The 183,389-nt window shown below is 72.6% G+C and carries 164 protein-coding genes, 2 tRNA genes and 2 pseudogenes (1 of these 168 cut by a window edge); 101 read left to right on the forward strand and 67 right to left on the reverse strand.

What is annotated here, in order from left to right:
- A protein-coding gene (locus tag ACFXMG_RS26615; RefSeq protein WP_383817200.1) for a DMT family transporter crosses the window boundary here: on the forward strand, positions 1–877 show its 3' portion. It extends 56 nt beyond the left edge of the window; only the last 877 of its 933 coding nucleotides appear in the window; its start codon lies off the left edge, out of view; it ends in the stop codon at positions 875–877.
- Here the strand turns inward: ACFXMG_RS26615 and ACFXMG_RS26620 are convergent.
- On the reverse strand, positions 789–1,664 hold the full coding sequence (locus ACFXMG_RS26620) for a LysR family transcriptional regulator (RefSeq protein ID WP_383817202.1): 876 nt from the start codon (positions 1,662–1,664) through the stop codon (positions 789–791). The two genes, ACFXMG_RS26615 and ACFXMG_RS26620, sit on opposite strands and share 89 nt — an antisense overlap.
- 307 nt (positions 1,665–1,971) lie before the next feature.
- Positions 1,972–2,274 (reverse strand): annotated as a pseudogene (locus tag ACFXMG_RS26625) (PLD nuclease N-terminal domain-containing protein); the annotation flags it as partial.
- A gap of 90 nt (positions 2,275–2,364) precedes the next feature.
- Between ACFXMG_RS26625 and ACFXMG_RS26630 the strand changes: the two are divergent.
- Positions 2,365–3,822, forward strand: coding sequence for a menaquinone biosynthesis decarboxylase (locus ACFXMG_RS26630; RefSeq protein WP_383817204.1), 1,458 nt, complete (start codon positions 2,365–2,367; stop codon positions 3,820–3,822).
- Positions 3,819–4,721 carry a menaquinone biosynthesis prenyltransferase MqnP gene (gene mqnP, locus ACFXMG_RS26635; protein WP_383817206.1) on the forward strand — a complete coding sequence of 301 codons (903 nt, stop codon included), beginning with the start codon at positions 3,819–3,821 and terminating at the stop codon, positions 4,719–4,721. Before ACFXMG_RS26630 ends, mqnP begins: the two co-directional genes overlap by 4 nt.
- Here mqnP and ACFXMG_RS26640 read toward each other — a convergent pair.
- The gene (locus ACFXMG_RS26640; RefSeq protein ID WP_383817209.1) at positions 4,711–5,325 is read right to left on the reverse strand and encodes a rhomboid family intramembrane serine protease; all 615 of its coding nucleotides are present in this window, start codon (positions 5,323–5,325) and stop codon (positions 4,711–4,713) included. The genes mqnP and ACFXMG_RS26640 overlap by 11 nt on opposite strands.
- Before the next feature lie 95 nt (positions 5,326–5,420).
- On the opposite strand from ACFXMG_RS26640, the gene ACFXMG_RS26645 reads away from it, so the two are divergent.
- Positions 5,421–6,128 (forward strand): UbiX family flavin prenyltransferase, encoded by a 708-nt coding sequence (locus ACFXMG_RS26645; RefSeq protein ID WP_383817211.1) that lies wholly within the window; start codon positions 5,421–5,423, stop codon positions 6,126–6,128.
- Here ACFXMG_RS26645 and ACFXMG_RS26650 read toward each other — a convergent pair.
- A complete protein-coding gene (locus ACFXMG_RS26650; RefSeq protein WP_383817405.1) occupies positions 6,125–6,250 on the reverse strand; it encodes a hypothetical protein in 126 nt (41 codons plus the stop codon). The genes ACFXMG_RS26645 and ACFXMG_RS26650 overlap by 4 nt on opposite strands.
- A 124-nt stretch (positions 6,251–6,374) precedes the next feature.
- On the opposite strand from ACFXMG_RS26650, the gene ACFXMG_RS26655 reads away from it, so the two are divergent.
- Both ACFXMG_RS26655 and mqnE read left to right on the forward strand, forming a co-directional pair.
- Positions 6,375–6,830: an Lrp/AsnC family transcriptional regulator gene (locus tag ACFXMG_RS26655; RefSeq protein WP_055642891.1), complete on the forward strand. Its 456-nt coding sequence runs from the start codon at positions 6,375–6,377 to the stop codon at positions 6,828–6,830.
- Between the two features lie 61 nt (positions 6,831–6,891).
- Complete coding sequence (gene mqnE, locus ACFXMG_RS26660; protein ID WP_383817388.1) at positions 6,892–8,055, forward strand: aminofutalosine synthase MqnE; 1,164 nt, start codon at positions 6,892–6,894, stop codon at positions 8,053–8,055.
- A 70-nt stretch (positions 8,056–8,125) separates the two neighbouring features.
- On the opposite strand, the gene ACFXMG_RS26665 is transcribed toward mqnE, so the two are convergent.
- Entirely contained in the window at positions 8,126–8,659 is a 534-nt protein-coding gene (locus ACFXMG_RS26665) for a GNAT family N-acetyltransferase (protein WP_383817214.1), read from the reverse strand.
- A gap of 186 nt (positions 8,660–8,845) precedes the next feature.
- On the opposite strand from ACFXMG_RS26665, the gene ACFXMG_RS26670 reads away from it, so the two are divergent.
- Entirely contained in the window at positions 8,846–9,112 is a 267-nt protein-coding gene (locus ACFXMG_RS26670; RefSeq protein WP_383817217.1) for a DUF4229 domain-containing protein, read from the forward strand.
- An 8-nt stretch (positions 9,113–9,120) separates the two neighbouring features.
- Here the strand turns inward: ACFXMG_RS26670 and ACFXMG_RS26675 are convergent, their stop codons facing one another.
- The 4 genes from ACFXMG_RS26675 to ACFXMG_RS26690 form a co-directional block, all read right to left on the reverse strand.
- Positions 9,121–9,672 (reverse strand): GNAT family N-acetyltransferase, encoded by a 552-nt coding sequence (locus tag ACFXMG_RS26675; RefSeq protein ID WP_383817391.1) that lies wholly within the window; start codon positions 9,670–9,672, stop codon positions 9,121–9,123.
- A 7-nt stretch (positions 9,673–9,679) separates the two neighbouring features.
- A complete protein-coding gene (locus ACFXMG_RS26680) occupies positions 9,680–10,237 on the reverse strand; it encodes a lasso peptide biosynthesis B2 protein (protein ID WP_383817220.1) in 558 nt (185 codons plus the stop codon).
- Complete coding sequence (locus ACFXMG_RS26685) at positions 10,237–12,045, reverse strand: albusnodin/ikarugamycin family macrolactam cyclase (protein ID WP_383817221.1); 1,809 nt, start codon at positions 12,043–12,045, stop codon at positions 10,237–10,239. The genes ACFXMG_RS26680 and ACFXMG_RS26685 overlap by 1 nt, the downstream gene beginning before the upstream one ends.
- Positions 12,046–12,114: 69 nt before the next feature.
- Positions 12,115–12,453, reverse strand: coding sequence for an albusnodin family lasso peptide (locus tag ACFXMG_RS26690; RefSeq protein WP_383817223.1), 339 nt, complete (start codon positions 12,451–12,453; stop codon positions 12,115–12,117).
- A 231-nt stretch (positions 12,454–12,684) separates the two neighbouring features.
- Here ACFXMG_RS26690 and ACFXMG_RS26695 point away from each other — a divergent pair, with 231 nt between their 5' ends.
- The 5 genes from ACFXMG_RS26695 to ACFXMG_RS26715 all read left to right on the forward strand — a co-directional run bounded on the left by ACFXMG_RS26695 (position 12,685) and on the right by ACFXMG_RS26715 (position 18,531).
- Positions 12,685–13,230, forward strand: coding sequence for a GntR family transcriptional regulator (locus ACFXMG_RS26695; RefSeq protein ID WP_383817226.1), 546 nt, complete (start codon positions 12,685–12,687; stop codon positions 13,228–13,230).
- On the forward strand, positions 13,230–13,997 hold the full coding sequence (locus ACFXMG_RS26700; RefSeq protein ID WP_383817229.1) for a GntR family transcriptional regulator: 768 nt from the start codon (positions 13,230–13,232) through the stop codon (positions 13,995–13,997). The genes ACFXMG_RS26695 and ACFXMG_RS26700 overlap by 1 nt, the downstream gene beginning before the upstream one ends.
- A 410-nt stretch (positions 13,998–14,407) precedes the next feature.
- Positions 14,408–15,748, forward strand: coding sequence for a dicarboxylate/amino acid:cation symporter (locus ACFXMG_RS26705; RefSeq protein ID WP_383817232.1), 1,341 nt, complete (start codon positions 14,408–14,410; stop codon positions 15,746–15,748).
- A gap of 187 nt (positions 15,749–15,935) precedes the next feature.
- On the forward strand, positions 15,936–16,526 hold the full coding sequence (locus tag ACFXMG_RS26710) for a TetR/AcrR family transcriptional regulator (protein ID WP_383817394.1): 591 nt from the start codon (positions 15,936–15,938) through the stop codon (positions 16,524–16,526).
- A gap of 139 nt (positions 16,527–16,665) precedes the next feature.
- Positions 16,666–18,531, forward strand: coding sequence for an AMP-dependent synthetase/ligase (locus ACFXMG_RS26715; protein WP_383817235.1), 1,866 nt, complete (start codon positions 16,666–16,668; stop codon positions 18,529–18,531).
- On the opposite strand, the gene ACFXMG_RS26720 is transcribed toward ACFXMG_RS26715, so the two are convergent.
- Positions 18,532–19,185, reverse strand: a complete 654-nt coding sequence (locus ACFXMG_RS26720; protein WP_383817238.1) for a pyridoxal 5'-phosphate synthase — start codon at positions 19,183–19,185, stop codon at positions 18,532–18,534. It abuts the gene before it with no gap.
- Positions 19,186–19,851: 666 nt separating this feature from the next.
- Positions 19,852–21,027 (reverse strand): acetyl-CoA acetyltransferase, encoded by a 1,176-nt coding sequence (locus ACFXMG_RS26725; RefSeq protein WP_383817240.1) that lies wholly within the window; start codon positions 21,025–21,027, stop codon positions 19,852–19,854.
- A 106-nt stretch (positions 21,028–21,133) separates the two neighbouring features.
- Here ACFXMG_RS26725 and ACFXMG_RS26730 point away from each other — a divergent pair, with 106 nt between their 5' ends.
- Both ACFXMG_RS26730 and ACFXMG_RS26735 read left to right on the forward strand, forming a co-directional pair.
- The gene (locus tag ACFXMG_RS26730; protein ID WP_383817243.1) at positions 21,134–22,360 is read left to right on the forward strand and encodes an acyl-CoA dehydrogenase family protein; all 1,227 of its coding nucleotides are present in this window, start codon (positions 21,134–21,136) and stop codon (positions 22,358–22,360) included.
- Positions 22,361–22,394: 34 nt separating this feature from the next.
- Positions 22,395–22,883, forward strand: a complete 489-nt coding sequence (locus ACFXMG_RS26735; protein ID WP_383817245.1) for a nitroreductase/quinone reductase family protein — start codon at positions 22,395–22,397, stop codon at positions 22,881–22,883.
- A gap of 115 nt (positions 22,884–22,998) precedes the next feature.
- Here ACFXMG_RS26735 and ACFXMG_RS26740 read toward each other — a convergent pair whose 3' ends face one another.
- Positions 22,999–23,646 carry a TetR family transcriptional regulator gene (locus tag ACFXMG_RS26740; RefSeq protein WP_383817248.1) on the reverse strand — a complete coding sequence of 216 codons (648 nt, stop codon included), beginning with the start codon at positions 23,644–23,646 and terminating at the stop codon, positions 22,999–23,001.
- Positions 23,647–23,938: 292 nt separating this feature from the next.
- On the opposite strand from ACFXMG_RS26740, the gene ACFXMG_RS26745 reads away from it, so the two are divergent.
- Complete coding sequence (locus tag ACFXMG_RS26745; protein WP_383817251.1) at positions 23,939–24,913, forward strand: VOC family protein; 975 nt, start codon at positions 23,939–23,941, stop codon at positions 24,911–24,913.
- Positions 24,914–25,037: 124 nt separating this feature from the next.
- Complete coding sequence (locus ACFXMG_RS26750) at positions 25,038–27,416, forward strand: serine/threonine-protein kinase (RefSeq protein WP_383817254.1); 2,379 nt, start codon at positions 25,038–25,040, stop codon at positions 27,414–27,416.
- 12 nt (positions 27,417–27,428) lie between these two features.
- On the opposite strand, the gene ACFXMG_RS26755 is transcribed toward ACFXMG_RS26750, so the two are convergent.
- The gene (locus ACFXMG_RS26755) at positions 27,429–28,073 is read right to left on the reverse strand and encodes a hypothetical protein (RefSeq protein ID WP_383817257.1); all 645 of its coding nucleotides are present in this window, start codon (positions 28,071–28,073) and stop codon (positions 27,429–27,431) included.
- Positions 28,074–28,175: 102 nt separating this feature from the next.
- On the opposite strand from ACFXMG_RS26755, the gene ACFXMG_RS26760 reads away from it, so the two are divergent.
- Positions 28,176–28,829: a hypothetical protein gene (locus ACFXMG_RS26760; protein ID WP_383817260.1), complete on the forward strand. Its 654-nt coding sequence runs from the start codon at positions 28,176–28,178 to the stop codon at positions 28,827–28,829.
- A 27-nt stretch (positions 28,830–28,856) separates the two neighbouring features.
- Here ACFXMG_RS26760 and ACFXMG_RS26765 read toward each other — a convergent pair whose 3' ends face one another.
- The 3 genes from ACFXMG_RS26765 to ACFXMG_RS26775 are packed head-to-tail and all read right to left on the reverse strand — an operon-like array spanning position 28,857 to position 31,279.
- Positions 28,857–29,690 carry an enoyl-CoA hydratase/isomerase family protein gene (locus tag ACFXMG_RS26765; RefSeq protein ID WP_383817263.1) on the reverse strand — a complete coding sequence of 278 codons (834 nt, stop codon included), beginning with the start codon at positions 29,688–29,690 and terminating at the stop codon, positions 28,857–28,859.
- The gene (locus ACFXMG_RS26770) at positions 29,687–30,118 is read right to left on the reverse strand and encodes a Zn-ribbon domain-containing OB-fold protein (RefSeq protein ID WP_383817266.1); all 432 of its coding nucleotides are present in this window, start codon (positions 30,116–30,118) and stop codon (positions 29,687–29,689) included. The genes ACFXMG_RS26765 and ACFXMG_RS26770 overlap by 4 nt, the downstream gene beginning before the upstream one ends.
- Before the next feature lie 18 nt (positions 30,119–30,136).
- A complete protein-coding gene (locus tag ACFXMG_RS26775) occupies positions 30,137–31,279 on the reverse strand; it encodes a lipid-transfer protein (protein ID WP_383817269.1) in 1,143 nt (380 codons plus the stop codon).
- A gap of 103 nt (positions 31,280–31,382) precedes the next feature.
- On the opposite strand from ACFXMG_RS26775, the gene ACFXMG_RS26780 reads away from it, so the two are divergent.
- Both ACFXMG_RS26780 and ACFXMG_RS26785 read left to right on the forward strand, forming a co-directional pair.
- Positions 31,383–32,933 carry a FadD3 family acyl-CoA ligase gene (locus tag ACFXMG_RS26780; protein WP_383817272.1) on the forward strand — a complete coding sequence of 517 codons (1,551 nt, stop codon included), beginning with the start codon at positions 31,383–31,385 and terminating at the stop codon, positions 32,931–32,933.
- A gap of 161 nt (positions 32,934–33,094) precedes the next feature.
- The gene (locus ACFXMG_RS26785) at positions 33,095–33,778 is read left to right on the forward strand and encodes a hypothetical protein (protein WP_383817275.1); all 684 of its coding nucleotides are present in this window, start codon (positions 33,095–33,097) and stop codon (positions 33,776–33,778) included.
- Positions 33,779–33,784: 6 nt separating this feature from the next.
- Here ACFXMG_RS26785 and ACFXMG_RS26790 read toward each other — a convergent pair whose 3' ends face one another.
- Positions 33,785–35,248 (reverse strand): DUF2079 domain-containing protein, encoded by a 1,464-nt coding sequence (locus tag ACFXMG_RS26790; RefSeq protein ID WP_383817277.1) that lies wholly within the window; start codon positions 35,246–35,248, stop codon positions 33,785–33,787.
- Between the two features lie 94 nt (positions 35,249–35,342).
- Between ACFXMG_RS26790 and ACFXMG_RS26795 the strand changes: the two genes are divergently transcribed.
- Entirely contained in the window at positions 35,343–36,017 is a 675-nt protein-coding gene (locus tag ACFXMG_RS26795; protein ID WP_383817279.1) for a response regulator transcription factor, read from the forward strand.
- Entirely contained in the window at positions 36,010–37,497 is a 1,488-nt protein-coding gene (locus ACFXMG_RS26800; RefSeq protein WP_383817281.1) for a sensor histidine kinase, read from the forward strand. The genes ACFXMG_RS26795 and ACFXMG_RS26800 overlap by 8 nt, the downstream gene beginning before the upstream one ends.
- A gap of 71 nt (positions 37,498–37,568) precedes the next feature.
- On the opposite strand, the gene ACFXMG_RS26805 is transcribed toward ACFXMG_RS26800, so the two are convergent.
- The 3 genes from ACFXMG_RS26805 to ACFXMG_RS26815 all read right to left on the reverse strand — a co-directional run bounded on the left by ACFXMG_RS26805 (position 37,569) and on the right by ACFXMG_RS26815 (position 41,601).
- Entirely contained in the window at positions 37,569–37,757 is a 189-nt protein-coding gene (locus ACFXMG_RS26805; protein ID WP_383817284.1) for a hypothetical protein, read from the reverse strand.
- 312 nt (positions 37,758–38,069) lie between these two features.
- The gene (locus tag ACFXMG_RS26810; protein WP_383817286.1) at positions 38,070–38,267 is read right to left on the reverse strand and encodes a hypothetical protein; all 198 of its coding nucleotides are present in this window, start codon (positions 38,265–38,267) and stop codon (positions 38,070–38,072) included.
- 220 nt (positions 38,268–38,487) lie between these two features.
- The gene (locus ACFXMG_RS26815) at positions 38,488–41,601 is read right to left on the reverse strand and encodes a BTAD domain-containing putative transcriptional regulator (protein WP_383817287.1); all 3,114 of its coding nucleotides are present in this window, start codon (positions 41,599–41,601) and stop codon (positions 38,488–38,490) included.
- 155 nt (positions 41,602–41,756) lie between these two features.
- Between ACFXMG_RS26815 and ACFXMG_RS26820 the strand changes: the two genes are divergently transcribed.
- Entirely contained in the window at positions 41,757–42,983 is a 1,227-nt protein-coding gene (locus ACFXMG_RS26820) for an amidohydrolase family protein (RefSeq protein ID WP_383817289.1), read from the forward strand.
- A 48-nt stretch (positions 42,984–43,031) separates the two neighbouring features.
- Here ACFXMG_RS26820 and ACFXMG_RS26825 read toward each other — a convergent pair whose 3' ends face one another.
- Both ACFXMG_RS26825 and ACFXMG_RS26830 read right to left on the reverse strand, forming a co-directional pair.
- Positions 43,032–43,445 (reverse strand): PIN domain-containing protein, encoded by a 414-nt coding sequence (locus ACFXMG_RS26825; RefSeq protein WP_383817291.1) that lies wholly within the window; start codon positions 43,443–43,445, stop codon positions 43,032–43,034.
- Positions 43,442–43,663: a type II toxin-antitoxin system VapB family antitoxin gene (locus ACFXMG_RS26830; protein ID WP_383817294.1), complete on the reverse strand. Its 222-nt coding sequence runs from the start codon at positions 43,661–43,663 to the stop codon at positions 43,442–43,444. Before ACFXMG_RS26830 ends, ACFXMG_RS26825 begins: the two co-directional genes overlap by 4 nt.
- A gap of 155 nt (positions 43,664–43,818) precedes the next feature.
- Between ACFXMG_RS26830 and ACFXMG_RS26835 the strand changes: the two genes are divergently transcribed.
- From ACFXMG_RS26835 to ACFXMG_RS26860, 6 genes are all read left to right on the forward strand, one after another.
- Positions 43,819–44,739 carry a TIGR03619 family F420-dependent LLM class oxidoreductase gene (locus tag ACFXMG_RS26835; RefSeq protein ID WP_383817296.1) on the forward strand — a complete coding sequence of 307 codons (921 nt, stop codon included), beginning with the start codon at positions 43,819–43,821 and terminating at the stop codon, positions 44,737–44,739.
- An 18-nt stretch (positions 44,740–44,757) separates the two neighbouring features.
- Complete coding sequence (locus tag ACFXMG_RS26840; protein ID WP_383817299.1) at positions 44,758–45,519, forward strand: SDR family NAD(P)-dependent oxidoreductase; 762 nt, start codon at positions 44,758–44,760, stop codon at positions 45,517–45,519.
- Positions 45,520–45,620: 101 nt separating this feature from the next.
- The gene (locus ACFXMG_RS26845; RefSeq protein ID WP_383817302.1) at positions 45,621–46,745 is read left to right on the forward strand and encodes an LLM class flavin-dependent oxidoreductase; all 1,125 of its coding nucleotides are present in this window, start codon (positions 45,621–45,623) and stop codon (positions 46,743–46,745) included.
- Between the two features lie 126 nt (positions 46,746–46,871).
- The gene (locus ACFXMG_RS26850; protein ID WP_383817305.1) at positions 46,872–48,611 is read left to right on the forward strand and encodes an amidohydrolase family protein; all 1,740 of its coding nucleotides are present in this window, start codon (positions 46,872–46,874) and stop codon (positions 48,609–48,611) included.
- Entirely contained in the window at positions 48,608–50,068 is a 1,461-nt protein-coding gene (locus ACFXMG_RS26855; protein ID WP_383817308.1) for an aldehyde dehydrogenase family protein, read from the forward strand. Before ACFXMG_RS26850 ends, ACFXMG_RS26855 begins: the two co-directional genes overlap by 4 nt.
- Before the next feature lie 333 nt (positions 50,069–50,401).
- Entirely contained in the window at positions 50,402–51,967 is a 1,566-nt protein-coding gene (locus ACFXMG_RS26860) for an APC family permease (RefSeq protein WP_383817311.1), read from the forward strand.
- A 169-nt stretch (positions 51,968–52,136) separates the two neighbouring features.
- Here ACFXMG_RS26860 and ACFXMG_RS26865 read toward each other — a convergent pair whose 3' ends face one another.
- The 5 genes from ACFXMG_RS26865 to ACFXMG_RS26885 are packed head-to-tail and all read right to left on the reverse strand — an operon-like array spanning position 52,137 to position 54,867.
- The gene (locus tag ACFXMG_RS26865) at positions 52,137–53,003 is read right to left on the reverse strand and encodes a GNAT family N-acetyltransferase (RefSeq protein ID WP_383817313.1); all 867 of its coding nucleotides are present in this window, start codon (positions 53,001–53,003) and stop codon (positions 52,137–52,139) included.
- A gap of 55 nt (positions 53,004–53,058) precedes the next feature.
- Positions 53,059–53,223: a hypothetical protein gene (locus ACFXMG_RS26870; RefSeq protein ID WP_383817316.1), complete on the reverse strand. Its 165-nt coding sequence runs from the start codon at positions 53,221–53,223 to the stop codon at positions 53,059–53,061.
- Positions 53,220–54,344, reverse strand: a complete 1,125-nt coding sequence (locus tag ACFXMG_RS26875; protein WP_383817319.1) for a radical SAM protein — start codon at positions 54,342–54,344, stop codon at positions 53,220–53,222. The genes ACFXMG_RS26870 and ACFXMG_RS26875 overlap by 4 nt, the downstream gene beginning before the upstream one ends.
- Positions 54,329–54,550: a hypothetical protein gene (locus ACFXMG_RS26880; protein ID WP_383817322.1), complete on the reverse strand. Its 222-nt coding sequence runs from the start codon at positions 54,548–54,550 to the stop codon at positions 54,329–54,331. Before ACFXMG_RS26880 ends, ACFXMG_RS26875 begins: the two co-directional genes overlap by 16 nt.
- Positions 54,538–54,867, reverse strand: coding sequence for a hypothetical protein (locus ACFXMG_RS26885; protein ID WP_383817325.1), 330 nt, complete (start codon positions 54,865–54,867; stop codon positions 54,538–54,540). The genes ACFXMG_RS26880 and ACFXMG_RS26885 overlap by 13 nt, the downstream gene beginning before the upstream one ends.
- A gap of 323 nt (positions 54,868–55,190) precedes the next feature.
- On the opposite strand from ACFXMG_RS26885, the gene ACFXMG_RS26890 reads away from it, so the two are divergent.
- On the forward strand, positions 55,191–56,537 hold the full coding sequence (locus ACFXMG_RS26890; RefSeq protein WP_383817328.1) for a hypothetical protein: 1,347 nt from the start codon (positions 55,191–55,193) through the stop codon (positions 56,535–56,537).
- Here ACFXMG_RS26890 and ACFXMG_RS26895 read toward each other — a convergent pair.
- Positions 56,515–57,048 carry an NUDIX hydrolase gene (locus ACFXMG_RS26895; RefSeq protein ID WP_383817331.1) on the reverse strand — a complete coding sequence of 178 codons (534 nt, stop codon included), beginning with the start codon at positions 57,046–57,048 and terminating at the stop codon, positions 56,515–56,517. The two genes, ACFXMG_RS26890 and ACFXMG_RS26895, sit on opposite strands and share 23 nt — an antisense overlap.
- Positions 57,049–57,208: 160 nt before the next feature.
- Complete coding sequence (locus tag ACFXMG_RS26900) at positions 57,209–57,424, reverse strand: hypothetical protein (protein ID WP_383817334.1); 216 nt, start codon at positions 57,422–57,424, stop codon at positions 57,209–57,211.
- A 58-nt stretch (positions 57,425–57,482) separates the two neighbouring features.
- On the opposite strand from ACFXMG_RS26900, the gene ACFXMG_RS26905 reads away from it, so the two are divergent.
- The 5 genes from ACFXMG_RS26905 to ACFXMG_RS26925 all read left to right on the forward strand — a co-directional run bounded on the left by ACFXMG_RS26905 (position 57,483) and on the right by ACFXMG_RS26925 (position 62,580).
- Complete coding sequence (locus tag ACFXMG_RS26905) at positions 57,483–57,953, forward strand: GNAT family N-acetyltransferase (protein WP_383817336.1); 471 nt, start codon at positions 57,483–57,485, stop codon at positions 57,951–57,953.
- Between the two features lie 237 nt (positions 57,954–58,190).
- Positions 58,191–59,024, forward strand: a complete 834-nt coding sequence (locus tag ACFXMG_RS26910; protein ID WP_383817339.1) for a TIGR03619 family F420-dependent LLM class oxidoreductase — start codon at positions 58,191–58,193, stop codon at positions 59,022–59,024.
- Positions 59,025–59,081: 57 nt separating this feature from the next.
- On the forward strand, positions 59,082–59,543 hold the full coding sequence (locus tag ACFXMG_RS26915; RefSeq protein ID WP_383817341.1) for a prevent-host-death family protein: 462 nt from the start codon (positions 59,082–59,084) through the stop codon (positions 59,541–59,543).
- Positions 59,540–59,893 carry a hypothetical protein gene (locus tag ACFXMG_RS26920; RefSeq protein ID WP_383817344.1) on the forward strand — a complete coding sequence of 118 codons (354 nt, stop codon included), beginning with the start codon at positions 59,540–59,542 and terminating at the stop codon, positions 59,891–59,893. Before ACFXMG_RS26915 ends, ACFXMG_RS26920 begins: the two co-directional genes overlap by 4 nt.
- A gap of 56 nt (positions 59,894–59,949) precedes the next feature.
- The gene (locus ACFXMG_RS26925) at positions 59,950–62,580 is read left to right on the forward strand and encodes a bifunctional FO biosynthesis protein CofGH (RefSeq protein ID WP_383817346.1); all 2,631 of its coding nucleotides are present in this window, start codon (positions 59,950–59,952) and stop codon (positions 62,578–62,580) included.
- A gap of 6 nt (positions 62,581–62,586) precedes the next feature.
- On the opposite strand, the gene ACFXMG_RS26930 is transcribed toward ACFXMG_RS26925, so the two are convergent.
- Complete coding sequence (locus tag ACFXMG_RS26930) at positions 62,587–63,660, reverse strand: tyrosine-protein phosphatase (protein WP_383817349.1); 1,074 nt, start codon at positions 63,658–63,660, stop codon at positions 62,587–62,589.
- A 169-nt stretch (positions 63,661–63,829) separates the two neighbouring features.
- Between ACFXMG_RS26930 and ACFXMG_RS26935 the strand changes: the two genes are divergently transcribed.
- Positions 63,830–64,924, forward strand: a complete 1,095-nt coding sequence (locus ACFXMG_RS26935) for an ADP-ribosylglycohydrolase family protein (protein ID WP_383817351.1) — start codon at positions 63,830–63,832, stop codon at positions 64,922–64,924.
- 624 nt (positions 64,925–65,548) lie between these two features.
- Here the strand turns inward: ACFXMG_RS26935 and ACFXMG_RS26940 are convergent.
- Positions 65,549–66,334, reverse strand: a complete 786-nt coding sequence (locus tag ACFXMG_RS26940) for an SDR family oxidoreductase (RefSeq protein WP_383817353.1) — start codon at positions 66,332–66,334, stop codon at positions 65,549–65,551.
- Between the two features lie 82 nt (positions 66,335–66,416).
- Between ACFXMG_RS26940 and ACFXMG_RS26945 the strand changes: the two genes are divergently transcribed.
- Positions 66,417–67,256: a hypothetical protein gene (locus ACFXMG_RS26945; RefSeq protein WP_383817355.1), complete on the forward strand. Its 840-nt coding sequence runs from the start codon at positions 66,417–66,419 to the stop codon at positions 67,254–67,256.
- 122 nt (positions 67,257–67,378) lie between these two features.
- Here ACFXMG_RS26945 and ACFXMG_RS26950 read toward each other — a convergent pair whose 3' ends face one another.
- The 3 genes from ACFXMG_RS26950 to ACFXMG_RS26960 all read right to left on the reverse strand — a co-directional run bounded on the left by ACFXMG_RS26950 (position 67,379) and on the right by ACFXMG_RS26960 (position 69,630).
- Positions 67,379–67,579, reverse strand: coding sequence for a DUF397 domain-containing protein (locus tag ACFXMG_RS26950; protein WP_383817397.1), 201 nt, complete (start codon positions 67,577–67,579; stop codon positions 67,379–67,381).
- Between the two features lie 242 nt (positions 67,580–67,821).
- Positions 67,822–68,682 (reverse strand): helix-turn-helix domain-containing protein, encoded by an 861-nt coding sequence (locus tag ACFXMG_RS26955; RefSeq protein ID WP_383817357.1) that lies wholly within the window; start codon positions 68,680–68,682, stop codon positions 67,822–67,824.
- A 249-nt stretch (positions 68,683–68,931) separates the two neighbouring features.
- Positions 68,932–69,630 carry a GPP34 family phosphoprotein gene (locus ACFXMG_RS26960; RefSeq protein ID WP_383817360.1) on the reverse strand — a complete coding sequence of 233 codons (699 nt, stop codon included), beginning with the start codon at positions 69,628–69,630 and terminating at the stop codon, positions 68,932–68,934.
- Positions 69,631–69,792: 162 nt separating this feature from the next.
- On the opposite strand from ACFXMG_RS26960, the gene ACFXMG_RS26965 reads away from it, so the two are divergent.
- From ACFXMG_RS26965 to ACFXMG_RS26980, 4 genes are all read left to right on the forward strand, one after another.
- Positions 69,793–72,111: a serine hydrolase gene (locus ACFXMG_RS26965; RefSeq protein WP_384119844.1), complete on the forward strand. Its 2,319-nt coding sequence runs from the start codon at positions 69,793–69,795 to the stop codon at positions 72,109–72,111.
- A gap of 581 nt (positions 72,112–72,692) precedes the next feature.
- Positions 72,693–74,384, forward strand: coding sequence for an MFS transporter (locus tag ACFXMG_RS26970; protein WP_383817399.1), 1,692 nt, complete (start codon positions 72,693–72,695; stop codon positions 74,382–74,384).
- Between the two features lie 80 nt (positions 74,385–74,464).
- Positions 74,465–75,244 carry a signal peptidase I gene (gene lepB, locus ACFXMG_RS26975; protein ID WP_383817365.1) on the forward strand — a complete coding sequence of 260 codons (780 nt, stop codon included), beginning with the start codon at positions 74,465–74,467 and terminating at the stop codon, positions 75,242–75,244.
- A gap of 39 nt (positions 75,245–75,283) precedes the next feature.
- Positions 75,284–75,577 (forward strand): hypothetical protein, encoded by a 294-nt coding sequence (locus ACFXMG_RS26980; protein WP_383817368.1) that lies wholly within the window; start codon positions 75,284–75,286, stop codon positions 75,575–75,577.
- Between the two features lie 71 nt (positions 75,578–75,648).
- Here the strand turns inward: ACFXMG_RS26980 and ACFXMG_RS26985 are convergent.
- Positions 75,649–75,721, reverse strand: a tRNA-Arg gene (locus ACFXMG_RS26985).
- A gap of 107 nt (positions 75,722–75,828) precedes the next feature.
- On the opposite strand from ACFXMG_RS26985, the gene ACFXMG_RS26990 reads away from it, so the two are divergent.
- The gene (locus tag ACFXMG_RS26990; protein ID WP_383817371.1) at positions 75,829–77,466 is read left to right on the forward strand and encodes a class I adenylate-forming enzyme family protein; all 1,638 of its coding nucleotides are present in this window, start codon (positions 75,829–75,831) and stop codon (positions 77,464–77,466) included.
- 30 nt (positions 77,467–77,496) lie between these two features.
- On the opposite strand, the gene ACFXMG_RS26995 is transcribed toward ACFXMG_RS26990, so the two are convergent.
- Positions 77,497–78,768, reverse strand: a complete 1,272-nt coding sequence (locus ACFXMG_RS26995) for a M6 family metalloprotease domain-containing protein (RefSeq protein WP_383817374.1) — start codon at positions 78,766–78,768, stop codon at positions 77,497–77,499.
- Between the two features lie 329 nt (positions 78,769–79,097).
- Between ACFXMG_RS26995 and ACFXMG_RS27000 the strand changes: the two genes are divergently transcribed.
- Both ACFXMG_RS27000 and ACFXMG_RS27005 read left to right on the forward strand, forming a co-directional pair.
- Positions 79,098–79,796, forward strand: a complete 699-nt coding sequence (locus tag ACFXMG_RS27000) for a TetR/AcrR family transcriptional regulator (protein WP_383817402.1) — start codon at positions 79,098–79,100, stop codon at positions 79,794–79,796.
- Positions 79,797–79,904: 108 nt separating this feature from the next.
- The gene (locus ACFXMG_RS27005) at positions 79,905–81,470 is read left to right on the forward strand and encodes an MFS transporter (RefSeq protein WP_383817377.1); all 1,566 of its coding nucleotides are present in this window, start codon (positions 79,905–79,907) and stop codon (positions 81,468–81,470) included.
- Between the two features lie 49 nt (positions 81,471–81,519).
- Here ACFXMG_RS27005 and ACFXMG_RS27010 read toward each other — a convergent pair whose 3' ends face one another.
- Complete coding sequence (locus tag ACFXMG_RS27010; RefSeq protein ID WP_384119852.1) at positions 81,520–82,026, reverse strand: MarR family winged helix-turn-helix transcriptional regulator; 507 nt, start codon at positions 82,024–82,026, stop codon at positions 81,520–81,522.
- A 123-nt stretch (positions 82,027–82,149) separates the two neighbouring features.
- Between ACFXMG_RS27010 and ACFXMG_RS27015 the strand changes: the two genes are divergently transcribed.
- Positions 82,150–82,938 carry a dioxygenase gene (locus tag ACFXMG_RS27015; RefSeq protein ID WP_383825048.1) on the forward strand — a complete coding sequence of 263 codons (789 nt, stop codon included), beginning with the start codon at positions 82,150–82,152 and terminating at the stop codon, positions 82,936–82,938.
- A gap of 27 nt (positions 82,939–82,965) precedes the next feature.
- On the opposite strand, the gene ACFXMG_RS27020 is transcribed toward ACFXMG_RS27015, so the two are convergent.
- Positions 82,966–83,973: a questin oxidase family protein gene (locus ACFXMG_RS27020; RefSeq protein WP_383825045.1), complete on the reverse strand. Its 1,008-nt coding sequence runs from the start codon at positions 83,971–83,973 to the stop codon at positions 82,966–82,968.
- A 442-nt stretch (positions 83,974–84,415) separates the two neighbouring features.
- On the opposite strand from ACFXMG_RS27020, the gene ACFXMG_RS27025 reads away from it, so the two are divergent.
- Entirely contained in the window at positions 84,416–85,417 is a 1,002-nt protein-coding gene (locus tag ACFXMG_RS27025) for a sigma-70 family RNA polymerase sigma factor (RefSeq protein ID WP_383825042.1), read from the forward strand.
- A 96-nt stretch (positions 85,418–85,513) separates the two neighbouring features.
- On the opposite strand, the gene ACFXMG_RS27030 is transcribed toward ACFXMG_RS27025, so the two are convergent.
- Positions 85,514–86,470, reverse strand: a complete 957-nt coding sequence (locus ACFXMG_RS27030; RefSeq protein ID WP_383825040.1) for a helix-turn-helix transcriptional regulator — start codon at positions 86,468–86,470, stop codon at positions 85,514–85,516.
- Positions 86,471–86,531: 61 nt separating this feature from the next.
- Here ACFXMG_RS27030 and ACFXMG_RS27035 point away from each other — a divergent pair, with 61 nt between their 5' ends.
- Positions 86,532–88,094, forward strand: coding sequence for an MFS transporter (locus tag ACFXMG_RS27035; protein ID WP_383825037.1), 1,563 nt, complete (start codon positions 86,532–86,534; stop codon positions 88,092–88,094).
- A 70-nt stretch (positions 88,095–88,164) separates the two neighbouring features.
- On the opposite strand, the gene ACFXMG_RS27040 is transcribed toward ACFXMG_RS27035, so the two are convergent.
- On the reverse strand, positions 88,165–89,289 hold the full coding sequence (locus ACFXMG_RS27040; RefSeq protein WP_383825035.1) for a hypothetical protein: 1,125 nt from the start codon (positions 89,287–89,289) through the stop codon (positions 88,165–88,167).
- A 326-nt stretch (positions 89,290–89,615) separates the two neighbouring features.
- On the opposite strand from ACFXMG_RS27040, the gene ACFXMG_RS27045 reads away from it, so the two are divergent.
- A complete protein-coding gene (locus ACFXMG_RS27045) occupies positions 89,616–90,677 on the forward strand; it encodes a glycosyltransferase (RefSeq protein WP_383825032.1) in 1,062 nt (353 codons plus the stop codon).
- Positions 90,678–90,717: 40 nt separating this feature from the next.
- On the opposite strand, the gene ACFXMG_RS27050 is transcribed toward ACFXMG_RS27045, so the two are convergent.
- From ACFXMG_RS27050 to ACFXMG_RS27060, 3 genes are all read right to left on the reverse strand, one after another.
- A complete protein-coding gene (locus tag ACFXMG_RS27050; RefSeq protein ID WP_383825029.1) occupies positions 90,718–91,494 on the reverse strand; it encodes a DUF6227 family protein in 777 nt (258 codons plus the stop codon).
- A 143-nt stretch (positions 91,495–91,637) separates the two neighbouring features.
- Positions 91,638–92,723, reverse strand: a complete 1,086-nt coding sequence (locus ACFXMG_RS27055) for a P1 family peptidase (RefSeq protein WP_383825027.1) — start codon at positions 92,721–92,723, stop codon at positions 91,638–91,640.
- A 98-nt stretch (positions 92,724–92,821) separates the two neighbouring features.
- On the reverse strand, positions 92,822–93,553 hold the full coding sequence (locus tag ACFXMG_RS27060; RefSeq protein WP_383825024.1) for a sirohydrochlorin chelatase: 732 nt from the start codon (positions 93,551–93,553) through the stop codon (positions 92,822–92,824).
- 300 nt (positions 93,554–93,853) lie between these two features.
- On the opposite strand from ACFXMG_RS27060, the gene nirB reads away from it, so the two are divergent.
- From nirB to ACFXMG_RS27110, 10 genes are all read left to right on the forward strand, one after another.
- Complete coding sequence (gene nirB, locus ACFXMG_RS27065) at positions 93,854–96,673, forward strand: nitrite reductase large subunit NirB (protein WP_383825022.1); 2,820 nt, start codon at positions 93,854–93,856, stop codon at positions 96,671–96,673.
- A 353-nt stretch (positions 96,674–97,026) separates the two neighbouring features.
- Positions 97,027–98,448 (forward strand): NarK family nitrate/nitrite MFS transporter, encoded by a 1,422-nt coding sequence (locus tag ACFXMG_RS27070; RefSeq protein WP_383825020.1) that lies wholly within the window; start codon positions 97,027–97,029, stop codon positions 98,446–98,448.
- Between the two features lie 177 nt (positions 98,449–98,625).
- Positions 98,626–100,896 (forward strand): formate C-acetyltransferase, encoded by a 2,271-nt coding sequence (gene pflB, locus ACFXMG_RS27075; protein WP_383825017.1) that lies wholly within the window; start codon positions 98,626–98,628, stop codon positions 100,894–100,896.
- Positions 100,897–101,010: 114 nt separating this feature from the next.
- Complete coding sequence (gene pflA, locus ACFXMG_RS27080; RefSeq protein ID WP_383825014.1) at positions 101,011–101,829, forward strand: pyruvate formate-lyase-activating protein; 819 nt, start codon at positions 101,011–101,013, stop codon at positions 101,827–101,829.
- Between the two features lie 88 nt (positions 101,830–101,917).
- Positions 101,918–103,036 (forward strand): MFS transporter, encoded by a 1,119-nt coding sequence (locus tag ACFXMG_RS27085; protein ID WP_383825011.1) that lies wholly within the window; start codon positions 101,918–101,920, stop codon positions 103,034–103,036.
- Positions 103,037–105,349, forward strand: a complete 2,313-nt coding sequence (locus tag ACFXMG_RS27090) for a molybdopterin oxidoreductase family protein (RefSeq protein WP_383825008.1) — start codon at positions 103,037–103,039, stop codon at positions 105,347–105,349. It abuts the gene before it with no gap.
- A gap of 6 nt (positions 105,350–105,355) precedes the next feature.
- Positions 105,356–105,955 carry a 4Fe-4S dicluster domain-containing protein gene (locus ACFXMG_RS27095; RefSeq protein ID WP_383825006.1) on the forward strand — a complete coding sequence of 200 codons (600 nt, stop codon included), beginning with the start codon at positions 105,356–105,358 and terminating at the stop codon, positions 105,953–105,955.
- Positions 105,952–106,587: a ubiquinol-cytochrome c reductase iron-sulfur subunit gene (locus ACFXMG_RS27100; RefSeq protein ID WP_383825004.1), complete on the forward strand. Its 636-nt coding sequence runs from the start codon at positions 105,952–105,954 to the stop codon at positions 106,585–106,587. The genes ACFXMG_RS27095 and ACFXMG_RS27100 overlap by 4 nt, the downstream gene beginning before the upstream one ends.
- Complete coding sequence (locus tag ACFXMG_RS27105) at positions 106,584–107,000, forward strand: hypothetical protein (protein WP_383825001.1); 417 nt, start codon at positions 106,584–106,586, stop codon at positions 106,998–107,000. The genes ACFXMG_RS27100 and ACFXMG_RS27105 overlap by 4 nt, the downstream gene beginning before the upstream one ends.
- A 57-nt stretch (positions 107,001–107,057) precedes the next feature.
- Entirely contained in the window at positions 107,058–107,276 is a 219-nt protein-coding gene (locus ACFXMG_RS27110) for a hypothetical protein (RefSeq protein WP_383824998.1), read from the forward strand.
- A gap of 19 nt (positions 107,277–107,295) precedes the next feature.
- Here the strand turns inward: ACFXMG_RS27110 and mscL are convergent, their stop codons facing one another.
- From mscL to ACFXMG_RS27140, 6 genes are all read right to left on the reverse strand, one after another.
- Entirely contained in the window at positions 107,296–107,754 is a 459-nt protein-coding gene (gene mscL / locus ACFXMG_RS27115; protein WP_383824995.1) for a large conductance mechanosensitive channel protein MscL, read from the reverse strand.
- A gap of 138 nt (positions 107,755–107,892) precedes the next feature.
- Positions 107,893–108,420 carry a hypothetical protein gene (locus ACFXMG_RS27120; protein ID WP_383824992.1) on the reverse strand — a complete coding sequence of 176 codons (528 nt, stop codon included), beginning with the start codon at positions 108,418–108,420 and terminating at the stop codon, positions 107,893–107,895.
- Between the two features lie 186 nt (positions 108,421–108,606).
- Positions 108,607–109,584, reverse strand: a complete 978-nt coding sequence (locus ACFXMG_RS27125; protein WP_383824988.1) for an S-methyl-5'-thioadenosine phosphorylase — start codon at positions 109,582–109,584, stop codon at positions 108,607–108,609.
- Between the two features lie 91 nt (positions 109,585–109,675).
- Positions 109,676–109,993 carry an FmdB family zinc ribbon protein gene (locus tag ACFXMG_RS27130; protein WP_383824985.1) on the reverse strand — a complete coding sequence of 106 codons (318 nt, stop codon included), beginning with the start codon at positions 109,991–109,993 and terminating at the stop codon, positions 109,676–109,678.
- Between the two features lie 68 nt (positions 109,994–110,061).
- Complete coding sequence (locus tag ACFXMG_RS27135) at positions 110,062–111,342, reverse strand: MFS transporter (RefSeq protein WP_383824982.1); 1,281 nt, start codon at positions 111,340–111,342, stop codon at positions 110,062–110,064.
- 299 nt (positions 111,343–111,641) lie between these two features.
- Positions 111,642–113,168, reverse strand: coding sequence for a potassium/proton antiporter (locus ACFXMG_RS27140; RefSeq protein ID WP_383824979.1), 1,527 nt, complete (start codon positions 113,166–113,168; stop codon positions 111,642–111,644).
- A 270-nt stretch (positions 113,169–113,438) separates the two neighbouring features.
- On the opposite strand from ACFXMG_RS27140, the gene ACFXMG_RS27145 reads away from it, so the two are divergent.
- Positions 113,439–116,174, forward strand: a complete 2,736-nt coding sequence (locus ACFXMG_RS27145; protein ID WP_383824976.1) for a penicillin acylase family protein — start codon at positions 113,439–113,441, stop codon at positions 116,172–116,174.
- Here the strand turns inward: ACFXMG_RS27145 and ACFXMG_RS27150 are convergent.
- Positions 116,164–116,754 (reverse strand): 5-formyltetrahydrofolate cyclo-ligase, encoded by a 591-nt coding sequence (locus ACFXMG_RS27150; protein WP_383824973.1) that lies wholly within the window; start codon positions 116,752–116,754, stop codon positions 116,164–116,166. The genes ACFXMG_RS27145 and ACFXMG_RS27150 overlap by 11 nt on opposite strands.
- A 117-nt stretch (positions 116,755–116,871) precedes the next feature.
- Between ACFXMG_RS27150 and galU the strand changes: the two genes are divergently transcribed.
- The 8 genes from galU (at position 116,872) to ACFXMG_RS27190 (ending at position 123,377) form a co-directional block, all read left to right on the forward strand.
- Positions 116,872–117,783, forward strand: coding sequence for a UTP--glucose-1-phosphate uridylyltransferase GalU (galU, locus tag ACFXMG_RS27155; protein ID WP_383824971.1), 912 nt, complete (start codon positions 116,872–116,874; stop codon positions 117,781–117,783).
- Between the two features lie 4 nt (positions 117,784–117,787).
- The gene (gene glp, locus ACFXMG_RS27160; RefSeq protein WP_383824968.1) at positions 117,788–119,212 is read left to right on the forward strand and encodes a gephyrin-like molybdotransferase Glp; all 1,425 of its coding nucleotides are present in this window, start codon (positions 117,788–117,790) and stop codon (positions 119,210–119,212) included.
- 57 nt (positions 119,213–119,269) lie between these two features.
- On the forward strand, positions 119,270–119,755 hold the full coding sequence (moaC, locus tag ACFXMG_RS27165; RefSeq protein WP_383824965.1) for a cyclic pyranopterin monophosphate synthase MoaC: 486 nt from the start codon (positions 119,270–119,272) through the stop codon (positions 119,753–119,755).
- A gap of 269 nt (positions 119,756–120,024) precedes the next feature.
- Positions 120,025–120,585 (forward strand): molybdenum cofactor biosynthesis protein B, encoded by a 561-nt coding sequence (locus ACFXMG_RS27170; protein ID WP_383825051.1) that lies wholly within the window; start codon positions 120,025–120,027, stop codon positions 120,583–120,585.
- Positions 120,582–121,202, forward strand: a complete 621-nt coding sequence (locus ACFXMG_RS27175; RefSeq protein ID WP_383824963.1) for a GNAT family N-acetyltransferase — start codon at positions 120,582–120,584, stop codon at positions 121,200–121,202. The genes ACFXMG_RS27170 and ACFXMG_RS27175 overlap by 4 nt, the downstream gene beginning before the upstream one ends.
- A gap of 179 nt (positions 121,203–121,381) precedes the next feature.
- Positions 121,382–122,428: a gephyrin-like molybdotransferase receptor GlpR gene (gene glpR, locus ACFXMG_RS27180; protein WP_383824960.1), complete on the forward strand. Its 1,047-nt coding sequence runs from the start codon at positions 121,382–121,384 to the stop codon at positions 122,426–122,428.
- An 85-nt stretch (positions 122,429–122,513) separates the two neighbouring features.
- Positions 122,514–122,590: transfer RNA gene (locus ACFXMG_RS27185), tRNA-Ala, on the forward strand.
- Positions 122,591–122,921: 331 nt separating this feature from the next.
- The gene (locus tag ACFXMG_RS27190) at positions 122,922–123,377 is read left to right on the forward strand and encodes a hypothetical protein (RefSeq protein WP_383824957.1); all 456 of its coding nucleotides are present in this window, start codon (positions 122,922–122,924) and stop codon (positions 123,375–123,377) included.
- Positions 123,378–123,453: 76 nt separating this feature from the next.
- Here the strand turns inward: ACFXMG_RS27190 and ACFXMG_RS27195 are convergent, their stop codons facing one another.
- Positions 123,454–123,933, reverse strand: a complete 480-nt coding sequence (locus ACFXMG_RS27195) for a GNAT family N-acetyltransferase (protein ID WP_383824954.1) — start codon at positions 123,931–123,933, stop codon at positions 123,454–123,456.
- A 51-nt stretch (positions 123,934–123,984) separates the two neighbouring features.
- On the opposite strand from ACFXMG_RS27195, the gene ACFXMG_RS27200 reads away from it, so the two are divergent.
- On the forward strand, positions 123,985–124,788 hold the full coding sequence (locus tag ACFXMG_RS27200; protein ID WP_383824951.1) for an exodeoxyribonuclease III: 804 nt from the start codon (positions 123,985–123,987) through the stop codon (positions 124,786–124,788).
- A 9-nt stretch (positions 124,789–124,797) separates the two neighbouring features.
- Here ACFXMG_RS27200 and ACFXMG_RS27205 read toward each other — a convergent pair whose 3' ends face one another.
- A complete protein-coding gene (locus ACFXMG_RS27205) occupies positions 124,798–125,421 on the reverse strand; it encodes a MerR family transcriptional regulator (protein ID WP_362185330.1) in 624 nt (207 codons plus the stop codon).
- A 172-nt stretch (positions 125,422–125,593) separates the two neighbouring features.
- Here ACFXMG_RS27205 and ACFXMG_RS27210 point away from each other — a divergent pair, with 172 nt between their 5' ends.
- From ACFXMG_RS27210 to ACFXMG_RS27230, 5 genes are all read left to right on the forward strand, one after another.
- Positions 125,594–127,132, forward strand: coding sequence for a flavin-containing monooxygenase (locus ACFXMG_RS27210; protein WP_383824948.1), 1,539 nt, complete (start codon positions 125,594–125,596; stop codon positions 127,130–127,132).
- Positions 127,129–128,034, forward strand: a complete 906-nt coding sequence (locus ACFXMG_RS27215; RefSeq protein ID WP_383824945.1) for an alpha/beta fold hydrolase — start codon at positions 127,129–127,131, stop codon at positions 128,032–128,034. The genes ACFXMG_RS27210 and ACFXMG_RS27215 overlap by 4 nt, the downstream gene beginning before the upstream one ends.
- Positions 128,031–128,912: an SDR family oxidoreductase gene (locus ACFXMG_RS27220; RefSeq protein ID WP_383824942.1), complete on the forward strand. Its 882-nt coding sequence runs from the start codon at positions 128,031–128,033 to the stop codon at positions 128,910–128,912. The genes ACFXMG_RS27215 and ACFXMG_RS27220 overlap by 4 nt, the downstream gene beginning before the upstream one ends.
- 120 nt (positions 128,913–129,032) lie before the next feature.
- The gene (locus ACFXMG_RS27225) at positions 129,033–129,224 is read left to right on the forward strand and encodes a hypothetical protein (RefSeq protein ID WP_383824940.1); all 192 of its coding nucleotides are present in this window, start codon (positions 129,033–129,035) and stop codon (positions 129,222–129,224) included.
- 193 nt (positions 129,225–129,417) lie between these two features.
- Positions 129,418–129,942, forward strand: a complete 525-nt coding sequence (locus ACFXMG_RS27230; RefSeq protein WP_383824937.1) for a GNAT family N-acetyltransferase — start codon at positions 129,418–129,420, stop codon at positions 129,940–129,942.
- Here ACFXMG_RS27230 and ACFXMG_RS27235 read toward each other — a convergent pair.
- A complete protein-coding gene (locus tag ACFXMG_RS27235) occupies positions 129,885–133,190 on the reverse strand; it encodes a S41 family peptidase (protein ID WP_383824933.1) in 3,306 nt (1,101 codons plus the stop codon). The genes ACFXMG_RS27230 and ACFXMG_RS27235 overlap by 58 nt on opposite strands.
- Positions 133,191–133,361: 171 nt before the next feature.
- Between ACFXMG_RS27235 and ACFXMG_RS27240 the strand changes: the two genes are divergently transcribed.
- Positions 133,362–133,931, forward strand: a complete 570-nt coding sequence (locus tag ACFXMG_RS27240; protein ID WP_383824931.1) for a TetR/AcrR family transcriptional regulator — start codon at positions 133,362–133,364, stop codon at positions 133,929–133,931.
- Positions 133,932–134,049: 118 nt separating this feature from the next.
- Positions 134,050–136,239: an MMPL family transporter gene (locus ACFXMG_RS27245; protein WP_384119847.1), complete on the forward strand. Its 2,190-nt coding sequence runs from the start codon at positions 134,050–134,052 to the stop codon at positions 136,237–136,239.
- Positions 136,240–136,336: 97 nt separating this feature from the next.
- Here the strand turns inward: ACFXMG_RS27245 and ACFXMG_RS27250 are convergent, their stop codons facing one another.
- On the reverse strand, positions 136,337–136,684 hold the full coding sequence (locus ACFXMG_RS27250) for an SsgA family sporulation/cell division regulator (protein ID WP_383830119.1): 348 nt from the start codon (positions 136,682–136,684) through the stop codon (positions 136,337–136,339).
- Positions 136,685–136,890: 206 nt separating this feature from the next.
- Between ACFXMG_RS27250 and ACFXMG_RS27255 the strand changes: the two genes are divergently transcribed.
- Genes ACFXMG_RS27255 through ACFXMG_RS27275 form a run of 5 tightly spaced genes read left to right on the forward strand, consistent with a single transcriptional unit; the run spans position 136,891 to position 141,423 of the window.
- A complete protein-coding gene (locus tag ACFXMG_RS27255) occupies positions 136,891–137,934 on the forward strand; it encodes an energy-coupling factor ABC transporter permease (protein ID WP_383830122.1) in 1,044 nt (347 codons plus the stop codon).
- Positions 137,935–137,936: 2 nt separating this feature from the next.
- Positions 137,937–138,698, forward strand: a complete 762-nt coding sequence (cbiQ, locus tag ACFXMG_RS27260) for a cobalt ECF transporter T component CbiQ (protein ID WP_383830124.1) — start codon at positions 137,937–137,939, stop codon at positions 138,696–138,698.
- A 5-nt stretch (positions 138,699–138,703) separates the two neighbouring features.
- The gene (locus ACFXMG_RS27265; protein WP_383830127.1) at positions 138,704–139,474 is read left to right on the forward strand and encodes an energy-coupling factor ABC transporter ATP-binding protein; all 771 of its coding nucleotides are present in this window, start codon (positions 138,704–138,706) and stop codon (positions 139,472–139,474) included.
- A 42-nt stretch (positions 139,475–139,516) separates the two neighbouring features.
- On the forward strand, positions 139,517–140,677 hold the full coding sequence (locus tag ACFXMG_RS27270) for a serine hydrolase domain-containing protein (RefSeq protein ID WP_383830130.1): 1,161 nt from the start codon (positions 139,517–139,519) through the stop codon (positions 140,675–140,677).
- 8 nt (positions 140,678–140,685) lie between these two features.
- Positions 140,686–141,423 carry an SDR family NAD(P)-dependent oxidoreductase gene (locus ACFXMG_RS27275; protein WP_383830133.1) on the forward strand — a complete coding sequence of 246 codons (738 nt, stop codon included), beginning with the start codon at positions 140,686–140,688 and terminating at the stop codon, positions 141,421–141,423.
- Here the strand turns inward: ACFXMG_RS27275 and ACFXMG_RS27280 are convergent, their stop codons facing one another.
- Both ACFXMG_RS27280 and ACFXMG_RS27285 read right to left on the reverse strand, forming a co-directional pair.
- A complete protein-coding gene (locus ACFXMG_RS27280) occupies positions 141,424–142,077 on the reverse strand; it encodes a YdcF family protein (RefSeq protein ID WP_383830136.1) in 654 nt (217 codons plus the stop codon). It lies immediately after the preceding gene.
- On the reverse strand, positions 142,074–142,865 hold the full coding sequence (locus ACFXMG_RS27285; RefSeq protein ID WP_383830139.1) for a GntR family transcriptional regulator: 792 nt from the start codon (positions 142,863–142,865) through the stop codon (positions 142,074–142,076). Before ACFXMG_RS27285 ends, ACFXMG_RS27280 begins: the two co-directional genes overlap by 4 nt.
- Positions 142,866–142,943: 78 nt before the next feature.
- Here ACFXMG_RS27285 and ACFXMG_RS27290 point away from each other — a divergent pair, with 78 nt between their 5' ends.
- On the forward strand, positions 142,944–143,384 hold the full coding sequence (locus tag ACFXMG_RS27290; RefSeq protein ID WP_383830142.1) for an ATP-binding protein: 441 nt from the start codon (positions 142,944–142,946) through the stop codon (positions 143,382–143,384).
- A gap of 7 nt (positions 143,385–143,391) precedes the next feature.
- On the opposite strand, the gene ACFXMG_RS27295 is transcribed toward ACFXMG_RS27290, so the two are convergent.
- From ACFXMG_RS27295 to ACFXMG_RS27305, 3 genes are all read right to left on the reverse strand, one after another.
- A complete protein-coding gene (locus ACFXMG_RS27295) occupies positions 143,392–144,237 on the reverse strand; it encodes an EamA family transporter (RefSeq protein WP_383830145.1) in 846 nt (281 codons plus the stop codon).
- Entirely contained in the window at positions 144,234–144,725 is a 492-nt protein-coding gene (locus ACFXMG_RS27300; RefSeq protein ID WP_383830148.1) for a YbaK/EbsC family protein, read from the reverse strand. The genes ACFXMG_RS27295 and ACFXMG_RS27300 overlap by 4 nt, the downstream gene beginning before the upstream one ends.
- Before the next feature lie 339 nt (positions 144,726–145,064).
- Positions 145,065–146,696, reverse strand: coding sequence for a penicillin-binding transpeptidase domain-containing protein (locus ACFXMG_RS27305; RefSeq protein ID WP_383830151.1), 1,632 nt, complete (start codon positions 146,694–146,696; stop codon positions 145,065–145,067).
- 244 nt (positions 146,697–146,940) lie between these two features.
- Between ACFXMG_RS27305 and ACFXMG_RS27310 the strand changes: the two genes are divergently transcribed.
- Genes ACFXMG_RS27310 through ACFXMG_RS27325 form a run of 4 tightly spaced genes read left to right on the forward strand, consistent with a single transcriptional unit; the run spans position 146,941 to position 151,040 of the window.
- Positions 146,941–147,471, forward strand: a complete 531-nt coding sequence (locus ACFXMG_RS27310; RefSeq protein WP_383830154.1) for a hypothetical protein — start codon at positions 146,941–146,943, stop codon at positions 147,469–147,471.
- Complete coding sequence (locus ACFXMG_RS27315; protein ID WP_383830157.1) at positions 147,471–149,780, forward strand: hypothetical protein; 2,310 nt, start codon at positions 147,471–147,473, stop codon at positions 149,778–149,780. The genes ACFXMG_RS27310 and ACFXMG_RS27315 overlap by 1 nt, the downstream gene beginning before the upstream one ends.
- A 2-nt stretch (positions 149,781–149,782) precedes the next feature.
- Positions 149,783–150,412, forward strand: a complete 630-nt coding sequence (locus tag ACFXMG_RS27320) for a hypothetical protein (protein ID WP_383830160.1) — start codon at positions 149,783–149,785, stop codon at positions 150,410–150,412.
- Positions 150,413–150,416: 4 nt separating this feature from the next.
- A complete protein-coding gene (locus tag ACFXMG_RS27325; RefSeq protein ID WP_383830163.1) occupies positions 150,417–151,040 on the forward strand; it encodes a hypothetical protein in 624 nt (207 codons plus the stop codon).
- A gap of 326 nt (positions 151,041–151,366) precedes the next feature.
- Here ACFXMG_RS27325 and ACFXMG_RS27330 read toward each other — a convergent pair whose 3' ends face one another.
- From ACFXMG_RS27330 to ACFXMG_RS27340, 3 genes and pseudogenes are all read right to left on the reverse strand, one after another.
- The gene (locus ACFXMG_RS27330; protein ID WP_383830009.1) at positions 151,367–152,164 is read right to left on the reverse strand and encodes a hypothetical protein; all 798 of its coding nucleotides are present in this window, start codon (positions 152,162–152,164) and stop codon (positions 151,367–151,369) included.
- 41 nt (positions 152,165–152,205) lie between these two features.
- Positions 152,206–152,802 (reverse strand): annotated as a pseudogene (locus tag ACFXMG_RS27335) (tyrosine-type recombinase/integrase); the annotation flags it as partial.
- 184 nt (positions 152,803–152,986) lie between these two features.
- Positions 152,987–154,744, reverse strand: a complete 1,758-nt coding sequence (locus tag ACFXMG_RS27340; protein ID WP_383830006.1) for a dolichyl-phosphate-mannose--protein mannosyltransferase — start codon at positions 154,742–154,744, stop codon at positions 152,987–152,989.
- 92 nt (positions 154,745–154,836) lie between these two features.
- Here ACFXMG_RS27340 and rsmI point away from each other — a divergent pair, with 92 nt between their 5' ends.
- The 15 genes from rsmI (at position 154,837) to ACFXMG_RS27415 (ending at position 173,287) form a co-directional block, all read left to right on the forward strand.
- Complete coding sequence (gene rsmI, locus ACFXMG_RS27345; RefSeq protein WP_383830003.1) at positions 154,837–155,682, forward strand: 16S rRNA (cytidine(1402)-2'-O)-methyltransferase; 846 nt, start codon at positions 154,837–154,839, stop codon at positions 155,680–155,682.
- 193 nt (positions 155,683–155,875) lie between these two features.
- Positions 155,876–156,292: a hypothetical protein gene (locus ACFXMG_RS27350; protein ID WP_383830000.1), complete on the forward strand. Its 417-nt coding sequence runs from the start codon at positions 155,876–155,878 to the stop codon at positions 156,290–156,292.
- A gap of 44 nt (positions 156,293–156,336) precedes the next feature.
- Positions 156,337–157,206 (forward strand): TatD family hydrolase, encoded by an 870-nt coding sequence (locus tag ACFXMG_RS27355; protein WP_383829997.1) that lies wholly within the window; start codon positions 156,337–156,339, stop codon positions 157,204–157,206.
- Between the two features lie 72 nt (positions 157,207–157,278).
- Positions 157,279–158,556, forward strand: coding sequence for a ubiquitin-like domain-containing protein (locus tag ACFXMG_RS27360; RefSeq protein WP_383829994.1), 1,278 nt, complete (start codon positions 157,279–157,281; stop codon positions 158,554–158,556).
- A 35-nt stretch (positions 158,557–158,591) separates the two neighbouring features.
- Positions 158,592–159,464: a 16S rRNA (adenine(1518)-N(6)/adenine(1519)-N(6))-dimethyltransferase RsmA gene (rsmA, locus tag ACFXMG_RS27365; protein WP_383829991.1), complete on the forward strand. Its 873-nt coding sequence runs from the start codon at positions 158,592–158,594 to the stop codon at positions 159,462–159,464.
- On the forward strand, positions 159,461–160,372 hold the full coding sequence (locus tag ACFXMG_RS27370; RefSeq protein ID WP_383829988.1) for a 4-(cytidine 5'-diphospho)-2-C-methyl-D-erythritol kinase: 912 nt from the start codon (positions 159,461–159,463) through the stop codon (positions 160,370–160,372). Before rsmA ends, ACFXMG_RS27370 begins: the two co-directional genes overlap by 4 nt.
- Positions 160,373–161,069: 697 nt before the next feature.
- On the forward strand, positions 161,070–162,353 hold the full coding sequence (locus tag ACFXMG_RS27375; protein ID WP_383829985.1) for an acyltransferase family protein: 1,284 nt from the start codon (positions 161,070–161,072) through the stop codon (positions 162,351–162,353).
- A 77-nt stretch (positions 162,354–162,430) separates the two neighbouring features.
- The gene (locus ACFXMG_RS27380) at positions 162,431–164,239 is read left to right on the forward strand and encodes an ABC-F family ATP-binding cassette domain-containing protein (protein ID WP_383829982.1); all 1,809 of its coding nucleotides are present in this window, start codon (positions 162,431–162,433) and stop codon (positions 164,237–164,239) included.
- 113 nt (positions 164,240–164,352) lie between these two features.
- Positions 164,353–166,254 (forward strand): PQQ-binding-like beta-propeller repeat protein, encoded by a 1,902-nt coding sequence (locus ACFXMG_RS27385; RefSeq protein WP_383829979.1) that lies wholly within the window; start codon positions 164,353–164,355, stop codon positions 166,252–166,254.
- A gap of 13 nt (positions 166,255–166,267) precedes the next feature.
- Complete coding sequence (locus tag ACFXMG_RS27390) at positions 166,268–168,127, forward strand: PQQ-binding-like beta-propeller repeat protein (RefSeq protein ID WP_383829976.1); 1,860 nt, start codon at positions 166,268–166,270, stop codon at positions 168,125–168,127.
- Between the two features lie 176 nt (positions 168,128–168,303).
- Positions 168,304–168,987 carry a LuxR C-terminal-related transcriptional regulator gene (locus ACFXMG_RS27395; RefSeq protein ID WP_383817669.1) on the forward strand — a complete coding sequence of 228 codons (684 nt, stop codon included), beginning with the start codon at positions 168,304–168,306 and terminating at the stop codon, positions 168,985–168,987.
- A gap of 100 nt (positions 168,988–169,087) precedes the next feature.
- Positions 169,088–170,131, forward strand: coding sequence for a galactose-1-phosphate uridylyltransferase (galT, locus tag ACFXMG_RS27400; RefSeq protein WP_383817667.1), 1,044 nt, complete (start codon positions 169,088–169,090; stop codon positions 170,129–170,131).
- The gene (galE, locus tag ACFXMG_RS27405; protein ID WP_383817665.1) at positions 170,128–171,120 is read left to right on the forward strand and encodes a UDP-glucose 4-epimerase GalE; all 993 of its coding nucleotides are present in this window, start codon (positions 170,128–170,130) and stop codon (positions 171,118–171,120) included. Before galT ends, galE begins: the two co-directional genes overlap by 4 nt.
- Positions 171,117–172,256: a galactokinase gene (gene galK / locus ACFXMG_RS27410; RefSeq protein ID WP_383817663.1), complete on the forward strand. Its 1,140-nt coding sequence runs from the start codon at positions 171,117–171,119 to the stop codon at positions 172,254–172,256. The genes galE and galK overlap by 4 nt, the downstream gene beginning before the upstream one ends.
- 260 nt (positions 172,257–172,516) lie before the next feature.
- Positions 172,517–173,287: a LuxR C-terminal-related transcriptional regulator gene (locus ACFXMG_RS27415; RefSeq protein WP_383817661.1), complete on the forward strand. Its 771-nt coding sequence runs from the start codon at positions 172,517–172,519 to the stop codon at positions 173,285–173,287.
- Here ACFXMG_RS27415 and ACFXMG_RS27420 read toward each other — a convergent pair.
- Complete coding sequence (locus ACFXMG_RS27420; protein ID WP_383619785.1) at positions 173,246–173,743, reverse strand: MarR family winged helix-turn-helix transcriptional regulator; 498 nt, start codon at positions 173,741–173,743, stop codon at positions 173,246–173,248. The genes ACFXMG_RS27415 and ACFXMG_RS27420 overlap by 42 nt on opposite strands.
- A gap of 162 nt (positions 173,744–173,905) precedes the next feature.
- Between ACFXMG_RS27420 and ACFXMG_RS27425 the strand changes: the two genes are divergently transcribed.
- A complete protein-coding gene (locus tag ACFXMG_RS27425) occupies positions 173,906–174,748 on the forward strand; it encodes a trans-aconitate 2-methyltransferase (RefSeq protein WP_383817658.1) in 843 nt (280 codons plus the stop codon).
- A gap of 85 nt (positions 174,749–174,833) precedes the next feature.
- Here ACFXMG_RS27425 and ACFXMG_RS27430 read toward each other — a convergent pair whose 3' ends face one another.
- The 4 genes from ACFXMG_RS27430 to ACFXMG_RS27445 all read right to left on the reverse strand — a co-directional run bounded on the left by ACFXMG_RS27430 (position 174,834) and on the right by ACFXMG_RS27445 (position 180,303).
- Positions 174,834–176,516 carry an FG-GAP repeat domain-containing protein gene (locus tag ACFXMG_RS27430; RefSeq protein ID WP_383817656.1) on the reverse strand — a complete coding sequence of 561 codons (1,683 nt, stop codon included), beginning with the start codon at positions 176,514–176,516 and terminating at the stop codon, positions 174,834–174,836.
- A 214-nt stretch (positions 176,517–176,730) separates the two neighbouring features.
- Positions 176,731–178,428, reverse strand: a complete 1,698-nt coding sequence (locus tag ACFXMG_RS27435) for an FG-GAP repeat domain-containing protein (RefSeq protein WP_383817654.1) — start codon at positions 178,426–178,428, stop codon at positions 176,731–176,733.
- Between the two features lie 196 nt (positions 178,429–178,624).
- Positions 178,625–179,323, reverse strand: a complete 699-nt coding sequence (locus ACFXMG_RS27440; protein ID WP_383817652.1) for a TetR/AcrR family transcriptional regulator — start codon at positions 179,321–179,323, stop codon at positions 178,625–178,627.
- The gene (locus tag ACFXMG_RS27445) at positions 179,320–180,303 is read right to left on the reverse strand and encodes an acyl-CoA desaturase (RefSeq protein ID WP_383817650.1); all 984 of its coding nucleotides are present in this window, start codon (positions 180,301–180,303) and stop codon (positions 179,320–179,322) included. Before ACFXMG_RS27445 ends, ACFXMG_RS27440 begins: the two co-directional genes overlap by 4 nt.
- Positions 180,304–180,541: 238 nt before the next feature.
- On the opposite strand from ACFXMG_RS27445, the gene ppc reads away from it, so the two are divergent.
- Positions 180,542–183,271: a phosphoenolpyruvate carboxylase gene (gene ppc / locus ACFXMG_RS27450; RefSeq protein WP_383817648.1), complete on the forward strand. Its 2,730-nt coding sequence runs from the start codon at positions 180,542–180,544 to the stop codon at positions 183,269–183,271.
- Positions 183,272–183,389: the final 118 nt, after the last annotated feature.

Here is a 183,389-nt window from a genome sequence, read left to right on the forward strand (position 1 = left end):
GGTGCTCTCCGGCACCCTCGGCGTCTTCGTCGTCGAGTCCGGGGCCTCGCCCTTCGAAGTGGTCTTCTTCCGCTGCCTCTTCGGGGCCATCGCGCTCGGCCTGTACAGCCTGGCCCGCGGCTACCTCACCGGGCACGGGTTCACCGCGCGGACGCTCGGACTCGCCGTCCTCGGCGGGGTGTTCATCGTCTTCAACTGGGTTTTTCTTTTTGAGGCTTACGCCGCCAGCTCCATCTCGCTCGCCACCGTCGTCTACCACACCCAGCCGTTCTTCCTCGTGCTGCTCAGCGCGCTCTTCCTCCGGGAGCGGATCCCCGCCGGGAAGCTGGGCTGGCTCGCCGTCGCCTTCGCCGGGCTGGTCCTCGTCTCCGGGGTGCGGCCGGGCGACACCGCCTCCCTCGCCGGGCTCGGGTACGCGCTCGCCGCCGCCGTCCTGTACGCCCTCGCCACCTTCGTGACCAAGCGCATCGGAGGCGTACGACCCCACCTCATCGCCCTCGTGCAGGTGGCCGCCGGCCTACCGCTGCTGCTGCCCTTCGCCGACCTCGGCGCGGTCGCCGGTCTCGGCGGCGGGTGGGGGTGGCTGGTCGGCCTCGGGCTGATCCACACCGGGCTGATGTACGTCCTCATGTACGCGGCGTACGCCAAGCTGCCCACCCCGAAGATCGCGGTGCTCGCCTTCACCTACCCGGCGGTCGCGATGCTCGTCGACTGGGCGGTGTACGGGCACCACATCGGGCTCGTACAGGCCCTCGGCGTCCCGCTGATCGTCCTCGCGAGCCTGAAGGTCACTCTCGCGCGAGCCGCCGCGCCTGCTCCACGAACAGCCGCACGTGCGCCGGAAGCCGCTTCCCCCGTCGCCACGCGAGCTGCGTGAAGAGGGTGAAGGGGGCCTCCCAGTCCAGCGCCACCAGCTCCCCGGACGCCAGCTCCTCCTGGACGGTGATCCGGGGCAGCAGCGCGATCCCGAGCCCGGACGCCACCGCCCGCTTGCTCGCCTCGATCGTGCCGAACTCCAGGAAGTCCGCCCCGGAGCCCGCCAGCTCCGCCTCGAACAGGTCCCGGTAGGGGCAGCCCGGCTCGGTGCCGATCAGGCCGGTGGTGGTGAGGTCGGTGGTGGTCAGGTCCGTGCGGGCCGCCAGGGGGTGTCCCGGGGCGGCGACCAGCGTCAGTGGCTCGGGTGCCAGGACCTCCGACTCCAGGCCCTCGTGGTCGGTGCCGGCCTCCATGAGGAAACCGAGGTCGTACGTGCCCTGCCGCAGCGCCTGCCGGGTCGCCTCGCCGCCCAGCGTGGGGCGCAGGGCGAGCCTGACGGCCGGGTGGCGGTGGTGGACGTACTCCAGGAGCGGCGGGAGCCGGTAGGTCGTGAGGGACTCCATCGTGCCGATGGTGATCGTCCCGGCGGGCTCACCCGCCGCCACCGCCGCCCGCGCCTCCTCGGCCAGCTCGGCCATGCGGCGCGCGTACGGCAGCAGCCGCTCGCCCGCCTCCGTGAGGCGGATACGGCCGCCGAGCCGCTCGAACAGCTCCGTGCCGAGGGCCGTCTCCAGCGCCTTGACCTGGGAGGTCACGCTGGACTGGGCGTATCCGAGCTCGGCGGCGGCGCGGGTGAAGGAGAGGACCTCCGCGACCTTCTCGAAGGTCGCGAGGAGCCGCAGCTCCATCAGGCGACCGTGGTGGGGGCGGGGAGGAAGCGCGGAACCCTCACGCGTCCTTCTCCTTGCCGCCCTCTTCGCGGCCCTCCTCGCGGCCCTCGCGCCGCTTCGGCTCGTCCTCGCCGCGCTTGAGGTCCGCCTCCCAGTCCTCGAACAGCGCCTCGTCCCGGCGCCCGTCCTCCTCGGACCTCGAGTCGGGCTTCGAGTCGGACTTTCCATCGGGCTTCGCGTCGGACTTCGCCTCGGACTTCCCGTCGGGCTTCGCGTCGGACGGCTCACCGGCCTTCTCACCGGCGCCGGGCTTCCCACCGGACCTCTCGTCGCCCAGCGACTTCAGGAACTCCGGGTTGTCGTCGGGCGCGACCCAGACGCCACGCCCACCGCGCCCGCCCCGCCCGGCGAAGCCGCCGATGCCGCCGATTCCGCCGCCCGCCGTCGTCTGCCGGGCCTTGCCCGCGAAGAGCCACACCACCGGGCCGACGACCCAGAACAGCAGGATGATGATGACCCAGACCACCTTGGGCAGGTGCTTGACCTCGTCCTCGGGGGTGTTCAGGCAGTCGATGAAGGCATAGATCGTCAGCGCCAGCGGCAGAAGGATCATCAGTGCCCTGAGCATGTGGAACAGCCCCCTGGAAACGGTGGCGGGGGCGCGTCGTGTCGGCCCCGGTGACAAGTCCAGCCTAGCCGGTGACCGATACTTGCCCGTATGGCTTACGACGATCTCCGCTCGCTGCTCAGGGCGCTGGAGCGCGAAGGCGACCTCAAGCGCATCAAGGCCGAAGTCGATCCGTACCTGGAGGTCGGGGAGATCGTCGACCGGGTGAACAAGGCAGGAGGGCCCGCGCTTCTCTTCGAGAACGTGAAGGGCTCCTCCATGCCGCTCGCGATGAACGTGTTCGGCACCGACCGCCGGCTCCTCAAGGCCCTCGGCCTGAAGTCCTACGAGGAGATCAGCGAGAAGATCGGCGGGCTGCTCAAGCCCGAGCTGCCGCAGGGCTTCGTCGGCGTCCGGGAGGCGTTCGGCAAGCTGGGCTCGATGGTCCACGTGCCGCCGAAGAAGGTGAAGTCCGGGGACGCTCCCGTGCAGGAGGTGGTCCTGACCGGCGACGACGTCGACCTCGACCTCCTCCCCGCGCTCTTCACCTGGCCGAAGGACGGCGGCTCCTTCTTCAACCTCGGCCTCACCCACACCAAGCACCCCGAGACCGGCGTGCGGAACCTCGGGCTCTACCGGCTCCAGCGGCACGACAAGCGCACCATCGGCATGCACTGGCAGATCCACAAGGACAGCCGGAACCACTACGCCGTCGCGGCGGCGAAGGGCGAGCGGCTGCCGGTCGCCATCGCCTTCGGCTGCCCGCCGGCCGTCACGTACGCCTCCACCGCGCCGCTGCCGGGCGACATCGACGAGTACCTCTTCGCCGGCTTCGTGCAGGGCAAGCGGATCGAGATGGTCGACTGCAAGACCGTCCCGCTCCAGGTCCCGGCGAACGCCGAGGTCGTGATCGAGGGCTGGCTGGAGCCGGGCGAGATGCTGCCGGAGGGCCCTTTCGGCGACCACACCGGCTTCTACACCCCGCAGGAACCGTTCCCCGCGCTGAAGATCGACTGCGTCACCATGCGGAAGCGTCCGCTGCTCCAGTCGATCGTGGTCGGCCGGCCGCCGACCGAGGACGGGCCGCTGGGGCGGGCGACGGAGCGTTTCTTCCTGCCGCTCCTCAAGATCATCGTGCCGGACATCGTCGACTACCACCTGCCGGAGTCGGGCGGCTTCCACAACTGCGCGATCGTCTCGATCGACAAGAAGTACCCGAAGCACGCGCAGAAGGTCATGCACGCCATCTGGGGCGCGCACATGATGTCGCTGACCAAGCTGATCATCGTGGTCGACAAGGACTGCGACGTCCACGACCTGCACGAGGTGTCCTGGCGCGCTCTCGGCAACACGGACTACGCCCGCGACTTGACGGTCGTGGAGGGCCCGGTGGACCACCTGGACCACGCCTCGTACCAGCAGTTCTGGGGCGGCAAGGCGGGCATCGACGCCACGAAGAAGCTGCCGGAGGAGGGCTACACCCGGGACGGCGGCTGGCCGGACATGGTGGAGTCGGACCCGGCGACGGCGGCCCTGGTCGACCGCCGCTGGAAGGAGTACGGGCTGTGACCACGGCCGCCGTTCCGGGCGCGCAGCCGGGGCGTACGAGAGCGTTCCTGCGGCTCGTGATGATCGAGCACTCGGTCTTCGCGCTGCCCTTCGCCTACATCGCCTCGCTCACCGCGATGTTCCAGCTGGACCGGAAGATCCACTGGTGGACGCTGTTCCTGGTGACGGTGTGCATGGTGGGGCTGCGGACCTTCGCGATGGCCTGCAACCGGATCATCGACCGGGAGATCGACGCCCGTAATCCGCGCACGGCCAACCGGGAGCTGGTCACGGGCGCGGTGTCGGTGCGCTCGGCGTGGACCGGGGCCGGGATCGCGGTCGTCGTCTTCCTCGGCGCGGCCGCGCTGCTGAACCCGCTCTGCCTGGCGCTCGCGCCGCTGGCCGTCATCCCGATGGTGGTCTACCCGTACGGCAAGCGGTTCACGAACTTCCCGCACGCGATCCTGGGCCTCGCCCAGGCCATAGGGCCCGTCGGCGCGTGGATCGCGGTGACCGGGGAGTGGTCGTGGGACGCGGTGATCCTCGGTCTCGCGGTCGGCATCTGGATCGGCGGCTTCGACCTGATCTTCGCCTGCCAGGACGTGCAGGCGGACCGGGCGCACGGCGTGATGTCGGTACCGGCCCGCTTCGGCATCCCGGCGGCGCTGTGGGGCGCCCGCGCCTCCGCGGTCGTCACCACCGGCCTGCTGGTCTGGTACGCGCTGGCGACCGACGCGGGGATCTTCTTCTGGGTCGGCCTGGTGATCGTGGTCGCGGCCTTCTGCTACGAGCACTCCATCGTGAAGCCGCACGACCTGTCCCGCCTGAACCGGGCGTTCTTCACGACGAACGGCTTCATCGGGATCAGCCTCTTCGTGTGCGCCCTGCTCGACCTGCTGGTCCGCGGGCTCACGCTCTGACCGGGCGGCGGCGCAGCAGGAAGGCGGCGCCCGCGCCCGCGAGGAGTCCGAAGAGGTGGCCCAGCCAGCTGATGCCGGCCTGGGGGACCAGGCCGGCCAGCATGCTGCCGCCCCAGAGGGCGGCGACCGCGAGGCCGACGGCCACCTCCAGCGGGCGCCGGTTCACGAAGCCGCGGGTCACGAGGTAGCCGAACAGGCCGAAGACGACGCCGGAGGCGCCGGCCGTGTTGCTGTCCGAGGGGGAGAAGAGCCAGACCCCGAGCCCGTCGGCGACCACGATCAGCGCCACGACGCCGAGGAAGCGCCGGATCCCGCCGAGTGCGGCGAGGAGGCCGAGGACCAGCAGCGGGACGCTGTTCGAGGCGACGTGGCCGAAGCCGAAGTGGAGGAAGGCGGCGGGCACGACGTGCGCGAGCTCGGAGGTCTCGCGCGGGACGATGCCGTACGTGTCGAGGGCGCCCCCGGTGGCGAAGTCGACGCCCTCCAGGACCCACAGCAGCGCCACCCACCCGGCCATCAGCCCGAGGGCGGCCTTCGCCCGGTCGGCCCGACTCCGCTCCGGTATCCCCGAGCCGCCGCCGGTCGCGGTTCCGTTCCAGGTCATCGCAGCCCCCCTGCGCGTCGCGCGTGCCCCCTGCGGCAGACGTCGGGGGCACCTTACCGACTGCCCTGTCCGCCCCGCCGGATAGGCTCGTCGGCGTGGAGCCGAACAACAGTCAGCAGCGTCGACCCTGGGTGGTAGGGGTGTCCGGGGCGTCGGGGACGCCGTACGCCGCTTCCGTGCTGAGGGGGCTGCTCGCGGCGGGGGAGAGCGTCGACCTGGTCGTGTCGCGGGCCTCGCGGCTCACGCTGCTCGACGAGACGGGGATCTCGTTCCGGGACGCGCACTGGCGCGAGGACCTGGCGGCGTGGCTGGCGCGGGGCGCGGACGGGAAGCCGGACGCGTACGAGGGCGTGGACGTCGGCGACGTGACGTACTGGCCGGCCGGCGACCTGGCGGCGGGGCCGTCCTCGGGGTCGTACCCGGCGAAGGGGATGCTGATCGTGCCGGCCTCGACCGCCGCGGTGGCGGGAGTGGCGCTCGGTCTGTCGAAGGACCTGTTGCAGCGGGTGGCGAGCGTGACGCTCAAGGAGCGGCGTCCGCTGGTCGTCGCGGTGCGGGAGACCCCGCTGAGCGGGCAGACGCTGAAGCAGATGGTGGCGCTGGACGAGGCGGGCGCCGTGGTGCTGCCCGCCTCTCCGGCGTTCTACGCGGGGGCGACGCACATCCAGGATCTGGTGGACTTCGTCGCCGGGCGGGTGCTCGACGCGGCGGGAGTGCCGCATGAGCTGTACCGCCGGTGGCGGGGAGAGCTCGGGGGAGGGGGTACCTCCCAGCGAACCGAGGGGGTCTCCCGTGCCGGTTAGCGCTTCTTCGCGGCCTTCTTCGGGGCGCGCTTCGAGGCGGCGGTGGGCTGGTGGGCACGCGAGCGGTTGGCCAGGTCCTGTAGCTCGCGCATACGGGCGTAGGCCATCTCGATCGTGTACACGGTGTCTTCACTCCTGAAAGATCGTCTTTGATCTGCTGAAAGATTCGCAGGGCTGCGACCCTGCATGCCTTAGATTCTACACCTAAACTTGCGGTATCGCTGGACAATGGAAGGTCGTATACCTATGGACGCCGTGGACAGGCAGCTCATCCAGGCCCTGCGCGAGAACGGCCGCGCCTCGTACGCCGAGCTGGGCCGGCTCGTCGGGCTCTCCGGCCCCTCCGTCACCGACCGCATCAACCGCCTGGAGGCGGCCGGGGTCATCACCGGCTACCGCGCCACCGTGGACGCCGCCTCCCTGGGCCTCGGCGTCACCGCCCTCATCGGCATCTCCCTCTCCGACGCCGCCGACCACGAGGACGTGGCCCGCCGGCTGAAGGACCTCGCCGAGATCGAGGACTGCTGGTTCATCGCCGGCGACGACTCCTTCATGCTCAAGGTCCGCGTCAGTGACGTCGACGGGCTGGAGAAGACGATCCGCCGCCTGAGCGGGACGAAGGGCGTCTCCCGTACGCGGACGACGATCGTGCTGTCCACGAAGTGGGAGAACCGGGTCGGGGACCTGCCGGAAGAGGGCTGAGAGTACGGTGGGGTGAAGCCTGATTCACGGAGAAATGCACGGAGACATGGGAGGCGACCGTATGGACGCGGGGCTCAAGCGTGAGCTGGAGCAGAAGGTCCGGGACGGTGAGCGGCTGAGCCGTGAGGACGGCATCGCCCTCTATGACTCCGACGACCTCGCCTGGCTCGGCGGGCTGGCCCACGAGGTCAGGACCCGCAAGAACGGCGACGTGGTCCACTTCAATGTCAACCGGCATCTGAACATGACCAACGTCTGCACCGCCTCCTGCGCCTACTGCTCCTTCCAGCGCAAGCCGGGCGAGAAGGACGCGTACACGATGCGCATCGAGGAGGCCGTCCGCCTCGCCAAGGCGATGGAGAACGAGAACCTCACCGAGCTGCACATCGTCAACGGGCTCCACCCCAACCTGCCCTGGCGGTACTACCCGCGCTCGCTCTCCGAGCTGAAGAAGGCCCTCCCGAACGTCTCGCTGAAGGCGTTCACGGCCACCGAGATCCACCACTTCGAGACCATCTCGGGCATGTCGGCCTCCGACATCCTCGACGAGCTCATCGAGGCGGGTCTGGAGTCGCTGACCGGCGGCGGCGCCGAGATCTTCGACTGGGAGGTCCGGCAGCACATCGTGGACCACCGCACCCACTGGGAGGACTGGTCCCGGATCCACCGCCTCGCGCACTCCAAGGGCCTGAAGACCCCCTCGACGATGCTGTACGGGCACATCGAGGAGCCGCGCCACCGCGTCGACCACGTGCTGCGGCTGAGGGAGCTCCAGGACGAGACCGGCGGCTTCCAGGTCTTCATCCCGCTGCGCTACCAGCACGACTTCGTGGACATGCAGGACGGCAAGATCCGCAACAAGCTCCAGGCGCGGACGACGATGGCGACCGGCGCGGAGGCGCTGAAGACCTTCGCGGTCTCGCGGCTGCTCTTCGACAACGTGCCGCACGTCAAGGTCTTCTGGGTCATGCACGGCGTCCAGACCGCGCAGCTGGCGCTCCAGCACGGCGCGGACGACATGGACGGCTCGGTGGTCGAGTACAAGATCACGCACGACGCCGACAACTACGGCACGCCGAACAAGCTGGGCCGCGAGGACCTGCTGGAGCTGATCCGCGACGCGGGCTTCCGGCCGGTGGAGCGGAACACGCGGTACGAGATCATCCGTGAGTACCCGGGGCCGGACGCGGACCGGCGCGAGACGCCGCAGGCGATGCGGGTCTGAGGCGTTCGCAGGTGACGGTGAGGCCCGGTGGGGGATGCCCCCGCCGGGCCTTTCGCGTGCCCGCTCGTCCTCAGGTCAGGGGCAGGAGCATGGTGATGTCGTCGCGGTCGTCGCCGGGGGCCACGCGGATCGCGCCGGGGACGCGGCCGACCTCCTTGTAGCCGGCCTTGGCGTAGAAGGTGTCGACGCCGGTGCCGCCGCGGACGCCGAGCCGGACGGCCTCGATCGTCTCGAAGCCGGGGGCGGTACGGGCGGTGCGCTCGACGGCCGCCATCAGGTCGCGGCCGTACCCCTTGCCCTGGTGCTTCGGGTGCACCATCACCGTGTACAGCCAGACCCAGTGGGTCATGAGGCGGTGGCTGTTGAAGGTGAGGAAGGTGGTGGCGGCGACCTCGCCGTCCTCGTCCCGGCCGACCAGCAGCCGGGTGGTGCCCTGGACCATGCCGGCGAGGTGCTTGAGCAGGGAGGGGCGGATGTCCTCCGGGGTGACGGGCGGGACGAAGCCGACGGCGCCGCCGGCGTTGGAGACGTCGGCCCAGAGGGCGAGGATGCCGTCGGTCAGGGACTGGTCGACCGTCGGATCGACCTCAAAGGTAAGGGTCATAGGGCAATGGTAACTATTACTTCACGCGATGCTCAAGCCTTCCCGCCCCGCCCCGCCCAGCCCCCGCCTCCGGCGGGCCCCCTCCGCCGTGCTTCACTGGGGGACGCTCGTCCCGTAATGGGAAGGTTCGGCACCCGGAACCCGGGAACCTCGGAAGCCCGGAACCTCGGAACGAAAGAGTGGGTCATGCTCCGCTACTCGCTGATGCGCCTCGGCATCTTCGCCGGGTGTTTCCTCGCCCTGTGGGGCCTCGTCTACGTCGGCGCGCTGCCGCGCGGCCTCGGCGACTCCAACCTCCTGTGGGTCCTCCTCCTCTCCATCGTCATCTCCGCCCCCCTGAGCTTCGTCCTGCTCCGCAAGCAGCGCGACAACATGAGCGTCGAGATCGTCGAGAAGGTGGACCGAGCCAAGGGCCGCCTCCAGGACAACCGCACCCGCGAGGACGCGCTCTAAGACGGGCGTCATTCCCCGGAGAGCAGGGCCTTCACCACTGAGGGCCCCGTGAAGTCGGCCGCGAGGGCGTCCATCAGCACCTCGTCGCAGACCTCCCCGAGCCAGTAGCCGGATTCCCGCAGGCGGCCGGCGGGCCGGAACCCGGCCCGCTCGTACGCCGCGACGGCCGCCCTGTTGGGGGCGAGAACCTTCAGCCAGACCATGCGCAGGGCCGACACGTGGAACGCGTAGTCGAGGGTGAGGCGCGTCGCCTCCGTACCCAGGCCACGTCCGCGGGCCTCCTTGGCGAGCATGATGACGAACTCCGCCGTGCGGACGGCGTCGTCGGGCAGCAGCGTGGTCACGCCCACGGGGACGGGCTCACCGTCGGCCGGGTCGTAGACCGTGAAGCGGATATTGGACCCCCGGAGTTGGTGCGCCATGCCCTCGGTGCGGGCTTCCAGGGACTCGGGCACCTGACGGCCGTATCCGACCATCAGCGTCGGGTCCTGCTCCCAGCGCCAGTAGGTCTCGGCGAGGTCCGCCCGGTAGGGGCCGAGCGCGCAGGCCGGGGTGGAGATCCAGAGGTCAGGCACGAGGGGCTCCGATCACGAGGGCGGTGGTGTAGGCGCTGGTGGACGGGGGCTCGGCGGCGGGAGTGCCGTCGTGGGTGGTGATCCAGGCGTGGAGGCGCACGGGGTCGGGGGCGACGCCGTGGTGCCAGACGACAGCGCGACGGCGCAGGGCGAGGAGCAGGACGGCGGCGGCCGATTCTTCCAGGCAGGCGGTGCGCGCGGGGGAGGTCCAGGCGGCGCGTCGTACGGCGTCGACGGCTGCCGTCGCCTGCTGGGCGGTGGCGGGTCCGGCGGTGGCCGCATGGGCCACGCGTACGGCGCGGAGGACGCGGCGCATGGCGGTCCGCCGCCGTCCCGCGTGCTTCACGGCGAGGACGAGGACGAGAGCCGCGGCTGCCAAGGGGGTCCACGGGCCGGGCGGGCGGGTCAGCCCGGCGGGGTGTTCCGTGCTGCCCCAGCTCGCGGCGGGGGCGGTCGTCGGGCCGGGCTTCGCCGGGAGCGCGCAGCGGACGCGGCCGGTGTCGTAGTCGATGAGGACGCGGATGTGTCCGAAGTCGACGGTGGTGTCCATCAGAACTCCCTTCCGGGTACGGGCACGGGCACGGGGACGGCCCATTGCGGAGGGGGCGTCCGGCCGACCGCGTGCAGCCAGGCATCCGTGGTGAGTGCCTGCTCGATCGTGGCGAGTGGCATGGGTACTCCGGCGGCGGCCCGGCGCAGGACGGCCCGGAAGCGAGGAAGGTGGAGGAGGCCGAGGGCGGCCAGGTGCAGCCCCGCCGAATCGAGCAGTTCAGGCAGGGCCGTGCGCATCCCGCTGTAGTGGTCGGCCTCGAAGCTGCCCTTCGTCGTGCGGGCGCGGACCTCGGCAGGCAGCACGTCCGCGAATGCCGTGGCCAGCGTCGGTTTGTAGGCGTGGACCGGAGGCCGGCCGCGGAGCGGGGTCCGCAGGATCGCGTCCACCACCCGGGCGTCCAGGAACGGGTTGTGCAGGCCGATCCCTTCGCTCGCCGCCAGTCCGGCGTCCGCGACGGCCGTGCGCGCCACCTCCCGGATCTCGTCCACGAGGATGCGTACCGAGGCGTCCAGTCCTGGCAGGTCGTCGGGCCGGACAGCGGCTCGCTCGGTGGCGCGTGCGAGGAGACCGAGGGCGTCCGGTGTGGCCCAGAGCGGCACGGGCGGAGTGGGGAACCAGCGGACGTCGCCCGCGTTCTCCCATCCGCCGCCGGAGCCCGTGGCGAGGTGCGCGAGGGCCTGGGCGCGGGAGGTCCGCGCCATGGCCGTGGCGTCCCGGAGCAGGGGTGCGACGGGGGTGCGGCGGAGGCGGGCCCAGCCGACGGCCTCGCTCGTCGCCTGTCGGTAGTGGCCGTGGCGTACGAGATCGGAAAGACGGGCGGGCGGCTGGAACAGGACGCTGTCCCCGCCGTCGCCGGTCAGGTGGGTACGGCTCCCCAGGGTCCGGCGCATCCACCGGAGCTGTCCGAGGAGGCGGGCGTGCGTCAGGGTGGACGGGGCGGGCTCGTCCGTCACGGGTACCTCCCGCAGGCGGGTGTACGGCCGGTGCTCGGCGGTCAGGGGAAGCAGCCGGTGTGCGATGCGCCCCTGCGAGGCGGTGGCGGTGAGCCGGGCGTACGAGAGGTCGGCGCCGTCCAGCAGCCCCTCCGGGTGGACGGTGACGGCATCGAGCGGACCGTCGAGCGCGGCGGCGGCGACGACGGCGACCGTGGTGGAGTCCAGCCCGCCGGACAGGTCGCTGGAGAGTGCCGGATCGGTAGTGGTGCGGAGGCGTACGGCAGAGGTCAGGGCGTCGCGGAGCCGCAGGTGCGGTGATCCGCCGACTGGGTCCGGACACCAGACGACGGAGGAGGCGTACGGACGGCCGTCGTGGGAAAGCGTCACACGGCAGCCCGGCGGGAGCTGTTCGACCCCGTCGAAGAAGCTCCGGCCTTCGGCCAGTACCGGGAGGGACGGGGCGAGGACGGCACAGGCCAGTCGCTCGGAGTCGAGCCGGGCACTGGTCAGGGCCGCGAGGAACCGCGCGGACGTGGACCAGGCCCATGTCCCGTTCCACGCGACCGCGTACACGGGCAGCGCGCTCGCCGGGTCGGTGTGCACCACCACACGGCCCGCCGCTTCCTCCACCACCGCGTACGCGCCCGACCACCGCCAGGTGACGGACGCGGGCACCGGCCGGCAGGCCAGGGACCGGACCTCGTCGTCATCCGCCGCGCACGGCCCGACGACGAGCACGCGCCGGTCCATGTGCTGTGCGCCGCGCACGGGGATCTCGCCCAGCCGCCAGGCGGACGTCAGCGGGAGGGCGTGCGCGCCGACCGGGCGGGGCAGACCGGGCCGGGGCGTACTGAATCCTCCGACAGGCATTCGTTCACTCCTTCGCTCCGGGGATCGGGGTGTGGCCCCGGCGAAAGGCCGGGGCCACGGGGGTGTGTGTCAGCAGTTGTAGGCGCGCCGCTTGTCCTCGCTCTGGCCGCCGCCCTGGCCCTCGGTCAGTTCGGCGGCGTCGCCGATGTCGAACACCTCCGGCTCGGCGGGGGTGTCCTCCGTGCGCGGCAGATCGGTCATGTCCGTTCCTTTCCGTGGTCGGTCCCTACAGATCCCGTTCGTCGGAACGGGACGGTTGCCCTCCCCCTCCTCGGGGGCGTCGCGGTGGAAGACGGCGGGCCGGATGTTGTCGGCCGCCGTGGTCCAGGCGACTCCCGTGGTGGGCTGGAGGTGGGCGATGCGGAGGAGTCGGCCGTCGTGCCGCTCGCGGACGACGGCCGTCAGCATCCCTTCGCCTCCGTTCGCGATGTCACGGACCCTTCGGTGAAGGAGGGGGTGGCCCTCCGGGCCTTCGGTGTCCGGCTCGGAACACCGTCTTGCGGTGCGTCAGGATCCGTCGTCTCCATGAGGAGAACCTTAAGTGCATAGCGCTTTAAGGGGCAAGCCCTTAAGGCTGCGCGCGGTTCACCGGAGGCGAGGAAGTAGGGTCGCTGGCAACAGTGAGCTGGAGGTAGGAACATGTCGGGCGATGCGTGGATCAGTGAGACCGCGCCCTACCTGGCCCCGCGTGAGCCCGGTCGGAGCGACGCGTGGACCGAAGAGGCCGCCCGTCGCGGGCGCCGTGGTGGCCAGCGACTGCTCGACGCGGGCGAGGTGGAGGCCCCGGAAGCCGTGCGCGTCGCTCTCGGGCTCGCCGCCGGCGCGCCGGTGATCGTCAGACGCCGCCTGATCCTGCTGGACGGTCACCCCGTCGAACTGGCCGACTCCTACTACCCCGTGGCCATCGCCGGCGGTACGCCCCTGGCGGAACCGCGCAAGGTGCCCGGCGGAGCCGTCACGCTGCTCAAGGAGCTGGGGTACGTCGGTGCCGGGGTCGTCGAGGACGTGAGCGCCGACCGGGCCACCGCGGAGGAGTGCGGGCGCCTGGAACTGGCCGAGGGGAGTGCCGTTCTCCGTCTGCTCCGGCTGACGCGGACCGCCGACGGGACGCCGATGGAGGCGTCCCTGATGACCATGCCGGCCGGCAGACACCTTACGTATCGGCTCGGGGAGCGGGGCGCGTAATGGCGAAGGAGTTCAAGGACCCGAGATCGCCGCACCAGAAGATCGCGGCGGAGCTCCGGCGGCGGATCACCCGCGGAGACCTGCCTCCGGGCAGCAAGCTGGGATCGACGGCCGAGCTGATGGAGCAGTACGGCGGCGTGGCCAACACGACCGTCCAGAAGGCGCTCCAGATGCTGAAGGCCGAGGGGCTTCTCGAAGGTCTGCCGGGCAAGGGCGTGTACGTACGGCCGCATGCCCAGGAATCCGTCGAGCCGATCGCGTACATGAGGCCGGCCGGGCCGGGAGAGCCCTACCCCTGGGTGTCCGAGGCCGCGAAGCGGCGGCAGGCCGGACGGATTCAGCTCCTCGGCGTCGAGGTCGTCGTCCCGCCCGCCGAGGTGGCCGCGGCCCTGCGGCTGGAGGACGGTGAGCGGGCCGTGCTCCGCAGGCAGCTCCTCCTCCTGGACGAGGAGCCGACCGAACTCACGCGGTCGTACTACCCGCTGAGCCTGGTCGAGGGCACGGCCGTGCTGGAGAACAAGCGGATCCGGGGCGGCACGCCGGCGCTGCTCGACTCGCTGGGCTTTCCCCCACGGGAGTTCGTGGACGAGCTGTCGTCCGAGATCCCGACGGAGGAAGAGGTCGTCGCGCTGGAGCTGCCGAAGGACATGCCCGTGCTCGTCGCCTTCCGGGTCGTCCACTCCGACGGCGGGCGCCCCATCGAGGCCACGCTGATGACGAAGGCCGCGCACCGGTACCGGATGCGCTACCGGATGCCCGTGACCTAGGGCCCTGTCGTGGTGTCTTGGGCGTGGGGGAAGGGTGTAGGGGGAGCGTAAGGTTCCTCACACGGGGTGGGCCTCTGGTGTGAGCTGTATGGCTCTCATCAGGGGTTTTTTGGGTTTTGGGTGGGGGTGGCTGGATCTCGATCTCAAAGAACAGCTTTGAGGTTCTCAAAGTTCAAGTGTTAACGTATCGGCCATGACGACAGCAGTGCGCCCCGTTCACGCCGCGAGCATCCCGCTCGTGGCGCGCCTGCACGTCGATCTCTGCCGCTGTATGTCCGCGGCCTGTTGTCGCCGCGAGTCCTGAGGCCCCGGCCTCCCCGGCAGCATGCAGCGGCGCCCCGCGCGAGAGCGCGTAGAGAGTGCCGCACCCCCGTCCCGTATTCCCCGATACGCATCAGTGGAGTGTGTCCGTGTCCGCGTCCGCGTCCGCCACCGAGGCCAAGCCCTCGTCCCGGATACCCAAGGTCCCCTTCTGGGCCCAGATCGTCGCCGGTCTCGTGCTCGGCGTGCTGCTCGGCTGGATCGCCCGCAGCCAGGACGTCTCCTGGCTGAAGGAGACCCTCGGGCAGGTCGGTGACATCTTCGTCCAGCTGCTGAAGCTGGCCGTCGCACCGCTCGTCTTCTTCGCGATCCTGGTCTCGATCACCAACCTGCGGAAGGTGAACAACGCCGCCCGGCTCGCCACCCGCACCCTCCTCTGGTTCATGATCACCTCGCTGATCGCCGTCGCCATCGGCCTCGCGATCGGTCTGATCACCAACCCGGGCGCCGGCACCGGCCTCACCCCGCAGGACGGCAAGCTGCCGAAGCGCGAGGGCTCCTGGATCGACTTCCTCACCGGCATCATCCCGTCGGACGTCATCACGCCCTTCACCGAGCTGAACGTCCTCCAGATCGTCTTCATGGCCGCCGTCGCCGGCATCGCCGCCCTCAAGCTCGGCGACAAGGCCCAGCCGATCCTCACCCTCTCCGAGTCGGTCCTGGAGCTCCTCCAGAAGGCCCTCTGGTGGGTCATCCGCCTCGCCCCGCTCGGCACCGTCGGCCTCATCGGCTTCGCCATCGCCGACTACGGCTGGGAGCTGATCGGCAAGTACGCGACCTTCACCGCCGACGTCTACATCGGCTGCGCCCTGGTCCTCTTCGGCGTCTACCCGCTGCTGCTCGCGACGGTCGCCAAGGTCAACCCGATCCAGTTCTTCAAGGGCGCCTGGCCCGCGATCCAGCTGGCCTTCGTCTCCCGCTCCTCGGTCGGCACCATGCCGGTCACCCAGAAGGTCACCGAGCGCCTCGGCGTCCCGAAGGAGTACGCCTCCTTCGCCGTCCCGTTCGGCGCCACCACCAAGATGGACGGCTGCGCCGCGATCTACCCGGCGCTCGCCGCGATCTTCATCGCGCAGATCTTCGACGTGCAGCTCGGCATCGGCGACTACCTGCTGATCGCCTTCGTCTCGGTCATCGGCTCGGCCGCCACCGCCGGTCTCACCGGCGCCACGGTCATGCTGACCCTGACCCTCTCCACCCTGGGCCTCCCCCTGGAGGGCGTCGGCCTCCTCATGGCGATCGACCCGATCCTGGACATGATGCGCACGGCGACGAACGTGGCCGGCCAGGCGCTGGTCCCGGTGATCGTCTCCGCCCGCGAGAAGATCCTCGACCTCACCGCGTACGAGAACGCCTCCTCGTCCCCGATCGACGAGCTGAGCGACTCCCGCGAGGCCGAGCCGAAGCAGGCGGTCGCCGCCGCGGCCTGACCCCGTCGCGTACACCTCGGTACACCTTCGTACGCCCCGTACGCCTCCGTGCCCCTCGCCCCCGTCCGGGCGGGGGGCACGTAGGCTTCACGGGGCGTTCGGGCGATCATGGGAACGAGACGGGCGCAGGGCGGAGAGGGACGTGGCGGGGACCAAGAGACTGCCGCGGGCCGTGCGGGAGCGGCAGATGATGGACGCCGCCGTGGCGTGTTTCGCCCGGCAGGGGTACCAGGCGGCGTCGATGGACGACATCGCCGAGCTGGCCGGCGTGTCGAAGCCGCTGGTCTATCTGTATCTGCACTCCAAGGAGGAGCTCTTCACCGCCTGCATCCGGCGGGAGGCGCAGGCGCTGCTCGCGGCGGTCGCCGAGGTCGTGGGCGATGCCTCCGTGCCGCCGGACGAGCGGTTGTGGGCGGGACTGCTCGCCTTCTTCGGGCACGCCGCCGACCATCCGGACGCCTGGGCGGTGCTCAGCCGGCACGCGCGGACGCAGGGGGAGCCGTTCGCGACCGAGGCGGCGCGGATGCGGGAGGAGATCGCGGCGTTCGTGACCGGGCTGATCGGGGAGGCGGCGCGGGCGGCGCACGGGCCGGTCGAGATCGGCGAGCGGGACGTGGCGGCGCTGGCGCAGGCGCTGGTGGGGTCGGCCGAGTCGCTGGCTACCTGGGCGAACGAAACGCCCGGGGCGACGGCGCGGGAGGCGGCGGCCACGCTGATGAACTTCGCCTGGTCCGGGCTCGGGAACCTCATGAAAAACGAACGCTGGTCTCCCCGTTGAGCCTTACCGCGCAGTAAGGTTACCCGCTGGTCAATTCTGTTGGCCCGTTGACCTGTTGGATACCTGTACGGCCCGTACCTCCGCTTCACGACGCACGACGCACGACCCTTCGTTCATCGCGCAGACCGAGGAGCCGCCCGTGTCGACCGACCTCGCCCTCATCCGCGTCGACGGGCGGGTGCGGGAGGTCTCCGCCCCCGCCCTCGTGCCCCGGGTGGACCGCGGCTCGCTCGCCGACCTTCCGTACGACAACGCCCGCCAGGCCCCCGACGACGTCGTCTTCTCCCGGAAGGACGAGGACGGCGGGTGGCGGGACGTCACCGCCGCCCGGTTCGCCGCCGAGGTGCACTCCGTCGCCAAGGGGCTCATCGCCCACGGGCTGCGGCCCGGCGACCGGCTCGCGCTGATGGCGCGTACCACCTACGAGTGGACGCTGCTCGACTTCGCCGCCTGGGCCGCCGGGCTCGTCACCGTCCCCGTCTACCCGACCTCCTCCGCCTTCCAGACCCGCTGGATCCTCCAGGACTCCGGCGCCGTCGCCTGCGTCGTCGAGGACGTGGGCCAGGCGCGGCTCGTCTCCGCCGAACGCCGCCAACTGCCCGGCCTCACCCACCTCTGGGTCCTCGACGGCGGGGCGGTCGAGCAACTGCGCAAGGCGGGCGCGCGGGTGCCGGACGAGACGGTGACCGCCCGGCGGGGGCTGCTCACCCCGGACGCCCTCGCCACCCTCGTCTACACCTCGGGCACCACCGGCCGGCCCAAGGGCTGCGCCCTCACCCACGCCAACTTCTTCGCCGAGGTCGACAACGCGGTCAAGCTCCTGCGCCCCGTCTTCGCCCCCGAGGGCGGCGAGCCGGCGTCCACGCTGCTCTTCCTGCCGCTCTCGCACGTCTTCGGGCGGATGGTGGCGATCGGCTGCGTCCGGGCGCGGGTACGGGTCGGGCACGCGCCGTCGGTGGAGGGCGAGGACCTCCTCCACGACCTGGCCTCCTTCCGGCCGACCTTCCTGCTCGCGATCCCGTACGTGATGGAGAAGGTCTACAACCGGGCCCGGGCCACCGCCGAACGCGCCGGGAAGGGCGCCGCCTTCGACCGGGCCGCGCGGGCCGCCCGCCGCTTCGGGGGGACCGACGAGCCCTCGCTCTCCGTGCGGGCCGCGCGCGCTCTGTACGACCCGCTGGTCTACCGCCGGATCCGGGCGGCGCTGGGCGGCCGGGTGCGGTACGTGATCTGCGGCGGCTCGCCGCTGGGGGTGCGGCTCGCGGAGTTCTTCCGGGGCGCGGGCGTCGAGGTCTTCGAGGGGTACGGCCTGACGGAGACCACGGCCGCGTCCACCGTCACCCCGCCGCTCGCGCCGCGCACCGGCACGGTGGGACTGCCGCTGCCCGGCACGGGGGTGCGGATCGCGGACGACGGGGAGGTGTGGCTGAGCGGGGCGCACGTCTTCGCCGGGTACTGGGACGCGCAGCGCGGGCAGGCGGTGCCGTACACGGACGGGGGCTGGTTCCCCACCGGCGACATCGGCGCGCTCGACGAGGACGGCTATCTGACGATCACCGGCCGGAAGAAGGACCTGCTGATCACCTCGGCGGGGAAGAACGTCGCCCCGGCGCCGCTGGAGGACTGGCTGCGGGCGCATCCGCTGGTCGCCCAATGCATGGTCGTCGGGGACAACCGGCCGTTCGTCTCCGCGCTGATCACCCTGGACCACGAGGGGCTGACGCACTGGCGGCGGATGCGGCAGAAGGACCACCTGGCGCTGTGGGAGCTGACGCGGGATCCGGAGCTGCTGGAGGTGGTGCAGAAGGCGGTGGACGACGCGAACCGGCTGGTCTCGCGGGCGGAGTCGATCCGCGCCTTCCGCGTGCTGACCACGGAGTTCTCGGAGACCTCGGGGCACCTCACGCCGTCGCTGAAGCTGCGGCGGGCGGCGGTGCTGCGGGACTTCGCGCGGGAGATCGAGGAGATGTACGGAGCGGGGTCGTACGGAGCGGGCGGGGAGTAGTCAGGGCCAGAGGAGTTCGCGGGTCCAGCCGTCGGGGGTGCGGCGGTAGCGGAGGCGGAGGTGGCGGCGGCGGGCGTCGCCCTGGAAGAACTCGACCTCGGCCGGCTCGACGAGGTAGAGCGTCCAGGTGGGGGCGTCGGCCGCCGGGTCGGCCTCGGCGCGGGCCCAGGCGGCGTCGCTCGCCGCGGCGAGGGTCTCCGGGGAGTCCAGGACCTCGCTCTGCCGGCCGGTCAGGGCGGCGGCGAGGGCGCCGGTGGTGCGGGCGTGCAGGTCCGCGTACGCCTCCTGGGGGCTCGCGGTGGTGACGTGGCCCCTGACGCGGACCTGGCGGCCCTGCACCGGCCAGTAGAACCCGAGCGCGGCCTCGGGGCGGGCGGCGAGCTGACGGCCCTTGGCACTGGTGGAGTGCGAGCCGAAGTGCCAGCCGCGGGCGTCGGCGTCGTGCAGCATCACCGTGCGGACGTCGGGGCGGCCGTCCGTGTCGGTGGTGGCGAGGGAGAGGGTGTGGGGCTCCGGCTGTCCGGCCGCGACGGCGGCGAGGAACCAGGTGTGGAAGAGGGGGAGGGGGGTGGGTGGGGCGGTTTTCGTGTCGAAGGTGGGCAGCTCGGTGTCCCACACGCGGAGGCTGCGCAGGGTGTGGTGGAAGTCGCTCATGGGGCGAGCGTAGGGGGCGGCACCTTTCAGGCGGGACCGGCACCGGCGCGGGGCGCTGCGCTTGTACGGGCTGCGCCTGCCGTGGGCCGCTCCCTCCGGGCCTGCTCGGCCCGTCCCGTGCGGGCTGCACTGTCCCGCCACCATGCGGGCCTTCCGCCCGCGCCCGTGCGGGCTGCGCCCAGCCTGTCCGGCACCGCCCGGGCCTCCGCCCCGCCCGTACGGGCCGCACCGGCCTCGCCACCGTGTGGGCAGGTGTTCCGCAGGGCGGAACGGGTGGGCACACCCACGGTGCGGCCGCACATGTGCGGGGCGTTCAGGCGCGGGAACCTAGGCCCGGTGAAGGGCGCCGTTCCGTTGTGCCCACCCGTTCCGCCCCAGCGGAACGATTGCCCACAACGAAACGGCGGGGCACAGCCCTTGGCGGGGTGGGCGCCGCCCCAGCGGAACGATTGCCCACAACGGGGTGCGGCAGGGTGGGCGCCGCTCCAGCGGAACGGTTGCCCGCAACGGAACGGCGGGGCGCAGCCCTTGGCGGGGTGGGCGCCGCCCCGGCGGAACGGTTGCCCGCAACGGGGTGCGGCAGGGTGGGCGCCGTCCCGGCGGAAACGGCTGCCCGCAACGGAACGGGGTGCGGCGTGAGGTTGGCCCGCTACGGGGCGGGCGGAGTCAGTCGCGGCTCAGGATGAGCGTGCCTGAGGTGCAGAACCAGCCGCCTGTGGCTGAGGTTAGGGCTAGGCGGGGGAGGGAGTTGTCGGGGCGGCGGATCTGGAGGCCGGGGGCTTCGCCTCGGAGTTGGCGGACGGCTTCTACCAGGAGGAAGAGGCCGCGCATGCCGGGGTGGCAGGCGGAGAGGCCGCCGCCGTCGGTGTTGACCGGGACCGCATCCTTCTGCGCGAAGTACGCGCCGGCTTCGCCTTTGGGGCAGAAGCCCAGGTCTTCCAGGGTCACCAGGGTCATGTAGGTGAAGGCGTCGTAGATCTCGGCCACGTCGATGTCTGCGGGGGTGACGCCGGCGCGTTCGAAGGCGAGGCGGCCGCTGACGGCGGCGGGGGAGACGGTGAAGTCCTCCCACTCGGACATCGTCGTGTGCGAGACGTGCTCGCCGGTGCCGAGGACCCAGACCGGTGCCTTCGCCGTATCGGGGACGTACTCCTCCGCTACGAGCAGCACCGCGCACCCGCCGTCGCTGCGGATGCAGCAGTGCAGCTTGGTGAAGGGGTCGGCGATCATCGGGCCGGAGAGCACCTCGTCGACGGTGATCGGCGTGCGGAACATCGCCTCGGGGTTGAGCGACGCGTTCGCCCGGGCGCGTACGGCGACCTCGGCGAGCTGCTCCAGGGTGGTGCCGTACTGGTGCATGTGGCGGCGCGCGGCCATCGCGTACTTGGCGATCAGGGTGTGCCCGTACGGGACCTCGAACTGGAGCGGGCCCCGCGCCCCGAAGGAGAGGTTCGAGGTGCGGCGGCGGGCCTTGATGTCGGCGCGCGCGGTGGAGCCGTACACGAGCAGCACCGCGTTGGCGTGCCCCGCGGCGATGGCGTCGGCGGCGTGGGCGGCCATGACCTCCCAGGTGGCGCCGCCGACCGTGGTGGAGTCCACCCACGTGGGGCGCAGGCCCAGGTACTCGGCGACCTCGACCGGGGCGAGGGTGCCGAGACCGGCGGAGGCGAGGCCGTCGACGACGGAGCGGTCGAGTCCGCTGTCGGCGAGGGCGCGGCGGGCGGCCTGCGCGTGCAGCGCGTACGGGGTGGCCTCGTCGACCCGGCCGCAGTCGGAGAGCGCGACGCCGGCGACGGCGACCCGGCGCCGGCCGGGGGGAGCGGTGCGCGTGGAAGCGGTCATGAATCTGACGGTACATCAGATCCGTGCGATCGGAACCCGCGCCTCTCTGGGCAACCATCCCTCCCCCGCCCTAGCATGACGCACCGTCAGATACGGAGGGAGCCCCATGGAGACCGCCGACGGCGCGGACCTCGCCGCGCTCACCGAGCAACAGCGGGAGATCCGCCGCACCCTGCGGGACCTGCTCGACCAGCACACCACCCCCCTCACCGAAGCCACCCCCACCACGACATCCCCCGAGGGGTACGACCCCGCCCTCTGGGCCCGCATGTCCGGCGAGCTCGGACTCGCCCGGCTCGCCCTCCCCGAGGAGTACGGAGGCACCGGCCGCGGCACCGCCGACCTCGCCCTCGCCTGCGAGGAGACCGGCCGGGCCCTCGCGCCCTCCCCGCTCCTCGCCACCAGCGTCCTCACCGCCCCCCTCGTCGCCGCCCTCGGCACCCCCGCCCAGCGCGCCGACCTGCTGCCCCGCATCGCCGACGGCAGCCTCACCTGCGCGCTCGCCGCCCCCGGCGGCTCCCTCGCCCACGCCCTCGGCCTCACCGGCGACAACACCACCGGTGCCTGGTCGGGCGACGGCCGGGCCGGCGGCGTCCAGGCCCGCCCCGCCCCCGGCGGCGACGGCTGGCTCCTCTACGGCGAGGCCGAGCAGGTTCTCGACGGGCACAGCGCCGGACTCCTCCTCGTCGCCGCCCACACCGGCGGCTTCGCCCGCAGCCGCACCCTCCTCCTGCTCGTCCGCGCCGAGGACGCGGGCCCCGGCCTCGTCCGCACCCGCGGGGCCTCCCTCGACCCCACCCGCTCCCCGGCCCTCGTCCAGCTCCGCGACGTCCCGGCCGAGCTCCTCGGCGAGGACCCCGCCGACCCGGCCGACATCACCCGCGCCCTCGACGCCGCCGGCCGCACCGCCGCCGTCCTCCTCGCCGCCGAGGCCACCGGAGCCGCCCGCGGCGCCCTGGAGCGCACCCTCGGGCACGTCACCGCCCGCGAGCACTCCGGCCGGGCCGAGGGCTCCCTCCAGGGCGTCCGGCACCGCCTCGCCGACCTGTACGTCCAGGTGGAGGCCGCGCGCTCGATGACGTACTGCGCCGCCCGCGAGCCGGGACCCGGCCCCGCGAGCGGCCCCCTCGCCCTCGCCCAGGCCCTCGAAGCGCTCCGGGCCGCCGCGGGCGAGGCCGTCCAGCTGCACGGCGGCACCGGCGCGGCCCGGGAGCGTGACGCCCGGCTCTACTTCCAGCGCGCCGCCGCCGACGAACTCCTCTTCGGCCCCGCCGGACGCCTCCGCGCCCGCGCCGCCGAACGCACCGGCCTCCTCGGAGAGGCGGCCGCCTGATGCCCACCGGACTCCCAGGAGAGGCGGTCACCCGATGCCCGGTCGCCAGACGCCCCTAGGGGTGAAGCTCGTCCAGAAGGTCTCCTCGACCCGGACCTTCGCGAAGATCGCGCCCCATGTGATCCCGGCGCTCGACAAGGCCGTGCACCGGCTGAGCAGGGGGAAAGCGCTGCTCAGCACCCAGATGCTGCCCGGAGTCGTGCTCACCGCCACGGGGGCGAGAAGCGGGCGGGAGCGGACCACGCCCCTCGCCTGCATGCCGGAGCCGGACCGGGGGACCTGGCTGCTCATCGGCTCCAACTTCGGCCGCCCCGGCCACCCCTCCTGGACGGCCAACCTGCTCGCCCACCCGGACGCCACGATCAGCTGGAAGGGCGAGCTCATCCCCGTACGGGCCGAGAGGCTGACGGGGGAGGAGCGGGCGGCCGCGTGGACGGCGGCCCTCGCGTTCTGGCCGCCGTACGCCTCCTACCAGGCCCGGGTCGACCGCGAGATCCGGCTCTTCCGGCTCACCCGCAGGTGACCCGGCCCGCACACGACGACGCCGACGGCGGTACCGCCCCTGGGGGAGGGCGGCGACCGGCGTCGGCGTCGACGACAGGACGGGTGAAGGAAGGGTTCCGGGACGGGGCCCGGCGCTATCTGACCGGCTTCTTGCCGGTGATGCCCAGATGCACCAACAGGGCCAGGTTCGGCTTGAGTTCGGCCTGCTTCACGCCCCAGGTGGTGAAGCCCTTCTGGTGGCCGGCGACCGAGGCGAGCATCGCCACGAGCGAGCCCGCCATCGCGGCCGCGCTGACCTCCTTGTCGACCTTGCCCTTGGCCTGGAGCTCCTTCACCGCGTCCGTCAGGGAGTTGGTGACCGAGTTCAGGATCTTCATGCGGATCTTGTAGAACCGCTTGTCGCCCTCCGCGGCGCCGAGGTCCACCACCCGCAGGATGGCGTCGTGCCGCCGCCAGAAGTCGAGGAAGCCGTCGACGAGTTCCTCGGAGGTCTGCCAGGCGGCCTTGCCGACCCAGGAGCGGCCGGAGACCAGCTCGGTCAACCCGGCGCCCTCCTTCGCCATTTCCTCCGCGATCTCCAGGACGGCGCCCTCGACGTCCGGGAAGTACTGATAGAACGTCGCGGGTGAAGTACCCGCCTTCCGGGCCACGTCGATCACCTTGACGTCCCGGTACGGCGAGGAGCTGAGCATCTCACCGAGGCAGTCGAGCAGCTTCTGCCGCGTCGCCTGGCCGCGTCGTCCGGCCACGCGGCCGTCGACGGTGCGTACTTGTCCTGTCATGCCGTCAGCTTACCGAGGGGCGATCAGCGCGCGATTCGGCCGACTGCAAATGGGGTGCGGACCGTTCCCCGAGGTCGGCGGGGGTGCCCTCGGCGCGTCGCGGGGACGGGATCGCGCCACCGCGACGGCGGCCCTCCGGACCGGGCCCGCTTTATGAACAGGCTGTGGACAACTTTCGTGGACAACGCCTGGGGGCGACCCGGGGGCGACCCCCGGGGCGGCCTCCCTGGCTCCCCTCCCCGGACGGCGCACACGGAGCGCGCCCCCGCCCCCGCCGTCCTAGCGTGGAGGCATGGCCGTATACGCAGAGGGCACCCCGTGCTGGGTGGACGCGCAGCTCCCCGACCTGGAGGCGGGCAAGCGCTTCTACGGCGAGCTCTTCGGCTGGACCTTCGACGACGACCGCGACGAGGCGCTGCTCGACGGCCGCCGGGTCGCCGGGCTCCTCCCCAAGCGGGACGGCCGCATGCCCACCACCTGGACCGTCTACCTCGCCACCAAGGACGCCGGCACCGTCGCCGCCCGCGTCAAGGCGGCCGGGGGCCAGATGGTCATGGAGCCGTACCCCGTCGGCCCCTTCGGCGTCCTCGCCCTCGCCGCCGACCCCGGCGGCGCCGTCCTCGGCCTGCGCCAGTCCGGCGAGGACGACGGCTTCGAGGTCATCAACGAGCCCGGCTCCTTCTGCTGGATGGAGGTCTACACCCGCCGCCCCGGCCCGGTGGACACCTTCTACGCCTCCGTCTTCGGCTGGCTCGGCCGCCAGGCCGACCCCGAGGAGGAGGGCAAGGACCCCGGCTTCGACTACCGCGTCTGGTCCCCGCCCGGCTCCCGCGCCGGCGACGACACCTCCTTCGGCGGCCGGGCCGTCATCACCGACGCCTTCCCCGCCGAGATGCCCGGCCACGTCCTCGTCTACTTCGCCGTCCGCGACTGCGACGAGGCGTGCGCCACCACCGTCCGGCTCGGCGGACGGGTCGCCGAACCGCCCGTGGACACCCCCTACGGCCGGATCGCCGTCCTCCACGACAACCAGGGCGCCCGCTTCGCCGTCCTCGCCGAGCCCGGCACCGGGGAGTCAGGACCCGCCGACACCGGCGCCGCCGAGGCCGTCCCCACCGGCCCGCTCGTCTCCGAACCCGTGTCCGGCCCCCTCTCCGAGCCGGGGTCCGGCGGTCTCGCCGCCCCCGGGGAGCCGCCCGTCGCCCCCTCCCTGCCGGGCCCGCCGCCCGCCGGTCCCGCCCTCTCGGAGCCGCCCGCCGGGACGTGAGCGATCCGCTCCGTATGAGGTGTGACACCCCGATCCGCCCCCGGGTTCGCAACCAGGGCTCCGGACAGGAACAATCAGGGGTCGGGCCGTACCGTCATGGCCCGTACGGGGAGGTGGCAGGCAAGTGGAACAGCTGACGCAGCACGACCCGAGACGCATCGGGCCCTTCGAAGTGCTGGGCCGGCTCGGCGCGGGCGGCATGGGCCTGGTCTATCTCGCGCGCTCGGCGTCCGGCCGGCGAGTGGCGATCAAGACCGTGCGCACGGAGCTCGCGGAGGACCAGCTGTTCCGGGTGCGGTTCACCCGCGAGGTGGAGGCCGCCCGGGCGGTGTCCGGGTTCTACACGGCCGCCGTGGTCGACGCCGATCCCCGGGCCGCCGTGCCCTGGCTCGCCACCGCGTACGTCCCGGCGCCCTCGCTGGAAGAGATAGTGAACGAGTGCGGGCCGCTCCCGGCCCAGGCCGTCCGCTGGCTCGCCGCGGGCGTCGCCGAGGCCCTCCAGTCCATCCACGGCGCCGGGCTCGTCCACCGCGACCTCAAGCCGTCCAACGTCCTCGTCGTCGAGGACGGCCCCCGGGTGATCGACTTCGGCATCGCGTCGGGCGTCTCCAACACGCGCCTGACCATGACCAACGTCGCCGTCGGCACCCCCGCCTACATGTCGCCCGAGCAGGCCCGCGACTCGCGCAGCGTCACCGGCGCCAGCGACGTCTTCTCGCTCGGCTCCATGCTGGTCTTCGCCGCCACCGGCCACGCGCCCTTCCACGGCGCCAATCCGGTCGAGACGGTCTTCATGCTGCTGCGCGACGGGCCGGACCTGGAGGGCCTGCCGGACGAGCTGCGGCCCCTGATCGACGCGTGCATGCAGATGGACGTGGCCCAGCGGCCCACCCCGGCCGACCTCCAGGCCATGCTCGCCCCGCACCTCTTCGGCCCGGGCAGCGACGACAGCGGCACCGCCTCCGCGTGGCTGCCCGAGAGCGCCGTCACCATGATCGAGACCCGGCGCGGCGGCCGTCCCGCCCCGCCGCCGCCGGTCACCCCGCCGCCGATGCCGCCGCGCCCGCCGCACCCCGACCGCTGGGCCGGGGACCCGCGCTCGCCCGAGCCCGCCCCGGTGGGCGGCCGGCACGCGGGGCCCGCGGAGGAGTCCGGTGGTCCGGTGCGGCTCGGCGGCGCCACGGTGCCGATCGGGCCCGGCCCCCGGGTCGCCGACACCCGGGCCGCGCTCGCCCTCGGGCAGGCCGCCGACCCGCACGCCACCGGCTGGGTCCGGCCCCCCGGCGGGGAGGCGGCACCGGCGCCCGCGCCCGTTCCCGTACCGCAGCAGGCGCAGCCGCAGGCCCCGCAGCCCGAGCCCGGTCCGGGCCCGTGGCGGCCGTGGCGCTTCCGCATGTCCAACGACGTGTGGGGGACGCCGGTCGTCGACGGCGACCTGCTCTACGTGACCTCCTTCGAGGTGCACGCGCTGGACACCGCGTCCGGCCGGCGCCAGTTCAAGACCCGGGACGTGGCCTGGTCGATGGCCGTGGCCGGAGGCCGTATCCACGCCTCCGACGGGCCGACCCTGTACGCGCTCGACGCCACCGACGGCGGCGAGCGCTGGCGGCTGGGCACCGACGCCTGGGTGTACTCCCTCCAGGTGGACCGGGGCACCGTCGTCACCGGCACCCGGGGCGGCGGCGTCCAGGGCTGGGAGGCGTCCAACGGCGCCAAGCTGTGGGAGGTCACCGGCTGCCAGACGGACTTCGAGACCCCGGACGCGGGCCCGGCCGTGCACGGCGACACCGTGTACGTGTGGCGGGACGCCCGGCTCCAGGCCCTCGACGCCCGCACGGGCACCGAGCGCTGGTCGTACCCGATCGGAGACGCCGCCTCCTGCGGGCACGTGCCGGTCCGGGTCGCCCCGGCCGAGGACGGGTACGTGTACGTCTCCGCCGGCACCCGCGTCCTGTCGATCGACATCGCGTCGGGGCGCGTGCGCTGGCACTTCGAGGCGCCCGCCGTCTTCCTCTCGCCGCCCGCCTTCGCGCCCGGCCCGGCCGTCACCGGCGGCGGGGTGTACCTCGCCGACCACCTCGGCACGGTGTACGCCATCGACGCCTCCACCGGCCAGGACCGCTGGCGGATCGCGACCGAGCAGCGCCAGTCGTCCGAGCCGGTGCTCGTCGCGGACGGGAACGTGCACGTCGGCAGCGGCAGCGCGCTCTACACCCTGGACGCGGTCACCGGCACCCCCCGGTGGCGGTTCGCGGCCGGCGCGGAGCTGGTCGGCAGCCCCGTCGTCGCCGACGGGCGGGTCCACTTCGGCTCGGCCGACCACGTCCTCTACACCCTGGACGCGACCGGCGGGCAGCTCCGCTGGAAGCTCGCCACGGGCGGCGAGATCACCGGCTCGCCGGTGGCGAAGGGCGGGGTCGTGTACGCGTGCAGCAAGGACCGCTGCGTGTACGCGCTCGACGCGGCGAAGGGCACGGCGACCGGCCGGGGCTCGGCCCGCTAGGACCCCAGGACCCTAGGGCCTCGGGTGGTCGTCCCGGTCGCGCGGTGGCTCGACCGGGACGTCGAAGCGGCCCGGGGCGGCGTACGGCATGGCCCGCGTCTCGGAGTCGTAGGGCTGGTCGTACGGCTGCCCGGCCCGCGTCTCGGAGTCGTACGGCTGCCCGGTCTGGGGCTGTCCCTCGGGCGGCGGGCCGTCCAGCGTCGGGTGGGTGGGCGGCGGGGCGGCCGGGGTCAGGCGGTGGGCCTTGGGGCGGCCCGACATGACGAGCGCGCCGAGCAGGAGCAGCACACCGCCGCCGAAGGCGTTGGCGACGCCGTCGCCGAGTCCGCGCCCGTCCCCGGAGACGACGAGGCTGCCCTCGGCCTGCCCGACCCGGACCATCCACAGGACGGTGAAGCCGAGGACCACGAGTCCGGCGAGGGCGACGAGCAGCCGGGAGCGCAGCACCACCCCGAGCAGGGCGACGAGTGCGGCGAAGGCGAACGGCAGCAGGATCGAGCCGATGACCTCGGCCTTGGCGTCGGTGATGCCGGTGAAGAGGTCCCCGATCGCGTAGTCGCTGCCGTGACGGCCGTCGTACCAGGCACGGAAGGGGCTCCAGACGGCGGCCGTCGCTCCGACGAGAGCCAGTACCGAGCCGACGACGTTGCGAATCATCGATCGGCCTCCTCGGGGGGACTGCGCGGTCCGGCTCTCTCGCTGTCGACGCTACGCCCGGTGCCGGAGCCCCGCCATGCGGGCTCCCCGACCCCCGCTAGGGTGTGGCGCGCACATGACGGGACGGACGGGGAGACGGTGACGGTGGTACGGACCCGGCTGAAGATGGCGGCCACGCTGACGGTGGTGGTACTGGCCCTGACGGGCTTCCAGTCGAGCACCAGCAGCGGCGGAAGCGGCGGCGGCAGCGGCAAGAGCAGGAGCGGCGACGGGGGCGGCTGCTCCAGCTCGGACAAGAAGAACGACGACTACTCCGGCTCCTCCGGGAGCACGTCCTCCGGCTCCTCCGGCTCCTCGGACGCCACGGAGGATCCGTACACCGAGGACCCGTACACCGAGGATCCGTACGCAGAGGACACGGAGGAGCCGACGGCCGACGGCGGTACGGAGCCCGCCGTCGGTGTGGAGGTCGTGGTGCTGGACTGCGTGAAGCCCGCGCGGAAGAAGTCCAAGGGCCGGCCGGCCCGCGAGGCCGACACGTCCGCCACCCTGAAGATCACCCCGTACGACTGGAGGGTCCAGGGCACGTTCGAGATCGCGGTGCACTTCGAGGACGCGAACGGCAAGAGGATCGAGACGGACCTCGTCGAGGTGTCCGTCGAGGGCGTGGCGAAGGAGGCCGAGGCGTTCCTGGCCCGCCCGGAGACGGCCGCCCGGGTGAAGCACTGCACGATCGGCTGGGTGCGCCGGAGCTGACCGGCGTCCGGCGGATCCGGTCCGGGCTCAGCGCACGCGGTGACCGCCCGACCCCCTCCCCGTGAACAGCTCCGCCTGCCGGTCCGCCGGGAGGTTGCCGAGGGTGACGAGGTGGGGGGCCTGGGCCAGGGCCTGGGACCGGACGGCCTCCTTGGCGGACCAGAGGGCGCGGACGGTGCCCTGGACGGCCTCGGTCGGGTAGGAGGCGATGACGGCGGCCGCCTCCCGCGCGGCGGCCAGCGCTCCGCCCGCCTCCGTCACCTCGCTGACCAGGCCGGTCTCGTACGCCCGCCGGGCGGAGACGCGTTCGGCGGAGCCCATGAGGGCCATCCGGGCGACCTCCCCGAAGGGCATCCGCTGCGCCATGTGGATGGTCTCGAAGGCGCTGACCATGCCGTAGGTGGTGTGCGGGTCGAAGAAGGCCGCGGTCTCGCCGGCGATCAGGAACTCGGCCTCGCCGAGCAGGTAGAAGGCGCCGCCGCAGGCCATCCCCTCCACCGCGGCGATCACCGGTTTCCACAGGTCGTTGGCCTTCGGACCGATCGCGACCAGCGGATCGTCGATCGTGTACGGGGACGAGGGCTGCGGCACCCGGCCCGCGTCGTCGCGGTCGATGCCGGTGCAGAAGGCCCGCCCGCCGGCGCCGGTGACGACGACGGCCCGGACGTCGTCCTCGTACCGGAACCCGCGCCAGACCTCGCCGAGCCCGCGGGCCATCGCGAGGGTGATCGCGTTGAGCCGTTCGGGCCGGTCGAGCGTGACGACGGCGACCCCGCTCTCCTTGTCCCGCTCGACCGTGACGCCGGGGAGACCAGGGGCGCCAGGGAGACCAGGGGCACCGGGGGCGCCGGGGGTCGTCATCCGCGCTCCAGGAGCCAGCGGGGGACGGCGAGCCCGTCGATCTCGGTGAAGGCGATGCGGACGGCGGCGCCGATGCGGAGGCGCGCCGGGTCGACGGAGTCGAGGCGGGCGTCGGGGGCGGCGACGACGTTGCCGGCGAGGCGGATGCGTGGGGCGTCGGCGAGTTCGACGAGGACCGCGTTGTACGGGGCCTGGTCGGCGTAGTCGGGCAGCAGCGGCGGGTGCGGGAGCACGTACGACCAGATCCGGCCGCGCCCGGACATGAGCCGCCACTCGGTGGCGAAGGACTGGCAGTGGGGGCAGCAGGGGCGGGGCGGGAAGCGCAGCTCGCCGCACTCCTTCTCGGCGCACGCCTGGATCCGGAGTTCGCCGCGGGCGGTGAACTCCCAGAAGGGGGCGCCGTCTTCGTCGATGACGGGGTTCAGCACGGGATCAGCTCCTCGGACTCAGGCGCGCAGCAGGATGGCGGAGGTGGGGACGCCCTCACCGGCGGTGACGAGGCAGGTGGCGGCGTTCGGCACCTGGGCGGTGGAGGTGCCGCGGAGCTGCTTCACGCCCTCGTTGATGAGGTTGAAGCCGTGCACGTACGCCTCGGAGAGGCCGCCGCCGCCGGTGTTGAGGGGGAGCCTGCCGCCGAGTTCGAGCGCGCCGCCCTCGGTGAAGGCGGCGCCCTCGCCGCGCCCGCAGAAGCCGTAGCCCTCCAGGGAGAGCGGGACGAGGGGGGTGAAGGCGTCGTAGATCTGGGCGACGTCGACGTCCTGGGGGCCGAAGTCGGCGCTCTTCCACAGGTGGCGGGCGGCGGTCCAGGCGGGCCCGGAGAGCGGGTCGTCGTTCCAGTAGTTGACCATGCCGTGGTGCTGGGCGGGCAGGCCCTGGGCGGCGGAGTGGACGTACACCGGCTTCTGGCGGCAGTCGCGGGCGCGCTCGGCGGAGACGATGACGCAGGCGAGGGCGCCGTCGGTCTCCAGGCAGTTGTCGAAGAGGCAGAGCGGGTCGCTGATCCAGCGGGAGGTCATGTACATCTCGCGGGTCAGCGGGCGCTCGTACATGATCGCGGCCGGGTTCTGGTTGGCGCGGTTGCGGCAGGCCAGGGCGACGTTGAAGAGGTGGTCGCGGGTGGCGCCGTACTCGTGCATGTAGCGGCGGGCGAGCATGCCGATCTCGTCGGCGGGGCGGAGCAGCCCGTAGGGGCGGGTCCACTGGCCGGGGGTGGGGAGCTGGACGGCGGTGTTCTTCCACGGGCGCGGTCCGCTGCCCCGTTTCCGGGAGCGCCAGGCGACGCCGACGCTCGCCTGGCCGGTGGCGACGGCGGCGGCGAGGTGGCCGACGGTGGCGCAGGAGCCGCCGCCGCCGTAGCCGACCTTGGAGAAGAAGGTGACGTCGCCGGCGCCGATGGCCTTGGCGACCTCGACCTCGTCGGTCTCCTCCATGGTGTAGGAGGCGAAGCCGTCGACCTCGGACGGGGCGATGCCGGCGTCGTCGAGGGCGGCGAGGATCGCCCGGCAGGCGAGCGTCTTCTCGGTCTCGGGGAGCTGTTTCGCGAAGGCGGTCTGTCCAATGCCGACGATGGCGGTGGCGTCCTTGAGCACCGAACCTCCTCTGGGAGCCTCTCACTGCTGACAGCGCGTCAGGCTACAACTAATCTGACGGATAGTCAGCTACGGTGCGACGCGGGAACGGTGGAGGCATCAGATGCGCGGTGACCTGGAGTGGGGCACGATCCCGGGACTCGTCCGCTCGGCGGGGGAGCGGTGGGGGGAGCGGGAGGCGGTCGTCGACGGCCGCACCCGGATCTCGTACGCCGAACTCGCCGCCCGCGTCGGCCGGTCCGCCGCCGCCTGCCTGGCCACCGGGGTACGGGCCGGGGACCGGGTCGCGATCTGGGCGCCCAACAGCCTCGACTGGATCGTCGCGGCGCTCGGCGCGGTGACCGCCGGCGCCGTCCTCGTCCCGCTCAACACCCGCTTCAAGGGCACCGAGGCGGCCGACGTCCTCGCCCGCTCCCGCGCCCGCCTCCTCTTCGTCACCGGCACCTTCCTCGGCACCTCGTACGTCGCCTCGCTGCGCCGCGCCGGGGTGCCCCTGCCGGACCTGGAGCGGGTCGTCGTCCTCGGCGACACCGCGCCCGACGAGGCCGAGTGGACCACCTGGAAGGCGTTCCTCGCCGAGGGCGACCGGATCCCCGCCGCGCGCGTCCGCGCCCGGGCCGACGCCATCGACCCCGAGGCCCCCTCCGACATCATCTACACCTCCGGCACCACCGGCCGCCCCAAGGGCGCGGTCATCAGCCACGCCCAGACCCTGCGCTGCTACGAGGAGTGGGCGTCGCTCGCCGGGCTCGCCGAGGGCGACCGCTACCTGGTGGTGAACCCGTTCTTCCACACCTTCGGCTACAAGGCGGGCGTCCTCGCCTGCCTGATGCGCGGGGCGGTGATCGTGCCGCAGTCCGTCTTCACCGCCGACACCGTCCTCGCCAACATCGCCGCCGAGCGGATCAGCGTGCTGCCCGGCCCGCCCACCCTCCACCAGTCGCTCCTCGACCACCCGGCCCGCGCCGCCCACGACCTCACCAGCCTGCGCCTGGTCGTCACCGGCGCCGCCGTCGTCCCGCTGCTGCTCGTCGAGCGCCTCCGCTCCGAACTGGGCGTCGGCACCGTCCTCACCGCGTACGGGCTCTCTGAGGCGAGCGGCCTCGTCACCATGTGCCACCGCGACGACTCCGACGAGACCATCGCCACCACCTCCGGCCGCCCCGTCCCCGGCACCGAGGTCCGGCTCACCGACACCGGCGAGGTGCTGGTCAGAGGGCACAACGTGATGCGCGGCTACTTCGAGGACGAGGCGGCGACGGCCGCCGCGATCGACCCGGACGGCTGGCTGCGCACCGGCGACATCGGGGTCCTCGACGAGGCCGGCAACCTGCGGATCACCGACCGGCTCAAGGACATGTTCATCGTCGGCGGCTTCAACGCCTACCCCGCCGAGATCGAGCAGCTCCTCGGCCTCCACCCGGACATCGCCGACGTCGCCGTCATCGGCGTCCCCGACCCCCGGCTCGGCGAGGTCGGCAAGGCGTTCGCGGTCCGCAGGCCGGGCGCCCGGGTCACGGCCGACGACCTGATCGCCTGGTCGCGCCGGGAGATGGCGAACTACAAGGTGCCCCGGCAGGTCGAGTTCGTGGCGGAACTGCCGAGGAACGCGGGCGGGAAGGTGGTCAAGGGGGAGCTGAGGAAGCGGGGTTGAGGGATGAATGGTTCCGGAAGATTGGAATCCGTTTATGGAAATAGGGCGGGGGAGGCCCGGAAAGCGCAACCGCTCTACAGCGTGTCCACGTCATAAGGGCAACGCGCGCCCCCTCCGTCCCCCTCCGTCCCCGTTCCGCATCCCTCATCGAGGAGCAGCAGGTGTCCACGCAGGAGATCCCCCTCACGCTCACCCCGCAGCAGGCCGCCACCGGAGTCGTCATCCCGGTCAACATGCCGAGCAACGTCGGGGGCGGCCCGACCCAGCTCCACGTCCCGCCCTGCCGCCACGGCGACGTCGTCCCGGTCCAGTTCGCCGGCACGACCGTCCTCCTCCGCATCACCGTCGCGGGCGGCCAGACCCCGCAGCGGCGCAGGTCCGGCGTGGCCGGCTGCCTGGTGCCGCTCCTCGTCATCGGCGCGATCGTCGGCGGCTCGTACCTCTTCAGCACCAACGACAAGAACGAGCCGTCCGACTCCCGGCCGACGATCCCCACCTTCTCGGTCTCGCCCTTCCCCAGCCTGGACCTGGACCTCCCCACCGACCCGGCCGCCACCCCCACGGAGGAGGAGCCCGACCCGTACGACAAGGGCACCTGCCTCAACGGCACCCTGCCGGACTCGGAGACGGCGCAGTCCGTCAGCGGCGTCGAGGAGGTCTCCTGCTCGGCCTCGGACGCCCACTACAAGGTCATCCAGACCTTCCCCTTCACCTCCGACATGAACAAGTGCAACGCCAACCCCAAGACCCAGTACGCCTTCTCGCACCGCTACACCATGAACGGCACCACCATCAGCGAGTACGTCTACTGCCTGGTCGGCCTGGGGTCGTACGCGCGCGGCTGATCCCCGTCACCGGACCCGGCTCAGGAGCACGATCCCGGCCTCCTCCCGCACCACCCGCCACCCCGGATCCGCGGCCGCCTCCCGCAGGGTGCCGTCCACCGCGCCCGCCGGGAAGCCGTCCGCCCGGTCCACCACCAGCCACTCCACGCCCGGCGCCCGGTCGAGCAGCCCCGGGGCGGCGAGCCGTACCACCGTCCGGTCCGTGAGGTGCGGGGCGAGCGTGTTGCTCGCCGCCACCCGCACCCCGTCCGGCACCAGCGCCACCGCCGCCCGCGCCGCCGCCTCGCGCGGGCTCTCCCGCCAGAACCCGGGGGTGGCGAGCTGCGCGGTCGGCTGGAACGGAAGCAGCAGGAGTACGGCCCCGAGCGGGACGAGCAGCGCGGCCCGGAACCCGCGCAGCCCCGGCACCAGCCCCGGCACCGGCAGCCGCGCCCCGCGCCGCACCGCGTCCACCAGCGCGGCGAACGCCACCGGCACCAGCACCGCCGAGTAGTGCAGTCCCGGCTCCCAGTGCGACGGCACCGACGAGACGAACCGCCAGGCCAGCGTGGGCAGCAGCAGCCACGCCAGCGGACTGCGCACCACCAGACCCCCGGTGACGGCCAGCAGGGCCAGGACGGTGAGCGCCTTCACGGGCCAGCCGTCGAGGAGCCCGTACGCGCCCCCCACCTGCCCCGCGTACAGATACCGCCCGTCCGGCGCGAACGCGGGGATCACGACCTTGAGTACGAGCAGCGCGGCGAGGACGGACCCGCCGGCGAGCACCCACCCCACCCGCCGCTCCCGCCGCCCCCGCCCGTCCCGCCGGTTTCGCGCCCGGTGGACGATCAGCAGCCCGAAGACCGCCGCCGTCGCCCCCAGGTCCTCCTTCACGAGGAGCAGTCCCGCCGCCCACCAGGCCGCCGCCCGCAGCCGCCCGTCGAGATACGCCCGGCAGGCCAGCGCGAGCGGCGGCAGCGCGAACGCCACCTCGTGGAAGTCGAAGCCGACCAGCGCCTGCGTGCCCCAGGCGAGCCCGCAGGCCGCGGCGACCACCGGCCCGGCCGACTCCCAGCGGGGCAGGTGCCGCTGCGCCGTGCGCCCGGTCACGTACACCGCCACCGACACCAGCGCCGCCTGCGCCACCAACAGCACCTCCACATGCGGCACCAGCCGGTACACCGGACCGAGCAGCGCCAGGACGGGATGGAAGTGGTCCCCGAGCAGGGGCAGGGCCTCGTCCTCGAAGCCGGGCGGCGCGGTCGCCGTCCGGATCGCGGAGGACGGCAGCCGCCCGGCCGCCCACTCCCGCACCCCCTGCCCGAAGATCCCCAGGTCGTAGCCGGTGGTCCGGAACCGGGCGTGGTTCCGCAGCGCGAACGCGGTGTGCAGGACGAAGAGGACGGCGGCGACGAGCGCGGGCCCGGTCCGGGACGGCGGGAGGCCGCCCCGGCGGAGCGCCGGAGCCTCGGGAGCGGTGATCATGAGCATGGCCGCAGCCTCGGGCGGACCGCCTGAAGGGCCCCTGAAGCCCCCTGAGGATTTCCTCAGGGGCCCCGGGGGCGGCCGGGCGATACTCGGGGCCATGCGCATCCTGGTGATCGAGGACGAGGTACGGATAGCCGCCTCGCTGCGGCGCGGCCTCACCGCCGTCGGCTACACCGTCGACGTGACCCACGACGGCGTCACCGGCCTCCACCTGGCCCGCGAACACCGCTACGCCGCGGTCCTCCTCGACCTCATGCTGCCGGGCCTCAGCGGCTACCAGGTCTGCGCGCGGCTCCGCGCCGAGGGCAACGAGGTGCCGGTCCTGATGCTGACGGCGAAGAACGGCGAGTACGACGAGGCCGAGGGCCTGGACACCGGCGCCGACGACTACCTCGCGAAACCCTTCTCGTACGTCGTCCTGGAGGCCCGCCTCCGCGCCCTCGTCCGCCGCGGCGGCGCCCGCCTCCCCACCCTCCTGGAGGCCGGCGACCTCTGGCTCGACCCCGCCCGCCGCACCTGCGGCCGCGCGGACGACCCGATCCCCCTCACCCCGAAGGAGTTCGCCGTCCTGCACTGCCTCCTGGCCCGCCTCGACGAGGTGGTCCCCGTCGTCGACCTCCTCGACGAGGTGTGGTCGGCGGACTTCACCGGCGACCCGAACATCGTGCACGTCTACATCAGCGCCGTGAGAAAGAAGATCGACGCCCCCTTCGGACGGGAGACGATCGAGACGGTCCGGGGGGCGGGGTACCGGGTGAGTGGCCGTGGGTGACCCCGTGCGCCCCGTGTGGGCGACCCGCCCGGTGTGGGCGTCCGGCCTCGCCGCCGCGCTCGTCGTCGGCTGTGCCGTGGCCTGGCTCCAGTACGCGGACCGGGCCGCCGGCCTGCGCTCCACCTGGCCCGCGGTCCACATCAACAGCGACCGGGTCGGCCCGCAGATCGAGCAGATCACCACGTGGGGCACCTGGGCCGGAGCGCTGTACGTGGCCGCCGTCTGCCTCCTCGCGGGCAAGGGCGGTCCGTGGTGGGTACGGCTCCGGGGCGCGGCGGTCGCCGCCGCCGTGACGGCCACCCTGTACGCCACCTACGGCAGCTGGCTCGTCCGCGAGAACGAGGAGCACAAAGTCGATGTCGCGGAGAAGGCGTTCCGCTGGGGCATCGCCTGTGTCGGCCCCTCCGCGGGCCTCATCACTGCGGCGGCGGTCGCGGTCGCCGTGGGCCGGGGCGGCGCCCGGATCTCCTTCCGGGGCCGGGTGGCGCTCACCGCCGGGGCGGTCACGGGGACGCTCTTCCTCGCGGCCGTCCGCACCTTCCAGTCGCTGAACGACGCCTACGACACCCTCGACACGATCTACTGGATCGCCCTCACCACCGGGGTCCCGCTGGTGGCCCTCCTGACGGGCTTCCTGGTGCACCGCATGGTCGCACGGGCGCTCAAGCCGGTGGAGGCGATCCGCCGTGAACTCGCCGACATCACCGGCCAGTCGCTGGACCGCCGGGTCCCCGTCCCGCCGACGGCCGACGTCATCGCGGACCTCGCCCGCACCACGAACGCGACGCTCGACCGGCTGGAGACAGCCTCCGCGCGGCAGCGCGAGTTCACGGCGGACGCGGCGCACGAACTCCGCAGCCCACTGGCGGCGTTGCGCGCCCAGCTGGAGTCAGCCCTGCGGCACCCGGAGTCGGTGGGGGACTGGCGGGAGGTGGTGACGGAGGCGGCGGCGGACGTCGTCCGGCTCCAGCACCTCGCCGACGACCTGCTCCTGCTGGCGTCCCACGGCTCGGTCCCCCCGGTACGCGAACCGGTCGACCTGTCGGCCCTCGCGGAGGACCTGGTCCGCGAGCACCAGCACCTCACGGAAGCGGCGGCCCTGCGGATCCGCTGCGAGGCCCCGGCCCCGGCGGTCCTCCTGGCCAACCCGACCCACCTGGACCGCCTGCTCCGCAACCTTCTGACGAACGCCTGCCGCCACGCGCGGACCCGCGTCGACGTCACGGTCACGGCCGACGCGGACGCCGTCACCCTCACGGTCCACGACGACGGCCCCGGCATCCCACCCCCCGACCGCGCCCGCGTCTTCGACCGCTTCACCCGCCTGGACGAAGCCCGCACCCGCGCCACCGGCGGCGCCGGCCTGGGCCTCCCCATAGCAAGAGACCTGGCCACCACCCACGACGGCACCCTCACCATCGAAGACTCGGACCGGGGCGCCTTGCTGGTGGCCCGGTTCCAGGTCCGAGATGCGCCGTGACCCGGAGGAGGTGCAACACCAAGGGGCCCGAGCCTGTGTGCGGCTCGGGCCCCTTGGCGATGACGCGCTGATCAGGTGATGTGGACGTTCTCGGTCTTGTCGCTCGTGATGTGGACGTTCTCGGTCTTGTCGCTCGTGACGTGGACGTTCTCGGTCTTGTCACTTGTGACGTGCACGTTGGCGAGCGCCGGCGATGCGGTGCCGGCGGAAACGGCGGCGGCGAGGAACACACCGGCCAGGAAACGCTTGCTGCGGGTCATGTCCAACTTCCTGGGTCGTGCGGGCTCTAGACAGGAAGATTCTGCTTGATCCCGAATGTCAGTTCGAAGCGGAATGCGGTACTTCGTCAGGTCTGGGCCGATTCACCAACGAGAGGGGGCCGGGCAGATGCCCGGCCCCCTCGTGATGGCGGTCCGATCGCGTTGCGCGCGGTCCCTGCCGGACGAATCCCCCCTGGTTCCGTCCGGAGTCCCCCGGGACCGTGTGCTCCCCCGTCGACCGGGCCCCCTGTGGATGGCACCGGCAGCTCCCCCGAAGTCGCCGCCGGTGCCGTCGTCCCCGTGGGGAGTGGTCTACTTGGCCGGCTCCGTGGTGACGTGGAGGTTGTCGGTCGAGGCGTCGCCGCCGTCGCCGAGGACCTTGTCCGCGATGGCGTCCGCCGGCTCCGAGGTGACGTGCAGGTTCTTGGTGCCGATCTGGTCCGCGTCGCCGCCGGTGACGTGCAGGTTGTTCGGCTTGACGGTCGGCTCGGTGGCGTCGATCTCGGCCATGGTGTTCCCCTCCTGGTGGATGGCGTGAGGTGCGGTGGGGAGCCCGTCCGGCTCGTTCCCCCGTGGACGGTCGGACGGGCTCCCAGTGGCCGCTCACCCTAGTGCGTAGGGGTGACAGCCTCTGCGGCGACCCGTCTGCCCCCCGACGCGACGGATCGTTGAGGACAACTCTGACGCGGGGCGATAAACGAATGATGAACGCCCGCCGGGGGACCGGGGATCAGGCCGCTGCCGCCGGGGAGAGCAGCCCTCTGACCTCGGCGGCTTCCGCCGCGCCCAGTTCCTCGTAGATGTCGAGCGCCTCCTGCCAGCAGACCTGGGCCCGCCCCGACTGGCCGATGGCGTCGAGCGCCCGGCCGAGCACGGTCAGCACATTGCCCCGCCGCCATTCGCCGCCGATGCCCCTCAGGACCGACAGGGCCTTCTCGGCTCCGGCGGCGGCGGCTCCGTACCGGCGGGCGGCGATGTCGACCTCGGCCAGGCGGAAGAGGGTCATGCCCTCCCACAGCCGCTGCCGGCTCTCCGCGAAGACGGTGAGGGCTTCGCGGAGTTGTTCGCCCGCGGCGTCGAGCTGTCCGTTCGCGGTGAGGGCGAGTCCGAGCGCGTATCGGCCGTTCGCCCCCTTCAGGGAGTGCCCCATTCCGTCGTACATGGCCGCACCCTGCTGTGCCATGCGGACGGCGTCCTCGCGCTGTCCGGCGGCCAGGCGGAGCCGGGAGAGGTTGCAGAGGGCGGACGCCTCGCCCGCCCGGTCGCCGACGCTGCGGAACTCGGCGATGGCCAGGGAGAAGTGGTGGTCCCCGTCGTGGTGCCGCCCCTGGTACAGGGCGACGGCGCCCCGCACGTTCAGCGCCCAGCACATGGGCAGGCGGTCGTCGACGGAGCCGGAGAGCTCGGTCACCTCCGCCGCCTCACGATCCGCCTGGTCGAAGCGGCCCTGGTAGTGGTGGACGTACGCCAGGGTGTTGGCCGCGCGGCCCTCCGCGCGGGTGTCGGCCGTCTTCGCCGCCGCTCCGCGGAGGACCGTCGCGACCGCCTCGTACTCCTTGGAGTTGGCGCCGGATTCGGCGAGGTCTAGGGAGGCCCAGAGGAGGTCTACGGCTCGGCGGAGGGTGGTGGGGGTGGTGGCGGACTGGCGGACGCAGGCGAGGAGGCAGTGGGACTCGGCGTAGAGCCAGTCCTGGGCGTCGTGGCGGTCGGTGAAGGACAGGCCCTCGTAGTCGGTGGGTTCGAGGTGGTCGACGAGGCGGTCGCCGGGGCGCTCGATGGCGTACACGCGGGCGGCCGTCGAGAGGTAGAAGTCGAGGAGGCGCGAGAGCGCGGCCTCCTTCTCCGTCGGCGGGTGCTCGTCGCGGTCGGCGCAGGCGCGGGCGTAGAGGCGGACCAGGTCGTGGTAGCGGTAGCGGCCGGGCGCGGCGGACTCCAGGAGGGAGGTGTCGACCAGCGCCTCCAGGAGGTCCTCGGCGTCCTGGAGCGGCAGGTCGAGCACGGCGGCGGCCGCCGCGAGCGAGATGTCGGGGCCGTCGGCGAGGCCGAGGAGGCGGAAGGCGCGGGCCTGGGCCGGCTCCAGCTGGCCGTAGCCCAGCTCGAAGGTCGCCTTGACCGCGAGGTCGCCCGCCTGGAGCTCGTCGAGGCGGCGCCGCTCGTCGGCCAGCTTCGCCGCGAGGACGGAGACCGTCCAGGTGCGGCGCGACGCCAGGCGCGAGGCGGCGATGCGGATCGCCAGGGGGAGGAAGCCGCAGGCCGCGACGACGTCGAGCGCGGCTTCGCGCTCGGCCTGTACGCGCTCCTCGCCGACGATCCGGGTGAAGAGCTGGAGCGCCTCCTCGGGGGACATCACGTCGAGGTCCACCAGGTGCGCGCCCGCGAGGTCGAGCATGCGGATGCGGCTGGTGACGAGCGCGGCGCAGCCGGCGGTGCCGGGGAGCAGGGGGCGGATCTGGGCGGCGTCGCGGGCGTTGTCGAGGAGGACGAGGACGCGGCGCCCGTCCAGCGTCGAGCGGTAGAGGGCCGCCCGGTCCGCCAGGGAGTCGGGGATGGCCGAGTCGGGGGTGCCGAGGGCGCGGAGGAAGGACCCGAGGACGGTCTCCGGCGCCGCCGCGCTGGCTCCGGCGCCCTGGAGGTCGACGTACAGCTGCCCGTCGGGGAAGTGCGGGCGCGCCTCGTGGGCCACGTGCACGGCGAGCGTCGTCTTGCCGACGCCGCCGATGCCCGCGAGCGCGGAGACGGCCATGACGGAGCCCTCGGCGGTCGAGAGCCGGGCCCCGAGCTCCCGTACGAAGGCGGCGCGGCCCGTGAAGTCGGGGACGGTCGCCGGGAGTTGGGCGGGGCGCGCGACGGGCGCGGCGGCCGGGGCCTGTTCCTCGACGGGGCGGGCCAGTTCGGCGTCGCCCTGGAGGATGCGCTGCTGGAGGCGGGCGAGTTCGGGGGTGGGGTCGACGCCGAGCTCGTCGGCGAGGAGGCGGCGGGTGTCGGCGTACACGGCGAGCGCCTCGGCCTGCCGTCCGCCGCGGTAGAGCGCGAGCATCAGCAGTTCGCGCAGCCGCTCGCGCAGCGGGTGGGCGGCGGTGAGCGCGGTGAGTTCGGAGACGGCCTCGGCGTGGGCGCCGATCTCCAGGTCGACGTCGAGGCGGGACTCCAGGAGGGTGAGCCGCCACTCCTCCAGGCGGGTCCGCTGCGCGTCGGCGTGTGGCCCGGGGACGGAGGCCAGGACCTCGCCGTCCCACAGGTCCAGCGCCTCGGCGAGCCGGGCCCTCGCGGCGGCCCGGTCGCCGCCCGCCCGCAGCTTCTCCGCCTCGGCGGCGAGTTCCCGGGCGCGGGTGAGGTCGAGCGCGGCGGTCTTGAGCGCGTACCCCCCGGACTCGCTGACCAGCACCTCGGCACCGAGGACCTTGCGGAGCCGGGACGCGTAGGTGCGGAGCGCGGCGAGCGCCTGCGAGGGCGGTTCCTCGCCCCACAGCGCGTCGATCAGCTCGGAGGCGGTGGCGGTCCGCCCGCCCCGCAGCAACAGCGCCGCGAGCAGCGCCCGCTGCTGCGGCGACCCGGTGGCCAACGCCTCCCCACCCCGCCACGCCCGCACGGGCCCAAGCACCCCGAACCGAAGCCCGCCTCCGCTGCCGGGTCCCGTCGAAGCCCCGGGTCCCGCCGTAGCCCCAGGTCCCCCCGCAGCCCCGGGTGTCGTAGGTGCCCCAGGTCCCCCCGTACCCCCAGTTCCCCCCACAGCCCCCGCTGCCCCGCGTCCCCCCGGCCGCTGTCGGGGTACGCCGACGTCCGCCCCGGCCTCGTTCCCGCCGGGGCCCTGCGCCGGGACGCGCGGTCCGTTGTCCTGCCCCATGGCTCCCCCTGCCCCTACCGGTGGTATCGCCCCGGACAGTCTGCCTTGTCCGGAGGGAGCGCGTCAGCATCGGGGCGACGTTGTGGGGGAGCTGTGACCGGGAGTGGCCGTCACGATAGCTGACGGTTCGTCAGATCAGCGCTACCGTGAAGGGCATGGAGACCCAGGAGACCTTCCCCAGGATCATCTCGGTGGACGACCACACCGTGGAGCCCCCGCACGTCTGGCGGGACCGGCTCCCGGCCCGGTACCACGACACCGGGCCGCGGATCGTCCGTGCGCCGCTGAAGGAGATGACCTTCCTCGGCGGCAAGTTCGCGCCCGTCATGGGCGCACCCGGCGACGAGGGCCCGATCGGCGACTGGTGGGTCTACGAGGACCTTCACCGTCCCCTCACCCGTCTCGACACGGCCGTCGGCTACGACCGGGACGAGATACGCCTCGAAGTCATCACCTACGAGCAGATGCGGCCGGGTTCCTTCTCCGTGCCCGACCGGCTCGCCGACATGGACGTCAACCACGTCCAGTCCGCGCTCTGCTTCCCGACCTTCCCGCGCTTCTGCGGCCAGACCTTCACCGAGGCGTCCGACCGCGAGCTGGGCCTGCTCTGCGTGCGCGCGTACAACGACTGGATGGTCGAGGAGTGGTGCGGGCCCGAGGCGCAGGGCCGGCTCATCCCGCTCACCCTCATCCCGCTGTGGGACCCGGAGCTGGCCGCCGCCGAGGTGCGGCGGAACGCCGCGCGCGGGGTCCGGGCCGTCGCCTTCTCCGAGATCCCGCCGCACCTGGGGCTGCCCTCGGTCCACACGGACCACTGGGACCCCTTCTTCCGCGCCTGCGACGAGACGGGCACGGTCATCGCCATGCACATCGGCTCGTCCAGCCGGATGCCGTCGACCTCGGCGGACGCCCCGCCGGCGGTCGGCTCCACGATCACCTTCGCCAACTGCTGCTTCTCGATGGTCGACTGGCTGATGAGCGGCAAGTTCGAGCGCTTCCCGAACCTGCGGATCATGTACGCGGAGGGGCAGATCGGCTGGATCCCGTACATCCTGGAGCGGGCGGACGTGGTGTGGGAGGAGAACCGCGCGTGGGGCGGGGTCGCCGACAAGGTCACCCGGCCGCCGTCGGAGCTCTTCGCCGGGCACGTCTTCGGCTGCTTCTTCGACGACGCCTTCGGGCTGCGCAACCTGGACGCGATCGGCGCGGCGAACGTCCTCTACGAGACGGACTACCCGCACTCCGACTCGACCTGGCCCAAGTCCAAGGAGGTCGGCGAGGCGCAGATGGGCCACCTGGCGCCGGACGTCGTCGACCGCATCGTCCGCGGCAACGCCATCGACCTCCTGGGCCTCACCCCGGAGGGCCTCTGGCGCCCGTGACGCGGGCGCGGGGCGGTGGCTCCCGGGTGGACCTCCGCCTCGCGCCGCCTACGGCAGGACGTCCCGGACGCCGTGCTCGCTCAGGTCGGGCGCGTGCCGGGCGACGGTCCGGTAGTCGTCATCGTCGTGGAGGACGGTCAACCCGTGGTGGGCCGCCGTGGCCGCGATGATCAGATCGACGGCCGAGGCGCTGCGGTGCTCCCCGGCCCTCGCCATCCGGCGCTGGACCGAGTCGATCCAGCGTCCGGCGTTCTTCGGCACCGCGACATCGGGGTAGAGGTCGGCGAACATCTCGGCGATCTCGTCGTACTCGCGGCCGTTCCGGGCGCTGTGCAGGAATTCGGCGCGCTGCGGGTAGCACGACGCGATCGCCTCGGCGTCGATCGCGTCGTGCCAGGCGGACTGGAGTGCCGGGTCGCTGAGAAGCCGGACGAGGCCGGAGGTGTCGAGGAGGTAGATCACCCTGCGTCCTTCTCGGCCCGATGACGCCGCTCGGCGTCCTCGACCGCCCCCCAGTGGCGGGCTCGCTCGAAGTGGCGCCCGATGCGCGCCGCGCGCTCCTGCCGGTCGGCGTAGAAGCGCAGGGCGAGGTTGACGGCCTCCTTCTTGGTCCGTGCCTTGGAGAGGTTCATGGCCCGCTCCAGCGCGTCCTCGTCTATGTCGATCTGGGTCACAGCCATGCCGAGTCCTCCATCCTGTGGGTCATGTACATAGAATTGTACGCCTTCCACATCGAGTCCGCACGGCGATACCGCACCCCCTTGCCTGATGGCCCGTCAGCCGCCAGCATGGCCCCGTCGCCGTAACTGACGAAGCGTCAGATGAGGGGGTCCCCATGGTGGTCTACGGGATGCAGCTGCCCGTCCAGTCCCAGTCCGCGATCTACGCCGAGCCCTGGGAGGCCGCCGCCGGGCCCGCCGACCTGCTCGCCGTCGCCCGCGCCGCCGACGCGCACGGCTTCGACTACGTCGCCTGCTGCGACCACGTGGCCATCCCGCGCCGGCTCGCCGCCGCGATGAGCACCGTCTGGTACGACCCGGTCGCCACGCTCTCCTTCCTGGCCGCCGCCACCGAGCGGGTCCGGCTGCTCTCGCACGTCGCCGTCGTCGGGCTGCGGCACCCGCTGGCCACGGCCAAGGCGTACGCGACCGTCGACCACCTCTCCGGCGGCCGGCTGGTCCTCGGGGTGGGCGCCGGGCACGTGCAGGAGGAGTTCGAGGCGGTCGGGGCGGACTTCGCGGGGCGCGGCGGGGTGCTCGACGAGACGGTCGACGCGCTGCGGGCGGCGCTCGGCCCGGAGGAGTACCCGGAGCACCTCGGGGAGCGGTTCGCCTTCAAGGACCTCGGGCAGCGGCCCCGGCCCGCGCAGGAGCGGGTCCCGGTCTGGGTGGGCGGCTCCTCGCCCGCGGCGGTGCGGCGGGCCGCGCTCAAGGGCGACGGCTGGCTGCCGCAGGGCGACCCCCGGGACGTGCTGGCGCGCCGGATCGGGCGGATCCGGCGGCTGCGCGAGGAGGCCGGGATCGCGAAGCCCTTCGTCTTCGGCGCGATCGCCGAGCCGCTGTACGTCGGCACCCCCGGCTGGGAGGTCGGGCGGCGCACGCTGGCCGGCCGGCCGGAGGAGCTGGCGGCCTCGCTCCGGGAGTACGGGGCGATGGGCGTCGGCCAGATCCAGGTGCGGTTCCGCAGCCGGAGCCGTACCGAACTCATCGACCAGATGGCGGCCTTCGGCTCGGAGGTCGCCCCCCACCTTCAGTGACCGGTAGGGAGTACGCGCATGGGCAAGCTGGACGGGCGGGTCGTGATCGTCACGGGCGCGGCGCGCGGGCAGGGCGAGCGGGAGGCGCGGCTCTTCGCCGCCGAGGGGGCGAGGGTCGTCCTCGCGGACGTGCTGGACGGCCCCGGGGAGGCCCTCGCCAAGGAGCTGGGGGAGGAGCGGGCCGCGTACGTCCACCTGGACGTGACCAGCGAGGAGGGGTGGACGGCCGCGGTGGCGGCGGCGAAGGAGCGGTTCGGGCGGATCGACGGCCTGGTGAACAACGCCGGCATCCTCCGCTTCAACGAACTGCTCTCGACCCCGCTGGAGGAGTTCCAGGCGATCGTCTCGGTCAACCAGACCGGCTGCTTCCTGGGGATCAGGGCCGTGGCGCCCGAGATCGCGGCGGCCGGCGGCGGCACGATCGTCAACACCGCCTCGTACACCGGGCTGACCGGGATGGCCGGGGTCGGCGCCTACGCGGCCTCCAAGCACGCGGTGCTCGGGCTGACCCGGGTGGCGGCGCTGGAGCTGGCCCCGAGGGGGATCCGGGTGAACGCGGTCTGTCCGGGCGCGATCGACACCGCCATGAGCAATCCGGAGGGGGTGGACCCGGCCGCCACCGGCGAGCTGTACCGCAAGCTGGTGCCGCTCGGCCGGATCGGCCGCCCGGAGGAGGTGGCGACCCTCGCCCTCTTCCTGACCTCGGACGACTCCTCGTACGTGACGGGCCAGCCGTTCGTCGTCGACGGCGGCTGGCTGGCCGGCGTCTCCCTCTTCTAGCCCCACCCGCAGGTGACCTGACGAGTCGTCAGGTATTGACACGACGCAGTGCATCCAAGAATCTGACGACACGTCAGAAACTCACGAGGACGGTGACTTCCGTGGAATTCGGGATCTTCGTACAGGGATACGTCGGCAAGCGCGCCGAGACCGATCCCGAAGCCGAGCACAAGGCCCTCATGGAGGAGACCGAGTACGTCATCCAGGCGGACAAGCACAACTTCAAGTACGCCTGGGCCTCCGAACACCACTTCCTGGAGGAGTACTCGCACCTCTCGGCCAACGACGTCTACCTGGGCTACCTCGCCCACGCCACCGAGCGCATCCACCTCGGCTCCGGCATCTTCAACCCGCTCGCCCAGGTCAACCACCCGGTGAAGGTCGCGGAGAAGGTCGCCATGCTCGACCACCTCTCCGGCGGCCGCTTCGAGTTCGGCTCCGGCCGCGGCGCCGGTTCCCACGAGATCCTCGGCTTCTTCCCGGGCATCACGGACATGAACCACACCAAGGAGATCTGGGAAGAGACCATCGCCGAGTTCCCCAAGATGTGGCTCCAGGAGGAGTACCAGGGCTTCCAGGGCAAGCACTGGTCCCTGCCGCCCCGCAAGATCCTCCCCAAGCCGTACGGCAAGTCCCACCCCGCCATGTGGTACGCCGCCGGCTCCCCGTCCTCCTACGCCATGGCCGGGAAGATGGGCCTCGGCGTCCTCGGCTTCAGCGTCCAGAAGGTCTCCGACATGGAGTGGGTCGTCGAGTCCTACAAGAACGCGGTCAAGGAGGCCAAGGCCGTCGGCGACTTCGTCAACGACAACGTCATGGTCACCTCCACCGCCATCTGCGCCGAGACCCACGACAAGGCCGTCGAGATCGCCGTCAACGGCGGCCTCAACTACCTCCAGTCGCTCCTCTTCCGCTACCACGACACCTTCCCCCGCCCCGAGGGCATCCCCGAGTGGCCCGAGCTGCTCCCCGAGTACTCGGCCGAGATCATCGAACTCCTCATCGCCGAGGAGCTGATGATCTGCGGAGACCCCTCCGAGGTCCTCGCCCAGTGCAAGCGCTGGGAGCAGGCCGGCGCCGACCAGCTCTCCTTCGGCCTCCCGATCGGGATCTCCTACGAGGACACGATGAACTCGATCCGGCTGATCGGCGAGCACGTGATCCCCGAGATCGACACCGACCCCGTCCACCGCACCACCCGCTTCCGCCAGGCGGCCGGCCAGTAGCGGACCCGAGCGCGGGCGTCGTCTTCCCGGACCGCCGCCCGCACTGCCCCGGCCGGAGCCCCCGCGGCGGCCCCGGTCCGGGGCGTACCCGCGTCCACGCCGCGTCCGCGCGCAGAGAGGCATGCCATGCTCGACCACCTGATCAAGGGCGCCACCGTCGTGGACGGCACCGGCGCCCCCGCCTTCACCGCCGACATCGGCATACGCGGCGACCGCATCGCCGTGATCGCCGAACCCGGCACCGTCGCCGAGCCCGCCACGACCACCGAGGACGCCACCGGACTCGTCCTCGCCCCCGGCTTCGTCGACCCCCACACCCACTACGACGCCCAGCTCTTCTGGGACCCGTACGCGACCCCCTCCATGAACCACGGCGTCACCACCGTCGCCGGCGGCAACTGCGGCTTCACCCTCGCCCCGCTCCACCCCGACCGGCCCGAGGACGCCGACTACACCCGCCGCATGATGTCCAAGGTCGAGGGCATGGCCCTCACCGCCCTCGAAGAGGGCGTCGACTGGAGCTGGTCCTCCTTCGCCGAGTACCTCGACGCCCTGGAGGGCCGGATCGCCGTCAACGCCGGCTTCATGGTCGGCCACTGCGCCCTGCGCCGGTACGTGATGGGCGAGGACGCCGTCGGCGGACAGCCCACCGACGAACAGCTCGCGCGGATGACCACCCTCCTCAAGGAGGCCATGGCCGCCGGCGCCTGGGGCCTGTCCACCACCCAGTCCTCCACCCACTCCGACGGCGACGGCGCCCCCGTCGCCTCCCGGCACGCCGCCCCCGCCGAGCTGATCGCCCTGTCGAAGGCCGTCGGCGAGCACGAGGGCACCCAGCTGGAGGCGATCCTCGCCGGCTGCCTCGACCAGTTCTCCGACGCCGAGATCGACCTCTTCGTCGAGATGACGGCCGCCGCCGGACGCCCCCTCAACTGGAACGTCCTCACCATCGACGCCGCCGTCCCCGAACGCGTCCCCCGCCAGCTCACCGCCTCCGAACGGGCCCGCAAGTCCGGCGGCCGGATCGTCGCCCTCACCATGCCGATCCTCACCCCCATGAACATGTCCCTCGGCACCTTCTGCGCCCTCAACCTCATCCCCGGCTGGGGCGAGATCCTGGGCCTGCCCGTGCCCGAGCGGATCGAGCGGCTCCGCGACCCGGACGTCCGCGCCGAGATGCTGCGCCGCGCCGACTCCAAGGAGGCCGGCGTCTTCCGGCGCCTCGCCCACTTCGGCCGGTACGTCATCGGCGACACGTACAGCCGGGAGAACGAGGGCCTGACCGGCCGGGTCGTGCAGGACATCGCCGCCGAACGCGGCCAGGACCCCTTCCAGTGCCTCGTCGAGATCTGCGCCAACGACGACCTCAGGACCGTCCTGTGGCCGATGCCGAGCGACAACGACCCGGCCTCCTGGGCGCTGCGCGCCGAGACCTGGCAGCACGAGGACGTCATGCTCGGCGGCTCCGACGCCGGCGCCCACCTGGACCGGATGTGCGGAGCCCCGTACACCACCCGCTTCCTCGGCGACTGCCTGCGCGGCCGGAAACTGGTGCCGCTGGAGCAGGCCGTGAAGATGCTCAGCGACGACCCGGCCCGCCTCTTCGGACTCCGCGAGCGCGGCCGGATCGCCGAGGGCTTCCACGCCGACCTCGTCCTCTTCGACCCCGACCGCATCGACGCCGGCCCCGCCACCCTCGTCCACGACCTCCCCGGCGACAGCCCCCGCCTGGACTCACGCGCGGTCGGCATCGTCTCCGTACGCGTCAACGGGGTCGAGACGATCAGGGACGACGAGGTCACCGGCGCGATCCCCGGCCGCGTCCTGCGCTCGGGCCGCGACACGAGGACGGTGGGCACCCGATGAGCGACATCACCGAGCGGCTGTACATAGGAGGGGAGTGGACCGAGCCCGACGGCGGTCACTACGAGGTGGTGAATCCGGCCACCGAGGAGCTCGTCGGGCTCGCACCCGAGGCGTCCCGGGCCCAGGTGTACGAGGCTGCCGCCGCCGCCCGCGACGCCTTCGGGGCCTGGTCCCGGACGAAGCCGGAGGAGCGGGCCGCGATCCTCGACCGGGCCGCCGCGATCATGGCCCGCGACGCCGACGCGCACACCGTGCTCGCCCGCGCCGAGACCGGCGCCACCACCGCCACGGCGCGCGGCATGCAGGTCGCCGTCGGGTCCTCCCGCTTCCGGCGGTACGCGAAGGGGGCCCTGGAACCGGTCGAGGAGGCGCTGCCGCCGCAGATCAACGAGGCCGGCCCGATGGGGCGGGCGGGCGTCTTCGGGGCGGTCGCGGTCCGCCGCCCGGTCGGCGTCGTCACCTGCATCACCTCGTACAACAACCCCTGGGCCAACCCGGCGGGCAAGATCGCCCCCGCGCTCGCCATGGGCAACACCGTCCTCGTGAAGCCGGCCCCGCAGGACCCGCTGTCGGTCTTCGCCATGGTCCGCGCCCTGGAGGAGGCCGGTGTCCCGCCGGGCGTCGTCAACCTGGTCACCGGCTCGGCGCCCGCCGTGGGCGAGGCGGCCGTCGACTCCCCGGACGTCGACATGGTCTCCTTCACCGGCTCCACCGCCGTCGGCCAGGCGATCGGCGAGGTCTGCGGCCGGTCGATGAAGCGGCAGCTGATGGAGCTCGGCGGCAAGGGCGCGGCGCTGGTCCTCGACGACGCCGACCTCGACTCGGCGGTCATGGGCATCGGGACGACCTTCTCCTTCTACAGCGGCCAGATCTGCACCGCCCCGACCCGGGTCCTCGCCCAGCGCGGGATCTACGAGCGGCTCGTCGAGAAGCTCGCCGCCTACACCGGCTACCTGACCGTGGGGGACCCGGCCGCGAAGGGCACGGTCGTCGGCCCGGTGATCTCGGCGGCCCACCGCGACCGGGTGGAGTCGTACGTGGAGCTGGGGCGCAAGGAGGGGGCGCGGGTCGTCGCCGGGGGAGTCCGGCCGGACCTGGAGCGCGGCTTCTACGTGGCGCCGACGCTGCTCGCCGACTGCACCAACGAGATGCGGGTGGTGCGGGAGGAGATCTTCGGCCCGGTCGTCGTGGTCGTCCCCTTCGACGACGAGGAGGAGGGGATCGCGCTCGCCAACGACAGCGACTACGGCCTGCTCGACTACGTGTGGTCGGGCGACGTCGCCCGCGCCTTCCGGATCGCCGCCCGGCTGCGGGCCGGCGGGGTCGGGATCAACACCATCGGCCGGAACATGGAGGCGCCCTTCGGCGGCTTCAAGAAGAGCGGGGTGGGGCGGGACGTCGGCTCGTACGCGCTCCACGCCTACAGCGAGCTCCAGGCGGTGGTCTGGCCCGGCTGAGAAGGCGGTGGTCTGGCCCGGCCGAGGAGGCGGTGGTCTGGCCCGGCCGAGGAGGCGGTGGTCCGGCCCGGCCGAGGCGGAAACCTCGTGCGGTGATCGCGCGGGAAAAACTCGTACGGGAAAATTTGGAACCGGACATTTCGGGCCTCGCTACGGTTCCCGCATATCGGACACCCGGCGGCCGACCTACCAGTTGGTCGGTCCGCCGGGTTGGTCGATCTTTCAATCATTGGCGAGGGTCGCCCTCGCCCTCGCAATGCAAGGCGATGATCGATCAAACGAGCGGAGTCCACTGCTCCGGATAAGGAAACCGCAGCATTTAACGTCCTGTTCATGACTCAGGTGGACGTACGGCCCCAGGCCGGAGACACGGTAAGGGGCGCCACCGCCCCGGGCGGCGCCCACGGCGTGCGCAAGAAGGGCCTCGGTGGCAACTCCGTCGGCCTCTTCGGCAACGCGGTGATCGGCATATCCACCGTCGCCCCGGTGTACTGCCTGACCTCCACCCTCGGCTCCACCGCCGGCGAGGTCGGCCTCCAGATGCCCGCCGTGTTCCTCGCGGGCTTCCTCCCGATGCTCCTCGTCGCCTTCGCGTACCGGGAGCTCAACCGGGCCATGCCCGACTGCGGCACCTCCTTCACGTGGACCGTGAAGGCGTTCGGCCCGAAGATCGGCTGGATGTGCGGCTGGGGCCTGGTGATCGCCACGATCATCGTGCTCTCCAACCTGGCCGGCGTCGCCACCTCGTACTTCTGGCTCCTGGCGGGCGAGATCACCGGCAGCGAGTCGATCGCCGCCCTGGACGGCAACAAGGCCGTCCACATCCTCACCTGCCTCGCCCTCATCGCCACCGCCACCGCGATCAGCTACCGCGGCATGACGGCCACCAAGGGCGTCCAGTACACCCTCGTCGCCCTCCAGCTCGTCGTCCTCGCCGTCTTCGTCGCCCTGGCCCTCTCCAAGGCCGGCTCCTTCGAGACCTCGGTCGACTTCTCCTGGTCCTGGATGAACCCCTTCGCGGTCCAGTCCTTCGCCGCCTTCACCGCGGGCCTCTCCCTCTCGATCTTCATGTACTGGGGCTGGGACGCCTGCATGGCGAGCAACGAGGAGACCGTCGGCAGCGACAAGACCCCCGGCCGCGCCGCGCTCGTCGCGATGGTCGTCCTGGTCGGCTCCTACCTCGCCACCGGCATCGCCGCGCAGATGGCCGTCGGCTCCGGCGAGGAGGGTCTCGGCCTCGCCAACCCGGAGACCTCCGACAACGTCTTCGCCGCCCTCGCCGGCCCGGTCATGGGCCCGGTCCTCGGCGTCTTCCTCTTCGTCGCCGTCCTGGCCTCCGCCGCCGCGAGCCTCCAGACCACGTTCATCCCGGTCGCCCGCACGGTCCTCGCCATGTCCACGTACGAGGCCCTGCCGAAGTCCTTCACCAAGGTCCACCCGGTCTTCAAGACCCCCGGCAAGGCCACCGTCGTCGCGGGTGTCGCCACCGGCGCCTTCTACACCGTGATGACCCTGGTCAGCGAGCACGTCCTGGTCGACACCATCTACGCGCTCGGCCTCATGATCTGCTTCTACTACGGGATCACCGCCTTCGCCTGCGTCTGGTACTTCCGCGCCGAGCTCTTCCGCTCCTTCCGCGACTTCGCCTTCAAGGGCCTCATGCCGGCCCTCGGCGGCACGATGCTCACGGCGGTCTTCGGCAAGACCCTCTACGACATGTGGGACCCGGCCTACGGCTCCGGCTCCGCCGTCTTCGGCGTCGGCTCCGTCTTCGTCATCGCCGTCGGCCTCCTCCTCCTCGGCGCCGTCATCATGCTGATCATGCAGCGCCGCAGCCCCGCCTTCTTCAAGGGTGAGGTCCTGACGAAGGAGACCCCGTCGCTGGTGGTCGCCGACTGACCGGGCGCACACGCACCTGAGTCACCGAGAACGCGAAGGCGACGGTCCCGTGGGGGGTACCGTCGCCTTCGTGCGCGGAGACGGGGATCGGCGTGATCGCCGTGGATCCGGCCTATACCTCCAGGTGGGGTGCGGAGCACTGGCAGAAGCGGTACCGCCATCTTCGTTCTTACGCGGCTGTGGTGTGGGTGAAGCCGAGGGAGGCGAGTCCTTCGGACTGGCACAGCCGGTCGGAGGGGCCGTCGACCTCGGTCTGGAGGAGTTGGTAGGCGGCTCCGTGGGTCTGGCCCCAGTGCATGGCGGCCCTCCAAAGAACGCGTCCGAGGCCCTGGCCACGGGCCTCAGGGAGGACCGCGAAGTATGGGGGCATGAGCTGGGGGCGGCCGATCGCGTCGGGCTGGATCTCCATGGGGCCGATCGCGCCCACGGCACGGCCTCCGATGGCGGCGCACAGGACCGGCCCGCACCGACCCGCCCTCATCCGGGAGTGGAGGAAGAACAGGCCGTCGCCCGCCATGGTCTCGGCGAACGGGGCGAAGGTCTCCTGTACGGCGACCGGCCAGTCGGTGACGGGGCGGACCGGACCGTCCGGAGCGGGACAGAGGTCTGCGGTGAAGTCCTTCAGTTGGATGCGGGTGCCCCGCGGGTCGGTGGTGCCGGGGCCGAGGGGGCGTACGATCCGGGCGGCGGCCGCGTCGTGCGTGGCCGCGAGCTTGGCGGCCAGCTCGGCGGCCTCGTCCACGTCGCCGGCGCGGAGCCCGTAGGCGAAGACCTTCACCGTGCCGCGTCCGCGCCGGGTCAAGGTGGGGACGAGGGTGTGGCCGGGCTGGTGGACCACGCTGTCGCGGAGGATCGTCTCGTCCTTCTCGCCGCCCCAGCGCCGGTCCTTGTCGTAGGGCAGGAAGCCCCCGGTGGCGGCCGCGCGCAGAACGTCCTCGAAGAGGTCGACGGTCAGGGCGTCGGGATGGACGGGGCCGAGGGTCGGCACGACCGGCGCGGTCAGTTGGGGCCGGAGCCAGTCCCAGCGGAAGAACATGGCGGCACCCTAGCGGTGGTCCGGGCCGGCCCGGACCACCGCAAGGGCGGGTCGGTCAGTGGGGGTTGTCGTCACCGGCGTCGCAGGAGCACTCCGCGCTCTCCACGACGTCGTCCAGGTCCATGACGGCGGTCACCGAGAGGACGGCGACGGGCGGGGCGGCGCGGCGGGCCGAGGCCGGTGGGCCGGGGAGGATGGTCACCGGTACGGGCGGGGTCATGAGGCGGTCTCCTTGTCTCCGTGCTGGCAGTAGCTGTGCAGCGGCGCCTTGGCCTCCTGGTAGTGCTTGGCCAGGGGGCGGCAGACCCGGCAGGTGCCGGACAGGGCGCAGCCCTCGCACCCACCGGTGCGAAGCATGAGGCGGTCGGCGATGGCGCCGAGCCGGGTGAGGCCGTCGATGCCTTCGGCCATGAGGTCGATCTGGTCGTCGCGCCCGACCTTGCAGATCGACACCTTGGCGTGCGGGTCGGCGTGGAAGAACGTGTGTCCTGCGTTGCAGCCGGCGAACGGCTTGCGCTGTCGCAGATGGGCTGCGGACTGGGCGAGCAGCGGCTCACCGCCGCCGTAGATCGTGGGCGTCATGTTCGTGTACGCGTGGTTCTCGACGTTCCACTCGTCGGCGAGGGCGGCCATCTCGTCGGCCTCGGAGGCGTTGTCCTCGGTCACCACGACGTTGATGCGCAGCGGCAGGCCAGCCTCACGTGCGGCGTCCATGCCGCGCCGGAACGCCTTCCACGCCCCGCGGCGCTGGGTGAGCGTGTCGAAGGACTCCTCGCTCGCCCCGTACATGCTGACCACCAGCCGGTACGGCGGGCAGTCCCGGAAGAGCTTGAGGAGATCCGGCCGCCAGAGCAGCGAGCCGTTGGTGGAGATGGTGAGCATCATCCCGGCCTGCCAGGCATACCGGTAGGCCCTCTGAAAGTGGGGGTCCATGGTGGGCTCGCCGCCGGTGATCTGGAGCCACAGGACGCCGGCCTCGCGCATGATGTCCAGCAGCCGCACCTTGTCGTCCCAGCTGAGGCCGGAGAAGGGTCGCTCGCCGAGGTAGCAGTGCTTGCAGCCGAAGTTGCAGCCGAGGTTGATCTCCCAGGACGCCCGGCAGTAGCCGTACGGGGACGGCTCGCGCACCAGCACCGTGCCCTGCGCGGATCGGCTGCCCAAGTCCAGGTCCCACACCCCGGCGGCGGTCTGCACCGCCCAGGCGGGAAGCGACTCACCGGCGGCGGCAGCCTGGCGCAGGCCCTCGAAGTGGGCGGCTGAGATTCGGGCGCCGGCTCGTGCTCCCGGCTTGAGGAGGAGATGTCCGTCGAGGAACGGGGAGGCGATCAGAGCGTGGGCCATCGGTGGCCCTCCTTCCGGATCACGGAGCGGGACAGCACGCGGAACTCCTGGCGGCCGATGCGGCAGTGGATCTCGCCCAAGCCGTTGCAGGTGCCGCAGGTGTGGCCGGACGAGTTGGCGCCGCTGCCACCGCAGTCCCCGCACTGTTCGTTGCGAGGCGAGCGAGGGCGCCGGGGCTTGTGCGGGCTCGCGATCAGCTGGTGCACGCGACCTCCTCCATGGCGTCTTCCCAGGTGTGCTGTTTGGCGTGGTCGGCGAACAGACAGCAGCCCTCGCCGTCGGGCTCCGGGCCGGCCACCGGGCAGTCCGGCAGCACGACGAGTTCCGTCTCGTCCGTCCCGTGCCAGCGGAGCCACAGCGCGGTCCCGTACGTGCCGGCGTCGGTGAGGAGACCGAAGTGCTCACCGTCGTCGTGCGTGGACAGTTGGCACTGCACCGCCCTGTCGATGCACTTCGCGGCCGACTTCTCCCTTGCTTCCCGCGCCAGGTCGAGGGGCACCCGGCGCCAGTGCGCGCACCGCATCACGACACCATCCGGAAGGTAGCGACGGCATTCCGTTCCCGCGTCGCGCACCGGGGGCAGACGCACGGCGGGTAGCGGCCCGGGTTCTCCGGAACCACCGGGTCCTCGCCCACCCGTACCTCTGTACGAGGCCCCCACGTCTGCCCGGAGTCGCGGGAGACCCGTAACGTCATCCGTACGTCGTCCTGTCCGTTCTCCATGGCCAGGAGCATCGCGATTCGCGGGACCGGTCAGAAAGGCCAAGCGGATTACCCAACTTGGGTAGCATCACCCTCGGTTGACCAAGCGCAGCGATCCGTAGTCCTCATGCCGGAGCGTGCCCGATGCCCGAGCCATCTCGCTCGAAGGAACTCCCGGTCAGCCTGCTCACGGACCCAGTGATGATCGAGGCATGCCAGGCCAGAGACTTCGGCCGCATCTTTCAGCTGGTCAAGGCACGAGCAGGCATCTATCCGTCGATGGTCGCGCGTCGCTGCGACCTGACCCCTAGCCGCGTGGGCGAGGTGATCGCCGGACGGCGGCAGCTGCTGCACATGGACGTGATCGAACGGATCTCTGACGGGCTGCGCATCCCCGGACGCATGCTCGGACTTGCCCGACGCTCCTGGGAGACGCCGCCCAGCCTGACGGTCACGCCGCGCGAACCGGCCGAGGTGCCGGTCTCGGTCGTCGAGCCGCTGGTCGCCGGACTACCGGGGGCGGACGTCGACAGCATCCTCGCCCTGGCGGCCGAGCGGGATCTCAGCGCGTCGACTCTGGACGCTCTGCACTCGTCGATCGCGGACTACTGGCGCCGGGACGACGAGCACGGCGGCGAGACCTTACGGCCGGCGGTCGTCGGCCAGCTCCGCTACGTCGTCGATCTCCTCAAGGAGCAGCGTCCGGACCCTCTCCGGGACGGCCTGCGCAGCATCGCGGCCGAGCTGGCCCGGCTCACCGGGTGGACCTACTTCGACGCCCGCCAGTACAACCAAGCACGCGCCTACTTCACCGAATCGCTCAGCCTGGCCAAGGCAGTCGACGACCGCCAGTTCATGGCCAACGTCCTCGCCTGCATGAGCCTCCAGGCCACCTACCAGGACAAGCCCGGCGACGCCCTCGCGTTCGTCACGGCCGCCCAGGACCAGGCCCGAACGGCCGCAGGGACGACACCGCGTGTGCTGGCCATGCTCGCGATGCGTGAAGCCTTCGCCCACGCCACCCTCGGCAACCACGGCGCGACCCACACCGCGATCTCGGAAGCGCACACCCACTTCGGGCGGATCAGCACCGGTGATCCGGAGCCGGCCTGGGTCGCCTACTTCGACGAGACGAAGCTGATCGTGGACACCGGTATCGCGCACGGCCGCCTGGGCGAAGCCGCCCTCGCCGAACCCCTCATCGCGGACGCCCTCCGCCGAGAACACCAGTCGAACCACCGAGGCCGCGCCTTCCACGCCTTGTGGCTCGCCCGCACGCAGCTCCAGCGCGGCAGACTCGACGAGGCGTGCCACACGGCAATGGACGCCCTCGCCCCGGCAGCGGCCGTCAGCTCGCAACGAGTCGCCGGCCACCTCCGGGAGTTCTACGAGGAGTTGGAGCCCTTCCGCCGTGAACCGGCCGCGGTGGCCTTCGAGTCCCGGCTCCGGGAGGTACTGCCCCGCCAGGTCAGCGGATCGTCTCGTCCATGAGGACGTAGAGCAGTCCGACCAGGGAGCCGCTGCTGACGATCTCGCGGCGGTCGATCATGGCCCGCACGTCGGCCAGCGGGATCCACTCGATCCGGTCCGACTCGTTCTTCTCGGTCGGCGGACCCTCGTACGTCGCCCCGTCGGCCCGGAAGACGTGGTGCTGGGAGTCGGTGATGCCGTTGGCCGGCTCGGCGTAGATCAGCGGCTTGACCGGACCGGGGCGCCAGCCGGTCTCCTCCAGCACCTCCCGGGCCGCGGCTTCCGCCGGACTCTCGCCCTCCTCGACCAGTCCCATGGGCAGCTCCCACGCCCACGCGTTCGTGATGAAGCGGTGCCGCCACATCATCAGCACCTCGCGCCGCTCGTTGACGACGGCGGCCACGGCGAGGTGCCGGAGCTTGACGACGTGGTGCTCCCAGCGGTTCCCGTCCGGCGTCTCGACGTCGGTGAGCCACAGGTTCACCCAGCTGTTCTCGTAGATCGGACGTTCCCCGTGGATCTTCCACTGCATCGCTGCGGCCCCTCTCGATCGACCTTCAGCATCGCAGAACGAGGGTGGAAGGCAGCGCGGTTCGCCGAATTAGCGTCGATCTGACGAATAAAAGGCGGCGCTTCCTGTGGCTGACGCATGCTCCACAGGAAGCGCCGGAGGGCTTTCTTACTCGGCTCCGCTAGCTGCGTCCGGGCAGCAGCTTGTTCACGGTCTGGTTGGCGGCGGGGAGGTCGGACCCCTGGGCGGGGAGGGGCTTGGGGTTCAGGACGCCGCTGAGGGGGACGACCGACGGGAGGTTCATGCCGGCCGTGTCGGCGGCGGCGGTGCCGGCGGAGGCGAGGCCCCCGGTGGCGGCGAAGGCGGTCAGGGCGGCGGCGGTGAGGAGCTTCTTCATGCCCGCTCCAACGGGGGGCGGGCGCGGGCGGTTACGACCGGATCCCTACCATCGCGCCATGGACGAGGAGAGCGGCTGGTCCCTGCGGGCGGGCCGGGCGGAGGACGTCGAGCCGGTCGCCGAGCTGCGGGCGGTCGTCCTGCGCGACGACCTGGAGCGGCTCGGGCGGTACGACGAGCACCGGGTCCGGCAGCGGCTGCGGGACGGGTTCTCGCCCGCGTACACCTCGATCGTCGAGACCGCCGGCGGGGACCTCGCCGGCTGCGTCACGCTCCGCCTCGACGCCCGCGGCGACGGCTTCCACCTGGAGCACTTCTACCTCTCCCCGGACGTCCAGGGGCGGGGCTGGGGCACGGAGGTCCTGCGCCGCCTCCTGGACCGCGCCGACGCGGCGCCCGCCCCCGTCCGCCTCACCGTCCTCCAGGGCAGCCCGGCCCGCCGCCTCTACGACCGGGTCGGCTTCACCATCGAGTCCGAGGACCCGGTCGACGTGCGGATGGTGCGGTTCCCGCCTCCGCCTCCGCGATGAGGGCGGTCGCGACCGTGCGGAAGGCGAGACGGGCGTAGGGGCGTTCCGGGTCGGCTTCCGAGGGCCGTCAGGAAGACCAGCCCCGTCCCGCGCGCCCGGGCCGCAGGATCACCCGCGGTGCTCCGCTCCCCTGCGAGCCGCCGCGGGGACGACGTACGGCCCCCCCGTACGCTCCCCGCACGCCCCCCCCGTGTCGTACCCCTCGGAAAGCACGGCCGGAGCCCCTACCGTGCCCTCATGCGGATCTCGACCACGATCTTCCTGACCGACGAGACCATCTCGCCCGTGCGGCTCGCCCGCGAGCTGGAGGGGCGCGGCTTCGCCGGGCTGTACCTGCCCGAGCACACCCACATCCCCGTCTCCCGGGACACGCCCTACCCGGGCGGCGGGGAGCTGCCGCGCGAGTACGCGCGGACCCTGGACGCCTTCGTCGCGCTCGCGCAGGCCGCCGCCGTCACCGAGCGGCTCGGGCTCGGGACCGGCATCACGCTGCTCGCGCAGCACGATCCGATCGCGCTGGCCAAGCAGATCGCGACCCTCGACCACCTCTCCGGCGGCCGCCTCACCCTCGGCCTCGGGTACGGCTGGAACCGCGAGGAGGCCGCCGACCACGGCGTCGCCTGGTCCACCCGCCGGGAGCTCGTCCGCGACCGCCTGGCGCTGATGCGCGCCCTGTGGGCGCCGGAGCCGACGGCGTACGAGGGGGAGTCCGGCTTCTCCGTGCGCGCCTCCGAGGTCTGGCCGAAGCCGGCAGGCGGGGCCCCGCGGATCCTGCTGGGCGGCGCCGCGGGACCGAAGCTGTTCGCGGCCGTCGCCGGCCAGACCGACGGCTGGATGCCGATCGGCGGCCGCGGCCTCTCCGACTCCCTGCCGGTCCTCCGCGCCGAGTGGGAGCGCGCGGGCCGCGACCCGAAGGCCCTCCACATCGTCCCCTACGCCGTCCTCCCCACCCCCGGCAAACTCGCCCACTACGCCGAACTCGGCTGCGAGGAGACCGTCCTCCAACTCCCCCCGTCCACCGAGTCCGAGGTCCTCCGCGTCCTCGACACGTACGCGCCGTACCTGACGTGACGGCGCTGTGTCGGGCTCCGATTGACTTCTGAATACATTCCGAAGTAGTGTCGGGGTATGGCGACCCCCACTGTGCCTTTCTCGGAGCTGTCCAGAAACTCGAAGCAGGTCGCGGAACGGCTGGACCGGCTGCGTCGCATGCGCATCACGCGACGGGACGGGCAGGATCTGTGCCTGACGACGCTCTCCTACGAGCAGGAGCGGGAGGAGACGGCCGATGTCACGGCGCGACTCCTCGCCTCCCTGCTTGCCGCCGACGACGGCGTGCGGGTGATAGGGCGCGCCCTGCCGTCGGTCTTCCCCTGGGTGCGTCATCTTTCCGCGGAGGAGGTTCGCGAGTTCGTCGGGGACCTGGTCGACGCGACGCATGACGCGGCTCAGCTGGATGTGCACGCCACCCTCCACCGCACGATCGCGGAGTGGAGGGCGACGGCCAGAGTGCTCGCCGACCCCGCGCTCACGGCGGAGTTGACCCGGCCGCTCCCGGCCGAGGATCACGGAGAGGTGACCGCTCCGTGACGCCGAAGCGAGGCGACGACGTCGCCCCGCCCTCGGTCGGCGAGGAATGGCACCTCCGGTTCGCCACGAACGAGGCGGCCAAAGGCTGGTGCGAACTGGTCGCGTCGGCGCCGGTGAACGCCCGCCGGTGCTTCGACGACCTGCGCGGGGACCCGCTCCGCCGGGACAACCCGAACCGGCAGCACCGGCTGCGGGGGCGGCTGTCCACCCGCGCCCACGGAAGGCGCGTGCTGCCTCAGTGGGAGTACGAGGTCACCTCGGGCGGACGCGTTCGCTACCTCGTCGACGAGGAGTGCCGGACGGTGTACTTCGTGTACGCCTCTCCCCGGCATCCGAAGGACACCGAGTAGCGGCCGACCTGAGGCGGGCGGGCCCCTCCGGCGGCCGCCGCTCGTATGCTCGGGGTATGACGGACCAGCAGGCCGGCGAGCGGGCCGAGCAGCAGAGCGGTGGACAGGCCGCGCCCCCGACCAGGAACGCGATGCGCCGGGCGCTGCGGCGGGCGCGGGACGGCGTCGCGCTCGACGTCGGCGAGGCGGCGGTGCTGCTCCGGGCGCGCGGCGAGGACCTGGCGGAACTGGTGGGCGTCGCGGGGCGGGTCCGGGACGCGGGGCTCGAAGCGGCCGGGCGGCCGGGGGTGATCACGTACTCGAAGAGCGTGTTCATACCCCTCACGCGGCTCTGCCGGGACAAGTGCCACTACTGCACCTTCGTCACCGTGCCCGGCAAGCTGCGGCGCGAGGGCCACGGCATGTTCCTGTCGCCGGACGAGGTCCTGGACATCGCGCGCAAGGGCGCCGCACTCGGCTGCAAGGAAGCGCTGATCACGCTCGGCGACAAGCCGGAGGACCGGTGGCCCGAGGCGCGCGAGTGGCTGGACGCGCACGGCTACGACGACACCCTCGCCTACGTACGGGCGATGTCGGTGCGGATCCTCGAGGAGACCGGCCTCCTGCCGCACCTCAACCCGGGCGTCATGTCGTGGACGGACTTCCAGCGGCTGAAGCCGGTCGCCCCCTCGATGGGCATGATGCTGGAGACCACCGCCACCCGCCTGTGGTCCGAGCCCGGCGGCCCGCACTTCGGCTCCCCGGACAAGGAACCGGCCGTGCGGCTGCGGGTCCTGGAGGACGCCGGACGCTCCTCCGTCCCCTTCACCTCGGGGCTCCTCCTCGGCATCGGGGAGACGTACGAGGAGCGGGCGGAGTCGCTCTTCGCGCTGCGCCGCGTCGCCCGCGCCTACCACGGCATCCAGGAACTGATCATCCAGAACTTCCGGGCCAAGCCGGACACGGCCATGCGCTCGATGCCCGACGCCGAACTCGACGACCTGGTCGCCGCCGTCGCCGTCGCCCGCCTCATCATGGGCCCGTCCGCCTGCCTCCAGGCGCCGCCGAACCTGGTGGACGCCGAGTACGAGCGGCTGATCGCGGCCGGCATCGACGACTGGGGCGGGGTCTCCCCGCTCACCATCGACCACGTCAACCCCGAGCGCCCCTGGCCCCGGATCGACGAGCTCGCCGAGCGCTCCGCCGCCGCCGGCTTCGAGCTGCGCGAACGGCTCTGCGTCTACCCGGAGTTCGTGCGCCGCGGCGAGCCCTGGCTCGATCCGCGGATCATGCCGCACGTCCGCGCCCTCGCCGACCCGGAGACCGGCCTCGCGAACCCGGACGCGGTGGTGCGCGGCCTGCCGTGGCAGGAGCCGGACGAGACCTTCACGGCCTCGGGCCGTACCGACCTCTTCACGACCATCGACTCCGAGGGCCGCACGAGCGACCGGCGCGACGACTTCGACGACGTGTACGGCGACTGGGAGGCCCTGCGGGAGGCCGCCGCGCCCGGCATGGTGCCCGACGCGGTCCCCGAGCGGATCGACGCCGACGTGCGGGAGGCGCTGGCCGTCGCCGCCGACGACCCGACGAAGCTGACCGACCCGCAGGCCCTGGCGCTGCTGCACGCCGACGGCCCGGCGCTCGACGCGCTGTGCGCGGTCGCGGACGACGTGCGGAAGTCGGTCTCCGGCGACGAGGTGACGTACATCGTCACCAGGAACATCAACTTCACCAACGTCTGCTACACCGGCTGCCGCTTCTGCGCCTTCGCCCAGCGCCGCACCGACGCCGACGCGTACACCCTCTCCCTCGACCAGGTCGCCGACCGCGCGCAGCAGGCGTGGGACGTCGGCGCGGTGGAGGTCTGCATGCAGGGCGGCATCCACCCCGACCTGCCCGGCACGGCCTACTTCGACATCGCGCGGGCGGTGAAGGAGCGCGTCCCCGGCATGCACGTGCACGCCTTCTCCCCGATGGAGGTCGTCAACGGCGCGACCCGCACCGGCCTGTCGATCCGCGAGTGGCTGACCGCCGCGAAGGAGGCCGGGCTCGACTCGATCCCCGGCACGGCCGCCGAGATCCTCGACGACGAGGTCCGCTGGGTGCTGACCAAGGGCAAGCTGCCCACCGCCACCTGGATCGAGGTGATCACCACCGCGCACGAGCTGGGCCTGCGGTCGAGCTCGACGATGATGTACGGGCACGTCGACCAGCCCCGCCACTGGCTCGGCCACCTCCGCACGCTGGCCTCGATCCAGCGGCGGACGGGCGGCTTCACGGAGTTCGTCACGCTCCCCTTCATCCACACCAACGCGCCCGTCTACCTCGCGGGCATCGCCCGCCCCGGCCCGACGATCCGCGACAACCGCGCGGTGACGGCGATGGCCCGCCTCCTGCTCCACCCGCACATCCCCAACATCCAGACCAGTTGGGTGAAGCTGGGCACGGAGGGCGCGGCGGAGATGCTCCGCTCCGGCGCCAACGACCTCGGCGGGACCCTGATGGAGGAGACCATCTCCCGGATGGCGGGGTCGAGTTACGGCTCGTACCGCTCCATCCGCGACCTGGAGGCCATCGCGGAGGCGGCGGGCCGCCCGTCCCGCCCCCGGACGACCCTCTACGGCGAGGTCCCGGCCGAGCGGCAGGCCGCCGCCCGCGCCTCGGACGGGCACCTGCCGGAGCTGCTGCCGGTGATCGAGGGCTGAGCCCGCTCAGCCGACGAGCAGCCGCCGCTTGAGGGACTTCAGCTCGTGGGCGTCGAGGTCGACGCCCTCGCGGAGGTAGGCGCGGAAGGAGCCGAAGTCCTTGCCGACCTGCTCGAAGGAGGCGTTGAGGTACTGCGGGCGGACGTCCAGGAGCGGCTTGTAGACGGCGGCCTGGGCGGGCGGGAGGTGGGAGAGGATGGCCTCGTTGGCGGCGGCCCGGTAGGTGTTGCTGGCGAGGTAGTCGGCCATGACCGTCTCCTCGGGGACGCCGAGGGCGGTGAGGAGCGCGGCCTCGGCCCAGCCGGTGCGGTCCTTGCCGGCCGTGCAGTGGAAGAGGACGCCGCCGCCATCGGCCAGCTCGTCCAGGACGGTGGCGTACGCGGCCTGCGCCGTGTCCCCGCTCACCATGAAGCGGTTGCCCTCCACCATCATCGCCTCGGCCTCCGCCGGGGACTTCGGCATCGCGGTGAAGGTGCCGCTGCCCGCCAGGACGTCGGCGACGACGTGCGTCGCGCCCGCCGGGACGCGGTCGGGGGCGGCGGCCCGCTCGGACTCCATCCGCAGGTCGAGGACGGTGCGCAGGCCGAGGCGGCGCAGCTTGGCGAGGTCGGCGTCGGTGAGCTTGTCGAGCGCGTCGGAGCGGTAGACCTCGCCCATCCGCACCCACTGCCCGTCACGGGTGCGGAACCCGCCCGCGTCCCGGAGGTTGGCCGTGCCCTGGAGCCGTATCAGGCGGTCGGCGAGGCGGAGCGACGCACCCCGGTCGGGCACGAGCTCGAACCAGTGCCGGTCGGCCCCCGCCCGCGTCGGCACGGTCACCGTCCCGGACGCGCCGCCGCGCGCGACGGTACGCCCCTCGGAGCGGATGGTCACCCGGTGCGTGCCGGGCGCGTCCCAGGAGATGGTGGAGGTGCCGTCGGGGTGGTCGGTGACGCTCGCGGCGGTGAAGGGGACGCGGTGCGCGTGGTGACCGGGGGAGTGCGCCGGGGCGTGCGCGGAGGCGGCCGGAGTGCCGAGGCCGACCAGGAGGGCGGCGGCGAGCGCGGCGGAGGAGTACTTGACTCGTGTCACGGGGGTCATGCGGCGGATGGTTCAGGCCAACGGCGAACCTCGGGTGAACTGTGGTCAAAAGCGGCCTGAAGGGCGTCCGATCACATAAGTCTCCGACCCCCGAACGGGCACACCCGGTCGATTAGAGTGCTGCGAAGACCGGTGAGAGAACGGGACCTCGGACGGGGGAGGGCACGTCGTGACCACCACTGCCGCGGCCGTGTGGGGCCGCACCGAACAGCAGGACTTCCGCTCGCGCGTGCGCGGCTGTCTGCTCGGCGCCGCCGTCGGCGACGCGTTCGGCGCGGGCGTGCACGAGCGGGCGCTCAAGGAGATCCGTACGGCGCACGGTGAGGCGGGTCTCGCCGAACCGCCCGACGGCGTCCTGCCGGTCACCGCCGCCACCCAGATGAGCCTCTTCACCGTCGACGGCCTCATCCGCGCGCACGTGCGCCGCGACAGCGGTGTCTGGCATCCGCCCACCGAGGTCCACCGGGCCCTTCTGCGCTGGGCCGCCACCCAGCGCGACTGGGGCCCGGACGAGCGGCGCCACGACAACGGCTGGCTCGGCCGCCAGGAGTGGCTGTACGCCCGCCGCCGGCCGCCCCGCGCCTGCCTCACCGGCCTCGGCGACGAGCGGCTCGGCACCCTGGACGAGCCCAAGAACCCCGACGCCGGCGACTCCGGCGCGCTCGCCCGCTCCGCGCCCTTCGGCCTGCTCGTCGGCTGGGAGCCCGCGCTCGTCTGCCAGCTCGCCGTCGAGTGCGCCGCCCAGACGCACGGCGCGCCCGCCGCGACGCTCGCGGCCGGCGCGCTCGCCGTCACCGTCCACGGCGTGGCCCGCGGCGCCTCCGTCGAAGCCGCCGCCGGTACGGCCCTGAGCCTGCTGGCCGCCCGCCCCGGCCACGAACCGGTGACCGAGGCGCTGACCCGCGCCCTCGGAGCCGTACGCGAGGGCGTCCCCGACGCGGATCGGGTGGCGGCGCTCGGGGCGGACGAGGACCGTGCGGAGGGGCAGCTGGCGGCCGCCGTCTACTGCGCCCTCGTCGGCGAGGACGTCCGCCACGGGCTGCGGCTGGCCGTCAACCACGACGGCCCGTCGGCGGTCACGGCGTCGGTCACCGGCGCGCTCCTGGGCGCCCAGCACGGCGAGACGGCCCTCCCGCCGTCCTGGCTGGCGGCGCTGGAGGGCCGCGCGACGCTCCTGGAACTCTCCGACGACCTGGCCCTAGAACTCACCCAAGCCGCCACCCTCCACACCCCCACCTGGCACACCCGCTACCCGACCCCGTAACCCCCGAGCCCGGGTTGCGGGCTGCGCCCCGCCCGGCCGGGCCACGCGACTGCGGGCCGCGCCCCGTTCCGTTGCGGGCTGCGCCCGTGCCGCACCTCGTTCCGTTGCGGGCTGCGCCCCGCCACCCCGTTTCGTTGTGGGCAATCGTTCCGCTGGGGCGGAACGGGTGGGCACAACGGAACGGCGCCCTGCACCGGGCCTAGGTTCCCGCGCCTGAACGCCCCGCACACGCGAGGCCGCACCGTGGGTGTGCCCACCCGTTCCGCCCTGCGGAACACCTGCCCACACGGTGGTGGGCGAGGCCGGTGCGGCCCGCACGGGCGTGGACGGAGGCCCGCGCGGCGGCGGGACGGTGCAGCCCGCACGGGCGTGGACGGAGGCCCGCACGGTAGCGGTACGGTGCAGCCCGTACGGGCACGGACCTGGTGGGTGCAGCCCGTACGGGCACGGGCCAGGCAGGCGCAGCCCGTACGGGCACGGACCTGGTGGGCGCAGCCCGTACGGGTGCGGGCCAGGTGGGCGCAGCCCGTACGGGCTCGGGCCTGGTGGGCGGAGCATGCGGGGGCACGGGCGGAACGCTCGTACAGGGGTGGGCCCGCAAGGTGTGGGGCTCGTCCCGGAGGGTCACCTCATTAGTTCGCCCGCGTTGACCAGCAGCGACTGCCCCGTGATCGCGCGGGCACGCGCCGACGCGAGGAAGGCGACCGCGTCGGCGACGTCGCCGTCGGTCGCCAGCTCCGGCAGGGCCATGCGCGACGTGAGCCGCGCCAGCACCTCCTCCTCCGACACCCCCTCCGCCGCCGCGCTGAAGCGCACGAACGCCTCGACCGGCGGCCCCCACATCCACCCCGGCAGCACCGTGTTGACCCGGATCCGGTCCGGCCCCAGCTCCCGCGCCAGCGAGTACATCGCCGAGGTCAGCGCCCCCTTGGACGCCGCGTACGCCGCCTGCTGCACCTGCGTCGGCGCGGCGACCGCCGACTGCGTACCGATGAAGACGACCGACCCGCCGCCCGCCGCCCGCAGCGCCGGCAGGCACGCCCGCGTCATCCGCAGCGTCCCGAGCAGATTGACGTCCAGCACCCCCTGCCACGTCGCGAAGTCCGCGTCGGCGAGCCCGCCGAAGTACGAGTCCCACGCGGCGACCTGCACCACCGCGTCCACCCCGCCGAACCGCTCGACCGCCAGCGCGGCCAGCGCCTCGCACTGCGCCTCGTCGGTGATGTCGGTCGGAAGGTGGGCGGTCCGCCGCCCGCCCGGGTCGATCGCGGCCGCCGACTTGACGAGGTTCGCCTCGGTCCGCGCGCCGAGCACCGCGTTGCCGCCGTCGCGCACCACCGCCTCCGCGACGCGGTGACCGAGTCCGGTCCCGACGCCCGACACGACGACCGTCTTCCCCTGGAGCAGCATCCGGGTGTCTCCCGCCTCTGGTCACTGATCTGACGGTCCGTCAGAGTAGGTCCCCCGAGCCGCACTGGGAAGGGAGACGGCGATGAGTGACGACGACGACCGTTCAGCCGACACGTACGGGGAACTGGCCGCGACCGGCCCGTACGGGGTCCGCCCCGGCCACGCCCTGATCACCATGGTGGAGCCGCACCCGGGCCACGAGTACGCGTACAACCGCTGGTACGAGGACGACCACTACTACGCCGGCGCGATGGCGATGCCCTGGATGTACGCGGGCCGCCGCTGGGTCGCCACCCGCGACCTCCAGGGGCTCCGGACGCCCGAGAAGTCCGCCGTCGCCCAGCCGGTCACCTCCGGCTGCTACCTCTCCACGTACTGGATCACCGACGGCCGCTACGACGAGCACATGAAGTGGACCGTCGCCATCAACAAGCGGCTCAACCGCGACGCCCGCGTCTACCACGACCGCACCCACGTCTTCACGTCCTTCCAGGACCACGAGACGACCGTGTACCGGGACGGGGCGGCCGGTCCGCGCGACTTCCACGCCCTCGACCACCCCTACGCGGGCCTGATCCTCCAGGTCGTCGACTGCGCCGGCCCGGAGGAGCGCGCCGCCCTCCTCGAACGCCTCGTCTCCCGCGAACTCCCGCGCCGGCTCGCCGGTTCCCCGGCGGCGATGGTGACCGTCTTCCGCCCGACGCCACTGCCCGGCGACCGCATGACGTACGTGAAGCAGGTGGAGGGCGTCGACACCCGCCTCACCCTGCTCTGGTTCCTGGAGCGGGACCCGCGCGACTGCTGGACCGAGCACTTCGCGGACCTCGGCACTCTCGGGGGAGAGCAAGGTAGGGGTGAGCTGGTCGCGCCTTTCGTCCCGACCGTCCCGGGCACGGACCGGTACGTGGACCAGCTGAGGTGACAGGCCCCACTGAGGGTCCCGCCGAGCCCCGGACATGAGCGTGCCCTCTCGGCCAGGTCGGCGGACCGGACGAGAGGGCGGCTCTACGGGTGATGCGGGTGATGCGGGCGGCTCTGCGGACCTCAGAGGGCCCCGTTGCTCACCTGGCCGACGAAGGCGTTCCACGAGCCCGGTCCGAAAGAGATCGACGGACCCTGCGGAGCCTTGGAGTCGCGGACGTCGATGGCGGCGACGGCCGGGGACTTCACCTCGACGCAGGCGCCGTTGCCGCCGGAGTAGGAGGACTTGGTCCAGTTGTCGGTGGCACCCTGGATGATGGCCATGATGTGCTCGCTCCGGTTCTGCCCGAGGGGCGTCAGGATCGTTGCCGGGGTGATCTCCACCGGCCTGATCGACGCTACTCGCCGGTCCCGAGCGGTGGGACCGGCGTTCACACGACCGGGTGGCATATTCCAACTGAGCTTCCGTCGGGCCGAGTCGGGGGTGTACGGTGCCTGCCCCTCAGTGGTTCAGACCTGCCCGACCCGCCCCACACCCGCCGGAACCGCCCCGATGACCGGCTCTGTCAGCCCTGCGCGTACTTCTTCGCGATGTCGGCCACGAAGTCCCGCGTCTGCTCCACGCCCAGCGCCTGCGCCCGCAGGTGCTCGTACATGTAGCTGTACTTCGACACGTCAGGCCCCTTCTCCAGATACAGGTCGCTCGTCACGCCCTCGATGTAGACGACGCTGGAGTCGGAGGCGTCCGGGAACTCCAGGATCGAGTACTGGCCGCTGATGCCCGGGTGCGCGCCCGTGTCGAAGGGCAGCACCTGCACGGTCACGTGCGGCAGGTGCGACTGCTCGACCAGGTGCTCCAACTGCTCGACCATCACCTGCCGGTTGCCGACGACCCGGTGCAGCGCGGCCTCGTCGATGACCGCCCACAGGCGCAGCGGGCGCTCGTCGTCGCGGATCCGGTCCTGGCGGCGGGTGCGGACGGTGGCCCGCTTCTCGATGTCCGCCGGCGTCGACTCGGGCAGCGCGCCGGAGATGACGGCGGTGGCGTACGCGCGGGTCTGGAGGAGACCGGGAATGATCTGCGGCTCGTAGACGCGCAGGCTCTGCGCGTCCGTCTCCAGACCGATGTAGACGCTGTACGGGATGTCGCCGAAGGCGTGCCACCAGCCCTGCTGGCGCGAGTCCTTGGCCATCTGCATGAGGGAGTTGACCATGGCCTCGTCCTCGACCTCGTACACCCCGCACAGGTCGCGCACATCGCGCTGGCTGATGGAGCGGCGGCCGTTCTCGAGACGGCTGATCTTGGACTGGGAGACGAGGAGGCGCTCGGCGACCTGCTCGGCCGTCATGCCCTTGCCCTCGCGGAGCTTGCGCAGCTCCTGGCCCAATCGGCGTCGCCTGACGGTGGGGTTGACACTGGACGCCACGGAAACTGCACCTCCGGCTGCTGTCTGCGATGCGTAGCTGTGAGTATCTACTGCTTGGCAGACTGCCACCAATGGTGCCGCGTGCGCTGGGAAAACCCGACAACGCGGTGCGGGGGACGCGGATGTGCGGGGCGCCCGAAGGCACCCCGCACTCCTTGTGCGGCTCCCGGAAGGGGTATGTGGTGCGGTGGAACGGCGATGCGGTGGTGCGGTCTTACGTGGTGCGGCGGTGCGTGGTGCGCCGTGGCCTCAGTGGGCCGCGGCGCGGGCCATGCTGCCGCGCGGCTGGGCGGGTACGCCCGGGCCGTTGCGGCGCGGCTGTGCGGCCGCGCCGTTCTGGACGTCCATGACGGCGTGCGCCACGAGACCGCCCATCGGGTCGTGCCGGATCAGGTCGCGCAGTCGGGACCGCGACGACCGTCCTTCGTTGCCGGGGTACAGGTGCTTGCCGAGTCCGACCGCGTGGGCCAGTGCGGCGAGCGCCGCGGTCCGCGGGTCCGGCGGTACGCCGGTGCGGATCGCACTGTCCAGCCGGGTTCTGATCTCCCGGCTGATCGCCGTGTCCGTCGCCTGGTAGCGAGTCGTCGGCAGCACCCCGCACATCTGGCCCTCCACGGCATGCACCATGCCGCATCGCTCCAGATGCGAGAGATACGTCTGGCGGAGCCCCAGTCGGGGCCCGCCGATCCAATGGACGGCCCGTACCGGACTGCCGCGCCTGCGCAGCAGTTCCAGTGCGGAGTCCAGAGTCGGATCTCCGGTCGGCCGTGGCATCACCACGGCGATACGATCCCCGTCAGGGGCTATCCGTCCTGCCAGGGCCAGCTCTACTAGCTGTGCTCCGGCCAGGCCCAGATCGAGCGACTGCGGCTGCGCTGTGGTACCCGTGGTCGGGTCCAGAGCGAGCAGCAGAAGCTCCTCCGGAAGTGTTCTGCGGCTCCTGCCCATCCATGCCTCCCCGCGTGGATGAATGACAGGGTGACCCCTCTCACATTCATCTGTCGAGAGTGCCTGGGTGGTTCGTCCGGGAACCAGTAGGTATGTCGTTCTCGTCTAGCACGGGAGCCAAGGGGTTCACACAGGACACTGGTAGACGGTTCGGACGTACGCATGACGCATGGAGGAGGCACGGTGGCGGGCGAGTCCCCCGACAGGGCGGAGCAGCAGGGGTCGTCGGAGGGCAAGACGTCGGCGGCGTCGTCGACGGTTGCGTCGTCGGTTCCTCCGGCGTCCGCGGTGTCCGCGCCGGATCGGGTGGACCAGCCGACGGCGGTCTTCAAGACCCTGGCACCGCGCACACCGGAGGACGACGCGGAGAAGCCGGCTGAGGAATCGATTCCGGAGCCGGCGGAGTCCGAGGAGTCCACGGAGTCGGCGCCCGAGGGTGAGCCCGAGGGTGATCGTCTGAAGCAGGCCGTGGCGGCGTGGGTCGCGACGGCGGCGAAGACGGACGAGGACGGGGACGAGGCCGACGGCGAGGCCGAGGACGGCGATGAGTCCGGGGACGAGCCCGAGGGCCGCGCCGACACTGAGGCGCCTGAGACGCCTGAGACGGCCGAGGCGCCTGAGGCCGTAGAGGCGCCCGTCGAGCCCGAGGAGCCCTCCGGGGCCGCCGGGGCGGCGGAGGACGCCGAGGAGCCCGTGAAGGCCCCTGAGGCGCCCGTCGAGGCACCGAAGGCGCCGGAGCCGTCGTGGTTCGCCGCGAAGAAGACCGCGGAGCCTGCGGCTGAGGCCAAGCCCGAGCCGGAGGAGAAGGCCGCCGCACCGCGCGCCGAGAGCCCGGTCGACCAGCCCACCACGATGTTTCGGGCCGTACGTCCTCCGGCTCCGGCCGCGCCCGCCGTGGACCAGCCGACGACCGCGCTCAAGCTGCCGCGCGACCTGGCCGGCCCCGGCGCCGAATCCGACAGCGAGCGGACGAGCACCTTCGTACCGCTGCGTCCGGACATCCCCGCCGAGCAGAAGGCGGCGAAGACCCCGGCGCAGACCCCGGCCCCCACCGCCAAGCCGACGCCGACCCCGACCCCGGCATCGACCCCGAAGCAGGCCCCGAAGCCGACCCCGGCGAAGGCCACCGTGCCCGCCCCCGCCCCCGCTCCCGCGCTCGGGGAGCCCGAGCGGACGCGGCAGCAGCCGCTTCCGCCGCTGCCTCCGCTCGACCTGCTCGCGGAGCTGACGAACACCCCGCCCCCGCCGCCGAACGCCTGGCGTACGACGCTGCGCCGGGTCCGGATCTGGACCCCGCTGGTCCTGCTCCTCCTGATCGTCTTTGCGATCGCGCAGATGGTCCGCCCGCTGCCGGCGCCCGTCCTGAAGCTCTCCGGCACCCCGGCGTACACCTTCGGCGGCGGCGCGCTCCAGATGCCGTGGCCCGGCGAGGGCCAGGGCGCGGTGGAGGTCGAGGGCGTCGGCTCCATGGGGACGTACGGGGCGCAGAAGCCGGCTCCGATCGCGTCCGTGACGAAGACGATGACCGCGTACGTGATCCTCCGCGACCACCCGATCAAGGGGAAGCAGAAGGGCCCCGAGATCACGATCGACAAGAAGGCGGCCGACCAGGCGAAGGCCGTGCACGAGTCGACGGCGGCCGTGAAGGAGGGGCAGACCTACACGGAGAAGGAGCTGCTCCAGCTCCTGATGATCCCGTCGGCCAACAACGTGGCCCGGCTGCTCGCGCGCTGGGACGCCGGTTCGGAGCAGGCGTTCGTCGACAAGATGAACGCGGCCGCCAAGGACCTGGGGATGACCCAGACCCGCTACACCGACCCGTCCGGCCTGCTCGACTCCACGGTCTCGACCCCGAAGGACCAGCTCAAGCTGGCGAAGGCGGTCATGCAGTACGACGTGTTCCGCGAGATCGTGGACATGCCGAACGCGACCATCGAGGGCGTCGGCTACATCGAGAACAACAACAGCCGGCTCCTGCTCAAGCCGGGTGTGAGCGGCATCAAGACCGGCTCCTCCACCCCCGCCGGCGGCAACCTGCTCTGGTCGGCCAACACGGTCGTCGACGGCAAGACCCGCCGCATCCTGGGCATCGTGATGGGCGCGCAGAACGCCGAGCAGCTCAGCAAGAAGCTCGAACTGTCGCTGGACTACAGCTACGAGCTGATCAAGAAGGCGCAGGACGACGTGACCTCCGCGTCCGTGGTGAAGAAGGGCCAGGTCGTCGGCTACGTCGACGACGGCCTGGGCGGCCAGACGCCGGTCGTGGCGACGAAGGAGATCAAGGCGGTCGGCTGGCCGGGCCTCAAGGTCAAGCTGGCGCTGACCGACGGCGGCAAGGCCGTCCCGCACTCCGGCAAGGCCGGGGACGTCGTCGGCACGGTCTCGATCGGCGAGGGCGCCGGGAAGGTCAGCGCCCCGGTGGCGCTCCAGGCCGACCTGGTGGAACCCGGCTTCGACAAGAAGCTGACGCGCGTGAGCTGACGCGCGCCGGCCGACCGGTCGCGCGTACGGCCAGCAGGGCGCCCCGGACGGCCGGGGCGCCCTGCTGTTAGCGTCTTCGGGGGCTTTGTGCGCCACACGAAGCAGTACGCGAAGCAGTACGGGACGCAGTACGAGAAGCAGTACGCGGAGCAGTACGAGAAGCACCACGGGAAGCAGCAGGGGAAAGGGCCGCAGTGACCACCGTCGAGCCGACACGCGCGAGCCGCAGCACGGCCGCCGCGCCCCTCCCCGAGCAGGACACAGGGCGGGACGCAGGACGGGAAGCAGGGCGCGACACCGGGCCGGACTCAGGCTCGGGCACCATACCGCCCGCCGGGGGTACGCGCTCCCCGCAGGACGCAGAGGCGGACGTCACGCAGGATGGCACTCAGGAGGAGGCCACGGTCACCCAGACCGCGTCCCCCGCCTCCCCCGTGTCTCCCACCCCTCCCACACCCCCTCCCGGTTCACCTTCGCGAATAGTGCTCCCGAACCAGCGCTCCGCCCCCGAGCGGACCTCGCCCCAGCCGCAGACCCCGTCCGCGCCCGCGCCGCGGCGGCGCAAGCGCCGCTACCCGGTGATGGTGGCGACGGGCGTCGCCGCGCTGCTCCACGTGCTGTGGTTCTTCTACTTCGCGAACAGCGGCGGCGACCTCGCGGCGCAGGACGCCTGGGCCGAGTTCGTCGGGCGGCACCCCGACTCCGCGTACAACCTGGCCTGGTACGGCGGCATGCACCCGGTCTCGTACAGCGTGATCTCGCCGTACGTGATGTCGGTGCTCGGCGTCCGGTCGACGATGATGATCGCGGGGACGCTCTCCGCCGCCCTGACCGCGCTGATCCTGGTGCGGGTGCCGGCGGTCCGGAACCCGATGGCCTGCGCGCTCGCGGGCGTCTTCGCCTTCCTCTGCAACGCGCTGTCGGGCCGGGTGACCTTCGGCCTCGGCATGATGTTCGCGGTCGGCGCGGTCGCCGCCGTCTTCTGCTGGCCGCACCGCTGGCGCCGCAAGCGCTGGGCGAAGGCCGCGGTGGCGGCTCCGCTGGCCGGGCTCGCGACGGCGTGCAGCCCGGTCGCGGGCCTGTTCCTCGGGGTCGTGGCCGGCGCGCTCTTCCTCAACAAGCGGAGGCCGGGCGCGTACGCCATCGGCCTCGCCCCCGTAGCGGTTGTCGCGGTCTCCTCCTGGCTCTTCCCCTTCTCGGGCACGCAGCCGATGGCCTTCGGCTCGACGGCGCTGCCGCTGCTCTTCGGGCTCCTCGTGCTCGTCCTCGTACCGAGGGACTGGCGGACGGTCCGCACGGCCGCCGCCTGCTACACGGTCGGCACCTTCCTGACCTGGCTGATCGACTCGCAGATCGGCTCGAACATCTCGCGGCTCCCGATGCTCTTCGCGGGCGTGGTGCTGCTGGCGGCGCTGCCGTACACGCGCCCGCGCTCGCGGCGCTGGTACGCACTCGTCGTCGCCATCCTCGGCCTGAACTCCTGGATCGGCTTCAAGGGCGTCGACGACGTGATCCGCACCCGCCCGGACGCCTCCTGGGCCTTCGAGGTGGCCCCGCTGATCAACCAGCTCCAGGTGCGCGAGGCCCGCAAGGCGCGCGTGGAGGTCGTCCCGGCCTCCAGCCACCGCGAGTCCTCGGCGCTCAGCCCGTACATCAACCTGGCGCGCGGCTGGAACCGCCAGGCGGACATGGAGCGCAACCCGCTCTTCTACGACGACACCCTCAACGCCGTGAACTACCGCGAGTGGCTCCACCGCTGGGCCGTGCGGTACGTCGTCCTCCCGACCGGCGCCCCCGACTCGGGCGCGGAGCGCGAGGCGGAGCTCGTGGCGAAGGGCCTGCCGTACCTGAACCAGGTGTGGGCGGACGCGAACTGGCGGCTGTACGAGGTCACCGACGCGACGCCGCTCGCCGACGCGCCGGCCCAGGTCGAGCGCGCCGCCGAGAACGAGGTGGTCCTCCACCTCGACCGCCCGGCCCGGGTGAAGATCCGTGTCCCCTACTCGCCGTGGCTGGCGCTGATGGACGGGAACGGCGGCAAGGTGGAGCCCCCGCAGGAGACGGAGGCGTCGAAGCTGGCCCGGGAGGAGCCGGGGGCGGAGGAGCTCCCGAAGGTCTTCGCCAACGAGAACGGCTGCCTGGTGAAGGCGGAGCCGGACGAGGAGGGCGACGAGTGGACGGAACTGGTCGCCCCCAAGGCGGGCACGTACCGCCTGGCGGCCCCGTACAAGATGTTCCCGCGCGGCACGGCCTGCCCGCAGGAACTCCGCTGACGCCCCTGACGGTCACTCATAAGGAGGGCGCGGGCGGCGGAGGACTGCTCAGGCGGGCGCCGGGGCCCTAGGGTCGTCCCATGCGGCAGGAACCAATTGAATCGGGGTCGGCGGACGTGACGGACGCGGGAGACGTGGCGACGGAACCGAGGCCGGACCCCGAGGCGCCGGAGGCGGCCGGCCCGCCCGCGCCGCGCAGGCGCCGCCTCTCCCCGTGGGTGGAGTACCCGCTTCTGGCCGTGGTGGCCCTGGGCCTGGCCTTCCTGATCAAGACCTTCCTGGTGCAGGCGTTCCTGATCCCCTCGGGCTCCATGCAGAACACCCTCCAGGAGGACGACCGCGTCCTGGTCGACAAGCTCACCCCCTGGTTCGGCTCGGAGGCCGAACGCGGCGAGGTGGTCGTCTTCCGCGACCCCGCCGACTGGCTGGCCGGGCACGAGATGGAGCCGCCCAGCTCCGTCCAGAAGGCCCTCGGCTTCGTGGGCCTGATGCCCGCGGCGGGCGAGCAGCACCTGATCAAGCGGGTGATCGGCGTCGCGGGCGACACGGTCGAGTGCGAGGGCACGGGCCCCCTGAAGCTGAACGGCGTCCCCCTGGACGAGCCGTACGTCTACGCCGGCAACACCCCGTGCAGCAACGACGCGGGCGGCCAGTTCAAGGTCACCGTCCCCGCCGGCCACCTCTGGGTCATGGGCGACCACCGCCAGGAGTCCCAGGACTCCCGCTACCACCAGAACGACGGCCAGGGCGGCATGCTCCCCCAGAAGGAGGTAGTAGGCCGAGCGATCGTAGTGGCCTGGCCACTCCCGCACTGGTCAACGCTGCCGATCCCGGACACGTTCAAGACCCCCGAAAACTGACGCGACTAGGCACAACGCACGGCGAGGAGCCAGCCCCCCATGCCCATCATCGTCACCTTCGACCTCCCAGGCGCCGGCCAGGACCTCTACGAAGAGGTCATCGCCCAAGTGACCAAAGGCCAAGGCTTCACCCGCTTCGCCGACCTCCCGAACCCGGGCCTCATCTCCCACGCGGCGGGCCCGGTCGACGGCGGCTTCCGGGTGACGGAAGTCTGGGAAACCCCAGAAGCCCTGGAAACCCACGCCCAGACCTTCGCCCCCATCCTCGCCGCCCTAGGCCACCCCAACCTCCACCCCACCATCACCCCAGCCCACAACGTGGTGGTCCACTAGCCCCCCCCCCCCGAGCCGCCCGAGAACACGGAAGGACCCCCGCCAAACCCGGCAGGGGTCCTTCACACATGTGCCCCCGGCAGGATTCGAACCTGCGACACCCGCTTTAGGAGAGCGGTGCTCTATCCCCTGAGCTACGGAGGCGGGGCGGGGACAGCCTAGCGGATGGGGGGTGGTGGGGTGGGGTTGTGGGTGGGGGTGGGGGGCGCATAGCTTCGCGGGGGTGGGTTGGGGGTGAGGTTGGAGGGTTTGTGGGGCGTTGTGGGGATGTTGGGCAGCTGACTTGTGGTGGGGCTCCGTTTGAGGTGGGGGGTGGGGTGTATGTGAGGGGGCCTCGGACGTTGCGGGAGTTCGTCGAGGTCGTTTGGGGGTTTGGGGAGCGGGCTTTTCTGGTGTCGGAGGGGGAGGTCCTTACCTATCGGGGGTTCTTCGATGCCGCTTGTGGGCTGGCTCGGCGGCTCGTTAGGGAGTACGGGCTTGTGCCGGGGGATCGGGTCGTCGTGGCGATGCGGAATCTGCCGGAGTGGCAGGTCGCCTTCTGGGGGGCTCAGCTGGCGGGGCTGGTGGTGGTGCCGCTGAACGCCTGGTGGAGCGAGGAGGAGTTCGCGTACGCGCTGGAGGATTGTTCGCCGGGCGTGTTGCTGGTGGATGGGGAGCGGGTGGCTCGGGTGCGGGCCTGGGCGCGTCGTGCCGGGGTGCCGGGGATCGTGTTCCGGGGGGAGGCGGAGGGCGGGTTCACCGCGTACGAGGTCGACGACGATCCGCTGCTCGGGCCGCCCGATGTCGAGGTGGCCCCCGAGGACGACGCGACGATCTTCTACACGTCGGGGACGACCGGGCGGCCCAAGGGGGCCGTCGCCACGCATCTCGCGCAGGTCGGGGCCGCGACCCATCCGCGGTACTTCGCCGCCGCGGCCGCCCTCGCGCGCGGGGAGCGGCCGGGGGGCGGGGCGCCGATCGTGTCCTTGACGACGTTTCCGTTCTTTCATGTCGCCGCCTTCACCTCGCTCTACGCCGTCATGGCGGGGGGCGGGACGCTCGTCATGATGCGGAAGTGGGATCCCGCGCGGGCGCTGGAGCTCATCCGGGAGCACCGCGTCACCCATTACGCGGGGGTGCCCACCACCGCGCTCCAGCTGCTCGCGCTCGCGCGGGAGGCCGGGGATCCGCTGGAGAGCCTCGTGCTGCTGAGTACGGGCGGGGCCGCGGCGCCGCCCGGGATCACCCGGGGGCTCGCGGAGGGGTACGGGGAGCGGATCGAGCCGCGGAACGGGTACGGGCTCACCGAGACCTGCGGCGGGGTCCTCGCCAATGTCGGGGCCGAGTACCGGGACCATCCGGGGAGCGTCGGGCGGCCCTCGCCCGCCACCGAGGTGCGGATCGAGGCGCCCGGGGAGGACGGGGTCGGCGAGCTGTGGCTGCGCGGGCAGTCGCTGTTCCGCGGGTACTGGGGGGACCCGGAGGCGACCCTCGCCGCCTTCGCGCCCGGCGGGTGGTTCCGTACCGGTGATCTCGCCCGCGTGGACGAGGCGGGGCGCGTCTTCATCGTCGACCGGCTCACCGACATGGTGATCCGGGGCGGCGAGAACGTGTACTGCGTCGAGGTCGAGGGGGTGCTCCAGGCACACCCGGACGTCCTCGACGCGGCCGTGGTCGGGGTGCCCCACCCCCTGCTGGGCGAGGAGGTCGGGGCCGTCGTACGGCTCCGGGCGGGCGCCTCGGCCGGCGCGGACGAGCTGCGGGCGCACGTCGCCGCGCGCCTCGCCGGCTTCAAGGTGCCCGTGCACGTCCTCGTACGGGAGGGAGAGCTGCCCCGGAACCCGGCCGGGAAGCTGCTCAAGGGGCCGCTGCGGGAGTTGCTGGAGGCGGCCGTCGTCGGCCTCGGTTGACGGGGAAGTCGGTGGTGCCGGGGGGCGTTGTCAGTTTCGGGTTATGCGGATGCGGTAGTTGCCTGTCGTGTCTTCGTCCAGGACCGCTATGCGGATGCCGTGGGTGCGGTCGGTGAACGTCTCGCCGGGGCGGAAGGGGGCGTCGGAGAGTTCGGCGTGGACGTTGGGGCGGCGGGTGCAGCCGCCGCTCGCGCGGTCGCTGTCGGCGACCGTCACCGGGCCGTGGCCGGTGTCCACGTCCGACTCCACGCGGTAGACGAGGACGCCCGGTTCGCAGACCGCCTCGTCGTTGCCCTCGCGGGTGCGCACCTCGACGGCGTAGCCGGTGGTGTCGGAGAGCGGGACGAAGACGAGCTTGGGGCCGCCGGGGACGGCCAGCGGGGTGATCAGGTGCTCGCTGGTGCCGGTGGCGGAGGCGCAGCGGATCTGGTCGTTGTCGAGCCAGCCGAGCTTCCACTTGTGCCAGCCGAGCAGGTCGTTGTTGGCCCCCCAGTCCTCGGACATGATGTCCCAGTGCCCGACCGTGCCGCCGCCCTCGGCGGTGTAGAGGTCGGGCAGGCCGAAGACGTGTCCGTTCTCGTGGGGGAGGACGCGGTAGCCGGTCTCGGCGTAGCTGCCGGAGCCGTCGTCCTGGCGGCTGTAGACGAAGGACGTGTTGGCGAGCGGGACGCCGTCGGCGTAGGGCGCGTCGTCGTTGCCGGAGAAGGTCACGGACAGGACGGTGTCGAGGGCGGAGGGGCCCGCGTTCGGCGTGACCAGGACGTTGACCAGGTCGTAGGCGCTGAAGTCGACCTTCGGGTCGGCCGCCTTCACGATGTCCTCGACGAAGGAGCGGTAGCCCGGCTCGTACGGGGCGCCGCGCTCGATCCCGTACGAGGAGAACGGCCGCGGCATCCGCAGCCAGTCGGGTATCGGGGTCTCCGACTTGTACTGGAGCCGGCCGTAGGAGCTGACCCGGAACCAGTCGGAGGTCTGCGGGAAGAACTCCCGGAAGCGGGACATCGCCGTGCCCTCGCCGCGCGCGTCGGGGAAGTCGACCATGAGGGTGAGGGCGCGGACCAGGCCCGTGGAGCGGGCGTACCCGGGGGCGGTCGGCAGCCCTTCCGACATCTGCACACCCATGGTGGTGGCGATGCGGCACGGTCCGAGCCGGGTCGTGTCCGGCGCGGCGGCCACCGGGCCCGCCGAGGCCGGGGCGGGCCCGGGGAGCGTGGTGCTCGCCGAGACGAGCACGGTGAGCAGAAGGGCCGAGGTCGCCGCGAGGGCGACCGGTCCGCGTATCCGCCGGCGGGTGTGCTGCATGCGGTCGCCTCTCCGGTCGGGGCCAGGTCAGCGGCGTGGGGCGCCGTGCGATCAGCCTGTGCGGAGTGGCGCGGGGGCGCGCGCCGGGTGGACCGATCGTGGGTATGCGCCCCCGGCGGGTCGAACGTGACCCAGGTCACAGTCGGGGTCGAAATAAGCGGGGACTCCCTCCCCGTTTAGGAGAGAGTTCGATGAAGTGGGGAGTGTTTCCCCGGATCCCCTGGAGTGCCGGATTCCCGGAGTTCCTTCATGGATCCGAAGGCTGAGGAGGTGGTCGTGGCGTGATCCGCACCGACGGAGAAGTGTCCGTGGAGGGCGTGGAGCCGGCGATGTCGGCGGCTCAGGCGACGGCGCCCGCGACGCCCGCGGCGCCCGCGACGCCCGCGACGCCCGCCGCGCCCGCGCGCCGCGTGCCCCGACCCCGTGCCGACGCGCTGCGCAATCGTGAGCGGCTGGTGACGGCGGCCCGCGAGATGTTCGTGGAGTTCGGCTGCTCCGTGCCGTACGACGAGATCGCGCGGCGGGCCGGAGTAGGTAACGCCACTCTCTATCGGAACTTCCCCGAGCGGCCCGAGCTCGTCCACGAGGTCGTCCTCTCGCTCCTCGCCCGGCTCACCGAGCGGGCCGAGCGGGCGGCCGCCGAGGAGACCGACACCTTCGGCGCCGTGCGCCGCTTCGCGCTCGCCGCGGCCGACGAGCGGGTCGGCGCGCTGTGCCCGATGCTCGACGGCACCTTCGACAAGGACCACCCCGACCTGGTCGTCGAGCGCGAACGCCTGGAGGAGGCCGTCGAGGGCCTCGTCCGGCGGGCGCAGGAGGCCGGCCGGCTCCGCGCCGACGTCGGCGTCGGCGACCTGATGGTCGGTGTCTCCCAGCTGACCCGGCCGCTGCCGGGCACCGGCTGCGAGGACTTCGCCCCCTTCGTCCACCGTCATCTCCAGCTCTTCCTCGACGGCCTGGAGGCGCCCGCCCGCTCCGTACTGCCGGGGGCGGCGGCGACCCTGGGGGACCTGAGACGCGACGCGTGACGGCCCCCGGCCTGCCCCGATCTCCCGATTTTCCTGATCGCTGATTCACCTTCTCCTTTCCCGGGACGTCCCTTTTCTTCCCGTACGCACCAAGAGGTGGCTACACCCATGCCCAAAACAGCCGAGACCGAGACCGCACGGTCGACGGCCGGCCTCCAGCCCGACCCCGGTCGCTGGAAGGCCCTCGTCTTCATCGCCCTCGCCCAGCTGATGGTCGTGCTCGACGCGACCATCGTGAACATCGCCCTCCCCTCCGCCCAGCAGGACCTCGGCATATCGGACGGCAACCGGCAGTGGGTCATCACCGCCTACGCCCTCGCCTTCGGCGGTCTGCTGCTCTTCGGCGGCCGCATCGCCGACCTCTGGGGCCGTAAGCGCACCTTCGTCGTCGGCCTGATCGGCTTCGCCGCCGCCTCCGCCCTCGGCGGTGCCGCCACCGGCGAGGCCACGATGCTCGGGGCCCGCGCGCTCCAGGGCGCCTTCGGCGCGCTCCTCGCGCCCGCCGCGCTCTCGCTGCTCGCCGTGACCTTCACCGACGCCAAGGAGCGCGCCAAGGCGTTCGGCATCTACGGCGCGATCGCCGGTGGCGGCGGCGCCGTGGGCCTGATCCTCGGCGGCTTCCTCACCGAGTACCTGAACTGGCGCTGGACCTTCTTCGTCAACATCCCGTTCGCGATCGTCGCCGCCGTCGGCGCGTACTTCGTGATCCGCGAGCCGGCCGGCGGCCGCAACCGCTCCGCGCTCGACATCCCCGGCGTGATCCTCTCCACCCTGGGTCTGGTCGCGCTCGTCTACGGCTTCACCCGTGCCGAGTCCGAGGGCTGGAGCGACGCCGGCACGATCGGCATGTTCGTCGGCTCGGTGGTGCTGCTCGGCGCCTTCGTGCTCGTCGAGGCGAAGGTGAAGAACCCGCTGCTGCCGCTCCGCGTCCTCACCGAGCGCAACCGCGGCGGCGTCTACCTCTCCCTCGGCCTCGCCGTCATCGCGATGTTCGGCCTCTTCCTCTTCCTGACGTACTACCTCCAGGTCGTGAAGGGGTACTCGCCGGTCAAGACGGGCTTCGCGTTCCTGCCCATGATCGCGGGCATGATCATCGGCTCGACGCAGATCGGTACGCGGCTGATGACGCGGGTCCCGCCGCGGCTGCTCATGGCCCCCGGCTTCCTGACCGCCGCCGTCGGCATGCTGCTCCTGACGCAGCTCGCGGTGGACACCTCGTACGCCGGGCTGATCCTGCCCGCGCAGCTGCTGCTCGGCCTCGGCATGGGCACCGCCTTCATGCCGGCCATGTCCCTCTCCACGCACGGCGTGGACCCGAAGGACGCGGGTGTGGCCTCCGCGATGGTCAACACCTCGCAGCAGGTCGGCGGCGCCATCGGCACGGCCCTGCTGAACACGATCGCCGCCTCGGCGACGACCGCGTACCTCGTCGACCACGCGGCCGGCGCGACCACCCCGGCCGCCCAGAAGCTGGTCCAGCTCCAGGGCATGGTCGAGGGCTACGCCGCCGCGATCTGGTGGGCGGTGGGCATCCTGGCCGTCTCCGCCGCCATCGCGGCCGTGCTGATCACGACCGGGAAGCCGGAGACCGGTGTGGTCGCCGGATCCGGATCCGGTTCCGGTTCCGGCGCGGGCGCCGAGGACGAGGTGAAGGTGCCGGTCATCGCGCACTGAGCCTTCGGACGGCAACCACAACCTGCCCTGGCTCCGCTCAGCGACTCGCTCAGCGGAGCCAGGGCAGGTCCGCGTCCGGGTCCGTCGGCTCCAGGCCCTCCGCCATCACCCGCATGATCGTGCCGAGCTGCTCGACCTGCTCGGGGCTGAGCCGGTCGAACATCGCCTGGCGCACCGCCGCCACGTGTCCGGGCGCGGTGCGCCGCAGCACCTCCACGCCCTCCTCCGTGAGGAGGGCGAACTGGCCGCGCTTGTCGGAGGGGCACTCCTCGCGCCGGACCCAGCCGTTCTTCTCCAGGCGTGCGACGGCGTGCGAGAGCCGGGAGCGGGTGATCTTGGCGCTCTTCGCGAGCTCGGTCATGCGGAGCCGGCGGTGCGGGGCCTGGGAGAGCTGGACGAGCAGGCCGTAGTACACGTGCGGCATGCCCGCGTCGCGCTGCAACTGGCGGTCGAGGTGATCCTCCAGGAGCGTGGTGGCGTGGAGGTACGAGCGCCAGACGTGCTGTTCGCCGTCGCTGAGCCAGCGCGGTTCGGTCGTGTCTCCCATGGCACCCATCTCTCCCATGCCACCCATCGTACGACCCGTTCTTGAAAGTTGAACTATGTAGGTTTAGGCTGCATGCATCAGCTTGAAGTTTCAAGAACTTCTCACACGTCTGCCGGAGGAGGAGGCGTCACCATGGTCGCCACGCAGGAACGGATGCCCGCGCTCTACCTGTCCCACGGCGCCCCGCCGCTCGCCGACGACCCCGTCTGGCCCGGCGAGCTCGCCGCCTGGTCGGCGGACCTGCCCCGCCCCAAGGCGATCCTCATGGTCTCCGCCCACTGGGAGGAGGCCCCGCTCGCCCTCGGCGCCACCGAGACGATCCCCCTCGTCTACGACTTCTGGGGCTTCCCCGAGCACTACTACCGGGTCCAGTACGGCGCCCCGGGCGCGCCCGTCCTCGCCGAGGCCGTCCGCAAGCTGCTCCGCTCGCCCGGCACCCCCGTGCAGGACATCCCCGACCGGGGCCTCGACCACGGCGCGTACGTGCCGCTCGTCGAGATGTACCCCGGCGCCGACATCCCGGTCCTCCAGATCTCCATGCCCACCCTCGACCCGCGCCGCCTCATGGACATCGGCCGCAGGCTCGCCCCGCTGCGCGACGAGGGCGTGCTGATCGTCGGCAGCGGCTTCTTCACCCACAACCTCGCCGCCCTCCGCCACACCGGCGGCGGCGTGCCGGGCTGGTCGGCCGAGTTCGACGCCTGGGGGTACGAGGCCCTCGCCGCCCAGGACGTGGACGCCCTGCTCGACTTCGAGCACAAGTCCCCGGCCGGCCGCCTCGCCCACCCCCGTACGGAACACTTCGCCCCGCTCTTCGTCACCATGGGCGCGGCGGACGCGGCCGGCGACCTCGACGCCGAGCGCTCCGTGATCGACGGCTTCTGGATGGGCCTGGCGAAGCGATCCATCCAGTTCGGCTGAGCCCCCCGCAGGGGCCCGGGGCAGCCTTTACAACTTCGGCGGGTTCAGCTCCACCGAGCGGAGCGCGGCCGCCAGCGCGAGCTCGCCACCCACGTCCAGCGCGGTGTCCGTGAACTTGATCGTGTGGTCGTCGCCGTGCGCCGCCGCCCGCGCGAAGACCTCCGCCGGATCGAGCCCGGTCGGCGTGTACGCGGCGGCCTCCCGTGGCGTGTACGCGGCCGTCACCGCCGCCGAGGCCGACCAGGCCGCCGCGAGGCTCGGCGCCCACAGGGCGCGGGGCAGCGCCGGCAGGGCGCGCAGGACGGCGTTGGGCGCGGTCGCCGCGTGCACCAGCATGATCGGCTCGCCGTGCCCGTGCGTCGCGTACCGGTGCACGGCCGCCGTCACCAGCTCCGCCAGCCGCTCCCGCGCCGTCTCGGGCTCCGTCTCCGTGCCCCAGACGGGCACGGCCGTCAGCTGCGCCAGCCGCTCCCGGATCCCGCCCTCCTGGTCCGGTACCAGCGGTACGGCGGCGAGCGCGGCGGCCGCGTCCGGCGCGGCGGCCAGCGGGGCGAGCCGCGGCAGCGGCTGGTGGCGGGCGGCCCAGTAGCCGAGCGCGTGCGCCAGCTCGGCCCGCCGGGGCGCCGTCTCCGCGCCGGGCGAGAGCAGGGTCCGTACGGCGTGCCCGGTGCGGATCACCGGATGCGTGGCCCCGCCCGCGATGCCGGGCAGCAGTCGGGGCCACCACTCCGCGAGGACCTCCCGCCACGGCCGGTCCGCCAGCTCGCGGGCGAAGTACCGGGTCCAGTCGGTGATCCGGACCGGATCGCCGAGCGCCTCCCGCCAGTTCGCGGCGGTGACCGGGGCGTACGGCGCGGGCGCCTCCTCCAGCTTCGGCGCGTACACGTCCAGCCAGCGGTGCACGGCGGCGGAGTGCCCGTGCCGGGCCAGCGCCTCTACGGCCATGGGCGCGTGGTTGGTGAGCCAGCCGTTCCGCTCGGGGCCGCTGGCGTGGAGCCGTTCGAGGGCTTCGTCGAGGATGCCGGTGGTGTCCATGGCAGGGACGGTAGGGCGCCGGGCAGCCGCCCCGTAACGGCCTCGGGACCTACACCCGGGGGCGGAGGGCCCCTCCGCCGGTGGTCGCGCACTCGCCGGAAGGATCAGTGGACTCGGCGGAAGGATCAGTGGACTCGACAGGCGAGGCAACTTCCCGCCGCCGCCCCGCGTCGTAAGAGGAGAAAGGGGCAGACGGTCGGGGATGTGACGACCGTCTCACCGACAGAGCGGTCGGGGAAGGCTCCGGAGTGCCACTCGTGGGCCCTGACCTGCGGATCCGTGCGGACGGCGGGCCGCCGGGCGGGGCGATGGCCGCGCAGGATACTGCATGATCGCGAAAATCCTGAGCCTCCTGGGAATTCTGTCCCGATTCCGGTCGTTGTTTCCGTCGGATGCAGGGCACCCGCAAGGGTGTCGCGACCTACTCAGCAAGGGAGCACGCATGGCAACCCGTGCCGTCGCCCGTCGTCAGTCCGCCGCCAAGAGCGGGGACGGCCGGGCAAGCAGCGTTCGCGCCGTGGGCGGGGAGATCGCCGACCGCGACCTGGTCGGCATGTACCTCGACGAGATCGCGCGCACGCCCCTGCTCGACGCCGCCAAGGAGGTCGAGCTCTCCCAGACCATCGAGGCGGGCGTCTACGCCCAGCAGATCCTCGACGGCGAGGTGGAGGCCGAGGCGGGCGGGGCGACCCGCGAGGAGCTCGAGGCGCTGGCCGCCGAGGGCGAGCGTGCCAAGGACCTCTTCATCAAGTCCAACCTGCGGCTCGTCGTGGCCGTGGCCCGGCGCTACCCGCGCAGCGGCCTGCCCCTGCTCGACCTGATCCAGGAGGGGAACGCGGGCCTGGTGCGCGCCGTCGAGAAGTTCGACTACGCGAAGGGCTTCAAGTTCTCCACGTACGCCACGTGGTGGATCCGCCAGGCCATCACCCGGTCCATCGCCGACCAGTCCCGCACCATCCGCCTGCCCGTCCACCTGGTGGAGGAGCTGGGCCGGATCCGGCGGGTCCAGCGCGAGTTCAACCGCGAGCACGGGCGGGAGCCCGAGGCCGCCGAGGTCGCGGAGGAGCTGGGCTCGACGCCGGCGCGGGTCACGGACGTCCTGGACTGGGCGCGCGACCCGGTCTCGCTCAACATGTCGGTCGACGACGCGGGCGAGACGCAGTTCGGCGACCTCCTGGAGGACACGTCGGCGATCTCGCCGGAGCAGTCCGTCCTCACCCTCCTCCGCAGCGAGGAGCTCGACGACCTGATCGACAAGCTCGACAACCGGACGGCCTCCATCATCCGGATGCGGTACGGCATCGAGGACGGGCGCGAGCGCACGCTGACCGAGGTCGGCAAGGAGCACGGCCTCACCCGCGAGCGCATCCGGCAGATCGAGAAGCACGCGCTGCTGGAGCTGAAGAAGATGGCACGGGACACGGGCTTCGACGCGGTGGCGTAGCGCGTGTCCGGCAAGGACGAGGGGAGGGATCCCGTACACCGGTACAAGGGATCCCTCCCCTCGCCATAGGGTCCCTCCCCTCATCGCCGCCCCGGGTCAGTCCACGGCGGCCGTGAGCCGGCCCGTCAGGTCCTGGATGTACGTGCGCAGGGACTCGGGCGCCCGGACCTTGAAGGGGGCGTCCATCACCGCCAGCCGGATGGCGATCCACTCGACGGAGTCGGTGACGCGGGCGCGCAGCCGGCAGCTGTCGGGGCCGGTCGCGACCGGGGCGAGGTGCGCGGGGAGGCGGGCCACCACGAACTCCGCCGGCGCGGCGAACTCGACGTCCAGGTCCACCTCGCCCTGCGCCCGCGTCATCGAGCGCACGAGGTAGGCCGCCTCGTCCCCCTCCGGCAGCTCCCGGGGCGTGAAGCGCGCCCCCGTCGCCAGCGGGTCGGTCACGCGGTCGACGCGGAAAGTGCGCCAGTCCTCGCGCCCGAGGTCGTACGCCACCAGGTACCAGCGGCTTCCCGTCGACACCAGCCGGTACGGCTCCACCAGCCGCTTCGACTCCGCGCCGTCGCCCGCCCGGTAGCTGAACCGGAGCCGTTCGCGGCCGGTCACCGTGCCCGCGAGGGCCGTCAGGGTGGAGGGCGCGACGGTGGCGCCGTCGCCCCGGGTCAGCGGCAGGGTCGCGTTCTGGAGGGTGGAGACCCGGTGCCGCAGCCGGGCCGGCAGCACCTGCTCCAGCTTGGCCAGGGCCCGTACGGACGCCTCGTCGACGCCCTCGATGGCGTGGCCGGCACCGGCCCGGAGGCCGACGGCGATGGCGACGGCCTCCTCGTCGTCGAGGAGCAGCGGAGGCATGGCCGTACCGGCGACGAGCCGGTAGCCGCCGATCGCGCCCTTGGTCGCCTCGACGGGATAGCCGAGGTCCCGGAGCCGGTCGATGTCGCGGCGGATCGTGCGCGGGGAGACCGAGAGCCGGTCGGCGAGCTCGCTTCCGGGCCACTCGCGCGGGGTCTGGAGGAGCGAGAGCAGATTCAGGAGTCGTGCCGGGGTGTCCGTCATGTCACCAGCATGAGACCGAATTAGGACTCCATCTGACCTAGATGGCTTTTATGGTCCTCCTATGAACGCACACGAGACCGACGCCGCCACGGGGGCGGACAGCACCACGGGGGACAGCACCACGGGGGACAGCAGGCGCTGGATCGCCCTGGCCATCGTCATGACGGCCGCCTTCATGGACCTGGTCGACGCCACGATCGTGAACATCGCGATCCCCAGCATCGAGCACGACCTCGGCGCCGGCTTCGGCGCGATCCAGTGGATCACCGCCGGCTACGCGCTCGCCTTCGCCGCCGGTCTCATCACCGGCGGACGCCTCGGCGACATCTACGGCCGCAAGCGGCTCTTCCTCCTCGGCACCGCCGGCTTCACGATCGCCTCCGCGCTCTGCGGCTTCGCCGCCAACCCGGAGATGCTGGTCGCCTCCCGCCTCCTCCAGGGCGCGGCGGCGGCGATGATGGTGCCGCAGGTGCTGTCGATCGTGCACGTCACCTTCCCGGCGCACGAGCGCGGCAAGGTCTTCGGCCTGTTCGGTGCGATCGTCGGTCTGGGCGCGGTCTCCGGCCCGCTGCTCGGCGCGCTCCTCACGGAGTGGAACATCGCGGGTCTGGAGTGGCGGCCGATCTTCCTGATCAACCTGCCGGTCGGCATCGCCGCCCTGCTGCTGGGCCGCAAGTACATCACCGAGTCGAAGGCGCCGAAGGCGCTCCGGCTCGACCTGGTCGGCGTCCTGCTCGTCACCGCCGCGCTGCTCCTGCTGATCTACCCGCTGACCCGCGGCCGTGAGCTGGACTGGCCGCTGTGGGGCCACCTGATGATGGCGGCCAGCCCGGTCGTCTTCGGTGTCCTCGTCGCCTACGAGCGGTACAAGACGAAGAAGGACGGCTCCCCGCTGGTCGAGCTGTCGCTGTTCCGCGTGAAGTCCTTCGCGGCGGGCATCGCCGTGCAGCTGACCTTCGGCATCGTGCTCGGCATCTTCTTCCTGGTGTGGACGCTCTACATGCAGATCGGCCTCGGCTGGACCGCCCTCAAGGCGGGTCTGACCGGCGTGCCGTTCTCGATCGCCGTCTCCATGGCCGCCGGCATGTCCGTCCAGCTGCTCGTGCCGCGCTTCGGCCGCAAGGTGCTCCAGGCGGGCGCGCTGACGATGGCCGCGGGCATCCTGCTCTACTTCTTCCTCGCGGGACGGTACGGGGCGGAGATCTCGCCCTGGCAGATGGTCCCCGCGCTGGTCGTGATGGGTCTCGGCATGGGCCTGATCGTGGCGCCGCTGACCGACGCGGTGCTCTCGGAGGTCCCGAAGGAGCACGCGGGCTCGGCGTCCGGCCTGATCAACACGACGGGCCAGATGGGCAACGCGATCGGTCTGGGCCTGGTGTCGGTGGTCTTCTTCGGCATCGTCGACGACCGGGGTCCGCTGCGGGCCCCGGCGCAGGTGGCGGACGCCTTCGCCGACGCCTTCCGCAACTCCCTCGGCTGGGCCGCGGTGGTCCTCGCCGGCATCTTCCTGGTGATGTTCGCCCTGCCCGCCAAGCCCAAGCAGCACCTGGAGGGCGGCGTGGACGAGGACGAGGACGGGGACGAGCCGGGCACGGTGGAGAAGGAGCCCGCGCTCACCCGCTGAGTGCCGCTGAGTGCCGCGGAGTGCCGCGCGAAGGGCCCCGGTCGCGCGACCGGGGCCCTTCGTCATGCCGCTAGCGGTTGACCGCGCCGCGGTGGCGGAGGTCGCCCTTGAACTCCGCCGCGCGCATCACGTCGGGCATCGGGGTCGACTGCTGGACCCAGCCCTCGTCCCAGACGAAGGTGTTGCCCATGATGTCGCCGTGGGTCTGCCAGACGGCCCCGGACGGGGTGATCACCTTGACGAAGGCGTCGTTGCCCTGCGCCTCGATGGCGATGCCGCAGGCGTCCGCCGGGTAGTTGGGGTTCACCGGGTCCACGTCCGGGTTGGACGCCGTCGTGTTCGTCAGGTCCTGCCACTCGATCCCGCCACCAGGCACGTTCGCCTTGCCGACGTACGCCCTGCCGCCGTAGAGCGCGGCCTGGAAGTCCTCGGAGTTGGACGGGCTGTAGGTGTCGATGTCGACACAGGGGCCGGTGGGGCCGGTGGGGCCGGTGGGACCGGTTGCGCCGGTCGCTCCTGTGGCGCCGGTTGCTCCTGTGGCGCCGGTGGCGCCGGTTTCACCTGCGGGGCCTGCGGGGCCTGCGGGGCCGTCGGGGCCGGTGGCTCCTGTTGCTCCGGTCGCTCCCGTGGCTCCTGTGGCGCCGGTGGCGCCTGTGGCGCCGGTTTCACCTGCGGGGCCCGCCGGGCCGTCGGCACCCGTCGCACCCGTCGCACCCGTCGCACCAGTCGCACCCGTGGCGCCCGTCGCCCCAGTGGCTCCCGTCGCGCCCTTCGGGCCCGTCGCCCCCGTCGCGCCCTTCGGGCCCGTCGGGCCGGTCGCTCCGGTCGCGCCGGTGTTGCCCTTCGGGCCCTTGGGGCCGGGCGGGCCCTTGGGGCCGGTGGGACCGGTGGGGCCCGTCGGGCCCTTGCAGCCGCCGCCGCCCGTCCTCGGGTCCTCCGTCACGGCCTGCTGTGCCAGGAAGTCCTCCAGGGCGGAGGTCGACGGGGAGCCGGGCAGGGCCCGGGGCTTGCAGCCCGTCATCGGGTTCGACACCGCCGCGTCCGGGGCCGGAGCCTGCGGGGTGCCCCACGCCGAGGCGGTGGGCGCGAAGCCGGTGAGGACGAGCGCGACCGAGGCGAGCGCGCCGCCGCCGACCCAGGCGCGCCGCCGGGGCAGCGGGCCGAGCGGGGACCGGGTCCTGGGGTCAGGACGCATGAGAGGGCTCCTTCCTCCGCCGGCGCCGGGCGGCGCCGGCGCGAGTGCCGGTGGGGGGATCCGTACGGGAACATCGCCCGGCTCGGGATCATGGGATGAACTTCCCATCGGTTCATCGGGTCGCTTCCGCGAAGCCTTGATGGGTTCGGGGGCGCTCTCAGCGCCATGGCGTAGCGGCTCAAGCCGAATGGATGCGTACGCGATGGCGAACGTGGAACCCCCTGACGGCGCGCCGCCCACCGGCCCCCACCGGGCCGTGCCTACCGTCGCCCCCCGACCGAACCGCGAGAAGTGGTGTTGCCATGCGGCCGTCCCTCTGCTTGTGCATGATCGTCAAGAACGAGTCCTCGGTCATCGAGCGGTGCCTCGCCTCCGTCCGAGACCTCGTGGACACCTGGGTCATCTCCGACACCGGTTCCACCGACGGCACCCAGGACCTCGTCAGGAAGGCCCTCGCGGGGGTCCCGGGGGAGCTGGTCGAGGAGCCCTGGGTGGACTTCGGGCACAACCGCAGCCTGAACATCGCGCGCGCCCGGGCCCGCGGGGCCGACTTCCTGCTGCTCCTCGACGCCGACCACGTCCTGCGCCAGGACGGGCCGCTGCCGGAGCTGACGGCCGACGCGTACATGCTGCGCCACGAGGGCGCGCTGGAGTACCGGATCAAGCGCCTGGTACGGGCGGGGCTGCCGTGGCGGTACGAGGGCGTCACGCACGAGTACCTGACCGCCGACCGCGACCACGAGCAGCGGAACCTGGACGCACTGGTCATCGAGGACCACGCCGACGGCGGCTCCCGGCACGACAAGTTCGAGCGCGACGCCCGGCTGCTCGGCGCCGAGCTCGTCCGCGACCCGGGCAATCCGCGGACGGTCTTCTACCTCGCCCAGACCATGCGGGACATGGGCCGTACGAGGGAGGCGATCAGGCTCTACGAGCGGCGCGCGGCCATGGGCGGCTGGGGCGAGGAGGTGTACTACGCGCTGCTCCAGGCCGGGGTGCTGGCCGCCGAGGCCGGCGACTGGGCGGCCGGACAGGACGCGCTGGTACGCGCCTGGGAGGCCCGCCCGGAGCGCCTGGAGGCGGTGTACGAACTGGCCTCACGGCTCCGCAGGGACGGCCGGCACCACGCCGCGCACGCCCTGGTGTCGGCCGTCCTCGACCGGCCCGCGCCCGCCGACGACCTGCTCTTCCTCCAGCCGTGGGTGTACCGCTGGGGGCTGCTCTTCGAGTACTCGATCACCGCCTACTGGGTCGGCGACCACACGGCCTCTCTCGCCGCCTGCGACCGCCTCCTCGGCCTGCCGGACCTGCCCGCGCCGTACCGCGAGCAGACCCTGGCCAACCGCGAGTTCGCGGTACGCGTGCTGGGCGTGCCGGCCCAGGTCTGAGCCGGCACGCCCGGCGGCGGCCGTCCCCCGTGACGGGGGCTCAGCGGACCCGCGAGCGGGCCTCCATCGCCCCGCGGGCCGCCGCCTCCGACTCGTACACCTCGCACATGTGCCGGCCGTCCGGGGTGGCCGTGTGCTCGACCTCCCAGAGGCTCAGCTCGGCGCCGTCGAGCAGCAGGAACTGGTGCTCGTAGAGGGTGAAGCCGGCGTCCCGGCCGCCCTCCACCGGGCAGTTGCGGCCGAAGACCTGCGTGATGTGGTGGGCGAAGGCGATCCGCAGCCGGCGGGCGGTCCGCTCGGCGGGCCGGTCCGCGTTCTCCGCGCGGCGCAGGACGCGGCGGGCGTGGTCCGCCGAGTTGTCCGGCACGTACATCCGGGGCTGGGCGGGTATCGGACGGGCCAGCAGCGCGCTGAGCGCCGCCAGGTCGTCGTCCTCCTCCAGAGGGCGCCCGTCGGCGCGCTCCACGGTCCACTCCGGCAGCGGGCCCGCGGGCAGCCGGGACGCGGCGAGCCGCACCTCCGCCTCCTCCGCGTACAGCTCGTGCTGCTCCGCGCCGTCCCGGCCCGCGTTGTGCGCGAGCTCCCAGAGGACGAGGGCGCTGCCGTCGGACAGCAGGTAGGTGTGGCGGTAGGTGCTGCGGTTGAGCGAAGAGCTGTGGTGCGAGGAGTGCAGCGCGGTGGAGTGGGCGAGCGCCGACTCCAGGCGCTCCACCATCGCGTCGGGCAGGTCGAAGGAGTTGAGCGCCCGGCCGAGAAGCCGCTCGACGTGCGTCTCGGTCGTCTCGTACGGATCGTGGTGATCCCGCGGATCGTTCAAGAGGGTCTCCAGGCCGTCGCCGCATGTCACTTGGTGCTTGCTTAACGTAGTCCCTGGGTCCGACAACGGGGTCGGGGTTACGGAAAACGAGGGGCCCGCGACGGAAGTTCCCGCCCACCGCCGACTTCTCAACTCCCTTGCTGTTACCGGGAGTACCAGTCGCCGGCGGGGTCGTACAGCTCCCCGTACGAGGGGAAGTCGCCGCCCGGGCCGCGCTGCCCGGCGGGCGCCGCCAGGACCGCGCGGACGATCGCGCGGGTCACCAGGTCGGCGCCGGCCGCCAGGACCTCGTTCAGCGCGAGCGGCCCCGGTTCGGCGGGCAGCTCGCGGGCGCCGGTGGCGAGCGCGAAGACCGTGTCGCCGTCGTTCATCAGATGCACCGGCCGGATCGCGCGGGCGATGCCGTCGTGCGCCGTCCCCGCCACCTTCTGGGCCTGGGCGCGGGTCAGGACCGCGTCCGTGGCGACCACCGCGAGGGTGGTGTTCAGCGGGGGCCGCCCGGAGGCGGTACGGGCTTCCGCGAGCCGCCGGGCCGCCGCCTCGTGCACCGCGCGCGGCGGGCGGGCGGGCAGACCCTCGGCGAAGGCGCCGTCCTCGAAGAGACCGCCGTACAGGACGCCGGTCGCCGGGTCGAGGGCCGAGCCGACCGCGTTCACCACCACCAGCGCGCCGACCGTGATCCCCGACTCCAGACGGGCGCTCGCCGTGCCGACGCCACCGCGCAGCCCGCCCACCACCGCCCCGGTGCCCGCGCCGACCGCGCCCGTCGCCACGCGCGCGTGGTCCCCGGACGCCGCCGCGGCCTCCACCGCGGCCCGGCCGGTGGCCGCGTCCGGGCGGGCCGAGAAGTCGCCGCCCCGGCCCAGGTCGAAGACGCACGCGGCGGGCACGACCGGCACCACGTGCGCCGGGTCGGGGCCCACCCGCACCCCCCGGCGGCGCTCCTCCAGCCACGCCATCACCCCGGCGGCGGACTCCAGGCCGTAGGCGCTGCCGCCGGTCAGGACGAGGGCGTCGATCCGCTGGACCACGTTCCTCGGGTCGAGAGCGTCCGTCTCGCGCGTGCCGGGGCCCCCGCCGCGTACGTCCACGGCGGCCACCGCGCCGCCCTCGGGCGCGAGGACGACCGTCGTGCCCGACAGGGCCCCCGGCCCCGCCACGCGCGCGTGGCCCACCCGGACACCGGGCACGTCGGTGAGACCGTCGGGGGAGAACGCAGGAGCTGTCATGTCCCCTTCCTACCTCAGGAGTCCGGTTCCTACCTCAGGAGCGGCGGGCCTGCTGAGGAGCGGCGGGGCGGCCTGGTAGGTCCGGGTCGGGGTGCTCGTCACGCCGCGCGGAGCGGCACCGGCACCGGCAGCGGGGGCGCGGCCTCGTAGCGGGCCGCCACCAGCCGGGCCAGCCGCGGGTGGTCCGCGAGCGGCGCCGACACGGCGTACGCGTCCGGGAGCCCGTCCAGGGCCCGGGTGAAGCGGCCCGGCGCCAGCAGGTGCGCCGCCACGGCGACCCGCCGGAATCCCGCCGCACGCGCGCGTGCGACCGCCTCCGCGGGTGCGGGGGAGGCCGCCGAGCAGTACGCGACGGTCACCGGGACCGGGAGGAGGCGCCCGAGCTGCTCCGCCGCGGCGAGGGTCCCGTCGTTCCCGCCCGGCCGGGACGAGCCGGCGCCCGCGACGACGACCGCGTCCGCGGGCCCGCCCGCCGCCCGCTCGGTAGCGCGCAGCCGCTCGTACAGCGCCAGCGACACGGCGGACTCACCGCGCAGCCCCGGCGTCACGGCGCACGCGAAGCGCCGGGCGACGGCCGGGACGTCCACGGTCCGGTGGTAGCCGTCGCCCAGCAGCAGCGGCACCACGACGGCGCCGGGCCGGCCGGCGAGCACGTCCGGCAGCGACGGCGCCTGGTGGTCGAGGTGGCCCACGAGGACCGGCGCGCCCGTCAGCCGCCGTACCCTCCCGGCCAGCCGCTCGACGACGGCACCGGCCCCGGGCAGCGCGCTCCCGTGCACCGCCAGCACCAGCGCACGCTCCCGCTCACCCGCCCGCTCCCGCTCCCACATCCCGCACCTCGCTTCCGAGCGCCCAGCGTCTCTGGATCCGCCCGCCGTTCCGCCGTGGCTCCCGGGGGTGCACCGGCCCCGGGAGACCCGGCGGGAGGGTCCGCGCCGCGGTGTCGTACGCCGCCCGGACCCGTACCACCACGCTAGGGCCCGCGCCCCCGCCCCCACCCCCGCCGTTCGGCCCCGCCGCGAGGGCCACAAGTCCCCTCTCCTCGGGCCTTTCCCGGGGCGGAGGCCACCCCCGGCCGTCCTAACGTCGAAGGTGCGGAGTTCCCATCAGCCCCCACCCCCGGAGCCACCATGTCCTCCAGCCCGTCCCTCGTCCTCGTCGGCCACGGCATGGTCGGTCACCGGCTCCTGGAGGCGCTGGCCGAGCGCGGCGCGCTGGCCGGTCCGGCGGAGCCCGGGGCGCCGGGATGGCGGGTCACCGTCCTGGCGGAGGAGGACGTCCCCGCGTACGATCGGGTGCACCTCTCCTCCGTGTTCGCCGGGACCGAACCGGACCAGCTGAGCCTGTCCACCCCCGAGTTCCTCGCCGCGCACGGCATCGACCTGCGGCTCGGCGACCCGGCGGAGCACGTGGACACCGCCGCCCGGACCGTCACCACCACCTCCGGCGCGGTCGTCGCCTACGACGCGCTCGTGCTCGCCACCGGCTCGTACCCCTTCGTGCCGCCGATCCCCGGCGCCGACGCCCTCGGCTGCTTCACGTACCGCACCCTCTACGACGTGGACGCGCTCACCGCGTACGCCGAACACGCCTCGACCGGCGTCGTCATCGGCGGCGGGCTGCTCGGCCTGGAGGCGGCGGGTGCGCTGCGTACCCTCGGACTCACCACGCACGTCGTGGAGTTCGCGCCCCGGCTGATGCCGCTCCAGGTGGACGACGGCGGCGCGGCCGCCCTGCGGGCCACCATCGAGTCGATGGGCGTGGCCGTGCACACCGGCGTCGGCGCGACCGAGGTGGAGACCGGCCCCGACGGCCTGACCAGCGCGCTCAGGCTCTCGGACGGCGAGCGGATCCCCACCGACCTGGTCGTCTTCTCGGCCGGCGTCCGCCCCCGCGACCGGCTGGCCCGCGAGGCCGGGCTCGCGGTCGGCGACCGCGGCGGCGTGGCGGTCGACGCCCACTGCCGGACCACCGACCCGTACGTGTACGCGATCGGAGAGTGCGCCCAGACCTCCGACGGGCGCGTCTACGGCCTGGTCGCCCCCGGCTACCAGATGGCCGAGGCCGTCGCCGACCAGCTCGCGGGCGACGGCACGACCGAGTTCACCGGCGCCGACACCTCCACCAAGCTGAAGCTGATGGGCGCCGACGTGGCCTCCTTCGGCGACCCGTTCGCGGGCGGCGGGGAAGCGACCGAGATCGTCTTCTCGGACGGCCGCGAGGGCGTCTACAAGAAGCTCCTCCTGGGCCCGGAAGGGCAGCTCCTCGGCGGCATCCTGGTCGGCGACGCCGAGGCGTACGGCTCCCTGAAGCCGCACGCGGGGCGCCGGCTGCCCGCCCCGCCCGAGGCGTTCATCCTGCCCGCGACGGCCGGCGGCGCCGCGCTCCCCGGCGCGGACGCCCTCCCCGACGACGCCGTCGTCTGCTCCTGCCACAACGTGACCAAGGGCGCGGTCAGCGCGGCGATCGCCGAGCACGGCCTCACCGACATCGGCGGCGTCAAGCGCTGCACCAAGGCGGGCACGGGCTGCGGCGGCTGCGTCAACACCCTCCAGGCCGTCCTCGACGCGGCCGGCGTGGAGAAGCGGCGCGGCCTGTGCGAGCACTTCCCCGAGCTGACCCGCCCGGAGCTGTACGAACTGGTCCGCACCGAGCACATCCGCTCCTTCACCGAACTGATGGAGCGGTACGGGGCCGGGGGCTCCGGTTCCGGCTCCGGCTCCGGCTCCGGCTCCGTGACGTCCGGCTGCACCGTCTGCAAGCCCGTCGTCGCCAACGTCCTCGGCGCCCTCGCCCCCGAACTGGGCCTGCGGCACGTCCTGGAGGGGGAGCAGGCCGCGCTCCAGGACTCCAACGACCTCTTCCTCGCCAACCTCCAGAAGGACGGCACGTACTCCGTCGTCCCGCGCGTCCCCGGCGGCGAGATCACCGCCGAACAGCTCATCGTCATCGGCGAGGTGGCCCGCGACCACGGCCTCTACAGCAAGATCACCGGCGGTCAGCGGATCGACCTCTTCGGCGCCCGCAAGGAGGACCTCCCCGCCATCTGGCGCCGGCTGATCGCGGCCGGCTTCGAGTCCGGGCAGGCGTACGGCAAGTCCCTGCGGACCGTGAAGTCCTGCGTGGGCGCCAAGTTCTGCCGCTTCGGGCAGGGCGACTCGGTGCAGCTCGCCATCGACCTGGAGCTCCGCTACCGGGGCCTGCGCGCCCCGCACAAGATCAAGGGCGGGGTCTCGGGCTGCCTGCGCGAGTGCGCGGAGGCCCGCGGCAAGGACATCGGCGTCATCGCCACCGCCGGCGGCTGGAACCTCTACGTCTGCGGCAACGGCGGTGCCACCCCGCGCCACGCCGACCTGCTCGCCTCCGACCTGTCGGCGGCCGAGCTCTTCGCCCTGATCGACCGCTTCCTCATGTACTACCTCCGGACCGGCGAGCGCCTGGAGCGCACCTCGGCCTGGCTGGAGCGGCTCGGCGGCTCCGGCGACGGGATCGCGCACCTCAAGGAGGTGCTGATCGAGGACTCGCTCGGCATCGGCGCGGAGCTGGAGGCGCAGATGGACCGGCACGTGGCCGCGTACCGCGACGAGTGGGCGGCCGTCCTGGCCGACCCGGAGGCGCTCGCCCGCTTCGAACGGCACGTGGCCGGCGTCGAGTTCCTGGAGCCGGGCCGCGGCCGGGCGGCGGTGCTGCCGGACGGGACGGAGGCCGCGCTGTTCAAGGACGCGGAGGGCGCGGTGTACGCGGTGGGCAACCGGGACCCGTACTCGGGCGCCGACGTCATCGCGAACGGCATCATGGGCCGCCGCGACGGCGTGCCGGTGGTGGCCTCCCCGATGCACAAGCAGGAGTTCGACCTGCGGACCGGCGCGAGCCTCGACGACCCGGACGTCTCCCTCCCGCTGCTGCCGGTGCCGGAGCTGCCGGGCGCGCCGGAGCGGCCGGGCGCCTGACACGCGCGCGTACACCGTCCCGTACGACCTCGTCCCCCCTCTCGTACGACCTCCGGTACGCCCCCAGACTGCCCCCGGCCCGAGTCCGACGGCCCCACACCCCTTCCAGGGGTCGCCGTACCGGCCCGGGGGCACCCCCCTTCCCCTTCCCCGCACACACGCACGCGCGCGCGTGCGATGGCCCGACCGGCCCGCCCCCACCGGGACCAATGGCCGCCCCGGGACCCGACCTAGGCCCGCCCGCGGTCGCGACCATCGGCACTGACGACACCCCGACCCCGAGGCGCAGCCTGGAAAGGCAAGGAAGAAGCCTCGAACAGGCTCGTAAACGTCAGGGAAGTCAGGGAAGCGCCATGAGTTCCGTAGTCCAGGACAGCAGAACCACGGGCGGGACACCCGCCTCGTACGACACGGAGCAGTACCGCCCCGGCCGGGCGATCACCGACTGGGAGCCGGAGAACGAGCTCTTCTGGAAGTCGATCGGCAAGAAGGTCGCCAACCGCAACCTGTGGATCGCGGTCCCGGCGCTGCTCGTCGCCTTCGTCGTCTGGCAGGTCTGGTCCGTCACGGCGACCAATCTGAAGGACGTCGGCTTCGGCTTCTCGACCTCGCAGCTGTTCTGGCTGACGGCCATCCCCGGTCTGACCGGCGGCACGGCCCGGATCCTCTACACCTTCCTCGGCCCGATGATCGGCCAGCGGCGGTTCACCGCCCTGTCGACGGTCGTCCTGATCGTCCCGCTGATCTGGCTGGGCATCGCCATCCAGGACCCGACCACCCCGTACACGGTGATGGTCGTCATCGCCGCGCTCTGCGGCATCGGCGGCGCCAACTTCGCCTCCTCCCTCGCCAACATCGGCTTCTTCTTCCCCAAGGCGAAGAAGGGCAGCGCGACCGGCATCAACGGCGGTCTCGGCAACCTCGGCGTCTCCGTCGTGCAGCTGCTGACCCCGATCGTCATCACCTGGTCGACGATCGCGATCGGCTCCGCCCAGCACAAGGCCGACGGCACCCCCGTCTACCTCCAGAACGCCGCCTTCGTCTGGGTCCCCGTCGTGCTGGTCCTGGCCGCCGTGGCCTGGTTCGGCCAGAACGACCTGAAGGTCGCCTCCACCCCGTTCAAGCAGCAGAAGATCATCTTCAAGCGCAAGCACAACTGGCTGATGACCTGGCTGTACGTCGGCACCTTCGGCTCCTTCATCGGCTTCGCCGCGGCCCTGCCGATGCTGATCAAGACCACCTTCCCGGACTACTCGGTCGCCACCTACGCCTGGATGGGCCCCGCCGTGGGCGCGCTCGCCCGCTGGGCCGGCGGCTGGATCGCCGACAAGTGGGGCGGCGCCCGGGTCACCATCCTGTCCTTCGTCGGCATGGCCGTCTCGATCATCGGCGTGATCAACTTCCTGCCCTCGGGCGGTGACGGCGGCAACTTCTACGGCTTCTTCTTCTGCTTCCTCGCCGCGTTCTTCTTCTCCGGCATCGGCAACGGCTCGACCTTCCGCCAGATCCCGGTCATCTTCCGCGGCACCCACCTGAAGGGTCTCACCGAAGGCACCCCCGAATACACCAAGGCCCTCAAGCAGGCCGAGATGGAATCGGGCGCGGTCACCGGCTTCACCTCCGCGATCGCCGCCTACGGATTCTTCTTCATCCCGGCGCTCTTCGGCTCGGTCGCCGTCACCAGCGCGATGTGGGGCTTCGTCGCCTTCTACGTCAGCTGCATGGTCGTGACCTGGTGGTTCTACGCCCGCAAGAGCGCCGAGGCCCCCAGCTGACCCACCCCGACGACCCGCGCGAAAGGTCCCGCCACGGCGGGGCCTTTCCGCATGCCCGGAAAAGGGACCTAGGGCCCGCCGCCGGTGACCAATGCCGCCGCAAATGATCGATCAAAGGGGGTGAAATGGAGGTAAGCAACGACGCGATCGAATGATTCGAAGAAGGCGGTGCGGGAAGTGACTGCGACCCCTGCGGAGACGACGGTGACCGAGCGGGCCTGGAAGGGCTTCAAGGGCGGACTGTGGCGGGACGCCATCGACGTCCGCGACTTCATCCAGCAGAACTACACCCCGTACGAGGGCGACGACTCCTTCCTCGCCGGCCCCACCGAGCGGACCACCGCCGTGTGGAAGGCGATCACGGACAAGTTCCCGGAGGAGCGGGCCAAGGGCGTCTACGACGTCTCGTACGACATCCCCTCCACCATCACCGCCCACGCCCCCGGCTACATCGACCGCGACAAGGACCTGATCGTCGGCCTCCAGACCGACGCCCCGCTCAAGCGGGCGATCATGCCCTACGGCGGCTGGCGGATGGTCGCCGGCGCCCTGGAGACGTACGGCTACCCGGTCTCCGAGGAGCTGGAGCAGGTCTTCACCGAGTACCGCAAGACCCACAACGCCGGCGTCTTCGACGCGTACACCCCCGAGATCCGCGCCGCCCGCAAGGCCGGCATCGTCACCGGCCTCCCCGACGCCTACGGCCGCGGCCGCATCATCGGCGACTACCGCCGCGTCGCCCTCTACGGCGTCGACCGCCTCATCGCGGTGAAGAAGGAGGAGAAGGCCGAGCTCGACGTCCTCCCGGCCGGCAACCGCTCCCTGGAGGAGACCATCCGGCTCCGCGAGGAGCTGTCCGAGCAGATGCGCGCCCTCGGCGAGCTGAAGGCCATGGCCGCCGCGTACGGGCACGACATCTCCGGCCCCGCCACCACCGGCCGCGAGGCGATCCAGTGGCTGTACTTCGCCTACCTGGCCGCGGTGAAGGAGCAGAACGGCGCCGCGATGTCGCTCGGCCGCACCTCCACCTTCGTCGACGTCTACCTCCAGCGGGACATCGAGGCCGGCCTCCTCACCGAGGAGCAGGCCCAGGAGCTGGTCGACGACTTCATCATCAAGCTCCGCATCGTGCGCTTCCTGCGCACCCCCGAGTACGACGAGCTGTTCTCCGGCGACCCGACCTGGGTCACCGAGTCCATCGCCGGCATGGGCGAGGACGGGCGTCCGCTGGTCACGAAGACCTCCTTCCGCTATCTCCAGACCCTGTACAACCTCGGCCCGGCGCCCGAGCCGAACATGACCGTCTTCTGGTCGCCGCAGCTCCCGCAGGGCTTCAAGGAGTTCTGCGCCCGCGTCTCCATCGACACCTCGTCCGTGCAGTACGAGTCCGACGAGCTGATGCGCCCGCGCTTCGGCGACGACACGGCCATCGCCTGCTGCGTCTCGGCGATGCCCGTCGGCAAGCAGATGCAGTTCTTCGGCGCCCGCGTGAACCTCGCCAAGACCCTGCTGTACGCGATCAACGGCGGCCGCGACGAGAAGTCCGGCGCCCAGGTCGGCCCCGCCACCGGCGCCCTGACCGCCGAGGTCCTCGACTACGACGAGGTCATGGCCAAGTTCGACGAGCAGATGGAATGGCTCGCGAACGTCTACGTCCACGCCCTGAACGTCATCCACTACATGCACGACCGGTACGCCTACGAGCGCGTCGAGATGGCGCTCCACGACCGCGACGTCCGCCGCACCATGGCCTGCGGCATCGCCGGCCTCTCGGTCGCCGCCGACTCGCTCGCCGCCATCAAGTACGCCAAGGTCTCCCCGGTCCGCGACGAGACCGGCCTCGCCACCGACTACGCCATCGAGGGCGACTTCCCGGCCTACGGCAACAACGACGAGCGGGCCGACGAGATCGCCGTCTGGCTGGTCGAGGAGTTCATGCGGAAGGTGCGCAAGCACCCGACGTACCGCGACGCCGAGCACACCCAGTCCGTCCTGACCATCACCTCGAACGTCGTCTACGGCAAGAAGACCGGCAACACCCCCGACGGGCGCCGCGCCGGCGAGCCGTTCTCCCCGGGCGCCAACCCGATGAACGGCCGCGACACCCACGGCTACGTGGCCTCCGCCCTGTCGGTCGCCAAGCTGCCGTACGAGGACGCCGAGGACGGCATCTCGCTCACCAACACCGTCACCCCCGACGGCCTGGGCCGCACCCCCGAGGAGCGGATCAAGAACCTGGCCGGCGTGCTCGACGGCTACATGGCGAGCGACGGCTTCCACATGAACGTCAACGTCCTCAACCGCGACGTGCTGATGGACGCCATGGAGCACCCGGAGAACTACCCCCAGCTCACCATCCGGGTCTCCGGCTACGCGGTGAACTTCGTCCGCCTCACCCGCGAACAGCAGCTCGACGTCCTCAACCGCACCTTCCACGGCGCGCTCTGAGACCCGAGGCACCACGCGAAAAGGGCGGAGAGGGGGGAGGGGGCCCCTCCCCCCTCCCCCCTCCCCCTCCCCGCCCCACCCCCACCCGCCCTTCCTCCCTCAGGAGGCCCTGCCATGGCCACGCTCCTCGGCCCGGACGTTCCCGTCCGTCCCGCCACCCCGGTCCAGGCGGCCACTCCGGCCGCAGCGGCGACCCATCGGCCCTCCGAGGGTTCGGTGCACTCCTGGGACCTCTCGACCGGGGTCGACGGGCCCGGCACCCGCTTCGTCACCTTTCTCTCCGGCTGCCCGCTGACCTGCCTCTACTGCCACAACCCCGACACGTGGAAGATGCGCAACGGGAAGCGGACCTCCGCCGACGACGTGATCGCCGAGGCGTCCAAGTACGTCCGCTTCATCTCCGCCTCGGGCGGCGGCGCCACCGTCTCCGGCGGCGAACCGCTCCTCCAGCCGGTCTTCACCGGCGAGCTGCTGCACCGCATGAAGCACGAGCTGGGCCTGCACACCGCCCTCGACACCTCCGGCTTCCTGGGCGTCCGCGCCACCGACGCCCTGCTGCGCGACACCGACCTGGTCCTCCTCGACATCAAGTCCTGGGACCCGGAGACGTACAAGAAGGTCACCGGCCGCCCGCTGCGGCCCACCCTGGACTTCGCCCGCCGGCTCGCCGACCTCGGCCAGGACGTGCACGTCCGCTTCGTCCTCGTCCCCGGCCTGACCGACGACCCCGCCAACATCGAGGGCGTCGCCGCCTTCGCCGGTGGCCTCGGCAACGTCTCCCGTGTCGACGTCCTCCCCTTCCACAAGCTGGGCGAGGCGAAGTGGCAGGCGCTGGACATGCCCTTCACGCTCCACGACACCCCGTCGCCCACCCCCGAGCAGGTCACGGCCGCCCGCGAGATCTTCCAGGCCCACGGCCTGAACGCCGTCTGACGCTCCCTCCACCCCGCTTCCGGCGACACGTTCACCCTTACGCCGGGCATAACGGGCCCAAAGGGTACATACGTCCTACCGTGGCCCCGTGACCGAGCCACCGAAGACCGCCGAGCCCCCCACCCCCGAGCCGGAGGCCGCGCCCGCACCGGCCGCGGACGGCCGCGCGCCCCAGACCCCCGCCGCCGTCCGCCGCCGCGCCGTCCTCGCCGGCACCGCAGTCTCCGTCCTGCTGATCCTCGCGATCGTCTTCGGCAGCCGGCTGCTCCGCGACTTCGACTCGGCCCTGCTGCCCTACGCCGTCGCCACCGTCTTCCTCGCCTTCGGCATCGCCTACCGCTACACCGTCTGGATCTCCGCCCCCGGCGCCCGGCGCCTCTTCCGCCAGGGCTGGCGCTCCTTCTTCTCCGCCGCGAACTTCCGCAAGGCGCCCACCGCCCTGCCGAAGATGATCGCCACGTACCTCGGCTTCCAGAAGTTCCTCGGCGCCCGCTCGCACGCCCGCTGGGCCGCTCACCAGCTCCTCTTCTGGGGCTGCATCCTCGCCGCGCTCATCACCTTCCCGCTGACCTGGGGCTGGTTCACCTTCACCTCGGACAGCGGCGACGGACCCGGCTACGAGATGCGGATCTGGGGCATCAAGGTCCTCGGATTCAACGCGCTGAACATCCTCGGCTGGCTCATGTTCCACGGCCTGGACATCGCCGCCGTCCTCGTCATCGCCGGCGCCTCCTACTTCCTGTGGCGGCGCATGAAGGACCGCGGCGCCAGCACCGGCCAGCGCTTCGCCTACGACCTGATCCCGCTGATCGCCCTCATCGTCATCTCGGTCACCGGCCTGCTGCTCACCTTCTCGTCGATCTTCCTGCACGGCGGCGGCTACGAGTTCCTGGCGATCCTCCACATGGTCTCGGTCGTCTTCACCCTCATCTACATCCCCTTCGGGAAGTTCTTCCACATCGTCCAGCGGCCCGCCGCCGTCGGCATGCAGCTCTTCAAGTACACCTCCCGCCGCAAGGACGAGGAACTCCAGACCTGCCGCCGCTGCCACGAGCCCATCGACACCCCCGACTACGTCGAGAACCTCCGCGGCACCATGAAGGACCTCAAGCTCGACTTCGACGAATGGGCCGAGTACTGCCCCCGCTGCAAACGCGTCCTCCGCGGCAACGCCTACCTCACCCACGTCAAGAAGGGCTTCAAGTAAGTGACCGCGACCGACCCCTCCCGGGCGCTGCCGCTCGATCCCTCCGTCGCTCCGCCCGGTACGCGGAACTTCCGGGACGCCGGGGGGATCCCCGCCGACCGGTGGCACGCCGACCAGAACGGGGAGACCCTGGTCCCCACCCACTGCTGCTTCTGCGGCGTGCAGTGCGGGATGTACCTGCGGGTGGACCGCGGGGGCATGGTCTTCGGCGTCGAACCCCGCAACCACGACATCAACCGGATGCGGCTCTGCCCCAAGGGCATCAACGCCTACCAGCAGGTCAACCACCCCGACCGGCTCACCTCCCCGCTCATGCGCCGCAACCGCGACGAGGAGTTCCGCGAGGTCAGCTGGGACGAGGCCCTTGACCACACCGTCGCCGAGATCCGCCGCATCCAGGCGGAGTACGGGAACGACGCCTTCGGGCTGCTCGGCGGAGCCAGCCTCTACTCCGAGAAGACCTACCTCGTCGGCAAGTTCGCCCGGGTCGCCCTCAAGAGCAAGCACGTCGACTACAACGGGCGCCTCTGCATGGTGTCCGCCGCCGGCGCCAACAAGCTCGCCTTCGGCATCGACCGGGCCGGCAACCCCTTCTCCGACATCCTCCTCACCGACTGCCTCCTCATCGCCGGCTCCAACGTCGGCGAGTGCTTCCCGGTGATGACCCAGTACCTGTGGGGGGCCCGCGACCGTGGCGCCTCCCTCATCGTGATCGACCCCCGGCAGACCGCCATCGCCCGCACCGCCGACGTCCACGTCGCCCTCAAGCCCGGCACCGACTCGGCCTTCTTCAACGCCGTCCTGAACGTCATCGTCGCCGAGGGACTCACCGACGAGGCGTACCTCGCCGCCCACACCACCGGCTGGGACGAGGTCCGCGCCACCGTCGCCGAGTACCCGCCGTCCCGCTCGGCCCGGATCTGCGGTGTCCCCGAGGAGCAGATCGTCCAGGTCGCCCGCATGTTCGCGGGCGCGGGCAGGGCCATGGCCTGGCACGCCCGCGGCGTCGAGCACCACTCCCAGGGCGTCGAGAACTGCCTCACCATCATCAACCTCTGCGTCGCCACCGGGAACATCGGCAAGCCCGGCGCCGGCTACGGCACCATCACCGGCCAGGGCAACGGCCAGGGAGGCCGCGAACACGGCCAGAAGTCCGACCTCCTGCCCGGCGGCCGCTCCATCTCCAACCCCGAGCACCGCCGCCAGATCTGCGAGATCTGGGGCATCGAGGAGTCCGAACTCCCCGCCGCCGGCACCTCCATGATGGAGATGGTCTGGCAGATGCAGCGCGCCGAGATCCGCGGCCTCATCGGCATCTGCAACAACCCCTTCGTCTCCCTCCCGAACTACGCCACGGTCAAGGAGGGCTACGACACCCTCCAGTTCCACGCCCAGTTCGACTTCTTCCTCTCCGAGACCGCCGCCAACGCCCACGTCGTCTTCCCCGTCACCGTCTGGGCCGAGGACGAGGGCGTCATGGCCAACGCCGAGGCCCGGGTCGTCAAGCACAACAAGGCCCAGGAACCCCCGGCCGGCGTCCGCACCGACACCTGGGTCATGTGCGAACTCGCCAAGCGCCTCGGCGCCGGCGACAAGTTCGCCTTCCCCGACTCCCGCTCCGTCTTCGAGGAGCTGAGGATCGCCTCCGCCGGCACCGTCAACGACTACTACGGCATCACCTACGAGCGCCTGGAGGAGACCGGCGGCATCGCCTGGCCCTGCCCGACCACCGAGCACCCCGGCACCCCCCGCCTCTTCGAGGACGGGCGCAGCTACCACCCCGACGGCAGGATCCACATGCAGGTCGTCGAGTGGCACCCGCCGATGGACCCCTACAGCGAGGAGTACCCGCTCTCGCTCACCACCGGCCGCACCGTCGCCCACTTCCTCTCCGGCAACCAGACCCGCCGGCTCGGCGCCCTCGTCGAACAGACCCCCCGCCCCTGGGTCGAGGTCCACCCCTCCCACGGCTTCCGCAACGGCGATCCGGTACGGGTCGTGACCCGCCGCGGCAGCGAGGTCTTCCCCGCCCTGGTCACCGAGGCCATCCGCCCCGACACCGTCTTCATCCCCTACCACTGGCCCGTCCCCACCGCCGCGAACGCCCTCACCATCGACGCCCTCGACCCCCGCTCCAAGATCCCCGAGTACAAGGTCTGCGCCGCCCGCATCGAGGCCGCCGAACGCGTCGACGACGTCCCCGCGCCCCCGACCGGGCCCGGGCAGCTCGCCTACCCCGAGACCCAGGTCTCCCGCACCGACCCCCTGCCGCCCACGTCCCCACAGGGCCGGGGCACCGCGGAGAGGAGCTGACCGCACATGATGGGCCGCACGATCTTCATCGACCCGGGCCGCTGCATCGGCTGCCAGGCATGCGTCTCCGCCTGCCGCGAGTGCGACTCGCACCGCGGCAAGTCGATGATCCATCTCGACTACACCGACGAAGGTCACTCCGTCGCCTCCCTTCCCACCGTCTGTATGCACTGCGAGGACCCCGTCGCCCCCTGCGCCGAGGTCTGCCCCGCCGACGCGATCCTCGTGACCGCCGACGGAGTCGTGCAGCAGGCCGACACCACCCGCTGCATCGGCTGCGCCAACTGCGTCAACGCCTGCCCCTTCGGCGTCCCGAAGATCGACCTCCAGGCGAAGCTCCAGATGAAGTGCAACCTCTGCTACGACCGCACCGCCTACGGCCTCGCCCCCATGTGCGCGACCGTCTGCCCCACCGGCGCCCTTTTTTACGGCACCATCGACGAGCTCCGCGCCGAGCGCCCCGGCGTCCAGGTCGCCGACTCCTTCACCTTCGGGGACGTCGTCGTCCAGACCGGCGTGGCGATGGTCGTCCCCGCCGACAAGGTGCAGTGGCCCGTCCCGGGCGGCCTGCCCGTCGTCGAGATCAACGGAAGGGACGTCCGATGAGCGTCACCGACCCGCAGCCGCCCGCACCGGACGCCGGCCACGACGCGGCCCAGGAGGCGCTCCACGACCGGATCGCCGCCGACTCCCTCACCACCCGCCGCGACTACCTGCGGATCGTCGCCACCGTCTCCGGCGGCCTCGCCGTCGGCGGCGTCGCCGTCGCCTCGGGCATCCTCCACCGGCACGGCGACAGCGACGGGGCACCCGAGCCGAAGAAGGTCGCCGACCAGATCTTGCCCGGAGAATCCCTCGCCTTCCGCTACCCCGGCGACGAGGACCGGGCCATCGCCGTCCGCATGGACGACGGCACCCTCGCCGGCTACTCCGCCGTCTGCACCCACCTGGCCTGCGCCGTCCTGTGGCGCAAGGACCGCGGCAGCGAGGGCGAGCTGTACTGCCCCTGCCACGAGGGCATCTTCGACGCCCGCACGGGAGAGGTCACCGCCGGCCCGCCGCCGCGCGGCCTGCCCAAGGTCGTGCTGATCGAGCAGGTCGACGGCAGCGTCTGGGCCATCGGCACCGCCCGCTCCGGCGAGAGCCTCCAGGAGGGCCTCTGCCGCCAGCAGGGCGACGCCCTGCGCCTGTGCCGCGAGCGGGCAGGAGCCGGACCGGAGAGGAGCGAACGCTCATGACGGACACGCCGTTCCCGCCCGACCCGGAGGCCCCGCGCCCGCAGGCCACCCCGCCGGCGACCACCCAGCCGCCCGCGTACCACCCGGGCAGCGCGCAGCCGCGGCTCAACCGTCCCGTGCGCGAGCGCTATCCGCAGATCCGGCCCACGAGCGGGTACGGCGACCCCCGGATCCGGCACACGGGACCGGGCCCCGGGGCGGGCACGGAGCAGGAACCGGAGCGCTCCTCGAAGCTGTCGGCGCGGCTGGCGCTGGCGCTCACGGTGGTGATCGGCCAGCTCTGGGGGCTGACCATCGTGGTGGACGAGTGGATGACCGGCGACACCGGCACCGCGTGGTGGGGCGCGGGATTCCTCGTCCTGTCGTTCCTGGTGGTCCTCGGCCTGTGGGCGGTGGACCCGAAGGACCGGTGACCGGAGGACCGCTGATCAGGCGGGTCCGGGGCGGGGGAGCGGGCGTACCCTGAAGACATGAGCACCGCCCCCGCCCACGGACCGCGAGACGCGAAGCCGAACGGCATTCGGCCGCATTCCGAGAACCCTCCGAAGCCGGCCATCGTCTTCGACGATCCGCTGGACGCGCAGTCCGCGGACGACACGGACCGCGGGTGGGGAGAGCGGCCTCCGGCCGGCGGCGGCGCCGCCGACCTCGCGCGCTTCCTCGACGAGAAGCCGCCGCACCACCTCTGACGCCGGAGCGTCCCTCCGGTCAGGAGGTGGAGTGCGTCCCCTGCCCGTTGCCGGAGCCGCGCTGCGCGACCAGGTGGTCGCGGATCTCCTTGAGCACCTCCAGCTCGCTGACCTCCATCGTCTCCTGGACGCCTTCCTTCGCCTTGTCGTGCGCGGCGCGCTTGGCGAGGACCTTGGCCATCGGCAGGACCATCAGGAAGTAGACGACGGCCGCGGTGATGATGAAGCTGAGGATGGCGCTCAGGACCAGGCCCCACTGGAGCTGGATGCCCTGCATCTCGCCGTTGACGATCCGGCACGGGTCCTTGATGCAGCTCGTGTAGCTTTCGAGGTCCTTCGTGCCGAAGGCGCCCACGATCGGGTTGATGATGCCCTTGACCACCGAGTTCACGATGTTGGTGAACGCGGCACCGATGACGACCGCCACCGCGAGGTCGATCACGTTTCCGCGCATCAGGAAGGCCTTGAAGCCCGCCATCACGCTTTCCTTCTTCTCGGCCACCAAGGTGCCTTTCTAGGGGTGTGCTGCTGTCTGCGGAGCCATTAGGCCGTGAAGCGCGCGAGGCCGTCCAATCCGTACACACGGGGCGGTGACTTGACAGTGTGTCAGTGCGAATCAGCACAGAGTCACCGCCAGTTGGGACGTGACACCGGCCCCTGCCAGCGCCGTCGCGGTCGCCCGGGGCACGGATAGGACGATCAGCGCCCCTCCGTCCGAACGAGTCTCACCCGGGCGCGGGACTTCGGCCACTCGGGCGGACCGCGCCACCACCCGCACCGCGCTACCGCCGCCCCCGAGCGGGGAGTTGGCGACCGGTGCGGCGATGACGTCCACCCGGTCGCCGGCGCGCAGGAGCCGTACGGCCTCCGCGTCCGCGATCCGCACCGGCGCGGAGACGAGCCGGACGGGAGCGGGCGAGCGGGCCGCGGGTGCGGAGAGAGGGCGCGGCCCGGGGTCGTACCGGCCCGGCGCTTCGAGCAGCGCCGCGTGCAGGGCGAGCGCGACGGCCGTCAGGACGAGGAGCGTGCCGGATACGCGGCGCAGCCGCGGCCGGAACCGCCCTCCGCGAACCCGCAGCGGCGGGAAGTCCGGCACCTCGGAGGGCGGCGGGACGGGACTCGCGGCGGAAAGCCGGTCGGCCACGGGAACGGGAACAGGGACAGGAACGGGAACAGGAACAGGAACGGAGACGGGGACAGGGACGGGAATGGTGGTGCGGGTCGTGTTCATGCGGTCACTGTCCCGCTCGACCCGCGATCCCGCTCCGGCCTGTGGACGATCCACGGTCTGTGGACAACTCGCCCACCCCTGCGAGGGGTTTACGGACTTTTACGGCAGCTCGATGCCGAGGTCCCAGCCGTCGTGGGCATACGTGCAGAGACAGTCGCGGTCCGCCGTGGCCGGGAGGGTGGCGATCGCGTCGAAGAGGACGTCGCGGAGCCGGCCGATGTTCTCGCCGAAGACGCGCAGGACTTCGGTGTGGGAGACGCCCTCGCCGGTCTCGGTGCCCGCGTCGAGGTCGGTGACGAGGGCGAGGGAGGTGTAGCAGAGGCCGAGTTCGCGGGCGAGGACGGCTTCGGGGTGGCCGGTCATGCCGACGACGGACCAGCCGTTGGCGGCGTGCCAGCGGGACTCGGCGCGGGTGGAGAAGCGGGGGCCCTCGATGACGACGAGGGTGCCGCCGTCCACGGCCTGCCAGTCCCGGCCGCGGGCGGCCTTGAGCGCGGCCTGCCGCCCGTCAGGGCAGTAGGGGTCGGCGAAGGTGACGTGGACGACGTTCGGGACGGCGCCGTCGGGGCGGGGTTCGCCGTCGAAGTAGGTCTGGGCGCGGCTCTTCGTCCGGTCGATCAGCTGGTCGGGGACGAGGAGGGTGCCGGGGCCGTACTCGGGGCGCAGTCCGCCGACGGCGCAGGGGCCGAGGACCTGGCGGACGCCGACGGAGCGGAGGGCCCAGAGGTTGGCGCGGTAGTCGATGCGGTGCGGGGGGATGCGGTGGTCACGGCCGTGACGGGGGAGGAAGGCGACGCGCCGGCCGGCGACCTCGCCGAGGAAGAGGGAGTCGCTGGGGTCGCCGTAGGGGGTGGTGACGGGCACTTCGCGGACGTCGTCGAGGAAGGAGTAGAAGCCGGAGCCGCCGATCACGCCGATCTCGGCGTAATCGCGCTCGCGGTCGCCGAGGCCCTCGCGGTCGCCGAGGCCCTCGCGGGCGTCGGAGCCGGGGGCGGAGCCGGACCCAGACCCGGAGCCGGAGTGGGGGACCGAGTCGTCGTCGGGAGCGGGGCCGGTGCCTGGGGTTGTCGTCGCCATGGCGTCACCCTACGCAGCCGTCGCGGACATGCCGAGGCCCCGGCTCCCTCGTGGGGGGCCGGGGCCGGGGCGGTGCTGTGCGGGTGGCGCCTCAGGCGGCCGGGGTCGAGGACGACGCCGAGGACGTCGAGGTGGACGTCGTCGAGGCCGGCTTCGAGTCGGACGAGGCCGAGGAGGTGGACGTCGTGGAGGACGTCGAGCTCTTCGGGGCCGGGGAGCTGCTGGACGAGGCGCCGCGGCTGTCGTTCCGGTAGAAGCCGGAGCCCTTGAAGACGATGCCGACGGCGGAGAACACCTTCTTGAGGCGGCCGTGGCAGGCGGGGCACTCGGTCAGCGCGTCGTCCGTGAACTTCTGGACCGCCTCAAGGCCCTCGCCGCACTCGGTGCACTGGTACTGGTAGGTCGGCACTAGTCTTCCTCCTGGCACTCACACTCATCGAGTGCTAACGACGTTCCATAGTGACGTATTCCGCGGGATCAGTCCACCGCCACCGGCACGCGGTGACCGATACCACGTGCCGCGACCCGGCTCGCCTCGCGCGGCCTGAGCTTTCCGCGCAGGGCGATCAGCGTGACGAAGGCGAGCGCGGTGCCGACGGCCGGGACGAGGAATCCGGCGCTGGAACCGTGGGCGTCGGCGAGCTGTCCGGCGACCGTGACGGCCAGGGCCTGGCCGAGGGCGACGGCTCCGGTGAGCCAGGTGAACGCCTCGGTGCGGGCGGACGCCGGGATCAGGGTCTCGACGATGGTGTAGCCGGTGATCAGGGCCGGGGCGATGCAGAGGCCGACGACGAGGCCGAGGGCGCCGAGCAGCACCACCGAGTGCGCGGTCCACAGCAGGGCGGCGGCGATGGTGAGGCCGGTGTAGCCGAGGATCAGGCGGCGGCGGGGGCCGGTCTTCCAGGCGATGGCGCCCATGGCGATGCCGGCGAGCATGTTGCCGGCCGCGAAGACGCCGTAGAGCAGGCCGTTGGCGCCGGGGTTGCCGATCTCCTCGCTGAAGGCGGTGAGCGAGACCTGCATGCCGCCGAAGACGGCGCCGATGCCGAGGAAGGCGACGATCAGGACGCGGACGCCGGGGACGGAGAGCGCGGAGCGGTGCGGCTCGGAGTCGGCGCGGCCGGCGGCGGCGAGCAGGCCGTACGGCGGCTGGGTGGCGCGCTGGGCGGCGAAGAAGAGGCCGCCGACGAGGGTGAGGGCGGCTTCGGTGATCAGGCCGGCGGCCGGGTGGATGCCGGTGCACAGGGCGGTGGCGAGGACCGGTCCGACGACGAAGGTGAACTCGTCGGTGACCGACTCGAAGGCCGCGGCGGTCGGCATCAGCGGGGTGCCGTCGAGCTTGGCCGCCCAGCGGGCCCGGACCATCGGGCCGACCTGCGGGACGGAGGCGCCGGCGGGCACGGCGGCGAGGAACAGCGCCCACATCGGGGCGCCGGCCAGTGCGAGCACGACGAGCAGCGTGACGGAGGCGGAGTGGACGAGGACGCCGGGGAGGAGGACGGCGCGCTGCCCGAAGCGGTCGGCGAGCTTGCCGCTCTGCGGGGCGAAGAGCGCCATGGAGACACCGGTGACGGCGGCGACGGCGCCGGCGCTGCCGTAGGAACCGGTGGTGTGCTGGACGAGCAGGACGATGCCGATGGTCAGCATCGCGAAGGGCTGCCGTGCGGCGAACCCGGGGATCAGGTAGGAGAGCGCACCGGGGGTGCGCAGCAGCTGCCCGTAGCCGGGCCGCTTCTCGGAGACGACCGTGGACGCCACGGTCCTGGCCTTTCTGCCGCCTGGTAGCGCGCGGGCACGGTGGTGCCGGTCTCGCCGAGAGCTGTCCTCTTGCGCGGAACTGCGGTAGATACCGGGAGGGCCCCCACTGCGGGAGGGTGCACCGCGGCCGCCATACGGTCGCGCCAGCTCTGCGTCAGGCAGAGTTGGTTCGATCAAGTGTGCCTTCATCGTACAGGGAGGAGCGCTCTCCCGCCTGTGATTCCACTGGGGAGAACGCTCCTGACCTCGAAATAATGCCCGCGATTAACGTCCCGTCGGCGGTCCGTTCACCGGCCCCTTCACTGGTCCGGCCGCTTGGGCTTCCCGGTCACCGACGCCGGGCGGTGGAAGCGGGTCGACGTCGTCGTGACCGTCTGCCGCCCGTCGCCGGTGCCGAGCCAGCCCGCGAGCTTGCCGCCCTGGCCGACCGCGCGCAGCCGGCGCTCGGTGGCGTCGCGCACCGGATCGGTGGCGACGACGAGCAGCTCGTCGCCCCTGCGCAGCACGGTCGCGGGACCCGGTACGAAGCTGGCGTCGTCGCGTACGACGAGGGTGACGGCGGCGCCGGCCGGGAGGCGCAGCTCCGCGACCTCGACGCCGTGCATCCGGGAGCCCGCGGGGATGGCGACGGAGAGCAGGTGGCCGCGGAGCCGTTCCAGCGGGGCGGACTCGACGCCGAGGTCGGCGGCCTCGCTGGAGTCGCCGAGCTTCAGCGCCTTCGCCAGGTAGGGCAGGGTCGGGCCCTGGACGAGGGTGTAGACGACGACCAGCACGAAGACGATGTTGAAGATCCGCTCGCTGCCCTCGATCTGCCCCACCATCGGGATGGTGGCGAGGATGATGGGGACGGCTCCGCGCAGGCCGGCCCAGGACATGAGGGCCTGCTCCTGCCAGGGGATGCGGAAGGGCGCCAGGCTGACCAGCACTTCCATGGGCCGGGCGACCATGGTGAGGACGAGGCCGATGACGACGGCCGGCCAGAAGTCGTTGCCGAGCTCGTGCGGGGTGACGAGCAGGCCGAGCAGGACGAACATGCCGATCTGGGCGATCCAGCCGAGTCCCTCGGCGAAGCCGCGGTTGGCGGGGGAGTGCGGCAGCTTGGCGTTGCCGAGGACCATCGAGGCCAGGTAGACGGCGAGGAAGCCGGAGCCGTGGGCGATGGCGCCGGCCGCGTAGGCGGTGACGGCGATGGCCATGACGGCGATCGGGTAGAGGCCGGAGGCGGGCAGGGCGACGTGGCGGAGCCCGTACGCGCCGACGAAGCCGACCGCGAGGCCGATGGCGGCGCCGATGGCGAGCTCCAGCGCGATCTTGCCGACGAGCAGGTACCACTCGTCGACGGGTCCCGCGGAGGAGAAGGCGACGACGAGGATGACGACGGGGGCGTCGTTGAAGCCGGACTCGGCCTCCAGGACGCCGGTGACGCGGGACGGCAGCGGCACCTTGCGCAGGACGGAGAAGACGGCGGCGGCGTCGGTGGAGGAGACGACGGCGCCGATGATCAGCGCCTGCCGCCATTCCAGGCCGACGAGGTAGTGGGCGCCGGCGGCGGTGATGCCGACGGAGACGGCGACGCCGACGGTGGAGAGGACGACCGCGGCCGGCAGGGCCGGCTTGATCTCCTTCCACTTCGTGCCGAGACCGCCCTCGGCGAGGATGACGACGAGCGCCGCGTAGCCGATGACCTGGGTGAGCTCGGCGTTGTCGAAGGCGACGTTGCCGATGCCGTCCTGCCCGATGGCGACGCCGATGCCGAGGTACAGCAGAAGGCTGGGGAGCCCGCTCCGGGACGAGATCCGCACGGCGGCGACCGCGATCAGCAGCACGAGTGAGCTGATCAGCAGGAGTTCGTTGAGCTCGTGGACAGTCAGTGCGCCGTTCCTTCCCCTCGCACGCGCCGGATCGTTCCTCCAGCAGCGGGTACTTCGTTACCTTACCTAATCTTTAACGTTTTCTTGACGCCTTCTTTGCGCTCCATGGTTCTTCGATACGGTCATCAGTCCGGTTCCTCCCTGACACCGAGTCCAGGGCGCCCAGGCGCTGCGCCTAAGGTGGCTCCCGTACTCCAGGACCACCCTGCCCCTCGAAGGACAGCGATGCCCTCCAACACGACCGCGCCCCCCGCCAAGAAGAAAGGCAGGCGCGCCCGCCTGATCGTCCTGCTCCTGGTCCTTGCGCTGGTCGGGGCCGTCGCCTTCGGCGGCTGGTGGGGCGTCGGCACCGTCCGGGCCTCGTTCCCGCAGACCACCGGCGAGGTCAGGATCGACTCGCTCTCCGGCGACGTCGAGGTCAAGCGGGACGCCAACGGCATCCCGCAGATCTACGCGGACAACGAGACCGACCTCTTCCGCGCGCAGGGCTACGTCCAGGCGCAGGACCGCTTCTACGAGATGGACGTCCGCCGGCACCTCACCGCCGGCCGCCTCTCCGAGATGTTCGGCGAGGGCCAGGTCGAGACCGACGCCTTCCTGCGCACCCTCGGCTGGCGCCAGGTCGCGCAGCAGGAGTACGACAAGGTCCTGACGCCGGAGACGAAGAAGTACCTCCAGGCGTACGCGGAGGGCGTCAACGCCTACCTGAAGGACCGGACCGCGAAGGACGTCTCCGTCGAGTACGCGGCCCTGGCCCTCACCAACGACTACACGATCGAGCCGTGGACCCCGGTCGACTCGGTCGCCTGGCTCAAGGCCATGGCCTGGGACCTGCGCGGCAACATGCAGGACGAGATCGACCGCTCGCTGCTCACCAGCCGGCTGACCCCGGCGCAGATCGAGCAGCTGTACCCGGAGTACCCGTACGACCTCCACCAGCCGATCCTCGACCGCGGCACGGTCGACCCGGTGACGAAGAAGTTCGACCCGAAGGCCGGCAAGGACGGCGAGGGCTCCGAGGACGGCGGCACCGGCTCCGGCGACGGCTCCGGCGGCGCGAGCGCCCAGCTCGCCGCCCTCTCCGGCCTCTCGGACGTCCTCGACCAGGTCCCCGCGCTCCTCGGCCCCAACGGCAACGGCATCGGCTCCAACTCCTGGGTCGTCTCCGGAGACCTCACCACCTCCGGCAAGCCGCTGCTCGCCAACGACCCGCACCTCGCGCCGATGCTGCCGTCCCTCTGGTACCAGATGGGCCTGCACTGCCGCTCCGTCTCGGCGACCTGCCGCTACGACGTCGCCGGCTACACCTTCTCCGGCATGCCCGGCGTGATCATCGGCCACAACGACTCGATCGCCTGGGGCCTCACCAACCTCGGCGCCGACGTCACCGACCTCTACCTGGAGAAGGTCAGCCCCGAGGGCTACCTCGTCGACGGCAAGGTCAAGCCCTTCGACACCCGTGAGGAGACCATCAAGGTCGCCGGCGGCAGCGACCGGAAGATCACCGTCCGCTCCACCGAGCACGGCCCGCTCGTCTCCGACCGCTCCGCCGAACTGGAGAAGGTCGGTCAGAAGGCCCCCGTCGGCAACTCCGCCCCCGACCGCGCCGACGGCTACGGCGTCTCCCTCCAGTGGACCGCCCTCCAGCCCGGCAAGTCGATGGACGCGATCTTCGCGCTCAACCGCGCCCAGGACTTCAAGCAGTTCCGGGCCGCCGCGAAGAACTTCGAGGTCCCCTCGCAGAACCTCGTCTACGCCGACACCAAGGGCCACATCGGCTACCAGTCCCCGGGCAAGATCCCGCGCCGCGGCACCGGCGACGGCACCCTGCCCGCCCCCGGCTGGGACTCCCGCTACCGCTGGAAGGGATACATCCCCTTCGAGCAGCTGCCGTACGAGTACGACCCGGAGCGCGGCTACATCGTCACCGCCAACCAGGCCGTGATCTCCCCGGAGCAGTACCCCGACCTGCTGACGAAGGACTGGGGCTACGGCTCCCGCAGCCAGCGGATCAACGACCTCATCGAGTCGAAGACCAAGGACGGCGGGAAGATCTCGCCGGACGACATGCGGACCATGCAGACCGACAACCGCAGCGAGATCGCCACCCTGCTCAACCCGCTGCTGCTCAAGGTCGACATCTCCGACCCGTACGTCCGCGAGGCGCAGAAGCTCCTGGAGGGCTGGGACTACACCCAGGAGCCCGACTCGGCCGCCGCCGCCTACTTCAACGCGGTCTGGCGCAACGTCCTCAAGCTCTCCTTCGGCGACAAGCTGCCCAAGGAGGTCCGCGCCGAGGGCGACTGCGTCAACGTGCGCCCGGTCGACGCCACCGGCCCGGTCGACGAGCAGAACAAGCTGGTCCGCGAGTGTGGCGAGCGCGACCCCGACTCGGCGCAGCCGGACGGCGGCGACCGCTGGTACGAGGTGGTCCGCCCGCTCCTCAAGCAGGAGAAGAGCGAGTGGTGGAACACCCCCGCCACCCGCACCGACCCGGCCACCGAGACCCGCGACCAGCTGCTCGCCCGGGCCATGAAGGACGCCCGCTGGGAGCTGACCGCCAAGCTCGGCAAGGACGTCTCGACCTGGAGCTGGGGCCGGCTGCACCAGCTGACCCTGAAGAACCAGACCCTCGGCACCGCCGGGCCGGGCGTGGTGCAGCACCTGCTGAACCGCGGCCCGTGGAACCTCGGCGGCGGCGAGGCGGCCGTCGACGCGACCGGCTGGAACGCGGCCGGCGGCTACGAGGTCATCTGGGTGCCGTCGATGCGGATGGTCGTCAACGTGGGCGACTGGGACAGGTCCCGGTGGATCAACCTGACCGGTGCCTCCGGTCACGCCTACCACGACAACTACACGGACCAGACCGACGCCTGGGCCAACGGCGAGCTGTACGACTGGGCCTACGGCAGGGCGGCGGTCGACGCGGCGGCGAAGGACACGCTGACGCTCAAGCCGTAGCGCCTGGGAAACGGGTGATCCCCTCGGGGGTCACCACCGCCTGCACGGGGTGGTCGTGCGGTTCCTCCGGGACCCGCGCGACCACCTCGTTCGCGTGCAGGAGCACCACCAGGGCCGGGTCCACGCGCGCGCGTGCGAGCCGGGCGAGGACCCGGTCGTACGAGCCTCCACCGCGGCCGAGCCGCATGCCGCGCGCGTCCACCGCGAGCCCCGGCAGCAGCACCGCGTCCGCCGTGCACACGGCGTCCGGGCCGAGCCGGGGGCCGGTCGGCTCCAGGAGGCCGCGGCCGGCCTTCGCCAGCGCCTCCCGCCCCTCGTAGACCGCCCAGTCCAGGTCGTTGTCGGGCAGCAGCACCGGCAGCAGGACCCGTACCCCGCGCGCGTGCAGGGCGTCGAGGAGCACGCGCGTGCCGGGTTCGCGGCCGACCGAGACGTACGCGGCGACGGTGGCGGCCCCGGCCAGCTCCGGGAGTTCGAGACCGTGCCCGGCCAGCGCCTCGGCGGTCTCGGCGAGGAAGTCGGGGGTGAGCGCGGCGCGCGCGTCGAGCAGCCGGCGCCGCAACAGGGCCTTTTCGGACACGTCGGGATTCTCTTTCTGCACAGCGGATCCTCAGGAAACTCTCGTAACTGTCTTTATGCGGAGAAAGTTAATCGGAGCCACATCTTTCTCACATTCCCTAGCGGTTAAGGTGCCTGCATGAATCAGTCGTTCCCCCGGCTCGGCCGGATCAGCAAGGCTGTCATCCCGGCCGCCGGCCTCGGCACCCGCTTCCTGCCGGCGACGAAGGCGACCCCCAAGGAGATGCTCCCGGTCGTCGACAAGCCGGCGATCCAGTACGTCGTCGAGGAGGCGGTCGCGGCCGGGCTCTCCGACGTGCTCATGATCACCGGTCGGAACAAGCGTCCGCTGGAGGACCACTTCGACCGGAACTACGAGCTGGAGGAGGCGCTGAGCCGCAAGGGCGACGACGAACGCCTCTCCAAGGTCCAGGAGTCGAGCGACCTCGCCACCATGCACTACGTGCGCCAGGGCGCCCCCCGCGGCCTCGGCCACGCGGTGCTGTGCGCGGCCCCGCACGTCGGCGACCAGCCCTTCGCGGTCCTCCTCGGCGACGACCTGATCGACCCGCGCGACCCCCTCCTCGCGCGCATGGTCGAGATTCAGGAGCGCGAGGGCGGCAGCGTCATCGCGCTCATGGAGGTCGAGCCCTCCCAGATCCACCTGTACGGCTGCGCGGCGGTCGAGCCGACCGGCGACGGCGACGTGGTGCGCGTGACGGACCTGGTGGAGAAGCCCGAGCCGGCCGAGGCGCCCAGCAACTACGCGGTGATCGGCCGCTATGTGCTCGACCCGGCCGTCTTCGACATGCTGCGGGAGACCGAGCCCGGCCGGGGCGGCGAGATCCAGCTGACCGACGCCCTCCAGAAGCTGGCGAGCGACGAGAAGCTCGGCGGTCCGGTGCACGGAGTCGTCTTCAAGGGACGCCGTTATGACACCGGTGACCGGGGTGACTATCTGCGTGCCATTGTCAGACTCGCGTGCGAACGTGAAGATCTGGGACCGGACTTCCGGGCCTGGCTCCGGAGATATGTCAGCGAGGAGATGTAGCACCTTGAGCAGCGACACGGCACCGTCCGAGGACGCCCGGGACCCCCAGGACCACGGCACCGGCGACGCCCACGGCACCGACCACGGCGCCGGAGCCGGCCACGGTCACGACCACGGCCCGGCCGACCCCTGCGCAGGACCGGCCCAGGCCGGGACGCGCCTGTGGTCGGTCGACGAGCACCTGGCCGACATCCTGGCGACCGTCCGCCCCCTCGACCCGATCGAGCTCCAGCTGCTCGACGCCCAGGGCTGCGTCCTGGTCGAGGACGTGACGGTGCCGGCGGCGCTGCCGCCCTTCGACAACAGCTCCATGGACGGGTACGCGGTCCGCGTCGCCGACGTCGCGGGCGCGACCGGGGAGTACCCCGCGGTCCTCACCGTCGTCGGCGACGTCGCCGCGGGCGCGGACGGCCTGCCCGAGGTCGGCCCCGGACAGGCCGCCCGGATCATGACCGGCGCCCCGCTGCCGCCCGGCGCCGAGGCCGTCGTCCCGGTCGAGTGGACCGACGGCGGCGCGGGCGGCGGCGCGGCCACCGGCATGCGGGCCGCCAGCACCGCCCCGGAGGGCGCCGCGGGCGAGGTGCGGGTGCACCGCGGCGCGGAGGCGGGCGCGCATGTCCGCCGGGCGGGCAGCGACGTGAGCGCCGGCGAGCTCGCCCTCGCCTCCGGCACCGTCCTCGGGCCGCCGCAGATCGGCCTGCTCGCCGCGATCGGCCGCGGCACCGTCAAGGTCAGGCCGCGCCCCCGCGTGGTCGTCCTCTCCACGGGCAGCGAACTCGTCCAGCCCGGTGAGGAACTGGGCCCCGGTCAGATCCACGACTCCAACAGCTTCGCGCTCGCCGCCGCCGCCCGGGACGCGGGCGCCCTGGCCTACCGGGTCGGCGCCGTCGCCGACGACGCCGAGTCGCTCCGCGCCACCATCGAGGACCAGCTCATCCGCGCCGACCTCGTCGTCACCACGGGCGGCGTCAGCGTCGGCGCCTACGACGTGGTGAAGGAGGCCCTGACCACCGACGGGCAGGTCGACTTCCGCAAGCTCGCCATGCAGCCCGGCAAGCCGCAGGGCTTCGGCGCGATCGGCACCGAGCAGATCCCGCTGCTCGCGCTGCCGGGCAACCCGGTCTCCTCGTACGTCTCCTTCGAGCTCTTCGTCCGGCCCGCGATCCGCGCCCTGATGGGCCTCGACGACCTGCACCGCCCGGTCGTCCGCGCCATCCTGAAGACGGACGCCCCGCTCTCCTCCCCGCCCGGCCGCCGCCAGTACCTCCGGGGGACGTACGACCCCGAGTCCGGCACCGTCACCCCCGTGGGCGGAGCCGGGTCCCACCTGATCGCGGCCCTCGCCCACGCGGACGCCCTGCTCGTCGTCCCCGAGGACCGGGACTCGGCGGCGCCGGGCGAGGAGCTGGACGTGGTCCTCCTCGGCTGAGGGGCGGCGGGTGGGGGTACGGTGCAGTCCCACACAGCGACCGGGAGTATCACGGCCATGAGCACGCAGCAAGGTCTCACCCACATCGACGAGGCGGGCGCCGCCCGCATGGTCGACGTATCGGCGAAGGACGTCACGTCCCGCACGGCGCGCGCCAGCGGACGGGTGCTCGTCTCGCCGCGCGTGATCGAGCTGCTGCGCGGCGAGGGCGTGCCGAAGGGCGACGCGCTGGCCACCGCGCGGATCGCCGGGATCATGGGCGCGAAGCGGACGCCGGACCTCATCCCGCTCTGCCACCCGCTGGCCGTCTCCGGCGTGACGCTGGACCTCTCGGTCACGGACGACGCGGTCGAGATCCTCGCGACCGTGAAGACCACCGACCGCACGGGCGTCGAGATGGAGGCCCTGACGGCCGTGTCCGTGGCGGCGCTGACCGTCGTGGACATGGTCAAGGCGGTCGACAAGGGCGCGGTCATCTCCGACGTGAGGGTGGAGGAGAAGACCGGCGGCAAGTCGGGCCACTGGACCCGGGACGACGCGTGACGCGCGCCGACCGGGCCGCGAGCACGCCCGAGACCCACGGCGGCCCGCCCGTCGCGTCCCCGCCGGCGGAGCCCGCGTCGGCGGAGCCCGTGCCCGCGGAGCCCGTGCCCGCGGAGCCCGCGTCGGCGGAGCCCGTGCCCGCCGAGCCCGCGCGCGCCGAGCCCGCGTCGGCGGAGCCCGCGTCCGCCGAGCCCGCGTCCGCCGAGCCCGCGCCCGCCGAGCCCGCGTCCGCCGAGCCCGCGTCCGCCGAGCCCGCGCCCGCGGAGCCCGTGCCCGCCGAGCCCGCGTCGGCGGCGCTCGGCGCGGGCGTCGGAGGCGCCCTGGCCGGGGCCTACGCGGCGCTCGTCGTCACCGCCTCCAACCGGGCCTCCGCCGGGGTCTACGAGGACAAGGGCGGGCCGCTCATCGCCGCGGGGCTGCGCGGGATGGGCTTCGCGGTCGACGGGCCGCAGGTCGTCCCGGACGGGGCGCCCGTCGAGGCGGCGCTGCGCGCCGGGATCGCGGCCGGGTACGACGTGATCCTCACGACCGGCGGCACCGGCATCTCGCCGACCGACGAGACGCCCGAGGCCACCGCCCGCGTCCTGGACCGCGCGATCCCCGGCATCCCGGAGGCGATCCGCGCGTACGGCCGGGAGAAGGTGCCCACCGCCGCGCTCTCGCGCGGCCTCGCCGGGGTCGCGGGCGGCACGCTGATCGTGAACCTGCCGGGCTCGCCCGGCGGGGTACGGGACGGGCTCGCCGTCCTGGAGCCGCTGCTGCGGCACGCCGTGGACCAGATCCGCGGCGGCGACCACCCGAGACCGGCGGAAGCGGGCCCTGCGTCATGACCACGGCCTGGCCGGCCGTCCTCGTCGACGGAGACGTGGTGCTCCGCCCGATAAGGATGCGCGACCAGCGGGAATGGCGGGAGGTGAACCGTCGCAACCGCGAGTGGCTGCGCCCCTGGGAGGCGACGGTGCCGCCGCCCGCGCCCGGCATGCCGCCCGCGCAGCGCCCCACGTACCGTCAGATGGTGCGCCATCTGCGGTCGGAGGCGCACGCGGGGCGGATGCTGCCGTTCGTCATCGAGTACCGGGGCCGGATGGCCGGGCAGCTGACCGTCGCCGGGATCACCTGGGGCTCGATGTGCTCGGGGCACGTGGGCTACTGGGTGGACAGCGAGGTCGCCGGGCGCGGGGTGATGCCGACGGCGGTCGCGCTCGCCACCGACCACTGCTTTCGCGCGGTGGGTCTGCACCGCATGGAGGTGTGCATCCGGCCGGAGAACGGCCCCTCGCGCCGGGTGGTGGAGAAACTCGGCTTCCGGGAAGAGGGGTTGAGGCCGCGCTATCTGCACATCGACGGCGCCTGGCGGGACCATCTGGTGTTCGCGCTGACGGCGGAGGAGATCCCGGAGGGGCTGCTCGCCCGCTGGCACCGCGCCCGGCGCAGAGACGCCGCGTAGCCGACCCTCCGCTGGGTCTCCCCGAACCCGCAATTCATATAACTGTTCGAATTCCGCAGGCATATGAACACCGATCGATCTGAACAATCACAAAAAAGTTCAGTGATATCAGCCAGATCGTGCGACACACCGGGCCAATTGGCCGATGCCCCGTCACGAACCCCTCTACCGTGTGAGGCGTGAGCAGCAGCGGCCTCATCTACGCAGTCATCGTCGGGGCCTGGGCCGCCTACCTGGTGCCGATGTGGCTCCGCAGGCAGGACGAGCTGAACGAGGCCCGTCCGACGGAACGCTTCAGTACCGCCATCCGGCTGCTGTCCGGACGGGCGGGCATGGAGCGCCGGTACGCCAAGGAGCTCCGCGAGCGGGACCGTACGGCCCTGGAGGCGGCGACCGACGTGGACCCGGACGCGGCGACCGAGCATCTGAGCTCGGTCGACGTCCGGGCCTTCTCCGCGCCCGCGGCCAGGACCGAGGCGCGCCTCGAACTCCCGGAGCCCGCGCCGGAACGCCCGCCCGCGCCCGAGCGGGAACCCGCCCCCGCACCCGCCCGCCCGGCCCCGGCCGGCGCCGCCGAGCGGGCCCGGCGCGGCAAGGCGCTGGCGCGCCGCCGGCGCACCACGATCGTGCTCTTCTCGGCCTTCACCCTCGGGGCCGTGGTCGCCGCCGTCGGCGGCGTCGCCTTCCTGTGGGCGCCCGGCGTCCCGGCCGTGCTGCTCAGCGCGTACATCGTGCACCTGCGCGGGCAGGAGCGCCGCCGCTTCGTCTACGTGATGGACCGGCGCCGCGCCGAGGCCGCCGCCGCCCGGCTCCGCGAGAGCCGCCGGGCGGCCGCTCCGGCGCCCGAGCCCGAGCCGTCGCCCGCCCCGCCGGTCTCCCCGCAGGAGGCCGACCGGCGCGCGCTGGTCGAGCAGACCGACCACGCGGAGTGGGTGGACCAGCAGCGCGAGCGCGGCCCCGCCCGCGGCGACAGCTGGGACCCGGTGCCGGTGCCGCTGCCGACGTACGTCACCGCGCCGGTCGCCCCGCGTGCCTCCAACGGCGTGGACGTCACCGACCCGGAGACCTGGAGCGCGGCCCGCTCCTCCACCGCCGAGCAGCCCCCGGCCGCCTCGCCGCCCCCGCGCCGCCGCCCGGCCCCGCCGCGCCGCGGCCGGGACCACGGCCGCACCCCGCTCTTCGACCAGTACGCGGAGGAGGACCGCCCCCGCGCCGCCAACGAATGAGGCGGCCGGGCGGTCCTCGCCTGACCTGCGGTGGAAGCGATTTTTCTTCTCACCGACCGGGATGCTAATGTTTCACACGTCGCAGGGGCCTGTGGCGCAGTCCGGTAGCGCACCTCGTTCGCATCGAGGGGGTCAGGGGTTCGAATCCCCTCAGGTCCACCAGCGGATGACGAGATCCCGTCCGATCGCAAGATCGGGCGGGATCTTCGTCGTTCACGGGACGGCTCGGCGGCTTTCTCTGTCTTTGGGCGCAATGGGGAACCCGCGAGGATGGTGTGGGGCGGTCCGTGGCTCGATTTCCCGTCAAGTCGGAGAAGACGTGAGGCATCACCAGCATCCTTTCGTGAGGTCGGTGTCGGTCGCCGTCGCGGGCTGCCTCGTTCTCGCCGCCTGCGGCACGGAGGGGGCGGGGCCAGGTGGCGCCGCCTCCCCGCGGGGCCCGTCGGCTTCGAGTCCTTCCGGGCCCTCCGCGGTGGAACGGGCGGGGGCCGCGATGGTCGAGCAGGCCCGGAAGAAGGGGCAGGGGCCCGACGGCTCCGGCCTCAGCAGGATCGAGACGCCGCAGGCCGTGGCCTTCCTCTGGGAGACGGCCGGGGACCGGCTGTGCCTCGGGGAGTCGGTGCTCGACGGCGGGCTGACGTCGTTCAAGTGCGTCCGGTCCCTGGTGGCAGGGCCGCCGGACTCCCCGGCGGCCTCCCTCCTGTTCGGTCCCGGAGCGCTGGGCGGGGGAGGGCGGGTCGTGCTGGCCGGCCCTCCCGGCGGGACGATCGCCTCGGTCGCGTACCGGGGCGCGAAGGCGGAGACGACGTTCGTCAGGTCGCTCGCGTCCGGCTGGGCCGGACGCGGCCTGTACTACGTCGTGCTGCCCGAGATCCCGAAGGGTCCGCTCGACGTGACCCTCCGGTCCGGAGGGAAGGAGAACGTCGCGCACCTGCCGATGACCGGGTGACCGGCTGAGGCGGGAGAAGGAGCCGCGTTCCGGCGCCGAGGTTGCCGGAGCGCGGCTCCAGCGCGTTCGTTAGGGCTCAGGCCAGCGGCTTTGCGAAGCAGCGGCTGGTTTCGTAGTGGCGGTAGTGGCCGAACTTGGGGCAGGGGGCGTAGCCGCTGGAGGTGTAGAGGGCGATGGCTTCGGGCTGGGCGGTGCCGGTCTCCAGGACCATGCGGGTGCGGCCGGCGGCGCGGGCGTCGTCCTCCAGGAGGGCCAGGACGCGGCGGGCCAGGCCCAGGCCGCGCGCCTCGGGTATGACGTACATCCGCTTCAGCTCCGCGTCCCCGTCCGCGTACCCCTCGTCGTTCTCGTCCTGGCGGCGCCAGGCGCCGCTCGCGACCGGCCGGCCCTCGGGGTCGTACGCGAGGAGGTAGAGGCCGTGCGGCGGGACGAACATCGACGGGTCGAGCGGTGTGGCGTCGCCCTCGCTGTCGTAGCGGACGGCGTACTCGGCCTGCACCGCGTCCTGGAGTTTCACGGCGTCGGGGTGGTCGTAGGGGGTCGGCTGGATGTGCATGACTGGAGATCGTACGTGGAGGTCAGGGGAGGGTGTCGGTATTCTCCCGGGATGTTCACTGTCACGTCCGCGAACGTCAACGGTCTCCGCGCCGCCGCCAAGAAGGGCTTCGTCGAGTGGCTGGCGGAGACCTCCGCCGACGCCGTCTGCCTCCAGGAAGTACGCGCCGAGGAGGCGCAGCTGCCCGAGGCGGTCCGGAGCCCCGAGGGCTGGTTCACCGCCCACGCCCCCGCCGCCGCCAAGGGCCGCGCCGGCGTCTCCCTCTACCTGCGGCGCGAGCCCGACGCCCTCCGCGTCGGCTTCGGGTCGAGCGAGTTCGACGGCTCCGGCCGCTACATCGAGGCCGACCTGCCCGGCGTCACCGTCGCCAGCCTCTACCTCCCCTCCGGCGAGGCGGAGACCGAGAAGCAGGACGAGAAGTACCGCTTCATGGGCGAGTTCCTGCCCTACCTCAAGGAGCTGCGCGTCCGCGCCGCCGCCGACGGGCGCGAGGTCGTCGTCTGCGGCGACTGGAACATCGCCCACCAGGAGGCCGACCTCAAGAACTGGAAGGCCAACCGCAAGAACGCCGGCTTCCTCCCCGAGGAGCGCGAGTGGCTCACCCGGGTCCTGGAGGAGACCGACGGCGGGTACGTGGACGTGGTGCGGGCCCTCCACCCCGAGCAGGAGGGGCCGTACTCCTGGTGGTCCTACCGCGGCCGGGCCTTCGACAACGACGCGGGCTGGCGGATCGACTACCAGATGACCACGCCGGGGCTGGCCGCGAAGGCGGTCAAGGCGTACGTCGAGCGGGCGGCCACCCACGCCGAGCGGTGGAGCGACCACGCGCCGGTGACGGCGGTGTACGCGCTGTAGGCGCCGCCGTCAGGCCCCCGGGCCGTGCAGGCGGCGGTCGAGGGCCAGCGAGAGCTCGGCCTCCACGACGGCCTTGGCCAGGGGGCGCAGGCGCTGGATGTCGGCGTCCTTCACGTGGGGGCCGAGGGCCTCGGTGAAGAGCTCGGCGAGGGCCTCGGCGTGCTCGCGGACGCGCGCGCCGGCCTTCAGGACCTCGGCGAGGGGGACGCCCTCGCGGACCAGAGCGGCCGAGACGTCGAGCAGCCGGCGGCTGATGTGGACGATCTCCTCGCCGTCGGTCGCCAGGTAGCCGAGGTCCAGGGCGGCCGCGAGGTTCTCCGGGGTGACCTCGCCGTCGAAGTGGTCGGCGAGTTCCTCGGGGGTGAGGCGGACCGGCTCCTCCTCGGTGGGGGAGCCGAGTTCCAGGACCTCGCCGACGTCCCGGCCCGATTCGAAGGCCGTGGTGAGGTCGGCGATGCCGGTGAGGGTGTGGCCGCGCTCCAGCAGGGCGGCGATGGTGCGCAGGCGGGCCAGGTGGCGGTCGTCGTACCAGGCGATGCGTCCCTCGCGGCGGGGCGGCGGGATCAGGCCGCGCTCGCGGTAGAAGCGGAGCGTGCGGACGGTGATGCCGGCCGCCTCGGCCAGCTCCGTCATCCGGTACTCGTGGGGTGGGTTCCCTGATCGTTCTGCCACACCGGCCAGCCTATGTTGTACCGCCGGTAACTTTCCCTCGCCGGACCCCTACCGCTCGGTATGGAGCTGCTCTACAGTCCCGACTGTGCCAGTGATTGCTGGCGGAATCTTGGCCGGGCGCACGGGAGGCGGCATGGCGAAGCACGAGCACGTTCGGGTGGCGGTGATCGGATCGGGGTTCGGAGGACTCGGGGCCGCCGTCCGGCTGCGCCGCGAGGGGATCACCGACTTCGTCGTCCTGGAGCGGGCCGACTCCGTGGGCGGCACCTGGCGGGACAACAGCTACCCCGGGTGCGCCTGCGACGTGCCCTCGCACCTCTACTCCTTCTCCTTCGCGCCCAACCCCGACTGGCCGCGCACCTTCTCCGGCCAGCGGCACATCCGGGCGTACCTGGAGCACGTCGCCGACACCTTCGGGCTCCGGCCGCACCTGCGGCTGAACCACGAGGTGCTGCGGATGGAGTGGGACGCCGACGAGCTGCGGTGGCGCGTCGAGACCAGCTCCGGCTCCTTCAGCGCCGACGTCGTCGTCTCCGCCACCGGGCCGCTCTCCGACCCGAAGATCCCCGACATCCCGGGGCTCGACGGCTTCACCGGCAAGGTCTTCCACTCGGCCCGCTGGGACCACGACTACGACCTGCGGGGCAAGCGCGTCGCCATGGTCGGCACCGGCGCCTCCGCCATCCAGATCGTGCCCGCGATCCAGCCCGACGTCGCCAAGCTGACGCTCTTCCAGCGCACGCCCCCCTGGGTGATGCCCCGCATGGACCGCGCCATCAGCGGCCCCGAGCGCTGGCTGCACCGCAAGCTGCCGGTCACCGCCGCCCTGCGCCGAGGCATCCTCTGGGGCATCCGCGAACTCCAGGTCGGCGCCTTCACCAAGCACCCCGGCGAGCTGGGCCTGGTCGAGAGGCTGGCCAAGGCCAACATCGCCAAGTCGGTCAAGGACCCGGCGCTGCGGGCGAAGCTCACGCCCTCGTACCGCATCGGCTGCAAGCGGATCCTGCTCTCCAACGCCTACTACCCGGCCCTCGCCCAGCCCAACGTCGACGTCGTCGCCGGCGGGCTGAAGGAGGTCCGCGGCGAGGTCGTCGTCGGCTCCGACGGCACCGAGACCGAGGTCGACGCGATCATCTTCGGCACCGGCTTCCACGTCACCGACATGCCGATCGCCCCGCGCGTCATCGGCGCCGACGGACGCTCGCTCGCCGACGCCTGGAAGGGCGGCATGGAGTCGCTGCGCGGCGCCACCGCCGCCGGCTTCCCCAACTGGATGACGATCATCGGGCCCAACACCGGCCTCGGGAACTCCTCCATGATCCTCATGATCGAGTCCCAGCTGAACTACATGGCCGACTACCTCCGCCAGCTCGACGTCCTCGGAGGCAGGTCCGCGCTCGCCGCCCGGCCCTCCGCCGTCCACGCCTGGAACCGCAAGGTCCAGAACCGCATGGAGCGGACCGTCTGGAAGGCCGGCGGCTGCGACAGCTGGTACCTCGACGCCAACGGGCGCAACACCACCCTCTGGCCGGGCACCACCGGCGAGTTCCGCCGCGAGACCCGGCAGGTCGACCTCTCCGAGTACGAGGTCCTCCGCGCCCCCAAGCCGGTCAAGGCCACCCCCGAGCCCGCCGCCCGCCGCGCCGCCCGCAAGAAGGAGGCCACCCCGTGATCCGCCTCCCCGAGCCCCGCACGCTCACCGTCCGGTCCGCCGACGGCGCCGAGCTGCACACCGAGGTGTACGGCCCCGAGGGCGCGCCCGCCGTCGTCCTCGCCCACGGCTGGACCTGCTCCGTCGGCTTCTGGGCCGAGCAGATCCGGGCGCTCGCCGCCGACCACCGGGTCGTCGCCTACGACCAGCGCGGCCACGGCCGCTCCCCGGTCCCCGCGTCCGGCGGCTACTCGACCACCGCGCTCGCCGACGACCTGGAGGCGGTGCTCGCCGCCACCCTCGGGCCCGGCGAGCGGGCCGTCGTCGCGGGCCACTCCATGGGCGGCATGACGATCATGGCCGCGGCCGGCCGCCCCGGCTTCGTCCAGCACGCGGCCGCCGTCCTGCTCTGCTCCACCGGCCCGTCCCGGCTCACCGCCGAGGCGACCGTGGTGCCGCTCGGGCCCGGCGGCCTTCGGACCCGGCTGACCGGCGCCGTCCTCGGCTCCAAGGCGCCGCTCGGACCGGTCACCGGGATATCGAGGAAGGTCCTGAAGTACGCGACGATGGGACCGGGCTCGGCGCCGGAGCGGGTCGACGCCTGCGCCCGCATCGTGCACGCCTGCCCGCGCCCCTCCCGGTACGGCTGGTCGCGGGTGCTCGCCGGGCTCGACCTGGAGGCGGGCCTGCGGGACCTGCTGGTCCCGGCCGCCGTCCTCGTCGGCACCGCCGACCGGCTCACCCCGCCGGTCCACTCCCGGGCCATGGCCGAGGCGCTGCCGCACTGCACCGGCCTCACCGAACTGGCCGGCGTGGGCCACATGACGCCGGTGGAGGCCCCGGAGGCCGTCACCGCGCAGATCCGCGAACTGACGCTCACGTATCTCGGAGCGCACCCGACCGGCAAGGAGGCAGGGGTATGAGCAGGGTCAGCCTGGAAGGACAGGTCGCGGTCGTCACCGGCGGCGCCCGCGGCGTCGGCGAGCTGCTCGCCCGCAAGCTCTCCGCGCGCGGCGCGAAGATCGCCCTCGTCGGCCTGGAGCCCGAGCTCCTCAAGGAGGTCGCCGGCCGGCTGCACACCGAGGCCGACTGGTGGGAGGCCGACGTCACCGACCACGAGGCGATGGCCAAGGTCGCCGCCGGGGTCAAGGAACGGTTCGGCAAGGTCGACATCGTCGTCGCCAACGCGGGCGTCGCCGCCGGAGGCCCGTTCGTCGAGTCCGACCCGGTCGCCTGGCGCCGGGTCATCGAGGTCAACCTCATCGGCGGGGCGGTCACCGGCCGCGCCTTCCTGCCGGTCCTCATGGAGTCCCGGGGGTACTTCCTCCAGATCGCCTCGCTCGCCGCGATCACCCCGGCGCCGATGATGACCGCGTACTGCGCCTCCAAGTCGGGCGTCGAGGCGTTCGCGCACAGCCTGCGGGCCGAGGTCGCGTACAAGGGCGTGAAGGTCGGCGTCGGCTACCTCTCCTGGACCGACACCGACATGGTGCGGGGCGCGGACCAGGACGACGTGATGAAGGAGCTGCGGCAGCGGCTGCCGTGGCCGTCGAACCGCACCTACCCGCTCGGCCCGGCCGTGGACCGGATCGTCGAGGGCATCGAGCGCCGCTCGCCGCACGTGTACGCACAGTGGTGGCTGCGCGGGATGCAGTCGATCCGCGGCTACCTGCCCGGCCTCGTCGCCACCGTCGGCAAGCGCGAGGTGGCCCGCTTCGAACCCCGTCTCTCCACGGTCTCCAAGGGCCTGGTGGGCGCGGGCGGCGCGGCGGACGAGCAGGCGCGCACGGGGAAGGCGTGAGCGCCCGCGGTACGGACCGTAACTGATCGAAATGCGTGGAATGTTCGCTCGTGCAAGGCTGGTCGAGGCCCAGGGGCAAGCCGCCCCGTCCCCCTCACACCCTTCCTAGGAGTGACCTTCATGGGCAGCAAGGACCGGTTCGGTGAAATGAAGGACAAGGCGCAGGAGCTTCAGGAGCGCGCCAAGCAGGCCATGGGCAACGCCAAGGACGAGGCGTCCGAGCGCGCCAAGCAGGGGCGCGAGAACTCGCCGGAGGCGAAGGAGCGCGCCCAGCAGGAGCTGCGGGAGCGCACCGGCCGCGACGACGCCTGACGCCCGTCCTGAGACGGAGGCGCACCCGGGACGCCGGGTGCGCCTTCCGCGCGTCCGGACGCCCCGGCTCGCGCCCTGGCTCGCGCTCCGGATCCGGCTTGCGCCCCGGCCCGCGCCCCGGCTCGCGTGGTGTGCGCTGCGCCGAGGGCGTAACTCGTGCGCGCCCGCGCGGAGATCTTCGTACGCTCCCTCCATGTCCGTCGTACTCGAACGCCTGCGCCTCGACCACGCGCCCGCCCTGCTCGTCTTCGAGCGGGAGAACCGGGCCTACTTCGCCGCCACCGTGGCCGACCGGGGGGACGCGTACTTCGCCGAGTTCGACGCCCGCCACCGGGCCCTGCTCGACGAGCAGGAGGAGGGGACGATCCGCTTCCACGTCCTGGTCGCGGAGGACGGCGCGATCCTCGGCCGGATCAACCTCGTCGACCTCGCCGACGGCGGGGCCGAGCTCGGCTACCGGATCGCCGAGTCGGCCACCGGCCGCGGGCTCGCCACCCGTGGCGTCCTGGAGGTCTGCCGGCTCGCCGTGGAGGAGTACGGGCTGCGCCGGCTGACCGCCGGGGCGGGGAAGGACAACGCCGCGTCCCGGGCGGTGCTCGCCCGGGTCGGTTTCGGGGCGGTCGGCAGCGTGGTGATGGACGACGGGGAGACCGGGATCTCCTACGAGCTGGACCTCGGCGGCAGCTTCGGGCGGGAGCGGTCCGGCACGGACTCGTAGCCGGGCGGGCTCGCGGCGGGCTCCTCGTCCAGCAGCGCGAGGGCCCGGTGGACGGCGTCGTCGAGCTGGGCGTGCCGGCCCTCGGCCCAGTCGAGGGGGGTGCGCAGGACGGCGAGGTCGGGGACGACGCCGTGGTTCTCCACCGACCAGCCCCACTCGGTGAACCAGGCGGCGTTCATGGGGACGGTGATCTGGGTGCCGTCGCCGAGCTTGTGGCGGCCGGTCATGCCGACGACCCCGCCCCAGGTGCGCTGTCCGACGACCGGGCCGAGGCCGAGCAGCTTGAACGCGGCGGTGATCATGTCGCCGTCGGAGGAGGTCGCTTCGTCGGCGAGGGCGACGACGGGGCCGCGCGGGGCGTTCGAGGCGTAACTGACGGGCTGGGCGTTGCGCGTGAGGTCCCAGCCGATGATCTTCCGGGTGAGGGTCTCCACGACGAGTTCGCTGATGTGGCCGCCCGCGTTGCCCCGCACGTCGACGATGAGGGCGGGCCGGGAGACCTCCATCCGCAGGTCGCGGTTGAACTGGGCCCAGCCGGAGCCGCCCATGTCGGGGATGTGGAGGTAGCCGCAGCGCCCGCCGCTGAGCTCGCGGACGACGGCCCGGCGCTTGGCGACCCAGTCCTGGTAGCGGAGCGGGCGTTCGTCGACGAGCGGGACGACGGCGACGCGGCGGGCGCGGCCCTCGCCGCCCGCCGGGGTGAAGGTGAGCTCGACGGTGGTGCCGCCGGTGCCGGCGAGCAGCGGGTAGGGGCCGGTGACGGGGTCGACGGGCCGCCCGTCGACGTGGGTGAGGACGGCGCCCTCGCGGATGCCGGTGCCGCCGAGCGGGGAGCGGGCCTTGGAGTCCGAGGACTCGCCGGGCAGGATCCGCTTCACCACCCAGCCGCCGTCCCGGGGCACGAGGTTGGCGCCGAGCAGGCCCTGGGGGCGCTGGTAGTGCGCCGGTCCCTCGTTGCGCCGGGCGGGGGTGACGTACGCGTGGGAGGTGCCGAGTTCGCCCATGACCTCGCGCAGCAGGTCGGCGAACTCGTCGGGGGAGGCGACCCGTTCGAGGAGCGGCCGGTACTGGTCGAGGATCGCCGTCCAGTCGACGCCGCCCATGCCGGGCTCCCAGAAGTAGGCGCGGACGATCCGCCCGGCCTCGTCGTAGGACTGGCGCCACTCGGCGCCGGGGTCGACGTCGTGGAGGATGCGGCGCAGGTCGAGGTAGACGGTGGAGTCGCCGTCGCCGGGTTCGGTGGCGGGGACGGCCCGCAGCTCGCCCTCGTCGAAGACGACGAGCCGGGTGCCGTCGCCGCTGACCGCGAACCAGTCGAGGTCGCGGGCGAGTTCGGTGCGGCGGGCCTTGACGACGGAGAAGTGCTCCAGGGTGGGGCGGCCCGAGGTGTCGGCGGGGTTGGCGAAGGTCTCGCCGAGGGCGCCGGAGATGGGCCAGCGCAGCCAGACGAGCCCGCCGCCGGAGACGGGGGCGAGCGCCGAGTACTTGGAGGCGGCGACGGGGAAGGGGGTGACCCGGTCGGGCAGGCCCTCGATCTCGACGGTGACCGTGCCGTCGCCGCTGTCGGCGCCGTCGTCGGCCGGGTCGAGTCCGCCGGCCGCCGGGCGACCGTCGGGGAGGAGCGCGAAGGGGGAGGGGGTCGCGGAGGAGAGCGGCACCAGGTAGGGGCGGCAGCCGAGCGGGAACGACAGGTCGCCGGTGTGGACGTCGTACACCGGGTCGAAGCCGCGCCAGGAGAGGAAGGCGAGGTAGCGCCCGTCGCTGGTGAAGACCGGGTTCTCGTCCTCGAAGCGCCCGTTGGTGACGTCGATGACCGTGCGCGGGCCGGGGCCGGAGATGCGGACGAGCTTGATGGAGCGCAGGGAGCGGCCGATGCCGGGGTGGGACCAGGTGAGCCAGGCGCCGTCGGGGGAGAAGGCGAGGTCGCGGACGGGGCCGTTGACGGAGCGGATGAGCTCGGTGACCTCGCCGTTGGAGTCCTCCGTGGCGTCGATGAGGAGGAGGCGGCCGTCGTGCGAGGCGATGGCGAGCCGTTCGCCGTCGGGGTCGGCGACGAGTTCCTCGACCCGGCCGAGCTCCCCGGCGGCGAGCCGGCGCGGGGGCCGGTCGCCGGTGGCCCGGGGGAGGTAGGCGATCTCGACGGCGTCGTCGCCCTCGGCGTCGGTGACGTACGCGATCTGCCCGCCGCTGCCGAGCATCTCGGGGAGCCGGACGCGGACGCCGGGGGTGTCGGTGAGGGCGCGGGCGGGCCCGTCGCGGTGCGTGAGCCAGTACAGGCTGCCGCGCACGCCGACGGCGCTGGCCCGGCCGGTCTCGTCGACGGAGAGCGCGTCGACGTGCTGGGCGGCGGGCACCTGGTAGGGGCGGCGGCCGGCCCGCTGGCCGCCGAGGCGGACCTCCAGGCGGCGCGGCGCGGCGCCGGCGCTCAGGTCGTCGACGATCCACAGCTCGCCGGCGCACTGGTAGACGATCCGGCGGCCGTCGGAGGAGGCGTGCCGGGCGTAGAAGTCGGCGTGGTCGGTGTGGCGGCGCGGGTCGGTGCCGTCGGGGCGGCAGGAGTAGAGGTTGCCGATGCCCTCGTGGTCGGAGAGGAAGGCGATCCGGTACCCGTCCTCGCCGGGCGGGGCGGCGACGAACATCGGGTCGGCGAGGTGGCCGCCGATGTCGGGCAGGAGCCGTTCGCCGTGCAGCCAGAGGCGGCCGGTGGCGCCGCCCCGGTACCGCTTCCAGGCGGCGGGCTCGTGCGGCGGGGTGCCGGTGAGGAGGAGGGTGCGGCGCTCGCCGCCGAGGTCCCGGACGGCGATGTCGGAGACCGGGCCCCAGGGCATCCGGCCGCCGGGCGAGCCGTCGGTGGCGACCGTGTAGGCCCAGGAGAAGTACGAGAAGGGCTGGCCCTGCGAGGAGACGGCGAGGATGTCGGAGTGCCCGTCCTCGCCGGGAGGGGACCAGCCGCAGACGCGCGTGTCGGTGGAGCCCCAGTGGGTGAGCTGGCGGGCGTGGCCGCCGTCGACGGGCACGAGGTGGATCTCCGGATCGAGGCTGCGCCAGTTCGTGTACGCGATGTGGCGCCCGTCGGGGGAGAAGCGGGGGTGTCCGGCCCGGGTGCGGTCGACCGTGAGCCGCCAGGCGCGGCCGGGGCGATGGCCCTCGGGCACGAGCGGGGCGAGCCAGAGGTCGTCCTCGGCCGTGAAGCACAGCAGGTCGTCGTGGAGGTGCGGGAAGCGGAGGTAGGCCACGTCGTCACTCACCCGTTCATGCTTTCCGCGCGGAGGGGGTGCGGCAACTCGTACGGGCGTACGGAAGTGGGCGGGGGGTGTGTCCCAGGACACGTACGAAACGGTTTCGTTTCGCTGGGCGCCGGGGTACCTTCGTACCGTACGAAGAGTACGAAACCGTTTCGTTCGGTCCGGAGGTACGGCATGGCCAGCAGACTCACCCCCGAGCGTGAGTCCGAGCTGTACGCCGCCGTGCTCGACCTCCTCCGCGAGGTCGGCTACGACGCCCTCACCATGGACGCCGTCGCCGCCCGCACCCACTCCAGCAAGGCCACCCTCTACCGCCAGTGGGGGAGCAAGCCGGAGCTGGTCGCCCGGGCTCTGCGCCACAACAAGCCCGTCAGTCTCACCGAGATCGACACCGGCTCGCTGCGCGGCGACTTCCAGGCCCTCATGGAACTGACCGACGACTGTCAGATGGAGAAGGACACCGCGCTGATGCGGGGTCTGGCCCATGCCGTCCACGACAACCCGGACCTGCACCGCGCCCTGCGCGAGCTGCTCATCGAACCCGAGCTCAACGGCTTCGACGAGGTCCTCGCCCGAGCGGTCCGGCGCGGCGAGATCGACCCGGACAACCCGGCGCTCAAGCTCGTCCCGCACATGCTGATCGGAGCGTTCGTCGCCCGTCCCCTGGTCGACGACCAGCCGGTCGACCGCGCCTTCCTCAGCGCCTACGTCGACGCCGTCGTGCTCCCCTCACTCGGCGTCTGACCCGCACCACCCGAAAGTCTTCACCCGCAAGTCCCCTGCTCCACCTGACTGCGCACCGCTCACGCCGTCGGGCCGGCTCCCCATGCCCTGTCCCACCCCACAATGGGAGTACGCACCCGTGGCCACCTTCCTGTACAAGCTGGGCCGCACCGCCTTCCGGCGCCGACGGCTCGTCGCCCTCCTCTGGGTGGCGCTCCTCGCGCTCGCCGGAGTCGGCGCCGCCACCGCGCCCGCCGCGACCTCCAGCTCCTTCTCCATCCCCGGCACCGAGGCCCAGCGCGCCTTCGACCTGCTCGAAGAGCGCTTCCCCGGCGCCGGCGCCGACGGCGCCACCGCCCGTGTCGTCTTCAAGGCCCCCCAGGGCGAGAAGATGACCGACGCCGGCCACAAGGCCGTCGTCGAGGAGACCGTCGCCGCGCTGAAGTCCGGCTCCGACCAGATCGTCTCCGTCACCGACCCGTACACCGGGCGGGCCGTCTCCCAGGACGGCTCGACCGCCTACGTCTCCGTCGCCTACAAGGTGAACGGGATGGAGCTGACCGACGCGACCCGGGAAGCCCTCGAACAGGCCGGACACGCGGCCCAGGGCAAGGGCCTGACCGTCGAGCTCGGCGGTGACGCCCTCCAGACCATGCCCGAGACCGGCGTCGGCGAGATCATCGGCGTCGTCATCGCCGGCTTCGTCCTCGTCGTCACCTTCGGCTCGCTCGTCGCGGCCGGACTGCCGCTGCTCACCGCGATCATCGGCGTCGGCATCGGCGTCTCCGCGATCACCGCGCTCGCCAACGTCCTGGACCTCGGCAGCACCACCTCCACCCTCGCGATGATGATCGGCCTCGCCGTCGGCATCGACTACGCCCTCTTCATCGTCTCCCGCTACTGCGCCGAACTGGCCGAGGGGCGGACCAAGGAGGAGGCCGCGGGCCGCGCCACCGGCACCGCCGGATCGGCCGTGGTCTTCGCCGGACTCACCGTCGTCATCGCCCTCGTCGGCCTCGCCGTCGTCAACATCCCCATGCTGACGAAGATGGGCTTCGCCGCCGCCGGCACCGTCGTCATCGCCGTCCTCATCGCCCTCACCCTCATCCCGGCGCTGCTGGGCTTCGCCGGCGACAAGGTCATCGGGCGCAAGCAGCGCAAGGGCGCCGCCGCCGAGACCCCGGAGAAGGCCGGGGAGTCCCTGGAGAAGGAGGCCAAGCCGAACGCGGGCACCCGCTGGGCCCGCTTCGTCATCCGCCGCCCCGTCTTCGTCCTCCTGGCCGGTGTCATCGGCCTCGGCGCCATCGCGATCCCGGCCGCCTCGCTGGAGATGGGCCTTCCCGACGACGGCGTGAAGCCGGTCTCCGCGACCGAGCGCCGCGCCTACGACCTGCTCTCCGACGGCTTCGGCCCCGGCTTCAACGGCCCGCTGCTCGTCGTCGTCGACGGCGACAAGGCCGCCGCGGACAAGACGGTCGACACGATCAAGGGCCTCGACGGCATCGCCGCCGTCACCCCGGCCACGCCCAACAAGGCCGGCGACGCCGCGATGATCACCGTGGTCCCGAAGGACCGCCCGTCCTCCGGCGCCACCGAGACCCTGGTCCACGACATCCGCGACGCCACCGGCGACGACGTCCTCGTCACCGGCGCCACCGCGATGAACATCGACTTCTCGCAGAAGATGAACGACGCCCTCGTGCCCTACCTGGCACTCGTCGTCGGCCTCGCCTTCCTCCTCCTGACCGTGGTCTTCCGCTCGGTCCTGGTGCCGCTCAAGGCGGCCCTCGGCTTCCTGCTCTCGGTGGTCGCCGCCCTCGGCGCCGTCGTCGCGGTCTTCCAGTGGGGCTGGCTGGGCGGCCTGTTCGGCGTCGAGCAGACCGGCCCGATCATGTCGATGATGCCGATCTTCATGGTGGGCGTCGTCTTCGGCCTCGCGATGGACTACGAGGTCTTCCTCGTGACCCGCATGCGCGAGGCGTACGTCCACGGGGAGCGGCCCGGCGAGGCGATCGTGACCGGCTTCCGGCACAGCGCCCGGGTGGTCACCGCCGCCGCGGTGATCATGATCGCGGTATTCTCCGGCTTCATCGGGATGAGCGACCAGATGATCAAGATGATCGGCTTCGGTCTCGCCGTCGCCGTCCTCTTCGACGCCTTCGTCGTCCGCATGGCCATCGTCCCGGCCGTCCTCGCCCTCCTCGGCCACCGCGCCTGGTGGCTGCCGAAGTGGCTGGACCGGGCGCTGCCGAACGTCGACGTGGAGGGCGAGGGCCTGACGGCCCACGACGCGCCCGCCGACCGGAAGCCGGACCTCGTGAAGGCGTGACACCCCCGTAGTCCCCGGGGCGGCCCCTGAGCGGGGGGCGCGCCCCGGACCGCGCCGGGACCTGTGGGGACGGGGAAGCCGACGCGGCCGTACGCCGTCAGCGTGTCGTGAGCGACGACGCGCCGGCGGCGTACGTGTGCTCCAGGAACCGCATCAGGGCGGTGCTGTCGAACTGCACGACGGCGACCCCGTCCGCGCCGTGGAACTCGACCACGGTCTGCACCCGCCCGCACGGCCAGACCGCGATGTCGCCGCGGTGCGCCGGCTCCCGCAGCCCGTCCTCCAGGAGGGCGCGGGGGAAGGACCACTCGATGCCGCCGGGCAGTCCGAAGCGGACGGTGGCGGGGGAGAAGCCGGGGTCGTAGCGGAGGGTCACGGGTACGGCCCGGGAGACCGGGGCGTCGCCGATCAGCCGGCCTCGGGCACGGTCCTCGACGGCGGGCATCGGGGGGCTCCTCACCTCGTAGGGGTCCTCTGGGGGATCCTCGTAGGCTCATCGCGGGGGTGCGATTTGCTCCTTAATTCCGGATTCTTCCCCGCAGGTGACCGACTCACTCCCCGACGTGTCCGGGCTCACATGCCCATCTCATGCCCATCTTGTGATGTGGGCGCTCTTGCAAGTGATTTGCAGGAGCGCTCATCATTCGGGTCGTGCATGTACCTGACGGATTCATCAACGCCCCCGTATCGGTCGTCGCCGGTGTCGTCGCCGCCGGCGCGGTCGCCGTGAGCCTGCGCGGCGCGCGGAAGGAACTCGACGAGCGGGTCGCCCCGCTCGCGGGCCTCGTCGCGGCCTTCGTCTTCGCCGTCCAGATGCTCAACTTCCCGGTCGCCGCGGGCACCAGCGGCCACCTCCTCGGCGGCGCGCTCGCCGCCCTCCTCGTCGGGCCCTGGACAGGCGTCCTGTGCATCGCCGTCGTCCTGCTCATGCAGGGCGTCCTCTTCGCCGACGGCGGCCTCACCGCCCTCGGCGTCAACATCGTCGTCATGGGCGTGGTGACCGTCGTCGTCGCCCACTTCCTCTTCCGCGGCCTGCGGGCGGTGCTGCCCCGCACCCGGGGCGGCGTGACCGCCGCGACCTTCGTCGCCGCGCTCGTCTCCGTACCGGCCTCGGCCGCCGCCTTCACCCTGCTCTACGCGGTCGGCGGCACCACGGACGTGCCGATCGGCAAGGTCCTCACCGCCATGCTCGGCGTCCACGTCCTCATCGGCATCGGCGAGGCCGTCATCACCGCCCTCACCGTCGGCGCCGTCCTCGCCGTCCGCCCCGACCTCGTGCACGGCGCCCGCGGCCTGGCCGCCCCGCTGAAGCTGCGGGTCGGCGGCGAGCTCGTCGACGCGGCCCCGGCCGAGGCCCCGGCCCCGGTTGCGAAGAGCCCGAAGAAGGTGTGGATCGGCGGCGTCGTCACCGCCCTCGTCCTCGCCGGCGTCGTCTCCTTCTACGCCTCCGCCAGCCCCGACGGCCTGGAGAAGGTCGCCGCCGACCAGGGCATCGACGCCAAGGCCGAGGAGTACGAGCACGCCACCGCCGACTCCCCGCTCGCCGACTACGGCGTCAAGGGCGTCGAGTCCGCCCGTCTTTCCGGCGGTCTCGCCGGCGTCATCGGCGTCGGCCTCACCCTGGCCGCCGGCACCGGCGCCTTCTGGGCCGTCCGCCGCCGCCGCGCCGCGAGCGGGACCGGCGCCCAGGTCTGACGATGGGAGCGGGGCACGCGCACAAGCTGTACCGGCGGGGAGACTCGCCGGTGCACGGCCTGCCCCCGCACACCAAGCTCGTCGCCGTCCTCGGCTTCGTCCTGGTCGTCGTCACCACCCCCCGCGAGGCCGTCTGGGCCTTCGCCCTGTACGCGGCCCTGCTCGGCACGGTCGCCGCGCTCGCCCGCGTACCGGCCGGCTTCCTGCTCCGGCGGCTCGCGATCGAGATCCCCTTCGTCGCCTTCGCCCTGCTCATGCCCTTCGTGGTCCCCGGCGCGCAGACGGAGGTCCTGGGCGTCTCCCTCAGCGTCCCCGGCCTGTGGGGCGCCTGGAACATCCTCGCCAAGGGCACCCTCGGCGTCGCCACCTCCGTGCTCCTCGCCGCCACCACCGAACTGCGCGCCCTGATCCTCGGCCTCCAGCGCCTCGGCCTGCCGTCGCTGCTCGTCCAGATCGCCTCGTTCATGATCCGGTACGGCGACGTCATCACCGACGAGATGCGCCGGATGTCCATCGCCCGCCGCTCCCGCGGCTTCGAGGCGCGCGGCGTCCGCCAGTGGGGCGTCCTCGCCAAGTCGGCCGGGGCGCTCTTCATCCGCTCGTACGAGCGCGGCGAACGCGTCCACCTCGCCATGGTCAGCCGCGGCTACACCGGCACCATGCCGGTCCTCGACGAGCGCCCCACCGCCCGCGCCCAGTGGGCGACGGCCCTGGCGCTGCCCCTCGCCGCCCTCCCGATCTGCCTTCTCGCCCTCCTGGGATGACCGCCATGACCGCTTCGCCCTCGCTTCCGCCCTCGCTTCCTGCCTCCCTTGACGTGCGCGGCCTCGCCTACGCCTACCCCGACGGCCACCAGGCGCTCTTCGGCGTGAACCTGACCATCGGGCGCGGCGAGCGGGTCGCCCTCCTCGGCCCCAACGGCGCCGGCAAGACCACCCTCGTCCTGCACCTGAACGGCATCCTCGCGGCCGGCGCGGGCAGCGTCACCGTCGCCGGGCTGCCCGTCGGCAGGAAGCACATGGCGGAGATCCGGCGGAAGGTCGGCATCGTCTTCCAGGACCCCGACGACCAGCTCTTCATGCCGTCCGTCCGCGAGGACGTCGCCTTCGGCCCCGCCGCGGCCGGTCTGCGCGGCGCCGAGCTGGACGCGGTCGTGGAGCGGGCGCTGGCCCGGGTCGGGATGGCCGAGTACGCCGACCGGCCCCCGCACCACCTCTCCTTCGGGCAGCGGCGCCGGGTCGCCGTCGCGACCGTCCTCGCCACCGAGCCGGAGATCCTCGTGCTCGACGAGCCGTCCTCCAACCTGGACCCGGCCTCCCGCCGCGAACTCGCCGACGTGCTGCGCTCGCTGGACGTCACCGTCCTCATGGTCACCCACGACCTGCCGTACGCCCTGGAGCTCTGCCCGCGCGCGCTCGTCCTCAGCGAGGGCGTGATCGCCGCCGACGGCCCGACCCGCGAGATCCTCTCCGACGAGGCGCTCATGACCCGCCACCGGCTCGAACTACCCTTCGGATTCGTTCCGGGTTCCGTCGCCTGAGACCATGGGACCCGTTCGTACGAAAGGGTGAAGGTGGGTCGGGTGGACGTCCAGGGCACGGTGGCGCCGGGCTGGGAGCCGGTGCGGGACGCGTTCCTGCGCAACTTCGAGCAGCGGGGCGAGAAGGGCGCGGCGGTCGCCGTCCACCACGACGGCGCGAAGGTCGTCGACCTGTGGGCGGGCACGAAGGACGCGGACGGTACGGAACCCTGGGAAGAGGGCACCGCCCAGGTGGTCCGCTCGGCCACCAAGGGCGTCGCCGCCGCCGTCCCCCTCCTCCTCCACCAGCGCGGCCGGATCGACCTGGACGCCCCGGTGGCCACGTACTGGCCGGAGTTCAAGGCGGCGGGCAAGGACCGCGTGACGGTACGGCAGCTCCTCGCCCACCAGGCGGGCGTCCCCGTCCTCGACCGCCCCCTCGTCCTCGCCGAGGCCACCGACCTGGAGGCGTCCACCGCGGCCATCGCCGCCCAGGCCCCCGCCTGGGAACCCGGCACCGCCCACGGCTACCACGCCCTCACGTTCAGCTGGCTCCTCTCCGGGCTCGTCCACCGCGTCACGGGCCGCACGATCGGCCGCTGGGTCGCGGACGAGATAGCCGGCCCTCTCGCCCTCGACCTCTGGATCGGCCTCCCGGAGACGGAGGCCCACCGCGTCGGGCGTCTCGCCCCGGTCGAGGCCCCCGAGGACACCGGCGCCCTCCGCCTGCGCCCCAAGCGCGCGGTCACCGCGGCGTGGGAGGACCCGGACTCGCTCACCCGCCGCGCCTTCGAGGTCATCACCCCCAGGCCCGACGAGAACGACCCGGCCTACCGCGCCGCCGAACTCCCCGGCGCGGCGGGCGTCGCCACCGCCCGCGCCCTCTCCCGCTTCTACGCCGCCACCCTCGGCCCCCTCGCCGACGGCACCCCCCGCCTCTTCGCCCCCGCCACCCTCGCCCTGGCCCGCACCGAGGAGACGGCCGGCCCCGACCGCGTCCTCCTCGTCTCCACCCGCTTCGGCCTCGGCCACATGCTCCACGGCCCCGCCTCCCCCCTCCTCGGCCCCACCTCCTTCGGCCACCCCGGCCGCGGCGGCTCCCTGGCCTTCGCCGACCCCGCGTCCACCACCGCCTTCGCCTACGTCACCAACGGCATGCGCAAGACGGTCACCTCGGACCCGCGCGCCCAGGCCCTGGTGAGGGCGGTCAAGTCCCTGCTCTGATAGGCCCCATGAACCGCTTCGAGGGACAGACGGCACTGATCACGGGCGCGGGCAGCGGCATCGGCGCGGCGACGGCCCGACGGCTGGCGGCGGAGGGCGCGTACGTCCTGGTCACGGACATCGACGAGGAGGCGGCGCGCAAGGTCGCGGCGGACCTCCCGCACGCGACCCCCCTCCGCCTGGACATCACCGACCGGGAAGGCATCGACCGCCTGATCGGCGAACTCCCCGCCCTCCACGTCCTGGTCAACAACGCCTTCGTCCCCTTCGTCGACGACCCCGACGAGAACTGGCGCCGCCAGCTCGACGGCACCCTCCTCGGCGCCGTCCACTGCTCCCGGGCCGCGCTCCCGCACCTGACGGCGACCGCCGGCGCGATCGTCACGATCGGCTCGGTCAACGCGGAGGCGGACTTCGGCGACCACGCCTACAGCGCCGCGAAGGCCGCCCTGGGCTCCTTCACCCGCACCCTGGCCGGCGAGGCGGCCCCCCGGGGCGTCCGCGTCAACCAGATCAACCCCGGCACCATCGCCACCCCCTCCTGGTCCGGCCGCGAACCCGCCCTGACCGCCCTGGCCACCCGCGCCTACCCCCTGCGCCGCGTAGGCACCCCCGAGGACATCGCCGCCGCCGTAGCCTTCCTCGCCTCCCCCGACGCCGCCTGGATCACCGGCACCACCCTCCGCGTCGACGGCGGCCTCCTGGCGGTCAACCGCCACTTCCGGGAGATCCTGGGCGACGGCTGATCAGGCCGTGGCCACCAGCCGTCCGACGAACCCCCGGTCCCGCAGCCGTGCGTAGGCGGCCACGACCGGAGGCGGGACGGGGAGCTCGATCATGAAGCCCTGGGCGGGGTAGACCAGGAGTCGCTGTACGGCTCCGACGAGCATGTCCAGGACGAGCCGGGGGTCCCCGATCGAGTCCGCGTACTCGGGCAGGTCCAGCGGTGCCGACGCGCAGACGAACTCCGCCTCGGGCCAGATCCGGCGCGCGGTCGCGTACGCCCGCCGCTCCTCGTACGGCTTGCCGACGAGCAGGACGGAGTCCACCTGCGTGCCCCGCTCCGCGAGGAGCGCGCGGGAGAAGCGGATGTTCTCGCCGGTGTTGCGCGCCCGGGGTTCCACCAGCACCACGTCCCCGGGGACGCCCAGCTCCACGGCCCGCTCCCGGTAGTGCACGGCCTCGCCCCGGGGCATCCGTTCCCGGGTCGTCGGGCTGGTGGCCCCGGTGAAGACGACGAGCGGCACGAGCCCCCGCCGGTACGCGTCCACCATGGCGTCGGCGACGCCGAGGTCATGGCTCCCGAGCCCGACCCCGACGGAGCACGCCCGGGGCTCGTGTCCCATCCGCTGGAAGTCCCAGAGGATCCGGGCGTCCTGCCAGTCCTGTGCGGTGATCACGGCGTGCCCTCCGCTCGCGCGCTGTCGGGTACCTGGAAGTCGTACGTCCAGGCGAAGCGGGTGGCCGCGTGGACCCCGACCGCGAACTCCACGACCGTCCCGTCGGCGGTGTACGCGACGCGGTGCAACTCCACCACCCACTCGCCGGAGGCCAGTTGAAGCCGTGCGGCCTCCTCCGGCGTCGCGGCACGGGCCCGCAGTTCCTCGCGCAGGTGGTCGACCTCGTGGCCCGCGTCGTAGAGCACGCGGAAGCCTCCGCCCCGGCCGGCCGGACCCGGAGACGCATCGGCGAGCCGGGTCCCCTCGACGTGTTCGGGGCGGTAGTAGCTGGTGAGCGTGTGCGTCGGCCGGCCCTCCTCCTTCACCAGGCGGGCGCGGGCGTACACCTCCGAGCCCTCGGCCACGCCGAGCACGGCGGCCACGAGCGGTGGCGCGGGCATCCGTTCCACGGTCTGGGTCTGATCGCCGCGCCGGTACGCGCGACCGGAGGCGATCCGGTCCGCCGCGAACGCGACCTCGTCGCCGTCGCGCCACTTCGCCTTGTCGTACCGCGCGACACCGAGCCGCTTCAGCGGTACGTGCTCCCGCACGACAGTGCCATGGCCCCGCGAGGACGTGACCAGCCCTTCCGCCTCCAGTGCCTTGTAGGCGGCGTGCACGGTGGACTTCGAACCCTCGCCCGCCTCCACGAGCTCCCGAATGTGCGGCAACTGCTGGCCGGCGACCCACTCGCCCCCACGGATCCGCTCCGCCAGCCTGTCTGCCAGTTCCCGCCACTTGGGTGCCACACCAGCTCCTCTCGCTGACCGCAGTCAAACACAGTCCTAGGACTGTTGCCCGTCGGTTCGTGGGTGAGGAGCATCGGAGTGACGGAAGCGCATGTGGTGTCCCCAGGTGACGAGACCGTGGTGCTGCGCTGGCGGTACGTCGCGAGGAGCGTTCCGGTGGCCCGCCGCGAACTGCGCCTCACCCTGGAGCGGTGGAAGTGGGGTGCCGTGGCGGACGTCGCGGCACTGCTGCTGTCCGAGCTGCTGACCAATGCGGTGCGGCACGCGCGGGTCCCCGGAAGGGAGATCGAGACCCGTTTCTCGCGAGTGGGGCGGCTGTTGCGTATCGAGGTGCACGACGCCTCGGAGACGCGACCGCTGATGGGCCTTCCGGAGGAGGGGGTCGAGGGCGGCTGGGGTCTGCCCCTCGTGGACTCCTTGGCGGCCGGCTGGGGCATCGGCGACCGCCGGGGGCCTGGCAAGGTCGTCTGGGTGGAGGTGGCCGTGGGTGGCGACGCGCGCAGCGGCGCCGACGGCTGACTCCGGCTCAGGTCACGCGGAGCATCAGGCCGATGCCCGCGACCATGAGGCCGGCGGCGGCGATTCTCGGGGCGCCGAAGCGTTCCTTGAAGAAGAGGGCGCCGATGGCGGCGCCGACGATGATGGAGGACTCGCGGAGGGCGGCGATGGGGGCGAGGGGGGCCTGGGTCTGGGCCCAGAGGACGAGGGCGTAGGCGGCGACCGAGAGGGCCGCGCCGAGGAGGCCGCGCGCCGCGTGGGGGCGGAGCGCGGGCAGGAGGGTGCGGCGGCGGACCGCGAGGGCGTACGCGGGGATGACCAGGCCCTCCAGGAGCATCAGCCACGCGATGTAGCCGAGCGTGGTGCCGGAGGCGCGGACGCCGATGCCGTCGACGACCGTGTACAGGGCGATCGAGAGGCCGGTGGCGAGCGCGGCGAGGAGCGCCGGCCAGTGCGCGCCCTTGCCGCGGACGCCCCACAGGGCCAGGCCCGTCAGGCCCGCGCACGCCACCGCCACGCCGAGGAGCTGGCGGCTGTCCGGGATCTCGTGGACGAAGACCGCCGCCAGGAGCGTCACGACCAGCGGGGCCGTGCCGCGCGCGATCGGGTACATCTGCCCGAAGTCGCCCAGGGTGAAGGACTTCATCAGGAGCAGGTAGTACGCGACGTGCAGGACCGCCGAGGCGATCAGGTACGGCCACGCCCCGGCGGCCGGGACGGGTACGAAGGGGACGAGCGCCAGGCCGATCAGCGCCCCGCCGCCCGCGATGAGCGTGAAGGAGAGCAGCTGGTCCCGGATGTGGTGGGCCAGGGCGTTCCAGGACGCGTGCGTGACCGCCGCGACCAGCACCACGCACGCGACCAGCGGCGTCACGCCGTACGCTCGCGCACGTCCGCGAGGGTCGCGCCCGCGTGGGCGACGAGCTCCTTCGGCGGCAGGGCGAAGACGGAGTGCGGGGTGCCGGCCGCCGCCCACACCAGCGCGTGGTCGAGGAGGCCCTCGTCGGCCAGGACGCGGGTCCGGGTGAGGTGCCCGAAGGGCGGTACGCCTCCGATCGCGTACCCGGTCGTCTCCCGGACCACGCGCGCGTCCGCCCGCGTGACCTTCCCGGCGCCGAGCGCCTCCCGCACCCGCTCGACGTCGACCCGCGAGGCCCCGTCCATCAGGACCAGGACGGGGACCCCGTCGGCGGCGAAGATCAGCGACTTCACGATCTCGGAGACCTGGCAGCCGATGGCGTCGGCGGCCTGCTGGGCGGTGCGCGTCTCGTCGGGGAAGCGGCGGACCTCGACGTCGAGGCCCAGCGCGGCGAGGGCGGCGGCGAAGCGGGGGTGGGCGGAGGAGGTGGCGTCGGTCGTCATGCCCGCACGGTAGCGGTAGGTGTACGGGACACGCGACGCCGTTTCACCACCCGGTCCGGCCGCCTCGGCCCGCCGTCAGCCGCCTGGGTCCGCCGCGGGTCCGCCGTCAGCCGCCTCGGTCCGCCGTCAGCCCCCCAGCCCGAGTCAGCCCGCCGTCGGTCCTCCTTCAGCCGCCTCGGTCCGCCTTCAGCCCCCTCGATCCACCGTCAGCCGCCTCGGCCCGCCTTCAGCCCCTCGGCCCGCCGTCAGCCGCCTCACTCCGCCTTCAGCCGCCTCAGCCCGCCTTCGGCCCGGCCTCGGCCCGCCTTCGGCCCGCCCTCGGCCCGGCCGTCAGCCCCCTCAGCCCGCCTTCAGCACCTCCGCCACCACCGGGCCCGCCGCGTCGCTGCCGTGGCCGCCGGCCTCGACGACGGCCGCGGCGGCGAGGTCGCCGGAGTAGCCGGTGAACCAGCTGTTGGCGTTCTGGTCGGCGACCTCCGCCGAGCCCGTCTTCGCGCCCTTCGGGCCCGGCACGCCGGTCATCGCCTCCCGCGCGGTGCCGTTCGAGGCGGTGGCGGCGGCGCGCATCATCTTCCGCAGTCCCTCCGCGACCTGGCCCGGCAGCCGCTCGGCCTCGGCGAACTCCCGCCCGTCCATGTCCTTCGGGACGAGGTACGGCTGGAGGAAGCCGCCGTTCTTCACGGTGGCGGAGATGGACGCCATGTTGAGCGCGTTCATGGTGATCTTGCCCTGGCCGATGTACGAGGCGGCGGTCTCGGTGCCGCTCGACTCGGGCACGGACCCGTCGGAGGTCTGCACGCCGACCGACCACAGCTCGCCGATGCCGAACCACTTGCGGGCGGTGTCGCCGAGGGCGGTGTTGTGGACGCCCTTGCCGTTCAGCGGGGTGATCGCCTTGATGAAGGCGGTGTTGCAGGACCTGGCGAACGCGTTGGTCAGGTCGCCGTCGGTGGTGAAGCGGTCGAGGTTCTCGAACTCGGCCCCGTCCCACTTCACACTCGCCGGACACTCCACCGCCGATCCCGGCTCGGCGATCCCGTACCGCATCATCATCGCCGCCGTCACGATCTTCATCGTGGAGCCGGGGGCCTGCTCGCCCTGGAAGGCGGTGTTGAAGCCCGAGGCGGGGTTGTTGGCGACCGCCCGTATCGCGCCCGTCGACGGCTCGACGGCGGCGACGGCCGCCGTCGGGAACCGCTTCACCGCCTTCTCGGCCGCCGCCTGCACGCCCGCGTCGATCGTCGTCCGCAGCTCGCCGGGCTTGCCGGCGGAGAGCACGAGGAGCGTGCTGCTCGGCACCCCCTCCGCGTTCTCGATCCAGGTCTCGATCCCCGCCTTGCCGCCCGCCTTCCCGCCGTACCGCTGCCGCAGCGCGTCGAGGACGGGCACGAGCGACGGGTACTTCGCGGGCGACAGCTCGACGCCCTCGTGGTCGAGCGCCTTCACCGCGGGTGTCTTCGCCGTGCCGGTCCGCAGCGTGGCGCCGACGGTGAGCTTCGGGTGCAGCACGGCCGGCGTCCACCGCACCAGCGGCCGCCCGGTGGACTCGCCCCGGACGACGCTGAGCTTCGAGGTGTACGTCCAGGGCTTCGACACCCCGTCGTACGTCACCGTCGCCGCGACCGTGAACGGCACCGTCGCGCCGGTGGGCGTACCCGGAGTGATCACGGCCTCCGAGACGCCGACCCCCTCCCGGTACGAGGCGACGGCCGGGCCCGCCGTCACCGGATCGTTCGTCAGCTGGCCGGCCCGGTCGGCCTCACCCGCGGCCCAGGCGGCGAGGAACTCCCGCGCGGTGGCGGTGACCTCCTCGGCCGTCACGGGCCCGGTCCTGGGCGCCGACTGCGGCCCGACGTCGTTCGCCGTCCCTCCGGTGACCCCGTTCCAGAGGTTGTAGCCCCCGTACCCGACCCCGCCGGCGACGACGAGGAACACTCCCCCGACGATTCCCACCTTGGCTCCACTGCGCATGACTTGGGTTCCCCTCCCCGTGTGGACCATCGAGTCAAGCAGCCGCCACTGACAACTGTCGAGCAAGGCCAGGTCACACCTGTCACATCGATCGCCTCTCAGCCATCGCAAACGGAATTCTCCCTTGCGAAGGATCTGTGAAGGCTCCCGAACCCCCGTCCCAGCCGTAGCGCCGCTCGTGTCCCTCAATAGGATGCCGTCGGGCGTTGCTACCGCATCGACGGGTCGAAGGGGAGGAGTCACCATGGCATGGGACGAATGGAACCAGCTCAAAGCGGACGCTGCCGGAGCGTCCTCGACCCGGATGCAGCTGAACCGGGTGCCGGACGAGCCGGACGGCAAGTCGCTGTCCTCGAACAGCCAGGGCGACCTCAAGGTCGTCAACGAGCACCTCGCCAAGATCGGCGACCACGCCTTCGGGCTCTACAACCGCCTGTGGCGCGAGGGCCGGGTCGCCGAGACCACCAGCGACTCCGCCGCCTCCGACCTGTCCGGCCAGGGCTTCGAGCTCGGCGGCGCGCTGAGCCACGTCTCCGTCAAGTGGGCGTCCGCGCTGGCGGACCTCATGGACGCCTGCGCGCACATCTCGAACCACATGGACTACACGAAGAACGCCCACGCGGGCGACGAGATCTTCATCCAGCGGCGCATGAGCGGCATCGCCACCCTCGACTCGGGCTTCGACGAGCGGGCGTCCGAGCCCGGCAAGCCCAACGAGGTCTACGGCGAGAAGGACGACAAGGGCGACAAGGGCGACAAGAAGGACGGCGAGTGATGGACTTCGACACCCTGCTGCACGCCAAGTTCGGCACGCTCGACGCGGCGCTGACCGACTGGAACACCCTGGTCACCAACCTGGAGAAGCTGGAGAAGGACGCGAGCGAGGGCCTCAAGGGGGCCGCCGCCAAGGCCGACTGGCAGGGCGTGAACTCGCAGGTCGGCCGGAAGTTCATCGACAAGACCGCGGGTGAGTTCGGCGACGCGCACACCCAGGCCACGTCCATCCGCAACATCCTCCGCGACACCCTCGGCGAGCTGAAGAAGTTCAAGGGCGACCTGGAGCAGGCCATCGAGTCGGCCAGGACGCAGAAGGTGTCCGTCGTCCCCTCGGGGAAGAACTTCATGGCCAAGGCCATGGACGGCGATGCCGGCAAGGACGTCCAGCAGAGCACCGTCGACGGCGTGCGCGACCGGATCGACGGGATCATCAAGAGCGCCGCCGAGAGCGACAGCTCCGCCGCCAAGGTGCTGCGCGCCCTCGTCGACCAGGCCGAGAAGGGCTTCGGCGACGCGAAGTACGGCGACCGGGACCAGGCGGCCGACGCCATGAAGACGGCGGAGGACCTGGCGGCGCTGGCGAAGAAGGACCCCAGCAAGCTGTCGGAGGCCGAGTTCGACCGGCTGCTCGCGGGCCTGACCAAGTACCACGGCGACGACCTCTTCTCCTCCACCTTCGCCCAGCGCCTCGGCGCCCAGGGCACCCTCGACTTCTGGGCCGGCCTCAACGACGCGAACAGCCGGGACCAGCCCGCCGACGGCAAGCGCCTCGACCAGTACAAGGACCTCCAGAAGCACCTCGGTCTGACGCTCGCCAACGCGACGCAGAGCGGGAGCACGGACATGTCCCGGTGGAAGTTCGACATGCTCCAGGCCGTCGAGAAGCCGATCGGCCCCGGCACCGGCATCTCCGGCTACGTCGTGATGAGCAACCTCATGCGCTGGGGCGACTACGACGACGACTTCCTGACCAGCTACGGCGGCAACATGCTCGCCAAGGAGCAGGAGGGCGTACGCGACGGCCGCCGCCCCGAGCAGATCTGGGGCTACCACGGCGGCGGCCTCTGGCCCCACCTGAACGCCACCGGCACGGACTTCGGCTTCGACCCGATGACCGGCTACATGAAGGCCCTCTCCAACAGCCCCGACGCGGCAACCGAGTTCTTCAGCTCGGAGTTCATCGGCAAGGACGCCGAGAACAACCCCTTCAAGCGGGACCCCGACGGCGACGGCGACGCGAAGGAGGCACCGGTCGGCCTCTCCAACTTCCAGTACCTCTTCGAGGAGCGGGAGTGGATGCAGGACCAGGACTCGGAGGGCGAGGACAGCATCTCCGGCAAGAACTACCTCGCCGCGGCCCTGGAGGCCGCCACCACCGGCCACCCGGCCGGCGAACTCCCCACCCCGGCGACCGCCGCCCACACCGAGGAACAGGCCAAGCTCTACGGCGACATCGTCAAGTCCGTCTCCCAGGTCCCCTCCCGCCTCACCGACAACGGCTTCATGTCGGACAGCCTGGGCCAGATCTCGGCGGAGTACATGGCGGACATCCACCGGGGTCTGAGCCCGGTCAACGAGAACAAGGACTTGCTCTACCCCGTGCAGGGTGCGGCGGCGAAGCTCGGCGAGCAGGACCTCACCCGCTTCATGTACGCGGTCGGGCAGAACCCCGAGGGGTACGCGGCGCTGACTGTGGGACAGCACGCCTACACGGCATCGGCGATGGAGTACCACTTCGCCCACCCCGAGGCGTTCGTGAAGGACGCCCGTTACTCGTCCACGCAGAACATGGAAGTCGCCATCATGGACATCGCCCGCAACGCGGGCGAGATCCAGGGAACCCTGGGCGCGGGCCGCGCGTACGCCGCCGAGCTGGACGCGGGCAACAAGGACGCCGAGTTCAACGACGCCATCACGAAGGCGGGCGAGCTCGGCGAGTCCCTCGTCGGCATCGGCGTCGGCGCCGCCACGGCCTCGGCCGTCGGCCCGGGCGCGGTCGTCGCCGGCGGCGCCGCGGAGACCGTGGCGGGCGAGATCATCGGCAGCCTCACCGAGGGGCTGATGCGTGACAGCTCGGACGAAGTCATCTACCGCAACGGCGAGGAGATCGAAGCCACCCGCGACTCCACCTTCCGCCTGGTGGAGAAGGCCGCGCAGGAGGCCGGAGACAAGACCGGGTCCCCCTCCCCACACATCGTGGCGCTGGTCGGCCGGGAGACCGAGATCGGGTTCGGCGACGCACAGGACAGGATCAAGGACTTCGTCGATGGCGTGGGCGTGCCGAAGGCCCTGGAGAAGGACAAGTGACCATGAAGTCGACGAAGAAGCGCGGCATCGTCGCGCTCGTCCTCCTCGTACTAGTCGCGGCCTGGGCGGGCATCAGCTACGCCACCAACACGCCGCCTTTCAAGAAGCCGAAGGGGACGATCGAGGCGGGCGAACTCTGCCCGTCGTTCGGGGACTCGCAGGAAGCCGCCGACATCCTGAACCGGCTGCTGCCCTACGCCACCTCCTACCGGATCCCCCTGGAGGGGGGCACTCCCCGCAGCCCGCGCCCCACGGACCTGCGCCACACGTCGAGCTGCACTATCAGTGGCGACGGCCGCCGGCTGCTCCTGGCGCGCACGGAAATGGCGGGGTGGAGCAGTGAGGAAAGCTGGCGGGAAGAGGTGCTCGGCAACACGAACGGCCGGCGGCCGGAGTCCTTCGACGCCGGGCGCTGGGCCTTCACCACGACCCCGGAGATCCTGCGGGTCGGGGCCGTCTTCTCCGCGTGTCTGCCGTACGGGGACTCCGGCCTGAGCACTTATGTCGAGCTCCGCGGCCCCGCCCCCGCCGACCGCATCGACGACCTCCGCCGCCTCGCCGCCATCGCCGCTGAAGAAGCCCACAAGGCGGCGAGCTGCACCCTCCCCGCGAACGCCCCGGCCGGCGGGTAGCGGCGTGGCGATCACACGGAAGCGCGCGGGGATCACGGCGGCCGTCCTGGCCGTCATGGTCGCCGCCTGGGCGGGCATCAGCTACGCCACCAACACCCCACCCTTCAAGAAGCCGAGGGGGACGGTCGAGGCGACCGAACTCTGCCCGTCGCTCGGGAACGCGCAGGAGGCGGCGGACATCCTGAACAGGCTCCTTCCCTACGCGGTCGCCTACCGCGTTCCCTACGAGAGCTCCCGGCGACGCGGCTCCAGCGAGACCGATCTCCTGCACTACTCGCTGTGTTTCGTGAACGGCGACGGCGATCGGCTGCTCACCGTGAAATCGGAACTCGAATCGGGCGAGTCCCGGGAGGTGTGGCAGGAGCGGGTCCTGGCCAACACCGTCGATGGCGAGGCGCAGTCCTTCCAGGGCGGCCGTTGGGCGTTCACGAGCGTCAACCGAAGGGTGGCGGCCGTGTACTCCGCGTGCCTGCCCTCCTCGGACTCGGGCCTGACCACCTACGTCAAACTGACCCGTCCCGCCCCCGCCGACCGCCTCGACGACCTCCGCCGTCTCGCCGAGATCGCCGCCGAGCAGGCCCACGAGGCGGCCCGGTGCACGATCCCGGCGGACACTCCCCGGACGTAGGTAGAGGGCGCGACCACCGGTCGCGCCCTCTACCTACGTCCGCCCTGCTAGACCCACGTGTCCAGCCACATCCTCGCCCGCCATTGGTCTATCAGGATCGGCGTCGCCGTGTAGATCGGCCAGAAGTAGATGAAGCCTCGCGAATCCCGGCCCGCACGGCCCTGACCAGTGACTTCTTCGGCGTCTGGGGCCGCCATGCCGAGGCTGGGCCGTCCCTGGGCCGTGACGGTCGCAAACAGGGCGACCTCGGCGACCTTCGGGGCGGCTCACGGGGTACTTCCGGGGAGGCTCCCGGACCGTCGGGAGTTCGTCTGCCGGGGCGGGGATCAGGCGCGTTGGAAGCCGTCGACGGCCAGGGAGATGGTGAGGGCCAGGAAGGCGAGACCGACGGCGGTGATGACCAGGAAGACGAGCGTGCCCGCCGCCTTGGCAATCCACGATTTCGCATGGACCGGGTCGGCGGGGTTCCTCGGGTGGTAGGCGACCTTGATGGTCGGCGCGCTGCCGGAGATGTACGCGCCGCGGACCACGCCGTGCAGGTCGGTGTAGGCGTAGTCCTTGGGGCCTCGGCGCACCGCCTCGACAGTGATGCCGTACCGGGGGTAGGTCCACTCGCGGTACTGCATGGACAGGGCCGCGCCCCCGAACGCGACGATGCTCACGGCGATGGGGGTGAACACCAGGAACGCGAGCGCGCGGCTCGCCGACTCCACGATGCCCAGGGGTACGGCCACCCCGACCGCCACCAGGCCGGTGACCCACGCCGTGAGCCTGAACGCGCGCGTGTACCAGTCGTCATCGGACCCCGCCGGCGCGCTGTCGGTGACGAGAGCCGTGCCGTCGGCCGCCCGCTCCTCCGGCAGGAGCGCGGTGACGGCGTCGGCGAACGCGGTGGCCGCCACCTCACTCACGCCCCGGACCTCGTACGTGACCGGGTTCCTCCCGACCGGGGCGGTCAACTCCACGGCAAGGGCCCGGCCCTCGGCGTCGACTCGGCGGACGGCCTGGAGCGGGATCCGCTTCTCCTTGCGCCGCCGGCTCAGGACGAGCACGTCGTCCTGAGCCTGGAGGGTGATACCAGCGCGGCCTCGGAGGACGGGTATCGGTGAGGTGGTGGTGGACATGAGCGTTGATAGTAGGGCGGGGACGTCTTTCAGGCGTGGGGTTACCTGTACAGAGCCTCCACAGCCTTCCGAGTTCGCCCCTCACTGCTCGGCATGAGGTGGGTGTACGTCCGGAGCGTGAACCCGGGGTCGGCGTGGCCGAGGTACTGGCTCAGGGCCCGGATGTTCTCGCCGGCGTCCAGGAGCACGGACGCGTAGAAGTGCCTCAGGGCGTGCATGCCGTGCTCCGGGGCGGACGCGTACCGCTCGCCATCCTGCGGCTCCGGGATGATGCCCGCGGCAGCGAGGGCGGGCTTCCACATGAAGTCGTTGAAGTAGCTCACGCGGACGTGGTCGCCTCCCGACCCGGAGAAGATGAGCGTCTTGGTCACGGGCGGACCGTCCGGGGTGCGCCAGGGGAGCGTGATGGTGACCGGCGGGCGCCTCTCCGAGTGTGCCTTGATGGCAGCGACCACGGACGGAGGCAGGGGAACGTCGCGAACCTTGCCACCCTTCGGGGGTACGAAAGCGAACTTCCCTCGGATGCGCTTGAGTTGGTGGCTCACGGAGAGCCATCCGCCCTCGTGGTCCACCTCCTCCTCGAAGAGCCCGAACACTTCACCTTGGCGCAGCCCGCACCCGCCGGCCACGTCGACCGAGAAGAGAGGCTTTCAGGGAATGGCGGACTCTTCCGGGGCATCCGCGCGAGCCGCAGTCGCCCGCCCGCCGCTCGTGTGCTTTGGGCGGGCGCCTGGAAGTCGTCCGCCGACGGTCACCAACAGCCACCGGCGACAACCAAGAGGGCGCGACCACCGGTCGCGCCCTCTACTCACATTCACGCAGCTAGACCCACGTGTCCAGCCACATCCTCGCCCGCCATTGGTCTATCGGGATCGGTGTCGCCGTGTAGATCGGCCAGAAGTAGATGAAGTTCCAGACGATCAGGAGGACCAGGCAGCCGGCGGCTACCGCGCCGAAGGTGCGGCGTTTTTCGGTGGAGCCCTTGGGGCCGATGATCGCGCCGATCATCATGGCTACGGCGAGGCACAGGTAGGGGATGAAGACGACGGCGTAGAAGAGGAAGATCGTGCGTTCCTGGTAGAGGAACCAGGGGACCCAGCCCGCGGCGACCGCGCAGGCGATCGCGCCGGCGCGCCAGTCTCGGCGGAAGGCCCAGCGCCAGAGGACGTACACGAGGGCGAAGCAGGCGGCCCACCAGAGGAGGGGCGTGCCGAGGGCCAGGATCTCCTGGGCGCACTTCTCCTTCGCGGAGGCGGGGCAGCCGGCGGTGCCGGGGGCGGGGGACTCGTAGAAGTAGGAGACCGGGCGGCCGAGGACGATCCAGGACCAGGGGTTCGACTCGTAGGTGTGGGGCGAGGTGAGGCCCACGTGGAAGCTGTAGACCTCGGTCTCGTAGTGCCACAGGCTCCGCAGCCAGTCCGGCAGCCAGGACCAGGTGCCTCCGCCGTTCGGGAGCTTGTCCTGCTTCTCGGCCCAGTCGCGGAAGTAGCCCTTGTCGGTGACGAGCCAGCCCGTCCAGGTCGCCAGGTACGTCACCAGCGCCACCGGCACCACCGACACGAACGCCGGCACCACGTCCTTCTTGACGACCGCGAGGTACGGGCGGACCGCGCCGGCCGTGCGGCGGGCGCCGACGTCCCACAGGACCGTCATCAGGCCGAAGCCGACCATCACGTAGAGGCCGTTCCACTTGGTGGCCGCGGCGAGGCCCAGCATCACGCCGGCCGCGATCCGCCACGGGCGCCAGCCCAGGCGCAGGGTCTCGGCGATCTCCGCGTCGGGGCGGAGCACCCCCTCCTCGTCCTCGGGGAGCGCGGCGGCGAGCCGTTTCCGCGACCGGTCCCGGTCGAGGATCAGGCAGCCGAAGGCGGCCAGCACGAAGAACATCAGGACCTGGTCGAGGAGCGCGGTGCGGCTCATCACGAAGTGCAGGCCGTCGACGGCGAGCAGCAGGCCGGCGAGGCAGCCGAGGAAGGTGGAGCGGAAGAGGCGGCGGCCGATCCGGCACAGCATCAGGACGGACAGCGTCCCGAGCAGCGCGACCATGAACCGCCAGCCGAACGGCTCGAAGCCGAAGATCTTCTCGCCGAGGCCGATGACCCACTTGCCCATCGGCGGGTGGACGACGTAGCCGGGATCGGTCGGGACGAGGACCGAGCCGGGGTCGGTCAGGATCGTCTTGTCGATGTCCTTGGGCCAGGCCCCCTCGTACCCCTGGTTGATCAGGGCCCACGAGTCCTTGGCGTAGTACGTCTCGTCGAATATCACCGCGTGCGGCTTGCCCAGGTTCCAGAACCGGAGCACGCCCGCGACGGCCGCGACCAGCAGCGGGCCGCCCCACGCGGAGAGCCGCCACAGCCGGTCGGCCGCCGCCGGGCCGAGCCCGAGCAGGGACGTGACCCGCGGCGAGGGCCGGGTGTACGGCGGGTCGAGCCGGTCCCTCGTGCCGATGGAGAGCGTGCCGGCGGCCGGCGGGCGGTAGCCGAAGCGCCGCAGCCGGAGCTGCCACGAAGAGGGCTCGGCCACGGGTGTCGCCATGGTGTGCTGGCCCTCCAGGGCCTCGGGTGCGGTACGGGTCACCGCGCCATCGTAGGGACTGCGTCTGTGCGCGTCGCCTGTCCGGGGGCACGGGGCGTGCCTCCACGCCCGGTGAGGGCTGGGAGGATGGGTGGGTGACTGGAACGCTGGTACTCGCAGGGACCCCCATCGGTGACATCGCGGACGCGCCGCCGCGGCTCGTCGCCGAGCTGGAGGGGGCGGACATCGTCGCCGCCGAGGACACCCGCCGGCTGCGCGGGCTGACCCGGGCGCTGGGCGTGCACACGACGGGACGCGTCGTCTCCTACTTCGAGGGGAACGAGTCGGCCCGTACGCCGGAGCTGGTCGAGGCGCTGGAGGGCGGCGCCCGGGTGCTCCTGGTGACCGACGCGGGCATGCCGTCCGTCTCCGACCCCGGCTACCGGCTGGTCGCCGCCGCCGTCGAGGCGGACATCAAGGTGACGGCCGTCCCCGGCCCGTCCGCCGTGCTCACCGCGCTCGCGCTCTCCGGGCTGCCGGTCGACCGGTTCTGCTTCGAGGGCTTCCTGCCGCGGAAGGCGGGCGAGCGGCTCGGTCGCCTGAAGGAGGTCGCGGCCGAGCGCCGCACCCTCGTCTACTTCGAGGCCCCGCACCGGCTCGACGACACCCTCGACGCGATGGCCGAGGTGTTCGGCGCGGACCGCCGCGCCGCCGTCTGCCGCGAGCTGACCAAGACGTACGAGGAGGTCAAGCGGGGCCCGCTGGGCGAGCTGGCGGCCTGGGCGAAGGAAGGGGTACGGGGCGAGATCACGGTCGTCGTCGAGGGCGCCCCGGAGACCGGCCCGGAGGAGCTGGACGCGGCCGAGCTGGTACGCAGGGTGCGGGTGCGCGAGGAGGCGGGGGAGCGGCGCAAGGAGGCGATCGCCGCCGTCGCCGCCGACGCGGGGCTGCCCAAGCGGGAGGTCTTCGACGCCGTCGTGGCGGCAAAGAACGCGTCCTGAAAAACGCCTGCGAGCCCTGGAAACGGTAAAGGACTAACCTGAAAGGCAAAGCCGAAACCGGCGCCGGGAAGCTTCGCAGGGCGCTTGGCAAGGGAACGCCAAAATCCGCTCCACGGTCCTTCCATGGTTTCTTCCGTGCTGATGCGCTCCGGGCCGAAAAGGCGTCCACTGGACCCAGTGGAGAGGAGCTGGCATGAGCGAGACCACCGGCACCGGAACGCCCGTCGTCCATGAGGCGTACGCCTTCGCCTGCATGAGGTGCGGGTACGGCTGGGAGCAGTCCTACGAGATCGAGCACCACACGGACGCGCGCGGTGAGGCGTTCGTCGTGTACAAGGCGGACGGGGAGCGGGTTCCCTCCCCGCTGTCGAGTCCGACCTGCATGAACTGCGGCGGCCACGTGGTGCGCATCATGCGCGCCGGCCAGGTGTCCACCGTGCTCGACCTGATCGCGTCGATGGAGCGCCACGGGCGCGGGGAGAAGGAGACCGGCCCCGTCTCGCCGGCCGGACCCGTGGGCCAGGAGCCGGCCGAGGGCGAGGAGCCCCCGCCGGTCCCGCACCACTGGCACCTCTCCGACCTGCTCCACCCCTTCCGCTCCCGTCACTGAAACCGCCGCGCGGACCCGCTCATGGCCCTCGTACGATCGGGGCCATGAGTTCCAAGGACGCCCCGCCGCCGCTGCCCGAACCCCTCCTCGTGGAGGTCGCGGACTCGCACACCCACCTGGACATGCAGTCCGGCACGGTCGAGGAGGCGCTGGCCAGGGCCGCGGCCGTCGGCGTGACGACGGTCGTGCAGGTCGGCTGCGACGTGAAGGGCTCCCAGTGGGCCGCCGAGACGGCCGAGCGGCACGCGCGCGTGCACGCGGCCGTCGCGCTGCACCCCAACGAGGCGCCCAGGATCGTCCTGGGGGACCCCGACGGCTGGTCGCGGCAGGGGGCGCGCGAGGGCGGCGGCGACGCGGCGCTGGACGACGCGCTGGCCGAGATCGACCGGCTCGCCGGGCTCCCGCACGTCCTGGGCGTCGGCGAGACCGGCCTCGACTTCTTCCGTACGGGCCCCGAGGGCATGGCCGCGCAGGAGCGTTCCTTCCGCGCCCACATCGAGATCGCCAAGCGGCACGGCAAGACGCTCGTCATCCACGACCGGGAGGCGCACGCCGACGTCCTGCGCGTCCTCGACGAGGAGGGCGCCCCCGAGCGGACCGTCTTCCACTGCTACTCCGGCGACGCGGCGATGGCGGAGATCTGCGCGGCCAAGGGCTACTACATGTCCTTCGCGGGCAACGTCACCTTCAAGAACGCCCAGCCGCTGCGGGACGCGCTCGCCGTCGCCCCGCTGGACCTCGTCCTCGTCGAGACCGACGCGCCCTTCCTCACCCCGGCGCCCTTCCGCGGCCGCCCGAACGCCCCGTACCTGATCCCGGTCACCGTCCGGGCGATGGCGGCGGTGCGGGGGATCGACGAGAACGCGATGGCGGAGGCGCTGGCGGTGAACACGGCCCGCGCCTTCGATTACTGATCCATAACGGTTACATATCGTAGCCGGGTCGCTTTGGAGAGTGACGGGTGCCGGGGCTAGGGTCCCGGCCTCGTGAGCACTTCCCAGGGCAGTCACCGCGCCGGACGGCGGGGCGCGACGGCCACGCTGCCCGTCCACGAGCAGCCCACCCAGGCAGCCCAGCCGGCCGTTCCGCCCGTCGTTCCGCCCGTCGTGCCCGCGCAGGGCCGGGCCGCCGCCCGGCGCGGGGCGCGGCGCCGCAAGACCGCACGCCCGGCCGGTGACGGGCTGCGGCGGCTCGTCCCGCAGGCCCTCGTCGTCGCCTTCCTCGCCGGCGGCACCAGTGCCTTCGTCGCCGACGACAAGGCCGTGCGGCTCTCCGTCGACGGCGTCCCGCGCACCCTGCACACCTTCTCCGACGACGTGCGGGAGCTCCTCGCCGACGAGGGCCTGGAGGTCGGCGAGCACGACCTCGTCGCCCCCGCGGCCGGGGAGCCGCTGGCCAGCGGCGACGAGATCGTCCTCCGGTACGGCCGGCCGGTCTCCCTCACCCTCGACGGGCACCGCCGCCAGGTGTGGACCACGGCCCGCACCGTCGACGGCGCCCTGCGCCAGCTCGGCGTCCGCGCCGAGGGCGCCTATCTGTCGGTCTCCCGCGCCGCCGCGATCTCCCGGACCGGCCTCGCCCTCGACGTCCGCACCGAACGCGCGGTGACCTTCCTCTCCGACGGGCGCGAGCGGACCGTCCGCACCAACGCGGCCACCGTCGGCGAGGCGCTCGCCGAGGCCGGGATCACCCTCGGCGGCGAGGACACCACCTCCGTGCCCCGCGACACCTTCCCCCGCGACGGGCAGACCGTCACCGTGCTGCGGATCACCGGCTCCACCCAGACCCGCGAGGAGGCCGTGCCGTACGCCGTCGAGCGGGTCCGCGACCCGGAGCTCTTCGCGGGCACCGAGGTCGTCGAACGGCAGGGCGTCCCGGGCCTGCGCCGGGTCACGTACCACCTGCGCTCCGTCAACGGGGTCAAGCAGAAGCCCCGCCGCACCGGCGAGGAGATCGTCCGAGACCCCGTCTCCCGCAAGGTCCGCGTCGGCACCCGCTCGCTGCCCACCTCCGTCGCCGGCGCCGACGGGCTCGACTGGGGCGCGCTCGCCGCCTGCGAGTCCGGCGGCCGGCCGACCGCGGTCGACCCCTCGGGGACGTACGGCGGCCTCTACCAGTTCGACCCCGGTACGTGGCGCTCCCTCGGCGGCAGCGGCGTCGCCCAGGACGCGCCCGCCGCCGAGCAGACCTTCCGCGCCAAGAAGCTCTACGTGCAGCGCGGCGCCGGGCCCTGGCCGCACTGCGGCCGCAGGCTCTTCGGATGAGACCCGCCCCTCCGGACAGGGCCTAGGCTGTACCGGTGAGCACCACCACCGGCCCCGACGGCCCCGACGCCCTCCTCGGCCCCGCCGACATCCGTGAGCTGGCCGCCGCCCTCGGCGTGCGCCCCACGAAGCAGAAGGGCCAGAACTTCGTCATCGACGCCAACACCGTCCGGCGCATCGTCCGCACCGCGGGCGTGCGCCCGGACGACGTGGTCGTCGAGGTGGGACCCGGACTCGGCTCCCTCACCCTGGCGCTCCTGGAGGCCGCCGACCGGGTGACCGCCGTCGAGATCGACGACATCCTCGCCGCCGCGCTGCCGTCGACGATCGCCGCGCGGATGCCGGGGCGGCAGGACCGCTTCGCGCTGGTCCACTCCGACGCCATGCTCGTCCAGGAGCTGCCGGGCCCGGCGCCGACCGCGCTCGTCGCCAACCTCCCGTACAACGTGGCCGTGCCCGTCCTGCTGCACATGCTCGACCGCTTCCCGAGCATCGAGCGGACCCTCGTCATGGTCCAGGCCGAGGTCGCGGACCGGCTCGCCGCCGGACCGGGCAACAAGGTGTACGGGGTCCCCTCCGTCAAGGCGAACTGGTACGCGGAGGTCAAGCGGGCCGGGTCGATCGGGCGCAACGTCTTCTGGCCCGCGCCCAACGTCGACTCCGGCCTCGTCTCGCTGGTCCGGCGCGCCGAGCCGGTCGCGACGAGCGCCAGCAAGGCGGAGGTCTTCGCCGTCGTCGACGCGGCCTTCGCGCAGCGCCGCAAGACCCTGCGGGCCGCCCTCGCGACGTGGGCGGGCTCGCCCGCCGCGGCGGAGGAGGCGCTGGTGAAGGCCGGGATCTCGCCGCAGGCGCGCGGCGAGGCGCTGACGGTGGAGGAGTTCGCGCGGATCGCGGAGGCGAAGGCATGAGCGGTGGGGTGAGCGGTGGCGTGACGGTACGGGTCCCGGCCAAGGTCAATGTGCAGCTCGCGGTCGGCGCCGCCCGCCCCGACGGCTTCCACGACCTCGCCAACGTCTTCCTCGCGGTCTCCCTCTACGACGAGGTGACGGCGACGCCCGCCGAGACGCTGACGATCACCTGCGAGGGTCCCGACGCGGACAAGGTGCCCCTCGACCGCACCAACCTCGCGGCGCGCGCCGCGGAACTCCTCGCGGCGCGGCACGGGCTCTCCCCGGACGTCCACCTCCACATCGCCAAGGCGATCCCGGTGGCCGGCGGCATGGCCGGCGGCAGCGCGGACGGCGCGGGCGCGCTGCTCGCCTGCGACGCGCTGTGGGGCCTGAACTCCTCGCGCGCCGAACTCCTGGAGATCTGCGCGGAGCTCGGCTCCGACGTCCCCTTCAGCCTCGTCGGCGGGGCGGCGCTCGGCACCGGGCGCGGCGAGAAGCTGACGGAGCTGCCGGTCGGCGGCGCCTTCCACTGGGTCTTCGCGGTGGCGGACGGCGGGCTGTCGACCCCGGCGGTGTACGGAGAGTTCGACCGCCTCGCGTCGGGCGCCGAGATCCCGGAGCCGGCGGCCTCGCAGGCCCTCCTGGAGGCGCTGGCCTCCGGCGACACGGCGGCGCTGGCGGAGGCCCTGTCCAACGACCTCCAGCCCGCGGCGCTCTCCCTCCGCCCGGGCCTGGCGGCGACGCTGCGGGTGGGCACGGAAGCGGGCGCCCTTGCAGCCCTGGTCTCCGGCTCGGGCCCCACGACGGCCTTCCTGGTCAAGGACCCGGACTCAGCCGCGACGGTAGCGGCAGCCCTAAAGTCCACCACCCCCACCCAAACCACCCACTACGCCACCTCCCCAACCCCAGGCGCCACCCTCCTCTAACGAGGGCCCGCCAAGGGCTGCGCCCCGCCGCACCCCGTTCCGCTGCGGGCAATCGCTCCGCTGGAGCGGCGCCCACCCCCGTTGCGGGCTGCGCCCAGCCGTTTCGTTGTGGCCAACCGTTCCGCTGGGCCGGCGCCCACCCTGCCGCACCCCGTTGTGGGCAATCGTTCCGCTGGGGCGGAACGGGTGGGCACAACGGAACGGCGCCCTGCACCGGGCCTAGGTTCCCGCGCCTGAACGCCCCGCACATGTGCGGCCGCACCGGGGGTGTGCCCACCCGTTCCGCCCTGCGGAACACCTGCCCACACGGTGGTGGGGGCGGACAGGGCAGGCGCAGCCCGTACGGCGCGGGCGGAAGGCCCGCACGGTGCCGGACCAGGCGCACGCGGGCGGCCCACGTGCGTGGCGGACCAAGCGGGCGTGGCCCCGCACGGGGGTGCGGACAGGCCGGGCGCTGCCCGCACGGGCGCTGCCCGCACGGTGGCGGGCCAGGCGGGCGCAGGCCGTACGGGCGCTGGCCAGGCGGGTGCGGGCCGCCACCGGCGCAGCCCGTACGGGCGTGGGCGGAAGGCCCGCACGGGCGCTGCCCCGCACGGTGGCGGGCCAGGCGGGCGCTGGCCGTGCGGGTGTGGGTACTCAGTGGGGGTGAGTACCGGTGCTCTGGTGGGGCTCGGCGGGGCTGCGGGAGGTTGGGGGGATGGGACATCGTGTGCGGGAGCTTGTGGGTGGGACGCCGGCTGGGCGGGATCGGTATGTGGATCTGCTGAGGGTCGTCTCGTTGGGGGTCGTCGTGCTCGGGCACTGGCTCATGGCCGCCGTCACCCCCACCTCCGTCGGCAACCTCCTCGCCGAGGTGCCGCAGCTCCAGCCGGTGACCTGGGCCCTCCAGGTGATGCCCGTCTTCTTCTTCGTGGGCGGGTTCGCGCACGCCCTCGCGTACCGCTCCCGCCCCCACTACGCGGACTTCCTCCGCGCCCGGCTCCGCCGCCTCCTGCGCCCGACGATGGTGTTCGTCGGCGTGTGGGGCGCCGCCGCGCTGCTGCTCCAGTGGACCGGCGCGGACGGCGGACTGACCGGGGTCGCGCTGCGCCTCGTCACGCAGCCGCTCTGGTTCATCGGCATCTACCTCGCGATGGTCGCCTTCACCCCGCCGCTGCTGAGGGCGCACGAGCGCCACGGCTGGGCCGCCTTCGGGGCGCTCGCCGCCGCCGCCGTCCTCGTCGACGTGCTCCGCTTCGCCGCGGGCGTCCCGTACGTCGCGTTCCTGAACTTCGCCTTCGTGTGGCTGGCCGTCCACCAGCTCGGCTTCCTCCGCGCCGACGGCATGATCCGGCGCCCGGCCCTGCTTGCCGGTGCGGGGCTCGCGGGCGCGGGCCTGCTCGTGGCCCTCGGCCCGTATCCGCTGTCCATGGTGGGGATGCCCGGCGAGAAGGTGTCGAACATGGCTCCGCCGACCCTCGCCCTGCTCTGCCACGGCCTGTGGCTGATCGGCGCGGTGGAGCTGCTGAAGGGCCCGGGGGCGCGGTTCGCGGCCCGGGCGCGGGTCTGGCACGCGGTGGTCGCCGCGAACGGGATCGCGATGACCGCGTTCCTGTGGCATCTGACCGCGATGCTCGGCGTCTACGGGGCGATGCTCGGCCTCGGCGTACGCCTCCCGGAGCCCGCGACGGCCGCCTGGTGGGCCCAGCTCCCGCCGCGGCTCGTGGCGGCGGCCCTCCTGACGGCCCTCCTCGTCGCGCTCTTCCGCCGCTTCGAGGCCCCCTCGCCCGTCCCCCGCACCGGCGGCTCCGTCCCGCTCGCCGCCCTCGGCGTCGCCCTCGCCCTCTTCGGCGTCCTCGGCCTGTCGATGACGGGCTTCGGCGGCCTCCTGGAGGGCCACACGGCGACCCTGGTGGCCGTCAGGGTGACCGCCCCGGCGACGGTCGCCATGGCCCTGGTGGGCTGGCTCCTGGTGGACCGGCCGGGCAGGCCCCGGCCCTGACGGCGGCGGCCCGGGCCGCCGCCGGGCGCGGGGACGTACCCTGGGACGTCGATCGATCACCCCGCACTGGAGTCAACGTGGCCGTCAACCTGGTCAATGTCGAGAACGTCAGCAAGGTGTACGGCACCCGTGCCCTGCTCGACGGCGTCTCGCTCGGCGTCTCCGAAGGGGAGCGGATCGGGGTGGTCGGGCGCAACGGCGACGGCAAGACCACGCTGATCCGGATGCTCGCGCGGCTGGAGGAGGCCGACACCGGCCGGGTCACGCACAGCGGCGGGCTGCGGCTCGGCGTCCTCACCCAGCACGACTCGCTCGACCCGAAGGCCACCATCCGGCACGAGGTCATCGGCGACATGGCCGACCACGAGTGGGCCGGCAGCGCCAAGATCCGCGACGTGCTCACCGGGCTCTTCGGCGGCCTCGGCCTGCCCGGCTTCGAGCACGGCCTCGACACCGTCATCGGCCCGCTCTCCGGCGGCGAGCGCCGCCGCATCGCGCTCGCCAAGCTGCTCATCGAGGACCAGGACCTGCTCATCCTCGACGAGCCCACCAACCACCTCGACGTCGAGGGCATCGCCTGGCTCGCCGCCCACCTCCAGACCCGCCGCTCGGCGCTCGTCTGCGTCACCCACGACCGCTGGTTCCTCGACCAGGTCTGCACCCGCATGTGGGACGTGCAGCGCGGTGACGTGTACGAGTACGAGGGCGGCTACTCCGACTACGTCTTCGCCCGCGCCGAGCGGGAGCGGATCGCCGCCACCGAGGAGGTCAAGCGGCAGAACCTGGTCCGCAAGGAGCTCGCCTGGCTGCGCCGCGGCGCCCCCGCCCGCACCTCCAAGCCCCGGTTCCGCATCGAGGCCGCCAACGCGCTCATCGCGGACGTCCCGGAGCCCCGCGACGCGAGCGAGCTGATGAAGTTCGCCAACGCGCGCCTGGGCAAGACGGTCTTCGACCTGGAGGACGTGACCGTCACCGCCGGGCCCAAGACGCTGCTCCAGCACCTCACCTGGCAGCTCGGCCCCGGCGACCGCGTCGGCCTCGTCGGCGTCAACGGCGCCGGCAAGACCTCACTCCTGCGGGCGCTCGCGGACGCCGCCGTCTCCCAGGGCGAGAAGCAGCCCCCGGCCGGCAAGGTCGTCGTCGGCAAGACCGTGCGCCTCGCCTACCTCTCGCAGGACGTCACCGAACTCCCCGCGCAGCTCCGCGTCCTGGAGGCCGTCCAGCAGATCCGCGACCGCGTCGACCTCGGCAAGGGCCGCGAGATGACCGCCGGGCAGCTCTGCGAGCAGTTCGGCTTCGGCAAGGAGAAGCAGTGGACGCCGGTCGGCGACCTCTCCGGCGGTGAGCGCCGCCGCCTCCAGCTGCTGCGCCTCCTCATGGACGAGCCCAACGTCCTCTTCCTCGACGAGCCCACCAACGACCTCGACATCGAGACCCTGACCCAGCTGGAGGACCTCCTCGACGGCTGGCCGGGCTCCATGGTCGTCATCTCCCACGACCGCTTCTTCCTGGAGCGCACCACCGACCGCACCTTCGCCCTGCTCGGCGACCGCGCCCTGCGGATGCTGCCGCGCGGCATCGACGAGTACCTGGAGCGGCGCCGGCGGATGATCGAGGAGGCCGTACCCGCTGCCGCCGCCGCGCCCGCGCAGCAGCCGAAGGCCGGCGTCTCCGCCGCGGACGCGCGCGCCGCGAAGAAGGAACTCCAGAAGGTCGAGCGGCAGCTCGACAAGATCTCCGAGCGGGAGACGAGGCTGCACGCGCAGATCGCGGAGAACGCGACGGATTTCGCGAAGGTCGCGAAGCTCGACACCGAGTTGCGCGAACTCGCGGGAGAACGTGAAGAACTGGAGATGCGCTGGCTCGAACTCGCCGAGAACGCATAACGACGGCATCACGGACCGGTCCTCCCTTGGGCACAAGGGATGGACCGGTCGCTTTTGCGCCAGCGCCCGAGTGGTAGAAAGAAAACCCGCTCACAGCCAAGGGGGAAGCGCTGATGACCCAGCCGCCCAGCAACCAGCCGCCGGGGGGCTTCGGAGCTCCCCAGGATCCGAACGCGAACCCGGGCGGTGTGCCGCCCGTTCCGCCGCAGATGCCCGGCCAGCCGCCGCAGATGCCGCCGACCCCGGCGCAGCCTCCGGCCCAGCCGCCCGCCCAGCCTCCGGCCGCGCCGCCGCAGCCCGGCGCCCAGCCCGGCCCGCAGCCCGGGTACGGCTACCCGCAGCAGGCCCCGCAGCCGGGCCCGTACGGCTATCCGCAGCAGCCGCAGCAGGGCGGCCCGTACGGCCAGCCGCCGCAGCAGCAGCCGGGGCCGTACGGCCAGCAGCCCGGCCCGTACGGGCAGCAGGGCAACCCCTACGGCGGTTACCCGGGTCAGACCCAGCCGATGTACCAGTCCGCGCCCGCCCCGGCGCCCGGCGGTTCCGGCGGGGGTCCGTTCAAGGGCCGTACCGGGATCGTCGCGGCCGTCGCGGCCGCCGCCGTCGTCGTCGCGGCCGTCACCACCTGGGCCGTCGTCGGCAAGGGCGACGACGAACAGCCGCCCGTCGCCCAGGCGCCGACCAGCTCCTCCTCCGCCACCACGGACCCGACGCCGACCGAGTCCGCCGACCAGGGCGACGGCTCCGGCGACAGCGGCGGCGACAAGGGAAGCGGCCAGGACGACCTCAACGCCGCCCGCCAGGAAGGCGAGGCGAAGGTCAACTTCCTGACCGCCAACGACGTCGACCTGCCCCGCAACGGCTCCGAGGTCTTCGGCCCCTGGATCGTCGGAGACACCGTCATCAAGGCGATGTACAAGGGCGTCTCCGGCTACAGCCTCGCCGACGGCGCCAAGAAGTGGCAGGTCGACCTGCCCTTCAAGCTGTGCGCGGCCCCGGCCCAGCCCGGCGCCAACGGCCTGATGGTCTTCGGGTACGAGGAGAGCGCCAAGGACGGCGCCAAGTGCACGATGCTCCAGCAGATCGACCTCAAGTCCGGCAAGGCGGGCTGGAAGAAGGCGGTCCCGAAGCCGACGGGCCTCTTCGCCTTCTCCGACAACACCCTCGCCATCGGCGGCAACACCGTGACCGCGGCGGGCAGCAGCAGCGCCTACGGCTTCTCGCTCACCGACGGCCGCCAGGTCTTCACCGGCCCGACCGGCGACTGCAAGCCGTACGCGTACGCCGGCGGCGCCACGAAGCTGATCGCGGCCAACCAGTGCCGTACGGCCGACGTGAACAAGGAACAGCACACGGTCAGCGAGGTCGACCCCAACACGGGCAAGCCCAAGTGGACCTACCGCCTGGCCGCCACCTGGGAGGTCGACAAGGTCTACTCGGTGGACCCGCTGGTCGTCTCCGCCTTCCAGCGCGAGCAGAAGAAGTGGTCGATCGTCGCGCTCAACCCGAACGGCACGGTGCGCTCGCGGATCCAGGGCGGCGCCACGGACAAGTTCGCCCCGCGCTGCGGCGGCGGTCTGGTCATCTTCGGCCGCAACCTCCAGGGCTGCACCGGCGTCGCCGCCGCGGGCGACACCTTCTACATGTCGACGGACACCGACTACGGCACCGCCAACGAGGTCGTCGCCTTCGACCTCAAGAACGGCAAGCCCAAGTGGCGTTCCAAAGCGCCCGAGGAGCAGCAGATGACGCCGCTGCGCATGGAGGGCGGCGAGGTCCTGGTCTACGTCGCGCCGAAGTACGACAAGGGCGGCGCGGTCGCGACGATCGCCCCGGCCGGCGGCGCGCCGAAGATCCTCCTCAAGCACCCGGTGTCGGTCGCGCAGATCGAGAGCGGCTTCTTCAGCGCGGGCTACGCCTACGGCAACGGCACGTTCGTGGTGGCGGCGGGTCGCGTCTCGGCGACCAGCGACGCCGAGGAGAAGGAGACCAAGACGATGATGGGCTTCAGCAAGTGAGGGACGCGGACCGATGACCCAGCCACCCCCGCCGCCGAACCAGCCGCCGGGCCCGCCGCCGAACCAGCCCCCTGGCGGCTACCCGCCGCCGGGCGGTTTCGGCGCGCCGACGCCCCCGCCGCCGCAGCAGCCGCAGGGTCAGCCTGGCTACGGCTACCCGACCCCGCCGGCGAACCCGCAGCCCGGCTACGGCTACCCGCAGCAGCAGCCACAGCAGCCCCCGCAGCAGCAGCCGTACCAGCAGCCTCAGCAGCAGCCCGGGTACCAGCAGCCGGTGCCGCCGCCGTACGGCTACCCGAACCAGCCGCAGCAGCCCCAGCAGCCGTACGGCTACCCGACCGCGCCGCAGCAGCAGGTTCCGGCCGCCGCGCCGGGCGGCGGCCGGAAGATGTCCGCGCAGACGCAGATCATCGTCGCGGCCGTCGTGGCCGTCGCCCTGATCGTCGGCGGCGGCATCTGGTACGCCAACTCCGGCTCGGACGCACCCCCGGACGCCAAGCCCCCGGGCACGAGCCAGTCCCCGAACGGGGGCGGTGACGGCGGCGCGGGCGGCGGTGACGGCGGCGGCTCCGGCAGCGGTCTGGGCGGCGACGGCAAGGAGAAGCCGGGCGGGAAGACCAACTCCCGTCTGGCGTTCCGCATCGACGTGCCGAAGGTGCCCGACACCACGCCCGTCGACGGCTCCTGGCTCACCGACAAGACCTTCGTGAAGACCGGCGTCAACTCGATCGTCGGCTACGACATCGACAAGGGCACGGTCTCCTGGACCCTCCCGCTGGCCGGCCAGGTCTGCGGCGCGTCCCGGCACAAGACCGCCGACAACAAGGTGCCGGTCCTCTTCGAGGAGTCCAAGCGCGTCGCGCCCCGCTACTACCAGAGCTGCAACCAGGTCGGCATGGTCGACCTGAACACCGGCAAGCTGCTCTGGTCCGCCTCGGTCAGCGGCGGCGGCGACGAGAAGGCCCGCTTCAGCGAGGTGACGCTCAGCGGCGGGACCGTCGCGGCCGGCGGCACCGACGGCGGCGCCGCCTTCGACGCGGCGACCGGCAAGGTGCGCTGGAAGCCGCAGTCCAACGACCAGAACTGCTACGACATGGGGTACGGCGGCGGCGCCGGCCTCGTCGCGGTCCGCAAGTGCGGTTCGTACGGCGCCGAGTCCGTCCTCGTCCAGAACCTGGACCCGGTCTCGGGCAAGCCGCTCTCGCAGTTCAAGATGCCGCAGGGCGTGAAGTACGCGGCGGTCGTCTCGACCAAGCCGCTGGTGGTCGCGGCCAACGTCGGCGACGCCGCCGACGACGGCAGCGGCATCTCGGACTTCTTCTCGATCGACGAGAAGACCGGGAAGCTGCGGACGAAGATCGCGGCCAACGCGGACCGCTACGCGGCCCGTTGCGGCTCGACCTCGGTGGAGGACTGCTCGCAGGTCCTCGTCGGCGACGACCGGCTCTACGTCCCGACCGAGGAGCACGAGGGCTCGACCGGCGAGTACGGCGACGAGACCAACGAGATCATCGCCTTCGACCTCGCCAACGGCCGGACGGCGCCCGAGAAGGCCGACGCGGGCGACGGCTACACGCTGATGCCGCTGCGCATGGACGGCGGCGACCTCATCGCGTACAAGGTCCCGCCGTACTCCAAGGGCGGGCAGCTCGTCTCCGTCAACGCGGGGACGATGAAGGAGACCCTGCTCCTGGAGAACCCGTCGGACAAGGGCAACCGGGACATCGAGACCAGCTTCTCGATCACCGGCGCCGAACTCCTCTACGGCGACGGCCGCTTCTTCATCTCGGCCACCTACGCGAGCAAGACCCGCGAGTCCGACGCCTCCTTCGGCAAGAAGTACCTGGCGGTCTCGTTCAGCACCAAGAACTGACCCCACGCGCGCGCGAAGGGCCTCCCCGGCCGGCCGGGGAGGCCCTTCGCGCATGTGCGGACGAGACATCCTCCCTTCGTGGGACCGAGGTTGACGGACCGTGAGGCGGGGGAGCGTGTAGCTTGCCGGGTCAGAGGTGCCGGGGACGGCACGCCCGGGGGATGGGGGATGACGGGATGGGCGTTCGGCTCGTGGTCGTGGACGATCACCGCCTGCTCGCGGAGGCGCTCGCCTCGGCACTGAAGCTGCGCGGGCACCGGGTGCTCGCGGCGGCCGCGCCGACGGCGGGGGCGGCGGAGGTCGTGGTGGGCCGGGCACCGGAGGTCTGCCTCTTCGGCACGGCCGCGCCGGCCGCGCCCGGCGCCTTCGAGCCGATCGCGCGGATCAAGCGGGAGCGGCCGCAGGTGGCCGTGGTGGTGCTGGGTCCCGTGCCGTCGCCGCGCGGGATCGCGGCGGCCTTCGCGGCCGGGGCGTCGGGGTACGTCCGGCACGACGAGCGGATCGAGGGCGTCGAGCGGGCGCTGCTGAAGGCCCGGGCGGGGGAGGCGGCGGTGGCGCCGCAGCTGCTCGCGGGCGCCTTCGCCGAGCTGCTGAACCCGGCGGCGCAGCCGGACGACGAGGGGCAGCGGCTGCTGCGGCTGCTGACCCACCGGGAGGTGGAGGTCCTGGTGCGGGTCGCGGAGGGGGAGGACACCCGGCTGATCGCGGCGGGGATGGGGATCGCGCCGAGCACGGCGCGGACGCACGTGCAGCGGGTGCTGATGAAGCTGGGCGTCGGATCCCGGCTGGAGGCGGCGGCGCTGGCGGCCCGCACGGGCCTCCTGGAGCGGGCGGTACCGGGGCAGCGCAGGCCGTACTGAGCCATGGAGGCGCGGGGCGGCTGGTTCCGCCCTTGACCTCGATGTTCGGTTGTGGTTCTTTGTGCGTGGTTCTGTTTGATCGCGCCCGGAGGGCACCCCCGTGAAGAAGACCGTCACCACGCTCGCCGACGGGCGCGAGCTGATCTACTACGACAGCCGCGACGACGTCGTCCGCACCGCCGTCGACCCGCGCCCCCTCACCCCCGTCACCTCCCGCTCCGAGATCCGGTACGACGAGCTGACCGGCGACCACGTCGTCGTCGCCTCCCACCGGCAGGGCCGCACCTACCTCCCGCCCGCCGACGCCTGCCCGCTCTGCCCGGCCCGCGACGGGCGCGAGAGCGAGATCCCCGAGGAGGGCTACGAGGTCGCGGTCTTCGAGAACCGCTTCCCCTCCCTCTCCGGCGGCGCCGGCCGCTGCGAGGTCGTCTGCTTCACCGACGACCACACCGCCTCCTTCGCCGACCTCACCGAGGAGCGGGCCCGCCTCGTCCTCGACGCCTGGACCGACCGCACCGCCGAACTCTCCGCCCTCCCCGGCGTCCAGCAGGTCTACTGCTTCGAGAACCGGGGCCAGGAGATCGGCGTCACCCTGCCCCACGCGCACGGCCAGATCTACGCCTTCCCGTACGTCACCCCCCGCACCGCCCACACGCGGCGCCGGATCGACGAGCACCGCCGCGCCACCGGCCGGAACCTCTTCGACGACCTCGTCGCCCGCGAGCGCGCCGACGGCGAGCGGGTGGTCCTGGAGACCGAGCACTGGATCGCCTTCGTGCCGTACGCCGCCAAGTGGCCGTACGAGGTCCATCTCCACCCCCAGCGGCGGGTGCCCGACCTGCTCGCCCTCGACGAGGCCGCGCGGACGGAGTTCCCACAGGTCCATCTGGAACTCTTGAGGCGCTTCGACCGGATCTTCGGCCCGGCGGAGCCGCCCACGCCCTACATCGCCGCCTGGCACCAGGCGCCGTTCACGGACGAGCGGCGGGAGGACTTCGGACTGCACCTGGAGCTGTTCACCGTCCGGCGCGCCTCCGGCAAGCTGAAGTTCCTCGCGGGCACCGAGTCCGGCATGGGCGCGTTCATGAACGACATCCGGCCGGAGGACGCGGCCCGGCGCATCCGAGAGGTGGCAAGCGCATGACGACTTCCAGGAAGTACCTGGTCACGGGCGGGGCGGGCTATGTGGGCGGCGTGGTCGCCGCCCACCTCCTGGAGCGGGGCCACCGGGTCACCGTCCTCGACGACCTCTCCACCGGCTTCCGCGAGGGCGTCCCGGCCGGCGCCGAGTTCATCGAGGGCCGCGTCCAGGACGCCGCCCGGTGGCTCGACGGCTCCTACGACGGCGTCCTGCACTTCGCCGCGTTCTCCCAGGTCGGCGAGTCCGTCGCCAAGCCGGAGAAGTACTGGGAGAACAACGTCGGCGGCACCATGGCGCTGCTCGCCGCGATGCGTACGGCCGGCGTCCGCAAGCTCGTCTTCTCCTCCACCGCCGCCACCTACGGCGAGCCGGAGACCGTGCCGATCACCGAGTCCGCGCCGACCGCCCCCACCAGCCCCTACGGGGCGAGCAAGCTGGCCGTCGACCACATGATCACCGGCGAGTGCGCGGCCCACGGCCTCGCCGCCGCCTCCCTGCGCTACTTCAACGTCGCGGGGGCGTACGGCGGACTCGGCGAGCGCCACGAGCCCGAGTCGCACCTGATCCCGCTCGTCCTCCAGGTCGCCCTCGGCCGCCGAGAGTCCATCTCGGTCTACGGCGAGGACTACCCGACCCCCGACGGCACCTGCGTCCGCGACTACATCCACGTCGCCGACCTCGCCGAGGCCCACGTCCTCGCGCTCGACGCGATGACGGAGGGCTCCGTCCCGGCGGGCGAGCACCTCGTCTGCAACCTCGGCAACGGCAACGGCTTCTCCGTCCGCGAGGTGATCGAGACCGTCCGCAAGGTCACCGGCCACCCGGTCCCGGAGCTCGCCGCCCCCCGCCGCCCCGGCGACCCGGCCGTCCTAGTCGCCTCCGCCGACGCCGCCCGCGAGCGGCTCGGCTGGACGCCGTCCCGCCCCGACCTCGCGGACGTCGTCGCCGACGCCTGGGCCTTCGCCCGGCAGCGGGAAGGAGACCGCGCGTGAGCGTCGCCGCCGACTTCGAGGCGCTGTACGGCGCCGCGCCCGACGGTGTGTGGGCCGCCCCCGGGCGGGTCAACCTCATCGGGGAGTACACCGACTTCAACGACGGCTTCGTGCTGCCGCTGGCCCTGCCGCACACCACCGTCGCCGCCGTCTCCCGCCGCGACGACGGCGTCCTGCGCCTGCACTCGGCCGACATCGACGGCGGCATCGTCCAGCTCGGCGTCGACGCCCTCGAACCGCTCTCCGGCGGCGGCTGGGCCGCCTACCCGGCGGGCGTCGTCTGGGCGCTGCGCGCGGCCGGGCACCCGGTGACCGGCGCCGACATCCACCTCACCTCCACCGTGCCGACCGGCGCCGGGCTCTCCTCCTCGGCCGCCCTGGAGGTCGTCACCGCGCTCGCCCTGAACGACCTCTTCGGCCTCGGGCTCGCCCGGCCCGAGCTGGCCCGGATCGCCCAGCGGGCCGAGAACGCCTTCGTCGGCGTGCCCTGCGGGGTCATGGACCAGATGGCCTCCGCCTGCGCCGAGGAGGGCCACGCCCTCCACCTGGACACCCGGGACCTGTCGTACCGGCAGGTGCCCTTCGACCTCGCCGCCGAGGGGCTGGCCCTGCTGGTCGTCGACACCCGGGTGAAGCACGCGCTCGGGGACGGCGCGTACGCGGAGCGGCGCGCCGGTTGTGAGGCGGGCGCGCGGGCGCTCGGGGTGCGCGCCCTGCGCGACGTGGACGCCGCGCATCTGCCCGCCGCGCTCGACCGGCTGAGCGACGGGACGATTCTGCGGTACGTCCGGCACGTGGTCTCGGACAACGACCGGGTGGTCCGGGTGATCGCCCTGCTCGACGCCGGGGAGACCCGCGCGGTCGGCCCGGTCCTCACCGAGGGCCACGCCTCGCTCCGGGACGACCTCCGGGTCTCCTGCCCGGAGCTGGACCTGGTCGTCGAGGCGGCGAACGCGGCCGGGGCGCTCGGCGCCCGGATGACCGGCGGCGGCTTCGGCGGCTCGGCGGTGGTCCTGGCCGAGGCGGACCGGACCGAGGAGATCGCGGCGGCTGTGCGGAAGGCGTTCGCCGGGGCCGGGTACGCGGAGCCGGGGATCTTCCCGGCCGTCCCCTCGGCGGGCGCCCGCCGCCTCTGACGTCGTTCAGATGTGGTCCCCAGGCCACACGGACGGTCGACTTCGGACACTTCCGCCAATCGGCCCCCACGGTGCCTTCCCGCCCCTACTCTGTGGGGCAGCGCCGGTGGGGGCCGGTGCCGTTCAGGGGGCGAGACCCGTCGGGTACGGCGCCGGGGCAGCGGGGTAAGCAGTCAGGGCACGGCGGCGGCCGTGCGCCGGACGGACCCGCCCCCGGCGCCGTACCGCGCCGGTCTCTCCTCGACTCTTGGGGGTTGTCCGTGGCACGAATCCGGGTCCTGGTGGTGGACGACCACCGCGTCTTCGCCGAGTCGCTGGCCGCCGCGCTCGCGGCCGAGCCGGACGTCGACGTCGCCGCGGCGGGCAGCGGTCCCGCCGCCATGCGCTGTCTGGACCGGGGGCTCGCGGAGGGGCGCCGGTTCGACGTGCTGCTCGTCGACGCCGATCTGGGCGCGGTGCCCTCGGCCCCGGCGGCCGTACCGTCTGGGCCGGACGGGGAGCCCGTCGTGGACGGGATCTCGCTGGTCGCGGGGGTGCGCAAGGTGCAGCCCGCGGTCCGTACGGTGGTGCTCGCCGAGCGGGACGACGCGCGCCGCGCGGCGCTGGCGCTCCAGGCGGGGGCCTGTGGCTGGGTGGCGAAGGACTGCTCGCTCCAGCGGCTCCTCGCGGTCGTCCGCGGGGTCCTGCGGGACGAGACGCATCTGCCGCCGGCGCTGCTGACGGGGGTGCTGCGGGAGCTGACCGCGGCGCGGAGGCACCGGACGGAGAGCGAGCGCCTGGTGGAGTCGCTGACCCCGCGCGAGCGGGAGGTGCTGCGCTGCATGGTGGCGGGTCTGGGCCGCAAGGCGGTCGCCGAGCGGCTCTTCCTCTCCCCGCACACCGTGCGGACGCACATGCAGAACGTGCTGGGGAAGCTGGGCGTCCACTCGACCCTGGCGGCGGTGGCGCTGGCCCGGCGGGCGGGCGTGGGCCCCGCGGCCCTGCCGGAGCTAGCCGGGGACGTTGTCGAACGGGGCGGTCAGCCGGCGTAGCAGGGCGGCGAGCTCGGCGCGCTGCGGGCGGGAGAGCTGGGCGAGGATGGCGCGCTCCTGGGCGAGCAGACCGGCGAGCGCCTCGTCGGCGCGGTCGCGTCCCTCGGGGGTGAGGCGGACCAGGACCCCGCGCCGGTCGCTGGGGTCGGGCAGCCGCTCGACCAGGCCCTTCTTGGTGAGCCGGTCGATGCGGTTGGTCATGGTGCCGGAGGTGACCAGGGTCTGGGTGAGGAGCTGGCCGGGGGAGAGCTGGTACGGGGCTCCGGCGCGGCGCAGCGAGGTGAGGACGTCGAACTCCCACGGCTCCAGGTGGTGCTCGGAGAAGGCGAGCCGGCGGGCGCGGTCGAGGTGCCGGGCCAGCCGGGAGACGCGGCTGAGGACCTCCAACGGTTCCACGTCGAGGTCCGGGCGCTCACGGCGCCATGCAGCGACCAGTCGGTCGACCTCGTCCTCCATGTGATCAGTGTAGTGGGTCTGTTGACATAAAGTCTCTTGCATTCGAGTTTCTCGATGTGATGAATCTTGGCATCAAGATATAGTTGGCGGGGCAGGGGGGAAGGGACCCGGCCGGAAGCCGGTTCCGCTTCGCCGCCTCACGCCTGCAAGGGAGCTTCGAACATGCATTCCGTGCATTCCGTGGAATCCGCCGCACCGGTCTGGGACCCGCGGCAGTACCTCCGCCACTCCACCCACCGCACCCGCCCCTTCCTCGACCTCCTCCACCGAATACCGCGGCTCCCGGAGCACGGCCGGCCCGCCCGCGTCGCCGACCTCGGCTGCGGGCCCGGCAACGTCACGGCCCTCCTCGCCGAGCGCTGGCCCGACGCGCACATCACCGGCTTCGACCTCTCGCCCGAGATGCTCGAACGCGCCGAGAAGGACTGGGCCGGCACCACGTCGGGCGGCGGCTGGCTCGACTTCCGCGCCGCCGACGCGGCGCACTGGACCCCCACCGAGCCCTACGACCTGATCGTCTCCAACGCGGCGCTCCAGTGGGTCCCCAACCACCCCGAGTCCTTCGCCGGCTGGATCGACGGGCTCCGGCCCGGCGGCACCCTCGCCTTCCAGGTCCCCGGCAACTTCACCGCCCCCAGCCACGCCCTCCTCGGCGAGCTCTGCGCCCGCCCCGAGTGGCGCGGGCGCCTCGGCGAGCAGGGGCGGCGCTTCGTCCACATCCTCGACCCGGCGGAGTACCTCACGCGGCTCACGGCGCTCGGCTGCGAGACGGACGTCTGGGAGACGGTCTACTGCCAGCTCCTCCCCGGCGAGGACCCCGTCCTCGACTGGGTCAAGGGCACGGCGCTGCGCCCCGTCCTCACCACCCTCGCCGACGACCGGGAGGCGACCGAAGCCTTCCTCGCCGACTACCGCACCCTCCTCCGCGAGGCATACCCCCCGGGCCCCACCGGCACGGTCTTCCCCTTCCGCCGCGTCTTCGCCGTAGCCCGCAAACCCGACTGACCCCACGCCCGGCCGCCAACACGACCGCCCCACACCGGAGGGATCCGGTGCGGGGCGGTCGTGTCGTGGTGCGGGGCGGGGTGGGTCAGCCGATCTGGTTGTAGATCTGGAAGCCGCCGCCGAAGCGCGCCTTGGTGGAGAACTTGTTCGGGGTCGTGGCCAGGTAGGTGAACAGCTCTCCGCCGGAGGTGATGCCGACGATGTCGCCCTTGCCGTCCGCGTTCAGGTCGCCGGCGGCGGCCAGGTGCTTGTAGGCGCCCCAGCCGGAACCGATCTTGACGCGGGGCTTGAACGGCGAGGCGGCGTTGCCGGTGCCCGGGTGCACGTACAGGTCGCCGCCGGTCGTGCGGCCCAGCAGGTCGCTGAGGCCGTCACCGGTGTAGTCGCCGGCGCCGAAGATCCGGTTGTAGGCGCCCCAGCCCGTGCCGACCCGGATGCGGGTGGCGAACTTGTCGCCCTCGCCGTTGCCCTTGTACAGGTAGAGGACGCCGGAGCGGTCGCGGGCGAGCAGGTCGCCCTTGCCGTCGCCGCTCAGGTCGCCGGGGCCGGCGAAGGCGTTGTAGGCGCCCCAGCCGAGACCGATCGGGTACATGCCGTCGATCCACAGCTCACCGTCGAGGACCTGGACGGTGTCCTGCACGTTGTCGGGGTTCAGCGAGGAGATGGCCGTCCAGACGGCGTTCTTCCACTCGCCCGCGTCGCTGACGGACTGGCGCGGGGTGACCGTGCCCGTCGTCGAGGGGCTGTACTGGAACAGCGTGCCGGCCGTGTCGCGGGCGAGGAAGCCGTCCTTGCCCGTGTACGGGATGTTGCCGGCGAGGGCGAACTGCTCGATGCCCGCGAAGTCGCCGGTGGCGCCGACCTTCTGGCGCGTGTTCAGGGTGCCGTTGCCCCTGCCGACGTACAGGTAGAACGTGCCCTGGTTGTCCCGGGCCCACAGGTTGCCGTTGCCGGCGGGCAGGATCTGGTTGTAGGCGCCCCAGCCGCCGCCGATGGACTTGCGGGTCGAGAACGGCTTGTTCGCGTCGCCGGTGCCGTAGTAGAACCACAGCGTTCCGGTGGTGTCGCGGGCGTACAGGTCGGCGAGGCCGTCGCCGGTGGCGTCGCCGAGGCCGACGAGCTGGTCGTACGCGCCCCAGCCGGAGCCCACGAGGATGCGGGTGCCGAGCGGCTTGGTCAGGTCGCGGGTGGCGAGGTACACGTACAGCTGACCGGCCGGGGTGCGGGCGATCACGTCGGCCCGGCCGTCGCCGTTCACGTCGCCGGGGGAGGTGATCTTGTTGTACACCTGCCAGCCGCCGCCGACCAAGTGCTCGTACGGGGTGCCATAGTCGGCGACGTCCTTGTACAGCGTCAGGGTGCCGTTCTCGGACAGCACCAGCATCTCGGGCTCGGCCTCGCCGCCCTGGTTGCCGATCGGGATGATGTCCTTGGCGACGTCGACGCGGCCCAGCACGACCTCCTGGCCACCGCCGGCGGTCGTGTAGATGCCGTCACCGGCGCGGAAGACCAGGTCCTCGACGCCGTCGAGGTCGAGGTCCGACAGGAGCGGCGACGTGGAGTCGGCCGCCTGGGCGGAGGCGCGGGCACCGCTCTGGTCCGGGCGGACCAGCTTCGGCGGAGTGAAGGACGGGGACTGCTGCTCGGCCGTGGCGCGCGGCGCCGGGGTGTCGGCCGACGCCGGGGTCGTCAGGAGCATGCCGGCGGAGAGGGCGAGAGCGGTGCAGGCGGCTACGCGGCGGCCGCGCCCGGTGAAGACGGAACGCAAAGGATCCCCCCCTGGGGAAACGAAGAAAATGGGGTCCGGAGAGGTTCGCGACGCCTTCGCACGCGTACTGACGTGCGAGGGGCGAACGTCCCCCCGGATGTGTGCGTGAGTGTAACCCGCCCCGCCGACAACGAGACGAACGGACGGCGAACGGGGTGCCCCGCTCCGGAACTCCGGCGCGGGACACCCCGTTCGGGCCCGGAGGCCGGAGGCGTCAGGAGATCCGGTCGTAGACCTGGAAGCCCGTCGCGAGCTTCGTGCGCCCCGCGAACTTCCCGGGCGCCGTGCTCATGTGACGGTAGAGCGTGCCGCCGAACGTCACGCCCAGCACGTCCGCCTTGCCGTCGGAGTTCAGGTCGCCGGGCGCGGAGAGGTGCTTGTACGCGCCCCAGCCGCCGCCGACCTTCTTCCGGACCGCGAACGGCGCGCTCGCCCTGCCCGTACCGGCGTACACGTACAGGTCGCCGGCCCGGCTGCGGGCCAGCAGGTCCGCGCGGCCGTCGCCCGTGTAGTCGCCGGCGCCGACGAGCTTGTTGTACGCGCTCCACCCGTCACCGACCCGGATCCGGGAGGAGAACGCGGTGCCGTACCCGTTGCCGCGGTACAGGTACAGGACGCCGCTGCGGTCGCGGGCCAGCAGGTCGCCCCTGCCGTCGCCGGTCAGGTCGCCGGTGCCGACGAGGCTGTTGTAGACGTCCCAGCCGCCGCCGATGTCCTGGCTCCCGATCCACAGCCTGCCCCGGTGGACGACGGCCATCTCGGACGAGCCGTCCCCGTCCAGGTCGGAGAAGTGGTGGTAGTCGATGTTCGCGAAGACGCCCGGGTCCTCGATCTGGTCCCGGGGGCCGAGGACGCCACGGCTGGTGGCGCCGTACCAGAACAGCGTGCCCTGGTTCGTACGGGCGAGGAGGCCCCCCTTGCCGGTGTACGGGACGCTGCCGGAGTTGGCGAACTGGTCGACGCCCCGCCAGCCGCCGACCCGGCCGGACTGCTGCGGCGCGGACAGCACGCCGCCGCCCCGCGGGCGGTACAGGAAGACCGTGCCGGCGTTGTTCCGGGCCGCGAGCACGCCGTTGCCCGCGGCGACGAGCTGGTTGTAGACGCCCCAGCCGCCGCCGATGTACTTGCGCGTGGCGAACGGCCGGGTGCTGTTGCCGGTGCCCGCGTAGAACCACAGGCGGCCGGTGAAGTCACGGGCGTACAGGTCCGCGACGCCGTCGCCGTTGGTGTCGCCGACACCGGCGATCTGGTCGTAGGCGGCCCAGCCGCCGCCGATCCGCTTCCGGGTGGAGAGCGGGACGTTCATCCGGCCGGTGCCCGTGTAGAGGAACAGCTCGCCGGAGTGGGTGCGGGCGAGCACGTCGGCCCGCCCGTCACGGTTCAGGTCACCGGGCGAGGTGACCTTGTTGTAGACCTGCCAGCCGCTGCCGACGACGGACTCGTTGTACGAGCCGCTGTACGTGGAGTCCTGGTACAGCCGCAGCGTGCCGGTCTCGTTGAGGACCAGCACCTCGGGGCCGCCCCCGCCGTTCTGCTCGCCGATCGTGACGAGGTCCTTCGCGAGCTCCGTGTTGTTGCGGTAGAAGGTCCCGTCGTACCCCGTGTTCGTGGTCGTGGCGACGTAGACCTCGTCGTTGAGCGTCCGGAAGAGGGTGTCCTCGTAACCGTCGCCGTCGAAGTCGGACAGGAGCGGGTTGGCGGCCGAGACGGCGGCCGCGCCCGCGCGGCCGGCGGCCGGCGCCGGAGCGAGCGGCTGGGACGGCAGGACCTCCGCGGGCGCCTGCCGCGGCAGCACCGGAGCCGGCGTCGGCGCGTCGGCCGACGCGGGGGTGGCCAGCAGCATGCCGGCGGAGAGGGCGAGCGCGGTGCAGGCGGCGACGCGACGGCCGCGCAGGGAGAAGGCGGTACGCAAAGTGATCCCCCCCTGGGGAACGTGAGAACAGGTACCGGGACAGGCTCCGCAACGCCTCCGCGCGGCAAATTAGGGCACGCGCGGAGGGCGAACACCCCCCGGATGTGGGGGGATCATAGCCTTGACCGTTGATACGGCAACGAATCTTTTCACGATCCGTCAGGTCGGGCCCTGTCCCGGCCGCCCCGCCCCCGGCTCAGTTCTTCCGGTGCCCTATCAGCCGCGGCTTCTGCTCCAGGCCGTCCAGGCCGTGCCATGCCAGGTTCACCAGGTGCGCCGCGACCTCCGCCTTCTTCGGCTTGCGGACGTCCAGCCACCACTGGCCGGTCAGGGCCACGCTGCCGACCAGGGCCTGGGCGTAGAGGGGCGCCAGCTTCGGGTCGAAGCCGCGCGCCTTGAACTCCAGGCCCAGGATGTCCTCCACCTGGGTGGCGATGTCGCTGATCAGCGACGCGAAGGTGCCCGTCGACTGCGCCACCGGCGAGTCCCGGACCAGGATCCGGAAGCCGTCCGTGTAGTTCTCGATGTAGTCGAGCAGTGCGAAGGCCGCCTGTTCGAGGAGCTCACGCGGATGGCCGGCGGTCAGCGCGCCCGTCACCCCGTCGAGGAGCTGGCGCATCTCCCGGTCGACCACGACCGCGTACAGGCCCTCCTTGCCGCCGAAGTGCTCGTACACCACCGGCTTCGAGACCCCGGCCTTCGCCGCGATCTCCTCCACCGACGTGCCCTCGAAGCCCTTCGCGGCGAAGAGCGTCCGGCCGATGTCCAGAAGCTGCTCCCGGCGCTCGGCACCGGTCATCCTCACCCGGCGGCCCCGCCGGGGCTTCTGCGCTCCGGTACCGCCCGTACCGCTGGTGCTGCTGGAACTGCCGTCGATCGCCACGTCCTCCATCATGCCGCGTCGGAGGAGGCCGTCTGGCGCCGGGCGTCGATACGGGACGCCGCCGGCCACCGCACGTCGGACGCCCAGCCCGCCAGCTCGAACCAGCGGATCAGCCGCGCGCTGGAGTCGATCTGGCCCTTCAGGACGCCGTGGCGCGCCGAGGTCGGGTCCGCGTGGTGCAGGTTGTGCCAGGACTCGCCGCAGGACAGCACCGCCAGCCACCACACGTTCCCCGAGCGGTCGCGCGACTTGAACGGGCGCTTGCCCACCGCGTGACAGATCGAGTTGATCGACCAGGTCACGTGGTGCAGCAGCGAGACCCGGACCAGTGAGCCCCAGAAGAAGGCCGTGAAGGCGCCCCACCACGACCACGTCACCAGACCGCCGACCAGCGGCGGGATCGCCAGCGAGACCAGCGTCCACAGCACGAACTGGCGCGAGATCCGCCGGATCGCCGGGTCCTTGATCAGATCGGGCGCGTACTTGTGCTGCGGCGTCCGCTCCTCGTCGAACATCCAGCCGATGTGCGCCCACCACAGGCCCTTCATGAGCGCCGGGACCGTCTCGCCGAACCGCCACGGCGAGTGAGGGTCGCCCTCCGCGTCCGAGAACTTGTGGTGCTTGCGGTGGTCCGCCACCCAGCGCACCAGCGGCCCCTCCACCGCCAGCGAGCCCATGATCGCCAGCGCGATCCGCAGCGGCCGCTTCGCCTTGAACGAGCCGTGGGTGAAGTAGCGGTGGAAGCCGATCGTGATGCCGTGGCAGCCGATGAAGTACATCGCCGTCATCAGCCCCAGGTCCAGCCAGCTCACCCCCCAGCCCCAGGCCAGCGGCACCGCCGCCACCAGCGCCGCGAACGGCACCACGATGAACAGCAGCAGCGCGAACTGCTCGACGGAGCCCTTGCTGTCCCCGCCGAGCGTGGCGGAGGGCAGGGCCTGGCCCGGGTCGGCCGTCTCGGACGCCGGGGTCACCTCGGGGGTGATGGTCATGCGTGTCCCCTGGGGGGTGAGGGTGAGGGTGTGTACGGAAAAGATCCGGCCGAGGCTACGCCTGCGTAACCTACGGCGACGTAAGTATGGCAGCGCGGCGGCGCGCGGCAAGAGGGCACAAGCGGGGGGCTGCCCCGCGTCCAAGGAATGGACACCTATCCTGGGAACGTCGGACAGCGCGGTCCGCAAGCCTCCAGAACCCTCCAGACGTGCTTGAACACTGCAAGGAGCCTCACCTGTGAGCAGTGCCGACCAGACCCCCACCACCAACGCCGAGCTGCGCGCCGACATCCGCCGACTGGGCGACCTCCTCGGCGAGACACTCGTGCGCCAGGAGGGCCACGAGCTCCTCGACCTCGTCGAGAAGGTCCGCCGCCTCACCCGTGAGGACGGGGACGCCGCCGCCGAGCTGCTGCGGGGCGTCGAGCTGGAGACGGCCGCCAAGCTCGTCCGCGCCTTCTCCACCTACTTCCACCTCGCCAACGTCACCGAGCAGGTCCACCGCGGCCGCGAGCTCCGGGAGAAGCGCGCCGCCGAGGGCGGGCTCCTGGCCCGTACCGCCGACATGCTCAAGGACGGCGACCCCGCCCACGTACGCGAGACGGTCAAGAACCTCAACGTGCGCCCGGTCTTCACGGCGCACCCCACCGAGGCCGCCCGCCGCTCGGTCCTCAACAAGCTCCGCCGCATCGGCGCCCTGCTTGAGACCCCGGTCATCGAGGCCGACCGGCGCCGTCACGACCTCCGGCTGGCCGAGAACATCGACCTGATCTGGCAGACCGACGAGCTCCGCGTCGTCCGCCCGGAGCCCGCCGACGAGGCCCGCAACGCCATCTACTACCTCGACGAGCTGCACGGCAACGCCGTCGGCGACGTCCTGGAGGACCTCGCCGCCGAGCTGGAGCGCGTCGGCTACGAGCTGCCCGCCGGCACCCGCCCGCTGACCTTCGGCACCTGGATCGGCGGCGACCGCGACGGCAACCCGAACGTGACCCCGCAGGTCACCTGGGACGTCCTGATCCTCCAGCACGAGCACGGCATCACCGACGCCCTGGAGCTCATCGACTTCCTGCGCGGCCTGCTCTCGAACTCCATCCGCTACACCGGAGCCACCCAGGAACTCCTGGACTCGCTCCAGCGCGACCTGGACCTCCTCCCCGAGATCAGCCCCCGCTACAAGCGGCTCAACGCCGAGGAGCCGTACCGCCTCAAGGCGACCTGCGTCCGGCAGAAGCTCCTCAACACCCGCGAGCGCCTCGCCCACGGCACCCCGCACCAGGACGGCCGCGACTACCTCGGCACCGCCGAGCTGATCCGCGACCTCGCCCTCATCCAGACCTCCCTGCGCGAGCACCGCGGCGGCCTCTTCGCCGACGGGCGGATGGACCGCACCATCCGCACGCTCTCCGCGTTCGGCCTCCAGCTCGCCACCATGGACGTCCGCGAGCACGCCGACGCCCACCACCACGCCCTCGGCCAGCTCTTCGACCGCCTCGGCGAGGAGTCCTGGCGGTACGCGGACATGCCCCGCGACTACCGGCAGCGGCTGCTCGCCAAGGAGCTGCGCTCGCGCCGCCCGCTGGCCCCGACCCCGGCACCGCTCGACGCGGACGGCCAGAAGACCCTCGGCGTCTTCCACACCATCAAGGAAGCCTTCGAGCGCTTCGGCCCCGAGGTCATCGAGTCGTACATCATCTCGATGTGCCAGGGCGCCGACGACGTCTTCGCCGCCACCGTCCTCGCCCGCGAGGCCGGCCTGATCGACCTGCACGCCGGCTGGGCCAAGATCGGCATCGTGCCGCTCCTGGAGACCACCGACGAGCTGCGCGCCGCCGACGTCATCCTCAACGACATGCTGGCCGACCCCTCCTACCGACGCCTCGTCGCGCTCCGCGGCGACGTCCAGGAGGTCATGCTCGGCTACTCGGACTCCTCCAAGTTCGGCGGCATCACCACCTCCCAGTGGGAGATCCACCGCGCCCAGCGGCGGCTGCGCGACGTCGCCCACCGGTACGGCGTCCGCCTGCGCCTCTTCCACGGCCGCGGCGGCACCGTCGGCCGCGGCGGCGGCCCCTCGCACGACGCGATCCTCGCCCAGCCCTGGGGCACCCTGGAGGGCGAGATCAAGGTCACCGAGCAGGGCGAGGTCATCTCCGACAAGTACCTCATCCCCTCGCTGGCCCGGGAGAACCTGGAGCTGACCGTCGCGGCCACCCTCCAGGCGTCCGCGCTGCACACCGCGCCCCGCCAGTCCGACGAGGCCCTGGCCCGCTGGGACGCGGCGATGGACGTCGTCTCCGAAGCGGCCCACGCCGCCTACCGCGCCTTCGTCGAGGACCCCGACCTCCCGACGTACTTCCTCGCCTCCACGCCGGTCGACCAGCTCGCCGACCTGCACCTGGGCTCGCGGCCCGCCCGCCGCCCCGGCTCGGGCGTCTCGCTCGACGGCCTGCGCGCCATCCCGTGGGTCTTCGGCTGGACCCAGTCCCGCCAGATCGTCCCCGGCTGGTTCGGCGTCGGCTCCGGCCTCAAGGCGCTGCGCGAGGCGGGTCTCGACGCGGTCCTCGGCGAGATGCACGAGCGCTGGCACTTCTTCCGCAACTTCCTCTCCAACGTGGAGATGACGCTCGCGAAGACGGACCTGCGGATCGCCCGCCACTACGTCGACACCCTCGTCCCCGACGAGCTCAAGCACGTCTTCGAGACCATCGAGGCCGAGCACGAGCTCACCGTGGCGGAGGTCCTCAAGATCACCGGCGGCGAGAAGCTGCTCGACTCCCACCCGGCCCTCCAGCAGACCTTCGCCATCCGCGACGCCTACCTGGACCCGATCTCCTACCTCCAGGTCGCCCTCCTCGACCGCCAGCGCGCGGCCGTCGAGGCCGGCCAGGACCCGGACCCGCTGCTCGCGCGGGCCCTGCTCCTGACCGTCAACGGCGTGGCGGCGGGCCTCCGCAACACCGGCTGACACCGGCGGAAAGAAGGGAAGTGGCCCCCCCCCCCTCCGGGGGGGGCCGGCCCCGGGCCGGGGGGGGGGGGGGCGGCGCACGCGGGCCAACGCCCCCCCCCCCCCCCCCCCCCCCCCC

The sequence above is a fragment of the Streptomyces sp. NPDC059201 genome (assembly GCF_042754585.1).
In the GTDB taxonomy this organism is placed as follows: Bacteria; Actinomycetota; Actinomycetes; order Streptomycetales; family Streptomycetaceae; genus Streptomyces.

Coding starts and splice junctions, on each gene's coding strand:
- ACFXMG_RS26620 (WP_383817202.1), bottom strand. CDS start 1,664: ATGGAGCTGCGGCTCCTCGCGACCTTCGAGAAGGTCGCGGAGGTCCTC.
- ACFXMG_RS26630 (WP_383817204.1), top strand. CDS start 2,365: ATGGCTTACGACGATCTCCGCTCGCTGCTCAGGGCGCTGGAGCGCGAA.
- ACFXMG_RS26640 (WP_383817209.1), bottom strand. CDS start 5,325: ATGACCTGGAACGGAACCGCGACCGGCGGCGGCTCGGGGATACCGGAG.
- ACFXMG_RS26655 (WP_055642891.1), top strand. CDS start 6,375: ATGGACGCCGTGGACAGGCAGCTCATCCAGGCCCTGCGCGAGAACGGC.
- mqnE (WP_383817388.1), top strand. CDS start 6,892: ATGGACGCGGGGCTCAAGCGTGAGCTGGAGCAGAAGGTCCGGGACGGT.
- ACFXMG_RS26665 (WP_383817214.1), bottom strand. CDS start 8,659: ATGACCCTTACCTTTGAGGTCGATCCGACGGTCGACCAGTCCCTGACC.
- ACFXMG_RS26670 (WP_383817217.1), top strand. CDS start 8,846: ATGCTCCGCTACTCGCTGATGCGCCTCGGCATCTTCGCCGGGTGTTTC.
- ACFXMG_RS26680 (WP_383817220.1), bottom strand. CDS start 10,237: ATGGACACCACCGTCGACTTCGGACACATCCGCGTCCTCATCGACTAC.
- ACFXMG_RS26685 (WP_383817221.1), bottom strand. CDS start 12,045: ATGCCTGTCGGAGGATTCAGTACGCCCCGGCCCGGTCTGCCCCGCCCG.
- ACFXMG_RS26690 (WP_383817223.1), bottom strand. CDS start 12,453: ATGCTGACGGCCGTCGTCCGCGAGCGGCACGACGGCCGACTCCTCCGC.
- ACFXMG_RS26695 (WP_383817226.1), top strand. CDS start 12,685: ATGTCGGGCGATGCGTGGATCAGTGAGACCGCGCCCTACCTGGCCCCG.
- ACFXMG_RS26700 (WP_383817229.1), top strand. CDS start 13,230: ATGGCGAAGGAGTTCAAGGACCCGAGATCGCCGCACCAGAAGATCGCG.
- ACFXMG_RS26710 (WP_383817394.1), top strand. CDS start 15,936: ATGATGGACGCCGCCGTGGCGTGTTTCGCCCGGCAGGGGTACCAGGCG.
- ACFXMG_RS26720 (WP_383817238.1), bottom strand. CDS start 19,185: ATGAGCGACTTCCACCACACCCTGCGCAGCCTCCGCGTGTGGGACACC.
- ACFXMG_RS26725 (WP_383817240.1), bottom strand. CDS start 21,027: ATGACCGCTTCCACGCGCACCGCTCCCCCCGGCCGGCGCCGGGTCGCC.
- ACFXMG_RS26730 (WP_383817243.1), top strand. CDS start 21,134: ATGGAGACCGCCGACGGCGCGGACCTCGCCGCGCTCACCGAGCAACAG.
- ACFXMG_RS26735 (WP_383817245.1), top strand. CDS start 22,395: ATGCCCGGTCGCCAGACGCCCCTAGGGGTGAAGCTCGTCCAGAAGGTC.
- ACFXMG_RS26740 (WP_383817248.1), bottom strand. CDS start 23,646: ATGACAGGACAAGTACGCACCGTCGACGGCCGCGTGGCCGGACGACGC.
- ACFXMG_RS26745 (WP_383817251.1), top strand. CDS start 23,939: ATGGCCGTATACGCAGAGGGCACCCCGTGCTGGGTGGACGCGCAGCTC.
- ACFXMG_RS26755 (WP_383817257.1), bottom strand. CDS start 28,073: ATGATTCGCAACGTCGTCGGCTCGGTACTGGCTCTCGTCGGAGCGACG.
- ACFXMG_RS26765 (WP_383817263.1), bottom strand. CDS start 29,690: ATGACGACCCCCGGCGCCCCCGGTGCCCCTGGTCTCCCTGGCGCCCCT.
- ACFXMG_RS26780 (WP_383817272.1), top strand. CDS start 31,383: ATGCGCGGTGACCTGGAGTGGGGCACGATCCCGGGACTCGTCCGCTCG.
- ACFXMG_RS26790 (WP_383817277.1), bottom strand. CDS start 35,248: ATGCTCATGATCACCGCTCCCGAGGCTCCGGCGCTCCGCCGGGGCGGC.
- ACFXMG_RS26795 (WP_383817279.1), top strand. CDS start 35,343: ATGCGCATCCTGGTGATCGAGGACGAGGTACGGATAGCCGCCTCGCTG.
- ACFXMG_RS26805 (WP_383817284.1), bottom strand. CDS start 37,757: ATGACCCGCAGCAAGCGTTTCCTGGCCGGTGTGTTCCTCGCCGCCGCC.
- ACFXMG_RS26810 (WP_383817286.1), bottom strand. CDS start 38,267: ATGGCCGAGATCGACGCCACCGAGCCGACCGTCAAGCCGAACAACCTG.
- ACFXMG_RS26815 (WP_383817287.1), bottom strand. CDS start 41,601: ATGGGGCAGGACAACGGACCGCGCGTCCCGGCGCAGGGCCCCGGCGGG.
- ACFXMG_RS26820 (WP_383817289.1), top strand. CDS start 41,757: ATGGAGACCCAGGAGACCTTCCCCAGGATCATCTCGGTGGACGACCAC.
- ACFXMG_RS26830 (WP_383817294.1), bottom strand. CDS start 43,663: ATGGCTGTGACCCAGATCGACATAGACGAGGACGCGCTGGAGCGGGCC.
- ACFXMG_RS26835 (WP_383817296.1), top strand. CDS start 43,819: ATGGTGGTCTACGGGATGCAGCTGCCCGTCCAGTCCCAGTCCGCGATC.
- ACFXMG_RS26840 (WP_383817299.1), top strand. CDS start 44,758: ATGGGCAAGCTGGACGGGCGGGTCGTGATCGTCACGGGCGCGGCGCGC.
- ACFXMG_RS26850 (WP_383817305.1), top strand. CDS start 46,872: ATGCTCGACCACCTGATCAAGGGCGCCACCGTCGTGGACGGCACCGGC.
- ACFXMG_RS26855 (WP_383817308.1), top strand. CDS start 48,608: ATGAGCGACATCACCGAGCGGCTGTACATAGGAGGGGAGTGGACCGAG.
- ACFXMG_RS26860 (WP_383817311.1), top strand. CDS start 50,402: ATGACTCAGGTGGACGTACGGCCCCAGGCCGGAGACACGGTAAGGGGC.
- ACFXMG_RS26865 (WP_383817313.1), bottom strand. CDS start 53,003: ATGTTCTTCCGCTGGGACTGGCTCCGGCCCCAACTGACCGCGCCGGTC.
- ACFXMG_RS26870 (WP_383817316.1), bottom strand. CDS start 53,223: ATGACCCCGCCCGTACCGGTGACCATCCTCCCCGGCCCACCGGCCTCG.
- ACFXMG_RS26875 (WP_383817319.1), bottom strand. CDS start 54,344: ATGGCCCACGCTCTGATCGCCTCCCCGTTCCTCGACGGACATCTCCTC.
- ACFXMG_RS26885 (WP_383817325.1), bottom strand. CDS start 54,867: ATGCGGTGCGCGCACTGGCGCCGGGTGCCCCTCGACCTGGCGCGGGAA.
- ACFXMG_RS26890 (WP_383817328.1), top strand. CDS start 55,191: ATGCCCGAGCCATCTCGCTCGAAGGAACTCCCGGTCAGCCTGCTCACG.
- ACFXMG_RS26895 (WP_383817331.1), bottom strand. CDS start 57,048: ATGCAGTGGAAGATCCACGGGGAACGTCCGATCTACGAGAACAGCTGG.
- ACFXMG_RS26900 (WP_383817334.1), bottom strand. CDS start 57,424: ATGAAGAAGCTCCTCACCGCCGCCGCCCTGACCGCCTTCGCCGCCACC.
- ACFXMG_RS26905 (WP_383817336.1), top strand. CDS start 57,483: ATGGACGAGGAGAGCGGCTGGTCCCTGCGGGCGGGCCGGGCGGAGGAC.
- ACFXMG_RS26910 (WP_383817339.1), top strand. CDS start 58,191: ATGCGGATCTCGACCACGATCTTCCTGACCGACGAGACCATCTCGCCC.
- ACFXMG_RS26915 (WP_383817341.1), top strand. CDS start 59,082: ATGGCGACCCCCACTGTGCCTTTCTCGGAGCTGTCCAGAAACTCGAAG.
- ACFXMG_RS26925 (WP_383817346.1), top strand. CDS start 59,950: ATGACGGACCAGCAGGCCGGCGAGCGGGCCGAGCAGCAGAGCGGTGGA.
- ACFXMG_RS26930 (WP_383817349.1), bottom strand. CDS start 63,660: ATGACCCCCGTGACACGAGTCAAGTACTCCTCCGCCGCGCTCGCCGCC.
- ACFXMG_RS26940 (WP_383817353.1), bottom strand. CDS start 66,334: ATGCTGCTCCAGGGGAAGACGGTCGTCGTGTCGGGCGTCGGGACCGGA.
- ACFXMG_RS26945 (WP_383817355.1), top strand. CDS start 66,417: ATGAGTGACGACGACGACCGTTCAGCCGACACGTACGGGGAACTGGCC.
- ACFXMG_RS26950 (WP_383817397.1), bottom strand. CDS start 67,579: ATGGCCATCATCCAGGGTGCCACCGACAACTGGACCAAGTCCTCCTAC.
- ACFXMG_RS26960 (WP_383817360.1), bottom strand. CDS start 69,630: ATGGGCAGGAGCCGCAGAACACTTCCGGAGGAGCTTCTGCTGCTCGCT.
- ACFXMG_RS26965 (WP_384119844.1), top strand. CDS start 69,793: ATGACGCATGGAGGAGGCACGGTGGCGGGCGAGTCCCCCGACAGGGCG.
- ACFXMG_RS26970 (WP_383817399.1), top strand. CDS start 72,693: ATGGTGGCGACGGGCGTCGCCGCGCTGCTCCACGTGCTGTGGTTCTTC.
- lepB (WP_383817365.1), top strand. CDS start 74,465: ATGCGGCAGGAACCAATTGAATCGGGGTCGGCGGACGTGACGGACGCG.
- ACFXMG_RS26980 (WP_383817368.1), top strand. CDS start 75,284: ATGCCCATCATCGTCACCTTCGACCTCCCAGGCGCCGGCCAGGACCTC.
- ACFXMG_RS26995 (WP_383817374.1), bottom strand. CDS start 78,768: ATGCAGCACACCCGCCGGCGGATACGCGGACCGGTCGCCCTCGCGGCG.
- ACFXMG_RS27000 (WP_383817402.1), top strand. CDS start 79,098: ATGTCGGCGGCTCAGGCGACGGCGCCCGCGACGCCCGCGGCGCCCGCG.
- ACFXMG_RS27005 (WP_383817377.1), top strand. CDS start 79,905: ATGCCCAAAACAGCCGAGACCGAGACCGCACGGTCGACGGCCGGCCTC.
- ACFXMG_RS27010 (WP_384119852.1), bottom strand. CDS start 82,026: ATGGGTGCCATGGGAGACACGACCGAACCGCGCTGGCTCAGCGACGGC.
- ACFXMG_RS27015 (WP_383825048.1), top strand. CDS start 82,150: ATGGTCGCCACGCAGGAACGGATGCCCGCGCTCTACCTGTCCCACGGC.
- ACFXMG_RS27020 (WP_383825045.1), bottom strand. CDS start 83,973: ATGGACACCACCGGCATCCTCGACGAAGCCCTCGAACGGCTCCACGCC.
- ACFXMG_RS27025 (WP_383825042.1), top strand. CDS start 84,416: ATGGCAACCCGTGCCGTCGCCCGTCGTCAGTCCGCCGCCAAGAGCGGG.
- ACFXMG_RS27030 (WP_383825040.1), bottom strand. CDS start 86,470: ATGACGGACACCCCGGCACGACTCCTGAATCTGCTCTCGCTCCTCCAG.
- ACFXMG_RS27035 (WP_383825037.1), top strand. CDS start 86,532: ATGAACGCACACGAGACCGACGCCGCCACGGGGGCGGACAGCACCACG.
- ACFXMG_RS27040 (WP_383825035.1), bottom strand. CDS start 89,289: ATGCGTCCTGACCCCAGGACCCGGTCCCCGCTCGGCCCGCTGCCCCGG.
- ACFXMG_RS27045 (WP_383825032.1), top strand. CDS start 89,616: ATGATCGTCAAGAACGAGTCCTCGGTCATCGAGCGGTGCCTCGCCTCC.
- ACFXMG_RS27055 (WP_383825027.1), bottom strand. CDS start 92,723: ATGACAGCTCCTGCGTTCTCCCCCGACGGTCTCACCGACGTGCCCGGT.
- ACFXMG_RS27060 (WP_383825024.1), bottom strand. CDS start 93,553: ATGTGGGAGCGGGAGCGGGCGGGTGAGCGGGAGCGTGCGCTGGTGCTG.
- nirB (WP_383825022.1), top strand. CDS start 93,854: ATGTCCTCCAGCCCGTCCCTCGTCCTCGTCGGCCACGGCATGGTCGGT.
- ACFXMG_RS27070 (WP_383825020.1), top strand. CDS start 97,027: ATGAGTTCCGTAGTCCAGGACAGCAGAACCACGGGCGGGACACCCGCC.
- pflA (WP_383825014.1), top strand. CDS start 101,011: ATGGCCACGCTCCTCGGCCCGGACGTTCCCGTCCGTCCCGCCACCCCG.
- ACFXMG_RS27095 (WP_383825006.1), top strand. CDS start 105,356: ATGATGGGCCGCACGATCTTCATCGACCCGGGCCGCTGCATCGGCTGC.
- ACFXMG_RS27100 (WP_383825004.1), top strand. CDS start 105,952: ATGAGCGTCACCGACCCGCAGCCGCCCGCACCGGACGCCGGCCACGAC.
- ACFXMG_RS27105 (WP_383825001.1), top strand. CDS start 106,584: ATGACGGACACGCCGTTCCCGCCCGACCCGGAGGCCCCGCGCCCGCAG.
- ACFXMG_RS27110 (WP_383824998.1), top strand. CDS start 107,058: ATGAGCACCGCCCCCGCCCACGGACCGCGAGACGCGAAGCCGAACGGC.
- mscL (WP_383824995.1), bottom strand. CDS start 107,754: ATGGCGGGCTTCAAGGCCTTCCTGATGCGCGGAAACGTGATCGACCTC.
- ACFXMG_RS27125 (WP_383824988.1), bottom strand. CDS start 109,584: ATGGCGACGACAACCCCAGGCACCGGCCCCGCTCCCGACGACGACTCG.
- ACFXMG_RS27145 (WP_383824976.1), top strand. CDS start 113,439: ATGCCCTCCAACACGACCGCGCCCCCCGCCAAGAAGAAAGGCAGGCGC.
- galU (WP_383824971.1), top strand. CDS start 116,872: ATGAATCAGTCGTTCCCCCGGCTCGGCCGGATCAGCAAGGCTGTCATC.
- moaC (WP_383824965.1), top strand. CDS start 119,270: ATGAGCACGCAGCAAGGTCTCACCCACATCGACGAGGCGGGCGCCGCC.
- ACFXMG_RS27175 (WP_383824963.1), top strand. CDS start 120,582: ATGACCACGGCCTGGCCGGCCGTCCTCGTCGACGGAGACGTGGTGCTC.
- ACFXMG_RS27190 (WP_383824957.1), top strand. CDS start 122,922: ATGGTCGAGCAGGCCCGGAAGAAGGGGCAGGGGCCCGACGGCTCCGGC.
- ACFXMG_RS27195 (WP_383824954.1), bottom strand. CDS start 123,933: ATGCACATCCAGCCGACCCCCTACGACCACCCCGACGCCGTGAAACTC.
- ACFXMG_RS27200 (WP_383824951.1), top strand. CDS start 123,985: ATGTTCACTGTCACGTCCGCGAACGTCAACGGTCTCCGCGCCGCCGCC.
- ACFXMG_RS27205 (WP_362185330.1), bottom strand. CDS start 125,421: ATGACGGAGCTGGCCGAGGCGGCCGGCATCACCGTCCGCACGCTCCGC.
- ACFXMG_RS27210 (WP_383824948.1), top strand. CDS start 125,594: ATGGCGAAGCACGAGCACGTTCGGGTGGCGGTGATCGGATCGGGGTTC.
- ACFXMG_RS27220 (WP_383824942.1), top strand. CDS start 128,031: ATGAGCAGGGTCAGCCTGGAAGGACAGGTCGCGGTCGTCACCGGCGGC.
- ACFXMG_RS27225 (WP_383824940.1), top strand. CDS start 129,033: ATGGGCAGCAAGGACCGGTTCGGTGAAATGAAGGACAAGGCGCAGGAG.
- ACFXMG_RS27230 (WP_383824937.1), top strand. CDS start 129,418: ATGTCCGTCGTACTCGAACGCCTGCGCCTCGACCACGCGCCCGCCCTG.
- ACFXMG_RS27240 (WP_383824931.1), top strand. CDS start 133,362: ATGGCCAGCAGACTCACCCCCGAGCGTGAGTCCGAGCTGTACGCCGCC.
- ACFXMG_RS27250 (WP_383830119.1), bottom strand. CDS start 136,684: ATGCCCGCCGTCGAGGACCGTGCCCGAGGCCGGCTGATCGGCGACGCC.
- cbiQ (WP_383830124.1), top strand. CDS start 137,937: ATGGGAGCGGGGCACGCGCACAAGCTGTACCGGCGGGGAGACTCGCCG.
- ACFXMG_RS27265 (WP_383830127.1), top strand. CDS start 138,704: ATGACCGCTTCGCCCTCGCTTCCGCCCTCGCTTCCTGCCTCCCTTGAC.
- ACFXMG_RS27275 (WP_383830133.1), top strand. CDS start 140,686: ATGAACCGCTTCGAGGGACAGACGGCACTGATCACGGGCGCGGGCAGC.
- ACFXMG_RS27300 (WP_383830148.1), bottom strand. CDS start 144,725: ATGACGACCGACGCCACCTCCTCCGCCCACCCCCGCTTCGCCGCCGCC.
- ACFXMG_RS27305 (WP_383830151.1), bottom strand. CDS start 146,696: ATGCGCAGTGGAGCCAAGGTGGGAATCGTCGGGGGAGTGTTCCTCGTC.
- ACFXMG_RS27310 (WP_383830154.1), top strand. CDS start 146,941: ATGGCATGGGACGAATGGAACCAGCTCAAAGCGGACGCTGCCGGAGCG.
- ACFXMG_RS27315 (WP_383830157.1), top strand. CDS start 147,471: ATGGACTTCGACACCCTGCTGCACGCCAAGTTCGGCACGCTCGACGCG.
- ACFXMG_RS27320 (WP_383830160.1), top strand. CDS start 149,783: ATGAAGTCGACGAAGAAGCGCGGCATCGTCGCGCTCGTCCTCCTCGTA.
- ACFXMG_RS27330 (WP_383830009.1), bottom strand. CDS start 152,164: ATGTCCACCACCACCTCACCGATACCCGTCCTCCGAGGCCGCGCTGGT.
- ACFXMG_RS27350 (WP_383830000.1), top strand. CDS start 155,876: ATGAGCGAGACCACCGGCACCGGAACGCCCGTCGTCCATGAGGCGTAC.
- ACFXMG_RS27355 (WP_383829997.1), top strand. CDS start 156,337: ATGAGTTCCAAGGACGCCCCGCCGCCGCTGCCCGAACCCCTCCTCGTG.
- ACFXMG_RS27370 (WP_383829988.1), top strand. CDS start 159,461: ATGAGCGGTGGGGTGAGCGGTGGCGTGACGGTACGGGTCCCGGCCAAG.
- ACFXMG_RS27375 (WP_383829985.1), top strand. CDS start 161,070: ATGGGACATCGTGTGCGGGAGCTTGTGGGTGGGACGCCGGCTGGGCGG.
- ACFXMG_RS27385 (WP_383829979.1), top strand. CDS start 164,353: ATGACCCAGCCGCCCAGCAACCAGCCGCCGGGGGGCTTCGGAGCTCCC.
- ACFXMG_RS27390 (WP_383829976.1), top strand. CDS start 166,268: ATGACCCAGCCACCCCCGCCGCCGAACCAGCCGCCGGGCCCGCCGCCG.
- ACFXMG_RS27395 (WP_383817669.1), top strand. CDS start 168,304: ATGGGCGTTCGGCTCGTGGTCGTGGACGATCACCGCCTGCTCGCGGAG.
- galE (WP_383817665.1), top strand. CDS start 170,128: ATGACGACTTCCAGGAAGTACCTGGTCACGGGCGGGGCGGGCTATGTG.
- ACFXMG_RS27420 (WP_383619785.1), bottom strand. CDS start 173,743: ATGGAGGACGAGGTCGACCGACTGGTCGCTGCATGGCGCCGTGAGCGC.
- ACFXMG_RS27425 (WP_383817658.1), top strand. CDS start 173,906: ATGCATTCCGTGCATTCCGTGGAATCCGCCGCACCGGTCTGGGACCCG.
- ACFXMG_RS27440 (WP_383817652.1), bottom strand. CDS start 179,323: ATGATGGAGGACGTGGCGATCGACGGCAGTTCCAGCAGCACCAGCGGT.
- ACFXMG_RS27445 (WP_383817650.1), bottom strand. CDS start 180,303: ATGACCATCACCCCCGAGGTGACCCCGGCGTCCGAGACGGCCGACCCG.